This window comes from Novosphingobium sp. NPDC080210 (assembly GCF_050281025.1).
Taxonomy (GTDB): domain Bacteria; phylum Pseudomonadota; class Alphaproteobacteria; order Sphingomonadales; family Sphingomonadaceae; genus Novosphingobium.
On sequence record NZ_JBNNWL010000002.1, the window covers coordinates 168,441 to 381,546 of the forward strand.

The window sequence follows — 213,106 nt, forward strand, 5'->3', positions numbered from 1 at the left end:
GAAGGTAGAGCCATTGCCTTCGGTCCCGGCGTAATATTCATACAGCACCGGACCCCACCATTCGATCATCGCCTCCTTGACCGGCACCGGAATCGGGGCGGCGGCGTGGATTGCGCATTTGAGGGTGGAAACGTCATACTTCTTGCGCACCTCCTCCGGCAGCTTGAGCATCCGGACGAAATGCGTCGGCACGAACTGGCCGTCGGTGATCCTGTACTTCTCGATCGTGGCCAGCGCGCCTTCGGGGTCGAACTTTTCCATCACCACCACGGTCCCGCCGATCTTGTGCACGGTCATCGACCAGCGCAGCGGCGCGGCGTGATAGAGCGGGGCGGGCGACAGGTAGACCGCGTTCTCGTTGATGCCATAGGCCATCATCGCCAGCTGGACGAGGACATTGGTTGCGTCGATTGCCGGGTCTTCGGGCAGGGGGATCTTGACCCCCTTTGGCCGTCCGGTGGTGCCCGAGGAATAGAGCATGTCCACCCCGGCTCGCTCATCGGCAACCGGAGTGGTCGGCATGGCGGCAATCGCGGCCTCGGCGGACATTTCCCCGGGCGTGTCCATGCGCAGCTGGGCCACCTGCGGCGCCAGCCGGGCCACTTCGTCCAGCGTGCCCGCCAGGTAGGCCGAGCCGAACAGCAGCTTCGCGCCGCTGTCTTCCAGGATATAGGCGATTTCGGGCGGGGTCAGGCGGCTGGAAATGCCGACGTAATGCACCCCGGCGCGCTGGAACCCCCAGGCCAGGCAGAAGAACCACGGATGGTTTTCCATGCACAGGGCAACCGTGTCGCCCACCTTGATTCCACGCGCGCGCAGCAGCTGGGCCACTTGATTCGAGCGGGCATCCAATTCGCCATAAGTGATGGTTTCACCACTGCCGGCCATGATGATTGCCGGCTTGGCCGGATTGGTCTGCTTGTGGATCGAAGGATGCATTGTGAATCACTCTCCTGACGTGACTGTTTGCCACTTGGCGGAGAGTTTAACCGCCCGATTAAACGGTGCAAGGAAGAAGTGCGGTGCCCTGGCCATTCTTGGGCACCCGGCTTCGACAAGCTCAGCCTGAGCGGGGTTTGAAGCCATGGCCCCGCGTCATTGCGAGGAGCGAGGCGACGAAGCAATCCAGGGCGGCTGGGGGGTACGCATTCCGTGCGGCGCGGCGTGTGTTGGTAAGGTCCGAATGGTTCGCGCAGAGAACGCAGAGGACGCAGGGAGGCTGCCACTCCGCGTCCTCTGCGTCCTCTGCGCGAAATCCTTTGATCCGTTCGTCCTGAGGAGGCGGTGAAGCCGCAGGCTGAGGCGCCGTCTCGAAGGACGGCGTTCGGGGCGGTGGTTCGAGACGGCCCCTCAATCTGCGATTTCGGTGCCTCCTCACCACGAACGGATGAGGGTGCCCCTTGTCATTGCGGGGAGCGCAGCAACGAAGCAATCCAGGGCGGCTGGGGATGGTTTTTCCTTCGACGCTGGTTTGCGGCCAAGTCGGAAAGATTCACGCAAAGGCGCAAAGAAGAAGGAGGCGCGAAGGGGTTGTGTTTGCGGCAAGGTGGCGCTCATTCCTTTGTCCGGTCAAACGCATCGGAGCGATGACGTGCCTGCGGCGACAAAAACCTCCGCGCCTCGCTTTCTTCTCCGCGTCTCTGCGTGAACTATTCTTCGGCTTCGACAAGCTCAGCCTGACCGGGGTGAGTGGTGGCAGCGTCGACCAAACGCTCACCCTGAGCCTGTCGAAGGGTGGGTTGGCCTGCGCGAACTGCGGGCAAAGAAAAAGGCGGCAGTGCCGCCTTTTTCCCAGCATCCTCCCGGAAGCCAACCGGCCCGGGATTCTGCGCCCGGTGCCGGACGTAATCCTTATTCCGCTTCGTCGTCCCCGCCGCCCATGATGACCGGGGTGTTCGAAGCCAGCATCGTGCCGGTGCCGTTCATGTAGGGGATCGGGTTCACGGCAACCCCGGCAACGCGCACTTCATAGTGGAGGTGCGGGCCGGTCGAGCGGCCGGTGGAACCGACGTAACCGATGATGTCGCCCTTCTTGACCTGCTGGCCGGCGGCGACGTTGAGGCGCGACATGTGGCCATAGCGGGTCTGCAGTTCGCCGCCATGTTCGATGGCGACATAGAGGCCATAGCCCGAGAACCAGTCGGCGCGGCTGATGACGCCGTCTGCCGTGGCATAGATCGGGGTGCCGATCGGCATGGCCAGGTCCACGCCCTTGTGAGCGCGGCGACCGCCGAGGACCGGGTGATTGCGCATGCCAAAGCTCGAGCTCAGCGAAGCGCCGTCAACCGGCATGCGCGAGGGGATCGAAACCTTGGCCGGGCCGAAGCTGGGAATGGCGATGCCGGCGGCAGGAGCAACGGTGCGAACGGGGGCAATCGCGAGCTGGCTGGTGCTGTCGTTCGACTTCCAGCCGTTGAACAGGCGGCGGAATTCCTCGTCACCGGCCTGGGGAGCCTTGGCGGCCTGCTGAGCCCGCAGCGGTGCGGTGACATCGGCATTGGCGGCGCTGTTGGCGAGTGCCGGATTGGCAAAGGTCATCGCGGCAATCGCGGCGACAGTGCCGGCGATGCTGCGAACCTTGGCAAAGAACGAAACTACGACCACTCAAACTACCTTATTCTGCGCCCCGAAATTCGGGGTTTGCGAACCCTGTTGGCCGAAACGGGAACCATTCCGGCAACTGATGTGTTGAGAGGTCGGTAAGCCCCCCGCCGTCTCGAGAGGGGGCCTAGCCGCGCTTAACCCGCCTGCACAACCCCGGCGTAGAAAGAGCGCGGTAAACCGGCTTCAAGGCGCGCCGAGTCGTTGAACGGAGGCTTCAGCGTGCCTGCGAAGTGCTGCGCAACCAAGCTTTTCCATAGGTTTTCCGGGCATTCGGTTCGTCGCTGCGCCAGGGCGATGAAATGTGTTGAACCGGTGCGAACGTGGGTAATTTCATCGTCAAGGATGCGACTCAGGATTTTCGCGCCGCGCGAATCACCTGCCGCCCGGACCCGCTCCAGGGTGGCCGGGGTGACGTCCAGCCCGCGCGCTTCCAGCACCATGGGCACGACGGCCAGCCGCGCGGCCACGTCGTGGGCTGTGGCGCGGGCTGCGTCCCACAGGCCGCTGTGCGCCGGAAGCACGCCGTAATGCGCGCCCATCCCGGCCAGGTGCCGCTCAATCAGCGCGAAATGCATCGCCTCGTCCGCCGCGACGGTCAGAAAGTCCGAGACGAACTGCCGTCCCATCTGCGCGCCGAACCGGCCCGCCATGTCCAGCGCCAGGTCAATCGCGACGAATTCGATGTGGGCGAGGGAATGCCACAGCGCGATCCGCGCCCGCTCCGATCCGCCGCGCCCGCGCTTGGGCATCTGGCTGGGCGGCAAGAGCTGCGGCGCGGCGGGGCGGCCCGGCTCTTCCGGCATGGCCAGGTCAAAGGCGAATTCCAGTTCGCCCTTGCGCCAGGCCCGTACCAGCGCCCGGGTCTGCATGACCTTTTCGCGCGGATCGCTTTCCAGCAGGGCAGCGCGAATCGCCGCGGCAACCGTTCTCACAGGGCCCTCATCAAAGGGCCCGCGCAGCCTCAAGCACTTCGGCGGCGTGGCCCTTGACCTTCACCGGGCTCCACACCCGCGCGACCTTGCCATCGGCTCCGACCAGCACGGTCGAGCGGACCATGCCCATGTAGGAGCGGCCATACATCGACTTTTCGGTCCAGAACCCCAGCGCATCGGACAGGCCGCCTTCTTCCGGATCGCTGGCGAGCGGCGCGGTCAGGCCGTGCTTGGCAATGAACTTCTCGTGCTTTTTCGGCGGGTCCTTGCTGATCCCCAGCAGGGCCGTGCCAGCCTTGTCGAAATCATCCGAAAGGGCCGAAAAGTCGAGGTTTTCGGTGGTGCAGCCGGGGGTGTCGTCCTTGGGGTAGAAGAACAGGACCAGCTTCTTTCCGGCAAAGTCGGACGGGCGCACGGCAGAGCCGTCGGGCGCGGTCAGGGCAATGTCGGGCAGGGTGTCGCCAGGGGCAATGCTCATCGATCGATCTCCAGTTCCTCGCCGAAGGTTGCCTGCCACGCGGCGGCCACCACGCGGCGCGATTCGGCCAGCTTTTCGGTCAGGCAGGTCCAATCGCCTTGTTCGCAGGCGCTGGCAAGCACGGCGCGTGCCGAAGCGGGCGGTTCTTCCCCATCGGGCATGAGCAGCCGCGCCGCGACCAGGAACCGCGCCTGGGTGCGGTGCGCTTCGCAGATCGCGGGATCGAGCTTGCCCGCCTCGGCCAGTGCGGCCAGCGCTTCCGGGATGGCCGGAGTCAGGCCGAGATGATCGCGCAGTTGCAGATAGTGGGTGATGAATTCGATATCGACCAGCCCGCCGCGCGCCAGCTTGATGTCGAGCGGCGTCCTGGCCGGTTTGTGCTGGGCCATGGTGGTGCGCATTTCCAGCACGTCGGCGCGCAGCTTGGCCGGATCGCGGTCCATTTCCAGGACTGAGCGGATCACCTGTTGCAGGGCAGCGCGGCCCGCTTCCGGTCCGTGCAGCACGCGGGCGCGGCCTAGCGCCATGTGCTCCCAGGTCCAGGCGCTTTCGCGTTGATAGCGCTCAAACGCGTCGATGCTGACCGAGATCGGCCCCTGCGCGCCGGACGGACGCAGGCGCGTGTCCACTTCGTAAAGCGCGCCTTCCGCCGTCGGCACCGACAGCGCTGCGACCACCCGCTGCGCCAGCCGGTTGAAATAGAGCGTTGCGCCCAAGGGCCGCGCGCCGTTGCTTTCGGACAGGTGATCGCCGGTGAACAGGAACACCACGTCCAGGTCGGACGCATGGGTCAGCACGCCGCCGCCCAGCCGGCCATAGCCCATGATCAGCAGGTCGCCGCCGGGAACCTTGCCGTGCACCCGCTCGAATTCGGTAGTCGCGGCGCGGGCCAGCACGGCCAGCGCGGCTTCGGCGACGCGGCACAGCGCCTGCCCGACCTCGATCGGGTCGCGGCTCCCCTCGATCAGCTGCACCCCCAGCTTGAAGCGCATTTCGCCGACGCGGCGGCGCACCCGGTCGAGCAGGCGCTCGTAATCGTCGTCCGCTTCCCCGCGTGAAAGCTGGGCGATCAACTCCTCGGTCGAACCCGGCAGGTCAAAGGCCGAGGCGTCGATCAGCGGGTCGAGCAGGTCGGCCCGGCGCGCCAGGGCATCGGCCAGCGGCGGCGCGAGGCCGAGGATGCGGGCGAGCAATTCGCCCAGGGCAGGCCGCGCCTCCAGCAGGCGGAACAGGTTGACCGCGCTGGGCAGATTGGTCAGCAATTGCTCCCAGCGCAGCAGGGCGCGCTCCGGCTCCGGCCCCTTGGCAAAGGCGGCGAGCAGGGGCAGCAGCATGGCATCGAATGCTTCGCGCGCGGCATCGCTGCGCAGGGCGCGCAGCTTGCCCGAACGCCAGCCCTCGATCTGGTCGCACAGGCCTGCGGGATCGGCGAAGCCCAGTTCGGCCAGCTTGTCGCGCAAGGCCGCGCCCTCCGGTGCGGGTACGGCGCGCGACGGGCTTTCTTCCGCATATTGGGCGATCAGGCGGTCATAGCGACTGCCGACCCGCTCGGTGATTTCCTCCAGTTCGGCGACCAGTTCTGCGCCGTGCGCAAATCCTTCCAGCCGCGCGACATTGTCCAGCGCGGCGGGATCGGTGGGGAGCGAATGGGTCTGCTGGTCGGCGACCATTTGCAGGCGGTGCTCCAAGGTGCGCAGCCGGTCATAGCTCTCGCCCAGCACCCGCGCGTCCTCGGGGTCGATCAGGCCCGCTTCGGCCAGGGCGTCGAGGCTTGCCCGCGTGCCCCGCAGCCGCAGCGAGGGGTGGCGCCCGCCGTGGATCAACTGGTGGGTCTGGGCAAAGAACTCGACCTCGCGAATCCCGCCGCGTCCCTGCTTCACGTTGAAGCCGGGGCCGGGGCGCGTCGGGCCGGTGTGGTTGGCGCGGATGCGCTGGGTCAGGCGGCCAATCTCGGCAATCGCGCCGAAATCAAGGCTGCGTCGCCACACGAAGGGGCGGATTGCGGCAAGGAAGCTCTCGCCAGCGGCAATGTCTCCGGCACAGGCGCGGGCGCGGATGAAGGCGGCGCGCTCCCAGGCGAGAGCCGAGCTTTCGTAATGCGACAGCGCCGCTTCATAGGGGATCGCCAGCGGGCTGACTTCGCTGGCCGGACGCAGCCGCAGGTCGACGCGGAAGACATAGCCTTCGTGGTCGACGTGGCTCATCAACTGCATCAGCGTGCGGGCCACGCGCTGCGCCGCTTCGCCCGGCTCGTCCCGCTCGCGCCGGGGCAGGGTGGCCGGGTCGTAAAGCAGGATCGGGTCGATATCGGACGAATAGTTCAGCTCGCGCGCGCCGTGCTTGCCCAGCGCCAGGGCAATGAAGCCGGCGGGTTCGGCATCGGGCACGCGGGTGCGGATCGCGGCGGCAATGGCCGCGTCCATCGAGCGGTCGGCAAAGTCCGACAGTTCCTCCACCACGCGCGCCAGCGGGAAGGCCCCGGCCAGGTCGCCGATCCCCAGCGCCACGGCCAGCGCACACTTTTCCCGCCGCAGGGCTGCGCCGGTATCCGGCGCGTCCTTGCCCGCAGCCTTGGCCCAGGCCATGGCCTGCTCGCCCTTTCCGGCGGCGAGCAGCTCGGCCAAGGCGGGGTGGCGATCCAGTCCGGTGGACAGGAACGGGGAATGGGCACGGGCCCGGTCAAGGGCGGAGGTCCAGTTGGCGCTCATCACCCAGCGCCGATGCCGCTTTGTGTCCGGGCAATCAAGTCGTTCGTCGGAACGGCCCTTGCGCGGGAGCAGGGGCTTTGCCAGACAGGCGCGCAATCCAACCCCCACAGATCAGGTTTTCCCATGACCCCGACCGCCAAGACGCTCGTCTCCATTGCCGCCCTATCCGCTGCCCTGTCCGCTGCCGCTGTTTCGGCCAGCACGGCCAAGGACGCCGCCTTTGCCATTCCCGCAGTGGCCGCGCCGCAGATCTCGGTCGAAACGCTCGATTCGATCACGCGCGAACTGTCTTCCGACGCTTACGAAGGCCGCGCCCCGGCCACGGCGGGTGAGGACAAGACGGTCGCCTATATCATCAAGCGCTTTGCCGAGGCCGGTCTGCAGCCGGGCAACAAGGGCAGCTGGACGCAGGAAGTGCCGACGCTGGAAATCACCGGGTCGAACTATACGCCGCTGACGGTCAAGGTCGGCGGACAGGCGCTGAGCTTTGCCTATGGCAACGATTACGTGGCGGGTTCTTACCGCGCCGTGCCGGAAACCCGCCTGGCCGATGCGCCGCTGGTCTTTGTCGGTTACGGCATCAATGCCCCGGAACTCGGCTGGAACGACTATGCCGGGATCGACATGAAGGGGAAGATCGCGGTCATCCTGATCAACGATGCGGACTATGACGCCAAGGACGAAACCGGCCCGTTCAAGGGCAAACGGATGACCTATTACGGCCGCTGGACCTACAAGTTCGAGGAAGCGGCGCGGCAGGGCGCGGCAGGCGCGCTGATCGTGCATGACACCTTCCCGGCGGCCTATGGCTGGAACGTCGTCCATTCGAGCTGGAGCGGCGCGCAGCTGTTCGTTCAGTCGGCCGACAACGGCATGAGCAACACCGAAGCCAACGGCTGGATCCAAAAGCCGGTGGCCGAAGCGATCCTCAAGGCATCGGGCCAGGATCTTGCCGCCCTGACCGCAGCGGCGCGGCAGCAGGGGTTCAAGGCCGTGCCGCTTTCGGCCACGGCCAGCTTCGGCTTTGACAATGCGGTGAAGAAGACCGTCAGCCGCAACGTGATCGGCATTCTGCCGGGCAAGAAGCGCCCTGACGAATATGTCCTCTACACCTCGCACTGGGATCACCTGGGCCGCTGCAATGCGGACAAGACCGGCGACGATATCTGCAACGGCGCGGTCGATAACGCGACCGGCATTGCGGCCATGACCGCCATTGCCGAAGCCAACGTCAACGCCGGTGCCGCCGACCGCAGCCAGGTGTTCCTGGCCGTGACCATGGAGGAATCGGGCCTGCTCGGTTCCAAGTTTTATGCCGAAAACCCGGTCTATCCGCTGGCCAGGACGGTTGGCGGGGTGAACATGGACGCGCTCGCGCCGGGTAGCGCGGCCCGCGACATCCAGGCGACGGGCGGCGACAAGTCGGAACTGACCGCCTACGTCAACCGCGCGATGAAGGACATGGGCCTTTACCAGTCGCCGGAAGAAAGCACGGAAAAGGGCTTTTACTACCGCTCCGACCATTTCAGCTTTGCCAAGCTGGGCGTGCCGATGTTCGCGCTGGGCCGGGGCAGCGACCTGGTCAAGGGCGGCAAGGAAGCGGGCCGCGCGGCGGCGGAGCGTTATACGGTGAACGACTATCACCAGCCGAGCGACGAATATGATCCCAGCTGGGACTGGAGCGGCCCGGTGCAGGATACGGCGCTGTACTATCGCCTGGGCCGGATGCTGGCCATGACCACGCATTGGCCGAACTGGCACAAGACCGACGAATTCCGCCTGATCCGCGACAAGAGCCTGAGCGGGAAGTAAGCGGATGACCGGAACGACCGTGCGGATGCCGCCCGAATGGCATCCGCAGCAGTGGCTGTGGATCGGCTTTCCCCACGATCCGGTCGAATGGCCGGGCTTCCTGGGGGCGGCGCAGGAACAGATCGCGGCTTTCGCCAGCGCTGTTGCCGATAGCGGACAGGAAGTGCGCCTGATCGTGCGCGACGAAGCGAACCGCGCTCGCGCCGCATCGCTTTGCTCGGCGGCGGTCAAGCTGGAAGTGCGCCGCTATGGCGATGTCTGGCTGCGCGACACCGGCCCCTTGGTGGTGCAGCGCGAGGGCAAGGCGCTGGGCCAGCGGTTCGGCTTCAACGGCTGGGGCGGCAAGTACCTGATGGACGGCGACCAGGAAATCGGCGCGGAACTGGCCCAAAGCGCCGGCCTGCCGGTCGCCGCTGCCGACTGGGTGCTGGAAGGCGGCGCGCTGGACTGCGATGGGACCGGGCTGGTCGCCACGACCGAGCAGTGCCTGCTCAACCCCAACCGCAACCCGCAGCTGTCCCGCGCGGAAATCGAGGCGCGGCTGGCGCGCGACCTGGGCTTTGACCGGGTGCTGTGGCTGGGTGACGGCCTGGTCAACGACCATACCGACGGACACGTCGACAACCTGGCCCGCTTCGTCGCGCCCAATGTCCTCGCCCTGCCGCGCGCGACCGGGGCGGACGATCCCAATGCGGCGATCTATGCCGATGCCAAGGCGCGGGCCGAAGCAGCGGGCGTGACCGTGCGCGAAGTCCCCTCGCCGGGCCGGGTGGAAACGGACGGGCGGATCGAACCGGCCAGCTACATGAACTTTGCCATCACGTCGAAGCTGGTGGTCGTGCCAACCTATGGCACCGCCCACGACGCGGACGGGGTGGCGGCCATCGCCGAACTGTTTCCCGACCGCGAGGTAGTGGGCATCCTGGCCGATGCGGTCCTGGCCGGCGGCGGCAGCTTCCACTGCGCCAGCCAGCAAATGCCGGTGATCTGAACCGCAGCGGCGTGAACCAATCCGGCTTCGACAGGCTCAGCCTGAGCGGAGTTAGTGGGGCAGCCTTAAAAACTCGCTCACCCTGAGCCTGTCGAAGGGTGTGTTGCGTGGCCTGGCTTTGACAGGCTCAGCCTGAGCGGGGGTTTGGGACGCAGCTGCGGCCAGCTTGCGCCGCCCCTTTGCGCCCTTCGCGCCTTTGCGCGAACCCTGCACCCGTCACCCCGGCGCAGGCCGGGGCCCAGTTGGCTTTGCACAAGGCCGAAGCGATGGACCAGAGGTTGACTTCCGCACGCCCGCAACATAGTTTCAGTTGAAACCAGTGTTGATTCCGGGAGCTTCCTTGCCATGGCCGACCTTTTCGAAAACCCGCTGGGCCTGGATGGCTTTGAATTCGTCGAGTTCTGCGCGCCGGAAAAGGGTCTGCTCGAACCGGTCTTTGCCGCCATGGGCTTTACCGAGATTGCGCGCCACCGATCGAAGGACGTGACGCTGTGGCGGCAGGGCGACATCAACCTGATCGCCAATTACGAACCGCGCAGCCCGGCTGCCTATTTCGCGCAGGAGCATGGCCCTTCGGCTTGCGGCATGGGCTGGCGCGTGCGCGATGCGGCCAGGGCCTATGCCGCCGCGATCGAACGCGGGGCCGAGCCGGTTGAAAGCCGCACCGGGGTGATGGAACTGCGCCTGCCTGCTTTCCGGGGGATCGGCGGTTCGATGATCTACCTGATCGACCGCTATGAAGGGCAGGAGCACGGCGACCTGTCGATCTATGACATCGACTTCATCTACCACCCCGGGGTGGACCGCCATCCGGTCGGCGCGGGGCTGAAGCTGATCGACCACCTGACGCACAACGTCTATGGCGGGCGCATGGCGCACTGGGCCGCGTTTTACGAGCGCATCGCCGGTTTCCGCGAAATCCGCTATTTCGACATCAAGGGCGAATATACCGGCCTGACCAGCAAGGCGATGACCGCGCCCGACGGCAAGATCCGCATTCCGCTGAACGAGGAAGGCGCGGGCGGCGGCGGCCAGATCGAGGAATACCTGCGCGCCTATAATGGCGAGGGGATCCAGCACATCGCCTTTGCCTGCGACGATCTCTACGCCGCCTGGGACAAGCTGCAGGCCTTGGGCACGCCCTTCGCGCCCGCGCCGCCGGTCACCTATTACGAGATGCTGGACGAGCGCCTGCCCGGCCACGGCGAGCCGGTGGACGCACTGCGCCAGCGCGGCATCCTGCTGGACGGTTCGACCGAGCACGGCGATCCGCGCCTGCTGCTCCAGATCTTCAGCCAGACCATGATCGGCCCGGTGTTCTTCGAATTCATCCAGCGCAAGAAGGACGAAGGCTTTGGCGAGGGCAACTTCACCGCCCTGTTCAAGTCGATCGAGGCCGACCAGATCCGCCGCGGCGCGCTGCAAGTGGAAGGGGCGGAACAATGAGCACCGCCCCCAGCCTGAAGCGCATCCACCACGTCGCCTATCGCTGCAAGGACGCGAAGGAGACGGTGGAATGGTACCAGCGCGTGCTGGGCATGGAATATGTCACCGCCTTCAGCGAGGACAAGGTGCCCTCGACCGGCGAGGACGATCCCTACATGCACGTCTTCCTCGATTGCGGGGGCGGCAATGTCCTGGCCTTTTTCGAACTGCCGCAGCAGCCCGACATGGGCAAGGATCCGAATACCCCGGCCTGGGTCCAGCACCTCGCTTTCGAGGTTGAGGACCTGAACGCCTTGCTGGCGGCCAAGGCTCATATCGAGGCGCAGGGCGTGGACGTGATCGGGCCGACCTATCACGGCATTTTCCGCTCGATCTATTTCTTCGATCCGAACGGGCACCGGCTGGAGCTGGCCTGCAACATCGGCACGCCGGACCAGCACGCCGAACTGCGCGCCATTGCCCCGGCGATGCTGAACGAATGGGCCGCCACCAAGCGCGCCCCGCGCCACGCCGCCTGGCTCCACGAAGACCCGGCAGAGCGCGGCGACACGTAGGTTCGGTTTCCTTGTCGGGCTGGGCCCCGGCCTGCGCCGAGGTGACGATAGTTACCAGCCCCGTCACCCCGGCGCAGGCCGGGGCCCAGCCCGATAGAAACAATTCCGCAACCGCTTCGAGACGTAAAGCCCTTTCCAAATCCCGCGCCCGCGCTATGGGCGCAAAATGGGTTTTGGGATGAAACTGGGGGTAGTGTTGGCTGCGGCGCTTGTGGCGCAACCGGCATGGGCGCAGCGCGCGGGGGAAAACGCGGCAACGCAATCGAGCGATGCCTTTGGCCGCTCGGTCGGGCAGGACAAGTCCGGCCTCTATTCCAGCGACGACGTGCGCGGCTTCAATCCGGTCGATGCGGGCAATGTCCGGCTGGAGGGGCTCTATTTCGACCAGGTCGACAAGCTTTCGACCCGCCTATCGGATGGCAACACGATCCGGGTCGGCCCGGCGGCGCTGCGCTATCCGTTCCCCGCGCCGACCGGCCTGGTCGACTATTCGTTGACCCAGCCGCGCGGGCTTGCCAGCTATAGCTTCAACCTGGAAGACGGCGGGGCCAGCAACGGCGGGATCGGCGGCTCGTTCGAATTCAAGCAGCCGCTGGATGGCGAGCGGCTGGGCCTGTCGGGCGGGTTCGGCTGGCGCAACGCGCATCGCTGGGAAGGCGGCTATGCCAAGTACCGGACCGTGGGGGCCACCTTGGGCTGGCATCCGACCGACCGCGTCAGCGTGCTGCTTTTCGGCGGCGCCTTCTTCTTCCGCAGCGACGAGGCGCGGGCGACCTATTACCCCGCAGCTCCTGAACTTCCTCCGCAGCTGCCGCGCGGGATCGACCTGAGCCAGCCCTGGGCGCCGCGCAATGCGACCAACTGGGCCTATGGCGCCGTGGTCAAGGCGCCGCTGGGCGGCTTCGGGCTGGAAGCGGGGCTGTTCTACAACGGACGGACGCAGGACACGACCTTCGCCGACCTGCTGTTCGGGGTGCGCAGCGATGGCAGCGTGGCGCGGCGGCGCGTGATTGCCGATGGCAACAACCGCGATGCCTCGCTGTCCGGAGAGGCCCGCCTGATCAAGCAGTGGCAGCACGGCGATATCAGCCACCGCCTGATCGCCAGCCTGCGCGGCCGCGCCCGTGACCGGCGCTTTGGCGGCAGCCAGTCGCTCGACCTGGGCCCCAGCACGATCCTGGCCCCCGATATCCGCCCAGAGCCGAGCTACACGCTGGGCCCGAAAAGCTTCGATACGGTGCGGCAGCTGACCTGGGGCGCGTCCTATTCGCTGGTCCGGGCGGGCCACTTCGGCTTTGACGCCAGCATTTCCAAGACCAGCTACCGCAAGGCGATCGACTTTGCCGATCCCGCGCTGAACGATCCGGAGACGCGCGAAGGCCCGGTCATGTGGAATGCGGGAGGGACCGTGAACCTGACCCGGCCCCTGTCCTTCTATGCCGGGATCTCGCACGGCATGGAGGAAGCCCTTGCTGCGCCCGAAGTCGCAGTCAACCGGGCCGAAGCGCCCCCGGCAATCCATACCAGCCAGGTCGAAGCCGGGATCAAATATGCCTTGTCGCACCAGCTGACGCTGATCGCGGGCGGCTTTTCGATCACCAAGCCCTATTACAACCTGGACCCTGCCTCGCGGTATCGCCGCCTGGGTGACCTGCGCAATCGCGGGGTCGAACTGTCGCTGACCGGGCAACTCTGGCCGGGCCTGACGGTCGTGGGCGGAACCATGCTGCTCGACCCGCGCATATCGGGCGAAGCGGTGGAATCCGGCCAGATCGGACCGCGTCCGGTGGGCCAGATCCGGCGGCGCTCGGTCCTGACGCTCGATTGGCGCGAGGGCCAGGGCCATGGGCCGCTCTCGCTCGACCTGTCGCTGGAAAGCCTGTCGAGCCGCACCGGCAATGCCGCCAACACCCTGTCGGCACCGGCGCGGGCCGTGCTGAACCTGGGCGCGCGGTATCGCTTCAAGCTGGCCGGGGGAACCTGGCTGGTCCGGCCGGTCCTGCTCAACGCCTTCGACAAATATGGCTGGAACGTGTCGTCATCCGGCGGCTTCACCTATATCCCGCCGCGCGCCGCGACCTTGCAGGTTATCGCCGACTACTAATCGCGCGCGGACTTGGGGTGCGGTTTCCGGATAAAACAATCTACACCGGACGCGGCAGGGCGGTGGTGGCTTTCATCTGCTCCATCGAAAAGCTGGAGCTGACGTCGGCAATGTCCGGCACCGCGGCGATCAGCTTGCGGTAGATCCGGTCATAATGGGCAATGTCGCGCACCACGATCTTCAGTAGGTAATCGACGTCCCCGGCCATGCGGTGGCACTCGCTGATTTCCTCGATCCCGGCCACGCCCTTGCTGAAGGCCTCCAGCCAGGCCGGATCGTGGCGCTGGGTGCGGATCGAGACGAATACCGTGGTCGCCAGCCCCAGCTTGGCCGCATTCAGCAGGGCGACGCGGCGGGCGATGATCCCGCTATCCTCCAGCCGCTTGATCCGCCGCCAGCAGGCATTGCTGGACAGGCCGACGCGTTCCCCCACTTCGTGCACGGGGAGCGAGGCATCGTCCTGGACCACGCGCAGGATCGCCCAGTCAATCGAATCAAGTTGCGCCAGATCGCTATTCATTGGGAGAATCTAACCGCAGGAATGGCAAATGGCCAGAAAAACGGCGATGAAATCGCACTGGCCATGCGGCATACCTGTGCTGGCAACAGAGGGAAGTCGCATGGATCCGGTCAAGCTGTTTACCGAACACCCCGCCAGCGTGGGCGAAAGCTATGGCGAGCACCTGGTCATGGCCAGCGGGTTCGGCTTGCGGATGATCGCGGGCGGGATTGCCTGCCTGATCCACGGCCTTCTGCCGTTCCTGTTCGTCAAGACCGGCAGCGCGCAGATTGCGCAGCTGCACGACACCATGGTCGCCAATCGTCGCCGCAAGCCGCTGCCTGCGGTGCTGGACTTCGTGATCTAAAGCAGCAGGACGGCAAAGCCCAGGGCGCAGGCAAAGCTGGCCAGAGTGGCCGTCGCCACCGGCACGACCGAGCGCCAGCCCACTTCCAGCAGCAAGTCCATCCGGCTGCGCATGGCCGTGGCGGTAACCGCCAGCAGCAGCAGCGTCTTGGACGCGGTCAGGCCCGTTTCGGCCACTGGCGCCGGAACCGGGATCAGGCTGTTGAGCGTCACCACGCCCAGGAAGGCGAGGATGAACCAGGGCAGGGCCAGCCGCCGCCACAGCGGTTGCTCCGCACTTTCGTTTGATGGTCCGATGGCCAGGCTGGTCAGGGCGACCAGCGGGGCGAGCAGGGCCACGCGTGCCAGCTTGACGATGGTGGCCTGGCTGCCCGCCGCGTCGGAAAAGGCATAGCCGCCGCCGATGGCCTGGGCGACATCATGAATCGAAGCGCCGATCAGGAACCCGGCCTGCGCATCGCTGAGCGATAGCTGCGCGGCGAGCATCGGATAGATCGTCATGGCCAGGGCACTGGCCAGCGAGACGCCGACCAGGGTCAGTGCGAATTGCGCCTGGCTCAGCCGTTCCTTGCCGATCACGCCATAGAGCGCGAGGGCCGCGCTCGCCCCGCAAATTGCGGTCGCCCCACCAGAGAGCAACCCGGCATAGCGCGATTGCCCGGCAAGGCGCGCACCGGCGAGGCCCGCCAGCAGCGTGACCGCCATGACCGCCAGCAGCGCGATGAACGGCGCCACGCCCAGCGCGCCGATCTGTTCAAAGGTCACTTGCAGGCCCAGCACCACGATCCCCCAGCGCAGGCAGGTGCGCGAGGCAAAGTCGAGTCCCGCATGGGTGCGCGGGTCTTGCGATACGAAATTCAGCGCCAGCCCGACAAGCAGGCCCAGCAGGATGATGGGAAAGCCGTAATGGCCGGACAGCCAGGCCGCAGCGGCAGCGGCCACGCCGCACAGGGCCAGACCGGGGAACAGCGGCGGGCGCTTCTTCTTGCCGCCAGCCGCTTCGCGCGCGGCCAGTTCCATTTCGCCGAACAGGTCACCGCCGTGGGGCAGGTTGTCCCAATCGACCGTCTTCAGATTATGCTGCATCACTTCCCCGCATGGCCGGCTGAAGGCCGGTTCTGTCCTGCGGTGTCATATGCCAAAAACAGCGGGATGGCAAAGGCCAATCCCGCTGCTTTTGCATGGTCCGCTCAGTGGTCGCCCAGGCCCTTGTCCTCGTTCGCCCGCTTGATCACGTAAAGGCGGATCGCCTCGATCTGATCGGGGTTGAACTGGTCCTTCCAGGCCACCATCCCGTTCTGCTTGAGCAGGCCGTCGTGAACGATTTCCTGCCACAGCTTGGGATTGTTCAGCGCGACCGAGTGGCGCAGGTCCGGGTTCAGGGCCCCGGCCACAGCCGAAGCGCCGTGACAGACCGAGCAGCTGTTGGTGTAGAGCTTTTCGCCCAGGGCCAGTTGCTGCGGCGTGCCGGACGGCGGCGGGGGATCAAGCTTGCGCTCGGCGCTGGGCGGCGGCGCGGGCAGCTGGCCCTTGGCGCCCAGCTTGAACACGACCAGGCGGCTGATGTTCGGCGTGATCTTGCTGGTTACCAGCTTGCCTGCCGAAACGTCCCACACGCCGCCCCAGCCGACCAGCACGGCGACATATTGCTCGCCGTCGATCGAATAGGTCATCGGTGCGGCCAGAATGCCGCTCTGGGCGTGGAACGACCACAGTTCCTTGCCGGTATCGGCGGTATAGGCCTTGAAGTCGCCCAGCGCAGTGCCCTGGAACACCAGGTTGCCCGCCGTGGCCAGCGTGCCGCCGTTGGTTGGCGTCTGCTGGGGCACGCGCCACTTCACCTTGCCCGCGACCGGATCGAAGGCGACCAGTGCGCCAGTCATCGCCTTCTTGGTGGCGGCGCGGACATTCTTGTCTGCCGGCAGGTTGCCCGCCGTTGCGTCGATGCCCAGCTGGAAGCCGGTCTTGCCCGGTTTCCAGTCCGGATCGTGGGCATAGACCTGCGGGGTATTGTTGGTCGGGATATAGACCAGCCCGGTCTTCGGGCTGTAGCTCATCGGCGTCCAGCTATGCGCGCCGACCGCGCCGGGGAAGCCCAGGAACGGCTTGCCGGTGCGCTCGTACTGCGCTTCGGGATTGACGATCGGGCGGCCCGTCTTGGGGTCGAGGCCCTTGGCCCAGTTGATCCCGTCGACAAACGGATTGCCCGCGATGAAGGCCCCGGTCTTGGCATCCAGAACGAAGAAATAGCCGTTCTTTGGCGCGTGCATCACCACGCGGCGGGTCTGCCCGCCGATGTTGAGGTCGGTCACGGTGATCTGCTGGTTGGAATCGAAGTCCCAGCGGTCTTCCGGGGTTTCCTGGAAGTGCCAGACATATTCGCCCGTATCCGGCTTCACCGCGACGATCGAGGCGGTGTAAAGGCTGTCGCCCGCGCCATCGGTGTTGCGATAGGCCGGGTTCCACGGTTCGGCATTGGCCGTGCCGAAATAGACCAGGTCGGTGACCGGGTCATAGGTGATCGAATCCCATACGGTGCCGCCACCGCCCAGCTTCCAGAAATCGCCGCTCCAGGTCTTGACCGCAGCGTCCAGGTGCTTGCCGTCCTGCGGCTTGGATGGGTCGCCGGGTACGGTGTAGAAGCGCCAGGCCTGTTCGCCGGTCTCCGCATCGAAGGCGGCCAAGTAGCCACGGGTGAAATATTCCGCCCCGGCCGAGCCGATCAGCACCTTGCCCTTCACCACGCGCGGCGCGCCGGTGATCGCCATGTGCGATCCTTCGGGGATGGTCAGCTTGTCCCACACGACCTTGCCGGTCTTTTGATCCAGCGCGACCAGGCGGCCATCGAGCGTGCCGACATAGACCTTGTTGCCATACAGCGCGACGCCGCGGTTGACCGCGTCGCAGCACACGTCGACCAGCTTTTCGCGCGGCACCTTGGGGTCATAGGACCACTTCAGCGCGCCGGTTTTCGCGTCATAGGCCTTCACCATCGACCAGGCGGTGGTGATGTACAGCACCCCGTCATGCATCAGCGGGGTCGCTTCCTGTCCGCGCGCCGTATCCAGGTCGGCCGACCAGGCGAGGCCAAGCTGGCCCACGTTCTTGTCGTTGATCTGGTCCAGCGGGGAAAAGCGGGTTTCCGCGCGGTCATAGCCATAGGTCAGCCATTCGCCCACCGGCGGCTGGGCAATCATCGCATCGGTAACGCCCTCGGTCGGCGGGGCGGAAACCTTGTTCCCGCACGCAGCGAGTGGCAGCAGCGCGGCGAGCGCGAGCAGTTTCAATCGCATTCCAGTCCCTCTCCTCATGCCGGCCTTGGGGCCGGTCAGTCCGGTCATCCGTCGTGACGGTCCCCATCGGACCGGCCCGGCGAATTCGCGGCTATCTTGCATGGAGGTTGTGCAGGAATCGAGTCCATAAATGCAACTTATTTCGCGCCCTGCCCGACGTGTCCGAACGAGCGGGTTGAGATCGCCCGGCGCAAGGCTAAGCTTGCCTTTGGATGGGGCGAGGAGAACACCGATGTGCGATGAATTTACCGCAATTGAGGAAGAAACGGCCCTTGCCGCCAAGGGTCTGAGCCGCCGCGAATTTGCCGCGATTGGCGCTGCCGGGGTTCTGGCCGCCTGCACCGGGACCGAGTCCGAGGCCAAGGGCCGCGCCCTGACCGAGGCGATGGTTTCCGTGCCCACGCCTGATGGCACTGCCGATGCCTTTTTCGTCCATCCGGCCAAGGGAAAGCATCCCGCCGTGATCCTGTGGCCCGACATTGCCGGCCTGCGCGAAGCTTACAAGGAAATGGCGCGGCGGCTGGCGGCGGATGGCTTTGCCGTGCTGGCGGTCAACCACTACTACCGCGCGGCCAAGGCGCCCTTGCTCTCCACCATGGCCGAATGGCGCAGCCCGGCGGGGCAGGAAAAGCTGAAGCCCGCGATTGCCACCCTGTCGCCCGCCAATACCGTGCGCGATGCGGGCGCTTTCGTGACCTGGCTGGACGGCCAGCGCGCGGTGGACAAGCGCCGTGGGATTGGAACGCAAGGCTATTGCCAGACCGGCTCCTTCGCGATCCGCAGCGCGGCTGCCCTGCCGCAGCGGATCAAGGCGGCGGCATCGTTCCACGGCGGCGGGCTGGTCACGGACAAGCCGGACAGCCCGCACCGGCTGTTCCAGCAGAGCCAGGCCGGGTTCCTGATCGCCATTGCCCGCAACGACGATGCCAAGGCCCCCGCCGACAAGGACGCCCTGCGTGCCGCTGGGCAGGCTTCGGGCCGTCCGGTCGAGGTGGAAGTCTATAACGCCGATCATGGCTGGTGCACGCTGGATGCGCCGGTCTACGACAAGGCCGAAGCAGACCGTGCCTGGGCGCGATTGCTGGCGCTGTACAAGGGGTTGTGAGGCGGGGCGAGGTGTGAATGGCCTAGCGTTTACACCCGTCACCCCGGGCTTGACCCGGGGTCCCGCTTTGACGGTGGGCTGGGAAAAAGCGGGACCCCGGATCAAGTCCGGGGTGACGTTGTTTTGAACCGTTCCTCAGCGCCTCTGTGATCTCAGCGCTCTCTGCGCGAACCCCTTCCATCCGTTCGTCCTGAGGAGGCGGTGAAGCCGCAGGCTGAAGCGCCGTCTCGAAGGACTGCGTAAAACGCCGTGGTTCGAGACGGCCCCTCAACCTCCGGTTTCGGGACCTCCTCACCACGAACGGGGTTAAACCAAAACCTGCTCAGCCCTCCATCCGCGGAAACACGCCCAGGCCCTTGTCCGTGCCGCACAGCCGGTCCCAGAAGCGGAAGTAGAGGCCGTAATTGCACCGGTAGCGGTCATGGTGCAGCTGGTGGTGCGTGGCGGTGATCAGCCAGCGCCCGGCGCGGCCATGGACCAGCCAGCGGGGGAACATCTCCCAGCCCATGTGATTGCTCACCCCCATCAGGGTCATGACCAGCAGCAGCGCCATGACCACGCCGCTGTGCAGGGGCAGGATGAAGACCAGCGCCGGAATGACGAAAGCACCGGTCAGCGCCTCGCCGGGGTGAAAGCTCATCGCTGCCCAGGCGGTGGGCGGGCGGCTGTCGTGGTGCACGGCATGGATCGCCCGGAACACGCGCGGGGCGTGCATCCAGCGGTGGGTCCAGTAGAACCATGTGTCGTGGAGGAACAGGCAGAGCAGGAACGATACCGGCATCCACCACAGCGGATAGGCGGCCGCATCGTCATAGATCCGGGTCCAGCCCCGCGCTTGCCAGCCCCAGGCGACGATCCCGGCGGGCAGGCCATAGATCACCGCGCTGGCCAGCGACCAGCCAATCTCGCGCCGGATCTGGGAGGCAAGGCCGCGATGCAATCCGGGGAAGCGCCGCGTCCCCAGCCATGCGAACAGGCCGCTGGTCGCCAGATAGCGCAGCGCCACGATTGCCACCATGGCCAAGGCCGCAAACAGGGCCGCGAGAATGCCGGTGCCTTGCATCACTGCCCGACTAGCATCCGCCGCCGGTCAGGGCGACTGGTCCCTTGGGGAAGGCCTCAGGCAAATTCCTCGGTGTCGATGGTCGCCTGCATGGCGGGGCTGTAACGCGGCCCGGCGACCGTCTCGCGGTTGATCAGCGAGTCCAGCTCCGCCGCCAGTTCGGCACTCATCTGCCAGTCCCAGCGGGCGATGTTCTCTTCCAGGTGCGGGATCGAGGCGGTGCCGGGGATCGTGACGACATGGTCGCCCTGGGCCAGCACCCAGGCCAGGCTGAGCTGCGCCGGGGTTACCCCTTCGCGCGCGGCGATGGCGTTGAACCGGTCGATCAGGGTCAGGTTCTTCGGCCAGTTTTCGGCATTGAAGCGCGGCATGGTGCGGCGCAGGTCCTTCTCGGCCAGGGCATCGACATCGCGCACCCCGTTCGCCAGCACGCCGCGCCCGACCGGCGAAAAGGCTACGAAAGCGATGCCCAGTTCGCGGCAGGTGTCCAGCACCGCGATTTCCGGATTGCGCGACCACAGCGAATATTCGGTCTGGACCGCAGCGATGGGTTGAACCGCATGAGCTTCGCGGATGTGCGCGGCGGACCATTCGGAGACGCCAACGCTGCCGACTTTCCCTTCGGCCACCAGTTCGGCCATGGCGCCCATCATCTCGGCAATCGGCACCTTGGGATCGAAGCGGTGCATGTAGTAGAGATCCACCCGGTCGGTCTGGAGCCGCTGGAGCGATGCGTCGATATTGCGGCGGATCGCCTCGGGCGAACAATCGATCCCGCGGCTGGGCCCATCGACCACGATGCCCATCTTGGTCGCCAGGAAGAACTGGTCGCGCCGACCCTTCAGGGCATTGCCAAGCAGGGTTTCATTGTGGCCCAGCCCATAGATATTGGCCGTGTCGAGGTGGTCATAGCCCAGGTCCAGCGCGCGGTTGAGCAGCCTTGTGCCGTATTCCTCGTCGCACCGGGGGCCATAGCCCCAGGACAGCGACATGCAGCCCAGGCCAATCGGATTAAGCGGCTTTCCGGCAATCGAACGCGCGGCGGTCATTTCTGGCAATTCCTTCGAAACGGGCAGGGCTGCGGCTTAGTAGATCGTATAGCCGCCGTCGATCACCATGCTGTCGCCGGTGTGGAAACGCGATGCGTCCGAAGCGAGATAGACCGCGATCCCGGCAAAGTCCTGCCGCTCGCCCCAGCGGCGCATCGGCACGCGGCCGATCACCTTTTCCTCGAACTTGTCCCAGCCCTGCAAGCGGGCCGTCATGTCCGTGGTAATCCAGCCCGGCAGCACGGCATTGGCGCGGATGCCATAGCGGGCATATTCTACCGCCAGTCCCCGGATCAGCCCCAGGACGGCGGTCTTGCTGGCGGCATAGGCCTCGTTCGCCGGAGCGCCGTGAATGGCCGAGGTAGAGGAGGTGACGAGCAGCGATCCCCCCGCATCGCCCGCTCCGGCGCGGTCGATCATGTGCCGCGCCGCCTCGCGGAAGGTCCAGAACACCGCGTCGAGGTTGACCGTCATAACCCGGCGCCAGCCTTCGGTGGTCTGCTCATGGAACGGCGCGCCGCCGCCGATCCCGGCGTTGGCCGCGCAAAAGTCCAGCCGGCCAAAGCGTTCGATCACTGCGGCAACGCCTTCGACCACGGCCTGTTCGCTGGTTACGTCGACCGACTGGACCAGCACTTCGCCGCCCAGCGCTGTCAGCACCTGCTCCGCTTCGGCGTTCTTGGCCGGGTTCTGGCCCCAGATCGCCACTTTCGCCCCCGCTGCCGCCAGCCCTTCGGCCATGCCCAGGCCGATCCCGCCATTGCCGCCTGTAACCAGTGCGACCTTGCCGGTCAGATCGAAGGGGGTGAATGCCATGGCCAAGTCCTCTCATCCGTTTTGATTTGAAACCAAGCTTAAGCGGGCGAGTGCCTTCTGCAAGACGGTTTGTGCAGTTGGTCGGGTTTACCTTGCCGCGTCCTTTGCGGGTGCTAGGATGCTTGCCAATCAACTGCTTGGAGTTTTTGGGCATGGGCGGCGTACTTCTTATCCTGCTGGGCGTTGTCTTCGTTTTCCTGCTGATGGGCGTGCGCGTGGTGCGGCAGGGCTATGTCTATACGATCGAGCGGCTGGGCAAGTTCACCCTGGCCGCCGAACCGGGCCTGCACGTCATCATTCCGTTCATCGACCGGGTTGGACACAAGGTGAACGTGATGGAGCAGGTGCTCGACATTCCGGGCCAGGAAATCATCACCAAGGACAATGCCATGGTCGGCGTCGATGCCGTGGTGTTCTTCCAGGTGCTCGACGCGGGCAAGGCCGCCTATGAAGTGGCGAACCTCTATGTCGCGATCATGCAGCTGACGACCACCAACCTGCGCACCGTGATGGGCAGCATGGACCTGGATGAGACCCTGTCCAAGCGGGACGAGATCAACGCCAAGCTGCTGGTCGTGGTCGATCACGCGACCGCGCCCTGGGGCGTGAAGATCACGCGGGTCGAGATCAAGGACATCCGCCCGCCTGCCGACATTTCCAATGCCATGGCCCGCCAGATGAAGGCAGAGCGTGAAAAGCGCGCCCAGATCCTTGAGGCAGAGGGCCTGCGTGCGGCCGAAATCCTGCGCGCCGAGGGCGAAAAGCAAAGCCAGATCCTGCAAGCCGAAGGGCGCCGCGAAGCCGCCTTCCGCGATGCCGAAGCACGCGAGCGCGAGGCTGAAGCAGAGGCGAAGGCCACCACCATGGTATCGGAAGCCATTGCCGCTTCGGGCACCCAGGCGCTCAATTACTTCGTGGCGCAGAAATATACCGATGCGGTCTCCGCCTTCGCCACGTCGCCCAATGCCAAGACCATCCTGTTCCCGGTCGAGGCGACGCAGCTGATCGGATCGCTGGGCGGGATCGGCGAACTGGTGAAGGATGCCGTGTCCGGTGATGGAGCGCGCAAGTGAACTGGCTGGACAGCGGGATCGAACCGCACTGGATCTGGCTGGGGCTGGGCCTGCTCCTCGCCATCGGGGAAATGACCATCCCCGGCGTGTTCCTGATCTGGATGGCCGGGGCGGCGCTGATTACCGGCCTGTTCGCCTGGTTCGCCCCGGCGGGGATAGCCTGGCAAGTGCTGCTGTTCGCGGTCCTGTCGATCCTGTTCGTCTTTACCGGGCGGCGCTGGCTGCGGCGACACCCGGTGGAAGCGGCTGATCCGCAGATGAACCATCGCGGCGCGCGCGCCGTGGGCGAAACGGTGGTGGTGAGCCAGGTAATCGCGGGCGGGCAGGGCCGCGTCCGGCTGGGCGACAGCGAATGGCTGGCCAAAGGGCCGGACGCGGAACCCGGCACCCGGATGCGCGTGACCGGCGCCGACGGCGTGGTCCTGCTGGTGGAGCACTTGCATTGAGCGTTCTCGTCATTGCGAGGAGCGTAGTGACGAAGCAATCCACAGCCGCATAAACCGGCTTCGACAAGCTCAGCCTGAGCGGGGTGGGAGAGGGGGCGGATAAGCGAAAAAGCGCGCGGTCTTTCCCGCCATCGTCACCCCGGCGCAGGCCGGGGCCCGGTTGGCGCAGCGCGGCCAGCTTTAGAACCGCCAGGTGCAACGGGTTCGCGCAGAGAGCGCAGGGGACGCAGAGAAATCGCCCCTCGGCGTTCTCTGCGGCCTCTGCGCGAAACTTCATTCATCCGATCGTTGCGCGGAGCGTAGTGACGGGAACTGCGCAGTTCCGTTCCCTTACTGCGACATTGCGACAAATCTGCGATTAACCCCGCGCGCCATTTGCCCTATGGGAGGCGGGCAGGCCGGGCGAAGCGCCCGCCGGGAGGAATGACGAACACCTTATGGCACGAAACGATTTCCGGCGCAGTCCGCCCCCACCGCCGCGCCGTGGCCGGGCGGAAGAGCCCAGTTCCTCTGCATTTGGCCGCCTGATCCGCCGCCTGTTTGTCTGGGGTGCGTCGCTTGCCCTGCTCGGGCTGCTGGCCCTGGCCGTGGCGGTTGGCCTGACCGCGCAGTCCCTGCCCGATTTCGAAGAGATCAAGACCACCCAGAGCGAGCAGATGATCGTCGTGCGCGCCCGCGATGGCACGCAGCTCGTCTCGCTGGGCCCCAGCTATGGCAAATGGGTGCCCTATGACCAGATCCCGCAGGTGATGAAGGACGCGATGCTCTCGACCGAGGACAAGCGGTACTACAGCCACGTCGGAATCGACCCGATTGGCCTTGCCCGCTCGTTCAAGGTGCGCCTGGAAGAAGGCAAGTGGAAACAGGGCGGCTCCACCATCACCCAGCAATTGGCGCGCACGGTGTTCCTCAACAACTCGCGCACCTTTGGCCGCAAGCTGCGCGAAGCGGTGCTGTCGCTGGCGCTGGAATGGAACTTCTCCAAGGACCAGATCCTGGAGCTCTACCTGAACAAGGTCTACTTCGGCGGCGGCGCCTATGGGATCGATTCCGCCAGCCGCAAGTTCTTTGGCCATCCCGGGACCGAGATTACCCTGCCCGAAGCCGCGATCATCGCCGGCCTGGTCAAGGCACCGTCCCACTACGCCCCCACCGCTGATGCGGAAGCAGCCGTTGGACGCGGCACCGTGGTGCTGGGCCTGATGGCCACCAATGGCAAGATCAGCCAGGCCGAGGCGGCCTCCACCGACCTGACCAAGATCAAGTTCGCGCAGGAGACCGGACAGAACTCGGTCCGCTATTTCACCGACTGGGCATTGCCCCAGCTTGACCTGCTGCTGGGTGAGACCGACCAGCCGATCGAGGTCTGGACCACGCTGGACGTCAAGCTTCAGAACGAGGCGACCAATGCGATCCAGAACAACGTGCCCAAGGGCGCGCAAGGCGCCATGGTCAGCATGGACCGCGACGGCGCCGTGCTCGCGCTGGTCGGCGGGACGGACTATGTCACGTCGAACTACAACCGCGCCGTCAATGCCGTGCGCCAGCCGGGTTCGGCCTGGAAACTGTTCGTCTATCTCGCCGCGCTTGAGGCAGGCTATACGCCCAATGCCGAAGTGATCGACGAGCCGGTGACGATTGACGGGTGGAGCCCGCGCAATTCGACCGGTGACTTTGCCGGCAAGATCGACGTGCGCACCGCCTTTGCCTATTCCAAGAACACGGTCGCGGCGCAGCTGGGCCAGGAAGTGGGCTTTTCCGCCGTCGCGGCCATGGCCAAGCGGTTCGGCATTTCCACGCCGATCTCCACCGTTCCCTCGATGGTGCTGGGCACCAACGAAGTGCGCCTGATCGACATGACCCGCGCCTTTGCGTCGATCTCGGCCAAGGGCGCGGCGGTCGAACCCTATGGCATCGTCAAGGTGACGACGACCGACGGCAAGGTGCTGTACCAGCGCCAGCGGCAGGGGACGAGCGCGCTGGTCCCGGCCTATGTCGCCTCGGGCATTACCGACATGCTGCAAACCGCCGTCTCCATCGGCACGGGCCGCGCGGCGCAGATCGGGCGTCCGGTTGCGGGCAAGACCGGCACGACTACGGCCAACAAGGATGGCTGGTTCCTGGGCTTTTCCAGCGGCGTGACGACCGGCGTGTGGATGGGCCGCGACGATGACCGTCCGGTGCCCGGCCTGCAAGGCGGCACGGCCCCGGCCCGGGCCTTTGCCAGCTTCATGAAGGCCGCCGTCGCGAACCGTCCGGTCGAAAAGTTTGAGACCGATGCCACCCTGCCGGCCTGGCAGCTGGAACCAGATGATGAAATGCTGATGAGCGGCGCGCCCGAGGACTATTACTACGTCGACGAACAGGGCGACCTGGTGAACCCGGAGCAGCCCGCCGAAGTTCCGGCGGAGCGTCCGGTGCCGGACAACCGCAGCCAGTCACCGGGCCGCGCGCCGCCTGCTGCCAACGAGGACTTCCTGAATGAAGCGACCGGGCGGGTCCGGCCTGCCGAACGGGCCCGGCCCAACTAGCGGCTGATATTCCCGCCCCGCCGAAGCGCCGCATTTGATGTGCGGTCGGCTTCGGCAGGTGCGGGCCTCTGGTTAGCCGATGCGCAGCGCGATGTAGAACAGGCCCTGCTGACCAGGGCGCATCACTTGAAGCGTGACGGTCGGGCGACCGGCGCTCTTCGCCTCGCGCACCAAGCGGTCGAGTTCTTCCGTGCTGTTGACCGGCACCATGTTTGCCGAAACCACGATGTCGCGGCGCTGCAAACCGCGATTGGCGGCATCGGAAGCTGGGTTGACCCCGGCAATGACGACACCCTTGGTCGAACCCGGTACGCCCAGCTGGCTGGCATAGTCAGGGTTCATGGTCAGAACCTTCAGTCCCAGCGCTGCTTCCGCCAGTCCTTCGCCCTGGCCTTGCGGGCCTTCGAAGGGATTGGCCTGAGGCTGCGGATCGAGCGACTTGGCCAGTTCCTGCTGGTTGGGGCGCTTGGCCACCACAGCGTAGAGCGTCATGGTCTTGCCGCTGCGCAGCACCTCGATAGGAATGCGCGTGCCCGGCGCGATGTCGGAAACGATGCCGGACAAGGTGCGGTCAGGCGTGACTTCCTGGTTGTTCACCTTCATCACGATGTCGCCCACCTTGATCCCGGCGGCGGCAGCAGGCTGGTCCGGCTGGACCAGGCGCACCAATTCGCCGCGGTCATGCGGCAGGCCAAGCGAGTCCGCGATTTCATCGGTCACCGGCTGGATCGAAATGCCCAGGTAGCCGCGCTCGATTGCCTGGCCCTTCATCAGGCGCTGGACGATCGGCTCGGCCGTCGCGCTGGGTATGGCAAAGCCGATGCCGATATTGCCGCCGCTGGGGGCGACGATCCAGTTGTTGATGCCGATCACGTTGCCGGCCATGTCGAACATCGGCCCGCCCGAATTGCCCGAATTGATCGAGGCGTCGGTCTGGATGTAGTGGTCATAGGCGCCGGTGCCGGTGTTGCGGTTGACCGAGCTGATGATGCCCGAAGTTACCGTGCCGCCGAGGCCAAACGGGTTGCCGATGGCAATGATCCAGTCCCCGGCGCGGGCCTTGGTCGAATCCCCGAACTTTACGAAGGGCAGGGCCTTGCCCGCGTCGATCTTGAGTACGGCAATGTCCGATTCGGGATCGCGTCCGGCAATGCGGGCCTTGTACTGCCTGCCATCCGACAGCTTGACTGTGATTTCATCGGCCTGACCTTCGCGGTCGAGGCTGATCACGTGGTTGTTGGTGACGATGTAGCCATCGTGCGACACGACGAACCCGGAACCGACCGCTTCGGCCACCTTGGCCTGATTGCCGGCGCCTCCCGGCAGCAGGTTGCCAAAGGGCAGGGCGGCCAGCGGATTCTTTACTTCGACCTTCTGGCGCACGGCGATGTTCACCACGGCGGGCTGCAATTGCTGGGTCAGGTCGGCAAAGCTGGCCGGAGCGCCCGCACGGGGCACGATGGTCCGCATCTGCTCTGCATCGTTCTGGGCGACCTGGGCTCCGGCGGGAATACCGCCAACCAGCGATAGCGCGGCGCCTCCCAGAAGCAGCGCCGAAGTGACACTGTATACGTACTTCACGTGGCTCGTTCCTCTTTGCGTTGGAATCTGTCCCTTGTCGGGCGATTCACGATATGGCTCATGAATGGGAATTGAACGTCCTATTTGCCACCAAAGTGTTCAAGATAGCCGCTGTCCGGCGGCAGGACGATGGTGACGGTGTTCTTGCGCTTGGGGTCTCCATAAAGCTCGTCATAGCTGCGCATGGCGCGGTAGAAGCTGTAGAATTCCGGGTCCTGGTCGGCGCTGCGCTTGCGCCGCGCGGTGGCCTCGGCCTCTGCCGCCGAAGTCACGGCCAGGGCATCGTTGGCGCTTTTCACCTCGATCTCGGCCAGGGTCGCTTCGTGGCGCTGCTCCATCCGGTCATAGGCCGAAGCGAGCGAGCCTTCGTCGAGCGCCAGCCGCGCGATGCGCAGGTCGACCACTTGCAGCCCGTATTGCCGCACGCCGGCATCCAGCGCCCGGCGCATTGCCTCGTTCGCCCCGCCCGCACCCGGCTGGGCCACGATCACCGCGTTGCGGCTGCCCACTTCCTGGTCGAGCAGCGGGGGCAGCAGCGCCTTGAGCTGGTCCTCGGTCTTGACCGCAGAGCCGAGCGTTTCGGACAGCTTGACCGGGTCGATGATGCGATAGGTGACGTCGGTATCGGCCAGCAGCCATTGCTGGTCCGCCGTCCTGACGCGCTTGGCGGCCAGGCTGTAGGTGACCAGTCCGCGCGGCAGGACCACCATGCTTTCCACCAATGGAATCTTGGCGACCAGGCCCGCGCCGCTCGGCCCGGTCGGGCTGAACCGGTTGATCACGCGGTTGGGTTCGCCCAGCCGCTCGATCACGGCCTGTTCGTTTTCGGTGACGACGCTGATCCCTGATACGCCCAGCAGCAGCGCGACGATCAGGGCGAATACGCCGGGACGGAAATGACGCAGGGTGCCGGTCATGTCACTGCCCTCCCTGCGGCGCGGGCTTTTCACCCGAGGGAGAGGGCGGAGGCGGCGGCAGGGTGACGCCGGTCCCGGCATTGCCGATCACCACCTGGTTGTTGCGCAGCACGCGTTCGATGGTCTCGTAATAGATCCGCTCGCGCGTGACGGCGGGAGCGATCTTGTAAAGCTGATAGGCCTTGTCGAACGAATTGGCCTCGGTCTCCGCCGCATAGCGGATGCGGGCGGCATAGGCGACCGCGGCCTCGTGGTTCTTGCGTGCGTCCTCGTTCGCCTTGTCGATCTTCTTGAAAGTCTCGGCCAGGCGGGCGGGGGGATTGGTCGAGGTCACTTCGATTGCGTTGACCGTCATGCCAGCTTTCCAGGCATCCAGTACCCGCTGCAAGCGACCGGTCACGCGCTGCTGCAATTCGGCCTGGTTCTTGCCGCTGCGCAGCTCGTCAAAGGTGAATTCGGCCACCCCGGCGCGGATCGCGCTCTCAGCCAGGCGGCGCAGGGCCGCTTCGGCATCGCCTTGGGCAAAGCTGTAGGCCGCAAGGTCGCTGATCCGCCAGCGCACCAGCGAGCGGACGTCGATCAGTTCGCCGTCGCGCGTCAGCATCAGGGTTTCGGCTTCCTTATCCGGCAGCATCAGCACCTGTTCGCGCCCGGTTTCATGGACGGTGACCTGCTGGATCGGCCAGGGCAGGGTCAGGTTCAGCCCTGCGCCCAGCGTGCCGGTATAGCGGCCCAGCGTGGCCACGACCCCGCGCTCGTTCGGCGCCAGGACATGCAGCGAGGTGGACAGCAGCCAGGCCGAAACCACGCCCAGCGCGGCCAGGCCCAGCATCCCGCTGCCACCCATGCGAAAGGGCGAGCGGACGCGGGCGCTGCGTTGGCGCAGAATGTCGTCCATCCGGGCCGAGCGGCGCTGCGCGCTTTCCTCTGCCGGACTGTGCCAGGGGTTATGGGCCGGGGTTTTCTCCGTCGAGGTCTTTTCCGGAGGCGCGGAATGGCTGGGGCTTTCGCCCTGGCTGACCGGGTCCGGCTGCGGGTCTTCGCCCTTCTTCCTGCGCCGCTTTGGGCCATCGCTTTCGCTCATGGACCACACTATAGGGGGGCGCGGCGCAATTAACAGGGTGGCCGATGCATTTTTCCTTGCCAGGATCGCACGAAACGGGTTTCGGCACAAAGCCATGAGCAATCCCGATGACACCCCCGCTGCCCTGCGCGCTGCCCTGCCGCCGCTGGCGCAATCCCGCCTGCAATCGCTGCGCCTGAACCAGGGCGTCGCCATTGTCGTGATCGACGCGGGCGGACTGGACGCGATTGAGCGCGAGCGGCTGGAAGTGGCCGTCAAGGAAGCGCTGGCCGGTCAGCCCGACGTAACCGACGTGCGCGTTGCGATGATGGCGGACAAGCCGCGCCGCCGCATCCTGGCCGTGGGGTCGGGCAAGGGCGGCGTGGGCAAGTCCACCGTCTCCACCAACCTGGCGGTCGCGCTGGCGCGGCTGGGGCGCAAGGTCGGGCTGGTCGATGCCGATATCTACGGCCCGTCGCAGCCGCGCCTGCTGGGCAACGAGGGGATCAAGCCCCAGGCCCGTGCTGACAAGCTGATCCCGGTGCCCAGCGAATGGGGCGTGCCGGTGCTGTCGATGGGCCAGCTGATCGAACCGGGCAAGGCAATCGCCTGGCGCGGACCGATGGCGGGCAATGCCCTGGGCCAGTTGATCGATGCCGACTGGGGCGATGTCGATACGCTGATCGTCGACCTGCCGCCGGGCACGGGCGACGTGCAGCTGACAATGCTCCAGCGGCACAAGCCTGCCGGGGCGGTGATCGTCTCCACCCCGCAGGACTTGGCGCTGATCGACGCCAAGCGCGCGATCCAGCTGTTCGAAGTGGGGCAGGTGCCGGTCCTCGGCCTGGTTGAGAACATGGCCGGTTACGCCTGCCCGCACTGCGGCGAAGTGTCCGATCCGTTCGGCAGCGGCGGGGCAGAGGCGGCGGCGGGCGAACTCGGCCTGCCGTTCCTGGGGCGGATTCCGCTGCAAATGTCGATCCGCGCGGCCAGCGATGCCGGCACCCCGCCCGCTGCTGGCGACGGGCCGGAGGCAGAGGCTTTCGCCGCTATCGCGCGGCGCGTGGCAACCTGGCTCGACAATCAATAGCAAGGGCTTAAGCTGGCGGCGCAAGGGACGGGGTGGCCAATGCGTTTCACGCGGCGTGGGGTCTTGATCGGAGCAGGCATAACCGGCGGACTGGTTGCCGCCTGGACCCTTGCGCCGCGCCGGTTTCTGACGCCGCTGCCTGCGGGCGAAGGCGAATTCGCTTTTGATGCCTGGCTGAAAATCGGCACGGACGGCGTGGTCAGCGTGGCCGTGCCCGACGTGGAAATGGGGCAGGGGATTACCACGCTGATCCCGCAAATGGTCGCTTACGAACTGGGCGCGGACTGGCGGCAGATTGCGGTGGAGCCTGCGCCGGTCAGCGGCGCCTATGGCAATGCGCCCCTGGCTGCGGCCTGGTCCTCGCTCTGGCTGCCGCTGGGGTCCGCTCTGGCCGATGAACCCGATAGCCTGCTGGCCCGGCGCTATGCCCAGAACGAGGCTTTCGTGGCGACGGCAGAGGGCACTTCGCTGGCCGCGCACGAAGCCGCCGCCCGCGCCGCCGCCGCCAGCGCCCGCGCCGTGCTGGCCATGGCTGCGGCAGAGCGCTGGGACGTTGCCTGGGAAGAATGCGACGCGCAGCAGGGCTTCATCGTGCATGACAAGCGCCGCCTGTCCTTTGCCGAGCTGGTCGCCGAAGCGGCGGAACTGACGCCGCCCGATCCCCCGCTGCCGCGCGCCCAGCCGCCGCAGGAACGCGCCGCGCAGTTCCCGGCAGGCGCGCCGCTGCTCGCGCCCCGGCTCGACCTGCCGAGCAAGGTGGACGGGACCTATACCTTCGCGGGCGACGTGCGTTTGCCCGACATGGCCTATGCCGCGATCCGCCATGCCCCGGTGGGCGATTGTGCTTTGGTCGGGTTCGATGGCGATGCGGCCAGGGGCGTTCCCGGTTTCCTGCGCCTGGTCGAAAACTCCGGCTGGCTCGCCGCCGTGGCGACGAACTGGTGGGCGGCGGAGCGCGCGCTGAAAGCGGCCATGCCGCGCTTTCGCGTCAGCGACCTTGCCGATAGCGGCAGGATGGCCGAGCGGCTGGAAACCGCGCTGCGCCGGGGCAAGGCGAACCGTGTTGCCGACGTAGGCGATCCGGACGCGTGGCTGTCCGAAAAGTTTGAACACGTCGCACGCTACAACATTGCCCCCGCGCTCCATGCCGGGCTGGAAACGGCCTCGGCCACGGCGCGGGTCGATGGGAACAAGGTAGAGATCTGGGCGGCAAGCCAGGCGCCGCAAGCCCTGCGCCAGGCCGTGGCGGGTGCGCTGGGCGTTCCGGTGGACGGGGTCGTGCTCTATCCGATGCCCGCCGGGGGCAGCTTCGATGCGCGGCTCGATGCGGAGCACGCGGTTCAGGCGGCGCTGGTGGCGCGCGGGGCGGGCCGGCCGGTGCAGCTGATCCGCTCGCGCTGGCAAGAACAGGTCGCGGGCCTGCCGCGCACCCCGGCGCGCGCCGTGCTGGCCGCGCGCACTGCGCCCGATGGCTCGCTGACCGCGCTGAAGCTGCGCATTGCCATGCCCGCCACCATGCGGGAATTCGGCGCGCGGCTGCTGGATGGCGCTTCGCGGCGCGAAGCATTGGATCGGCAGGACGAAAGCGACGCGCTGGCCATGCGCGGCATGGTGCCGGTCTATCAGGTGCCGCATCTGGTGGTGGAACACGTGCCAGTCCGCATCGACCTGCCCACCGGCCCGCTGCGGGGCAATTCGCATGGTATCGCGGCTTTCCTGATCGAGACGTTCATGGATGAACTGGCCGGGCGGTCCGGGCGGGAGCCGCTGTCCTATCGCATGGCCATGCTGGGACACGACCTGCGCCTCGCCAATTGCCTGCAACGTGCCGCCACTCTGGCCGAATGGAACGGCGGGGCCATGGGCACCGGGCAGGGGCTGGCGTGCTATCGCATGGAAACGGCGGGGCGCGAGGGGCGGATCGGCCTCGTCGCCTCGGCCCGGCGCGACGAGCGCGGCATCCGCGTGGACAAGCTGACCGCCGTGGCCGACATCGGCCGGATCGTGAATGTCGACATTGCCCGCCAGCAGATCGAAGGCGGCCTGATCTTCGGAATGGGGCTGGCGACTGGCGCGGCAACTTCCTTCAAGGACGGGTTGCCTGCCAATGGCAGACTTGGGATGCTGGGCCTTCCCATGCTGAGCGATTGCCCGGAGATTGAAGTGGATTTCATTGATAGCGAAGCCGACCCGTTCGATCCGGGCGAACTGGGGGCGATCATCGCCCCGCCCGCGATTGCCAATGCCCTGGCCTCGGCCGGAAGCGAGCGTCTGCGCACCTTGCCGCTGACGGGGGCGGGCCAGTGACGACGTCAGCCATTCTGCCGCCGAACCACCCGCCGGTCAAAACGCCGAAGCTGGGCGTGCTGCTGGTCAACCTGGGCACGCCTGACGCGCCGACGACCGGCGCGGTGCGGCGCTATCTCAAGGAATTCCTGTCCGATCCGCGCGTGGTGGAAATCCCCAAGGCGGTCTGGTGGCTGATCCTCAACGGCATCATCCTCAACGTCCGCCCGCGCAAGAGCGCCCATGCCTATCAGCAGGTCTGGACCCCCGATGGCTCCCCGCTGGCCGCGATCACCAAGGCCCAGGCTGCCGCCCTGCAAGAGCGGATGGGCGACCGGGCCACGGTCAGCTGGGCCATGCGCTATGGCAATCCCTCGATCGGTGACCAGCTGGAGGCGCTGAAGAACGCCGGGTGCGACCGCGTTCTGTTTGCCCCGCTCTATCCGCAATATTCCGGGGCGACGACTGCCACGGCGATCGACGCGCTGGGGGCCAAGCTGGCGAAAATGCGCTGGCAGGCCGCGATCCGCACCCTGCCGCCCTATTACGACGATCCCCTGCATATCGAGGCGCTGCGGGCCGATACGGCGCGGCAGTTGAAGGCGCTGGATTTCGAACCCGAAGTGCTGCTGCTGTCGTTTCACGGCATGCCGGAACGCACCTTGCACCTGGGCGATCCCTATCACTGCCAATGCCGCAAGACCGCGCGCCTGCTGGGCGAAGCGCTGCGCGGCGAATTCCCGAACCTGCGGATCGAAACGACCTTCCAGTCCCGCTTTGGCCGCGCCAAGTGGCTGGAACCGGCCACCGACGATGTCCTCGCCGCCGAAGGGGCCAAGGGCACCCGGCGCCTGGCCATTGCCGCGCCCGGCTTTTCCGCCGATTGCCTCGAAACGCTGGAGGAGCTGGCGATCCGCGGGCGCGAGCAGTTCGAGGAAGCGGGCGGCACCCATTTTGCCGCGCTGGATTGCCTTAACACCTCGGCTGCTGGCATGGACATGCTGGAAGCGCTGGTGCGGCGCGAATTGAAAGGATGGACTGACTGACCATGCCCGGCCTGAACCCCGCGATAGACCCGGACGGCTTGCTCGAATTCTCGGTGGTCTTCACCGACCGTTCGCTCAACCACATGAGCCAGCGATTCCAGCAGGCGATGCGCGATATCCATGCCGGACTGTGCGAGGTTTACGGGGCAGAGCGGGCCGTGGTCGTCCCCGGCGGCGGCTCCTATGCGATGGAAGCGGTTGCGCGCCAGTTCGCCACCGGCAAGCGCGTCCTGGTGATCCGCAACGGGTTCTTCTCCTATCGCTGGAGCCAGATTTTCGAAATGGGCGCGATCCCCGCCAGCGAGACCGTGCTCAAGGCGCGCCGGGTCGGCAATGCCGGACCGCAGGCGCCCTTCGCGCCGGTGCCGCTGGACGAAGCGGTCGCCGCAATCCGCAGCGAAAAGCCCGAGGTCGTCTTTGCCCCGCACGTCGAAACGGCCAGCGGGATCATCCTGCCGGACGACTATGTGAACGCGATTGCCGAGGCCGCGCATGAGGTAGGCGCGCTGTTCGTGCTCGACTGCGTGGCATCGGGCTGCGTCTGGGTGGACATGCGCGCGCTGGGGGTCGACGTGCTGATCTCGGCCCCGCAAAAGGGCTGGTCGGCCTCGCCCTGTGCTGGCCTGGTCATGCTGAGCGAAGCCGCGCTGGAAGCGGCGCGGGCCGGCAAATCGACCAGCTTTGCGATCGATCTGGGCAAGTGGAACGCGATCATGGAGGCCTATCTGAACGGCGGCCATGCCTATCACGCCACCATGCCGACCGATGCCCTGATGCAGTTCCGCGATGCCATGCAGGAAACCAAGGCTGCCGGTTACGAAGCCTTGCGCGCCGCGCAGTGGGAACAGGGCAATGCCGTGCGCGCCATGCTGGCCGCGCGTGGAGTCCAGTCCGTCGCCGCCGAGGGCTTCACCGCGCCGGGCGTGGTGGTCAGCTTTACCGACGATCCCGAAGTGCAGAACGGCAAGAAGTTTGCCGCCATCGGCTATCAGATCGCGGCCGGCGTGCCGCTGATGGTGGACGAAGGGCCGGACTACAAGAGCTTCCGGCTCGGCCTGTTCGGGCTGGACAAGCTGAAGGACGTTCCGGCCAGCCTGGCCCGGTTGGAAACGGCATTCAACGCGGTCTTCTGACCCGAACCAAAGGACGCGTGAAATGGCCACGATGCCGCAACAGGCTTCACCCTATACGCACTGGTCGCAGTCCCAGCCGCCCGGTGCGCTGGATCATATTCCCGGTGAAAACGGCCTGCCCATCGTCGGCAATACCTTCAGCCTGCTGGCCGACCCGATCGGCTTCAGCAACCGGATGCGGGCCAGGTATGGCAACGTGTTCCGCAACCGTGCCTTCGGGCGCAATTCGGTCCTGCTGTTCGGGGCCGAGGCAAACGAGCTGGTCCTGTTCGACCGCGACAAGCTGTTTTCCAGCGAACAGGGCTGGGGGCCGGTTCTGGATCAGCTGTTCCCGCGCGGCTTGATGCTGCTCGATTTCGATCACCACCGCGCGGACCGCCGCGCCCTTTCCATCGCGTTCAAGCCTGAACCGATGCGGCACTATTGCGGCGCGCTCAATTCCGGCATTTCGGCGCGGGTCGAGCAATGGCGCGGGCAGCGGCTGAAGTTCTATCCGGCGATCAAGCAACTGACCCTGGACCTAGCTGCCGACAGTTTCCTGGGGGTGCCGCTGGGACCGGAAGCGGACGCGATCAACAAGGCCTTTGTCGACATGGTTGCCGCCTCCATCGGGGTGGTACGCAAACCCTTGCCCTTCACCGCGATGGGCCGGGGCGTGGCCGGGCGCAAGTTTCTGCTGGAGTACTTCACCCGCGAAACCGAAAAGCGCCGCGCGGCAGGCGGCGGGCAGGACATGTTCAGCCAGTTCGCGACCGCCACCCATGAAGACGGTTCGCTGATGCCGGTCGACGAAGTGGTCGATCACATGATCTTCCTGATGATGGCGGCGCACGACACGATCACCTCGTCGGCTTCGTCGCTGGTGTGGTTGCTGGCCAAGCACCCGGAATGGCAGGACAGGCTGAGCGCGGAACTGCTGGCGGTCACCGGCGGCGAAGGGCGTCCGCTGGCCTATGAGGACCTGGGCAAGGTCAGCCTGACGGAAATGGCCTTCAAGGAATCGCTGCGCCTGATCCCGCCGGTCCCCTCGCTGCCGCGCCGCGCGCTGCGTGATTTCGAATTCGGCGGATACCGCATTCCGGCCGGAACGGGCGTGGGGATCAGCCCTGCGGATGTCCACATGGACCCGCGGCACTGGCCGGAGCCGGAAAAGTTCGATCCCATGCGCTTCACCCCGGAAGAGGTGGCCAAGCGGCACAAATATGCCTGGGTGCCGTTCGGCGGCGGGGCGCACATGTGCCTGGGGCTGCACTTCGCCTATATGCAGGTAAAGGTGCTGATGGCCCAGATTCTCACCCGCTACCGGATCGAGATTGCGCCGGGTTACGAACCCAGGTGGCAGGCCTGGCCCATTCCAAAGCCGCGCGACGGCTTGACCGTAACCTTCACGCCGCGCTGATCTAGAAATCGATCGCGATGCCCTTTTTCACCCAGTCGCCATAGCGGGTGGGGGACAGGCCATCGGGTTCCTCGCCTTCCTTCGGCTCGGCCGGAGCGGGGGCGGGGTCATTGGTCCAGTGGGCGGGCTTCTGGAAGTCCTGGGGACGCTTTGTGGCGCGCTTGGTCATGGGCTTTCCATGCGCCCGCTGGCTCTTGAATGCAATTGTCTCTAGGGGCAGGCGATGGACATTCCCGGTCATCCCGCGCGCAAGGGCGCGCTCAAGCTGCTCGACGCCGTTCTGCGCCGGGGCGAAACGCTGGACGTTGCCGCCCATGCCGCCTTGCAGGGCCTGCGCAGCGGGCCGGACAAGGCGCTGGCCCGCGCGCTCGCCAGCGAGGTGCTGCGCTGGTTGACGGACCTTGATGCGCTGATCGATTCGGCCACGCGCCAGCCCTTGCCCGACGATGCCAAGCCGCGCGCCGCGCTGCGGATCAAGCTGGCCGGCTGGCTGCGGCTGGATACGCCGCCCCACGCGGTAATCGCCACCGGCCTGCCGCTGCTCAGCGGCGGTCCGCGCCGCCTCGCCCACGGGGTCTTTTCCACCCTGGTCAAGCAGGGCGCGAGCCTGCCCGCCGTTCCGACCCTGCCCGCAGCGGTGGTGGAGCGCTGGGGCGCGCAGGCCGACGCAATTGCCACCGGCCTTGCCGTGCCGCCGCCGCTGGACCTGACGCTGAAGGATGCGGGCCAGACCGCGCACTGGGCGGAGCGGCTGGGCGGTACGTCGCTCGCCCCCGGCCATGTCCGCCTGCCGCGCGGCACCGCGGTCGAGAACCTTGAGGGTTACACCGAAGGCGCCTGGTGGGTGCAGGACCTGGCCGCCAGCCTGCCTGCGCGCCTGCTGGGACCGGGCGAGGGCCGCCGCGTGCTGGACCTCTGCGCCGCTCCGGGCGGCAAGGCGCTGCAACTGGCGGCCATGGGCTGGCATGTGACGGCAGTGGAACTGAGCGCCAAGCGCGCCCAGCGGATCGAGCAGAACCTGAAGCGCACCGGCCTTTCCGCCGAGGTGGTGATCGCCGATGCGCTCAAATGGGAACCGGCGGAGAAATTCGACGCCGTGCTGCTTGACGCGCCCTGCACCGCCACCGGCACCTGCCGCCGCCATCCCGACGTGCTGCACCGCATCGGTCCGCGCCAGATCGCGGAAATGGCCGAACTGCAAAGCGCCCTGCTCGCCCGCGCGGCGCAGTGGCTGGGGCCCGGCGGGCGGCTGGTCTATGCGGTCTGCTCGCTGGAGCCGGAAGAGGGTGCGGCCCAGGCCGAAAAGGTCGCGCTCGCCCCCGATCCGATCCGCGCGGAGGAACTGCCGCAGGGACTCGCCCCGACCGAGCAGGGCTGGCTGCGCACCGATCCCGCCATGCTGGGCGAAGCGGGCGGGCTGGACGGCTTCTTCGTGGCGCGATTTCGGGGGTAGCGCTCGACCCCGGGGCCAAAAAAACCCGCTCAGGCGGAGCCTGTCGAAGCCGGGGAATGGTTCACGCAGAGGCGCGGAGCAAAAAGGGAGGCGCGGAGGTTCAGGGCCCTGGCTTCGCTCGCCGTGTTCCCAGTGCCTTTAGCGCGCGGAAAGAATGGGAAACGGCAGAGCCTAAAGCGCAACCCCTTTGCGCCTCCCTTTTTGCTCCGCGCCTTTGCGTGAACCAATCCGAGTTTGCCTGTAGGCGCAGCGCTGGGTGGAATGCGCATATCGCGCCGCCCTGGATTGCTTCGTCGCTGCGCTCCTCGCAATGACGGAATGAAGTTTCGCGCAGAGGGAGCGGAGGGGCGTTTCTCTGCGCTCTCTGCGCGAACCCAATCAAATTCGCTGGTTCCAGCTAAAAAGAGCCTTCGACAAGCTCAGGCGGAGCGGAGCAGATTTTTACCCAACCCCGCTCAGGCTGAGCTTGTCGAAGCCGGTTTTTGCGGCCCTGGATTGCCGCGTCGCTGGGCTCCTCGCAATGACGGGGTGAATGAAGTTTCGCGCAGAGAGCGCAGAGGGCGCAGAGCGGCGTTTCTCTGCGTCCTCTGCGCGAACCCAATCAAATTCGCTGGTTCCAGCTACAAACAGCCTTCGACAAGCTCAGGCGGAGCGGAACAGATGTTTACCCAACCTGCTCAGGGTGAGCGGCGCGTTTTGGGGCCGCGCAACTTACCCCTTCAGCTTGTCCGCAAAGCCCTTTTGCAGCTTGGCCAGCTTGGGCGGGATCACGGCGAGGCAATAGGGGTTCCGCTGCCCTTCGCCCTGCCAGTATTCCTGGTGATAGTCCTCGGCCGGATACCACTGGGCCGGGCCTTCGATGGTGGTGACCGCCTGCTGCCCCGGATGCACTTCGTTCCAGCGGGCAATTCCCGCCTCGGCTTCGGCGCGCTGCTCCTCGTCCAGCGGGAACAGCGCGGTGCGGTACTGCGTGCCGATGTCGTTGCCCTGGCGGTTGAGCTGCGTCGGATCATGGGTGCCCATGTGGATGTCGAGCAGGTCGGCATAGGAGACCACCGCAGGATCGAATTCGATGCGGATCGCTTCGGCATGGCCGGTGTCGCCGCTGCACACCTGCTTGTAGGTGGGGTTTGCGACCGTTCCGCCGATATAGCCGCTTTCCACCGCGCTGACGCCTGTGATCGAGCGGAATACCGCTTCGGTGCACCAGAAACAGCCGCCCGCGAAAATTGCCTGTGCCATGTGGTCCTCAATCCTTCCTCTTTGGACACGAGATAGGAACTGCCGCCGCGCTTGTCATCGTGTCCTTTGGCACTAGTTTGCAGGGCATAAGTAATTCCCCGGGAGAATACCGATGCGCCGTTTGATCTTGCCCTTCCTTGCCCTTGGCCTCAGCCTTCCCGCCACTGTCGCCGTGGCCGCGCCCGACAAGGAGGCCGCGCCCAAGGTGAACGCCGAACTGGCCGCTGCCGTCGCCAGCCCCCTGCGCGACAAGGACCGCGCCCGCGATACCTATCGCCGCCCCGCCGATACCCTGGCCTTCTTTCAGGTCGCGCCGGACATGAAGGTGGGTGAATATGCCCCGGGCGGCGAATGGTACTCGCGCCTGCTGGGCCTCTACCTCGGGCCGAAGGGCAAGCTGGTCGGGCTCTATTTCGATCCGACGTCGGGCGCTTTCACAGAGAAAACCCAGCAGGGCATCCGCGACGGGGCTGCGAAATATGCCTCCGACATTGCCACCTGGTCGGGCCAGCCCGCCGAGCGCTTTACCGCCTATACGCTCGATGCCGTTCCGGCGGCGGAGAAAGGCACGTTTGACCGCATCCTGATCATGCGGATGATGCACAACCTGATGCGCTGGAACATCGCCGACCGCGAGGTCAAGGCCATGCGCGACCTGCTCAAGCCCGGCGGCATGGTCGGGATCGAGCAGCACCGGGCCAAGGCCGACGCGCCCTACAGCTACACCGATGGCAGCAAGGGATACCTGCGCGAAAAGGACGTCATCGCCTTCATGGAACTGCACGGCTTTGACTATGTCGGCAGCAGCGCGGCGAACGCCAATCCCAGGGATCCGGCCAATTGGCCCGGCGGCGTCTGGACCCTGCCGCCGGTCATGTCGGGCGCGAAGGACGAGGACAAGGCCCGGCTTCTGGGAATCGGAGAGTCTGATCGGATGACGCTGCTTTTCCGCAAGCGGCCGTGATGCTAGGGCGGCGGCATGAGCACGCTTACTGTCGCCGCCCTTCAGCTTCCCCTCGGCTCGTCTGACGAGCAGGAGAATATCCGCGCCGTTTCCGCCCTGGTCGAGGAAGCGGCGGCCAAGGGCGCGCAGGTGATCCTGCCGCCAGAGCTGTTTTCCGGCCCCTATTTCTGCAAGGTCGAGGATGAGGGCCTGTTTACCCTGGCCCGCCCGGTGGCTGACCATCCCTCGGTCCAGGCCATGCAGGCGCTGGCGGCCCGGCTGAAGGTGGCGATCCCGACCAGCTTCTTCGAACGCGACGGGCAGCATTATTACAACACGCTCGCCATGATCGGCCCCGACGGCGCGATCATGGGCACTTATCGCAAGAGCCATATTCCGGACGGCCCGGGCTACGAGGAAAAGTACTACTTCCGTCCGGGAAACGACGGGTTCAAAGTCTGGGATCTGTTCGGGCACAAGATCGGCGTCGGCATCTGCTGGGACCAGTGGTATCCCGAAGCGGCGCGGGTCATGGCGCTGCTGGGGGCCGAAGTCCTGTTCTATCCCACGGCCATCGGCTCCGAACCCTATGACGCCGATCTGGACACCAGCCGGATGTGGCGCCGCGCGATGATCGGCCATGCCGTGTCGAACTGCATGCCGGTGATTGCCGCCAACCGCATCGGGACCGAGGACGGCCAGCGCTTTTACGGCCATTCGTTCATTTCGGACGAATGGGGCGATTATCTGGCGGAATACGGCGCGGAGGAAACCGGCGTGCTGGTCGCCACGCTCGACCTGGCACGGGCGGCCAAGCACCGCGCCGGCATGGGCTTTTTCCGCGACCGCCGCCCGCAGCTCTACACCCGGATCGCGCAGGACATCTGACGTTTTGGTGCAGCGCTATCTGATCGCGCTGGGATCGAACAAGCGCCACCACCGCCACGGCGCGCCCGCAGGCGTGCTGGCAGCGGCGCTGGACGCCCTGGCGGCGCAGGGCATTGCGGTGCTGGCGGCAGCCCCAGTGTTGCAATCCGCTCCGCTCGGTCCGTCACGCCGGCGCTATGCCAATTGCGCGGCGCTGATCGAGAGCGAGCTTGATCCGGAAGAACTGCTGGCCCTGCTCAAATCCACCGAGCGCCTGTTCGGCCGCCGCAGCGGCGGGCAGCGCTGGGCCAGCCGGGTGCTGGACCTCGACATCGTGCTGTGGAGCGGCGGCGCCTGGTCATCGCCTGACCTGACCGTGCCACACAAATCCTTTCGCCAGCGCGACTTCGTCCTGCGCCCGGCCCGCGCCCTGGCGCCACTGTGGCGCGATCCCATCACCGGACTTTCGCTAAATCACCTCCACGCCCGCTTGACCCAGCCGCGCAGGCTCCGTAGGTGAGGCCCCCTTGGTGAGGGCCCTTAGCTCAGTCGGTAGAGCAACTGACTTTTAATCAGTAGGTCGCTGGTTCGAATCCAGCAGGGCTCACCATATATTCAAAGGTCTGCGGAAATTTGGTGGCGTCGCCTTTGCCCAGAGCGGGCATCTGCTGGACATAAGATTGCTCTTGCCAGCCCCCGACTACCCCGAACCGCATCAACACCCCCGCAAACCTTCTAGTCCTGCCGGGTAGGCCGCGCCGGGTGCGCACCCTTCCTGATGCCCAGCGTTCCTGGAAATTTCCGGTAAGCACTCGCTTGTGGCGGGCGGATAAGCCCACTGCCAATGGCGCCCCGCCGATGGCGAAGACAAATTGCAACAACGATTTGCAGCGACCCGGGCTGCAGATGAAATTTACATTTAGGTGCTAAGGCCTAAGCATTGTTGCAACAAAACCGACTGGCAAGCCTTCAAGCCTTTGGGGGCCATGCTGACCGGAATGCGGATGGGCTGTCTATGCAGAATGCAAGTTTTACCGAAGACCGCATTGCCCGGGCCCGCAAGAGCTTCACGACGAGGCGCGTCGATTTTACCGATGTCAAAGGGCTGCTGCGATCGGCAAAGCCCGCTGCGGGAGATCTTGTTCTTGCCCGTGTCGAAGTGATCGGCCAGCACGCCCGGCTGGAGGAACATCTGGGGCGGCGTGCCAAGTTGTATCCGGGCGATGAGATCATCGTGGCCTATGGTGCGCGCTACGCTCCGGATCAGTTTGAAGCCGAGGTGCCCGCCGATCTGTCCCCGTGCGATCTTGTCGCCGGGGGCGGTGTGGCGGCGCGGGTGCTTAGCCGGCACTCTCGCATGAGCAAGGCGACCCGGATCAGCCCCGTCGGACTGCTGCTGGATGCGCAAGGGCAGACCATCAATCTGCGGCATTATGCCTTGCCGGAAACCACCACCGTGCCTGACATTTCGCCGCGCGTCATGGCCGTGGTGGGCAGTTCGATGAACGCCGGAAAGACGACCACGGCAGCGGGTCTGGTTCACGGCCTGGCGCGCGCTGGGCTGCGCGTGGCAGGCATCAAGGTTACCGGAACCGGATCCGGGGGCGATCTCTGGTCCATGGCGGATGCGGGGGCCGAATGGACACTCGACTTCACCGACATGGGTCATGCGACCACTGCCGGTCTGCCCGAAGCAGAAGTCGAACGCATTGCCACGGGCCTGGTGCGCCACACGGCAAGCCTGGGCGCCGATATCATCATCCTGGAAGTTGCAGACGGCCTGTTCCAGCGCGAAACCGGGGCCCTGGTCGGATCGCATGGTTTTCATCGCATGGTTGACGGCGTTGTCTTCGCCGCGGGCGATGCCCTGGGGGCGATCGGCGGGATTGAATGGCTGCGTCAGCGCGGCCTGCCCGTGATTGCATTGTCCGGCCTGCTGACTGCATCCCCGTTGGCCATGCGCGAAGCGGCCGCGCATTCCGAGGTGCCGGTCATGACCCTGACCGAGCTGCTGGACCCGCATTCTGCCACGCGCCTTTGTTTCGGCCATAGCCCGCAGCACATGGCGCAGGTTGCATGAAACTCAGCAAGTTCCTGCGCGCAAACGGCCTCTCGTTTGTGGCCTTGCTTGCTACGGCGACGGCACACGCCGGCGCTGCAATAGGCCTTGCCGCTGGCGTGCATGGGATATTCGACAGGCTGGCAGGAAACGGAGCCGCCGCGGCTCCGCCACTGCTCCATTCGGCATTGCCCGCCATCACGGCAATTGCCGTGCTGTTCGTGACGACAGTGCTGCAACGGCGACTGTCTGACGGTATCGGCCTGGCCTATGCCCACGCGGTGCGGCTTCGCCTGTTTCGGCAACTGCTCAAATCCTCCCCTGTCGGGGCCGGGAAGCGCCGGGCCAGCCTGCTTCTGCCGTTCGTTGGCGATCTTGCAGCGGTGCGCCAGTGGGTCGGCGACGGGATTGTCCGACTGGTGCTGGGCACGCTCATTTCGACTCTGCTGGTTATCTACGTCGCCCTGCGGCACCCCGGGCTTGCCGCGACATTTGCCGGTACGCTGGCCATCCTTGGGCTGGCCGCCTGGTTCGTGCGCGGGCCGCTCGACCGGGCTACGCGCAGCGTTCGCAAGTCGCGCGGCCAGCTCTCCACCTTTGTCGCTGGCAGGCTGGATGCAGCAACCACTGCTGAATCCATGGGGCGGAGCCGCAGCGAGACAAGGAAGCTCGCCCGCCGCTCGGCCAGGCTTTACGAGGCATCGATCCGCCGCGCCTGGTTTGTCGGCGTGTTGCGCGCCCTGACCCAGACCAGCGCCCCCGTGCTGCTGGTCCTGGTCCTGATTGCCGGAGCGCAAAACGTGCGCGCGGGGACGATGTCCGCCGGGGAAGTTCTCGGATTGATGAGCCTGGTCTCCGTCATGGGCCAGGCTCTGCACGATATGGGCCGCGCGCTTGAGCTGTATGTGCCTGGCCGCGTCGCCTTGCAACGGATCGCGCGGCTGATGGCGCGGCGGCCCCGGGCACCTCACCGTCGCGCCAGGGGCAGGACCAACGGGCCTGGCCTGGAAATCGAGAACCTGATCGTTCCGGGACTGGTCAAGCCGGTTTCCCTTTCCGCCCTGCCCGGCGAAGTGATCCTTGTCGAGGGCAGCTCGGGAGCGGGAAAATCCGCCATGCTTTCCGCCCTGGGCCGTATTTCGGCGCCGTCCGCCGGCACCATCCGGATTGACGGCATGGACATTGCGGCGCTTGCGCCTGCGGAGCGCCAGCGCGTGCTGGGGCTGGCCGGTTCGGCCGTCCCGCTGCTGCCGGGAACTATCGGCATGAACCTGAGATACCGAAGCCCCGGTGCTTCGCATGGCGAGCTTCGGGCACTGGCCGAGCGTCTTGGCCTTCTGCACCAGGGGCGTGGTCTGGACAGGACCTTGAACGACCCCCGCTTTGACCTGTCCACTGCGGAATACGAAGCCTTGCTGATCGGCCGGGCCATGGTCGGAGAGCCCCGCCTGCTGCTTCTGGATGCGGTAGACACGCGGCTATCGTCCGCCGTCCTGGCGGAGGTTGCGGCAACGATCGCGCGGTATCCGGGAATCGTGATCATGGCCGCGCGAAGCACGCAGCTGCGCCAGACGGCAACGCGCATCTGGAAGTTTACCGATGGGCAGTTGCAGGACTTGGTTCACCGCGCTTCCGATAATGTTGCGGCACTCCACCTGCCCGGGATGACCCGCCCATGATCTCCCTGGTTCAGGCCGCCTGTCCCCACTCGGCAAGGAAACCGCTGGTTCAGCCATTGCCAGCAGGGCAGGCGCTGTATCGCAGCGTGGCCGGGCAACCGACCCGCGAGTACTTCCTGTACATTCCGCAAAGCCGACCGGCAGCGCGCCTTGTCGTGCTGATGCACGGGATCTCGGAAAATGCCTGCGAGCAGGTCCTGCGCTTTGCTCCCGAGGCGGAGAAGGCCGGAGCTGTGCTGGTTGCGCCGCTGATGCGCCGGGCCATATTCGGGCAGTATCAGCAGCTGATCGATCCTCGGCAAGGGATCCGCGCGGACCTGGCGCTGGAGGACATTCTGCACAGCGTCCGACTGGACATCGGACTCGATGCCGCCCCCTTCGATATGTTTGGTTTTTCAGGGGGTGGGCAGTTCGCGCATCGCTTCGCCCTGTTGAACCCGCGTGCGGTGCGGTCTTGCGTCGTCGTCGCGCCCGGATGGTTCACATTCCCGGATGATCAGGCGCCCTATCCCGCGGGCCTGGCCCAGGTGCCCGATTGCTTGCCGCCGCTCGATGAAGCGGCAGTGTGCACGATCCCGTTCCACGTCATTGTGGGCGACCAGGATACCGCCCGCGACGCATCGCTGCGCCGATCGGCCAGGCTGGACCGCCAGCAGGGCAGGACGCGCCTTGAGCGGGCGGAACGTTGGCACCAGGCCATGCGAGGCTGGGGTGCGGATCCGCGCAGCAGTCTGACGATCCTGCCGCAATTGCGGCACAGCTTCGCCGGGGCGGTACGCGATCACGGCCTCGCCGCGCTGACTTTCCGGCTGTTTGGCTGACACCTTTCTTCAACTTCACCGAAAGCAACAGGGAGTACCTTCGTGACCTTTTTCAATTCCACCTGCCGCGCCGTGTTGATGGCCGCTGCTGGCTGCATCGCGGCTGCCAGCCCGGCCCTGGCAGAAGATGGGCTTTCCTTTGACAGCGACGGAGCAACCCTGGAAGCGGGCCCGGTCGAGCTGACTCTGGGCGGCCGTCTGCACCTGGATGCGATGACCTATGACAGCGGCGCCGTTAATGCCAGTGACGCCGCAGTTCGCCGCGCCCGGCTGGAGCTTTCCGGCAAGATCACCGATGCTGTGCGCTTCCGCGTCGACCGGGAATTCGCCGGTACCGATGGCTGGCGGAACGCCTGGGTCAGCCTGCGGCCGGCCAAGGGGCTGGAGGTCACGGGCGGCAACTTCACCGTGCCCTTCAGTCTGGAAGAAGCGCAAAGCTCCAACGCCATCACCTTCGTCGAGCGGTCGCCCATCAGCGCGCTTGCTCCCGGATTCGGTCTGGGCGTGGCTGGCAAGGTGGCACAGGACAACTGGACCATCAGCGGGGGCTACTTCGACGATGCCCTCGACGATGCGGACGGGCGGACCAAGGAACGCGGACGTGGCTTTGCCGGACGCGCCACTTTTGCCCCGCTGAAGGCACGGTCGCAGTTCCTGCATCTGGGCGCGGCCTATGAACACCGGTCGTTCCGCGCAGATGAAGTGCTGCGTTTTTCCTATGGCATGGGTTCGAACCTGGCGCCTAACCTGATCACGACCAACACCATCGCGGCCCCGTCCAAGCTGAACAGCGTGGGCGTAGAAGCCGCCTATGCCTTCAAATCGCTGCAAGTGCAGGGGCAGTTCGTTTCCACTTCCGTGTCGCGGAACCTGGCGCCGGAACTGAACTATGGGGCCTGGTATGGTCAGGTGAGCTGGATGCTGACCGGCCAGAAATATGGTTATTCCCGCGGCAGCGGCGCGCCTTCCGGCCCGACGCTGGGGAAGAAGGGCGGCGTCGAACTCGCGGCGCGCTATGGCCAGCTCGACCTCGACGATGCCTCGCTTGACCGGGGGAAGCTCTCCTCGCTTGCCCTGGGTGCGACCTGGTACATCAACCGTAACCTTCGGCTGATGGCCAATTACGTCCGGTCAGAGCGCACGGACACGCTGGTTTCCGGGGACCGCTCGGCCGACCTTGGCGTGGCGAGGTTCCAGGTCGCGTTCTGACGCGCGGAGCAAGCTGGTACCGGGCCCGCGCGGTCCGGTACCACGCGCTCTGAACTGCATATTTTTCATGGCCTTTGCAGAGGCGCCAGAGTAGTGAAACCGACAATGCTGGACCGCCGCCGCTCCCTCAAGCAGAGAACAGCGATCTCTGTAGCTGTCGTTTTCTTGCAGCTGGTCATGACGGTCTTTTTCCTGTTCGATCTGGTGATCGATGTTCGCGCAGGGCCGCTGAGCGTTCACTTTCTGTTTGAATGCATTGCCGCGCTCGGCCTCGCGGCGGGCGTCGTGCTTGGCGCCTTCCAGATCCACTGGCTGCTGGAGCGCGCCCGCGAGGACGAAAATGCTGTTGCGACTGCCAAGGGCGCGATGAGCGACCTCATATCCATCCGGTTCGCCGAATGGCTGCTGACCGAGGCAGAGGCTGACGTCGCGCTGTTCGCTCTTCAGGGTTTCGGGGTTTCCGAAATCGCAGAGCTGAGGAATTCGGCGCCGGGAACGGTCCGCGCCCAACTCGCCAGGGTCTATGGCAAGGCAGGGGTGAATTCGCAGGTAGAGCTCATGGCCTTGTTCACGGATGACCTCGTCGGCCGGTTCGTCAACTAGGCTTGGGCCGCTGCGGGGCGAGGGCTGCGCAGGCCGGCGATGAAGACCAGCGAGGCCGCCACGCCGAATGCGCCAGCGATGACGAAGGCGGGCATATAGGTGCCGGCCTGTTCGCGGATCACGCCTGCTCCAAAGGCGGCAACGGCGGCTCCGATCTGGTGGGCGACCAGGATCCACCCGAATACGATGGTGCCATCGACGGGTCCGAAGGATTCGTTGGCCAGCCGCACCGTCGGCGGGACCGTGGCGATCCAGTCGAGGCCGTAAAATATCGCGAAGATGGTCAGGCTGACCGTGTCGAACTCGATGAACGGAAGCGCGATCAGCGACAGGCCGCGCAGGCCGTAATAGATCGCCAGCAGGCGGCGCGGGTCGTGCCGGTCGGTCAGCCAGCCCGAGGCGGTGGTTCCGATCAGGTCGAAAAAGCCCATCAGCGACAGCAGGCCTGCCGCCGCGACCGGAGCGATGCCGTGGTCGCCGCAAAAGGCGATCATATGGGTGCCGACCAGGCCATTGGTGGTCAGGCCGCAAACGAAGAAGGTTCCCGCCAGAACCCAGAACACCGGCTTGGCAGTGGCCCGTCGCAAGGCTTCGATGGCGAGCCAGGGGCTTGCCGCCTGCTTGAGTTCGGGCGGCGGGGGGCTGTCATGCGTTTCGCCAAAGCGGCGGTGGCCCCTGGCTTCGGGGCGTTCTGGCACCAGCAGCGCCACCAGCGGGATCAATGCGGCGCAGGACAGGCTGACCGCAAGGGCAACCGGACGCCAGTCGATCCCTTGCGAGAGCCAGGCCATGAAGGGCAGGAAGACCAGCGCGCCGGTGGCCGTGCTCGCGCTGAGAAAGCCCATGACCAGGCCCTGGCGCGTGGCGAACCAGCGATTGACGACGGCGGCCCCCAGGACAGAGGCGACCGCGCCCGATCCGATGCCCGACAGGACGCCCCAGGTCAGGACGAAATGCCACGGCAGGGTCATCCACTGGCTGGCAAAAGTGGCGGCGGCCATCAGCGCCAGTCCGCCCATCATGGTGCGCCGGATGCCCAGCGACATCATCAGGGCCGCAGCGAAGGGGCCAACCAGGCCGTAAAGCAGGATGCCCACGGCGGCCCCGAACGAGATCGTTGCCCGGTCCCAGCCAAAGTACAGCTCCAGCGGCTGCATCATCACGCCGGGGGCAGAGCGCAGCCCGGCCGAAAACAGCAGGGCCAGGAACGTGACCGCCACGACAAGATAGGCGGGATGGGGAAGGCGGCGGATCATGGGTGGCGGCTATCCTGCGGGATCGCCGCTGCCCATAGGCAAATTCGGAAGGTGCGTCAGCAGTCCTTTTTACCCCTCCGCCGCCTGACGAGGCCGCCACGTCGCCTGCGCATTGAAACCATGCCCTGCCATGCCCAACTTGTTGCAAGGCGTTTGCAATCTATGGCGCGCCGCCGTGGCTTCGGGCAGAACGGCAAGGCAGTGCAAGGCAAGGAGCAGCAGGGATGGATTGGGCAAAGGTGGTTCAGCTGGCCAGGGGCGCGGACAATCCGGCGCCGCGCCGCGTGGAAAAGAGCGAGTCCGAATGGCGCGCGCAGCTTGGCCCGGATCAGTTTCAGGTGACCCGTCTGGCAGGGACGGAGCGGCCCTTTTCCAGCGAGATGTGCAGCCTTTTCCAGCCCGGCCTTTACGCCTGCGCCTGCTGCGATACCGAGCTGTTCGACAGCACGACCAAGTTCGAAAGCGGCACCGGCTGGCCCAGCTTTGGCGCGCCGGTGGCCGATGGCGTGATCGGCTATCACCTCGATGAAAGCCACGGCATGATCCGGGTCGAAGTAACCTGCAACGTTTGCGACGCGCATCTGGGCCACGTATTCCCCGATGGTCCGCCGCCGACGGGTCTGCGCTATTGCATCAACGCCCTGTCGCTGGAGAAGATTTCCGCCTGATGCTGAATTTCGACCATAGCCTGGCGCGCGAGCTGGACGGGTTCTACGTCCCCTGGCAGGCAGCCCAGCCGCCCGCGCCGCGCATGGCGGTGTGGAACGCCGCCCTGGCCGAGGCTATCGGGCTGACCGAAACCGATCAGGATCAATTGGCGCGGTGGTTTTCCGGGGCGGAGGAAGTGCCGGGATCGCAGCCCCTGGCGCTGGTCTATGCGGGCCATCAGTTCGGGCATTTCAACCCGCAGCTGGGCGATGGCCGCGCGCTGCTGCTCGGCGAAGTGATCGCGCCGGACGGGGCGCGGCTGGACCTGCAATTCAAAGGCTCTGGCCCCACGCCCTATTCCCGGCAAGGGGACGGCAAGTGCGGGCTGGGGCCGGCCTTGCGCGAATACCTGATTTCCGAAGCCATGGCCGCGCTGGGCGTGCCGACCACCCGCAGCCTTGCCGTCGTGCTGACGGGCGAGGGGGTCTGGCGCGAAACGCCGCAGCCAGGGGCCGTGCTGGCCCGCGTCGCATCCAGCCACTTGCGTGTCGGCACCTTTGAATGGGCCGCCGCGCACAAGGGGCGCGAAGCCGTGGAGCAATTGGCGGACTATGCGCTGAGGCGCCATTTCCCGGAGCGGCTGGGCGAGCGCAACCGCCCGCTCGCCCTGCTGGATGCGGTGTGCGAAGCGCAGGCCGCGCTGGTCGCCCGGTGGATGAACCTCGGCTTCGTTCACGGGGTGATGAACACCGACAATGTCACCATCAGCGGCGAGACGATCGACTTTGGCCCCTGTGCCTTCCTCGATGCCTATTCAGCCGGGCAGGTGTTCAGTTCGATCGACCGGCAGGGCCGCTATGCCTTTGCCAACCAGCCGGTGGTGTGCCGCTGGAACCTCTACCGCCTCGCCTCGGCCCTGATCGAGGCGATTGTCGAAGTGGACGAGGGCGACAACGAAGCGGCCCGCGTGATGCTGGAACAATGGGGCGCACGCTATGACCGCCACTGGATCGCCGCGCTGCGGCCCAAGCTGGGCCTGACCCTGGCCGAGGAAGGCGACCTGGCACTGGGGCAGGCCCTGTTTGCCGCACTGGAGGGACAGGGGGCAGACTTTACCCGCCTGTTCCGCGCGCTGGGTGCCTCGCTTGAGGAAGGCTATGGCGCGGTTGCCGCGGAATGCACCGATCCTGCGGCCTTGCAGGAATGGTGGAACCAGTGGCAGGCCCGTCTGGCGCGCGAAGCTGCCCCGGCAGAGCAGCGCCGCGCCGCGATGGATGCGGTCAATCCGCTCTACATCCCGCGCAACCACTTGACCGATGCCGCGCTGAAGGCGGCAGAGGGCGGGGACTTTGCCCCGTTCAGCGAGCTGCTGGACGTCGTGACCCAGCCTTTTGTCCGCCGCGAAGGGCTGGAGCGGTTCGAACATGGCGCGCCTGCCGGAACGCCGCCGCACGTCACCTATTGCGGGACGTGATGGCGACCGGGCGGCGCACCCGGCTGGGCGTGCTGGCGCTGGTCGCGCTGCTGCACGTCGCGGCGATCCTGGGCCTGATCCGCGCTTTCGCGCCTGACTTCACGAGCCAAGCGGTCGACAAGGTGCTGTCCACCTTCACGGTAACGATCACTGCCCCGCCTCCTCCACCGCCGCCTCCCGCGCCCGAACCCAAGGCAGCCGGGGCCGAAGGCGCGGCGGGGAAGAAGGCGGTGCCCAGCGCTGCGAAAGCGCCGGAGCCGAAAATCCCGATTGCGAAGGCGCCTGCGCCGAAAGCCAGTTCAACCGGGTCATCCGTCACCTCTGGCGCGACCAGCCAGGGCAATGGCACTGGCGCCGGGGCCAGCGGTGAGGGAACGGGTGCGGGCGGTTCGGGCAGCGGACAGGGTAGCGGCGGGGCCAGCAAGGCGGTCCATATCTCTGGCCAGATCAACAACGCCCGCGACTTTCCGGTGCCAGAGGGCGGGCGCGAGGCGCGGATCGGCAAGTCGGTGATCCTGGCGCTGACTGTCGCCCCGTCGGGCCGCGCCACGGCCTGCCGGGTCTATCGCTCCAGCGGCTTTCCTGAAACCGACGCCAAGGCCTGCACGCTAGCGATGCAGCGCCTGCGCTTCAAGCCCGCGACCAATGCCGCGGGCGATCCGGTAACTTCCACCTTCTACTGGCAGCAAAAGTTCTTTTTCTGACGCGGCCGATCACGGCTGCTGCGTGATGCGCAGCATGGACGTGTCATAGCCCAAGGCGCGGACCCGGCCGATCAGTTCGTTCAGCCTGGCCTGACCCGGCGTGGCATCGCGGCTGAGTATCCACAGGTAGCGCCCGGATGGCTCGCCAACGATGGACCAGGAATAGTCGTCCGCGTGGTCCAGCACCCAGTAATCGCCATAGAACGGGCCGAAGAAGCTGACCTTCAGCTTGGCATTGGTGGCCGGGTCGACGATCTTGGCGCGCCCCTTGGCATCCTTGATCGTGCCATCCGGCTTGCGGCAGCGGTTGAGCACGGAGATCATGCCATCCTCGCGCCGGGCATAGTCTGCCGATACGCCTTCGCAGTCCTTCTGAAAGCCCTGTTCATAGCGGGCCAGTTCGTACCAGCGGCCCAGATAGCGGCTGATCTCCACCGGCTTGGCCGGTTCGGGCACAGCGCGGTTGCCGACCGGATGCTTCGAAAAGACCGTGGCGCAGCCCGACAGGGCAAGGACGCCAAGGGCAAGGGCGGGGATCAGCAATTTGCGGTTCATGGGACTACCTTTGTCTGCCTTTGCCTGAACATAGGAATGCACCGGGCTTTTCACCAGCACAGCCTGCGGCTAGCCTTGGCTTCATGATCGCACAGACCATCCAGCTTGCCCTGGCCCCGGTGTTCGTCCTGGTGGCCGTCGGAAACATCCTCAACCTGCTGTCCAGCCGCCTGGGCCGGGTGGTCGACCGCTCGCGCAAGTTGCAGGAAAAGCACGTTCACGTTGAAGGGCGCGACCGCGATGAACTGGTCGCTGAAATCCGCATGATCGACCGCCGCATCTTCCTGATCACCCGCGCGATCCGCCTGATGGTCATCAGCGGCCTGTTCATCGGCACGACGGTGGCCGTGCTGTTCCTGGAGGAACTGGTTAAGCTGAACCTGCAGCGCGTCGCGGCGGCAACCTTCCTGATCGCGGTCGGGCTCTTGATGTGGGCCCTGGTCCTGTTCCTGCGCGAGACGCAGGTTTCAGCCCAGCAACTGCGCATTCCCCGGATGTACCTGGAGCTTTGACAAGCGAGCGGCGCGCCTTTGCGCGAGCGTTACTTCAGCAGCTTCTGCCCCTTTTCCGCAATCACGCCGCGGATCATCGGCTCGACGAAGGACAGCGCGGGCGGCAGGTCCAGCTGGAAGATTACCGCCTCTTCCTCGACGTCGATCACCGTGTTGATGGCTTGGCCCATGGCCTTGACCGCCATGGTCATGCGGTCCTCGCCCGGCCAGTCCACGGTCACGTCCGCGCCGCCGGGGATCAGGCCTGCCGCTTCGTGGCTGCGCGCCTTCAGGCGGCGCTTGGCCTCTTCCTTGCCCAGTTGGTGAGGGATCGGCACGCGCATCAGGTGTTCTCCTTCGGCGCGTCGATGGCGTCGCCGTATTTGTAGTCGAGGTAACGGGTGGTGATCGCCAGGTTGTCGATCGCGCCGGCGGCAAGCTGCCGGGTGACGCTGTCGATCTCGGCGCTGATCTTGCCCAGGCTGTCGGTCAATTGCTGGTCGGGACTGGCGCCCGCATTGGCCTCTGCCCGCAGGTGGCGGGGGATCGAGGTATAGGTGGAGACCAGGCCGGGCAGCGTTTCGCCCACCAGTTGCCGCACGTCGCGCGCGGCGGGCGCATTGGGGTCCAGCCCGTCGAGCTGCTGGCCCAGGGCATCCAGTTGCAGGCCGATGTGATCGACCAGTTGCACCGCCGGTGCGGGCAGGGCAGGTCGCTGGCTCTCCAGCCACAGTTCGGTGCGTCCGACCAGCGATCTGACATCGCCCTTGGAGAGCGAATCGCGGGTCGGCACCTTGACCTTGGGCACCACGGCAAAGGCGGTGACGGCGGCGAAGATCGCCAGCATGGTGACGATGATCCCGCCCCAGCCGATCCCGTCAATCACCACGCCCACGGCCATGGCGGCGAACAGGATGCCGAGCACGGCCATGGCCGCGCGCTTGACCTGGCGCAGCGCGTGCTGGCGTTTCAGCGCAGCAGAGCGCCGTCCAATGGAGTTGCGCCGACCGCCTGCTCGCTGGTCATGGAGCGAGCGGCGCGCGGCGGTCAGGATTTGATCCGACCGATGGGATTCGCCGGCCATCAGATCCTTCCCCCCTGGGGGAGGTGGCAGCCCGGAGGGCTGACGGAGGGGGAATGCCATTCCGCCCCGCCTGCCAACATGCCCCCTCCGTCCCGCCGTTGGCGGTCCACCTCCCCCAGGGGGGGAGGATCGAAACAGGACGTCATGATTACCCCTCCAGGCTCAGCAGGCTGGGCGCGTCGCTGGCCACTTGCGCCTGGTTCGCGCCTTCGGCCCGGGCGATATAGCCCTTGGACTTCTCGACCTCTGCCGAAAGCGTGGTCACGGTCTGCTTCATGCTGTCCAGCGCCTTGACCTTGAACGTGTCGATATTGTCCATCGTGTCATAGATGTTCTGGAACGCGCGTTGCAGCGTTTCGAGCGGGATCGTGCTGGACGAGGCCATTTCGTGGATCTTGCCGGTCTGTTCGCGCAGCAGGGTGCCGGTGGAATCGATCAGGCCCGCCGTGGTGGAATTGAGCGCGGTGACCTGTTCCAGCACCAGCCGCTGGTTGGCCATGGCCTGCGATACGGTGACCGCCGTGCGCAGCGCGGCGACGGTAGTGGTGCTGGCGCGGTCCACGCCCTTGACCAGTTCGACGTTGTTCTTCTTGACCAGGTCGAGCGCGAGATAGCCCTGCACGGTCACCGCCATCTGGGTCAGCAGGTCTTGGGTGCGCTGACGGACATAAAACAGCGCGCTTTCGCGGATCGCCTTGGCCTTGGCCGGATCGGTCGCGTCCAGCTCGGCGGCGGTTTCCTCAAGCTTGGCATCGAGCGTCCTGGAGATGTGGATCATCTGCTCAAGATTGCCCATCGCCTCCCACAGCTTCTGCCGCTCAACATCAATCGCGGCATTGTCCATCAGCAGCTCATCCTTGCCCGAGCTGAGGTGGTTCAGGATCGCCTGGATGTGCCCCTGCGCGCTTTCATAGGACTGGAAATAGCGCTTCATCGAATTGCCGAAGGGGATGATGCCCAGGAATTTGCGCCCCTTGGACAGCTTGCCCTGCTTGCCCGGATCGAGCGTTTCGACCGTCTTGCGCAGTTCGGCCAGATTGGCGCCGACGCCGGAATCCTTGTCCATCGCGCGGACGGGGCGATCCAGGAAGCGGTTGGACATCCCCGCTGCCGCCATGATCTCCTTGCGGCCCATATTGGTGATCTGGTCCACCTTCTTGCCGAATTCGGGCGAATTGGCATCGGCGGAAACCAGATCGGCCACGAAGGCATCGACCTTCTCTTCCAGCTTGGACCTGTGCTCCGGCGATACCGGAACCAGCCCTGCGGCCTTTTCCGCTGGAACCACGGGTACGGGATCGGGCGGCGTGAGCGTCAGGGTAGGGGCTTCGGTTCCGGTCGGCGTGGTGGCCATGGCAGTCGTTCCGTATCCTTGCAAAAACGATGCTGCCAATGTGGGACTACCGCCCGCGCTATGCAAGCTGTATTATGCGGGCAATACGGGTTGGGGATCAGGTGCCAACGTCAAGGGTCACGGCTTCTGGGCCCGGATTGGGTTCAGGCCGATTGGGTGCCGGGGCGGGCGGCGTCACCGGGCGTGTGTCAATCGCGTCGACCGGCCTGACGGCAGTGGAACCGGAGGCATCGCGCGGTCTTACCGCACCCTTGTCGATTGCCTCCCGCGTGAGGTCGAGGATGCTGGCCGGGGTGCAGATCATTTCGTGATCGGTCAGCTGGCGGATCGCCACATCGAAAGTCAGGCCCTGCGTTGCAGCAATGGCGGTGCGGTGCGTATCCAGCGCGCGCATGGTCAGCCCGCGTACCGAACTGATATTGTCGGCGTTGAACAGGAACTGTTCTTCATAGATCCTGAGGCCCGCATTGGCGAAAGTCGTGCCCGCGGCCAGAAGGGCAAGATAGTCGCTTTCCTCTCGCTCGGACGAGAAATTGACCACGGCGAAGACGCTGGTGATCAAGGCGGTGACGGGGGCGATCAGGCTTCGCGTCAGGCGGGTCTTTTCCTGCGAGGCGCCCTTTTGCGCGAAGTAGTCATTGCAGCGGACCTTGACCAAGGTGAAACCGCTTTCCAGCATCGCGCCGGCTTTTTCCGCGTCGGAGGTATCGGCCAGGGAACGGCAGACCTGCCGGGAGAAGTTGAGTTCCAGATTGCTGAGCGGACCGCCTCCAGCCCTTGACGGGCTGGACGTGAAATTGCCCGCGCTGTCGCAAACCCCGTTCGGTGCGGAAGGCGAACCATCGACATGGGCAAGCCGCACCGGCATCGCTGGACCCTTGATTCCAGGCGTCGCACAGGCCCCCAGTCCCAGTGCGAGAAGCGACACCATCCCTGCCTTTGCGAACCGCATGCGCCCACCTCCCCTCGAATCGAATGTTGTTTCGATTCAAGGGGTTGTAAGGCGGGCTATGGTCCGGTCAAGCGGGCGCCAGCTTGCGGCAACCGCTTCAGGCCGCCAGCTTGATCGGCTCGATCTCGCCCGAAAGGTACTGCTTCTTGGCCTTGGCGCGGCTCAGCTTGCCGGAGCTGGTGCGCGGCAGGGTGCGCGGCGGCACCAGCTCGACGATGGCCGAATGGCCCAGGATCGAGCGGACCTTGTCGCGGATCGTGTCGTGCAGCTTCTGGCGTTCGACCGGATCGGACACGCGGCAGTGGACCAGCACCGCGACGGACTCTTCGCCGGTTTCCGTCTCGACCGAGAAGGCCGCGATGTCGCCGTGGTTGAAGCCGGGCAGCTGTTCCACGGCCCATTCGATGTCCTGCGGCCAGTGGTTCTTGCCGTTGATGATGATCATGTCCTTGGCGCGGCCAACGATGAACAGGTAGCCATCGACCAGATAGCCCATGTCGCCCGTGTCCAGCCAGCCATCCTGCATGCAGGCCTCGGTTGCTTCCGGGTCGCGGAAATAGCCGACCATGACCGACGGGCCCTTGCACCAGACCTTGCCGATGTGGTGATCGGGCAGGACATGGCCGCTCTCGCCCCGGATCTCGATCGCCATGTCCTTCACGGCCTTGCCGCAGTTGACGATGGCGCGGTAGCGGGCCGGGCGTGACAGGTCGCGCGGGGTGCCGGACAGGCGCTCTTCCTCGACCAGTTCGACGCGGATGCCTTCGCCCGGCGGCATGATGGTGACCGCGAGGGTCGCTTCGGCCAGGCCGTATGACGGCAGGAAGGCGCTGGCCTTGAACCCGGCCGGGGCAAAGGCATTGACGAAGCCCTGCATCACGTCGGGCCGGATCATGTCTGCCCCGTTGCCGGCAATGCGCCAGCGCGACAGGTCGAACCGTTCGGCCACGTTGCTCTGGCTCGAAATGCGGCGCGCGCAGATGTCATAGCCGAATGTGGGCGAATAGGAGCACGAGGTGCCCGGATTGCGGCTGATCAGGTCCAGCCAGGCCAGCGGACGGCGGGCGAAATCCTCGGTCTTGAGGTAGTCGACCGAGATCTGGTTGGCGATCAGCGACAGGAAGCAGCCGACCAGGCCCATGTCGTGATACCACGGCAGCCAGGAAATGCAGCGGTCGGACTGCTGGATCTTCATCCCCTCGCTATGCCCGGCCAGGTTGTTGAGCAACGAGGCATGGGTCACGGCCACGCCGTGCGGGAAGCGGGTGGAGCCGCTGGAATATTGCAGATAGCAGATGTCGTCCGGCTGGGCCTCGGGCAGGGCGCAATCGGGCGCTGCACCGGTCGCGAAGTCTTCCCAGGTGATCCCTTCGCAGCCCTGGCGATCGGCCGCAGCCTTGGTCATTTCCGCGATTTCGGCCGGATAGAACAGCACCTTGGGATCGCTGCTGGCCAGCTGGACCGCCAACTGGTCGATATAGGCTTCCTTGCCGCCGAAGCTGGTCGGCAGGGGCAGCGGCACGGGCCAGGCCCCGGCATAGACGCAGCCGCAGAACAGGGCGGCAAATTCCGGGCCGGTTTCCGCGATCAGGGCCACGCGGTCGCCCTTCTGGATGCCGTGGGCAACCAGGCGGCGCGCCATGTCGAGCGCGTCGTCACGCAGCTCGCTATAGGGATAGACCCGCTTCAGCGTACCGCGCGGATCGTGGAAATTCATGCCCCGCTTGCCCTGCGCGGCATAGTCCAGCGCCTCGTTGAACGTGGCGAAGTCGGAAAAGCGGCGGGGCAGATCGTCTTCGTTGGGCGTCGGTACCAGCGTGACGCCAGCATTCGGCTCCAGGACAGAAGCATCGGTCATGCGTAAAAAGCCTGTTCTTTCAATGCGCTTCGCCGTTAATTCGGCGTAAACGCGCAGATGCACCAAAACACGGGTCCCTGTAGCCCGCTTTTACAGGATTTTCCAATCGGGGCACAGTGTGGCACGATTATGGCCGATGACTGGCGGCAGGATGAACAAGCGCGGCGAAAAACGCCTTCCCCAGCCGCTGGATAGCGCGCGGCTGGAAGAACTGGCCCTGGCCTATGTCGCCCGCTTTGCCACCAGCGCGGCCAAGCTGGAAGGCTATCTGGCCCGCAAGCTGCGCGAGCGCGGCTGGGAAGGGGAAGGGGCCGCGCCGATTGCGACGCTGGTCGAACGCTTCGTCCGCGCCGGCTATGTCGACGATCTGGCCTATGCCCGGGCCAAGAGCGGCAGCCTGCTGCGGCGCGGCTATGGCCAGCGGCGGATCGGCCAGGCGCTGCACGCCGCCGGGATCGACGAGCAGGTCCGCGATGAGGTCCGCGTCAGCAAGGGAGAGGAGCGCCGCGCTGCCCTGGCCATGGCGCGCAAGCGCGGCTTTGGCCCGTTCGGACGCGCCGAGCCGGATCGTCCGCAGCGCGAAAAGCAGATCGCGGCCATGCTGCGCGCCGGTCACCGGCTGGACAGCGCCCGCGAATTGGTCAATGCCGCGACGCAGGAAGCCGCGCTGGAATGGGCCGGTCAGGGCGAAGAGGACGAATGATGCGGGGATATCTGCTGGGCGCAATCGCACTGGTTCTGGCTGCCTGCTCGCCCGGTGCCAGCGATGCCGCGCCGCAATCGACGCAAGCCGCGCCAGCGGTTCACCCGGTTTCCGGCCTGCCGGTCGTTCCCCTGAAAGTGACCAGCGGCAGCAAGGTTCACCAGTTCCGGGTCGAGCTGGCCCGCACCCCGCAGGAACAGGCCAAGGGGCTGATGTTCCGCACCGAAATGGGGCCGGACGAGGGGATGATCTTCCCCTTCGATCCCCCGCGCGGGGCCAGTTTCTGGATGCGCAACACGGTGATCCCGCTCGACCTGATCTTCGTCGCCCCCGATGGCCGGATCAGCAACATAGCCGCCAATGCGATCCCCTATGATGAAACCCCGCTCTATTCGGACGGAGAGGCCAAGGCGGTGCTGGAATTGAACGGTGGCCGTGCGGCAGAACTGGGGATCAAGCCCGGCGACCGGGTGGAGTGGTAGACTGCTCGAAAAAAGTGCCTGGCAAACCGGCTTCGACAGGCTCAGCCTGAGCGGAGTTGGTGGGGCGACCTGGCTTTTGCCTCTTGAGACGACATTGCCCCCGCTCAGCCTGAGCCTGTCGAAGGCGTCCGGCTCTTTGATCCATCCCGATCCGTTCATCGCGGCGCCGATTTTTCTCTTCGCAAAGGCCCGAAATGGCCCGGCCACCTTGCGCGCGGGGGGCAAGAAAGGCTAACGGGCGCCCATGGGATTCTTCGGCAAGCTCTTCACCTGGTGGAACGGCGCGACCGTCACCACTTCGCTCAATTCCGCGCTGACCGGTGAAAAGGTCGGTACGGACGCGCAGGGCAATACCTATTACCGGGCCAAGAAGCCCTATCCGAAGGGGCATCCCTTTGCCGGCAAGGAACGCCGCTGGGTGATCTACAACGGCGCCAACGACGCCAGCCGGGTGCCGGCCGAATGGCATGGCTGGCTGCACGGCTCGTTCGATGGCGTGCCCGAATCGAACCTTCCGCCGCCGCGCATTTGGGAGACGGAGTTTTCCCCCAATGCCACCGGCACGCCGAACGCGCACCGCCCGCACCGCGACCGGGACCGCCAGGACACCGCTTACGAGGCCTGGTCGCCGGAAGCCTGATGCGCTTTCGCCTGCTCCTGCTGACCGCGCCATTCGCGCTGGCCGCCTGCAACGGCGGTGACGGAGCCGATCCCGAAGCAACCGAAGTCCCGCAGGAAGTGGCCGGACAGGCCTCGGCCAGCCAGGTCGTCGAAAACGAATATGGCACCCCGGTAAAGGACCGCGTGGCAACGCTGGGCCTGCTCAACAAGCGCAACAACGTCTTGCAGGACGTCGTGCTCAAGACGGGTGAGGCCAAGCGGATCGGCAATGTCACGATCAAGCTGGCCACCTGCGAGCGCAGCCTGCCGTGGGAGCGTCCGCCCGAAACAGGCGCTTTCGTGCAGGTTTTCGTCGAAGAACGCGCGGCATCCGATCAGCCGCTGGCCTGGCGCAAGGTCTTTTCCGGCTGGCTGTTCAAGAATTCGCCCGGCCTCAACGTGGTCGAGCATCCGGTCTATGACGTCTGGGTGAAGGACTGTGCAATGAAGTTCCCGGGCGAGGAGGACAGCCCCGCCGCCGCCGCATCGCCCAGCAGTGCGGCAAAGCCCGCCGGCAGCGAAAGCGCCGCGCCGGAAGCGTCGGCATCGCCTGCGGCCAAGCCTTCAGCCAGTCCCGCGCCCAAGGCAGCAGCCCCGGCTCCTGCGCCCTCCGTCGATCTTTGAGCCGCGACCAGCCGCTCGACATATTCCGCCTGGCTGATTTCGACTGCGCCCATCGTGGCCAGGTGTTCGGTCATGAACTGGCAATCGAGCAAGCGCGCCCCGGCCCGCTTCAGCGCGGCAACCAGCCAGGCGAGCGCCACCTTTGACGCATTGGGCATCCGGCTGAACATCGATTCGCCGCAGAACACGGCGTCAAAGCCGACCCCATACAGCCCGCCGACCAGGTGCCCCTGGTGCCAGCATTCGATCGAATGGGCTGCGCCTTCCTCGTGCAGGTCCAGATAGGTCCGCTCGATTCGGTCGCTGATCCAGGTTCCCCCCGCATCGCGGCGCGGACCGGCGCATTCGCGGATCACGGCGGGGAAAGCGGCGTTGCAGGTGACTTCGAAAACACCTTTTCGCAGAATCTTCGCGAGCGAGCGCGAACAGTGGAAGCCGTCGAGCGGCAGGATCGCGCGGCGGCGCGGTTCGACCCAGAAAATCTCGGTATCGTCGCGCGAATCCGCCATCGGGAACAGGCCGGTGCGATAGGCCATGAGCAGCATATCGGGATCGATCGGCGGAGGAGGGGCGGGAGCGTGCACGGCAATTCTTTTTATGGACCCTTGCGACACGCTTGTCATCTTGCAGTCTTGCGACTAGAGCGCCTTCCGCCTGCAGGAGTGTAGCTCAGTTGGTAGAGCATCGGTCTCCAAAACCGAGGGCCGCGGGTTCGAATCCTGCCACTCCTGCCAAGCACCGCTTCCATCCAGACCGAATGCCGCGATGCCCGATGACGCTTCTCCAGTGCCGTCCAGCCAGCATCGCATGAGCGCGCGTGGGTGGCTGCGGGCTGAACCTAACCCCACCGAATTCCTCTGGGTCGGCCTGTTCCTGGCGCTGCTTTCCGCGCTGCCGGTGCTGGTCGCCACCTATCCGCAGATGGTCGACTATCCGGCGCACCTGGCGCGGATGCACATCATGCTGACCCGCGACAGCAGCCCGTTCCTGCAGGAATATTACGGCTTCTCGTGGCGCTGGATGGGCAACCTGGGGGCGGACATCCTGGTCTGGCCGCTGACCTGGTTCGTCAGCCTGGAAACGGCGGGGCGGATCATGGCGGGGATCATTCCGCCGCTGACCGCCATGTCGATCCTGGCGGCGGAGTGGGCGGTGCGGCGGCGAATCGGCATGGCATCGATGCTGGCCTTCGCCTTCGTCTGGTCGCCTTCGGCAATTCTCGGCTTCCTCAACTTTGGCCTCGCCCAGGCGGCGGCGCTGTTCGCCTTTGCCCTGTGGGTCATGCTGGACGGCAAGCCGTGGCGCGCGCCGCTGTTCGTCCCCATCGGGATCTTCGTCTGGCTGGGCCACGTGTCGGGCTGGGGCATCCTGGGCATTCTGGTTTTCGGCTACGAATGGTCGAAGGACAAGTCGTGGCGCGCCTTCCTGGCGCCCTGGCCGCTGTTCTTCCCGTTCCTCTCGCTGATCCTGGGCGACAATCCGGGCAAGCCACCCAGCTATGGCCCCGCGCCGCAACTCTACAAGTGGGCGATCTGGAAACAGGCGATGCGCGGCACGTTCCAGTGGGTCGACTATGCCATGACCATCGCGGTGGTCGTGCTGATGGCTGTGTCGCTGTTCTTCAGGAAGTGGGACGGCAAGCTGGGTTGGGCCGCGATCATGATGCTGGTCTCCTCGCTGGTCCTGCCGCGCCATATCTTCGGCGGCGACCTGGTCGATGCGCGGATGATCTCTGCCGGACTGATGGTCGGCTGCTTGTGCCTTTCATGGCGCGCGCCGCGCTGGGTGATCCTGCTGGTCCCGGCGGTCTTCCTGTTCCGCCTGGGCTATACCACGGTCGACTGGCACCGCGATTCGCGCGAGACGGCCGAGGCACTGACCGCGCTGGAGGGCCTGCCCCAGGGAGCCAAGGTGGCCAGCTATGTCGTCACCGAGCGAAGCGAATGGGGCTTCAACGGCAAGGAACACATCTGCGGCTATGCCGTGGTGCGGCTGGACGCCTTCACCAATTGCAACTTTGCCCTGCCCGGCATTCACATGATGACGATCAACGGCGGCGGCCCGTTCTTCCGCGATCCGTTCCACCGCCTGAACCACCGCACCGGGCGCAAGATCGACATTTCCGACTACAGCCCCGCGCTGTTCACCGATTACCTGTGGTACGTGGGCCAGACCTGGCCAGTGAAGATTCCCGAAGGCTATGTCGTGGAGCGCAGCGGGCGGACCTGGTTCCTGGCAAGGCGCGTGGCACCGGCCAAGCCGCAGCCCTGACCGGCGATCAAGCCGAGCCTGCTTGCAAAACCGCGCCCGGATGGCTAAGTGCGCATTCGTCATCCGACATCGGAGATCATCGCTGCCCCTCCCGGCCAACCAGGGCCGGGGCGGCGCTGTCCCCTAGGCGGAAGACACGAGGCATTTCAGCAAGGCGAGTGAGCGAAAGATGGCCAAGTTCAATCCCGGCGAATTCATGCGCCAGGTACAAGCCGAAGCCCGCAAGGTGGTTTGGCCCAGCCGTCAGGAAACCGTGACGACCGCGATCTTCGTGGGGATCATGATGGTCATCCTTGCCCTGTTCTTCCTCGGCGTCGATTCGGTCTTCGGCAAGATCGTTCAGTTCCTCCTGTCGCTGGCCTGATCGGCCCGGCACGCAGCATAGAGATTTCCCATGGCTCGCTGGTACATCATCCACGCCTATTCCGGCTTTGAGAACAAGGTGAAGGAATCGATCCTTTCCGAAGCCGAGCGCAAGGGGCTTGAGGCCCTGGTCGAAGCGGTCGAAGTGCCGCACGAAACCATTACCGAGGTCAAGCGCGGCAAGAAGGTCCAGGTCGAACGCAAGACCATGCCCGGCTATGTCCTGGCCAAGCTGACCCTGAACGACGACGTGTATCACCTCGTCAAGAACACTGCCAAGGTCACCGGTTTCCTCGGCCCGAACGGCAAGCCGCAGCCGATTTCCGACCGCGAAGCCGCGCGCTATTTCGGCGCCCGCGATGCCGCGGCGGCAGAGCCGAAGAAGCACGTTTCGGTCGATTACGAGATCGGCGATTCGGTCAAGGTTCTGGACGGTCCGTTCAGCACCTTCACCGGCGTTGTCGAAGAGCTCGACTTCGACAAGAACCGCGTCAAGGTTTCCGTCTCGATCTTCGGCCGCGCCACGCCGGTCGAACTGGACTTCGACCAGGTCGAACTGGTCAAGTGACGGCACCGTTAGCCGTCACCTGAAACAAGATCAGGTGACGGGAGCGGCAATCCGGGGCGTTTGACGCTCTGGGCCCCGGCCTGCGCCGGGGTGACGAAAAGGGGCGTCGCGCGAGCCAGAGCCCACACGTCACCCTGAACTTGTTTCAGGGTCCATCGGGCCGGAAGCACCTGTGCGTGCCGGAAGAGGCCAAGGACGCTGCCTCGCTTGCTCCAGGGATCGGTAGGGATAACCGCGCCATGGACCCTGAAACAAGTTCAGGGTGACGGGGTTTGCGGAGTTTTGTTGCAATTGCGCGCGTCTTCGCCTAGGCGCGCGCCTTCGCTTTGGCTTGCCGGGGCGATTCCGTGCGGGAGATGGACTTCGGCCCATCGTTTGACCGCTCACTCTGCGGCTCCTTTTCGGGGGCCAACAGGAAGAAAGGAGGCCCATCGTGGCCAAGAAAATTGAAGGCTATATCAAGCTGCAGGTGCCCGCGGGCTCTGCTACCCCGTCGCCGCCGATCGGTCCGGCGCTGGGTCAGCGCGGCGTGAACATCATGGAATTCTGCAAGGCGTTCAATGCCGCCACGCAGGAAATGGAAAAGGCCATGCCGATTCCGACCATCATCACGGTCTATGCGGACCGCAGCTTCACCTTTGTCACCAAGACTCCGCCGGCTTCGTTCCTGATCAAGAAGGCCGCCAACCTGAAGTCGGGCTCGAAAGAGCCGGGCAAGGTTTCGGCCGGAACCATCGCTCGCTCGAAGCTCGCCGAAATCGCTCAGACCAAGTTCAAGGATCTGAACGCGAACGACATCGAACAGGCCACCAAGATCATCGAAGGCTCCGCCCGTTCGATGGGCCTTCAGGTTGTGGAGGGCTAAGAACATGGCAAAGCTGACCAAGAAGCAGAAGTCGCTGAACGAAAAGCTGGGCGACAATCAGCAGCACTATGGCGTCGAAGCCGCTATCCAGCTGCTCAAGGATCTCAAGACCACCAAGTTTGACGAAAGCCTGGAAGTCTCGCTGAACCTGGGCGTCGATCCGCGTCACGCCGACCAGATGGTTCGCGGCATGGTCGTGCTGCCCTCGGGCACCGGCAAGGACGTCAAGGTTGCCGTCTTCGCGCGTGGCGACAAGGCTGAAGCAGCCCTGGCCGCCGGCGCTGACAAGGTTGGCGCCGAAGACCTGCTGGACGACATGCAGGCTGGCAACCTGGACTATGGCCGCGTGATCGCCACGCCGGACATGATGGGTCTGGTTGGCCGCCTCGGCAAGGTGCTGGGTCCGAAGGGCCTGATGCCGAACCCGAAGCTGGGCACCGTCACCCCGAACGTCGCTGAAGCGGTCAAGGCTGCCAAGGGCGGCCAGATCGAATTCCGCGTCGAAAAGGCCGGGATCATCCACGGCGGGATCGGCAAGCTGTCGTTCTCGAACGAAGCGCTGAAGGCCAACTTCGAAGCTTTCGTTGACGCCGTGGTCAAGTCCAAGCCGTCGGGCGCCAAGGGCAAGTACGTCCGCAAGGTCGGCCTGTCCTCGTCGATGGGCCCGGGCCTGAAGATCGACCTGGCGGAAGTGCAGGGCGCCTAAGCGCCTTACGCTGCCAAAGGCATGAAAAAAGGGCCGGGGAGCATATGCTCTCCGGCCCTTTTCCTTGGGCGCACCAGGGAGGTCAGTACGCCTGTTCAACCAGGTTGAGCGATTGCGGCGGAAGGGCAATTCCGGCCTCCGCGCCGTTGCTCCAGACCAGCTGGCCCACGATCGGATCGAAACCGGCGAAATCGACCGTGACCTCGGCACCTTCCGTGTTGCTGAAAAAGGCCCCTGCCACCCGCAGGCCGCTGGCGGAAACGTCCTTGACCTGAACCGGGGCGCCGCTGACGCTGATCGGGCTTGCGACGGGCTGGGGATAGCGCGGTTCGGCGCGGTGGTCTGCCGCGCGCCTGAGCATCTGGCCGATCCGTCCGATCAAGCCCTGGCCCGAAGGCTGCTTGTACCGTTGCAGCGGCGATTGATCGGCAGCGGCGATGCCGGAGAGAATCTGCTGGCGACGGGATTGCTTCGGCGGCGCAGGCGGCGCTGGCGCAACTGTCACGGCACCTACTGCCTCGCTTGCCTGCGGCATGAAGCGCGCCGCGACAGCGGGATGCAGCGGGGTGATGAATTCAAGCCCCATGCGCGGCCCGCACTTCCACGCGAGGTTGACCGGAAGGCTTTCCAGCCCCGGCAGGCGCACCCAGATCTGGGCATCTCTGCGGAACAGGACCGGGCCTTCCAGCTGGCAGCCGAATGAATTGAAATCGATCAGGCGCGCTGCGACGGCATTGCGGCCGCGCTCACGCATGAGCACCTCTATCCCGACGGGCGCGCGGTCATGCCGGCGGCGCTCATCCTGCGGATTGTCGAGTTCGGAACTGGTCGTCACGTCACACTCCAAAGCAATGGACTTCGGTTGGTGCGGCCCGTTCTTGTTGCTGTCACTTTGCCCAGCAATCTGCCCACTGCAAGTGCTGGTTTTGCCTTGTGCCACAATGGGATGAACAGGCATGGTTAAGTTAAGATTGCGGCGTGTTAACTGTCCGCGTCCAGGTCCTCGTGCGATCCCGCATTGTCCTTCAGCGGGGTGATGAACCACAAGGTTGCCGCCGTGATGACCGCCAGGGCCACGGCCACGTCCAGGCTGCCCAGGCCAACGGCCACGCCCACGGCGCCGGTGATCCACAGGCTGGCGGCGGTGGCAGTGCCCTTGACCGAATCCCCGCGCCGCAGGATCGCGCCGCCGCCGATGAAGCCCATGCCGGTGATCAGCCCTTCGACCACGCGGGCCAGGGCTTCCGGGCTGGAGGCGGTCACCGGCTCGACCGCCTGGACAAAGCCGCAAGTGGCCACGGCCACCAGGGGAAAGGTTCTGAGGCCCGCGCTGCGCTCTTCCAGTTCGCGGTTCCAGCCGATGGGCAGGGCGAGCACATAGGCAATCAGCAAGGCCAGGCCGTGCCGCGCAATGTCCCATCTGGCTGGATCGATCAGGTCCGACATTCCGCCGATCAAACGGCGGGCGCGGCGGATAGGTTCCGCTGCGCGGGCGCGATCAGCGCGCTACGGCCAGGTTCGCCGCGCTATAGCATTCCACGACATAGGCGAGCGGCTGGCCATCGGGCAGGCGCAGCAGGGCGCGGTGGATCAGGATCGTGTCGGGCGGGCAGAAGTCGGCGCGGCCGCGTTCCTCCAGCAGCCGGACCCGGCGAAAGCCGAGCGGCGCGGCGACCTTGCCGAACGGCGTGTCGCTTTCGGCCAGGGCGCGGTTCATGTCCGGGGTCAGCCGCGACGGAGCGAACCAGTTGTAGGCTTCGGACAGGATCGTATCCCCGCAAGCGAGGCGGACGTGGCGATAGCCCACCGGCTCCTGCTCCTTCAGGCCCAGCATGGTGCGCGTTTCGGGTGCCGCTTCGGTGCTGCGGCCGACCACGCTGGCGCGGATCGAGGCGGCCTGGGCAATGCCGTGCCGCTCGCACCACTGGCCCAGCGCGGCAGTGGCGCTGTCCTGCGAGGCCAGAACACGCTCAAATTCTTCGATCGTGGCGGCGGAGGTAGCCGCGGCCCCCATCAGCGCCGCGACCAGCAGCGGATCAGACACCGCCGGGAACAGCCTCGCGCCCCAGGGCACGCAGGCCGGTGCTCAAGGCGTCGCAGCAGGCTTCCAGCACGGCGGCATCGGTGGAGCGGACAACGAAGTTCGCACCAACCCGGCCTTCGCGGAAGAACGGATAGCTGCCGATGGCGCAGCCGTCGTGATCCTGCTCGGTCTTGCGCAGCAAGTCGGCGATCTCGCTCTCCTGGACCCAGGAGCCGATGGTCTGCGACAGGACGGGCAGGCCCCCTTCCAGCGAGCCAGTCAGCGCGTCGAGCATGCCTGCGGTGATCGAGGGGACGCCCGCCATCAGATAGACGTTGCCGATCTGGATGCCGGGCGCGCCGGACATGCGGTTGGGGATTAGTTCCGCGCCTTCCGGCACGCGGGCCATGCGCAGCCGCGCTTCGTTCAGCCCGCCGCGCGGTTCGTAGTATCGCTCCAGGATCGCGCGGGCTTCGGGGTGGATCACCACGCCCACGCCAAAGGCCTCTGCCACGGCGTCCACCGTGATATCATCGTGGGTCGGGCCGATCCCGCCGGTGGTGAAGAGGTAGTCGTTGCGCGCGCGCAGGGCGTTCACCGCTTCGACAATCGCCGCCGTATCGTCGGCCACGACCCGCACTTCGGACAGGCGGATGCCCTGGACGTTGAGCCAGGTGGCAACCTGGGCGACGTTCTTGTCCTGCGTGCGGCCCGAAAGAATCTCGTCGCCAATGACGAGCAGGGCGGCTTTCCAGATGCGGGAAGGTTCGGTCATGCGTTCGACTTAGGGCGGTGCGCCCGCTTCGACAAGCAGGGCCGGGGCGGACCGGCTAATTTTGATCCTGTCCGCCCCTGGTCCCTTATGACTCAGTTGACCAGTTCCCGCGCCCGGGTGAAGTGCAGCACGCCATCGTCAATCGGCGCCTGGCGCATGTCGATCCGGTCCTTGCGGTATTCCTGGTTGAGCCGCCACGGCAGGGCATGGGCATTCCTGGGCATCAGGTGCTTGCCGCGCTGGATATAGCCGGAGGAGAAATCGAAGATGTCGTCCACTTCCGGTTCCTCGCCCGGGGCCATGGCCGGGGTGGCGGCAACCGCGCCAATCGCGTCCATCTGCTTGAACAGGCGGGTCAGGTATTCGGCGATGATGTCCACCCGCAGGGTCCAGCTGGCGTTGAGATAGCCGAACACGCCCGCCATGTTGGGCACGTTGGAGAACATGCAGTTGCGGTAGAAATAGGTCTGCCCGAAATCGACCGGCTTGCCATCGACCGCCACGTTGATCTTGCCCGCAAAGGTCATGCGCAGGCCGGTGGCAGTGACGATGATGTCGGCATCGAGGTGCTTGCCCGATTTCAGCTTGATCCCCTTGGCATCGAAGCTGTCGATCTGGTCGGTCACCACGCTGGCCTTGCCCTGGTTGATCGCGCTGAAGAAATCGGCATCGGGCACCAGGCACAGGCGCTGGTCCCACGGATCATAGGGCGGGGTGAAATCGGCGGCGGAGTAATTGTCGCCCAGGTGGGCCTTGAGCTGCGCAGTCAGGTAATCCTTGACCTTTTCCGGAGCGCCGCGCGCCCGCTTGAACATCAGGTCCTGCATGAAGATGTTCTTGGCGCGGGTCAGGGCATAGGCCAGCTTTTCCGGCAGGAAGCGGCGCAGCAGCTTGTTGAACCCGTCGCGCGCCGGACGGCTGACCATCCAGGTCGGCGTGCGCTGCAACATGGTGACGTGCCCTGCGCCGTTCAAAGCCATGGCCGGAACGATGGTGACCGCCGTCGCGCCAGAGCCGATCACCACCACCTTCTTGCCCTGGAAGTCCATGTCGCCCGGCCAGAACTGCGGGTGGACGATCTGCCCCTTGAACTTGTCGCGCCCGGCAAAACCGGCGTCATAGGGATCGTCATAGTCGTAATAGCCCGCGCCCAGGAACAGGAAGCGGCCCTTGTAGCGGCTGTGCTTGCCATCGGCGGTTTCGGTCACGACGGTCCAGGTTGCGGTCTTGCTGTCCCAGTCGGCACTGATCACCTTCTGGCCCAGCCGCATGGTCTGGTTCAGCTCATACTTGTCGGTGATCCGGTCCAGATATTCCAGGATCGAGGGGCCATCGGCGATGGACTTTTCGTGAGTCCACGGCTCGAACGAAAAGCCCAAGGTGTGCATGTCGCTGTCCGAACGGATGCCCGGATAGCGGAACAGGTCCCAGGTGCCGCCCAGCCGCTCGCGCCGGTCGAGCATGACAAAGCTCTTGTCCGGGCATTCGCGCTTCATGTGGACAGCCATGCCGATGCCGGAAATTCCGGCGCCGACGATGATCATGTCGAGGCATTCCTCGATCGGTGTGTGGGCGTTCATCGCTCCGCTTCTCCCAAGTCAATTTACATTTATGTCAGCAATAACCGCTTTCACGCGGGATTGCCAGCATCATGCCGCTTTGGCAGACCATGGCAATGCCGATCATTGCCGCGCGCCGCTATGCCGGTGGAAAGCCGTCCGAAAATTCGCTGCCCGTCAATGGGCAGAGCCGCACCGCGCTGGACAAGGGCAGTTTCGACTGGATCGGGCTGGCCGATCCCACGGCGGAGGAGATGGAGCTGGTCCGCGCCCAGTTCGGCTTGCATCCGCTGGCGGTGGAAGACGCGCTCAACCCCACTCAGATGCCCAAGATCGAAGTCTATGGGCAGCAACTGTTCATCGTCGCGCGGACCGCTGCGGTGCAGGAGGGGGAAAACATCGCCTTTGGCCAGACGGCGATTTTCCTCGGCCACGATTTCATCGTCACGGTCCGGCTGGGATCGACCCGCGCTCATTCCGCCCTGCGCGAACGGCTTGAGATCGATGCCGAGCGTCTGGCCGAAGGGCCAGACTATGTCGCCCACGCGGTGCTGGACTTCATCGTCGACGGGTTCCTGCCGATCCTGGAAAAGTTCGAGGATTCGGTCCAGACCATGGAAGAGAACGCGATCGAGCAGTTCCCCGAACCCTCCACCATCCGCCGCATCTTTCGCCTGCGCCGCCAGTTCCGCCGCTTCATGCGGATCGTCGGGCCGATGGAGGAAGTGTGCGAGCGGCTGACCCACACCGAACTGCCGGTGATCGATCCTTCGGCCCGGATCTGGTTCCGCGACGTGCTGGACCACGTGCGCCGCGCGCTCGCCCGGATGAACGGGCTGCGCGATACTCTGGCCAGCATTGTCGAAACGGCGAGCCTGCTCGAACAGCACCGGCAGGGCGACATGACCCGGCAGCTGGCCTCGTGGGCCGCGATCCTGGCCGTGCCCACGGCGATTGCCGGAATTTACGGAATGAATTTCGATTACATGCCGGAACTGCACAGCCGCTGGGGCTATCCTGCTGTTCTTGCTGCGATTGCCGCGATCTGCGGCGGGCTGTGGCTGCGCTTCCGGCGGATCGGCTGGTTGTGACCCGAGCGAGATAATCGTGGACGGGGCAAGACTGCTGTAGCGAATCTGTCTTACTCCTGTCATTGCGCTGTCACATTTGCGCAAAGAGGGGTTTGCCATGTTCGGTTGGTTCCAGCGGCTGCTGCCGCATTCCGGGGATTTCTACGTCCTGTTCGAAAGGCATTCCGCTGCGATGACCGCAGCCGCCGATGCCCTGGCGCAGCTGACATCGGGACAAGGCGACCGCGCGGCTCACTTGCGCACGATCCGTGACCGGGAACACGATGCCGATGAAGTGATCCGCGAAACGCTGCACGAAGTCCGCCAGACCTTCCTGACGCCGTTCGATCGCGGTGCGATCACCGCCCTGATCGGCGCGATGGATGACACCATCGATGAAATGAACCGCTCCGCCAATGCCATCGAGCTGCTGGAGGTAGAAACCTTTGACCCGCAGATGCGCCAGATCGGCGTCCTGGTCCAGGATGCCTGCCGCCTGATCGGCGAGGCGATGCCCCTGCTGCGTGATGTCGAGCGCAACGGCCACCGTCTGCACGAATTGACGGCCAAGCTGGTCAAGCTGGAAGGCGAAGTCGACATCCTGCACGACACCGGCATGAAGAACGCGTTCCAGGCGCAAAAGGAAGATCCGGACCCGCTGGCCTTCATCGTCAAGCGCGAGATCTACAAGCATCTTGAGCGGATTGCCGACGCCTTCGAAGACGTCGCCAACGAAATCGACAGTCTGGTCATCGACCACGGCTGAGGCCGTCACTTTTCAAGGAGAACGGCAATGCATGAGCTTGCCTTTCCGTTGCTGGTCGGCCTGGTCATCATCGCCCTAGCCTTCGACTTCCTGAACGGCCTGCACGACGCGGCCAATTCGATTGCGACCGTGGTCTCCACGCGGCTGCTCTCGCCCGTCTGGGCCGTGGTCTTTGCCGCGTTCGGCAACTTTGCCGCCTATTGGCTGGTGCCGCTGCACGTCGCCGACACGATCGGCAAGGGGATCATCAACAAGGACATGGTCACGCCCGGCGTGGTCTTCGGCGCGTTGATCGGCGCGATGTTCTGGAACGTGGTGACCTGGCTGAAGGGCATCCCGTCCAGCTCCAGCCACGCGCTGCTGGGCGGCCTGCTGGGTGCGGGCATCGCCCACGCCGGCCTGGGCGCGGTGGAAAGCAAGAAGACGCTGGAAACCATCGCTGCGATCTTCCTGTCCCCGATGATCGGCTTTGCGCTGGCCATGCTGATGGTCCTGATCACCTCGTGGCTGTTCAAGGGGTTCCAGCCGCGCCGGGCCGAAGGGGTGTTCAAGACACTGCACCTGTTCTCCAGCGCCGCCTATTCGATCAGCCACGGCGGCAACGATGCGCAGAAGACGATGGGGATCATCGCCGTGCTGCTCTATTCGACCGGGCATATGCAGGGCGAATTCCACATCCCGACCTGGGTGGTGATTTCCTGCTATCTGGCGATCTCGCTGGGCACGCTTTCGGGCGGATGGAAGATCATCAAGACCATGGGGACCAAGCTGACCAAGCTGAACCACCATACCGGCTTCAGCGCCAGTACGGCGGGTTCGGTCGTGGTGTTCAGCGCCAGCTACCTGGGCATCCCGGTATCAACCACCCACGCCATTACCGGCGCCGTGATCGGCACCGGCGCCGCGCGCAAGGCCAGTGCCGTGCGCTGGGGCGTGGCGGGGCGCGTCGTCACGGCATGGTTCATCACCATTCCGATGAGCGCGGCGGTGGGGGCGATCTTCTATACCCTGACGCGGATTTTTACGCACTGATCGGCAGGCTGGGCCACATCTCGGCGATCTCGCCGCCGTCATAGACGGCAAGGTCGCCGAATTGCAGGAACAGCGCCTCGCTCTGGTCGGGGCGCAGGAACACTGTATCGTCAGGCCGCAGCGCGATGCGGTTCGATCCGGTCAGCAATTCCTGGTTGGAACTGCGCCCGAACAGCCGGGAATATTCCAGCCCCGGTGGCGAGACGGGTTTGGCCAGCCAATGCCCCCCGTGGATGAAGAACCCGCGCTGGCTGTTCCGGTCCCACCAGTGCGTCGCGCCGGAAAAGGCCTCGATCCCCGGCAAGGCCTGGTCGCTGCTGGCCTTGATGACCGGGGTGGCGATGAAAGCGGCGGGCACCAGGTCGGCCAGGTCGTCGTAATCGAAGTCCCCCGGCTTGACGAAAGCCGAACCGACCGAGACTTCATTGGCTACGGTGCCTTTGCAATGGCGCCGGAAAGTGGGGCTGCCCGCGCTGTTCAAAGTCAGCGCCGCCGGGTCCAGCCCATGCTGTCGCAACACGCCGATGGCCGTGCGGTAAGCCTGCTGCGCATCGCGGTAGGCACTGTCCGTATCGGGCATTTTCGGCACATGCGGCTCATAGCCCATCAAGCCAGCAACCTGCACGCCCGCCGCCTTGGCCGCCGCCACGGCCGCTGACAGGGTTTGCGCGTCGGCAAAACCGCCCCGGTGCAGGCCGACGTCGATTTCCAGGCTGGCGCGCAGGGTGATGCCGCGCGCCTGGGCCGCCGCCGCATATTGCGCCAGGCGTTCCGGCGTATCGATCAGCCATTGCACCCGCGCGGCGGTTTCGGCCCCGGCCTTGTCCGCCACCCGTGCAAATTCGCTCACCGGCAGCGGTTTGCCCATCAGGAAGTCGGCCATGGGGTGCAGCGGCAGCAATTGCAGCAGCATCTCGGCGCTGAACACCATCAGGCGCTGGGTCGCCATGCCGGTCATCACGGCTTCCAGCAAGCGCGGGGAGGGGAGCGACTTGGCCACCACGCGCAGCGGCAGCTTTGCTCCGTCAACGCTGGCGCGCACGGCGCGGACATTCGCCTCCAGCCGGTTGCGGTCAATCACCAGGGTCGGGCGGTTCAGTCCTGCGCGTTTCAGCGCCTGGGCCAACTGGCTGAAATAGGGATCGTGCATTCCGCCTCGCTCCTCCGGTCGCAGCGCCAGTGTGCCAATGCCAGCCAAGGCCAGCGCGCCAGTGCCGATCAGGACCAAGCGGCGGCTGGGCATGGGATGAAATCCGGATCAGAACGCACTTCAGCCATCCCCGAACACCCGGCGCAGGAAGGGGTTCATCATCCGGCCCGCCGGATCGACCAGGCGGCGCACCCGCGCGGCCTCGCTGTACATCGGATAAAGCGCCTTCAGCTCTGCCGCGCCCAGCGAATGGAGCTTGCCCCAGTGCGGCCGTCCGTTCGCCTCGCGCAGGACAGGTTCGACCAGCTTGAACATCCAGTCGTGGTCGTCCTTGTACCAGGCGTGGACCGCGATCGATCCGCACTCGCGCTGGTAGAACGGGGAGAGCCAGGCGTCGTCTGCCGCGATGATCCGGGCTTCAATGGGAAAGAACACGTCGCTAGCGCCGCGCTCGATCCGGGCCAGCACTTCGCGCAAGGCATCGACCTGCTGGTCGATGGGCACGTGGTATTCCATTTCCTTGAAGCGAACCGGGCGTTCGTTGGACAGAAGTTTCCAGCTTTCATCGACGGCCACTTCGGGCGGGATGTCTGCCATGGCCGCCTGCGCGGCCTGCCTGCGGATGCGAGGCGTGAATTCGAACAGGTCGCGCAGCCCCTTCAGCTCCATCAGCGTCTCGGCATCCTGGTCGGGGCCGCGCGGGCTGACCGGTTCGCTGGTTTCGTCATGGGTGATCAGCGCGGACTTGCCGGTAAAGGGCAGGATCAGGAATTCGGCATTACGGTGCCGCTCGGCCAGGCCCGGCCATTCATGCAGCAGCTGCTCCGTATCGACCAGGCTGACGACCTTTTTGACCCGCTGGAGCGGACGGTTCTGCAAGGTCACTTCGGACAGGACGCCGAACGCGCCCAGCCCGACGCGCGCGGCGTGGAACAGGTCGGGCCGCTGGTCGCGGCTGCACTCGGCGACCGTGCCATCGGGCAGGACCAGCCGCATTGCCATGACTTCGCCGTGCAGCGCAGTCATGCCCTTGCCGGTGCCGTGGGTGCCGGTTGCCATGGCGCCGGCCAGGGTCTGCTTGTTGATGTCCGGCAGGTTTGGCATTTCCTGCCCGATCCCGGCCAGCAAAGCGCCCAGCGCGGAAAGCCTGGTTCCGGCCCGCACCGTGGCAGTCGTTGCCTCCGCATCGTGGCTGACCAGCCCCTGCAAGCGGTCAATCGACAGCAGCGTGCCCTCGGTCGGGACCAGCGCGGTAAAGCTGTGGCCAGAGCCGACCGGCCGGATCGGTCCGGTGGCGCGCGGCAGCAGCGCCGCCAGCTCGGCTTCGCTGGCGGGGGCCGCGCGAGCGGCGGGATAGGCGTGTTCGTTTCCGGCCCAGTTCGACCACAGCGCACGGCCCTGCGCGTCGATGGGGGCAGGCTGCGGCGGTTCGCGGTCCAGCAACACCCGGCGCGAGGCCAGGCCCGCTCCGGCCAGGGCGATCAGGCCAGCTCCGCCCAGCAGGACCTGCCGCCGCGCCGTCACTTGGTCGCCCCGTCACGCCCTGCCATGAAGCGGATCAGGGCCTTCAGATCATCCGGCGTGCATTCAAAGCACTGCCCGCCGGCCGGCATTCCGCCCTTGCCCTGGATCGCGGCGGCGAGCAGCGCGTCCTCGCCCAAGGCCCAACGTGGGTCCCACTGGGTGCGGTTGCCGGTCAGCGGCGCGAGCGAATCCTGGACCGTATGGCAGGCCTTGCACGAACCGGCATAAAGCTGGGCAAGCCGCTGATCCTGCGGGACCAGCGCGGCGCTTTGCTCGGCCGTCAAAGGCATGGGCGGCGGTTCCGCAGAGCCGCAGGCCCCCAGCACAAGCAATGGCGCGATATGCAAAAGCCGCATGATTCTCACCCGGTCCCCCGGAGAGCATCATGCGGCCTGCATCAATTTGCGCAAGAGGCATTGTCAGTGCCAATACCTGCGGTCGGTCAGTGCGCCTACAATTCGCCGTTCGTGGTGAGGAGGGTCCGAAATCGCAGATTGAGGACCCGTCTCGAACCACTGCGCTTTACGCAGTCCTTCGAGACGGTGCTTCAGCCTGCGGCTTCAGCACCTCCTCAGGACGAACGGATCATTTGGTCAGCTTCAGCCCCAGCGGCGCTGCGTGCCGTTCGGCTTCTTGCCTGCAGGCTTGCGGCGCTGTTGCTGTCCGCCTTGCTGCGCACCTTGCGGTTTGTCACCGCGCGGCGCCTGGCCAACCGGGCGCACGGCATCGCGGTGCAGCTTGACCGGACGTTCGGCGCGTTCGCCGCGTTCGCTGCGGTCACGGCGGAAATCGCCGCCGCGCTGGTCCGGGCGGGCCGGACGAGCCGAGCGATCATCCCGGCGCGGGGCCGCAGCAGCCCGCGCTTCGCGATCTTCGGAGGCCAGCGGATCGAACTGGGGACCACGCGGAGCCGTGGCGCGGCGGTTGTCGGCCATCCGCTCGTTGCGGATGTACTGATCGCGCGACTGGCCATCGCGGCTCTGCCCGCCATTGCTGCGGTTGTTGTTGGGACGCGGGGTGCGGCCACGCTGGCCGCCGCGCGCACCGCCCAGGCCGCGCGCATCGCGTTCCTCGCGGCGGGCGTCCTGCTCCATTTCCGCCGGGGTGCGACGGGCCGGAGCGGGCAGGCGGGCGGCTTCTTCCTTGAAGTTATCAGGCAGCGGCGCGCGGGCCAGCGTCACGCCGGTCAGGCGCTCGATATCGCGCAGATAGGCCTTCTCGTCCGGAGCAACCAGGCTGAGCGCCACGCCATCGGCACCGGCGCGGGCGGTGCGGCCAATGCGGTGAACATACTGTTCCGGCACGTTGGGCAGTTCATAGTTGAACACGTGGCTGACGCCTGAAACGTCGATCCCCCGTGCGGCAATGTCCGTGGCGACCAGCACCGGAGTGGTGCCCTTGCGGAAGGCGAGCAGGGCAGCCGTGCGCTGCGCCTGGCTCTTGTTGCCGTGGATCGCGGCGGAGTTGACCCCGGCAGCGTTCAGGTGACGCACCACGCGGTCGGCGCCGTGCTTGGTCCGGGTAAAGACCAGCGCGCGGTCAATCTCGCCCGAGGTCAGGCCCTTCTTAAGGCTGATGCTGAGCAGGGCCTGCTTTTCCGCCTGGTTCAGGAACACGGCGTACTGTTCGACGCGCTCGGCCGTGGTGGCCTGCGGCGTCACTTCGACGCGCACCGGATTGTGGATGAACTGCTTGCCCAGATCGGCAATCGCCTTGGGCATGGTGGCCGAGAAGAACAGGCTCTGGCGTTCCTTGGGCAGCAGGGCCGAAATGCGCTTGAGCGGGACGATGAAGCCCAGGTCCATCATCTGGTCGGCTTCGTCGAGCACGAAGATTTCGACATTGCGCAGGGTCAGGGCGCGCTGGTCGATCAGGTCGAGCAGGCGGCCTGGCGTGGCGACCAGGATATCGCAGCCCGGAACCAGGGCGCGGGCCTGCTTGCCGACGGGGATGCCGCCGAACACGCACTGGACCGACAGGTTCAGGTACTTGGCATAGCCGCGCATGTTCTCGGCAATCTGGGCGGCCAGTTCGCGCGTCGGCGACAGGACCAGCATCCGGCACGAGGCATTGCTGCGGGCCTTGGGATTGGCGGCCAGGCGGTGGAGCGAGGGCAGCGAGAATGCGGCGGTCTTGCCGGTGCCGGTCTGGGCAATGCCCAGCAGGTCGCGGCCTTCCAGCAGAGCCGGGATCGACTGGCGCTGGATCGGTGTGGGTTCGGAATAGCCCTTGGTGTCAAGCGCACGGATCAGCGGCTCGGCCAGGCCAAGGTCGGAAAAATAGGACATGAAAAATCTCTCAAATGAGCCACGCGCGCACGGGAAACCGCACGAGACGAAGCAAGGTTCGTTTCGATGCGACCCTGCGTGAAGAAGGTGGCTTCTGGTTCGGATCGACCGGGCAATCGGGGCGGCCATCCGGGAAGGGAGGCCTCACGCTGCGCCGAATTACCGTGCGGGATAGGCCCGCAGGTCCGGTCGTGTTGCGCCGCCTTTATGCTGCATTGCGGAAGAAAGCAAGGAAATTGCGCGTGGGGCAATCCGGCTTCGACAAGCTCAGCCTGAGCGGGGGCGGGGGCTACGCGGTTTGGCCGCTCACCCTGAGCTTGTCGAAGGGCGTTTGGCGTTACCGCCCCTCGATCACCCCGAACAGGTCGTGCGCATCGGCGTCCTCGACGCGGACCTGGACGATGTCGCCCGGCTGCAAGCCCTCCGGAGCATCGCGCAGGAATACCGCGCCGTCGATTTCAGGCGCATCGGCCTGACTGCGGCCGGTAGCGCCGCGGTCGCCGTCTTCGTCCGGTTCGCCCACTTCGTCGATGATGACGGGCAGCAGGCGGCCAACCTTGGCCTGAAGCTTGGCTGCGCTGATCGCCTCGGTCTTGGCCATGATCCGGGCGAAGCGTTCTTCCTTCACCTCTTCCGGCACGGCGCCGGGCAGGTCATTGGCCGAAGCGCCTTCGACCGGCTCGAACCGGAAAGCGCCCACGCGGTCCAACTGGGCTTCATCCAGCCAATCGAGCAGGTACTGGAAATCGGCCTCGGTCTCACCGGGGAAGCCGACGACAAAGCTGCTGCGGATCGCGATGTCCGGGCAGATTTCGCGCCATGCCTTCAGCCGCTCCAGCACCTTGGCCTCGTTCGCCGGGCGCTTCATCGCCTTCAGAACGGAGGGCGCGGCGTGTTGGAAGGGAATGTCGAGATAGGGCGTGATCAGCCCCTCGGCCATCAGCGGGATCACCGCATCGACGTGCGGGTAGGGGTAAACGTAGTGCAACCGCACCCAGGGCCGCGTGCCGTCGGCGCTGCGCAGGCCGCCCAGTTCGCGGGCCAGATCGGTCATGTGGGTGCGTACCGGGTGGTCCTTCCACGTGCGTTCCTCATGCCGCACGTCGACGCCATAGGCGCTGGTGTCCTGGCTGATCACCAGCAGTTCGCGGGTACCTGCCGCGACCAGCTTTTCCGCTTCGCGCAGCACCGCGTCGATCCGGCGGCTGGCCAGCTTGCCGCGCAGCGAGGGGATGATGCAGAACGAGCAGGCGTGATTGCAGCCTTCGCTGATCTTGAGATAGCTGTAGTGGCGCGGGGTCAGCTTGACGTCGGTCTGCGGCACCAGGTCGATGAACGGGCCCTGGGTCGGCGGCGCGGCCTGGTGCACGGCCTCAACCACGGCTTCATACTGGTGCGCGCCGGTGACGGCGAGGACTTCGGGGAATTTCGCGCGGATCAGTTCCGCTTCGTTGCCCATGCAGCCGGTGACGATAACCCGGCCATTTTCGGCAATCGCCTCGCCAATCGCGGAAAGGCTTTCCTCTTTCGCGCTGTCCAGAAAGCCGCAAGTGTTGACCAGGACCACGTCGGCCCCTTCATAGTCGGCGGACATGGCATAGCCATCGGCGCGCAGCTTGGTCAGGATGCGTTCGCTGTCGACCAGCGCCTTGGGGCAGCCAAGGCTGACCATGCCGATGCGCTTCTGATCGGGAATCTGGGTGGGAATTTGGGATGCCATGGGGGCGGCCCCTTACACTGTCGCGCGCAGAAGTGCTAGGGAAACGAAATGCGGATCGAGATCACCAAGGGCGAGCGCGCGGACCGGATCCGCGTCAACCGGCCCGATGGCACCGTGCTGGACTATGCCATGCCCAAGAAAGGCCCGGTTCCGCATGACGCGGTTCATTACTTCGTCGAGCGCGTCCTGGGCCTGACGGATGCCTTCTGGGGCATGATCGCGCGGGGACTGCATCCCGATGCCATTGCCGAACAGGCCAAGGCAGCGGGACACGCCAGCGCCAAGCGCGCCGCAGTACCCGATGCCAGCATCGTCGCACTGCTTCAGGCAGAGCGCCTGGTGGAATGTTTCGAGGCCGACCTTTGGGGCGGGGGAGGCGACGCGCAGGCCCTGATCGCCATGGCGCAAACCGCTTGCGATTACTCCCACGTGCCCCTGCCGGGGATGGACGCCCAGGGTGCCGAGCGGATCCGGTCGGACATCAATGCTTTTGCCGCTGACTGGATCGCCGCGCCTGGCGGTCACGTCGCGGCCTTGGAGTGGAATTGACCATGGGTCCGATGAACTGGTTGGGAGTGTTGCTGGCGGCCCTTGCGGCGGCGGTTGTCGTGGCGCTGTTCTGGCGCGGGCGGATGCCCTGGGGTGCTTACGCCCTGGCACTGCTGCCGGCCTTGATGCTGGGCCATGCGCTGGCGCGGATCGGGCCGGAGAAGCTGGCCATGAAGCCGCAGCTCTATTTCATGCAATCGGGCGGATTGGCACTGGCCTTTGTTCTTCCCGCAGTGTGGATGCTGGGCCTGAAAAGCGGCGCGGCGCGGGGGGAGATGGTGCGCGACAGTGCCGCTTTCCTGCTCGCCTACCTGGCCATGGGGCTGGTGTTCTTCGCGCTGGGTTGATCACCCGGTTGCGACGATGGTGACAACCACGTCGCCCGCTTCCAGCCGCTGGGCATCGGCTTCCCAAAAGCCGATTTCACGCCCGCCGCGCACGACCCGCAGGCCCCTTGTGCCCGGGCCAAGGCTGTCGAGCGAGCGACCGACCTCGTCCGCCGTGACGGTTCGTTCGATCAGCTGGACCTGCCCGCCCACCGAGGCGAGGTCGGACAGGTAATCGCTGACATGGGTTCCCTGGGCCGAGCCGGCCAGCAGCAGGCCGGTAAAGCGCACCGGGTTGATAACCGTGTTCGCGCCCGCTTGCTGGGCCAGGTCTTCGTTGTCCTCCGCGCGCACGACCACGCTGATCGGTACGCCGGGAGCGAGGTGCCGGGCCGTCAGCACAATCAGGATCGAGCTGTCGTCGCGCCCAGCGGAAACCAGGATGCTGCTGGCCTTTTCGATGCGCACCGCGCGCAGGTTTTCGTCGCGGCTGGCGTCGCCTTCCAGCACGTTGCAGCCCATGGCTTCGGCTTCTTCCAGCCGCTCCGCGCTGGGATCGACCACGACGATGCGCTGCGGATCGGTGCCGCGCTCGATCAGTTCGCGGACGGCTTGCGAACCGCTGATGCCAAAGCCCAGAACCACGTGATGGCCCGTCAGCCGTTCCTGAATGCGCCGCATGCGCCACGCCTCCCAACTGCGTTTGATAAGGAAATTGTAGGCCGTGCCCACGAATATGAACAGCACCAGGACGCGGATCGGAGTGACGATTGCCGCTTCGACCAGGCGCGATTGGTTGCTGACCGGGGTAATGTCGCCAAAGCCCGTGGTCGTGATCGAAATCATCGTGAAATAGACCACGTCCAGAAAGCTGACGTGGCCGTCATAGCTGTCCTTCAGCCCCTCGCGGTCAAGCCAGTGGACCAGGATCACCACGGCGATCAGGACCATGGCCGCCGACAGACGCAGCGTCACGTCCGCCCAGACCGGCAGCGGGATGTTGCGGCGGAGCGGCTTTGACCGGCGCAGGGCCGACAGCTGCGTCATCGCCGCGGCAGGAACTTCGCCGGATCAAGCGGCACGCGGTTGCGCCGCACTTCGAAATGGAGCTGCGGTTCTTCCGCCAATCCGGTGTCGCCCACCAGTCCGATCCGTTCGCCAAGCTTCACCTGGTCGCCCTCCTTCACGGTCACCTTTTGCAGGAAGGAATAGGTGGTCGTCCAGCGTCCGCCATGAAAAAGTATCACGGTCAGGCCATAGGCTTCGGGGCCCTGGCCTGCGAAGATCACCTTGCCCGCCGCACTGGCGCGCACGGCGCTGCCTTTGGGGGCGAGCAGATCCAACCCTTCGTGCAGGCCTTCCTTGGCCTCGGCGCTGCGGAACGGGCGGCGCACCTTGCCCGGCACCGGCCAGGCCAGCTTGGGCGCGGGCGTATCGGCCAGGGCTTCGGCTTCCGCAGCGGGTTTGGCGGGGGCTGCTGGCGGCGCGCTCTGCGCGGCATGGACCGCCTTGGCCACCGTCGGGATTGCCAGCTTTTGCCCGGTCTTCACCGCCTCATCCGGCTGCATCGCATTGGCCGCGGCGATGGCCGACCATGGCACGCCATAATCCAGCGCGATGGAAAAGCCGGTTTCGCCGTCTTTGACCGTGTGCGTGCGGCGGCGCGGGATCACCAGTTTCTGCCCGGCCTTGACCAGGTACGGCTCTTTCAGGCCGTTCGCTTCGATAATCAGCACGCGCGGAACCTGCGCACGGTTGGCGATCCCGCCCAGCGTTTCGCCGGGCTTGACCACATGCTCCGTCGCGGTCCTGGGGTCGCTCGCCTTGTCCTGGGCCAGCAAGGGGGGCGCGGTCAGCACGCCCGCCAGTGCCAGCGCACTGATGGCGAGCCGCTTCATCCGCCGTAGCGGCTGGCCAGATCGGCCAGCGAGGGATCATGGGTGAGGTCAAGTTGCAGCGGCGTCACCGAAACGTATCCGTCCTGTATTGCTTCAAGGTCGGTGGCATGCCCGGGCGTATGCTCAATCCCATGCAGGCCGAACCAGAAATAACGGTAGCCTCTGGGATCGGTTCCTTCGACCACCGATCCGCGTGCATAGTCGTGAAACCCTTGACGTACAACGCGAATTCCGAACACGTCGTCTGCGGCGACAGGCGGAAAGTTGATGTTGACCAGGGTGCGCGGAGCAAAGGGCGCGTCCAGCAGCGGGGCAATCGCCTTCGCGCCCCAGGCCTCGGCAGCGGCGAAGGGCACTGCATCGCCCATCCCCTCGCGCGAATAGACCTGGCTGAGCGCGATCGAGCGAATGCCCGCCAGCGCGCCTTCGACGGCGGCGGAAACGGTGCCGGAATAGGTCACGTCGTCGCCCAGGTTTGCGCCCCGGTTGACGCCGGACAGGATCAGGTCCGGCGCGGCGGGCATGACCTTGCGCAGCGCCATCATCACGGAATCGGTCGGCGTGCCGGACACGGCAAAGCGCCGCTCCGAATATTGGCGCAGCCGCACCGGCTGGTTCAAGGTGAGCGAGTGGCCCGCGCCGGATTGTTCCTCTGCCGGGGCGACCATCCAGATATCGTCGGAAAACTGCCGCGCGATCCGCTCCAGCACTTCAAAGCCGGGGGCGTGGATGCCGTCGTCGTTGGTCAGAAGAATTCTCATGCTCGCTCGCCACTTTCCTGTTTCGTCTTTATCTCGTCACCCTGAACTTGTTTCAGGGTCCATCGCGCCCCCAAAAGGCGGAGCGCAGTCAGGCAATCGCCGCCCGATGGGGGCGGTGAGCTGCCAGGTCCAACTCCCGGTCGAACCGCAGTATGGACCCTGAAACAAGTTCAGGGTGACGGTAAGTTATTGCCCGAGGGATTGCACGCGATTCAGGCCGGCATCAACCGCTCGATCCCGCCCATGTAGGGCAGCAGCGCCGCCGGGATGGTGACCGAGCCATCGGCTTGCTGGTAATTTTCCAGCACGGCCACCAGCGTGCGACCCACGGCGAGGCCTGAACCGTTGAGCGTGTGGACGAATTCCGTGCCTTTCGCGCCTTCCGGGCGGTAGCGCGCGTTCATCCGCCGCGCCTGGAAATCGCCGCAGTTGGAGCAGGACGAAATCTCGCGGTAAGTGTCCTGGCCCGGCAGCCAGACCTCAAGGTCATAGGTCTTGCGCGCGGTGAAGCCCATGTCGCCAGAGCACAGCACCACCTTGCGGTAGGGCAGTTCCAGTGCCTGAAGCACTGACTCCGCCGCTGCCGTCATCCGCTCATGCTCCGCCGCGCTGTCTTCGGGCTTGCAGATCGCAACCAGCTCGACCTTTTCGAACTGGTGCTGGCGGATATAGCCGCGCGTGTCCTTCCCCGCCGCGCCCGCTTCGGACCGGAAGCACGGGGTGAGGGCGGTCAGGCGGATCGGCAGGGCGCTTTCGGCCAGGATCTGCTCGCGCACCGAATTGGTCAGGCTGACTTCGGCCGTCGGGATCAGCCAGCGCCCGTCGGTCGTCTGGAACAGGTCTTCGGAAAACTTGGGCAGCTGGCCGGTTCCGAACACGGCTTCGTCGCGGACCAGCAGCGGCGTTGCGGCTTCGGTAAAGCCGTTGGTCGTGGTCTGGTGGTCCAGCATGAACTGGCCCAGCGCGCGTTGCAGCCGCGCCATCTGGCCGCGCAGGAAAGTGAACCGCGCGCCCGAAATCAGCGCGCCGGTTTCAAAGTCCAGGCCCAGGGCCGGGCCCAGGTCGGCGTGTTCCTTGGGCTGGAAGTCAAAGGCGCGCGGGGTGCCCCAGCGCAGCACTTCGACGTTCTGGCTTTCGTCCTCGCCGGGTGGGACATCTTCGGCGGGCAGGTTGGGATAGCGGGCCAGGGCATCGGCCAGCTCGGCCGAAAGTTCGCGGTCTTCCTGTTCCAGCTGGGGCAGGCGCTCCTTTAGCGTGGCGACTTCGGCCCTCAGCCGCTCCGCCTCGTCCTTGTCGCCCCGGCCCATGGCGGCACCGATGGCCTTGGAGGCCTCGTTGCGCTGGTTCTGCGCTTCCTGCATGGCCGTCGCCACCGCGCGCCGCGCCGTATCGAGGTTCAGGATGGCGGCGGAGACAGGCTCCACCCCGCGCCGCGCCAGGGCAGCGTCAAAGGCGGCAGGATTTTCGCGGATCAGCTTGATGTCATGCATGGTTGCAGGCCTATGCCCGCAAGCGGCACCGCTTTCAAGGATCGGAGCAAAGGAGAGTGGGAATGGTGGGCGCGACAGGGATTGAACCTGTGACCCCACCCGTGTGAAGGTCTAGCGTGTGAGGTAAAAGCCCTGCAATATGCGTGTCGCTTCACACAAAAGACCACATTTGATGCACGGATTTGCGTTTTTCTGCTGACCAAACGCTGACCAGTGCATAGTGCTTCGCACATCTGCATGGTGTTTCTCTACCATGCAAAACGGTCTGTAAAGGGGGTTTGCTGACCACTTGCTGACCACTTGCTGACCACTGCTGACCACTGCTGACCACGCTCTGCTGCTGGAAGGCGGTCCCCATTTCCCCAACATTCGTGTTCGTCGCGCAGGACCACAATCTCCCAGGTCCGTCATCATTCTCTCTTGACTGTCTAACGCTGCATGGTAAGCAACACACACTCACTCACCAGAGCACAGAGGCAAGCAGCATGCAGGATTTCAAAGCACCCCACCAAGTCAAATTCGATCTGCCCGGCACCGCAGCCGAGCCGGTCGAAACTCCGAGCCAGAAGCTGACCATCACCCGCCGCCGTAACCCGGTGTCGCCAGACTTCCTCGATACCGGTATCGGCGAACGCCTGCGTGCCCTGCGGGTCGCGGCCAACCTGACCCAGACTGACCTGGCAGCCAAGATCGGCTGCACCAGCAGCAGCGTCTGCGACATCGAGACCTCCAAGTCCACCAACCCGAGCATCGGCAAGATCCGTGCGCTGGCCGCAGTTCTCGGCGTTCACCCTGCGCAGCTGCTCCTCAGCGAGGAAGAAATCTCCGAAGTGCTCGAAGCGCGCTGCCCGAACTATGCCATGGTCGGCAACTCCACCGTTCTCGACATGGCCACCCGCCTCGATGCGGTGATCGCGGAACAGGTCAACGAGCAGGTCCGCGAACGAATGGCCGCAGCGATGGCGGCTCTCGGAATCGAAGGGGTCTGACATGCAGCAGACCTTCCCCGAAATCTACAAGCGCGACAGCAAGGGCAAACTCCGCGTCTGGTTCATGGAACAGGACGGCGATCGCTATCGCACCTTCGACGGTCTCAAAGACGGCACCGTCAAGTCGAGCGAATGGCGCGTCGCCCAGCCGACCAACGTCGGCCGCAGCAACGAGCGTGACGGGGTGGCCCAGGCGACCTTCGAAATCGAGAGCGCCTACGGGAACAAGCTGACCCGCGAATACCACCGCACGATCGAGGCGACCGAGGGCGGGGCGCACTTCTTCAAGCCGATGCTGGCTGCCAAGTATGAAGGCTTCGAGCCGGGCTTCGCCCAGCCCAAGCTCGATGGCATCCGCGCGATCGTCACCAAGGACGGCGTGTTCTCCCGCCAGGGCAAGCCGATCCCCGGCGCCCCGCACATCCTCGAAGCCCTGGCCGGCGTGTTCGCCAAGGCTCCCGACCTGATCCTCGACGGCGAACTCTACAACCACGCGCTCAAGGACGACTTCAACGAACTGGTCAGCCTGATCAAGAAGGCCGCCCCGTCGCCCGAACGCGAAGCCGAGATCCGCGAGAAGGTCCAATACCACATCTACGACTGCCCCAAGCCGCTCCCGTTCGGGCCGCGTTCGAACTTCGTCTCTGCGCTGGTGACCGCGATCAACCATCCGGCGATTGTCGCGGTGCCCACCGTGGCGGTTCATAGCGAGGGCGACTTCGACACCCACCACGGCGCCTGGCTGACCGAGGGCTACGAAGGCTCGATGTGGCGCTGCCCGACGACCCCCTACGAACAGAAGCGCTCGAAGTCGCTGCGCAAGCGGAAGGACTTCGACGATGCCGAATTCGAGATCGTGCGGATCGAGGAAGGCGAGGGCAACTGGTCGGGCGCAGCCAAGCGCGTCGTGTGCTGGCTCCCCGGCGCTGACCGCAGCGCAGGCCCCAATGACACCAACACCTTCGAGGCAGGACTGCGCGGCACATATGCGGCCAACCAGGCTCTGCTGGCCGACGCTGCCAACCAGCGCGTCGTGACCATTCGCTACTTCGGCTTCACCCCCAGCGCCGTGCCCAAGCCGCGGTTCGGTGTCGCCACCCAGTTCCACGGAAAGGAGAGAACCCTGTGAAACCCAAGTCCCCTGCTGATCTCGCTTTCGAGAACGCCCAGATGCGCGAAGCGCTCAACCTGATTCACCGCCGCGCTCAGATGTCGCGTCCCAACGGCACGACGGTCGTGCTCGACCGGATCGCAGTCGCGGGCCTGACCGGAGAATGCCCGCACCAGGCCGCAGCCCGGCCGAAGCAATAAACCCCAGCAAGAAAGCACAAGTCCAATGAACATTCTCGAAAAAGCCCTGTTCTTCGTGGCTGCCCAGCGCGGCGCGATGAAGAACTACACCGTCCTCTCGGACATCGAAGACGCCCTGCACCAGCACGGCCTCTACCCCGACACCCCGGAGAACATCGCCCCGACGATCGAACGCAATCTCGAAGCGATCACCCAGCTGGCCAGCGCGACCGGCAAGGCCATGGCCCAAGCCTACATCGACCGCACGGTTGCTCGTAGCGTCCTGGAAGACATCATCGAGGAAGCCGACTCGGTCGCCAAGCCCAACGGCACGACTCGCAAGCTGCGCCGGATCGCTTCTGAAGGTCTCGAACTGCTTACCGATGCCGGCAAGGATTCCGCCGAAGCCGAAACCGCAGAAGCCGCATAATTCTTTCGTTTCCGCATAGTGCAGGGTAATTAACACACATGCATCATCCAAGCTCTCGCGTAGAACTGCATGCCAAGACCTTCACACATGAAGGGCGCCAGGTTCTCGCATACCTTTACCGGGACGACAGCGACGCATTGTGCGTGGCCCTGCAGATGTGGGTTGCAGCCTCTGACGAGCAGCTGCGCGCGGTGGTCAACACCGAATGCGACGAGGACACGATCCTGTGGTTCTCGCAACTCGATGAAACGACCATCGCCGCAGCGCTCGACGGAACCGGCCTGGCCCAGACCATCACCCAGATCGAGGCGGCGCTGTCATGATCCAGGGCATCGCCTCGGCGCCCAAGGACCGCGCGATCATGGTGATCGAGCAGGACGGCACCCACGTCGAAGTGCGCTGGCAAAGCTACAGCGAGCGCGGCGAGACCCTGTGGGAAGGCTGGTGCTACGTCGATCCGATCCTCGCTGAGGTCTCGCCTGAAGGGCCAGCTGACCCGCTCCACTGGTATGACAAGCCGGTGCCGGGCCAGAAGCCCAAGGCCGGGCGCAAGGAGCCAACCCGCGAGGAATGGCGCGAGTGGGTCTCCCGCAATCATTACATCGTCGATGCCGATTACCGCGGCTTCCCCGGCACCCCGGCGCAGGCGGTGGCCATGGCGCGAGTGGGCTTCAAGCAGCCCAACCACTTCATGATCGTCAACGTCCAATTGCGGCAGTTCGCCGAAGCCTCGGGACTGCGTCCGGTCACCATGCGCGCCGACACCGAGATCGAGATCGCCGACACCGTCCGCTCTTACGCCGCGCTGTGCCCCGTCATCCGTGAGCAGAGCACCGGCGAAAATTTCCTCATCACACCCGATGGCAAAATTGAACAAGTGAGAATCCCCTAATGGAAGACCTTGCCCGTGAAATCGTCGCCGAACTCGAACCGGCCGAAGGCTGGATGGCCGAAGAAACCGAAGGCATGCTGATCACCGCTGCCAAGGACATGCTCGACGTGATGAGCGCCGACGACGTGGTCGAGACCATGGCCACGATCATCGTCGCGATCCGCGCAGACTGCGAATGATCATCCGCGCTTGCCCCCGCGTCCTGGTCTATGGCGGCCGCGACTTCAATGACGCTGACCACGTCGGGTTTATCCTCGACGTGATCCGCAAGCGCTACGGCATTGCCGTAGTGATCGAGGGCGAGGCACCCGGTGCTGACACCCTGGCGCGCGACTGGGCACAGCTGATGAACATCCCGGTCGAACCCTACTTTGCCGAATGGCAGCTGTTCGGTCCCCGCGCCGGGACGATCCGCAACGCCCGGATGCTGCGCGAGGGCAAGCCGGACCTCGCGGTCGGCTTTCCCGGCGGCCGCGGCACTGCCGATATGACCCGGCGCCTGGCCGAAGCCCGCGTTCCGACCATGCTCGGTTGCTACGCCGGCGAGCAGGTCCGCTGGACGCTCAAGCAGAACAATTCTCTTGCACCCGCAGTGCATGTCAAGTAACACACACTCGAAAGGGTAACCACATGATCAAACCACTGATCGAACGGATCAAGGACGCGCTGCTGCTCTACGGTTTTGCCGTGATCGCGTTCTGGCCGGAAATCTTCATCGTGCTGGCGGCGGTGTTCTTTGCCGGCGTCGTCACCGCCATGGGAGGCGCGCTGTGATCACCGGCCCTGTCATCGCCACCTACAGCCGCGGCTACTTCAACTTCGCCGATCCCGACGCGACCCCGCTGGAGATCCTCGACATCGCCCGCGGGCTGGCCAACACCTGTCGCTACGGCGGTCAGATCGGCCGGTTCTATTCGGTCGCCGAGCACAGCGTCCACGCCTCGCACCTGGTTGCCGAGGAACACGCATACGCCGCGCTGATGCATGACGCGACCGAAGCGGTGATCGGCGACATGGTCAAGCCGCTCAAGGAAATCCTGCCTGACTACCAGGCGATCGAGGAGCGCATCGAGGCCAGCATCTTCAAGACCCACGGGGTGCCCAATCCGCTGCCCCAGGCCGTCAAGGTCGCCGACATCCAGATGCTGATCCTCGAAAAGGAACAGCTGAAGGGCAACTTCGACGAGTGGTCGTGGTGCCAGGGCGTGCCGCGCCCACAGCATCGCCGTCTCGAATGCTGGACCCCGGCCGAAGCGTTCAGCCGCTTCATGGCCCGCTACAGCCAGCTGCGCGGCAGCCTGGCCCAAGGAAACTGACATGACCACGATCGTCTACCGCCACGGCATCCTCTATGGCGACAGCCGCGCTTACACCGGCAGCTGCGCCCCGATGGGTCAGAAGAACAAGGTCTCCCGCCTGAGCGACGGCACGCTGGTCGGGGTTTCGACCGGAACGCCGGGATCGAGCGAACGCCTGATCGCCTGGCTCGAAAGCCTGGTCGAGAAGCACGGCGGCTTGCGTGGGATCGACTGGGAGAGCGCCCACAACATCCGCGACCTCGGCAAGTTCACGGTGCTGGCGGTGCTGGCGCAGGGCGAAGCGCTCCTGTTCGAGAACAGCCTGTTCCCCTCGGGCCCGATCAAGCATGACTACTACGCGGTCGGGTCAGGGCGTGACTTCGCGCTCGGGGTGTTCGCCCACGGCGGCAGCGCCAAGGACGCGATCAAGGTCGCCTGCCAGCTTGATGTCTGGTCGCAGCTGCCCGCCACCGGGCTCAAGCACGACGGCCACAGCCTCACGGTCGAGGGGTAAGCCATGCGTGATCCGCGCTGGATGATCGGACACACCCTCGAAGGGCTCAAGATCCTCCACGCGGATCGCATGCCCGAAACCCAGTCCATCCGCGTGACGCTGGACCTCAAGGGGCTGGCCTACAAGCACGGCGCCACGGTGATCGAAGACCTTGGCCAGGCGCTCAGCGAAATCGGCCACAAACCGTGGTTCGTCGTCTCGATCGACGATCACGGTGTCGGCATGGGTGACCGCCTGATTACCCAGGAAGTGTGCGACACCATCCAGCGCCTGGTCCAGCGGTCTGTCGAGATCGTGATGGCCCAGCACGTCGAATATGCCGAAGTCAGCCTCGACAAGATCGCCGCCGACCTCGCTGCTGCCCAGCTGGCCGAAGAACCCGCCGCTGCTCTTGTCGGCGGTTTCTAGGAAAGAACACCCATGCGCATCAACAAAATCGCGGCCGGCCTGGTCTTACGCAAGATGAACGAAAACACAGACGACATGAGCGAATTCGAGTGGCTGCACAGCACGGCAGCGCCCGCCAAGCCCCGCGTCGGCAAGGAGCTCTATGACCATGCGCTGGAACACCAGCGGCGTGAGCAGCAGCGCAGGCAAGCCGCGGCCGAAGCCAAGCTCAACCAGCAGCTGCAGGAACTCGCGGAACACGAAGCCCGGCGCGACGAAGCCGCCAACCACCCACTGAACCAGTTCTAGGATCTCACCGCTCCCTTGCGCTGATTAACGCGGCGCAGCCGCGCGGCGGTCACTTTTCGGGTTCGCGCGATGGGGCGAATGGAAGGGTAGGGCGTTTCCCGACCGCGGCGCCTGGCCGGCGTCAGCCGGCAGGCGGCAAGGCGAGGGCTTGCCCGCAAGGGCGAGGGCACCAGGGGTGCTGGTGACATGTCACCCATCGGTCGCTGGTCCACCTGGCTGCATGGTCCGCAGGTCCACCTGTCCACCTGGTCCGCAGGAAGCCTTGGTCCCTGGAGACCTTGGCACCTTGGGCACCTGGATGATTGGCACCTTGGGAACAGGGAGACATTGGGGCTCGTGGAGCGCGTGGGGCAATGGAAGGGGTGGAGAAAAGGGAACGCCGGCGGATAGGCGGCATCCGGGTCATGCAGGAAAAATTTTTCTAGGACTTCGTGCTTGACGCGAGTCGCACGGTTGACAAGTGCAGCGCGACTCGCGGTGTGCATGTAAGGTGATTCGCACAAATGAGAACAAAAGCGATACTGCTCAAATATCGGTTCTAAGCGGTGCTAGAGCGCGCAAAAGAAAGCGCGCTAGTCTGGTATAGACTAGCGCGCTGGAGACGCTGAGGAGCGCTTATTCTGCCCCGGTCAGATAAGCGACTCGCTTACCTTTAGCGCTAGGTGCGCAAAGACCATTGCAATCAAGCAAAGCGCTGCACTTGTCAGAGTCATGGGCAGGTCACCGCGCGAGTCTGCGATAAGAGTCACCGCACCAAAGAAAAGCGAAAGCACAAGCGAAGCAAAAGCAGCAATTGCGAGAAATACCGAGTCAGACATAGCGCACCTATTCACTAGAGAAGGGGAGGGCGCGCTAAGTATAGCGCGCCCCGTTACTTATTACTTGCGGAATGCAGTGTTAAAATCTGCAAAGAAAGCGTGATCGCGGTGCAATTCAATCCCACCGCGGCTGCGATTCTCGCAATTGACAATCGAGCCAAGCCCCAGAACATCCAGGACATTTCGCGCTTGGCTCGACTGGGTGTCTTTCCCACCGGAGATAAATGCGTGCTGATAGTCCGCAAGGTAGGAAGCGAGGTCCGAGTCGTTGACAATCTGGCTAAAGTCCAGATTGCTAAGGAAGTTTTTGTTCGTGGCGTTGCTAATCGCACCGTCAAAAGCGAGCGAGCAAAAGACAAAAGCCTTCATGACGTTTTCAATCTTGCGCTCCCCCAGCACTGCAAAGCGCGACAGTTCCACGATTTTCTTGAGGGCCTTGGCGTTAAACATTTTCGTGGCGCTTACCTTGCGTTCAATGACGCCGGCAGCGGTGACATTCAGGGCGCAGAAGAAACGCGCCACCGCCACCTTATTGGCAAGGACCGCGTTGCGATTCTTCGCATAGGAGGACGACGAGTCCAGGGCGGCAGCCCCTTCGAAAGTGTCGCGGCGGGCGAACGATTCTTCGATTGCGAGGATCATGGCATCCACGCGGTCCTGGGCGATTGCGTTGCAAGTGTCGCGGAACGAAACTTCGACGGCTTTGGTGTTCTTGCGAGTCATGAGAGTGTCTTTCTTTCTAGCGTTGCACCGCACCGCTGCGGTGTGACTCCTTTAGACACGCGATTCGCGATTCGCACAAGGACAAAACAACACACACACATGGAAAAAAATCACACCGGAAAATGCGTTTTTCCTTTGCGCGAATCGCTCGAATCTCCTAGTCGCGCGCCCCTGCCGGCCAGCGCTGGCGCGCGTATGTGCGCACACATGCGGACGCCCAAGCCAAGGCAGGAGCAAGGTCCATGGCACGGCACGCTATATCGCTGCCCAGCCGTATCCCGCGGCAGCCCACCAGCCGTATGCCAAGCAGCAAAGCAGTCCATGGGCCCCAAGCCCCATATCCATCCACCGCCGTATCCCATGGGCTCCGAGCACTCCCACGAAAAAACCCGCCGGGACTTCCCACCGGCGGGCTTCTTGGCTCAGAACTTCTTCATGGAGGCTCTCCTTAGTGGACCGTGTAGGCAACGATCAGGTTGTCGGCGATGGAGCGCACCGCACGATCGAACAGGCGGCCCATGATGGTGCGGTCGATCGCGATCGTGGCAGTGCCATGCCGGTCAACCGCAAGGGTGAAGGGCTTGCGGTAGATCGCGCCCTGCTCGGTGCGCATCAGCGCTTCGCCATACCAGGCATGAACCCCGTTATCCTCGTGGCAGGGCTGGTAGCCCAGCTGCTCGATCACCAGGCGGGCTTCGCCCAGCGCCATGGTCGAGACGGTCACCCCGGCGGCGACTTCGGGCAGGGGATTGGCGTCCAGGCGCTCGAACTTGAACTCGGCCATCATCAATTCCTTTCGCTTCTCTCTCTGCAAGCACCGCTGCTTGCATGTGTGTTGTCACATACACGACGAAGGAACGCAAGCGGCTTTTGACCGAAGCGTGTAGGCAAGTTTCGGACGCCTGGGGTCCATGGACGCCTGGAGCCTGCGGACGCCTGACTGTCCTGGAGTCCATGGACTATCCTGGCACGCGCCAAAACGCCGGCAGGGGAGAGAAGACCCTGCCGGCGTCTGCCAGGAATAGGGAGACTCCTGGCGGCGGTTATTCGGCGTCGCGGCTCCACACCCACAGGCGCATGGCCTTGCCGGTGAGAAGCCCGCGGGGACGAACCCCATAGTCGTCCTTGTAAAGCTCGGAATAGGTCTCTGCGATCCACGGGTCAGTGAGGCTCCCGGAGGCTTCGGGGTAGAGCCCCTCCAGCGCCTTGCGGATGTGGTGGTAGGCGCCCCGCCGGGCGAACTTCTCGACCAGGCTCGCCTCGAAGATCCCGTCGCCCAGGACGATCAGCATGGCGGCCGCCTCGTTGGGGTCGCAGTTCAGTTCCCAGTGGCTGTCGATGCACTTGATGCCATCGGCGAGCGCCAGCGCATCGTCGAGGGTGCGCGTGCCCTGCATGTAGAGCGCCCACACGGCTTCGCCATCGAGTGGGGGCGGCGGCGGGGTATCATCCCCGCCATCGTCGTCCTCGCCGTCGTTGCGCTCGAAATAGTCGGCGCACTCCCCGCAGTGGCCCGCGAGGGTCACCGCGTAGGCGTCGTTGCAGTGGATGCAGGTTTCGTCGGCTGCGTGGGTCATGATCTTGAACTCCTTTCTCGCGCGGTCACCGCTGACCGCATGTGTGTCATAGCAGAGCGCGCGAGCGTGTCGGGTGGCTTCTGCCTGGAGGGCTTGGAGTGCTTGGGCCTCAATCGACCCGGCGGATCTCCTTGCACGCCGGGAACTGGTCCTCTTCCATGGCAACCAGGGTCTTGCCCTCGCTACCTTCGCAGCCAAAGCCAACCAGGAAGCCGGGCTTGATGATTTCGCTCTCGGCAAGCTCCCACGGCTCCAGCGCTGCGGGGTTGGCAACCAGGGTTCCCCGGTGGATCACCTTGATGCCGATCCAGGCATTCTCGCGGGCATCCTGCTCCTGGGCACGGGCATAGCTGGCCCCGGTGGCGGCGGTCAGGCCGCCAAGGCAGAAAGCGAGCACGGGGATGAAGAACTGGCGCATGGGAAAACCTTTCAGCCTGGCAGCGCGGCGACGGCCAGCGCGATGAGGGGGAACAATACGGTGATGGCGCCGAGCACCTTGGCGAACTCCGCGGCGATCAACCGGCGCTCGCAGGGGGTGGCAGTGTGGGGGCGTTCCCCACACTGCACGTCGAAGAAGGTGCGCTTCACTTGGCGGCCCGCCGAGCAATGCGCTGGCGGCGGGCGGCGCGTTCGATCTCACGGTCGAGATCGCGGCTCGAACCCAGGTCCACCAGACCGGCTGCGAGGGCGTAGGCGACGCTTTCGTTCTTGAGGGCTTCGACGTTCATGACACATTCCTTTCGTTTCTCTAAGCAAGCACCGCTGCTTGCATGTTTGTTATGCAACACGCACCGAGTCGCAGCAAATGGCTTCATGGTGGGTTTGCAGATGGCTTTGCCACGCATCCCCATGGCGCCCCGCACTCCCATGAACCCCACGCGCTCCCATGGGCTCCCACCAGCCCCAAGCCCATGCGCACCTGCATTCCATGGGTTCCAGCGCTATATCGGCTCGCCGCCGTATACAGATCCAGGTCCAGCCGTAGCTACCCAGCCTTGGCGGCGCGGTATTCCAGCTGCTCGATCTCGCACACCGCATCCCAGGCGTCGCAGAAGTGCCCCAGCCACTTGAACTGCAGCGGCGTGACCTCCTCGGCCATCAGTTCGTCGGCGCTCATGCCGGGGAGACCCTCAGCCTTGAGCCAGTCGCCATAGATTTCGCTGAGCGCGGCCATCATGCGGGCCGAGGGCGTGGTGCAGAGCGTGGTGGTCGTCATGGCTGGTCTCCTTCTCGCATGGTCACCGCTGACCATGTGCGTGTAATGCACCATGCAGAAAAGGCATGCAAGCGGGATCTGCCTGGGATGCAAGAAGCCGCGCAGCGCTGGTGTGGTGCTGCCCCGTGCCCATGGGAGCTCATGCGTGCCCATGGGCCCATGCTCACAGAAGCTCCCTGAGCATAGGGCAGACCTTCGCGCTACCTCGATACCTAAACACCGCCCCAACGCGCTGAGCGTGCTCCCCTGGTCAAATTTTGACGTGTCTGACCTGCGTGATCATCACCGCGATCACCAGACATTCCCATCAGCCCCATGCTGACCTGCGTTCCCATGGGCGTCATGGTCTCGCTCGTGCCCATGGGGAAGGGGAGTGCCTCGGAGTGCCTGGCTGCCATGGACTATCCTGGGATGCCTGGACTCCATGGGAACCCATGGGCACGCACCGCCACAAGAAAAGGCGCCAAGGTTGCCCCTGGCGCCTTCCCACTTTCGAGGTGGTATGGCTTAGACCATCACGGCTGCACGGAACATTCCATAAAACGGATTGGCAAGATCGAGCACCACGGCGTCGCGGGCACGCTCTACGCTCGTGATCCGCCCCAGCCCCAGGACATCCAGCACGTTGCGCGCCTGGGAGCTCTGGGTCTCGGCCCCGGTGGACATGCTCTTGTGGCGCAGGTCGTCGAGGTGATCGAGGATGTCCTTGTCGGCGATGAACGAGCCCAAGTCCTTGTTGCCGAGGAAGCGCTGGTTGAGGCGGTTGGTGATCGGCACGCCGGGCTGCTTGTCGCTGGCGATGATGGCGCAGGCGATGAACGCCTTGGTCACCCGCTCCAGCTTGCTGCCCATCCCGCAGGTGAACTGGGCCAGCTCGACGATCTTCTTGATCGCCTTGGCGTTGAACATCTTGCCTTCGACCGCCTGCCGCTCGAACACCCCGGCGGGGGTCAGGTTCAGCGCGAGGAACATCCGCGCGACCGCGATCTCGGCGCTCTCGACCTGGCGCTTGGCTTTCTCCCAGCTGGTCGCGCCGGTGAGCACCAGACCCTGGGCGAGTTCGAACTGGTGGCGGCGTTCGAGGCTTTCCTCGATCTTGGCGCGCATCAGGTCCACCTCGTCGGTGCTGTAGCCCAGCGCGATATCCTTGAGGGTGGCGATTTCATTCTTCTTCTTGAGGCTGACTGCCATGTGACTTACTCCGTTCTTTCTCGATCAGCACCGCGCTGTCGATGTGTGTCGTTATATACAGGACCGGAACGCTTGTCGGGTGGCTTCGCCTGGTGGCTTGACGCGATCAGGACTATCCATCAGCCAGGGAGCCCATGCGTGCCGCGTGCCCAAGAGACCCATGGGCTCCCATGGCACAGATATCCCCATGGGTGAGGGGCCATGGGATGCGGGCTCCCATGGGTGCATGGAGTTCCAGCTGACACCAGCGATCCGCGCCAAGAGCTCTATATCGGCTTCGCGCCGTATCTATGGGAGTTCGTGGGCGCCATGGGAGAAGGGGGAGGTCATGGGGCTCATGGGTGTCCATGGGCGGGGCGCAGACAAGCAAAAGCCAGCCAGGGGGTTCCTGGCTGGCCTTGCCCCCACCGACGTGAGCGCTGATAGGACCGCGGGAGAAAGAATAACACCGCTTGCGTCCGTCGCCCACCGGCAGTTCGGTCTGGTCTATATGGGTGCGTTGCCCCTAGCGGTCAACCGGCGGGAGATCCTCGTCATTGACCGGGGAGAGCCACTCGATCTCGGGCTCGGCGTGCAGGATGCCGCCGTCTAGCAGGCTCGCCGGGCCTTTCTCGGCCAGCTTGAGTTCGGCTGCGACCCCGCGGCGGGCAAGGGTGCGCAGGGCATCTTCGAGCCGGGTCAGCTGGAGAATGTCGGCTTCGGTGTTGGTGCCGCCATTCTCGACATGGTTGATCTCGCAGGCTTCGAACCCGGCATCGAGGCAGTCGGCGAGCATGACCAGCTGGTTGGGGGTGAGCAGCATGATGGGCGAAATTCCTGGTTCTTGTCTCTAGCAGTCACCGCGACCGCTGTTGATGTTGTGTTAGACGACACACGCACGGCGTGCAAGTGGCTTCGTGCGTGCCTGGAGCGCATGGACTGTCTGGGAATGCCTGGGAATGCCGGAGCGCGGGATACTCCTGGCCACAGGAGACCCTCTTCCCATGGGCGCCCATGGAACGGCCAACCCTCTCGGGTGTTGGGGATACGTTTCCCCATGGGGCAGGTGGCTTCCTGGCTGCATGGGGCTCATGGCTTGATTGATCCATGGCAATGACTTTTCATGCGCCATGGCAAAAGGGTGGACTCCGCGGGCGGTTATGGATGAGCCGTTTAGCCCCCGCGGAGCCCCAAGTTTGCCTGCCACCTCGCGTGACAGGGGTTTGCCTGGACGTATTCCGGGGTCATAGGGTTAAGACGCCCGGACAAACCAATGGGGCTTAACCTCTGATGGGTCGCGTGGTTCCATGAGGACCGGATAATTTTTAATCCACATTAGCGACACATTGGGGAAGTGTATTGTAAGAATAATACACCCACGCGCAACCTTGGCCAAGCGGGGCCATGGGGATGCCTGCAACCGTGGCTGTATGGGTGTGTTAGTGCAGTGCTACACTCCGAGGAGTCCGTGGCGCATGGCGTGCTTGGCCCATGGGCGGGGCAGAATGCTTGGATTTCATGGGGCTAATGGTAGCGTGGATATGCGCGAGGCAGTGTTTTCGCTCTCGGCGCGCGAAATCCCCTGGTCTTGATCCTCACCACACACCCCACGAGCTCCCATGAGGAAAGGGGTGTCATGTGCCATGAGGAAAGACACTCCATGAGGGGAGGGTGATCCATGGAGGAAGGGGTGCCATGTGCCATGAGGAAAGACACTCCATGAGGCGATGCTTCTCTATGGGGAATGCTCTCTCCCATGGGTCGAGTTATCTCCGGTATCGCTCATATGGCTAAGCCACCCACGGGGTCTGCTTCCCTCATGGATGGCTTACTGCTCATGCCTATCACACCGCTCGGTGGTATAGGGCTTTGCTCTTGGTCGGGGCTTATTGCGATTTGTCGCGAGTGGCTTTCAACGCTTCGAGCCGCTCTAGGTTCGGGATCGCCGCGTCGAGCCAGGTCTTGAGCATTTTCAGCCCGTGCAGGTCGATCTCCATCACACTGCTGCCCAGCTTGTCACCCTCGCCGACACCGACCTTGCCATCCATCGCGTCGATCATCAGGGCATTACCCTCGGCGTCCTCGATGATGATGCGGATATCTCCGTGGGTGGTAATCGAAGTCATGGGCATCGCGGGTCAGTCCTCTCGTTTGTAGCGGCGGCGCTTGCCTTCGCGGTGGTCGTCATAACCTTGGGCGTAACCCATGGTGTAGAGCGCGCGGCCGGCGAGATACACCACCAGGACGCCGAAGGCGACGGCGATGAAGTTGTCGGTCATTGGGGTTCTCCCTTGGCCTGGGCAATCGTCCGCTTGATCTTGTCGCGGATCGCCGGGCTTAGTGCTGCGGTTCCCAGGGTCAGGGCACCGTCAAACTCATGGGCGTCGAGGACGTATTGCAGGGTCGCCAGCATGTCGGGGGCGGCTTTGATCAGGCAGGCGTCGGCGTCGCTCGTCTGGATATGGCTGGCTCCATAGTCACCGCCGGTCTCCTCGATTGCCAAAACGTCTGGGCCATCGCCATTCAGATCACCGATCAGGCGGCCATCCTGCCAGTCCCACGGGCCAGGGGTGTGCTTGTTCATTGGGGGTTAGCCTCCAGGTCTGCGATGAACGCGGCCATACCGCCGTTGAACAGGTAATCCTCGACGTCGTCGGCTTGCTGCACGAACTCCTCGGGAACGAAGGTCACTTCGAGGGCATCGAGGCCGAACCAGCTGCCGTCTGGGCTATGGGCGTAACCGATGCCTTCCTCAACCGGGTTGACGGCGACGAGGACCGACACGCCGGTGATCGCGCTGCGGTTATCCTCGGCGTGCGGGCTTACCGGCGCCCAGCTGGTGAACTGCTCGACCGCGTGGGCGGGACTGTCGGCGTCGAACGTCACCATGTCGTTGTCGGCACCGTAGGTAATGAGGAATCGTTCCATGGTGGTCACTCCCAGTTGAAGATGCGGTGGGCGAGGGCGCGGCCACGGTCGTAGGCGTCGTCCAGTTCGGTATACCAGCCATTGATCTTGCGGCGCATGGGGTCAGCCCAGGTGAAGCCGAGGCGGTATTCGGCCATGCCCAGCAGCCAGGCGAAGAAGCGGCTGCGGGTGCGTTCGGTGAGGATGGTCAGCATGGGGTTTGCTCCTTGGTTTCTCCGGTGATGGCGGGGCTGGCGAGCAGATCCTGGATGTCCTCGACAATGTCGTAGAACAGCGCCGCGATGTTATCGGGCACCCCTGGCAGGTTGCCTCCCTCGGCAGCCTTTGCTTGCACTCCGCGAAGGATCGCGGTCAGCGACGGGTGGATGATTGGCTTCATTGGTCAACCTTTCTCTGGGTGAGCACCGCTGCTCGTCATGTGTGTTATCTAGCTTGCACTCCGCTTGGACGCAAGCGGGCAATGGTCGAGCGTGAAAGTGCCATCAGGATTGCGGATCACCGTCTGGCGGCGGCGGTCTATCATGGCGAAGTAGCTGCCACACTTGGTGCGCCGGCGGATTGGCAGCGGCGGTGTGGTGGTGTTGTCTGGCAGACGGATCGGATGGCTGCCCCAGGTGCCCGTGGGTCTGCTCATGCGAACAGCCCATAGAGCGGATGGTCGGCGAGCGCCGCGGTGTCGATCGGGGTTTGGGCTGCCTGCTTGTAGTGGGGATGCGTGGCGAGGAAGCGGAACCCAAGAATGTCGTCGGACTGGTGGCCGGTGTCGTCCCAGACGAACCAGCCAAGGTAGTTCTGGTTGGCGTCGCCATCGCGCAGATGCACCATCACCACGTCATGCGGGTGGGCGTCGGGCACATTGGGGGCGGTGTGCAGGGTATTGCCCGCGTTGCTGATCCATGGACCGTAATTGTCCTCGTGGTAGGGAGTGAACTTCGGCGGATCGCTGGGGCCGGTCATTGGCCTTCTGCTTTCAGATGCTCGTAGCGCCGACGCCACTCTGCCTTGCACTCCTCGCGGGTGTGATCGGCGTAATAGCCATCGCGCTCCATGCTGTCGGTGACGGCCTCGAACCGATCCTTGGCTTTTGGGTCGAAGTCGGAGTTGAAGGGTGCGGGGGGATTCTTCCAGGCGTGGTCAAAGCCGCCGAGGTAGCCGGTATAGGTCTTTCCCATCAGTTCTTGCCCCCTAGCGCCGCAGTGATCGCATCGTTGGCGGGGTCCACGCCATAGACGACGTGCATCAGGTAGAGCATGGAATGCGACATCCCATAGACCGGGTGACGGTGCTGACCATGGGCATTGGGAACGCCGCGGAGCGTCTCCACGTATTCCTTGGCGACTTCGGGCAGTTCCCGCTGGAGCATGTGATCGAGCCTGGGGTTCACTGGCTTTCCTCCAGGTCGGCGTCCCACAGCTGGAGCGAGACGGCTTCGCTGGTTTCTTGCCCGAGCGGGTAGCCATCGACGATCACGCCGTCGGCAGTGCGCTTGATGTAGAGGCTCCACTTGCCCACTGTGAGCCACACGCCGGGTTCGTCGGGAACAAGGTGGGCAATGAAATCGGTATCGCCCTCTTGGGTGATCAGTGCCATGTGGTTTCTCCTCGCAGCACCGCGCTGCATGTGTTCTTGTTACAATGCGTCCTGTTGGCACGCAAATGGGCAATTAATTGAAATTCTGGCTTTGCGTTTCTTGCCCGTCGTCCCGATCGAGGTAGGCGACCCAGCTGCGCAGGCCCGTGGACATGACCGGGTCGCGCCCATGCTCGGCGCGGAATGCCTGCACGGCGCCGTAGTGGAAGGACGTGTTGGTGGTGTAGCGCTGGTCGGCGCGCTGCGGCCAGATCGCCCACTGCCGCTCGAACCAGGCGCGGGTTTCCTTGTCGCCGGTGGCGTAGTGGTGCCAACCATCACGTTGGTTCTCGCTACTCATGGCTGTTCTCCATCTGCTTCTTGGCGTTACGAGCAGCCGCGCGGCTGCGCTTGTCTGGGATTCTGCGGGTGCGGCCGACCAGTCGCAGGCTGCGCGCGACCGGGTTCTGGCGGGTGGGGTGGCGCTTGTCGGTCATTGCCCGTGCCGCCGCATGAAGTTGTCGAAGATCCGCTGCTCGTCGGCGGTGAAGTCGGCGTGCGTGAGGTCGAGCGGGGTGCCCAGGTGTTCGAGTAGCCCCTGGGTGAGGCAGGTGTAGTCCTCGGAGTAGCCACGTTCGCCCGGCTCCCCATCGGAGAACTGCCACTCGGTCAGACCACCGGGCTGCCCTTCGACGAACCCGCTGGTCTGACCCTTGACGATCCAGATTTTGTCCATCTTCATGTGCATCACTCCTCGTCGGTCAACCGCTGACCGTGTGTGAGTCGTTTACTATGCACCTTTGACGGACGCAAGTGGCTTCAGCTGTATTGCACCACGACATGCCAACCGATCTTGTAACCCAGCTTGTCCTGGTTGAGGCCATGCTCGGTGATGAACGCCGCGATCTCTGCCACGGCAGCTTTGTCTGTGGTGGTTGGGATGCTGACCGTGTGTGGTAGCGCACCGTTGTCACCAGCCCGCGACCGTGCGTAGACCTTGCCCACGGCGCACCAGTTGCCGTCCATATGGTCGCCGATCACCGCGACGCCATCGGGCAGTTCGGTGTCGTAGTAGCCGCAGCCATGATCTTCGAACAGCTTCTCGGCGGCTTCGTCATCGAAGTAGCCGGGGTAGGGCAGGATCACGCCAAGCATGACGTAGGTGGTGATGTGAAGGCTCATGGCGCCACCTCCGGTTCGAACTCGGCGTTGTAGTAGATGCTGTTGGCATACTCCTCGTCACCCGCTTCATCGACCAGATAGCCGGTGACTTCCTCGGCCTGCTCGTAATGCATGAAGCAGGGCACGCCGCGCTCCTCGACCTTGGCAATCTCGCCCTCGTAGGTGCTGGCGATGCTGTGCTCGTGGATGGGGTAGTTGGAGCTATAAGACAGGAACTCGTCGGCCGCCTTCATGGCTTCCAGCTGGCTCTCGGCATCGACTGCCACCTTGATCCGTATCACGTCGTAGCGATGCACGTAATATCTTGGCATTTCAGTCTCCTATGCGATTTCTGGGACGAAGTAGCGGGCGGCTTCCGGCGTGTTGCTCCACTTGTAGCGAACGCGGGAATGGCCATTGCAGGAGCGCACCGTGTGCTTGGCTTCCTGCCCATGTGTGCGCGCGAAGGCGTCGAGGAACTTGCCGGCGTCACAGTCCTCTTCGAGGAACATGTGGCCTTGGTCAATGTAGGAGTAGACCGAGAAGTCCGCGGCCTTGAGGCCCACCTCCTTGATCGAGGCAGCTGGCACCTTGAGCCAGCCGTGGCCGGGGTCGGTATAGGCGATGAAGGTCCGCTTCATGTCAGGCTCCCTGGCGTTCTTGGAGTTCGGCGACGTGACGCAGCGCGGCGTGCGGGTCGTAGTAGACGAAGCCGTTGGTCGAGAGGTTCCAGCCGCACTTGGTCACGGCGATCCCGTTGGTGCCGAGGTCACCGTTGGCGATCACCTCGTAGCCACGATCTTCGAGCCACTTGCGTGCGTAGCTGGCATCGAGGTCGGCGCAGCCCTGGTAGTCCTGCTCGCGGAGGAAGCCAGCGTCGCGCTGGTTGCCGGTGGGATAAGCCGCGTCGATGTGATCCTGGATCGTTTTCATCGCATTCCCTTTCTCTAGCGCTGTCACCGCGACCGCGCTGCATGTATGTCGTTTAGAATACACGTAGCGCGGACGCAAGTGGGCAATGCAGCGGGTTAGAGGCGATCGTTGATGATGCCAGCGCACTCGGAGAGCAGGCGCATCGCTGGGCGCAGGTCGCGCGAGTCCCATGCGAACACGACCTCCGTGCCATTCTTCACGCCCATCAGGTAGGCGTCCGCGAAGCGCCGGTAATCGTCCGTGGACTTGAGCATGATCGAGTATTGGGTGTCGCCTCTCTTTAGGCTGGTAGCGTTGAAGGCGCGGTCGATCACGACGGACTGTTTCTCGCCGTTCTCCATGAAGAACATCATCAGCGACAGGTTGACCTTGCCGCCGCTGGTCAGCAGGATCTCGGACGGCGGGAGTGTGAAGCCAAACACCGAACCATTGGGGGCGCGCAGGAGGTTGAACTCCATGCTGCCGTCCTTGCCGACCAACATGCAGACGTTGGCCCCTTCCTTCGGCTTGATGATGGTGTAACGCCCATAGGTGTCGTAAACCTCCAACTCGGTGGCCGCCACCGCCGGGGCGGCACCGAGGCTTGCCGCAAGCAGCAAGGCAGCTTTCGCAAATCGCTTCATAAATGTCCTTCCTTTCAACTGCTTGCAGGTTACGAGCGCGGTGTGATGGAAGCAAATGGGCAGTGCTACTTCGCGCCCCACATGCGCAGCTGGCTCTCGGCGCACTGGCGTAGCCGTGGGACAGCTGCCGCGATCCCATCGAGCGTGAAGCCGCCGATGAACAGCCCCGCGTTGCTGCGCAGGGCGAAGGCGTCGGACTTCTGCACATCATCAAGGAAGGCGCTGCCATCGGCGAATGATCCGGTGAAGAACACATTGCCGCTGTTGATGTTGATTTGGGCGCTGGGCAGCTGCCAGCTTTTATTGGGGCGCAGGCTATCCCCATTGTCGAACAGTTCGATGCCCACTGCCGTGCCGTTGTCAGCCAGCTTGCGGCCCTCGTTCTTGGTCGCGAAGATCACCGTCGCCATGTCTTGCTCGGCGTCCCAGCCAAACGCCAGGACGATGCCGAATGGACTGCCCAGGTCAGTCTTGCTCATATGACAGGCGGTGCTGCCCTCGGAATAGCGGATGTTCCACCCCTTGACCGTATCGAAGGGGATTACCTCGGTGACCCGCGCCATCGCCGGGGTGGAGGTTGCTGCGAGTGCCAGAACCAGCGCGGCCTTTACGAAGCCTCTCATGATTTTCCCCCTCACCAGACGTAGCCTGGGTTCATTTCTTCCACGTCGCTCCACTGGCGTTCCGTGACCACGCGGCCGAAGTAGTTGACCGTGTGGTAGCCAGGCACCACGTAGAGCGTCCCGTCACAGTCAACGAGCGTCCAGACGTTTCGTTCCTCGATGTCCTTGGGAAGATCTTTGTGCTCCCAGATCATGTTCCCATCGGGGGAGTCCACCGGACCATAGCGGCGCTCGAAAACGTCGGCGCTGCCGGCGCGGCGGCGGGGTTTGACTTCGACTTGGCTCACCAGAGAATCTCCACTTGTTCGACGTTGGCGGGGTTGAAGAAGACTTGATCGCCGTGGGGGTCGTCCCCACCCAGCCAGCGCCGCAGCACCAGCTTTCCATCGGCGTAGGACGCGACCACCTCGACATGCCTGCCGCTGACCAGGCGAACCAGCAGCGTGTAGCCAGCGCCGCCATGCTCCTCGCGATTGGCGTGTTCGATCGCCTGGCGGATCGGGTCGATCACAACGCCACCCCGCGCTGCTCGAAATAGGCTTCGTAGGCGTTCACCTCGGTAGGCACCGTGAAGCCTTCGGCCTCGTGGCTGTAATTGAGGTAGCCGCCGGCGTTGACCACGCCGAGCAGGAAGGCGTCGAGTTCCGCCTGGGTAGCGAACTCGTAGGTGGTGGCTTGGTCACCGGGTTCCGGCACCGCGCCCCACAGGATCGTGACCTTGTGGCTCATGTCTTTCTCCGTCGCAGCACCGTTGCTGCATGTGTGTTATCGGTGACTCGCTGCGTGGAAGCAAATGGCTAAAACAGACCGAACAGTGGGTTCTCGCGCATTTCATCGAGGCTCTTGTCGGCAGCAGCGCGGGCGGCGCGCTTCTCGGCTACTCGTTCAGCAGCGGCCTGGCGCTTTTCCTCGGCGAGCTCCCACGGGTCGTTGACCGGGATGCCCAGGCACTGGGTGTGGAATTCCTGATAGGTCATAACCTTCACCCCGCGCGCCGCGGCCTTGACCGCCTTGGTCGTGTCGAAGCGCGAGGCGACCAGGATGTCGGCTTGCTCGGCCTTCTCGGTGTAGCTGAAGCCGGATGCAGCCGCGAGGCGCTGCCACTCGTCGCGGGTGACCTTGCGGCTGCCAATCGTCCCGGCGCCAGTGAAGCAAACGGTGACCTCGTCCCACCAGTCGAGGCGGCGCGGTGTGTCGCAGCGATCATCGAGAGAGTAGGGCAGTTCCCACACTCGGTCAGGTTCGAGGACGTTGAAGTCCTTGACCATGTCCCATTCGCGCCACAGATCGACCGCCTGGTCGCGGTTCTCGGCGACCACGAACAGGTCGAGGCTGTCACCGTCCTCGGTGCTGCGCTGGATCATGTAAACCTTCATGGCATTCACCTTTCGATTTTAAGCGTCTCTGAGCGCGTGGACTGATTTTGCGACCACCGACCAGCAAGCACCTGCCCAACGCGCTGTGCGACCACCGCTGCGCACCAGCCAAGCATCGTGCGGTGCATGGTGACGCAGCAGCGCATCAGAACATTCCAAACAGGGGATTGTCGGCGACCGCTTCGCTGATCTCTGCCCGGCGCTTCCTGGCGTCGGGGGTATCGACCACGATCTTGGCCTCGGCCATCAGTTCAGCCAAAGGATCGAAGTTCTCGACCTCTTCCCAGCCGGGCGCGTAAGCGAAACCGGGAAGGCGGCTGCCATCTTTGTTGAAGCTGACGCCGCCGCTGCCCCACTGATCATCCAGGCCCACGCGCACCCAGCCTGACTTGTCGCAACGATAGACCAAGTAGACCTGGCGCTTCGTCGCGACGAGGCGCAGCGGCAGGTTCCAGTCGATCACTGCTCGTCTTCCGGCTTTCCGTGCCAGCGCTTGAACCACACGAAGTAGGCGGGGCCGAGCGACAGCACGATGTCCACGGCGTGATCGTGAACGAAGTCCGACCCCGCGCCGAGCACCGTGAGGACGCTGGCGAAGATCAGCAGGTTGATGGCAGATCGCTCTGACCAGGCGTAGGCGGCGAGCGCCAGCGCGACGAAGATGGCGCTACCACTCATAGGATTGGAGCTCGTCTACGTCGCCAGCATCGCAGTCGAGGCAGAGCCAGTCGCAGCCCCAGCCCCTGGCGAACTTGACCACCTCGATCAGATCCGTGGGCAGCTTGGCCGCGGCTTCAGGATCATCGAAGGCGTCGTGAATGTAGAAGAACCAGCCATACTCGCCCTTCGGGTAGATGGAGAGCCCATCGAAGTCGCACTCCGGCTTCACCCCGTCCTGCGGTGCGGCCAGGTAGGCGTCGAGGAGCAGGCTCGTCTCCTTGGTGACATGCACCGTGGAGAGCGTGAGCATCTTGGCGATGTCCATTACAGGTCATCCTCTTCAAGCGCGAAGTCGCCGTCGTCGAGACACGGGCCGACGATGGTGATCGCGGGGGAGAGGGTGACGCGCGCCTTCTCGTCGCACTCGCGCATGTTTTCCATGATCGTTTCGAACGGGGTGCCGTCCACGATGCCGCCTTCGCAGACTTCCTCGCCGACGTTGATCAGGTCGGTGACTACGAGGCGGCGGGCTGCCTCCTCGCTCTCGGCGAAGATGTAGGCGGTGCCGACGATGTTCACGTCCACGCGGAACATGCGGATGGGGGTCTCTTCAGCCATCAGAACATCCCCGTGCCGGCGAACTTCGCGGTGTCGGGCGTTGCGCGGATGGCAGCTGCTTCGGCTGCGCGGCGGGCAGCGCGCCCAGCAACAACCTGCGCCACCACTCCAGCGGTGGTCATTTTGTAGGTGCGGCCGTCACGCAGGCTCTCGGCGCACAGCGGATACTTGGGGCGCGAGGACTTGATCGCCGTGAGACGGTAGCGAACGCCGCCCATGGTGAACTCCGCACCGTAGTCCTCGGGTTCCAGACCGTAGAAGCGGCACTGACGGGCGAACTCCTGGGCAGCGGCCTTGTCCACCGCAGTCGGGTCGGTGCTTTCCACCTTCAGCTTCACCAGCATGTCGGAGGTGCCGAGCGTTCCGCCAGCGGTCGCGAACTTGACCCCATACTTCGCTTCGATCGGCGCAAGCGCCGCCAGCATATCTTCGGTGATGAGGCGGTAGCCTTCACGCGAACCAAAACCCTGGAACATCGTCAATCTCCTCTTTGTCGGTCAACCGCGACCGGTAAGTGTGTGTTATGAGCAATGCAGCATGGACGCAAGTGGCGAATACTTATCGTGTGTTTGCCCACTCGATCGCTGCACCGCTGGCAACCAGCACCGCGGCGAATGCTGCGGCCGGCCACAGGCTGGCCCAACCGAGCAGGCCCACGGCCAGGCTCAGCGGGAAGGCGACCAAGCTGACTGCCGCGGCTACGCTGGCGTAGGCGGCGACTTCAAGGCGGCGCAGCTTCATCGTGCGCTGGCGCCAACAACTCCTGGTCCCTGGCTACAGCTTTGATGTGGCATATATGCTCCTGTGTGCGTGTGTGCTTGTTCGATTCGCAATGTGTCGCAGCGCGACCCCGGATGCAAATGGCTAGAACAGCCCGAACGCGCGCATGTCATCCGCATGGCGTCGCTCGATTTCTGCCACGGCAGCGAGGAACGCGCGCTCGGCTTTCACGTCACGCTGCTGGCGATCTTCGCGGTCCAGGTGGGCCAACTCGATTGTCTCCTGGAGGCAGGCTTCCGACGCCGCGCTCCAGATCCTCACGTAATTGGTGACGGTCTGGCCAGTCGGCTTGAGGGCGTTCAGCATCAGGCGCTGCTCCTCGATGTAGAGCGAGGCGAATTGGGGATCGAGCGCGACGATGCCCGTCACGTTGTCGATGATGTCGGCGCACTTGATCGCCTTCACCCCGAGGTGCGCCTGAGCCATCTGGTCGCGGTAGCGCGCCTTGCGTTCGGCGCGGTTCTTGCCGCCGGGGCTGGTAAGGAACTTCACGTCGGTGAGGACCGTGCGGGAGATTTTCTCAATCTCCGAGGGGTGCAGCATCGTGCCAAAGAGGTTCTCGTCCTCCAGGCAGTCGTGCAGCAGCGCCCCGGCGAGGAAGCGCTCGGTCACGATGCCGAAGGATAGCAGCTTCTCGGCGACACGGATCGGGTGCTCGATGTAGGGCTCGCCGGTGTATTTGCGCTTCACGCCTTCGTGGTGTGCGCGGGCCAGGCGTTCGGCCTTGAGCGCGATGGGCTTGTCAGTGAGGGAAATCTTCATTGCGCTGCTCCGTTTTGCATGTGTGTCATAGCGCATGACTCGACAAATGCAAAGTGGGCAACGGTGAAGCGATGCTTAATCCGTCATGCCAGGGCCCAGAGCCCTTCTGCGTTCTGGAGAACTATCCCGCTGGTGGAACCTTCGAGCAGCGCCTTGAGGCTGTCGATGCCAGGACTTCCCTCTGCCGTGTGGCGGTCGGTCATGTCCTCGAACTTGCGGAATAGATGCGCCTTTCTGATGTGCCCAGACTTCAGGCACAGACCTACAGCTTCCTCGGGGCTGTCAGCCACGACGAGGCACGCCTTGTAGTTCCTGTTCCACACCGAGTAGAGACGCTTTGTCATGGCCACGGCATCCATCCGCGGGCCCCCTGTTGCTGGTAAAACCCCATTCCACAAAGTCGCACAGAACTGGGGTTTCAGCAAGGGCACATATGTCGCGGCGATCACCCGAAGTGTCCGAATAACGGATTGCTGTGCAGGATCTCGCCTTCGACCAGTTCGTCCACGTCAACATCGGGCTCACCGAGCCAGCCGGTGATATGTGCGCGGACCTCCTCGACGGTCATGGTGGCGCCCAGCGTGTTGCCATTTCGACCTTCGCGCAGGACGATACCGCGCCCCATGACCTTGTAGTGCTCACCCATCGCGAAGCCGCAGGACTGGCCGCCCATCAAGCCCTCTTCATCGACGTAGATGAAGTGGTGGCCGCTATCCGTGAACGGGTAGAACGGCTCGACCAGCTGGCAGCCAATCACCTCGTAGTAGGCGCTCAAGGTGTCCTCGATTTCGCGCTCGTAAACCGTGCGCGCGTAGGGGTCGATTACGACCGTGCGGAGCATCTTGGCCATCAGCGCGACTTCACGCTGAGGGAGGTGGCGGTGAGGTCGATCATAATCTCCTGTGCGCCCTCGTTGATCGCTGCCTGGAACGCCGACACGTCGATCGGCTCGGCGAAGTCGTCACCACCGCAGACCAGGCGGTCCAAGTCCCAGGTCTCGCCCTGCTTGGGGTCGTGGAACTCGGCATACTTGACCACCACGACGTCCTCCGGGGCCTGCTTGCCAGTCTTCTGGCTCTCGGCCGCCGCGCTCATTAGGTAGACGCCGCGATCCTTGACCAGGAACACCGAGTGGCGCTCGATCGGCTCGCCATAGCAGGTGCCCGGCGCATGGCTGGCGGCATGCTCGACGATGGAGCGCAGCGTCTCATCAATCTTGAATACCAGTCGTCCCATTGACTTTCTCCTTGCAGTCTTGTTGCGTTGCAGGTGTGTCATGTAACATGCGCCGGGTGGAAGCAAATGGCTTCAGAACTGGTGCAGCCCCTCGACCATCTTATCCATCACCGTCGGGGTGGCGTCGATGATCTGCGATGCCGCGCTGTGGTAGGTTGTGGTCGGCACCTTGTGGATGTCCTCGTCGTAAAACTTGATCTCGGCGAGATCCGAGAGGAGATACCAGTCGAGCGAGGCGGGGTTGCACTGCCACGGCGTCTGACAGCCGATCCAGGCGTCGCGCGTCTCGTCCCACAGGTAGAGGTATTCCTCGAAGATCTCCGCGGCAGCCTCAAGGTTGCTGAAACGCTGGGAGTAGAGTTCCTTGTCGCCGCGATCGCGCATGTAGAAGAGGCACATCTTGTGGCGAGGGTCAGCCCGCACGCCGTCCCAGTCGATGTGGCCTTCGGCAGTCTCCGGGAAGTTCATCACCCAGTTGAAGTCGTGCTTCTTGCCGACAACTTCGCCGAGCACCGACATGTCGCCCCTGGCGATCATGCCCTCTACTTTGGCCTGGCTCTGCCAGTGCTCGTGGAGCATCCGGCCGTTGTGGGCGAAGTAACCGTCGCTGTGGCAGTAGATCAGTTCGAGCGAGCCGTCGGTGCGCTTGATGCCGATCCGTGAACGGGTAGCCATATTCTTTCTCCTACTTGCGAATCTCTAGTCGCTGTTGTGTCATTACACATGCAGTTAGAGGCGCGCAAGCGGGCAAGCGGTGGGTTGTGTCAGCGAACGATGTGGAAGCTGGCCCGGCGCTGGGTGCGATTGGGGAGGGGAAGCTGGCGGTTGAGCGCTGCCTCGGCATCGGCGAGGAAAGCCTCTTTCGCGGCCCCTTCCAGCGGGGCGGCAATTATCTCGATGATCTGGCGGCGGATGAGCCGCTGCTGAACGATGCTGGGCATGCCCTGTCTTGGGCGGGCCACGCATTATCGTCAATGCGCGAACGACGGGCTGCCCTCGAATATCGCTATCTCGGTGGCAGCTTTATAGTCCGACTCTGACAACGAGCGCCCCGTGGAGGTGCGGCGATGGTCGATAGCCTGCTGAACTGCCGCGTCAAAAGCGGCGCTCGGATTGGCAGCTTTGACGCGCTCGACGAACGTCTCCACGGCATAGTCCCCGTCCACGTAGAAGATCACGGTGTAGGGGTTGGACTTGGGACTAGCGGACATAGCTGATCTTCCTCGTCATGCGCCGCACCTTGTCGCGGTAGGGACGCTGGGGGTCGCTGGGCGCAGGTGCAGCGCTCGTTTTCACCTGACCGCACAAGGGGCAGGGCTTCGGCGCCGCACTCACGCTGCCTCCTCGATCTTCAGCTTGACCGGCTTGATCGCGGTGCGGGCGTTCTCCAGCGCCAGGGCAGCGTAGTGCAGCTGGAGCGCGAGGGGCATGGCGGCGAAGCCATCCTCGAAGCTGATCGCCTGCGTTGTGTAAGGCGCTTCCCGAGGAGCGGGAACAGTCGGGAGGGGGGCTGGTGCCTGCTCCTCATGCCCCTCGGGAAGCTCTCCGACCGGCGGCACCACGGAGACAACGCCGCCCTGTCGAAGCTGATGGTTCTCGTCCCACAGCGCCTGGACGTAGGCTTTGAGCCCGTCATGGTCGGTGGGTATGTCGATGCGCTCGAAGTTGGGGTCGAGGGCCTTGGCCTCGGCCTGGGTGCTTTCGAGACGGGGGCCGCTTTCGGTGTTGGCGCGGTAAAACTTCACGCCGCGTTCTCCTTGGTGAACATGTTGGCTTCGAACGCCAGCACTTCGGCCAACGCTTTTGTCGCATCCATGATTTGCTCGCTGGTCACTTTCTTGCCCAGCGGCACCCACTGGTAGTGGCAGGTGCTGCACTCAAAGATCGTGCCGTGGCCGAGCAGGGCGCCGGTGTCGAAGTGATTGTGCGCGGTGCAGTTGGGACACGCACGCCCTTCCAGATCGCCCCACTCGTGGAGGATTTCCAGTTCCTCGTGATACCAGTCGATCAGGCTCCCGTAGGAGGTGAAGCGCTCCGGGTCTTCGTCCCAGCAATTGTCGGTAATGACCTCGTATGCCGCCAGCTTGAGCGCCGCGTCGCGGTTGGGCGCAATGACAATATCGCAGCGGCCGCCGCCGTCGAAGTCGCGGTAGCGCGCCTCGAAGCAAAAGGTTTTCATTCCTCTTCCTCCTCCACCTCGCTGAAGCCATCGACGCAGAACTCGCCGGCGCTCACCGGCCAGGCGGGTTCACCTTCGTCCTTCATGATGATTTCCCACGCGGTGACTTCATCTTCGCTGGGCGAGCAGCTGGTTTCGACGTAATGGTCTGCCGCTTTGCGCGCCGCGTTCTCGTCTGGCGCTTCAACGGTGACGGTGATGAACGCCTTCACGTCCACGGTGTAGCGGGGCATCAGGCGTCCTCCTCGACCGGGTCGCCAGTGAGCAGGTAGACTTCCTCGGCCTCGACCACTTCGGAGACGAAGTGCGGCTCGATCGCGGCACCACACTGGTAGCGGTAGGCATCGGAACCGTCGATCATCACGCCGGTGCTGTGGTCATCCAGGCAGCCAGTGTCGAAGTCGAGGCAGTAAACGTCCACCCGGTAATCGCAGCTGGCGCCCTGGAGCACCCCGCCGCTGATGTTGGCAACGACCTGCGGGGTAACCACTGGTGCGCGGCTTATCGCGTCGATGGGATTGGTCCCGGACCTCACTGCCTCAAGCAGCGCGTCGCGGCTGATAAGATCGCTCATTGCTTTGTCTCCGGTTTGTGTGTGTCATTAGTAGCGCACACCGCGCAAAAGTCGAATGGGCAATGACCACTCGACCTTGGGTTAGATGCCCATGTAGCGCAGGCGCTCGTTGAGGACTTCGTTGACGCAGGCGCGGTCGGTCCAGAACAGGCGCTGGCACTTCGCATAGGGGGAGTTGGGGTCCATCCGCGTTTCCTGGTAGATCAGGTAGAGGACGCCCATCAGCGCCAGCGCCATCAGGATGATGGTCGTCTGCTGGCTGCGGCTCATGTCCTTCTCGACGATGCGGAACTCGTGGAGATCCTCGTCACGCAGTTCAGCCTTGGGCTTGGGGTCGTCCACCATGTTCATTTCTGGCTCCTCTTTCATGTGTGTTTGGTTAGGCCCGCGATGCCACCTACGCAATATCCCGTGCGACGGGTTGAGTGCGCACCGCCAGGATGTCCTCGGGCGCGACGGTGAAGCTGTCGGTAAAGTTGGCGGCCAGGACCACGGAGTGATCCAGCTGCTCGGTGATCGCCGTGACGTAGATCGAGTGGCGGATGCCGGTGATCCAGATCCACACATGGCAGCCCTCGTCGAGGGCGCGCTTGATCTGGATTAGCTTGAACTGGGGTGCGGACTTCACTTGTCTTCCTCTCTTGCGAGTGTCTGGCGGGCAATGTCTTGCGCGTCACCTTCGCCGTCTGCGATCGCTGACAGCGCCTCGGACAGCCTGGCAATCTCGGCCAGCAGTGGAGCGCATGCTTGGTGGCGGTGGTGAGCAAAGTCTTTCGCGCAGAGATACTGCCAGTCTCCGTCAAGCGGACGGCACAACTTCCATATTTCCCAGTTGGCGGCACCGTTGAGCCGTGCCGCAGCGTCCATGTCGATCTGCTCAATTGGCATCGCGGGCTCCCTTGTATTGACGCAGGACTTCGTCGCATTGGCTCATAGGGCAAGAGATAACGGGCGGATTGGCACTACCGCAGTCCCCATTACACACAGGGCAGCCGTAGGACCGCATCTGCCTCAAAGTATGCGCCAGCGTCTCGGCCAGCGCCTTGAACTTGGCGAGTTCGGCATCTTGTTCGGCGCGGGCAGATGCCCTCTCCGCTATGGCATCGAGTATGCCGAGCACTTCGGAAACGTCGCGCTCATGCTGGCCCCAACTCTGACCATCTGTGGGCAGCCATTCGAGCAGGCGATCCGGCGCTGCCAGGTCAACCAGGACGGCATCCTGCGCGATCAGGTTGTCCATTGCTTTCTTCCTCGGTATGAACCCACAGGTGCATTCCCACGGATACTGGTCAACGTGCCAGCCACAGTCCTTGGCATGGCCGGTGGGCGTGAGGTGGATTTCACTGGTCATGGCTGGCTCCCAAATTCCCGACTGCCGACTTCCAATCACTGAGGGTTGCGCGGGCGATTTCACCGCCGTCCTCGCAGATGGCCTCGTCGGTCTGCGGGCATACGACACCCCATGAAGCGTAGAGGGACAGCGCCCACCGCAGCCGCTCAATCTCCGCGACCTGGCTCTCGGCCAGCTGGATCAGCTGGCGTGAGGTCATTGCGCCAGTGCGCTCGAACACATCCATTTCGCGGTGTGCCTTGTCGATCAGTTCGCGCGCCTCAGTCATGGCTGGCTCCCCGCAAGCCCAGCGAATTGCTGACAGTGCCAAAGCCTGCCCCGAAGCCATCGGCGTAACCGTAACCGAAGCGGTAGCCGTTACCGTAGCCGTTACCGTGCCCGTTGCTGTATCCGGCACCATCGGCGTAGCCAGCGCCGTCGCTGTAGCTGGCGCCGTCGCCGGCACCTGAACCGTCACCGTCACCGGTGCCGATGGGCGCGAAGGTGGCGGGGGTCATTCAAGCCCCCAATTGTCGCCCACCGGAACGCAGAACACTTCGGCCCCAGCGGGTATATCGACGTTAGCAATCTCGCGAAGGTCGGCCTTGGCAGCCTTCGGGTCTGCGATCATGCCTGCAAAGCCGATGCTTTCCCACTTGAAGACGTGCAGTGCGTTCGCCAGGCGGATGCGGCCGTCCTCGCGGGTAACGTCGCCGGCGAAAATCCAGCCGCGGTCAACCACGACTACGGCGCGAGTGCCGGTGGGGCGGTCAGGCGCGCAGTTGGCGTCGGTCATAGTTCTTCCTTTCATTGTCCAGTGTGATGGGCGTTGCGCAGGAAGGCTTCTTCCCGACCTCGTAGCCCAGAGAGGCAAGCTGCGCCCGCAGCCGCCACGCTCGTTCTTCGGCTTCGTCGTCGCCGGTAGCCTTCAGCGCCTCGACCAAGGGGTCGGGCTCGCCGATGATGAAAGGGTGAAAGAAGCCGACCGCGTCCTCGGGCAGGCCGCCATCAAAATACTCCAATATCGTGTCGCTGACTTGCTGCCGGAGCGCGGCCATTTCTTCCAGCAGGGCGCACATGGCTTCAAGCGGTCCCGCATTCTCGCGGGTCAGTTCAGGGGTTTCCCAAGGGAACGACCCGTTGGTCTTTGTAGTCGCCTCGTTCAGGCGACGGCGCGCTTCTTTTAGAATGTCGGTCATTTCGCTCACCCGAAGGCTCCCCACAGTGGATTGTCCTGCAACGCGACGGCGTGCTGCTCGTAGGCCACTTGGCGCTCGAACGGATTTTCGATCACCCCAGTCGCCAGGTTGGGCGGCGTCGCTGACATGCACGCCAGCACGGCCTTGAAGGCTTCGACGTTCTCCCACAGCTTGCCGCTGAAGGTTCTCTGCGCGGTGTCCACCGGTATCGAGAAGGTGCCGTTATCGAGGTTGAAGCGCACCGGGAGCGCCTTCCAGCGGACACAGGCGTAGCGGCCCTTGCCGGGGTAGGCTTCGCGCGGGAACAGCGTCATGCACTCCGGCTTGTTGCCATTGCCCACCGAGATCATCGCCAGGATCTTCTCGGGGTCGGGGTCAAGCCGCTGCATCTTGAACATCCAGGGCTGCCAGTCGAACAGCGAGTTCCAGGTGTCCACGCAGAAGTGCTCGCCCTGCATGTTGCGCAGGATGCGGCAGTAGTTGCCGTTCTTGTTGACCAGCACCAGGGGCGACTCTTGCCAGTCGCTGCGGTGGAAGTGGAACAGGTGTGTGGTGTCGGACAGCGAGACCTGCTTGGGCCCGCCGTTGAGGTCGATGAAAGCCATCACCTCGTCCTTGTCCTCCTGTCGGATCATTTGCTTTCTCCTCGGTCAACCGTTCGACCGTGTGTGTGTTACTTTGCACAGTGCAGAGATTCGCGCAAGTGGGCAATTGCGGTGCTGTCGTGGTGGTGAAGTGCGGTGCGAGATATGCTTGGATCGTCGCTCTCGCGGTCGCTCAGCGCGTTGGGAGCGCGTCTAGGTGTCAAGGTAGCTGACCGCGCTAGACGCGCTCACAAGCGCTTATTTCAGCATCAGTGTGCCGTGGTCTGTCGATTGTGGACCATGAGCAGCGTGGCGACCTTGTCGAGTTCGACCTGGCCCCAGCCACCGACGCTGTCGTCGTCGATGGTGTCGCGCCCATACATGCAGTGCGAGGCCGCCTGCATGAGCAGTTCATCAGCGGCCTCGGGGTGAAGATCGAACCACGTCGTCATGGCGATGAAGCAGCGATCGCCGGCACGGGCAACTTCTGCCACTGCTTCCAGTGCCTCGTCCTCGAATACCATGAGGCGCTGGGTGATCAGCATCGCCGCGAAGGTCGCATGCTTGTCCTCGGGCAATGCTTCGATCATTTCGGCCACCATGCGCAGGTGGTCGGCGTTATAGGCCATGAAACGCTGGGTCATGCAGCTTCCTTAGCATCGACGGGCAGCTTGAACATGGCGTTAAGCTTGCTGCGGTCGATTGCGGGGAGGCCGCGCTTCTTCTCGACCGCCGTGCCCATCACTTCTTCGACAATGGGCATCACTTCGGGCCAGGCTGCCTTCAGCTGCTCGACGGTGTTGCAGGAATAGACCACGGCGCGGGCGTCGCGGTGGACGGCATTGCGGGTGTCTTGGATTTCCCGCTTGCGCTCCTTCAGGGCCTCAACCTGCTCAAACAGATCCTCGGGGCAGGTGTCCTCGAAGTTGCCGCTGCGTGGTTGGGGGCGCTCGAAGTTCATGTAGAGGGTGAACCAGCTGCCAGTTGTCAGCTTCACGTTCACGCTGCGGCAGGTGTAGATCATGCCGGGCATCTGCTGATTCAGCTTGTCCGCGGCCTTCTCGGTCGTCTCAGGCATGCGGCTGCGGTAGACTGCCAGGGCCAGCTTGTCCTCGTCTGATGCGAGGGCATTCTCGCTCTCCAGCATGGCGCGATGAACCAGCCCGTTGACGATCTTGTCCCGCTGATAATTCTTGAGTCTCATGTCATCCTCGATTCGGTGGGTGTGTTTCGTTTAACACGAATGGGGCAGGATACAAGACCCTGCCCCACCCGGAGTGACATCTTACGCGGACAGCTGGACGAGTTCGTCCACCAGACCGGCATCCGCGATAACCAGTTCGCGGGTGTTGGTCGCGTCGGGGACCACCATCCCCAGCGCCTTGAACAGTGCAGTCATTTGCTGCGACTGGGCGCGGGCAGTGCCATCAGACAGACCGGCGCTGCGGAAGGTTTCGACCAGCGTCTTGGCGCTGATGTTACCACGGGCCTTGAGGGCCTTGACCGCGTCGGCAGTGTAGCGTGACAGCTTCTTGCCCGTCTCGACCGCCTGGATCACGTTCTGCGCCTTCTCGATCACCTTCTTGGCGTTGAGGGCATTCAGGTTGGTGTCCAGCGCTGCCTTGTCGATCGCCGCAACATCGGTGAATGCGCGGGTCGGGACAGGTGCAGCCTTCGGGGTCGAGGACTTCTTCGCCTTCTTGGCAGAGGGCGGCGGGGTGCTCGATGCGGCGTCCGCTTCAATCTCTGCGAGGGCCGCAGAAATGTCGGCGTCGTCCACTTCGAGCCCTTCCATTGACTCTTCCTCGGTGGCGGCGGCGGGAGCGATTTCTTCGCTTTCGCTGGTGGCGCTGACTGCATCGGCAATCTGCTGTTCGCCATTCAGTTCGGCGTCGATCATCGCTAGTGCCGCAGCCACCGCATCATCGTTGGTATCAGTCGCGGCTGCGACGGTTTTTACGTTGCGCTTGTTTCCCATTTTCGTCTTGCTCCTCTTGTTCATCGCTACTTGCTTGCGATGCATTTGAGGTAGACTCGTCGCCGGTTGGAAGCGAATGGCTTCCGGTGTCTGCGTCGGTGGGTTCGTCACTTGCCACGACCTCGGTCTGGGGCTCGCTCGAAACTGCGGTTGCCTTGTCCCAGGCGTTGGTCACACCGACCGCGATGGCTTCGAGGACTTGGTAGTGGCCGTCGCCGAAGGAGAGGTCGTCGTTGGCGAGGACGGCGCGAATCTTGGCAACGATCTCGCCCACGGCAGCGTGACGCTCGTCCGCATCGCCGTGCACGGTGATCGTGGCCAGGCCGTCTTCGTAGGTCAGGCCCTTGATGTCGAGGGACTCAATGAAGGCGCCGCCAACGGTGCCTGTGCCAAACTGAACTTTCACTGGATTTCCTTTCTTATACGGCACTATTGCCTTAACTCTTTCGTATGCGTGTGATGCCGATACGCTCCAGCGTTCCGCGGTGCGCGCGGGCGATCAGGCTTCGCGTAGAGATCCCCACCCGCGCTGACAGCGCAGCGTATCCAATCACTGTCTCGCCATTAATTGAGAAGACAGCCGTATTGCTCTTGTTGAGCGCCTGCTCCTTGCGTGTTGCCCACCGACAGTTTGCCGGTGAGTAGTCGCCGTCGTTGTCATTCCGCTCTATCGAGAAGTCGCGCGATGGACGCTCGCCCATATCTTCAAGAAACGCCTCAAAGCTCTCAAGCCAGCGGTCACACACCTTAATGCCCCTGCCGCCGTAGCGACGATAAAGCCTGTTGGCCGGGTTGGTGCAGCGTTGTTTCATTGCCTGCCATACACTCCATGTCGGATCGGTGGTGCGACCATGGCCATGCGTAGTGCCACGACTATGTCGGCACTTCTGACAGCTGCCGTTTTTCGCAATCTTGGCGTTTATGGTGGAGATGTTTAACTCCACCTTCTCGCCGCACGAACATTGAGCCAGCCACCGTAAACCATTCTTGCTGTATGGGCCGTCTATGATCGTGAACCACCCAGCAGACATCCCTACAGATATGTCCTTCGCAGTGATCATGGCAGCTTGAACCATCCCAACCTTCGGGCCGCGAAAAAGCAATCAGCAAGGCATTGAACGTCGTATTGGGCAGCGTGCGCTTTGGCGGGGTCGTATTCGACGTCCAGGCACTCGGCGAGCTCCTGGAGCTTGGGGTTCTTGCCCAGCGGGGTAGCGAAGCGCCCTTCGGTCATGGTGTCGAACTTGATGGGGAACGTGACCGGTGCGCCGACCCGCCGACACTCCCGCTCGATGAAGTCGAAGTCGAAGAAGTGGCCGTTGTGGGCGACCACCGCGTAGGCGGTGTTGATGGTGCCGCGGATCAGCGGTGCGACAGCATCGAACAAAGGCTCGTTCTCCAGGTCGGCGAGATTGATGCCGTGGGTCTTGAACGCCTTCTGGTCGATCTTGCGCATCGGATTGCAGCGCCAGGTGTAGGTCTTGAGGTGGGCTTCGGTGTCGAGGTCGAACAGCATGGAGCAATGCTCGATGATCCGGTGATCCGGCTCGTTGAGGCCCGTGGTTTCAATATCCAGGAAGTTGACGATGCGCTGGGTCACACCCGTTCTCCTTCAAAGGCTGCCAGACGCAGGCGATTGCCGGTGACGGTGGTGCGTTCGCACGGCATCACTTCAGCCTTCGCCTGCGCCTTGCTGTGTGCCTCGATCACGAGGCCACTGATGGGGAAGCGATGCCCAGCCTGGTCGAGGGCGAACACAGTGCCCACTTCCATGTCGAGCATCCCGCCGGTGACGCTGGCCATATGTGCGGCCAGCGCCTCTTCGAGCAGGTCGGTGGAGACCGACACTTCCATCAGCCGATGAACCCGGTCAGGTAGGCGTCGATCAGTTCGACGATTTCGACGATGGCGAAGCCGATGAAGGTGCCAACGGCGAGACCGCCAATGCAGGGCACGAGCCATTCTTCGATCAGGAAGCGCATGTTCATGCTGCCACCTTCACGGTGGTGTCGAGGCCGAACTCGGTGATCATGCCATGCACGAAGTCCATGCGGTCCTCGATGGTGTGGGTGGTGCGGCGGATTTCGTCCCAGAACAGGTCGAGATCCTCGTCGAACAGCATCCCGCGGCAGAGCATGTGGTGGTGCTCCTGGTAGGCTTCGTTGAGCGGCGGCTTGCCGTCCTCGACCATGAACTGGATGCCTGGCGGAACCAGCAGCACCATGTCGAACATGCGCTCGGTGTCCAGGATGGCGCGCTGCACCATTCGCATCGCCTCACCCTGCGACCACTCCTCACCAGCGTAGGCGGTAGCGTCGGCCAGCATGTAGGCAGCCACGTCGAGCGGGGTGCGGTCGCTGACGAACGACTTGCCGCCCCAGGTGTTGTTGTCGATGGCATTGATCAGGCTCAGGTAGATTGCCCACTGCATCGACACGCCGGTGTTGTTGCTGTCGCCAAGCGACCCGTTGTGGAAGTCCAGCCGGTTGTCGCGCGCCATGTCGAACTCGAAGTCCTTGACGATTTTGCTCGCCGGGCTGTCCACGAAATTGAGGCCGTATTCCTCCGCGACAATCTTCGCGAGGGTCGTCTTGCCCGAGCGGTGCGCTCCGCAAAATCCAATTCTCATTACTGCTTACTCCTGATGTGTGTTACTTACCATGCACTCACAGCAAGTCAAGTGCGAGGGTGGTCCAGGTTTCAAGTTCCAGGTCGGTGCTGCGCAATTCCTCGACCGACATCATCCGCAGATCGCCCAGCGCGTGCTCGGCTTCAGCCTGGAAGTATTCGAGGTTCACGCCTTCGTGGTAGCCTTGCTTGTCGAGGTCGAGCAGGAACACGAGGCCCAGGTGAACGCGGTCCACCGGGGTGGCGTCCCAGCGCAGGAAGCCCAGCCACTGGAAGTCATAGCGCATCGACACGATGCCCAGTTCTTCCTTCAGTTCGCGCTGCGCACCGCGCCGGGCAGTCTGCTCCACGTCGATGGCGCCGTCCGTGCCCCAGACGAAGTCCTCGGCGTCGATGTGGCCACCCACACCGATCGAAGCCTTGCCGTGCAGACGGGTCTCGCCGCCGGTCGGGGTGCGCACGTAGGTCAGGTATTCATCGCCGCGCTTGATCAGCACGTAGGGGATGATCTGGAGGAACGTCTCGTCGGTCTCCAGCTGGGGACGCGGGCCAGCCCATGCGGCCGGGATTTCCATCAGCGGCAGTTCGCTGAGCGGGGTAGCGCCAAACGGGATCGTGTCCACGTCTGACGCCTTCACCGCGAGGATGGTGGCGGTCTTGCTCATGCTTATACCTTTCCGTTGATGGCGCTGACAGCTTCATATCCGTCGTCTGCCAGCTGCTTGGTCACCCCGGCGAAGAAGTGCGGGGCGTATGCGCTTGCGTGGGTCAGCATGGTGACGGCCAGGCGGCGGATTTCGAGGTCGGCGTATTCGGTGCCGCGCAGCGACAGGATGTGGCGCAGGGCCCGCAGGTTGGTGGTGAACAGCAGCCGGGTTTCAGCTGCGTTGGGGAGCAGCGCGCGGGCAGCTTCGTTGGCGCGCTTCTTGTAAGCGGTGGCGCCCTTGTAATCGCCGGCGGCGTGCATTGCGCCCAAGCGCTCGGTCAGCAGGTTCTGAAGATCCTGGTAGTTCTGGAGGGCGAGGGCGCAGCTGCGGCGGAACAGCAGCATTTCGGGGTCGTTGTCGGGGTCTGCGTCGGGCTTCAGGATCGGCGGGACCACGAAGCGAATGTCCTTGGCATCGACGTAGCGCTGGCTCTCCTGGCTCACGGCAGTCCCGGCGCGGTGGCGGATCAGTTCGTGGGTCAGCGCACGCGACACGCCGGTGATCTGGAAGACGATGCTGGCGTGTTCGAAGATCGAGCCGTGCCCTTCGTTGATGACGTTGGAGATATATTGGTCCTGCGGCCGGCCGGCGCCCCACGAGCGGTAGCACTGGCGGCCACCGAACTCGGCAATATCGTCACCGTTCCCAGTCCGGTCACCCACGCGGTAGAGCATTTCGCTCAGCGGGCTTCCCACACGCTCGGCTGCATCTTCGGCACCGGACTGGGCAATGGCGCTATCAAGACCTTCGAAGGTCATGACGGTGGTGGCAACGATTGAAACTTCCGGCTGAAATACCAGACGGTCCAGGGTGATTGGCATGGTGGGGAAACCTCTTTGCTGTGCGAATCATGTGTGTCACTAAACACAAGAACTCACTAACAGCACGACTCACCTTGCGCAAGCACCAAATCGACTGGAATTCTCAATATGGCGGGAACTTTTTACGAAAATACATCAGACCAATCCCCGACTGTCGCCGCTTTGGAGTATTCTGTCGCCTGGCGTTCGAAGAAGTTGGCGTGCTCGATGCCGACCGCCTGACTGTCCACCCAGGGTAGGGGGTTGGGTGTTGCTTCGAACAAGTCTGGCTCACCCAGCGCACGCAGTCGCAGGTTGGCGACGTAGCGGATATACGCCTTGAGCTCGGCGCGGGTCAGACCCGGCACGTCACCCGCCTTGAACACCAGATCGACGAAGCGATCCTCGTTCTCCACGACGGTGGCACACATTTCACGAATGCGCTTGGCGAGGACTGCACGGTCGATCTCGGGATGCTCCGCGAGGTAGGCGTGGTAGAGCCGCATGATCCCTTCGCAGTGCAGGCTCTCGTCGCGCACGGACCAGCTGATGATCTGCCCCATGCCCTTGAGCAGGTTCTGCCGCGGGAAGTTGAGCAGCACCGCGAAGCTGGCGAACAGCTGCAAGCCTTCACCGAACGCGGACACCCCGGCGAGGGACAGTGCAACGTCGATCGGGCTCTGCGGGTCGAAGCCGCGCATGAAGTCGTGCTTGGCCTTCATTTCCTCGTAGTCGAGGAAGGCATGGTATTCGGTCTCGGGGAGCCCCAGGCTGTCGAGCAGGTGGGAGTAGGCGGCGATGTGGACCGTCTCCATGTTGGAGAAGGCGGCCAGCATCATGCCCACTTCGGTCGGCTTGAACACCGACTGGAAGATCCGGTGGTAGCAATTCTGCACGTCGATGTCCGCTTGGACGAACATGCGGAAGATCATCACCACCAGACTCTTCATCACGGGGTCCAGCTGGCCGAACTCCTTGATGTCGTCGGCCAGGCTGACTTCCTTGGGGAGCCAGTGCAAATTTTGCTGCGTCTCCCAGAAGTCGTAGGCCCACGGATACTGGAACGGCCGGTATGCCTTGCTTGCTTCGGTCAGGCTCACTTGAGCACCTCCGCGATCAGCACGATGATGCCAATGACGGCGGTGACAACGCCGACAGCACCGAGGAACATCATGGTCAGGGCCAGCTTGATCCCGCTGCGGATCGCCTGGTCGAAGTCGAAGTCGTGTCTCATGGGTCAATTCACCGTAGGTTTGCGGGCGTTGCGGGGGTGGATGTAGTGGATCGCTGCCGGGGTCTCGGCGGCCTTGCGCCAGTCCCAGATGAACCAGGCGTAGCTGTGTCGCGGGCTGCCCTTGCTGCCCTCGATCCAGCGGGGCCGCTTGGTCACGCAGATTTTCATGGCGAAGGCCGGGTGCCCCTCGAACAGGTCGGCGCGGCCGGTCGAGGCCATGTCGTATTCGTTGCGCAGGAACATCGCGACCAGCCCGCCGCGGACATGGGTCAGCTTGAGCGCGTGGCGCACGAACTGCTCGGGCATGTCGTCGAAGTAGGGCGGGTTGGTGATGATCGCGGGGCGCGCAGCGAAGTCGTCGCACACGTCGGTCACGGCGCGGGGCAGGGCTTGCACGTCGAGGAAGTTGAACCCCGGCGACCCGTAACCCCGGTTGTGGAGGTCAGAGGATACGACAGCGCGGGCATAGCCAAGCAGACGCTTGGAGATATGACCCTCACCGCAAGCGGGCTCCCAGGCGGCGTGGTTCGACAGGTCGATGAAGTGCGCCAGGCAATCGACGTTTTCTGGCGGGGTCGGATATAGGTCACCCTCGCGGCGCTCGTATCCAGAATGGCCGAGCATCGCCTTGTCGCCGGTCAGCGTTACAGTTTCAGTTCCCATTGGTGTGTTTCCGATGATGGTAGCGGGCAGTGGGAGCGGTCACTCCAAAGGCCCTTGCGATCTGCGAGTAGTTCACGCCGGTTTCGGCCATGCGGGCGATCTCCGCGCTGTCCTCGGCGGTGATCTTGATGTGGCCATTGCCGGGGCGGGAGGACTTCGAGCGGCCCTTCGCTGCACAGTCGGCCATGTTGTCCGCGTGTGTGCCCAGTTCCAGGTGGTTGGGGTTGACGCACTGGCGAACATCGCACTTGTGCATCACATGCATGCCTCCGCATGACCCTTTGACCAATTCGTAGGCTGCACGGTGAGCGCCAACGATACGTCCGTTGAGTCTGAAACTGCCGTAGCCAAGACGGTCGATAGACCCTTGGAAAATCCAGCAATCGTCCGCGCCCTTGACGTCCGTGTTGTTGAACAGCCGTGCGGCGTTCTTCAACGTCGCCACCGGGATGTTCAGTGAAGCGCGCATCACAGGCTCCCGTTTGCGACTGCGACGATTGCCTCGGCCTTGCTGCGCGCTGCCCACGACACGTTCTGGTCGGTCTTGGTGGCGCCAGCAGACGAGTAGGGGATCACACGGGTCAGAGCAGGGCGGGCATCGGCACCGCTTGCATCAGACACACCGAAGGCGTTGCCGGTGTCGCGCACCGACCAGGGGCCTTCACCGTGAAGGGTGACGTCGCCGATACCAGGGACGGGGAAGGTGCGCGGCTCAGCCATTGGTCGCCACATCCTCTTCGGGGCCGTATTCCGCGGCGATCGCCTCGTCGGTGATCATCACGGCGGCCAGCAGCACGGCAGCGAAGGCTATCATGCGTTCGCGCAGCGCGGGGCTGGAGTTGCTGAAGCCGGCGCTGTGGGCGATGTTCTTGGCATTCAACATCACGGCACCATCACCAAAGTCCTGGCGTGCTGCGACCGTGCGGAGGGTGGCTTCGGCAACGGTCTGGATGACTGCTTGTTCTTTCATGGTTCCTCGGGTGTTTGGTGCGTGTGTGTTACATAGCACACACGCACCCTAAGTCAAAGCAAATCAGTGAGGCGCAGGCTCACTGGCACGAGTGGCATTCCATGTCCTCGGTATAGGCCGGGGCCGCCTGTTCGATCGCCGGAGCGGGCAGTTCGCCTGCGGTGTTGCCGACTGCCATGGCCTTCGAGACGGTGCGCGAACGGACATAGTAGAGGCTCTTGAGGTCGCTCTCCCAGGCCAGCTTATGGACCGTGAACAAGTCCTTCTTGTGGACGTCGGCGCGCAGGAACAGGTTCACCGACTGGGCCTGGCACACGTAGGGCGCGCGGTCAGCGTGGTGACGCACGACCCAGCGCTGGTCCATTTCAAACGCAGTGCGGAAGGTCGCCTTCTCGATCGCGCAGAGGAACGGCAAGTGCTGCACCGAGCCGTCGTTGATCGTGATCGACTGCCACTGATCTTCGGTCCAGCGCTCCTCATCCTTGTCGAGGACGCCGGCGAAGGTCGGCTGATCCTTGACCATGAAGCGAACAGTCTTGTTCATCGCTTCGAGGCTGTCCCGCAGCTGATGGTAGCGCTGGCGCAGCTGCTTATCGAGGTAGGGGTTGCGCACGTTGAAGCTGCCCGAGAGTGTCTTCTGGGTGAAGCTATTGGCCACCCACGGTTCACCGGCCGGCGAAGCACCGCCGCAGATGATGCTGATCGACGCGGTCGGCGCGATCGAGAACATGTGCGTGAGGCGGGCCGGGGGCAGGCTCGGGTCGAGTTCGCGGGCATCCTTGCTGTCGGGGCATTCCCCGCGCTCGGCGGCCAGCTTCTTGTTGACCAGTTCCGCGGTCTGGGCGAGCCAGGTCCACAGTTCCATGTTCAGCTTGGCGGCGTGCTCGCCTTCGTAGGGCAGTTCCTTCGATTGCAGGTAGGAGTGGAAGCCCATGATCCCGCCACCGACGCTGCGCTCACGCATCGCTGCATAACGCGGGCGTTCGAAGCCGCGCATGTCCTCGGTCTTGCGGATGAACACTTCGAGGACGTTGTCGAGGAAGCGCAGGAAGTCCTCGATCAGCTGGACGTTGTCACGCCACTGGTCCCAGGTCTCCATGTTGAGGCTGGACAGGCAGCACACCGCAGTGCGCCACTCGCCGAGGTGGTCGGGGCCGGTGTGCAGGGTAATCTCGCTGCACAGGTTGGAGGTCGAGACCTTCAGTCCGAGCGCCTGGTAGATCGCGGGCAGATTGCGCGACACGTTGTCCGAGAAGATGATGTAGGGCTCACCCGTTTCGAGGCGCGTCACCAGCAGCTTGATAAGCGTGGTCTGGGCGTCGATCACCTTGACCACTTCACCGGTCTTGGGGCTGCGCAGTTCCCACTGCCGCTTCTCTGCGGTATCGGCCATCGCCGCTTCCATGAAGGCGTCGCTAACCAGCACGCCGTGGTGCAGGTCGAGAGCCTTGCGGCGCGGGTCACCACCCGACGAGGGGCGGCGGATTTCGAGGAACTCTTCGAGCTCGGGATGGCGGTCGTCGATATAGGCGGCTGCCGAACCACGGCGCAGCGAACCCTGACTGATCGCAAGGGTCTGGGCGTTCTGCCAGTGGATGAACGGAATGATCCCGCTGGTCGTGCCGGTCAGCGATCCGGCGATAGGTTCGCCAATCGAGCGGACGTCGCCCCAGTAGGTGCCAATCCCGCCGCCCTTGCAAGCGAGCCAGATGTTCTCGCTGATCGCTTCGCTGATCGAGTCCATGCTGTCCCCGACGTGGTTGAGGAAGCAGCTGATCGGCAGACCGCGATCGAGGCCAGAGTTGGTCAGCACCGGGGTGGCAGGCATGAACCACAGCTGGCTGATGGCGTCATAGACGCGCTGGGCGTGGCCGTCGGCGCTGCCCCAGATGATTTCATCGGAGTTGGCGCAGGCAACCCGCGCGAACAGATCCTGGTAGGATTCACCCTGGATCAGATAACGGTCCCGCAGCGTTGCCTTGCCAAACTCGGTCAGCAGGCTATCGCGGGCATCGTCGATCTGGATCGTTACCGACCGATCGCCAGACGTGAAGGAAAAAGGGCGCACTGTTGCGCCCGCGGACGACGCCTGGCCGGCTGCGGTCATGGGAAAACTACTCCTTGGGTATTGGTTCGTGTTGGGACGCTAATTCTAGCTGGTCATATGTGTGTTGTCTAGCATGCAGTCAGCCCACAAGCGAAAGAAGCACGCCTGCCAACTGCCGGAACTGTTCGCTGTCGATCGCGGCTTTCACCCCGGCGATCGCGTCGGCCTGATGCTCCATGGTCTTGGTCACGAAGCGGTCGCCGACCTTGATCTCCCAGTCGTTGGCCGCCTTGCTGGTGTTCCAGTGTTCGGAGCCGCCAACCTGCTCGGTCAGCGCGACCGCCCAGCGGACAATGTCTTCCTTGTCGGCGGTCGCAGTGCCGGCGGTGGCCAGCTTCACTTCGCGCGGCGAGACTTCGATGATCGGCACCGGGAGCGAGGCAAGCAGGCCCACCGAGATACCGAAGGCGTAGCATGCGCTGGCGCTCTGGGCACCAGAGGGGATTTCGCTGCTGGCGATCTTGATCCCGTGCTTGGCGATCACCCCTTGCAGGGTCTTGGCGATGCTGCGGGCGCGCTCCAGGGCGTCGCTGCTCTTGCGCACCTTCTTGTTCTTGGACGGGGCGGTGACGATCGTGCCGTGCTCGATCACTTGCTGGATCGTGCGCGTCTGGCAGTCGATCACCGCGACCACGTAGCCGGTGTTTGTAAGACTTGGATCTAGTCCGAGTATCGTAATAGTAGTCATGCGTGCTTCCATTTCTCGGCCGGCCGGGTGAACTCGACCATCAGAAGGTTCCAAACAGGGGGTTGTCGGTCATGGTCTCGTCAGACATTTCAGCCTTCTCCTCCTCCTGGGCTTTGGCGAAGCCCGCTTCGAGGATCGGGTGGATGCTGTCGTTCTGCTTGATCGCCGCGACCAGGGCGGCGTCGAGGTTCTTGACGAAGTCCCGCTCGTCGAGCCGCGCGGCGGTCTCCATGTAGATGTCGGGGATCGACGCCACGATGTCGTCCCAGTTTACTTCAATGAACTCGACCTGCTCGTTGCCGTTGCGCACCAGCCCATCGACCGGGATCAGCCGGAACAGCAGACCGTCGCGCTTGCCGAGCCGCACGATGTCGGTGTTGAGCCGGGTGCCGACCGGGACGTTGCCCTTGCGGTAGCCCTTGCCGGCGATGTGCTGCGAGGCGAACAGCGGGATCGAAACTTCAAACGGTCCCTGCGCACCGACGCGGATGAATACCCGCGCCAGCCGCACCAGCTTGGCAATCTCGGTGGATTTCGCGGCAGCGGCGACAAGGGCGGGGCTGGGCGCGGCAGTCGCCGGCTTCTTCTTGGTCTTGGTCATGGAAATCCTACGATACGGTGACGGTTGCCCGTCCGTTCTTCTTCTCGACCAGCATCGACTGGCGTGCGTAGTGGGCGATGTCGTTGTGGCTGATGATCAGCACGGTGCCGCGTTCGCGCGCCTTCTCCTCAAGCACGCCCATCAGGCGTTCGAGGCCGGCGGCGTCGAGTGCGTCGTCCACCTCGTCACCGAGCCACAGCTCGATGTTCTTGGCGGCGCGTGCTGCGACCAAGTCCTGCAGTGCCAATGCGCATGCCAGCCGCACCTTGCGCTTCTCCCCGCCGGAAAGGGCGTTGAAGCTGGGCGCGCTGCCCTGCTTCTCGACCGTGACGGAGAACTTCTCGACCATCCGCCCCTGTGACTTGGTTTCCGTGATCGTCGTCCAGAAGGCGTCGATCGCGCCATCGGCCAGGCTGCCGAGGTAGTGGGCAGTGCGGTCGTTGAGGTAGGGGGTCGCTTCATCGAGCCGGTGGGCACGCACCCCGGCAGGGGCATAGATGTCCACCACGGCCTGCGCGTAGGCTTCCACTTCGGTCGCCTCGTCACGCTCCACCCCGGCCTGGCGCATCACTTCGGCGCGGTCGAGGATCTCGGCGTTGGTCTTGTCGATCAGGTCAGCATAGGGGTTCTCGGAGGTCATTTCCGCCTTGAGCCGTTCAGCGACGCCAGTGGCGACCTGCTTCAGCCGGGCGATTTCAGCCGCCAGCGCGTTGAGCAGCTGGAGCTCGCGCTGCAACGCCTTGAGCCGGTCGCCTTCAGCCGACACGTCGGTCATGGTGGCGCGGTGGGCGTCGAGCGCAGCCGTCGCGTTCTGCAACAGCTTCTCGGCCTTCGGCACCTTGGCCTTCGCATCGGCAACCCGCGCTGAGGCTTCCTCGAAGCGGGTCTTGTGGGCGTCGAGGTCACGCTGGGCAGCCGCGATCACCGAGGTAAGCTGGGCTTCCTCGATCGGCCTGGCGCAGCTTTTGCAGGGCGTGCCGACCGAGTTGCGCACGGCCTCGACCTTGGCTTCGGCGGTGCGCACCTGTTCCAGCGCGGTCTTGACCGAGCGTTCCTCCAGGGCGACGCGGGTGTTCGCCGTGGTCACCGCTGAGGCCGCATCGTTCTTCTCGCCGAGCAGCAGTTGCTCACGCTGGCGTTCGGCAGTGACGGACGAGATCCGCTTCTCGCACAGGGCGATGCCCTGCTTGACTTGGGCTGCTTCGGCCTGGTCGTAGCTGGCTTCGGCCGACTTGAACGCTGCAAGCGCGTTCTGGGCTTCGACCTTCAGCTTCTGCAAGCGATCTTTGTGCAGCGTGTCCCAGCGGTTCATTTCATCGGTCAGACCGGTCAGAGACGCTAGGGAGTCTTGGTGTCGCTGGTGTGCGCGGTCAAATGCGATCTGCGCTTGAGCGCGCTTGTCAGACGCTTCCTTGAGCTTCGTGCGGGCGAGCTCGTAGGCGGTGGTGAGCACGTCCACCCCGGCAGCCTGCTCGACCAGAATCTTGAGTTGCCGGTCGGTCATGCGCGGGATGTCGGGGATGTTCTCCTGGCCGGAATATACCGCCGAGTTGAACACCGCTTCGGAGCAGCCAAGCAGGCGCTCGATCGCGTCCTGGGTCAGCGCAGCCGTGCCCTTGGTCTGGTCGATCCAGTCCTGAGTGGCCGGGTCGAACTGTTCCAGGTGCAGGGTGTTCTTGTGCTTGGAGTGCTTGCGGTGGCGGGTCACCCGGTAAACGGTGCCATCGTCGTCGATGGTGATCGCCACCCGGCAGTTCTTGCCTTCGGCGGTGTTGACCACGTCGTCAGCCCCGACGCCGCGGGCAGTCGCGCCCCACAGGCACCAGCTGATGGCGTCACCGATGGAGCTCTTGCCCGAGCCGTTGCTGTCCGCGCTGGTCTCGTCGTTGTTAACCCCGGAGATATGGACGAGGCCGATCGCGTCGAGGGAGAACTGCGCCTCGCCAATGGCGAGGAAGTTCTGGATCTCTACTTGGGTGAACTTCACTTATTCGTCTCCCACGCTGCGCGCTTGAGTCAGGATGGCCAATGCGTCCTGCGCAATGCGGCGCTTGTCGAGGCCAGGGGCCTTGGTGTGGTGCAGCACGTAGTTGGCGACCGACACTTCCAGTGTCATGTTGCCCGCGCTGCTGCTCATGGGGCGCACCACGTCACGTTTCTTGGACGAGTGATCGACCCAGCCGAGCGCGCCAGCCTGTTCGACCGCCGCATGTGCAGCGGTCAGGGCTTTCGCGTCGGCGTCCTTGAGGCGCAGCCGGGCATAGTTGCCCTTGAGCGCCTGCGGGGTAATCTCGGACTCGCTGTCGATGTTGACGAACTTGGGCGCCTGGCTCTCGTGATGCTCGACGCGGTCGTCGTGGACGATCAGGAACCCAGCAAGGGTTCCAGGATCGCTCCAGCACTGGTGCGAAGTGCTGCCGATTGAAATAACCGACCCATTTTGGAAGACGCTGTGTGCATGGTAGTGCCCAATGAACACTCGTCGATAACCCCACGCTGCACACTCGCTGGGATCAAGGCCCAGATCAGGTAAACCTTTTATCACCCCGTTCAATGGGGCGTGGATGATCAGGTCATGCTGCTTATCAGCGAAGTTAATAGCCTCGGCACGGAGCTCATCCAGCTGTTCTATCCAAGGTATCATCATCACGTCGCCGAATAGCGACGGTGCTGTTACGGCAGTGAAACCTGCTATCTCATCCAGCGCCTGCATAGAGTTGCCCAGCTTGGTTGAAGAGGCTGTCGAGAGATCGTGATTGCCAGCAATTGCGAAAACCTCGACGCCGGACGCACACACCTTGCGCATGGTGTCCATCACGGGGTTCAAAACCTCGGGGTTCACCTTGCCGCGGACGTGAAATGTATCCCCGGCCATGAAGAGGCGTTTACCGCCAGCCTTCAGCAATGCTTCTGCTTGGCGCTCGAACTCATCAAGGATGATGCGCAGCCGACTATTGACGCCATCGCAGTTCGTCTTCGAGAATTGTGACCAGTCATGGAAATGATGGTCAGATGAAATGCTGTAGGGTGTCATCCGTTCACTCTTGCCTTGCCTGCCTTGATGCGATTGATGGTTGTTTTGTGAACTGGGAACTTGGCGACGAGGTCTCTCGTCGTGAATCCGGCGCTCGCCAGAGCCTTTATCTCTTCAACCTGCCGACTAGTTAGCTTCGCCAGACTGTTATTCTCGCCACTGCGAGCCAGCGCGCACTTGCGGCGATGCTCTTCTGTCTGCGGTCCTGTCTTTCGACCCATCTTCGCTGCGCTAATGGCGGCGCAATGTTCAGGAGTGCGAGGGGTATATTTTTGCCCACGCTTAGATTTGGATATCCTCGCTCGCCTTTCAGCGGAGAACACTACGCCAGTGTTCGACGCTGCTATACGCGCCTTACTCTCTTCAGAATGACGCTTGTTTCTATTACCGCCACTCTCAAGATTATACCCTTGTGGCGAGCGGGAGTTCAAACGCTCCACCCAAGCCTGTTCAAGACGATCCAGGGCCTCTCTATCCTTCGCACGACCCAGAACCTCCCACACAAATGCGTCGGGACCGTTCTTGAGGAGCGCCTTATGGAAGATGCCCTTATTGCGATCTGTCCTGCGACAGTGGCGAATGTGCTCCTTGATGCGCACTTCCAGTGCGCGCGCCGTCTGTCCAACGTAACACATGCCGTTGATCTTATTTCGCGCCAGATAGACGATCATTTGCGACTCCGCACGAACGAGCGCCAGCCGTTGTTGCGCGAGGGCGTGAAGCCCACGTCGCACAGCCCGGCTTCGCGGTTCATCTTCTTGCCGGCCATCTTGGCCTTGTGGAGCTCCTTGCGCTCCGCGGCGGTGATTTCGTTACCGACGCGCGCCATCAGCCTTGCCCCAGCATGGTGCGCTCGATGATGATCACGAGGCGCACGAGACCGTAGAAGATGGACATGTAGATCATGGCGGTCAGCGCAAGCGCCAGACGATGGACGTTACTAAGGCCCATCATTTTCTTGAGGAATGACATTCGCGCTCCTGTTTGTGTGTGTCGTTCTCTATGCACTAGCGCGGTCTTTCTTGATTTGCAAGTTGGGACCAAGACTCGCTCGTAAAAAAAGTCGCCAGGGCAGCAGGCGATGGGCCCGGCCCTGCCAGTTGGGGCGGCTGCGACCTTCGGGATGATCCAGCAGCGTGTCGATGGGGACGACGAAGATGCGGCACAGTTCCTCGACCACGACCATGACGTTGACCACGCCGTAAGTCTTGGCGCGCTGGAGCAGGATGCGGTCAACGCCGATGAATGCCTCGTCGGCCTTGATCGCGTCGTTGAGCGACTTGTGCTTGCCGCGCCAGATGTCGCGGCCGTTCTGCTCGACGATCAGCACGCGCTGCCCAGAGGGCGCTTCAAGGATCTTGCCGATTGTGCGCGGGCTGACTTTCAGCTTGCCGATCCGCTTCATGTTCGCCGAGATCGGACGCAGCAGCCGGCTCAGGCTCGCGGAGAAGATACACGGCGGTAAGGGTTGTGGTGGGCGTGATGATACGCGGGCCGTAGTTTCGCTTGAGCCAGTCATGCAGAATGTCCTGTGCGTCCTCCGCTGGGGTCTCCAGCATCAAGTGGTTGGCCTTGGCATGGTGTGCCAGGATTTCGTCGATCGGCCCGGCGATCGTGGTGAGGACGCGGGCATGACCGAAGATGGATTTCTCGCGGACTTCGTAGAGGGCGATTGTCTGGCCCTGCGACAGTCGCTTGGGCCAGGCTTGACCGACCCTGATGGTATTGAAGAGGCGATCCATGCCGACCTTCCCCACGAAGGGGATGGCCGGCATGAACGCGGAGCAAGCGGTAAGCGGGGCGAGCTTGCAAACCAGGTGGCCACAGTGGTCACATGGGATCTTGCCCGCACCGGAGATATATTGACCCTGTGCGTTGATGCGCAGCTGGCGGGTGTCGGTGTCAATCATTTGTTTCAGTTACCATGCACCAAATCGCTTGTCTCTTGGCTTGTGGTCAGACGAAGTGGTCGCGGATGATTTTGCGACAGGCCCATGCTTCATCGTTGCCCGCATCGAGCAAGCCGACAAACTCCTGGCACCAGGACACGTCGTGCTCATCCTTCAGGTAGCGCTCGTAGTCGGGGAGATTGCCGACCAGCTGCTGAAGGACGCGCTTGAGCCGGCGGCACGCGCCATACCAGCGATGGTTGGGCTGATCGTAGGCGGGCAGACCTTCGATGATCTGCGGCGCCGGTTCGTCCCATTCGAGCACCGGGACGCCAGCAGCGACGTCGGCGGGCAGGGTGGTGGTGACGTTCATGCGCCTGCTCCCACCTTGCGCTTGCCGGTCTCACGCTTGAGCATGCGGCCCATCATGTAGCAGCTGCCCTCGGTGGTCGCGAAAACATACACCAGACCGACCAGAGCGACCTTGAGAAACGAGCCAGTGGTCAGCGCAGAGAACAGCACACCGAACAGACCCACCTGAATGGTGAACCACACCGCGTTGGACGCCCAGCTGCACTTGCGGTGGTAGGAGACATCGGCGCTGTTGCGCGAACGGCTGACCGCAGTGAACGCCATGTTCTGGATGAAGGCTGCTGCCGCGAGAAGCGGCAGCAGGACGTAAAGGGGAAGGGTTGCCAGGTCAGCCATTGTGCTTCTCCGCCAGGTCGATCAGCTTGTCGATGCCGGTGGGATCAGCGCTCACGGCAGCGATGAAGTTGTCCTTGCCCTGGATGCGCTTGCCGTCCCAGTTGAACCAGGCGCCGGTCTGGATGCCTTCGTCGGTCAGCACCTTGGCGCCCAGGTGGTCGATCATGGTTTCCGCCACGTCGATGTAACCGGTGCCGTCTTCCTTGTATTTGAAGAACCACGACGCCTTGAGGAACGCGCGGTGGGTCTTGTTCTTGACCGTCTCGGCTGTGACCTTCTGACCGATCACTTCCTTGCCGTCCTTCTCCATCGAGCGCGACAGGAACAGGCGGGCCGACGAGTAGAATTCGAGGCTGTCGCCGCCGGGGGTGTAGCGCGGGTCGCCATAGACCACGCCGGGCTTGGTCCGCATCTGGTTGAGGAAGATGCAGATGATGTTGTTCTCCTCGACGAAGGTGGCAAGCGGCGGCAGTTCAGAACTGGTGGCCATGGCCAGGGCCAGCTTGTCCTTCATGTTGCGGCCCTTCGACAGGTCGTGCTCCAGCATGGCGGCCGGAACCATCGCGTGCAGCGAGTCGAACACGATCGCCAGCGGGGCTTCGAACGGGATGATGTCGGCGGTGCGGATCGCGGTCATCCAGTCAATCGCCTTGTCGATCGACTCCTCGAAGCAGCGCGGCTTCTTGTAGGTGAAGATGCCATCGCTGATGTCGCCACCGAAGCTCTGGAACAGGTGGGGCATGAAGGTGCGCTCGTGGTCGTGGAACGCAGCTGCGCCGCCCATGCGCTGTGCTTCGCGCATGACGTGCTGGGCGATCAGCGTCTTGCCCGACGAGGACGGGCCAGCGATTTCGTAGATGCGGGCCGACTTGAGGCCACCGCCGCGGTATTTGCCCGAGAGCGCGTGGTCCACGTTGGGGACGCCGGTAGAGAGGAACAGGCCGTTGTCTTTCTGTTCGTCGCTCTTGACGCCGCCCTTGGCCAGCGCGCCGGCGAGGCGGGATGCAAGGTCACTCATTGCTTGGGGAACTCCTTATCGAGGGTGATGAAGGGCTGAAGGAAGCGGTCCATGTCCTTGAGGACCGAATGAAAGGCGTGCTCACCGCAGAACTGCTCGAACCCGGCCCGGTTGAGCGGGGCATGGGTCAGGCGCATCTGCTTGGGCGCGGGGATCGAGGGGTGCGCCAGGTCCATGAGCTCAAGCGCCCAGTCGAACCGCGCCTGGACGGCGGGGTCGGTGTGCAGGTTGAGCATCTTGCTTGGCATTTTCTTGCCGTGGTGCAGGAAGTAGCGGTCCTGCGCCTCGTCGAGCGGGGTGTTGAGGAAGCTGCGCACGCAGGGGAATACGGCGAGCAGGTCTTTGGCACCCTTTTCTCCGATCCCGGTGTTGGGCTTGACGTTGTCGCCGCTGTCACCGTGCAGCCCCTTGGCGTGAACGAAGGCCAGCGGGTTGGCGAAGCCGGTGAAGGTCTTGAAGTCCTGCTCGTTGCACTTGCGCTCGGGTTCGGACTTGTGATCGACCCACACGACGCCCGGCTGCACCAGCTGGAGCCAGTCCTTGTCGCCGGTGATCAGCGCGACACCGTCGCCCTTGGCCACTGCATCGCGGGTGAGGATCGCAGCGAGGTCGTCGGCTTCCATGTTGCCGGCGATCAGCTGGCGCAGGCCGAGCAGGTGACAGGCGCGCACCATCGAGGGCATCTGCGCCTTGTAAGCGGCTGCGGCCGCCAGCTTGTCAGGGGTGTCCTTGCGGTTGCCCTTGTATTCGGGGAAGCGCTCGAAGCGCCAGCTGCGACCGTCCCACAGCACCACCGGGGTAGCGTGGGTGCGGTTGCGCAGGATCAGGTTGAGTGAGCGGATCAGGCCATAGATCGCAGTGGTTTCCTGACCGCCAGCGTAGAGCTTCTGCTGCTTGGCATTGCCGTGGTTGGCGGCGTGGCCAACCGAGTTGCCGTCGATGTAAGTGCGGAAGCCCATGGTAATCCCTGAAAATAAAGGCGGGGAGAGTTGCCCTTGTCTCTCCCCGCCACACTTGGGCCGGCGTGGTGGTGGGCACCGGCAATCACTCCTGCCCCCGAAAGGGCAGGAGCACCTTCGATTAGCCGTTCAGCTGGGCCAGGATGGCTTCCAGGTCAGCTTCCTCGACCGAGGCGGCCGGGGCGGCGGGAGCCGGAGCCGGTGCCGGAGCCGGTGCAGGAGCCGGGGTCGGTTCCGGGGCGGCTGCGGCTTCGTTCACGATCTCGGCGATCACCGCGTCCTCGATGTCCTCGACCACCGAAGTCACGGCAGCGGACGACATGGTGTTGGTCGCGGCCGGGGCCGGGGCCGGGGTCGGTGGGGTGTGATGCGACAGAGCACCAGCCGGGATGGTGGTGGTGATGCCCACCGCACCGTTGACGCGGCCCAGGAATTCGAGAGCCTTGGCTTCGAGCCCTTCGACCTGCGATTCAATCCATGCGTCGAGGTCAATGACCTTTTCGAGGATCTTCTCGGGCAGCGGCATCTTCTGCGGGGTGACCTGGAAGGTGTAACGGGTGTCGATGCCCTGACCGGTCTTTTCCACGGTGAAGACGTGGCCGGTGTCGAGCGCCGCAAGGTCGTAGTCCGGGTCAGCCTCGGACCAGATCATGAACTGGCTGAGGATGGTGTCGAACGCCGTCTCGCTCATTTCGACCAGGACGGGCTCGGTCGGCGACTGGTCCTTGTCGTCAAGGATCAGGGCGTTGAACACGAAGCGGGTGCCAGCCAGCATGGACTGGTAGTGCTTCTTGGTTTCATCATCCGGCGACTGGCGCATGGCGTCGAAGATCAGTTCGCGGATCGGGTCGCTCGGCTCGTCATAGGTGATCGAGCGGTCGATGATCCCGAAGAAGCTCTTGCCGTCGAAGCCCTTCAGATAGGTCTTGCCGAACTTGCGCTCGAACGGGACCGTCTTGTCTGCCGAGAGCGGCAGGATACGGAACTTGGTAACACCGGCCTTGAACTTGTAGGTCTTGAGACCCTTCGAGCGGTTGGCCGCAATACTGGAGCGACGCGCCATGACGCGATCGCGGGCACTCATTCCACCAGACATAAAAAACTCCTTACTTGGTGTGTGTCAGTTGTAACGCATTGCAGAGAAAAAGTCTCTTGGCTTATGACCCTGTGCTCGATTCGCCAGGGATGCTGCCGCCGCCCCGCTGTGCGCGGCGCTGCCGGTAGTTGTTGATGGCGTCGGCGTCGGACGAATTGATCCGCATCGCCGACCGCATCTGCTCGGTCGCAAGGTGGCCGAGGGACTTGAGCATGTCGCGCCGGGTGCGGAAGGCATCGGCGGCCACCTGGCACACCGTCTTGACTTCATCGGCGTGCAGCTGGATCGCCAGCAGGCGGGTCATGCGCGGGTCAGTGAACACTGCCGCCTCGACCATTTCCGCCGTTACTCGTTCGGGCTTGCCGCCCTCGGCCTCGGCGATTTCGAGTGCGGCTTCGGTCAGCTTCTTGCGGTGTTCCTTCTTGAGCATCGCTTCGGTCGCCTTGACCAGGTTCTCGATGCGGGCAGCCTGGGTGCGGGCTGAAGCGGCGCGCATGCTGTAGTAGGCAGCGCGTGCTGGCAGGGTCCGCATGGCTTCGTTGAGGTCGTTGAGGTCTGCACCGATTTCCGCGGTGAAGGCTTCGACGTCGATGAACTCCTCGATGTGGAGCGGGTTGCTGTTCGGTTGGGTGCTCATGCTGTCTCGCTTCGTTGTGTGTGTGTCATAGCGCATGCACTTGAGGTCAGCAAGCACTATCTTCGAGGAGGCTCTTGGCTTCGGAGAAGATTTCTGTGAGGCGGTCAGCCTTGCCCGCGTCGTGGTAAATCTGGGTCGGCTTGAAGCCGATGATCACCGTCGCGTCGAGGTTGGCGCTGAACGCCTTGTGGCCGATGTTGTCTGCCGGGCGCTTGATGTCCGGGAAGAACGTCTTGATCACCGTGGGGCCGAGCAGCACGATCACCGGCGGCTTCATCACCGCGACTTCGCGTTGCAGGAACGGCAGGCACTGTGCGACTTCGGCGTCCGGGGGACTGCTCTCGCCCTTGGCCAGCGGCCGGCGCAGCAGCCAGGTCCAGACAGCGTCCTCGACGTTGAGGCCGGCGGCATGCAGCGACGGAGCCACGAAGGTCTTGTAGCTGTATTGCGCCTTGAGCTCCTCGAAGTCGTTGAACGGGGCATCGAGGATGATCATCAGCTTGGGGTTCTTGCCGATGAAGCAGTTGACCGCTGCGGGGAGCAGCTGGGCCATGTCCTTCTCGATCGCTTCGAGGGCATCGACCAGCATGTCGTCAATCTCCACCACGCGGTCGGCCACCACGCCCTGATCGGCGATCGCCGGCATCAGTTCGATCTGGTCCTTCTGGCGGCGGGGATCGGTCGAGGCGATCTGGCCTGGCTCGATGCGGGCGAACGCACCCACGCGGTCGAGGTTGTCGATCCCGCGGGCGTTGACCGACTTGGCCGGGACGCGCGCCTTGAAGTCCTCGATCGAGACGAACCGGCCGGGGCCGAACGTGGTCTGGGTCGTGACCTTCTTGCTGCCGCGGCCAGAGGTCTTTTCGATGATCGTCGGCTCGGTGGACTGGCGCTCCTTGATGATCGCGGCGGCACCTTTCTCGCTCACGCCCATGACGACGTTGAGCGGGGCGGCGATGATCACGTCGTTGAGCGGCTCGAACTGGTGGGTCGAGATATTGATGTCTGGCGGGATGATGCGAATGCCGTCCTGCGCCGCCTGCTTGACCAGCACCGTCAGCTTGTCGTCCTTGGTCGTGCCCATCTGGGCGCAGTAGAACTCCACCAGATAGTGCGCCTTGAGCCAGGCGGCCTGGAACGCGATCAGGGTGTATTCGACGGCGTGACTCTTGTTAAAGCTGTAGGCCGCAAAGCCTTCAATGTCAGACCATAGCCTTTCGGCTTCAGCCATCGGCATACCATCGCCATTCGGCGTCGCGCTGACAATCTTCATACACTGCCCTTCATAATGTTATCGAATTGGGTCTTCGAAATGCCAAACTCCGCGACGAGATTCTTGCGCAGTTCGCCGGCAAGCCTGCGTCTACGGACCTCTTCTCGCTGCGCTTTGTCCAAGACCGTCACCTTCTTCGACTTGGTGATTGGCCCAGGATCTTTCGGTCGATCTTCTCCAGTTGTGATCTTCCAGACAGTGGGCTCCGCAACACCAAAGTGCTCGGCGAGGGCGGCCAATGTCTCTCCAGCTGCGCGGCGAGTGCGCATCTCATTTACGTCGGCCATACTTAGGACAGAGCCGCCATGGTCAGATCCATAGACCTTGGTTCCATGCTTGATTGAGTCCTCGACGTTGCTCGCCTGAGTCCCATAGCGAAGGTTCCAGATGCTGTTGTTGGTCGGGTCACCATCGCTGTGACATACCACCAGTCCATCGGGGCGCGTTCCCATGAACGCCTCTGCGACCAGACTGTGAACGGTGCGACTGACACACTTGCCCCTGATGGACATCGTGACGACAGGGTATCCAAAAGGATGACGGCGCGTTTTCAGAATACGGCCTCTTATCAAGTATTGAACACCCCTAGACCCATCTACCAGGCGGCTTTCGCTCCTCACCCTACCTTCGCTGCTGACGGAATAGGCGCCCCATGTGTTCTGAACCGGCTTCCAAATCTCCATCATATTTCGAGTTCCAGACCGTGGCGGAGCGCTTCGGCAATTTGAACATACCTCTCTTCGCCCTTCACCTTGAACTTCGACATGCCGTGAACCACGCGCGTTGACCCATCTTCAAGGGTAATAGTGACAGTTCCGGCTACGGCACCATCGACAAACTTGTCTCGCTGGGTGGCCATCATCTTGGCGTCTTTCTTGCCGACCGCCTTGCGGAGGGTGTCGGCCTCACCGGGGGTGAAGCCCGACAGGACGCGGGCAACCTGCATGATCTGTTCCTGATACGCCATGACCCCATAGGTATCGCGCAGCACCGGTTCGAGGACCGGGTGCGGATAGGTCACCGTCTCCTTGCCGGCGCGGCGCTTGATGTAGCTCTCGGCCATGCCCGCATCGAGCGGGCCGGGACGGTTGAGGGCGTTGAGCGCGACCAGATCCTCGAAGGTGAGGGGCTTGGCCGCGGCCATGTCCTTGAGCAGGCGGCGCACCGAGCCACCTTCGAACTGGAAGATACCGGCGGTGCGGGCCTCGTTGAAGATTTCCAGCGCCTTGGGATCGTCGAGCGATATGGCATTGATGTCGATGCGCTTGGTGTGGCGCTTCATGATCAGCTTGATGGCGTGATCGAACATGTCGAGGGTCGCCAGACCGAGGACGTCGAGCTTGATCAGCCCCTGGTCCTCGCTGACCCGCTTGTCCCAGTTGATCACGCGGCTGCCACCACGGCGCTCGACCACCGAGCGTTCGGTCAGATCGCAGCCCGCGACCACCACACCGGCGGCGTGCGTGCCATAGCTGCGCATCTTGCCTTCGAGCTTGCAGGCGTTGCGCCACACCTGGGGATGGCGCCGGGCGAACTCCTGGATCTCGAAGGCGGTCTCGTGCGCTTCGGCCAGCGTGGCCGAAACACCGTGGGTGTCGCCAATGAACTTGGTCGCGCCCATCTGGTCCTGCGGCAGCGCAAAGATACGGCCGACGTCACGGATGGCCGAGCGCGCACCCATGGTGTTGTAGTTGACGATGCCTGCGACGCGCTCCTTGCCCCAGCGCTGTTCGAGATAGGCGATCACTTCCTCGCGCCGGGTGGACATGAAGTCGAGGTCGGCGTCGGGAAGGTCGAGGCGGTCGGGGTTGATGAAGCGTTCGAACAGGAGCTCGAAGCGGATCGGATCGACGTCGGTGATGCCGGTCAGGTAGGCGACCAGCGAGCCGCCGACCGAACCACGGCCAGGCCCGACGTAGATGCCCTGCGACTTGGCCCAGCGCACGAGGTCCGAGACGAGCAGGAAGTATTGCGAGAAGCCCAAGCGCTTGAGCGTCGCCAGTTCGAACTCCAGCCGGGGCAGGTAGGCGCTGGTCAGTTCCTGCGCGGATGGCACATGGGCGAACACCGGGGCCGAGAAGCGGGTGCGGAAACCTTCCTTGCACAGGCGCAGGAGCTCGTCGTCGGAGTCCGCGGCAATGATCGGCAGGCAGGGGTCTTGCTTGCTCCAGCGGTAGGCGCAGACCTCGACCAGGCGCTGCTGGTTGACGAGGCCCTTGGCGAACAGCGGGCCATGGTTGGTGCCATAGCGGTGCGTGAGCGCGCCGGCTGCCTTGATCGCGGCCTGCGCCATGTCGGTCGCGCTCATGGGCGCGTATTCGCTGGCTGGCTTGAGGTAATCGGCGAAGGGGCGGCGCTCGGCGATCCCGGCGTTGATCGAGAAGGCGTCACGGTCGCTGTGGTCGGTCCACAAGGTCGGCATGGTGACCAGCGGCTCGAAGCCCAGCGCGGTCGCTGTGGTCGCCCACTGGATCGCGTTCATGTTCTGCTGCGAGTAGTAAGGGGTGCTGCACGGGACGAGCTCATAGAAGCGCGCACAGAAACGGATCTGACCGCAAAGGTGTGCGAGTGCTGACCGGTGATCCGCGTCGCTCATGACGCTGTAGAAGTCACCAGTGCTGATTGCCAAGCAGTCGTGCGAGAGCAGGTTTGCAAGGTCGTCCCAGGTCACGCGCGGGACGTAGTAGAAGCGATCTTCCTCGAAGCCGCGCGAGAGCAGGCGATAGAGTGCGCGCACCCCTTCCTCGTTGACGGGATAGAGCTTGAGGAAGCAGGCACGGGCCTCCTTGTCGGCTTCGAGCACGACGCGGACGCGCACCCCGGTGAGCAGCTTGAGGTCGGCCTTGGCGAGCGTGTTGGTCGCCGCGATCAGCGAGGACAGGCTCATGGTCTCGACCACGCCGACCGTGTCGGTGCCAGCGTCCTGCGCCAGCTGGGGCAGGTCGTCCACGGCGATCACCGATTCCCCAAGCGAGAAGTCGGTGCGGACGTTGAGTAGCGGGTAGACGTTCATTTGAGCTCCACGATGGGACCGGTGCGCTCTACGCGCTCACAAGCGGTTAGGGTTGAAACGTGGTCGAACGCTATGCGTCGAGCGTAGGACGCGCTGTATGAGCAGCTTTGCACCAGTCCCATGCTAAGTTCTGCGACAGTGTGCGGTCGCTTTTTGAGCATCGAGACCACCGCGCCCATGCTCGGGTTGGCGGCGGCGAGCGCGTCGATCGGAGTGGTTGGGTCGGGCGTCGGGGCCGGGGGCCGGCCAACGCTGCGCTTGGGCACCGGGGGTTTGGGCAGCGCGTTGCGCCAGGCTTTGGCCATGGTGTGCCCGGTGCCGTCGTAAAATCGTTCCAGCAGCTTCATCAGGATGGGGAACCGGGCAGTCACCTTCGCGGCGCAGTCGTTGCGCGCGGGGCATGCCTTGCATGCGCTCGACTTGTCAGAGTAGGCGAGTGAAGATCCGAAACATCCGAGGGGCTGCATGCGTGTTGCTTTACACTAGAGGGTTGCGGGGATCAAGAAAAAACGGGGCGGACACTAGGCCCGCCCCAGGTGAGGAGGTCGGTCAAGCCGACGGGAGGTTCGGTTATCCGAAGATGCGCTGGGCGGTCTGCGACACGGCGTCAGCTTCGGTGGGTGACAGGCGGTTCGAGTAGGCAAGCTCGATACCGCGGCGGAACATGCCGCCCTTGACCATCGCAAGGGTAGCAGCGCGGATCAGTTCGCGCGGGCTGATCGGCAAGGTCAGTTCGCCGTCGGTATAAGCCTTGCGCGACTTCTCGGCGAAATCGACCAGCTTCTCGGCGATGTCCTGCGACAGGCCCAGACGACCGCGCAGAATGCCAATCTCGGTCTCGCGCGCCGGGTAGTTCGCCTGGATCGTGACACCGAAGCGCGAGTAGGCGGCGGCGTTACCGATCTTGGTCCCGGAGTAGAGGCCGGTATCGTCGCCCGAGCCGTTGGTGTTGCCCGTTGCTACGAAGCGGAACGCAGGGTGCGGCTTGATCATCCGCTGATGCTCAGGCGCTTCCTTGATGTAGAGCGGCTCGCCTTCGAGGACCGCCTGGTAGACTGCGATCACCGCAGCGTGGGCGAAGTCGTATTCGTCGGCGACGTAGGTCCAACCGTGGATCATGGCGAGAGCAAGCGGGCCAAGTTCAAACTCGGTGCCACCGTTGCGCACGACCATCTGGCCGATAATGTGCGATTCTTCCGTGGTCTCGGTGTGCTGGACGCGGACCCAGGGGCGGTTCGTGCGGGCCAGCACCTGCTTGACGAGGCTCGTCTTACCGGTGCCGTGCATGCCCCAGATCAGCAGCGGGTAGTTCAGCTGGATGGCCATGACCGCGTCCTTGAGCGAGCCAGCCTCGAACACGAAGCCAGGGTCAATCTCGGGGATCATTTCCTTGTCGGTCTCGGACATCCCTGCCAGGTCGCGGACCTCGATCATGATCGGGTCGCCCTGCGACTGACCGCGCGCCGGAGCCTTGCGCAGGTCGTCGGACAGCGGAAGCTCGAACACTTCGTGCATCGGCTTCATCACGACCGAGCCAGGCGGGGTGAAGGGGAGCACCTGCGCCACCATCTTCTGGGCGCTGGCTTCGGCCTGCTTGCGTTCCTTGACCTTGTTGGCGATCATCGCTTCGAGCGCAGGGCTCATGAGCGGGGCGCCGGGGTAGGTCTCGGAATAGCCTTCGACCGTGGTGCCGGGGTGGGCGGTTTCAAGGTGCTTGCCGATGTGGGGCACCTTCTCGCCGCAGATGCGGCACTCGATAAACTTTTCGTCGCTCACTAGAACCTCCTTGTTTTCAGCTTTGCTGCTGATGAATGTGTGTTACTTGCAATGCGCGATTCGCTCAAGTGGGAATGTGTGTGGCAATCACCATGCACTCACTTGCCAAGCAGGAGCTGCTTGAACAGCGCCAGGAGCTGGGTCGGCATTTCGGACAGGTCATTGATCACCATGGCGTTGGAGTAATATGCCTTCGGCCCGGCGTGCTGGATGCCGATACCGATCAGGTCGATACCCGCTGCCTCGATCATTTTCGTGACCTGGGCAGAGCGGCGCCGGGCCAGCAGTCCGTCGTAGCTGTTGTAGGGGTTCGCGGTCGGCTCGCCGTCGGTCATGGTGATCATGATCTTCCGCTGTTCCTTGCGTTGCAGCAGGCGGCGCGCAGCGAACTCGTTGGAGCAGGACTCAGGCGTCCCACCCATGTCGTTACCGGCGATGTCCATACCGCGGCGGTTGAACGAGTAGGCGAAGCGGCGCTGCACGTCGGGGGTCCAGCGTTCATCGAAGGTCTTGAAGCCGGGGATCGCGATGGGCTGGTGACGGTGGATCGTCGCGGTGCGCGATGCCTCGTCGAGTTCCTGGCGATACTTCTTGCTGCTCCATTCCTTGTAGTCGGGGTGCGCCGCGTTGGCGGTGGTGAAGCCCAGGCATTCAAACGCGATGCCGAGCCGGTTGAACACCGCTGCGAGGGCATAGGCGGTCTCGACCGCCAGCTGCAGGCGCGAACCGGTCATGGAGCCAGAGCAGTCGATCAGCAGCGACACGGCAGTGTCGAGGGCAGGGGCCTCCTGGCGGCGGAAGAACACGCGATCATCGCCAGCGAGGATGCGGTGCAGGTTGGCACCGTGCAGCTTGCCCCGGCGCAGGCCCGGCAGCCGCTTCGACATGGTCTTGGCGGCGATCAGCCGGCGCAGTTCCTTCTGCAGGGGGCCGGTGGTCGCCTGGACCGCCTGGTCAATCTCCGCGATCGAGGTCGAGGGCGGCGGGGTCACGTCGAGGATCTTGTCGTAGTCCTTCGTGAACACGTTCCAGCTGTCGTCCTCGTTGCCCGCCAGTTCGATTTCCTTGCGGATCAGATCGGTCAGGTTGCCGTCGAGGTCGCCAATATCTTCGATGTCGGACATGTTGACTTCGAGGATCTCGGGAGCGTCCTCGTCGTCGGCATCGTCATGGGCCGTTGCACCGCCCATGTTGTCGAAGCCGCCACCGTGCTGGCTGACATCGTAGTCGTCCTCATCCTCGTCGTCTGGGCCTTCGAGGTCGGACAGGTCGATCTGCGCGCCGTCCTCATCCTCGTCCCAGTTTTCGAGCATGGCCTCGATGCGCGCGGTGTCGGCGATATAGTCGGCCAGTTCCTGGTCGCGCTTGATCGCACGGTCCATCGCCGCGACGTATTGCTGGGGCCAGAGTGAACGGTCGGGGCCATAAGCATCGACAACGTCCATCGCCTCCAAAGTAGATAGATTGTAAAGCACGACTTAACCTCCGATCATGATCTCTTTGAGGCGGCGGCGAGCCGCTACCAGGAGATCCTTTACTTGTTCCTCGGTGCTTTGCGTCTGATTCGCTATTTCAGTTACGCTTAGCTTGTGTCGCTTATACAAGAACATAGCGCGGCGTTGAGTGGGTTCTAGCTGCTTGAGCGCGTCCGTGATCGAGACATTGTTCTTTCCATCGTCGCCGCTCTTGCTGCTACCATCATCCTTGCTGTCGCCGGTGCCGCCGCGGTGATCGCCGTCCTCGTCGCCGTCGCCCGAGCACTCGTCGTCGTCCTCGTCGCCGTCGCCGTCGTCGTAGCCATCGCCCTTGCCGTGACCGGTGCCCTTGTCGTCCTTGTCACCAGGCTCGCCCTCGTCACCATCGTCACCAGGCTCACCGTCCGCGCCAGACCCTGCGTCGCCATCCTCGTCGCCATCCTCGTCGCCAGGCTGGCCGTCGTCACCCTCTTCGCCTGCCTCGTCACCAGGCTGGCTGTCGCCGTCCTGATCACCATCCTCGTCGCCGGGCTCACCCGGCTGCGGGGACTGCTGGGCGCTGGAGTCCTGATCCTCGTCGTCCTCGTCCATGTCGGTCGGGGCCTGCTGGGCGCTCTCGATGTCTTCCTTTGGCATCATCTGCTCAAGCTCGGCGATGATGTCCGTGACGATCCCCTCGACGTCGGCGAAGGTCTCCATGTCGCGCAGACGGCGCGAGAGCTTGGGCATGCGCTTGAGCAGCGGGGCGAAGTATTGCCAGTAGCCCATGTCATCCATGAACTTCTGAAAGTCCTTCTGACCGGCAAGACCGCGCATCGCGGGCACCATCACACCGAAGAACTGGCGCGAGGGGTTACCGGTCGCGACGGCTTCAGCGCAGGACGGGGCGATCATTTGCGGAATGAAGAACTGATACATCCGCTCCAGGTTGTGCTTCATGCCGGGCAGCTGACGCGGGACCAGCTTTTCGAGGCGAATATCCTCGACGATGTTGGCCAGCACACCGACGTGGCGGTTGCCGTTGGCGAAGTTGACTGCGCGGGTGAAGGGGGTGACCAGCATGTGCCCAAGCTCGTGGTCGAGGAAGCCGTGCATCGCCTGGACCAGGATCTCGCTGGGCTCGTCACCGACCTCGGGAAGGACCATGCGAATCACCTTGCCGCCGCGCACTTCGACGCGGGGCTGGAAGCCGCGAAACTGGACGTTGACGCCCTCGCCCGCCAGCATGATCACCGTCTTGCGCAGGCTGTCCTTGAACGAGACTGCTCTCAATTTCGCCTGAACCACCGAATCACTCCTCGTTTTGTGTGTGTCGTTTTGTATGCGCTCTACATAACGAAAAGCGCGCAAAGCTCTAGTGGCTTCGCGCGCTTTCGTGCTGGCTTATGCAGCCACTCGCAAATATGCAGGACGAAGATACCGCTGATAACACGCACCCGGTTCGAGGAAGACCACACAATCCCCCGAAGCCGACATGAACATCATGGCCTCAGCAAAATACAGGGTGACCCCGTAGACGCCAGAGTGCCGCGCGAACCACTGCTCACCGGCATCGGCGAGGCAGAAATCCTCGTAGTTCAAGGTGTGTGGGCCCCACACGGTTGTGGGGCCGTAGTCGATATTCTTCCTGCATTGTGTCATTGTCTTTCCCGAAATTAAGCACCGTGGTGCGCCGCCCATCCATGGCGGCCTTCAAGCAATCCAATTCCAACATTGCAAGTGTGTTGTTCGCTACAAATTTATTAACCCAATGAAGTGATGTAATCCTGCACCTTTTTCATTTCCGCAGGAGACAGCCCATCGGGGCGCACGCGGCGAATGTGTTCGATGAGGGGCACTTCGGCCATGCGCACGAATCGACGCGCACTGTTGCGATCGGCGACCGCCTCACGCAGCACGTTGATCACCGGCATCGGGAGCTCGTCGAGCGGCATCCCAGCGATCGACTCAAGCTCGGCCGCCAGGGTGCTGGGAGTGGTGCTTTGCGCCTTGCCCTTGCCGTAGCTGGCTAGAATCCGGCGGAAGTCGATGTTGGGGTGGCGCTGTTCCATCACGGCCATGATGAAGATCGCCGGGTCCATGCCGAGGAGACGGGCAAAGTCGAGCGAGCGGTCGATCGGGATCGGCACACGGCCCGAGGCCATATGACTGAGGACAACCGAGGTCTTGTAATTGAGCAGCCGAGCGACGTGGCGCTGAGACCAGCCCTTTTCCTCATTCACTTTGTCCAGACCGGCAGCCAGCATCTTTGCCGCTTCGGTGTTGGCCAGGGGGTAGTCGCCCTGGAGAGAGGTGGTGGCGTCGATAGCCGTTGCGCGAGGCATTAGGGTTGTATCCTTTGTTTGTGTGTGTTGCCCCTGCGCTATTGCAAGCGCGAAACTGTGTGTCAACAAACAAACAAACACGCACCGCGCCCTATTTTAGAACGCAGCGTGAACAGGCGCAGATTTACGCGCTTGCCAGATGTGATTTTCCCAAGCGAAAAGTTACGTCCCGTTAATAGGGACTCTTCAATTTCGCGCGGATTTCGAGATTCCGACTGTAGGGAACCGCGAGTCGTATGCTTTTCCTGATGATGTCCGGTGTCACTTCTGCGGGGTCTTTGCCCGGCGGGAGTAGGGCGATACGTGCGTGGAAGCCCAGGTTGGTCAGTCTGCCGGCCGCATGGACCGCCGACTGGAACGCCTGCTTCTCGCCGTCCCACATGATTGTGATCGTATGTAGCCCGCTCCCTCGCAGCCCTTGCAGTGCTTGCAGTTGTGTCATGTTACCCTCTACGTAGTCAAGCGTAAGTTTTTTACCGAATGACCCGCCAGCACCGATTCCACGCAAGGAGTGATCGCCGTCGATGGCGTCCTGGATGGCGATGCAGTCGAAGGCACCTTCGCCGAGAACCAGGTGCGACCAGCGCTCGGCAGCGGCACGATGGCCGTTGTAGATGTAGCGCGCCGTAGAGGGCAGGCGCGAGGGGAACAGATACTTGGGTTCTTGCTGCCCGGTGATGTCGCGGCCCTGGAACGTGACCAACGTGCCGTCGAGGTCGTAGATCGGGATCAGAATGCGATCGTTGAACACGCGGCGCTGGTCGGCGCCAGTCTCGTCCTTGAACGCCCAGAACCCCTGGTAGCACATGCGCAGGCCGAAAGCGCGTGCCGTAGCCACCGAGACGCCGCGGTCAGCGAGGTAGGGCAGGTTGCCGTCGGGGATTGGCACGCTGGTCGGCAGCTTGATCGCGCCTTCCACTGGCGGTGCCACGACCCTCTTCTCGCGCTTGGGCTTGGGGCGCCAGCCGCCGACGCGGGCAATCTCGTCGAACTTGGCTCCGACCACGCGGCTGTCGGTGGTGTCGAGCAGCGCCTTGGCGAAGGTCCACAGGTTGAAGCTCACCCCGCATGAGCCGTGAAAGCAGTTGCCGTAGCCGGTGTCGCGGCTCAGGTAGACCTTCCAGCTGTCACCGCCGCACACCGGACAGGTTTTGATGTTGAACTGCGGGCCGCGGCTGCCAGAGGTTGCACGGTATTCAACCGCCTCGTGGTCGAGGAACTCCTCGGCAGTGACCTGGGTATAGCCGCTGTCCTGCCTCATGACCGCCTCGTAAATTCACCGTGCATGTCAGAGGCGGCCAGGCGGCGAGCCTCTACTGCCTCGTCCAGTGTCTTGAACTGGCCAAGGCAGATATTTTTGCCGTTAATACCGATGGTCGCCTGAAACCTGCCGCGCGACCTTATGAAGCTGACACCCGTGTGCCCGGTCGAACTATTGCGCGATACGCCCCGGTTTGCTCCATTTTGCGCTCTTGTAGCCAGACGGAGGTTCGCGATGCGGTTGTTCAACCCGTCCCCGTCTCGGTGGTCTACCTCGCGCTCATCAGGAAGGTGGCCATTTTCGAAAAGCCAGGCAAGGCGGTGGGCCAAATACCTTCGCCTGTGAATGGTGATGGCGACGTAATCCCCCTGGATGCAGCCTGCCACCTTGCCCCTTGCGACACCCGGTCGCGAGACGACCCAAGTGAACACGCCTGTTGAAGGATCGTAGTCGAGCTGCTCCCGTAGCTGCTGCTGAGTGATCTGGCACATCAGTCATACCCGACAAATGATATGAGGAAGCGCATGCAGCCGAGATCCTGGCTGAAGCGCATGCGCAGCCCGCTTTCGGCGTTACGCATTTCGGAGAAGTAGAGCACGACCTCGCCGTTCTGCCGGTCGTCGGGCGAGGCGTTGATCGTGATCAGCACGTCGGCGGTGCGGACGGCTTCGTAGTCTTCGGCGGCGTCGGTGCCGTCTGTGACGTTGCGCTGGGCTTTCTTGGCCCCTTCGCGGTTGGTCTGGTAGGCGGTCAGCACGGCCGCATTGAACACGGTGCCCAGCGCGCGGAGGTCTTGGCCGATTTCAGCCAGGCCGAAGCGCTTGTTGTCGCCGTAGTTCATTTCCGGCCGCATGATGCCGAGGTAATCGACGACGATCATGTCGTAGCTGATCCCGGCTGCTTCCTTTTTCTTGAGGACGCGGGTCAGCTCCGAGACCTTGAGGGTGCGGATCGGGAATGCCTGGACGTCGAGCCGGCCCATGCCGGGAGTTGCTTCCCACTGCGCCAGCGCCGCTTCGACTTCGCGCTCGCGGGCGACGAGATCCTTCATCGGCACCCCGGAGATATTGGCGTCGGAGCGATTGCCGATAATCTCCTCGGAAACTTCGCACGAGGCGTAGAACACGTTGTGCCCGGCTGCCGCCGCGGCAATCGCGAACTGGATCATGCCTGCGGTCTTACCGCCCTTTGGCGGGGCCATGAGGATCGAGAGTTCCTTGCGGCCCCAGCCGTTCCACGGGGTCAGCTGCTTGTCGAGTTCAGGCATCCCGGTGGTGATCCCGCCGCCCGTAGCCGAACCTTGGGCTACCTGGCGGCGGCGGGCGATGCGGTCAGCGCGGGTGGTGGTGAAGTCCATCGCCTCGACGTGATCGACCGCGCCGACCGACTTGGCTTCATCGACCACCTTGAGCGCGTTGTCGATCTTGGTGGGGTCGTGGGTGTCGAGCGCGTCGGCCATGGTCATGGTCGCATTGAGCAGCGCCTGGTGCCGGGCGAACTCGGCAATCGTGTCGATCACGAATTGGCGGTCCTTGAGCGGGTGGCGGTGGATCACCGCCAGCAGCCGCTGGACCTCGGTCATGTCGGCGATCTTGACCCGCTTGGCGGCGAGCTCACGCTGCAACACCTGGACGAAGGTGCCCAGCGTGCAGCAGGCGTTATACTTTGCCAGGTAGCCGCCTTGCACGGCGACCAGCGCCTGCAGCGTCTCGCTGTCGAAGTATTCCGGCTTGACGAGCGAGCCGACCGCGGACACGAAAACGTCGTCGCGGAAATAATGGGCAGCAAGCTGCTCCTGGAATGCTTGGTCGAAAGTGGTCATGTGGCCCTGCGTGTGTGTCGTTACGCACATACTGTGCGCAGACGTTCGTGTCAATCGGTGGCGTTACACGGTCAGTCGTTTTGCGCGGGTCAAGGCGTAGTCAGAGAACATCTGGGCAGCGTCTGCTTCGGGCAGCTGCGGGGCCTGGTAGACGACCTGGGCGAGGGCGCGCGGGTTGCCACGGTGGGCATACAGCTGGTCCTTGAGCCAGTCGCGGTAGTCATCCTGCACCACCGCGCCCTCGTAGCGGTCGAGGCGGTAGATCGGGTGCTTGGCGTAGATGAAGCGGTCCTTGCACAGCTGCTGCCAGGCGTAGAGCACCTGGGCCGCCATCTTGTCCGAGTATAGTTGGTTGGGGCGGGGCAGACGCTTCCACGCCGTGTCGATCGCGATCTGAAATGCCAGCCGTATGTAGTGGTCGTAAGGGATGCCCAGCGCGTCGGCGGTGAGCATGGCGTTCCACATGCCGCTGATGTGGGTGCGGTCACGCTCCCAGATGGTCATGGCGGTAAAGTAAAACTCGCCCATGCCGATCGCGCCGACCCCTTGCGTGCTGTTGCGGGTGCGACGGTGCGCCAGCAGCTGCTTGGCGTAGACCTTGAACAGGCTGTAGTAGTGGTGCGCGAACAGCATGAAGCTGTGGCCTGGCGCCATCAGGCGGTAGTCCCACCAGCGGTGGGCGTAGGCGTCCGAGACATCGCGGATGTGGCGCTTCTGGACGTGGGCTGCAATCAGCCCTTCGATCCCGCCAGCCGGCTGTGTGCTGCACGGGAAGTTCCCGTGCAGCGTGATCATCATCTGTGCGTCATCCGGCGTCAGCGCCGAGGTATTTGAGGAGGCCGTCATGCCCTACGGGTTCCTTGCTGGGTTGAGGTTGGAAGAAATCGCGGCTGCGATCGCGGTAACGGAGGAGAATGTCGCGCGAGAGGCCCGAGCGAACGATGTCGTCCACGTCGAAGGTGACGTAGCCGACCTGGGGGTGACCCTTCATGCGGTGCCAGGCGTCCTCAAAGCCCGAGTAGCCGGAAATGTCCTTCTGCTCGGCCGGGTCGCCATCGACGATCACCTTGCAGTTCTCACCGATGCGGGTGAGGAACAGCTTCATCTGCGGGACCGTGGCGTTCTGGGCTTCGTCGAACAGCACCCAGCAATCCTTGAAGGTGTGGCCGCGCAGGAAGCCGAGCGGGGCGATCTTGATCTTGCCGTTCTTGAGGAACATTTCGACATGGCCGGCGCCAAGGCGTTCTTCGAGCACGGCCTTGACCGGGGCGAAGAACGGGGCCCACTTCTCGTCGAGTTCGCCCGGCAGGTGGCCGTATTCTTCTTCGGCCTCGACCGAGGGGCGGGTGACGATGATGGTGTCGATGTCGCCGTTGATCAGCGCTTGTGCCGCCATCGCTGCGGCGACATAGGTCTTGCCGGTGCCCATCGGGCCGTTGCAGAAGATCAGGTCGTAGGAGTTGATGGCGTTGACGTAAGCGGCCTGGGCTTCAGTCTTGGGTTCCATCGGCTTCTTGGAGCGCTGGGTGCGCGGGGCAGTGTGCAGCAGATTGTCGCTGGGCAGGTCGAACGTGCGAACACGCTTCGAAGACCGGTCGTTCTGCCTCGAATTCTTAGCCATCAGAAACTCCAGATGTGTGTGTTGTATAGCATGCAGTTTAACACACGCAACCTGGAATTTCGCCGATTGACTTTCGTTTTGTGCAATGGCCACCCCGCGCAAATGCGGCGGGGCGTTTCGCCATTACTTGCGGCGGTTAAGCGGGGCGAACCAGCGCCCGTTCATCATGGTCAGGATGACGCGGGCACCGTTCTGATACATCGCTGTGTGGGCGTGCGCCCATGAGCTCAAGCCGCGGTTGTAGCCCATGTCGAGACTGCCCGAGACGCCGTTGACATAGGCCCCGTCGATGATCTGCGGCGAATGGGTATGGCCGGTGACCGACTTGGAGCCCATCTTGGTATAGTGCCGCGGGTTGCCGCGCGCCCCGTTCGCGCCGAGGTGGCCGTGCATGGCGAACTCGGTGCCGAGGATCATGTAGCTGTCGTCCTCCGAAACGAACTCGACGCCGGCCAGGGCATCGACCTGGAAGTCGCGCAGGACTTGCTCGAAGATCGCCGGGTCGCTCACCCCATCCGCCAGCTGCCGGTAGTAGCTGGTCTGGGTCTCCAGGAAGAACAGCGCGTTGACCGGGTCGTTGCGGTAGTCCGCTTCCTTGAGCCAGCGCAGCAGCGCGTTGTCGTGGTTCGACTGGATCACCTTGGTCGAGACGAAGTCCCGCCGGGTCTCGGCCAGGAACTCCGAACAGCCCAGCAGTGCCAGTTCGACGTTGTCCACGCCTTGCTGGTGGGTCTTGAACAGGAAGTGCGGGTCTTTGATGTTGTGGTGGTTGCGCGGCGCGAAGTCGGACAGGTCGTGGAAGAACTGGTGGCGCGGGCGCAGCCGGTCGAGCAGCGTGTTCTGGCGGGTGATGGTCTTGCTCGTCTCGACATCGTAGCCCCAGGTGGTCAGCGCCACTTCGGCGTCGAGCTTCTCGTGGTGGATGTCGCCGTAGGACAGCGCCTCGACATGGTGGCCGGTGGTGACGTTGCCTGCCTCGACGCGGCGGTCGAGGTCGTAGAAGCCGCCTTCGAGCTCGCCCAGACCATCGGCGTGGAGGTGGCGGCAGAAGAACGCGCCATTGGGCATGAGTTCGACCAGGACCGCGCCGATCTGGTGGTGGAAGCTCGCCTTGATCCCTGCCTTCATCTGCAGGTAGTTGGGCATGGTGATGCAGCCGGTGGTCATCAGCTGCTTGGTGCGGGCCATCTTGGCGGTCGCCACCGATTGCAGCTGGATCTTGGCGTGAGGGAAGATGCCCCACTTGTCGCGGGTGTAGGTCTCGAAGCCCGAAAGCGGGGTGACCGCCGTAGGGACGGTGTTCATTTCACCGCAGAACACCAGGCCATCGCCGACCTGGATCTGGTCGTGGGTGAGATACTGCCAGATGCGCTCGTGCCAGTAGACCGTGTCCGAGTGCTTCTCGTGATCGGTGAACAGCTTCTTGGAGTAGGTGAAGCCGGCGATATGGATCTGGCAGTTGCCGAGCCACTGGGCATAGGCTTCGAGGTTGCCGAGGAAGTCCTCATGGATCTCGCTGGCGTCCTGCGCCGAGGTGAAGATGAAGTAGCGGGTCTTGGTCTTGAGCGGGTCATAGACCACCGGCTCGATCAGGTCGCGCTTGTAGAATTGCGGAGCGTCGTCCTCGCTGTCCTCGTCATCGACGATCAGCGGCGGGGCGCCCTTGCCGGTGCCGACGCGGCTGATCAGTTCGGGGACTTCGAGGCCATTGTCGCGCAGCGAGCGCATTTCACCGGCCCGGTTGCGCACTGTCTTGGCGCTGCAGCCCAGTTCGGCGGCGACATGTTCGATCGAGGGAAAGCGCTCAAGATCGTTGTAAGCCGCGGCGAAGCGGGTATCAAAAGCTCGGTTTGTCAAATTCTTGCCCTAGTGTTGTTGTGTTATTTTGTATGCACTTAGCGCGCCAGTTCGAAGTGCGGTGAATCGGTCTCGCCCTTTTCACGGAAGTTGCCATCGCGGTCCCAGTCGGCGCCCCAGCGGATCGGGATGCCGAGCTCCTTCGAGGCCTGGAACATGGCCTGCGCCATCTTTTCAAACAGCTTGACGTCGTTCCAGCTGCCGGGGAACAGGTCCACCGCGTGGCCGTAGCCGGTGACCTTGTTGCGGAAGTGGTTGGACTTCAGCGTCCAGGTGACAATCGGGCCTGGCGTGGTGCGCCCCTGGGCATACAGCTGCTTCTGGCGCGCTTCAGTGCGCACACCCTCGATCACCGAGAAGTCGGGGCCACCGGTCTGGCTGCAGATTTGCAAGGCGCGGTTGACCACCTTGACCATGTCAGGGTGGACGCCGAGCAGGTTGTCACGCGAGCGCTTGCCGAATGCGTAGGCCATTACTTGAGATCCGAGTTGTCGATGGGGTTCGAAGTCTCGCCCACGTTCTTGCCAAAGGTCGGCAGGAAGGTGCGGGCGATGTGAGTGGCCACCTTGAGCGGCTTCTCGGCGAATTCCTTGGAGGCGTTGGTCACCCCGATCAGGAGGTTCTCGGTCATCACCGCGGACACGCCGCAGATGATCAGGAGATACTTGCTATCGGCCCAGATCTGCCCGGCGATCCACGACCCGGCACCGCCGAGAATGCAGCCGGTCAGCAGCGACCACCAGTTGCGGCGGGCACCCGAGACGATCGACTGCAGGATCACCAGGATCACCCCAGACGTGAAGGTCCACATCTGGTGGGGGATTTCGAGATCAGGAATTTGCATGGCGACGCTTTCCCCAGAGGAACTTGTCCGTCGGCCCGACTTCCTTGGCGAGGGTCGAGGCAACGAAAGCGTGCGCACAGGTCAGGAGGAACCCAGCTACGCTATGAATGACCATCCACTTGACGTCGCCGGGGCGCGGTTGACCGAAGTTGGCAATGCCGTAGTCAACCAGGAAGCCGGAATGGCAGATCGAGAAGATCGTCGAAGTGACCACCCACAGGTAGAGAATGGCGTTTCTCTTGCCGCGGAAGTAGTCGCGAACCTCGAACTGCCAATGGCGACCGGACCCTACGGCAAAAATGCCGGATAGGGCCGCGATCGAGGTCATCAGGATAGCGAGGAAGATCATGGGCGCTTACCCTGCAGGCGGGGGAGGGGCGACCGGTTCGGGTGCTGGTTCTGGGGCCACGAAGCGGCTATCCGGGGTCGGGTCGGCAGCGCCGTAGCTGAAGGTGGTGCGTTCGAGTGCCTGGCACATTTTCAGGCCGCGCTGGTCCACGCCAAGCCCGTAGAAGCCGTTCTGTGCAGCGAAACGACCGATGCTGGCCGCAGTCTGGCGGGTGGCCAGATCGAGCGAACCGCCGTTGGCATATGCGAATTCGAGGAAGTGCGAAACGCGCTCCGGCGGGACCGGCGAACCGATAACGCCATCCAGGGCTGCCTGGAGTTCGGGCGCAACAGCATCGCGGACTGCAAGGTAGGCGCCGCTGATGGCCACGTTCGCATCAGAGAAACTGGCAATTTCCATGTTAAACCCTATTCTGTATGTGTGTCGTCAACTATACACCAGACGTGCTAATTGGTCAACAAAGTCGCGGGGTCACAGGCTCAGCGCTGGGTTGATCTCCCCGAAGCGCATGACCGCCTCGATGCAGGTTTCCGCGCCGGTCAGCCCGATGTCCGCGAGAACGTGCTCGGGGACATTGCTGGCGGCCAGCGTGGTCTTGCTGTCGAAGATCGGCGGGAACGCGATCCAGTTGTGGCCGCATTCCCCGTGCGGACTTTCCAGCACCATCAGGTTCCAGTTCTCGCCCGCTGGACCGTGGCTGTTAAGCTCGATCCAGTGGTGCGTCCCGTGGTGGCAGTCTTCGAGCTTGGGCATGTCGTCGTCGTGGACGAGGTAGTAGCGCTTCATGGTTTTGCCGTCCCATTGTGGTTGAGGAGGTTGGCGGCACCGGCGTAGTGGAGGTGATCCCCGCCTACGTCGATGCCCACCAGATCGGCCTCGTCATGGCACAGTTCGAGGCCGGTCACTTGAATATGGTCGCCTTCAGCCATTAGCCAGTCGCCCAGCTTGAGGTCGCGGGCCTTGAGGTCGCTGCGGCTGCCAGCGCGGTAGAGGCCGTGCTCCGGGGTTACGCGGGCTACTTCGGCTCCGTGCGAATAGACCACGATCCAGTTGGAGCAGCGGCGACGAGCAATGCCCAGCACCGGGATCAGCCCGCTCGGCGAAGGAACGAGGTCACCGACCTTGAGTTCGCCCGCGCGCTTGTCCCCGATCACCATGCTGGGGTGCATGCAGTATTCAATGCCACCACCACCACCGCCGCCGGTGCCGGAAGAGGTCGTGGTGACGTTGAACGAACCCATCGGGACGTTGCCGCGCAGATAGGACTGCGCCGCGGCTTGGGCACGGCCGGTCCCGCTGTAGGCATAGGCGGGGGTGCCGTAGGCCGATGCAGTGGTGACGAAGGTGATCGACGCGGACGATCCCCCGTTGTCGGCGAAGTATGGGTAGACGCGATAAGTCACGCCCGAAGACAGGCCGGTGATCGCCTGCGAGCCGGAAGCAACCGCGATGGTTGTGCCATCGGCACGGTATACCGTCATGGCCGGCCAGCTGATCGTCACCGAATTGGTGGTCGAGGAGTAGGTGAAGCTGTTGTCGGGCACGGTCGGCGGGATCGAGCCGATCGTGCTGATGTCAGCCGTGCCCAGGTTCACCGCGTTCTTGGTCGCCAGCGCGCCTTGGTTGGTGATGCCCGAGGCCGTGCCCTGTGCGGTCACGACCGCCGCTTCGGTGACAGCCGTAGTTCCGTCGTCACGCTGCAGGGTGGTGATCTTGCGATCGGTCACCCGGCTGAGGCTCGACAGGTTGCCAGCCGTATCGAGATAGGCAACGCGCTGCGAGTAGACGGTCGGAGTGTCCCCGCTGTAGGTGGCCCATGCCGTCTGACCCGAAATGCCCGATGCGGTGCCGAGCGAGGTGATGGCCATCGCTTCGGTCAGCGCCGTGGTTCCGTCTGCCCGCTGCAGATAGGTCATCTTGCGGTCGGTGATCCGGTTCAGCGCAGCAAGGTTGCCAGCCGTATCGAGATAGGCGACGCGCTGCGAGTAGACCGTGGGGCTATCCCCGCCGTAGGTCGCCCACGCCGTCTGGTTGGTGATCGAAGCGGCCACGCCTTCAGCAGTGCGGATTTCCGCCTGGGTCATCGCAGTGGTGCCGTCGGTGCGGAAGATGTCCGTGCCGGCCGTAGCGCCGACCGTGGCGCGCTCTGCTGTGGTCGCGAGACGCACGGCGGTAAATTCACCCCAGTCAGCCGAGGTCTTGCCGCTCAGCCCGAAGGTCACGATCATCTGCACGTGGGTAGCGCCAGCCGGGACCATGATCGAGTGGTCGATCTTGGTCCACGTCGTTCCCGGCGTGATATACCAGGTGCCGACGACATTTGAGCCCGCTCCCGCATAGCCGCTCGCCGCATTGATGAAGCTGAACTGGATATACATCGGGATGCCGGTGGCCGAGGCCCGCGCCCATGCCGACGCCCACAACTTGGTCGCGCCGTTGAGGGCGATCGTTCCGTTGTTGGGGTTGATCCCTACGTTGGCGGCGGAAGCCCCGGTGCAGCGCGCCGCAAATCGGCCCGGCGCGCCCGAAGCCTGGGCCACAACCGAGATATTGCTGATCTCTGCCGTGGGGATTGTCCAGCTGGTCAGCCCGTCGAGAAACTCGCCGTTGACCACCCGGTTTTCGCTCGCGGTGGCGCCGATATCCAGGCCCATCATCTTCGGGTGACGGTCAGCGTTGATTTCGGTCAGCGAGAGGGTCAGACCGGTAATGTCGCCGATCAGGCCAATCGGGGTGCGAGCGCGCAGCCGGATATTGTTAAGCTGGACGACGCCGACCGGAAGGTCGGCGAAGCCCGTAACCAGCACCCATCGGTTTGCAGGGGCATTGACGCGGGTTGTGCCCGCCCCGTCGAGGAAGCCGTTGTGCATCGAGTTCTGGATCGAGGCTGCGCCGACAAAGGTGCCCGCCGAATTGACGCCGTCCCAGCTGAGGATCGTGATGTTTGACGTGGTCGGCGCACCGTTAAAACGCTGCCAGTAGCTATAATAGATACGGCGCTGACCGGAGTGGATCGGGATGTTGGTGCTGTAGCGCGCTTCGCCGAAGATAATATCGGTGCCAGCGGTGTTGTCGGCGCGAATGAACGGCCCCGGATCGCCTGTCGAAGGGGCGACGCGCGCCGCGGTCGTGAGGGTCCAGCCGGTCGTGTCGGTGATGAAGCTGGAGTTCTGGATCAGGTTGGTGCCAGCCGTGGCGCCTGCCTGAATGCCTTCGAGCTTCGCGGGCAGAGTGGTGGCGTAGGTTGCCCACGCGCTCTGGCCGGTGATTGCAGCAGCCGTGCCCAGCGAGGTCACCACATCAGCTTCGGCCACTGCGGTCGCCCCGTCTGCCCGCTGGAGCAGCGTCAAGCGACGGTTTACGATGCGGTCGATCCCAGCCAGGTTGCCGCTGGTATCAAGCCCAGCGACGCGCTGGCTGTAAACCGTAGGGGTGTCCCCAGCATAGGTTGCCCATGCAGTCTGGTTGGTGATCGCGGACGCAGTGCCCTGCGCAGTCACCACCGCGGCTTCGGTGACTGCGGTCGTGCCATCGGCACGGTAAAGCAGCGTGAGCTTGCGGTCGGTTACCCGGTTGAGGCTGGAGAGGTTGCCCGAGGTGTCGAGGCCAGCGACACGCGAGGCGTAGGTTGAAGGGCTGTCACCCGTATAGGTCGCCCATGCAGTCTGGTTGGCGATCGCCGAGGCCGTGCCGAGAGAGGTGAGCACGTCAGCATCGGCAATCGCAGTCGTCCCGTCCGCACGGCGCAGCAGGTTGATGCGGCGGTTAGTAATGCGGTCGATGCCCGAGAGATTGCCGGCAGTGTCGAGGCCAGCCACACGCTGCGAGTAAACAGTGGGGCTATCACCGTTGTAGGTGGCCCATGCGGTCTGGCCACTGATAGCCGAAGCCGTGCCCGAAGAGGTGATGATGTCGTTGTCGCCGAGGAAGGCGTTCCCGGCGTTATTCGACAGGTTGACCCCCGACTGTGCGCCGAGCGTGGCCGCGTTTTCGGTCGTGGCGACGCGCACCCCGTGGATCGACAGCGCCGTGCTGGTGCCGAGCGTGGACGTGACCAGCACGCGGTAGGTGACGGCGCGCTGCGGGATCGGCACCGTCGCCTTCTTGAACAGCCACGCATTGGTGCTGCCGGGAGAGAGCAGGGCAGGCTGGTTGCCGAGGAAGGTGTTATTCTCGTCGTAGAAGTAAACCAGCACGCGCCAGTAGCCCGAGCCGTTGCCGCGCACGTTGGCCGAGGCGAACAGCTTGTCAGTCCCCGCCGGGATCGGCATGTAGGCGGCATTGTTGGCCCACGCCTGACCGCCGCTGACCGTCACGTTCCAGTAAAAGCCCGGATCGGTCGCGGTCGGCGCGGTGCGGGTGATGTTGGTGAGCGTGGACCACTCGTTCGTGCCATCACGCAGGGTCGCGTTGCGGATCAGGTTTTCCGAGGCGGTCGCGTAGCTTTCCGGCTTGTCCGTCCCGGTGATCTGGGTGGACCAGGTGGCGGCGTTGACCGTGGCGAGCGCGCCCTGGCCGGTGATGGCCGCGGCGGTCCCCGACGAGGTGATGATGTCGTTGTCGCCCAGCGTAACGCTGCCGGCATTGTTGGTCAGGTTGACGCCGGCCACCGCACCGACCGTCGCAGTGTTCTCGGTCGTGGCAACGCGCAGCCCGTGAAGCGAAACGTAGAGGCCAGCGCCCAGCTGCGGGCGAATGGCGACCGTGTAGGTGGCCGCGCGGGCCGGGATCGTGACGGTGGCGCGCTTGAACACCCATGCGTCTGTGTTGCCCGAATAGAGCGCGGCGCTGGGGTTGTTAATCAGGGTGCCCGCTTCGTTGTAGAAGTAGAACAGCACCTGGTAGTAGGGGTTGCCGCCCCCGCCGCCCTTGATGTTGGCCGAGATGAACAGCCTGTCCGCGCCAGAGGGGAGCGGGAACTTGATCGTGTTGTTGGCGAACACGCTGCCGCCAGAAGCGGTCGCGTGCCAGTAAGCGCCAGGATCGCCGGTGGTCGGCGCGGTCAGGGTCACACCGTTCGGGGTGCCCCAGTCGGCCGCGTTGTTCTGCAACGTCGAGTTGCGGACCATATTGTCCGAGACGCTGGCGTAGTTGTCGGGCTTTTCGTTGCCGGTCACCTGATTGAGCCAGGTAACGCTGCCCTGCGTGGCGAGCGCGCCCTGATTGGTGATCGCGGCTGCGGTGCCGAGCGAGGTCACCACAGCAGCCTCAGTGACGCCCGTTACGCCGTCTGCCCGGTTGAGCAGATTGATCCGGCGGTTGGTGATGCGGTCGATGCTGGAGAATTCACCCGTAGAGGCGAGATACTGGACGCGGCCCGAATAGGTCGTGGGGCTGTCACCGTTGTAGGTCGCCCATGCGGTCTGGCCGGTGATCCCCGAGGAGATCCGGCCTTCGGTGACGTTAGCGCCAGGCTCTTGCGGGCGCAGCTGGTAAAGGCTGCCACTGGGCGCGGTGATCGAGAATGCGGTGGATTCGAACCAGGTGGACTGCGAGGTCGCGCTGATCGAGCGGACCCGCGCGTGGTAAGTGCCCGGCTCCAGGCCCGGCACGTTGACCATCAGGCCGTAGATCGTCTGGCTGCCGAAGGCGATCCAGTCGGTGTCGGCGGTCTTCTTGTATTGGAACTCGTAGCCCTGGATGCCGGTGGTGTCGGCCGGGGCCGTCCACACGAACCGAACCTTGCCAGTGGCTTCGAAGTTGAGCAGCGAGTAGCCGAGGCTCTGCGGCGCGTCGAGGGTGGCATAGGCCACGTCGAGCGTGCCGGCGATCGCCGGGGCAGCGGCCAGCGGAGCGCGCAGGCCATTGACGTTCTTGGCAACGACGCGGAATTCGACGTCGTCGCTCGGCGACAGCTGGACGGTATATTCGTTGCCGCCGTCGGTCGTCCCGATGAAGCGCTCGGCCCCGCCATTGAGCGACAGGTAAACGTCGGCGCCGCCGTAGTTGATGATGTGGCCCGAGTTCCAGTGAACCCGGCAGTTGATGATGCTGCGGTTGGCTTCCGCCTTGACCTCGTAGTCGAACATCAGGCCGCGGACCTGGTCCACGACCATGTCGCTCAGACGCGCCACCGGAGTAGGCAGGTCGAGCTCGGGCGCAGCATAGACGCCTTCGTTGTATTCGACGAACGACAGGCGGCGCTTGTCGAGCCCGTCGCCGCTGATCCCGGTCAGCACGTAGGGGCGGCGCACCTGGGTGACCTTGCCCAGCACATAGACCGCGAGCGGCCCAGCGGGCTTCGACAGCGCACTGGCGAGGGTAACGCGGGTGGTGTTTGCGCTAAGCGCGGTAACCGAGGAGACGTTGCGTTCCTCGATCACGTCGAGGTTGTAGAGCTTGACCGACTGGCCCGCCGCGAAGTCGGTGGCGTCGTCGAGGTGCAGCGTGTCGTAGGTCGCGCCCTTCTCGACCTTGTAGACCGAGACGTCGGCGGTGCCGTCCTGCGAGGTGACGCGCTTGACGGTATCCTGGGTGATCTTGGCGTTGGTCGGGACCAGCAGCTTGTTGCCGACCTTGCTGTTCACCGTGTAGCTGCCGAGGTCGAGCACGTCGTGACGGACCATGATCGAATAGGTCTGGCCCGCTTCGAGCGTGATGGCCTGGTCAATGTCCACCTGGGTCGTGCTGGCGATGGTATTGCCGAGCACGCGGCCCTGATACGTCCAGTCGATCAGCGGATGCTGGATGAGGGCAACGTCGCCCAGCAGCATCGAGATCGACTCCAGGCTGGTCGAGAAGCTGACCGTGCGGACCAGCAGGCGGTTGGAATAGACCATCCGCCACAGTTCCTTCTTCGCCTGGTCAGCGTTATCGACGCCTTGCAGGGTCAGCTGAATCTTGCGCGGGACTTCATTGTAGGTGACCGCCTTGGGGTCCACATACTTGATGTTCTTCTGCTTGTTCCGGTCGGTCTTGTCGAAGTAGGACACTTCGAACTCGTTCGCGCGGTCGTTCATCGCCAGGTAGGTGACCTGGAAATCATTGCCGGTGATGTTGGCCGAGGAGAACAGCTGGACCGGGTTGCGCGGCTTGTCGATCGCTACCGAGATCCGGGTGCCGAACGGGATCGGCACGGCATGGCCAACGCGCAGCACCTGGCGCAGGGCATCGCCGAGGTTCGAACCGGTGTCGAACACGCCGTTGAAGCTGATCGAGTTGGCGGTGCAGTATTCGGCCAGCGCTACGAAGGCCGGGAAGTCGATGCGGGTCGTCGGCAGACCGGCGCCGCGCGCTTCGCTGAGCAGGATGTCGAGCGCAATCCACGCCGGGTTGTTCGACCAGCGCTTGACGGTCGGGTTGCCGGCCGCATCGTATTCCTGCAGCAGGCAGCCCTTCACGCGGGCAGTGACCTGGGGAATCTGGTTCAGCTGATCGCTCAGCTTGACCTTGAGGCCCAGATACGCCGTGTGGCGCAGGGTCATCGGGTCGCAGTCGATTTCTGCAACGTCGGTCAGGTAGACTTCGTCGAGGATGTATTCGTCGGTGGACTCGGTGGTCGTGCGGCGGATCGAGACTTCGTAGTAGCCGCGGGCAACGCGGCCCGAAGTGAACGAGGCGCGGATCTGGCGCGCACGGTTGTCGCTGACCGTGCCACTGCCGCTACCGCCCTTGGGGTAGGTGGTGACCGCGTCGATCTCGGCGCCATTGACGCCGCGGATTTCGTAATCGACGTCCTGGTTGGCCGGGCTGATCTGGAACAGGCGGCGCGCATAGGGGCGCTGGGTGCCGCCAAGGATGTTGCCGGCCGGCTCGACCATGAAGTCGTGCTTGCCGGCATCTTCGAGGATCGTGCCCGCCTGGGTCCAGTTGGTAGCGCCAACCGGACGATATTCTACCGCCGGGGTGAAGTTGCTCGACGCGCCAATCGGGGCACGCGCGTTGATGATCAGCTTCTGGCCGATCTGCCAGGCAGCCATCAGCCCGCCCTTGTAATAGGTGCGCGGGTCGGTCTGGTCGAGGTTCACCCAGCTACCCGTCGCGTTGCCATTGGCGTCGGTCGGGCGATACTGCATTTCAAACTGGACGGTGCGCTTGTGGTGCGTGCCCTTCTTCTTGTCGATGCTCACCAGGCCCTTGGGGAACATCAGGTCGAAGCGGACCATGTCCACCGGCTGCGTCGTCTTGTGCGTGGTGTAGGTCGTGGTCAGCTTGACCGACTTGTTCTTCTGGACAATCGAGCGGCCGAACCAGGAACTGATGTCCTGCGTCGCCGTGCCCTTCTTGATGTCGGTCTGGACACCCTGGAAGTTTTCGATCGGCTGTTCGTTCAGTTCGATGTCGTAGACGCCCTCGATTTCCCCGTCGTTGAGGATCGAGCGGAGGTAGAGATACTGGGTGTCTCCGACGTTCTCGGTGTAGACGTCGGCGAAGTTACCGGCGCAGCGGAACTCGCCGTAGACCACCGGGAAGGGAATGCCTTCGGTGGAGCTGTTCTTGGCGCCGTCGATGCCGTAGGACTTGCCTTCATCTTCCGCCTGCTTGGGCGGGCGGGGCATGAGCAGCAGCGCGCCGACCAGGCCGCCGATTGCAGCGCCGATTGCAGCACCGACCACGCCGCCGAGCATTGCGCCGACCACCGCGCCAGCAACGACCAGCGCGATCTTGAGGATCGACTTGACCGCGTCACCTTGCGGGACCAGCAGCAGGGCGATGCGGTCGCCCTTGGCCACGGGCAGGGCCGCGAACTGTTCCGGCTCGACCTCGACCCCGTTGTGGAACACCATCCACGATGCGTCCTCGGGCAGACCCTCCAGATAGTCGGAGAGCATCAGGCCCTCGCGGTAGTCCAGCTTCTCGATCTGGACCTCACGCGGGGTGAAGGGATTGTAGAGGATGCGCGCCTCGACGTAGTCGGGCACTTCCTCGCTCACCGGCGGCAGGTTTGACGATACGGCCAGCATCGAGGTGGCGGCGAGCAAGTTAGACATAGTCGTAGAATCCGATCGGACGGAAGCCGGAGTTGTTCAGGCGCTCGACGCAGACGCCGGTGCCTTGGGTCGTGTGCAGGAAGCTGTTCTCGTCGAGCACGAAGCCGACGTGGGCGCCGATCCCCTCGACGCGGAAAGTGACCAGCGAGCCCGGCGTCCCAGCCGGGACCGGGGTGAACTTGCGCGATCCGTCCGTGACGATGTCAGCGACCTCCTCCAGCGTGCCGGGGGATTCGAAGTCGGGGATTTCCTTGCCAGCGCGGGCGAACATTTCGCGGACCAGGCCGTAGCAATCGTAGCTGTCGGGCCCGCGTCCACCACGCGCGAAAGGGATACCAAAAAGGTCGCTGAAATCGGGGAGTGCCATACCCCTATTATCGCATGTGTGTCAGTTAGAATGCAAGCCTAGATATTCATGCGAACGAGGCCCGGCAGCGCCCGGAAGTTGGCTAGGTTGTTGTGCGCGCGGCAGCCGTTGGGACCATCCTTGGTATAGTCGCACTGGCTCAGCGCCCCGGCGTAGCCGCAGCCAAACCCCTTGTAGCGCCAGGCGCATTGATCCTGGCGTTGGGTGTGCTTGGGGAAGTTGATGGTCAGCGGGTTCTCTGCGCCCAGCTGGAGCGTGACCACGTAGCCGCGGATCGAGGAGGAGGTGACCTGGAACTTCTCGATCATTTCGGCCGGGCGGTCGAGGCTCTCGGCGTTGACCACCTTCATGGTGACGTTGGAGAACACCCCGCCGGCATAGTCCTCCAGCTTCTTGTGGATGATCTGGGTCTGGTCGTTGGCGGTCAGCGTGACGCTCGGAGCCTCGCCGTTGCGCTGCTCGATCTTGAAGTCGAAGTTCGCCTTCTGGTAAACATTGCCCTCGAACAGGATGTCCTCGGTGTTGTTCACCACGTAGATCGTCTCGACCACCGTGCGGTCGTTGGGGTTGACGATCTGGATCTCCAGCAAGGCAACCCAGACCGCGCTCGACGAGAGCTTGTTCTTGTCGATCACGTCGCCGACATTGAGGTTCTTGGCCATTAGACTTCCTTGAGCTTGATCTTGAGGCCCCACACCTTGGTCTGGCCGTAGCCGGTGTAATCCGGCTTGAAGTCATCGAAGCGGACAGTGCGGGTGGTGCCGGTCATGTAGTCGGGATAGAGGAACTCGGTGTCGTTCTGGTGCTGCAGCCAGAAGGCTTCGAGCACCAGGTAGTCGGCGTGCGACAGACCGATGTAGCCGGTCTCGATCATCCGCGGCGGGGTGCGCGTGAACTTGCGGCGACGGAACTCGTAGCCGCCGTCGGCCGGCGCCTTGAGGACGTTGTCCTCCCAGTCGATCTTGTAGAGCGAGGGGCTTTCACCACGGGTGAGGCCGTTGCCCTTGGTCGGGAAGGTCTGCATTACGACTTCATCATCCTCTGGAGGTTGTCACGCAGCGGCCCCTGCTTGTTCATCGCCTCGACCACGACATCGACGATCATGCTCTTGCCGTCCATGCGCGGTTCGCCCTGTTCGGCGGTGACAGCGGTGCCGCTGTTGTTGATGATATTCACGCTCACGTTCGGGGCCTGACCGGCGCCCGAGAGAGCGTTGGCGTAGAAGCGCTGGTGGTCCTTGGTCAGAACCGCTTCGCCTTCCTGGCCGATCAGCGGGACTTCGCCCGGCTTGAGCGCAGGCATGCCGATCCAGCCGCCGGTGTGCATCTTGGGCGGGGTTTCGCCGGAAGTGCCGGCGGTGTCGCTCGAACCGCCGCCAGAGCCGCCGCTTGAGGCACTGCCGCCCATCCCCTTGCCGAAGTCGGACAGGCCGCCCTTCAGGTAGTCGCCCAGGCTCGCGCCGTTGGTCATGCCCAGCGCGGACATGATCGCATAGGCGATCAGCGCCTTGATGATGACCTTGACCAGCGCCTTGATGATTTCCTTGGCGAAGTCGGCGAAGCTCGCCTTGCCTTCAGCCAGGTTGTTGACGAAGTTCTCGATCGCGCCGGCCATCGCCGCGTCCATGTTCTCGCCCAGCTTATACCACTGGCGGAACATCTTCATCATCGAGCCTTCCTGCTCGCGGTCCAGTTTCTGGCGCATCGCAGAGACGGCAGCGGCGTAGCGCTGCTCGGCGATGATCTTTTGGTCGGCCGAAAGACGCGACCAGTCGATCGAGTCCCGCATACGCTGGATGTCGCGCTGGAAGTTGGCTTCGCGCGCCTCGTCCTCGTCCATGAGCGAGATCATCGTCTCCTCGGTCATGTCCTGCCAGTCCTGCATGACCTGGGCGGCGTCGGCCTGCGCCGTGCTCGCCTTGATCTGCTCGATCATTCCGTTGAGCTTTTCGAGCTTGGCCGGGTCTTTGGTGTTTTTCAGTTCATCGGCATACTGCGTGTCGATCTGGGTGTTGCGCACGTCCTTGTTGAAGGTGCCGTTCTTGAGCGAGGTCCACAGGCGGTCGGCCGCAGTCTTCGCGGCATCGGCATCCTTGGCCATGCGGTCGAACGCCCGCTTGAAGTCGAGCTCCCCGGCCAGTCGGTCGATCTCCTTGAAGCTCTCGCCGAGCGCTTCAATCTGATCCTTTGACATGTTCGCATACTTGTCGGTGTTCTTCAGCTGCGCCTGGAACTTGGCAAAGGCGCCATTGCCGTCGGCAAGCTCATCCTGCATCTGCGCGATGGTGCCGATGTTGGCCTCGATCGCGCTTTCAAAGCGGCGGGTCGCCTTGTCGGCTTCGCTCAGCTTTTCCTTGGCGTCCTTGGCAGCCTTGCCGCCCTTGCCCGTCGCATCAGCCCCGCCGAGCGCTGCGGTGCGCAGCTTGTCGGTCGATTGGCTCAGGTCGGTCGTGGCCCCGGTCGCGTCGCGGAGCGACTGGGCATAGGCATTCAGACCAACCTGGTTGAGGCCGGTTTCTCCGTTCGCCAGGTTCTGCGCTGTTTCGACCATCGCCTTGTCGTAAGCGCTGCGCTTGGACGAATACTTCTTGCTGAGCCGGTCGGACTCCTTGTGGAATGCGGGCGTGCCTTCGCCAAAGCGCTTCTTGGCGTTGTTGAGTTCGGCCTGATACTGACCGCCCAACTGCTCAAAGTAGACGCCCCGGCGTGCGAGCGTCCCTTGCGCATGATCACGACCGGTCTGGGCCGAGATAATTTCCTTGCCGAAGTTGATCTGGCGGCTGTTAGCGTCGCGCTTGGCTCGCTGGTCGGCCAGATACTGATCGAGGTTCATCCCGGAACCCTTGTAGTTCCGGTAGTAGTTCGAGTTTTTGTTCGGGCTGCCGAGCAAGCCCAGCGGACCACCCTTTTGGAAGCTCTCGGCCTCCTTGATGTTCTTGTCGAGGATCTCGCCGTTGCGCTGGAGGTTCTTCATGTCCTCCACGTTGGCGATACCCTGGGCAAGACGTGCCGCTGCTGCCGCAGCGCGGTCGGCCGCGGACTCGAACACGCCGGCCTGGTAGGCGGCGGTGCCCAGCGCGATGATCAGCATGCCGATCGGGCCGAGTGCAAAGTTGACGGCGATCCCGAGGCCGCGGACAGCCATGGCGGCCATGTTGGCAGCAACAGTCTTGACCCGCAGTGCGGTGGAGCCCGCTGCGGTGAGAATGTTCATGCGCCCCTGAGCGGCGCTCTGTGCGGCAGTGGCAGCCGTGAGGCCGCGTTCTGCGTTGACCGCCGCCTGGGTGGCAGTGCGCTGCTGTGCGCGCAGCCGGATAAGGCTGGCGCCGCTGCGGTTGACAGCCTGCTGGGCCGCATCGACGTTGCGCAGCGACTGGGTCGTGTCACGCCCCATCGCCACGTTTGCCTGATGCAGGGTCTTGGCAGTGTTCAGCTGGCGGATTTCAGCGTTGCGCTGATTGGTGATCAGCTGGATCTGCTGCCCGATGATCGCTGCCTTGGCGCGCTGAGCATTCGCCTCCTGCCCGAGCGCCGCGATGGTCTGGTTGCTCTGGGTGATGATCCGCTGGTTGCTGGCGATGCGCAGCTGCTGGATGCTCTGGACGCGGTTGAGTGCGGTCGCATAGTTCTGCGATGCCGCGGTTACGCCTTGCAGCGCCGGATGGACCTGGGTGATGCTCGAACCAAGCGCCCGCATCGACATGACGCCTTCGGCGCCGAGCCGCAGGAACCACCCAGCAATCTGGGTGGCCTTGACCGCAGCAAAGCCGACCACCAGCGCAGTGATCGCTGCCCCGATTTCGGTGCGCCAGCGCACGATGAACTGGGCCGTCGAGACCAGCCCCTTGAGAACCGAATTGACCCCTTCGCCAAGCGAGCGCATCGCTTCACGCGCCTCGTTGGTGCGCATGGCTTCGTTGACCTGACGCAGGGCATCGACCACGCCCGCGAACAGCCCGGCCTTGGGGGTAATGGCTTCCTGGTATTCCTGCGCACTGATCTTGCCCTGCTCAAAAGCAACGCGGGCTTCTTCAACCTGCCGTTGAAACTCCGGGGTGTTTCCGTCGGCCAGTTGGGTGAAGTAGGTCGAAAGCTCGGTGACGTTGGTCTTGAAAGTCGCCAGCTGGCCATTGAGCGTGTTGGCCATGCGGCTGCCTGCACCGGCATACATGAGCTCGAATTCACGGAACATCAGTTCCAGCGCGGGCTTGGCCTGCACCTTGCCATCCGAAACGACCTTGGTGAAGTCCTTCATCGACATGCCCATAGCGCGGGCCATATCGGCCATTGCGGTCGGCACAGCTTCACCCAACTGCTGGCGCAGTTCTTCCATCGAGATCACGCCCTTGCCGGCCATCTGCTGGATGGCGATCGAGGCGCGGTGGAAGGTTTCGTTGCTGCCGCCGAAGAACGAGACAGCGTTGGTCAGCCCCTGCAGCGAGCCCTTCATCGGGTCGATGCCGGCGCTCTTGAGCTTGACGAAGGCGTCGGTCAGCGAGTTGACGGCAATGCCGTTGCTGCGCGCCATCTGGAACAGGTCTTCGAGGTTCTTCTTGGCCTCAGCCGCCTTACCGACCTGCGTCGTAGCAGTGGACAGGCCCTTCATCAGCACGGTCAGGCGTTCGACCTCGGCCGACTGCTTGACCAGCCCCGCGACCCAGCCGACCAGCGCGTTCTGGACGTTGAGAATGGCAAAGTGAATGTTGCCCAGGATCAGGACATAATCGCGCAGCTTCTGGCGCGGGGTATTGAGGTGGCTGCCGAGGCGGCCAAACGCCTGCCCCATCGCATCGACACCCTTGCTCGCCTGGCTGACATCGCCGCCAAACTTGCGCATTTGACCGCCGGCAGCATTGAGGCGGCCAGAGTAGGCTCCCGTGTCGAGATCGAGAACAATTTGAAGCCTACGCTGTGCCACTTATTCCACCTTGGTCCGTATGTGTTTTATTGACTATGCACCCTTTGCGAACTTCTGCTGAAGTTCGAGGAACTTGGCCTCATCGAACTTCTTTTCGATCAGCACCGGCGTTTCGATCTCGCGCTGGAGCTCATCGTGCAGCTTGGTCGCCGCTTCTCCGCTCGCCGCCGCACTGGTGATGCGGAGTGAGCGGATGTCTGCTTCGGCGCGGAGACGGTTGACCTGGCGGTTGAGAGACCAGAACGTCTTGATGGGTAGCGAGAGAACGTCCCAATACCCTTGCCCATACTCGCGCATCACCCGCGCGATGTAGAAGGCCAAGTCGATCCCGATTAGCTCTCCGTCGGCTCCACGCTGGCTTCGTTTCCCGCTTCTTCGGCGGTCTCTTCGACCACGTCATCGGCGGATTCGGAATTCATCTTCGCGGTGATCTCGTTGAGGAACGCGAAAATGCGGAACAGCTTCGGCGTCGGCAGGCCATTCACGTCGAGCGTCGGGAAGAACTCCTTCACGCTGTCGCGGATCAGCTCGACTGCATCGACGAATTCTGCCTCGTCGGCACCGCCGGCATCGACACGCTTCTCGTGTTCGCGCTGGCGCTTCTGCTGCTGGATGAACATTTCGACGGTGAGCAGCCGCATCGGGTGCTTGACGCCATCGTGGACGATTTCGATCCCGGTTTCCGAAAGATCCAGATCGTCGAGGTTGAGAATTTTTGGGTTGCCCATGTTTTGCCTTGGATTGTCAGGAGAGAAGGGTGGGGGAGCCGAAGCTCCCCCAGGTCACTTAGACGGCGGTGGTAGCCGGGTCGCCGAGGACGAACAGGTCGCCGTTGGTCAGGTCGGTGTAGCCTTCGAACTCCAGCATGTAGACGCGCTGGTCGTCGTGCTTGAAAGCGAAGGACATGTCGCCCTTGGACATTGCCAGGGGAATGACCAGATCCTTGCTCTTGTCGGCAGTGGCAACAGCCGAAGGGTGCAGGATCAGGATGCCAGCCAGAGCGCGCAGAGAGGTGCCCACGGCGGAATCCACCACGAGCTTCTTGGCGCCGCCAGCACCGGTGACGAGGGTCGAGCCGGGGAACACGGCAGCGAACTTGGTGAGGTCGCGTTCGGCCATCGGCACCTTGACCTTGATCGAACGGCCTTTGATGTATTGGTCGATGACGGAATCGCCAAACTGGTCAGCATTGACGTTGGCTACTTCGGTCGCGAACTCGACTTCGACACCGCCCTTGGTCAGGCCAAGATCAGTGCCTTTGAACGAGACATTGCACGCGCCCATTTCAAGGGTCGAAAAGTCGGTCGGCATTCTACAACTCCTAGGAATTCAGCTTCGGGGGCCATAATACCATAGATGCGTGTCAGTTGCCACAATCTTTCGTGATCACTTGACCCCGAAGCCGACGCGGACGCGGAAGGCAGTTTCGAGCGTGTCAGCGTCCCCGCGCGGGTAAGAAACCGGCAGGCTGGTAGGGCGCATCCAGGCCGCCTGGATGTCGGCGTTCTCCCAGTTGGTCTTGGTCAGCGCAGCCAGCAGCGCTTCGGCGCGGGCATAGCCAGCCCCGACATTGGGGTCGCGAACGATGACCGAGACCTCGATCGAATAGAAGTCCTTCATGCCATCGTCGATCTCGGCACCGAGCAGCGGGTCGCGCAGCATCACGCCCTGGACCACGTCGGCCGGGATGGTGCCGATGAACAGGTCTTGGCCGATCGTGGCAATGCCGGCCGCCTGAATGATCTCGGCCATGGCAAGCAGGTGTTTCATCGCATCAGTCCTTCCAGCAGTTCGTCGAGCAGCGGCTCGAAATCATCCTCGTGTTCCTCCAGCGCGGTTTCGAGCCAGCCGGGACCGGCCTTGGGGCCCTTGGCAATCGTTGCCGGGCCGCGCTCGTAGCTGCCGTCGTGAATCCACATGGCGTAGAGATCGACGTTCACGTCGCCGACCATTCCGCCCACTTCGATGCGGGCCTCGATCCGGCGGTTGGCACCGGGCACTTCGACCAGGCGGTGCGAGCGTTCGAGCTCGTGCAGCGGCATGCTGCCGCGGGTGCGCCCCTTGTAGTCCACCGGCGAATAGTCGATCGCGGTCTGCAAGGTGGCCTTCGACACCCGGCGCATGTGCCTGAGCGCACGCTTGCCGGTCAGCTTGCCCTCGCGGACCATGGTGAAGCTGAGGCTGTCGGCGCTGTCTCCGCGCCAGGTCAGTTGGGCCATCAGCTGCTCTCGTCGATCTTGCCGTGGATCTCGATGTGGTCGAGCGTGCCGCGGGTGTTGATCCGGGGATGCCGGCCGGTCACCTCGATGCGCTCGCCCAGCAATTCGAGCACGTCGCCGACCGCGATTGCGGTCGTCGCCGGGACCAGGATCACGGCTTGGGCCGTGGTTTCCTCTGCGGCGCCGCGTGAGGCCGAACTGTCGGCGCGCACCGTCGAGGGCACCACGTCGGTGGTCAGACGCACCACAGCGCAGCGCAGCGGGGCGGGAGCGCCGTAGCTGGGCTGGCCGAAGATGTCGCGGGTCGCACCCTTGCGGATCAGCTGGGCAGTAATGTTGGGCCGGAACATCAGGCGTCCTCTGGAATGGTCAGGACCGCATCAGATCCCGGATGGAAGATTTCGTCGCGCACGTCGTAGTAGAGCGGATCATCGCCCTCGCCGTCGATCGAGACCAGTGTGCCGGCCCACTTGTAGCTCGGCTCAGGATGGGTCACTTCGAGCGTCGTCACCCCGTATTCCGCCATGATGTCGAGGTAGACCTCGTTGTAGACGTTGAGCAGGTGCTGGCGGTAAAGGTCGCGGACGTGCTTGGTCGCCTTGTAATTGCGGCCCAGCCGATCGACGTAGCGGAAGGTCGGTGCGGTGCGGTCGTCGATCAGCACGGCAGCGACTGCGCTCATGATGGTGTGGCGACCGGAGCGCACCTTCATGTCCACCCGCTGGGCGAGGGTCGAGAGGTGTTTGGCTACAGCCACCACGTCGCGTTCCGCTTGGGCAGCCAGCAACTGCGCGGTGAAGCGGGACGCGCGGTAAATGAAATCTGCAAAGCGGTCAGCGATGGTCCCCTGCGGTAGCCCCAGATCGCTCATAGCGGTCTCGTGAGCGCGTCGGGCGACCGTAAGGGTGTCGTCGTTCAGATATGCTTGCTCAAGCCCCAGATACTCGCGGGCGCGGTCGCGAACCACGCGCTCGATGTCGTTGCGGACTTCTTCGCTGGTCGGGTCACGCCGGTTGCTCTGCTCGGCCTGCGCTCGCAGGAAGTCGAGAAAGGCGGCGTAACGACCCTGGGCCAGGCTTGCCATCTGCGAGAGGTCTTCTCCGATCAACGGGAGACCCCGACGCTGATGCTGATGTAGGGACGCAGGATCGCATAGGCCCGGCGGCCGATGGGCAGGTCGAGCAGCGGCTTCGACTGGAAGAAGGTCGAGCTTTCGCCGATCGTCTCCGAGACCACCCCGTCGCGGCGCTTGTCGCCTACGATGTCCCCGCCGAGGATGGTGTCGGCCTCGACCAGCTGGGCGCGCTTGAGCGCCTGGACGAACGAGGCGGGCAGGGCGGCAAAGCTGGTGGCGTTGAGCGTCGAGAGTTGCAGGCGGCGGCGCATGTCGAACACGGTGTCGCTGCCAGTGCCGTAGCCGGCATAGTCGCTCGGTAGACGGGCCGCGTCATGCGGGACCGAATAGACGAGCCGCGCCAGGTTGGCGTGGGCGTTGATCAAAGCGTTGATGCGCTGCTGGTGATTGGTCGCGCCGTCCCAGCCGCCCATGTCAGGACCAAAGCTCTCGCGCACGGCAAGGGCTTCGGCATAGCTCATCACCGAGTTGGTGAAGGGCAGGAGCGGGGTTGCCGAGACCAGCACGAAATACTCGCGCAGTTCGATCGGCCCATCGGGGGTGGTGATGGTGACCACGATCTCGCGGCCCGCGCTGGGGACGCCTGCAGCGAGGACCAGGCTGGTGCCGGCCACCGTGAAGGTGACGCTGCTCGCGGCAATGTCGGCCGGAGCCACGCTGCCAGTGATGAGCGAAGCGCCAGCCTCGTCGTAGATCGCCCAGCTGGCTGCGGTAACTGTATAGGCCGCACCCGCCGGGTCGAGGGTCGAGATTACGAAGCGGGCACTCTGCCCGGCGGTGCGGTTGCTTTCCATGTTACTCGGTCACCAGCTTGGTCTGCGCCTTGAGGATGTTCTCGATCAGGTCACCGATCGCCCGGCCCTTGACGCTGAGCGGCTTGGCGATCTCGCGCAGCTTCTCGATGCCGTCGTTCGCGCCCATGGCTTCGAGTTCCTGGCGCGAATAGATCACGATCTCGTCGATGGCGGCGGCAGCCTTGGCTTCGGCTTCAGCAAGCGCGGCGGCATCGGCTTCCTTGCGGGCCTTCTCGTCTTCGAGCAGCTTTTCGCGGGTCACCGCTTCCTCGCGCTCGACTTCATCGAGGCGCTTGGGTTCAGGAACCACGACGGCTTCGACGTTCTGGGCGGCCTGGGCATTGACGGCGGGCCCGACCTGCAGGCCGGTCTCGATGTCGATGATGCGCAGGTTGGCGCCGATGCGGGCGACCTGGCGGCGATCGAGGTCATCGACCGACACACCGTCCTTGAACACCGCGCGGAAGCCGAGGCTCCCCGTGAACGTCTCCCAGCCGGGAGTCATGATACGAACTTTCATGCAATCATTCCTTCAAAAGAAAGGGCGCCGAGGAGGCTTCCCCGGCGCCCTCCCAGGGCAAGAATTGGTATGTGCGTGTCATTAGACACGCACATACATTAGACGTTGGTGATGCCCTTCAGGCGAGCCAGCGACTTCGTGCTCTTGAGAGCCGTGCCGCAATACCACTTCATGCGGTAGCGTTCGGCGTCCTTGTTCTGCAGGGTGCCGATGGTCTGGACGCGGATACCCGCGGTCGGGCCACCGAAGATCCCGTGCATACCGTCGGCTTCGTTGAAGCGGACAGCGTAGATCGAGCAGGTGTTGGCAGCGCCAACAGTGCCGTGATCTTCCTGCGGCAGGAAGTCGTTGATGATGATCGGGGTGCGGCGGTAGGCCGGAACCACGATACCCGAACCCGGCAGCGTGACGTGATCCGGGGTGGTGCCACCCAGGTTACGCAGCATCGACAGGATCGCGTCGTGAGTGCCACCACGCATGACCAGCGCGTCAGCGCCGAGCGGGACAGCGCGCAGCAGCTGGTCCAGCTTTTCGAAGGTCAGTGCTTCGCCTTCGCCAGCAGCGTTGATCGTCTGCGAGGCGTCGCACAGCTGGGCGATACCGTCGAACGACTTCGGGTCGGTGCCCGAGTTGCCAGTGGCCAGCGTGCGCTGGAACTTGCGGCGCATACCCTTGGCCTTCGCAGCGATCTGGATCGCGGTCTGGTTGTTGGTGTCGCCCATGGTTTCGTCGAGGAAGTTGTCCACGTCAACGTCACCAGCCAGGATGCGCAGCTTTGCGACGACTTCGTCGAAAGTGGCGCCGCCTTCCGGCACGACGTCGTAGGGATCGAGGAATTCAGCCTCGCTCAGCGAATTTTCACGGTTGTAGACATATGCCTTACCGACGATGCGCTTGAACGGCATCAGGGCAAACATGGCATCCTGGTCGATGATTTCCTCGATCACGCCCTGCTCAAGGACGTTGTTCGAGAGCTTCTCAGCTTCCACGCGAAGCAAGGGCATTGAGGACTCCTAAAATCTCGGTTGGTGTTTTGTGGGCACCATCATAGCAAAGTCCGACTGCATGTGCAACAACACACATGCAGTCGGGGCAAATTACTTCCGCAGCTGGGCCACGGCGTTTGCTAGACGGCTGATACGGTCGCTCGAAGCCTTGGCTTGCGGGTTACCGGCATCTTCGCTCTTGGACCCGGCGCCAGGCTTGACCTTGGACTTGGCGAGGGTCTCGTGATCCGGGTCTTTCTCGAAGACTTTCTGGATCGCGGTGTCGAACGGCAGGGGCACACCCTTGGCGTCCATGATCTTCGCTCGCTTGGAGCTACCCGCCGGGGCATCGTAAACCACGACGACGCCGTCCTCGACCTCGACGAAGTCGCCGAACAGGCGCTCTGCCTTGGCGGCGGTCAGCACGGTCTCGTCAGCGAAGAACTTCGAGGCGGCGAACGCCGACTTGCGGGTGGTCGAGCTCAGGCGATCCTTGATCGCTTCGGCTTCGGCACGGGCCGCGTCGCGCTGCTCCTCGATTTCCTTCAGCTTGCGCTCGAAGTCCTCGTTCTGCAGTTCGCGCAGGCGCTCGAAGTTGCCTTCAGCTTCGGCCTGCTTGCGCTCGGCTTCACGCTTTGCTTCCTCAGCTTCGGCGACCTTCTTGGCGTTTTCCTTGGCGACCTCGGGGTCGATGCCCTTGAAGCGGGCGGCCTGCTTCTTGGCCTCATCGGCTTCCTTGCGGGCTTCTTCGGCTTCCTTGCGCAGCTGTTCAAGCTCGGCGGCCACATTGGCATCGCCAGCGGCGTCAGCTGCAGCCTTCTTCTTGGCGTCTTCAGCTTCCTTGGCCTTGCGCGCTTCCTCAGCGGCAGCAGCTTCGGCAGCCTTGCGGGCTTCTTCAGCAGCCGCGGCCTCGGCGGCCTGGCGTTCTTCGTCGGTCATGAAAAATCTTGTCCTGAATTGTATTACCGGAAGTGCGTAAGATAACACACATGCAGGACGTTCCGCAACCCTCTGAAACGGCAAAGCCGGCTCACTTGGCCGGCTTTACCTCTTTCTGCTTGTCGGCGGCCTTGACCGAGCCCTTGTTGTTCTCGCCCTGGCTGTTCTTCTTGCCGGGGACGCGGCCCGTGGTGGGTAGCTCGCCGCCCTGGGGCAGCTGGTTCAGGGCCATCGCCGGATCGAGTTCGAGCCAGTCGTCGTCGATCTCCTTCTCGATCGCCTTCATGTCGGCCTCGGGCGACTGCGGGAACATCTTGGTGGCGAGACGCTTCATCTGCATCCGGCGCAGCTTCTTCGGGGCGTTCATCACCGACATGCGCTGGGCGTTGTCCATTTCGTCGGCGAGGTTGCGCACGTCGAAGGTGGAGGGATAGGTGACGTAGTCCTCGATCTCTTCGAGCTCCTTGAGCTCCGAGCGCCAGGCGAAGACCAGACGGATGAGGTTCTTTTCGATGTTCTGGAGCGAGCGCGCCTTGGCAGCAAGCATCGCGTTGAGCTTTTCGAAGTCGTAAGCCTTGGCGACACCCGACGAGTTGTCGATGCCTGCAGCGTTGTCTTCCTTGGTCCGCTCGCCGGCCATGCCGATCGAGTGGTAGATTTCGCCCACGATCTTGGTCACGGCCTTCATGATGATGTCGGCCTGCTTGACGTCGGGCGAAATAAAGGTCGGGGCAGAGCCGCCTTCCGCGTTGTAGGCGAACACCCGCTTGGTCCCCATCTTGACCATCTGATCGACCTGTTCGAGGTCGTCGAAGTCCGGGTCATAGGAACTGTTCTCGGCCGACTGCATCAGCCCCTGGAACGGGATCGCCAGCTGGCTGAAGGTCTGGTCCTGGATGATCACGTCGAGGTTCGACAGGTAATTGGCCACGGCGCGGTCGAGGTAGGCGACGTCCTCGATCAGGCCCGCCGACGAGTAGAGATCATCGGTGGTGATGTGGTCAGCCGGGAAGACCGGGACCAGGCCGAGGTTGTGCTCGCGCACGCTGTCAGGCGCGAGCGAGATCCGGCGTTCGCCGTCGGTCGTGTCCTCGCGCATCACTACCGTGAATTCCTTGGTCCAGATGCGATACTGGTGCTCGATCTTCCCGTCGCTCTGCAGCGGGGAGCCGGCCTCACGGGAAAACTCACCGTAGAGAATCCAGTCGAGCTCGCCGTCCTCGTCATACTCGAAGTCGTAGACCTGGGTCGGCTTGAGGAAGTAGGCGTAGGTGCGCCCCTTCGACTTCTTGAGATCGGCCTTGGTCCGCACCTCGGCGGGGACGTTGTTGTCCACGACCACCCACAGTCGCCCGAAGGTCGAGGTGCCGGTGGAAATGTTCATCATCAGGTCTTCGATCGGCCGCTTGAGCAGCGTCGCCGACTTCCAGAAATCCTTGACCGGCGATGGCGGCTCGGCGCTGCGCTCGATCGAACCCTTGAAGACATACTTGTTGACCAGGCTGATCACTTCGCGGCTGTGCGGGAAGCGGTAGGCCCGCTTCTTGCGCTCGGCGAACTCGGCTTTGCCTTCCTTGTGGTAGGAGAACAGGTTGTCCTCGATCCACTTGCGGCCGCCCCGGTAGCTGAGGTCGAGGAACGTCCAGTGCGCGACGTTATCCGCAAAGTCGGGATGACGACGTGCGACCAGCTTGAGCAGCTGTTCGTTACCGGCGCTTTGGAGGTCTTGAAGGGTGATAGCCATGAGGGGTCCGATTATAGCCTGAATGCGTGCGTGTTGTCCACCATGCGTTTAGCCCAAGTCAACGCCGACGATCTTCTTGAAGCGCTGACCGAACAGGTAGTGGATCGGATAGCCGAGTGCGTCGGCCATGTGTTCCTTGCCCTGGCTCTTGTCCACGGTCGGGGTGCCCGGCTTGTAGATCGTCTGCTCCAGGCTCTCGATCGTCTGCAGGCAGGTCCGGTTGACGCGGATCTTCACCGTGCCGTCGGCGGCCTTGAACATCGAGTTCACGACAGCGACGCGGTCGGCGACCAGCGGGTGCTTTTTCTTGTAGATCAGCCGCCGGTAGCCCTTCTGGCGGAACACATCGAGGTCGCTCTCGCCGCGCGAGGAGTTGCGGTTGGCGCCGGCAGGGTCAGGGTAGATCGTGATCAGCGACTTGTGGCGGAAGTAGCGGCGGTCGATTTCCTCGCAGGTCTCCAGCGCGTTCGAGGAGGGCAGGCAGATTTCATCGACCACCCAGACTTCGCCGTTGGGCTGCTGCTGCATGATCACGCTCGACATCGGATCGACGTTGAAGTCCTGGCCGATGATGATCGGCAGCCGCGGATTGAACGGGTAATTGCCGACGTGCTCGTTGCGGTCGAAGGCGTAGTAGACGCGCCCGGCCATGGACTCGAAGCTCGCCTCGAACTCCTGGCGGAAGGTCTTGGGATCAAGGTTCTCGCGGGCGTGGGCGATTTCCGACGGCGGGAAGAACGGCGACATGATCGTCGGGAACTGCCACGACCACCACTGCCCGCTCTTGCGGTTCTTGCGCAGCTGGCCCTTGCGGTAGACCTCGTAGAAGTGATTGAAGCTCTTGGGCGTGCCGATGATCAGCGCGCGGCCCTTGGTGGTGGTGAGCGTCGGGTAGATGACCTTCTCCCACACGTCGGGGCGAAAGTCCTGGAACTCGTCGAGGATCGCGAAATACAGCGCACGGCCACGCAGGGTGTCTGGCCGGTCGGCGCCCTTCAGCTGGATCACCGTGCCGTTGATCAGGCGCACTTCGAGGCGCGTCTCGTGGGTTCGCGCGACCCACGCCTTGGGGATCGCGTCGATCAGCTCGTCCCACATAATTTCGCGGGCCATGCTGAAGGTCGGGGCGACATACCAGATCATCCGCTTGCCGCGGCCACGGCATGCCTTGATGATCTCGACCTTGGACAGGTGGGTGTTGTGAGTAACCACGCCATTGGCGATGAAGGTGTGGTTCCCTTCGACTTCAATGTCGTATGTGCGAGCCTGATTACCAGGCACAACTTCAGTCACGACTTCCCAGAAGACGTCGCCGTCGAGCAGCGGATCGAAATAGCCATCCACCCATTTGCGCATCGCAAGGTAACGCTTGACCGACATGCGCGCCGTGGACTGTTTTCGCCAGCTGTTCAGCTGCAGACGCAATTCTTCCGGCATACCGCGTTCATGAGTGGCATTGTAGCCGCCAAACTTGCCAAGATGACGCCGGTCGAATGGCAGCAACTTTGCCACGAATTCATCGTAGCTGATCGGCAGATATTCGTTGGAGTTGCCGCGAGACGCCGCAGCCTTTTCCAGCGCCGCTGATACAGCAGCCTCCTTGCCGAGAGCCCCAATGTTGCGAGCAAAAGCGACAATTGAGCGAGGGCTGCTTGTGGCCCAAGTCCAACTCTGGAACGGCTGACCATCGCGACCATGATCCGCGTGAACCTTATGGTAGATCGAACCATGAATTCCAAACTTGCTGAGCAGGTCAGCAATCTGCCGAACCATTGCCTCGTTAGAGAGGCCAATCTGAAGCGATCCGTTGCGAGTGATACAGCCGTCAGTAGCGAACCAAAGATTGAGAAATGACGCCAGTTGGGCTCTGTTCAGCCGGAATACGAACTCTGGGATGATCTTGGTCTTACTGTCCCGGCTCCACAGGTCGAGCCTGCGCAGGTATTCACGCACGGGACTGGGCATCCGGCTGGCATTCCCAATCTTACGAATGCGCCAGTCGTAGCCAGTGTGCTTGACCATCTCGCAGCCAAACCCCGCAACAGCGGCATGCATGCGTTTGATCACGGCCTCTGTCCCGTTAGAGAACCTTTCATCGCGCCCCTCCGCGAGCCACATCGCGAGGAAGTCCAGTTCATGCTGCGGCACAACCAGATCCCCAAAAGGTTGGGTGCGAGGCACGCCGATTAGGTCACCTGGCTTGATCTGGTCGGCATTGATGAAGCGGTTATTGACGAGGTGTGGGTGATGCGGGGTCGAGGCAATTTTGCGAGCGGCTGTCCTAACCACAGTCGTTTCGCGCACGCCATTACACTCAGCCGCTACCACCGAACGAGGTTCTATGGCGTAGGTGTCTGGATTGACAGACAACACCAAATCACCTGGCACAAGGGCTTCGATTGGCTTGCGCGAACCGTCGGCCATCATGACGGGGGTGCCCTCGACAATACACTTGCCGAAGCGTCGCCCGGCGACGAGCACGCGGAAACGCGCGGTGGAGCGCGAGACCTCTGCCTGGGCCGCGTGCAGCTTCAGGTTGATCTGGGGAGTGGGGAAGTAGGCCACGGGTTACTCGTCGCCATCCTCGTCGCTGGCGAGCGAGTAATCGTCGTATTGCTCGTCGTCGTCGTTCTGGCCTTCGAGGTAGTTGTCCTCGTTGGCCTGGCGGATCGCTTCGAGCTCCTCGGGGGTATACTCGCCGACGTTGAGGTCGGGCAGGCTTTCCTCGCCTTCCAGCACCTTTTCGATTTCGAGGATCGTCCAGTTCTCGCGCCGGGCCCGCTCGACCACCTTCGAGGCGTTGTTGAGCACCTTGATCTCGCCGTCGTAGGCCCGCAGCGTTCCGTCGCGATCGCCGTCGATGACCCGTTTCATGACCATCTGGGTGATGACGTCGTTGAACTTGGAGAAGCGCTCGACCTGCTGGCGAGCCTTGGCCACGTCTTCCTCGCGCTGCTTGCGAGCCTGGTCTTCCTCGTTGACGATGTTTTCGGTGAGCTCCGAGACACGCCGAATGCCCCGCTCCCGCAGCCCCTTGGAAATGGCTTGGTGCGTCACGCCGTATTCCTCGGCGAGCTCAACCATGTTCTTCTCGCCGCTCTGGTAAGCAACCACGACGTTCGCCCAGTCAGTGGGCGAGAGCTTGGGCTTGTTAGCCATGGGCTGAACTCCGCGGATTTGTGGTTGCCGATTGCATGTGTGTCATCTTACACACCGCGAGGTCAGATTGCAATGCAGCGCTCATTTTCGAGCAATTCATGAGTCACCTGAAATTAGAGCCGAAACGCAGTTTCCTTTACCCGAACGAAGTGAGGGTAATCGAATCATAGAGATATATAATAATATATATAAAAATAAATAACTTAACGCGCGCCCGCGTATACGCACGCGAGAGACACCCAAAAATCACCTGAAATTCACCCATCCGCGGAGGGTAAGGTTCGGGGTCTGACAATCGCTCGTCCCATGTCAGTGGCCTCGAACAGTCTGCGGGGTTTGCCCGAGATCTGGGCTCCACGAAATTCCTGGCCGGCGCGTCTGATCAGTCCGTGCGATTCCAGGTAACCCAGCGTCTGGCGCATCGCCATGCGGGACGCTCCGTTGCCGTGCATGTCCATCAGCTGGACGATGTCGAGCAGCGAACCGTCGGGGTTGCGCCTGACAATCGAGCGCAGCACCGCCATCTGCTTCGGCGTGCCCCGGAAGTTTCCGGTCGCGGGAGGCTTGCGCACGCAACTCACGGCAGGATCAGCTTCGCATCGGTGGGCTGATTGTCGAACCAGGTCAGCGGCACCACGGCGGGCATGTCGTCGCGGCCCACGTCGGGGTTGGTGTAGATCCCATACAGCGGCGAGGCGAGGACCATCTGCTGCAGGGCGTGGACGCAGTCACGGAAGCTCATGCGGGCAACCCGCGCTTCCCCGACCCCGCCGAGCGACTTGCCGGTCTTCTCCAGCGCGGAGTGGGCGTAGTAGAAATCCTTGGTGGCCTTCTCGACCGCGGCGCGCTCGATCGGGTCTTTGGCTGACCACTCCTCGATGATCGCTTCGAGGTCGGCGGGATCACTCTCGAAGGTCGAGCGGAAGAAGCGGATGCCAACGTCATACTTGTTCGAGCGCATCGGCTTGACGAACTGGAAACCTGCCTTGTGGGCGAACAGGTTATACTTGCTCATCGAGGACTGGATCTCGATGAACCGCTTGCCTTCCATGCGGCTCGCGATGTTGGTGAACCGGTAGGCCAGGCCCGCGCCGCGATACATCGTGTCCACGACCACGCGGGCCACCACCGACATGTTGGCGTTGATCCATTTCATCCGGTATTGATTTGTCAGCTTGTTGTCCTGGCCGGTCGGCTTGAGCCGCGGCAGGACGACGTGGCGCTCCTTGAGCAGCAGCTTGGGCGAGGCCATCACCAGCACCCCGATCAGTTCGTCACCGAGCTTGAGGGTGAAGTGGTGGCTGCCCGCAGGCAGGCTGCCGGATTGCTTGTAGTGGAGATCCTCCAGCGTGCGCCAGTCTTCGATCGTGCCGCGCTGCACGGTCATCTGGTCGAGCAGCGAGAGGTGCGGGCGGCAGTTTTCCAGCCGCTCGCATTCCCAGGGAAATTCTTGCTTGCAATCCAGTTCGCGAACCGCTAGATGCGTGTCAGTCACCATGCACCGTCTCGATCTTGATGCGGTCATGGAAACGCTTGGTGACAGTCAGCGACGGGGCAAGCTCGTCTTTCAAGTCCGTGTGGGTGGTAGCGACGATGAGGGTTTTTTGATGAGCGCGCGCCACTTTTGCGAGATTCCACGCAACGATCTTGGCCGTAACGCGATCCAGGACCGCTCCGAATTCGTCGGCCACCCACACATCGGCATCACTTTCGAGCAGCTTAGCGAGGCGATAGCGGTAGCGCTGTCCATCGCTAAGCTCGGACGGCCGGCGAATGTAGAGATACGCATCGGAGAGCCCCGCGACGCTGAGGAGACGGATAGCTTCTGCCATGCTCTCACCACCGATCTGGTCAATCAGGGCACGGCTCTCGTCGAGTTCAACCCCGTCGATGTTCGCCACTTTCTGGCCCTGCTCGGCGAGCATGTGGGACAGTTCGCGCAGCAGAACCGACTTGCCAGCGCCCGACTGGCCGCAAATGTAAACGACGTCGCCTGGCTCGACGTCTACCTCGACATCGTCAAGGACCGTGAACTCCCGGCTTTCGAGCCCTAAACCAAAGGCTTCGGCGACCTTGATGACACGCTCTGAGCGCGCCACGCTGGTCTCGAACGACTTGTTCAGAGTGAGGCGCATCAGGCTTCTCCCATCTGTTCGATCAGATCGTGAACCCGGCGGCGGGCAATCTCGGTCCCAGCGAGAAAGAGCAGCGGCGCCATGACGATCGGTTCAGCGCAGGATACCTCGATCCCGGTGATGGCCAGTTCATCCTCGTCATACCGGCCAGCGATGACCACGCAGCCGATGATCAGCCCGGCGCGGACGTCCTCGATCACGCTTTCCAGCGTCTCGATGGTCGCCCGGCGGTCAGCGTCGAGCAGTTCGTTGTCGATCCCGGCCTGTTCGCCTTCCTCCAGCACATCGCCGGAGAAAAAGTCGATCACGTTGCGTTCGTTATCGTCCACGGCAGAACTCCACGAATGCGTCGGCCCCGGTCTTGCCGGTGTCGGCCTCGATCGCGGCGATGAACCGCCGCACATGCTTCACCCCGTCGATCGGGATGGCGTTGAAGCCCAGCGCCTTGACCACCTTCTCGCTGCTCGCGTCGGTCGCCTTGACCTTGTCGTTGGTCTCGGCTTCCTGGTCGTCGATGTCCTGGTCGAGATCGGTGGAGATCGCGCCGAGATCCATGTTGCCGAGGTCGTCGATGAGGAAGTCGAGCTCGTTCTCGTCGAAGCCGAGCACCGAAATGTCCACGTCGTCGGCTTCCATCAGCCGCTTCATTTCCTCAGCCATCAGGCCGCTGTCGTAATCGGTCGAGGCGGTCTTGTTGTGGGCGATACGGGCAGCGTCAGCCTGGTTCTTCGAGAGGTGCGCGGCGTGCTTCACCGGGACCACCTTGTGCCCCAGTTCGACCAGCGCAGCGTAGCGCCCGTGGCCCGCGATCAGCACCCCGTCTGCGTCAACGATCAGCGCGTCGAACAGGCCGTCCGCGGCGATCGAGCTCATCAGCTTCTTGATGTGGGCGCGGCTGTGGACCTTGGTGTTCTTGTCGTAGGTGTGGACGCGGCCGATGTCCCACATTTCGGTCGGCAGGCGAACCAGATTGTAGGGGTCTGTCTGTGTGTCAGTAGGCATGCACTTAATCCCGAAACAGAGCGTCAATGCCTTCCGGGTCGAGTTCCTCGAAGAACTCGCCGCTGTCGCATTGTCCGCAAATCTTTAGCTTGGTGAGGAACTTGCAGGTGGCACAGTCATCGAACTTCAGTTCGACTTCCTCATCGTCATCGCCGAAATCAAGAAACGGCATCGGCGTCCTCGCTTTCGTTGAGCAGGAGGTAGGCCAGGGCCTCGCCGGCATTGCTCATGTCGTCGGCAGCGGTAAACCCTTCCTCGCGCATCGTCTCGGCGATCAGGGCGCTGATCCGCTGGGCATCGCCAATCGGGACGCGGAACTTGAGCAGCTGGTGGGTCTTGGGTGCCTTGGGGGCAGGGGCCTCGCGCTCATCGTCCTCGTCGCCGCCGGTCAGGTCGATATTGGGGTCGAGGTCGAGGTCGTCGATGTTGACCGCGATCGAGGCGGTGAGGGCTTCGATGTCGCGGTGGGTCCAGGGCATGATCGAGGCGACCACGCTGGCGTCGAGGTCTTCGAGCAGCCCCGAGAGCTTCAGGGTGTCGTCGATCCCGTAGCGGGCGTTGTCGGCCAGGCTGATCTCCTTGGCGCGCTCGTCGTCAATCGCCCCGAGGTTGACCACCGGGACTTTGGCGTAGCCGAGTTCGATCGCCTGCTCGCAGCGGTGCCAGCCGCCGATGCACTGGATCGCGCCGTTGTCGAGAACTCGCACGAGGATCGGCTTGAACATGCCGTGGCGCTCGATCGAGGCGCGCAGCTTCTCCTCATTCTCATGGCTGACCACGTTCGCATTCCACGGGCTGGGCTCGATGCTGCGCGGGTCAAGTTCTTCGAATTTCATAGCCTTAAATTCTCACTTTCGCAGGCATTATAGCCGATTTCGCCTCCTTGGAAAAGCAAAAACCTTGCACGAAAATGGTAATATAAAACTAGCTTGCTCTTTACCTTCTTAAACAAAATCGGTAATATGCTTCTTGTGAAGAAAATTGTGCAACTGCTGACCTCGCCGGTGGTCTCCCAGATCACCGGCCTCGATGACCCGACCAAGCTCGCGCTGTCGGACGCCATGTCGTTCATTGTCGAGGGACATGAACACATGGGCGCCGGCGGGTGGGATGGGCGCTCGTCGCTCTACGACTGGAACACCGGCAAGTTTCCTTCGGGCTTCGTGCCCACCGCCATCGCGGTGTTGCAGCAGCGCGGCTTCGAGGTCCAGATGCTGCGTGCCCCGCTGCCCGCGCCGCTGGGGCCGATGCCGGTCAACGGCGAAGCGCTGATCGACGATTTCCCGCTCGACCCGAACCGAGAATACCAGTTCAAGACCGTGCGCACCCTTGAGAAGCACGGGAGCTTCATCGCCCGCGTCGCGACCGGTGGGGGCAAGTCGCGCATTGCCGCGCTGTGCATCACCCGGATCGGCCGCAAGACCGCGTTCGTCACCACCCGCCAGGTGCTGCTCTACCAGATGGGCGAAGCGCTTTCCGAGGCCGAGCGCAAGGTGCTGCGCACCCTGTCGGACAAGGAACTGCTGGCCAGGCTGGGTGATCAGATTTCAGGCTCGCTGCGCCCCATGAAGTGCAGCTACATCGGCGATGGCACCTGGGACACCAGCGGCGACGTCGTGCTGTGCATGGTCCAGTCGCTTGCCGACCGGCTATCGCCGTTCAGCCCGCCGCTGGGTGTGAGCCAGGCCGAGATCGACAATGCCCGGCAGCGCTGGGAAGACCGCTACAAGGAAGTGCGCGCGTTCTGCGACAGCGTCGAGTTCCTGATCGCCGAGGAAGCCCATGAAGCGGGCGGCAACAGCTACTACGAAGTCTGCAAGGCGATGCGCAAGGCGCACTACCGGCTCGCGCTGACCGCGACCCCGCTGATGCGCGATGGGGAAAGCAACGTGCGGCTCGTCGCGATGTTCGGCCCGATCCGCATCGAGGTGTCGGAGAAGCAGCTGATCGACGCAGGCATTCTCGCCCAGCCGATCTTCAAGTTCGTGCGCGTCCCGGTGCCGCCGACCCTGCGCCGCACCACCGCCTGGCAGAAGGCCGAGGAAATCGGCGTGGTCGAGAACCTGGCGCGCAACAAGCATGCCTGCGCCGAGGTGATCCGGGCCAGCAAGTTCGGCCTGTCCTCGCTGATCCTGGTCAAGCGCAAGAAACACGGCACCATCGTCCACAACATGCTCAAGCAGTTCGGGCTGAAGGGCACCTACATCTACGGGGACAGCGACAAGGCCAAGCGCGAGGAAGCGCTCAGGAAGCTGGCCAGCGGGGAATACCACTACCTGATCGGCTCGACCATTCTCGACGTCGGCGTTGACGTGCCCTCGATCGGTCTGCTGGTCATTCTGGGTGGCGGCAAGGCCGAGGTCACGCACCGTCAGCGTATCGGCCGTGCGCTGCGCGGCAAGAAGAACATGCCGAACTATGCGTTTATCCTCGACTTCGAGGACGGCTACAACAAGCACACGATCAAGCATGCCAAGCAGCGCCGGGCGATCGTTGAATCCACACCAGGATTTGACGTCGGCATTCTGCGCGGTAATGCCGACTTCGACTACATCGGACTGGGCTTCAGGCCCCAAATCAAGGCTGCGGCATGAAGCGTCTCCCGATCGACCTGTCCCTCAAGACGGTCACCACCAAGGTCTCTGCCGCGGCGTGGGACCGCGCCCAGGAACTGAAAGCCAAGCATGACTGCCGGCTCTCCGACATCGTTTCGGCGTGCCTGCTCTACATGCCCGAGGAAGAGATCGCGCGGATCATCGCCGAGCAGGACGAAGCGGTCGAGCGGCTGCCCAAGCCCGTGCGCGCCCTGCTGCGCAACATGGACAAGCTGACCGAAGACGAGCGCGCCATGATCCGGGACTTGATGAAGTAAGCCGCAGCCCAGCTTTTTGGTTGCTTTTGTGCGTGTGTGTTGCTACACATACACCATCGCAAACGACCAATAGGGCATTTCATGAAGTTCATTGCAACCATCGTCGCAGCTTTGCTGCCGACCGCTACCGTGGACACCCTGGTGTCCGTGCTGACCGGGTTCATCACCAAGCTGCAGGCTGCCGAACGCAAGCAGCACGATGAAGCTCTGAAGCTGGAAATCCAGGCCCAGGATCTGACCTACAAGGCCCGCGACGCGCGTGAACGCGCTGCCAAGGCCGGCCGCCTGGCGAGCAACCTCAACACGATGCTCGACTGAGCGGGAGACTGCACCGTGTTCTTTCACACCCCCAAGATCATTGCTCTGTGTGGCCACCCCAAGCACGGCAAGAGCACGGTGCAGTCCATGCTCGAAGAACTGGGCGTTCGCCCGCTCGACGACGGCCTGCCGATCCGCCTCGAAGGCATGGGGCGCTTCGGCCTGACCTGGGAGCAGGTCAGCACCCAGGAAGGCAAGCTCGAAATCTGCCACGCTTTTGGCCGTGACATGGAAGTGCGCGAAGCGCTCGGCCTGATCGGCAAGGAATACGAAGACACCGACCCTGGCCACTGGGCCAAGCGTGCGGTCGATCTGGTCCTCGCGGAGGGCGACATGACCCCGGTGAGCTTCGGCTCGGTGCGCCGCACCCAGGGCCACGTCTACGCCGGCTTCGGCGGGATCGTTCTGGAGATCCGCGACCCGCGCAAGCCGGAGTCGCCCTACGACTTCGACCAGTATGACGCGGCGGCCGTAACCCACACCATCATCAACGACGGCACCCTCGAAGACCTGCGCGCCAAGGTGCTCGCCGCGGTCGCCGAATACCTGGAGCTTTCCCATGGATGACACCCGCGCCCAGCTGGCAGCGGCGTTTGCCCACGACATGCTGATGGCCGACATCAAGGTGATCGAGGCCCACGCCGGCCACGACGAGGAGAGCTTTGACGAAACCGTCGCGATCCTCGCGCTCGAACACTTCGGCCGCTTTGAAGCGCTGCTGCGCTGTCACCGCGACCCGGCCACCGCCCGCAACCTGTTCCTGATGATGAGTCGCCGCGCGCTCATGGAAGCGCAGGACATCCAGGAGAAACTCGATGCTTAAAACCCTCAAGCTGTTCACCCGGCGCGGGCTCGACAAGGCGACCGTCGAACTGGTCGATGAACTGGTAGACATGTGCAAGCAGCTGACCGAGGCGCTCGAACGCAAGAACAACGAGTGCAACGAGCTCCTGGACGAGAACGAAGCGCTCCACGGTGAGGTCGCCGAGGGCAAGGCGATCAGCCTGGCCGCTTCCGACGTGATCGAAATGCTGCTCCTGGTTGACCCCAAGACCGAGCGCCCGGCGATCCGCTTCCACGTCGAGGAAGACACTGACCTCGCTAACGCCCTCGCTGATGGCCTCTACGTGCTGCACGAAGCGCTGCGCCGCGCCGATCAGCTGCCCCACCTCGTCGAAAGGACACTCAACTGATGCCGCTTGGCTTCCTGCTTTCGCTCGCGCTGCGCTTCCCCAAGGCGTCGGCGTTCTTCCTCAAGCACCGCAAGACCCTGCTCGCCGGCGGCGCCGCGATCATCATCGGCGGGGCTGCGCTGTTCGCCTTCGTTTCCTGGCGCAACGACCTGATCAAGGATTCGCGGGCCGAGGGCAGGGCGGCGGCCGAACAGGCGTTCGCTGCCGAGCGCGCCAAGCTCGACGCCCAGATCAAGAGCGACAACGAGGCGCTGGCCCAGATGTCGGTGAGCCTGGGCAAGCTCGCCGATGGCCGCGTCACCCAGATCATCCGCACCACCGCGCCCACCATCGAAAGGGTTACCCGTGAAGTTTACACCGATCCTCGCTATAGCGACTGCGCTGTCTCTGACGGCGTGCTCAACGACCTCAACCAAGCCCGCGACGCCGTCGATCGCACTGTCGCTGCCAGCGCTCCAGGGCGAACTCGATAAGGACGCCGAGCCGCTCGGTCAGCTGCCTGATGGGACCATGGGGACGCTGGCGGTGACCAGCGCGACCGACACCCAGAAGTATGGGGTGCTGGCGGTGCGCTACAACACGCTGCGCGCGTTCTACAACTGCGTCCGCGACCAGGTGAACAACCACAAGTCTGCCGCCGAGTGCGTCAAGTAAGCCGCATGCTTGCTGACACACCTGCGTTTGCCCACTTGACCCGCCCTGCGTTTGTGCTAACTGACACAGCCTCAGTTACCACGACGCAGGGATGAGCACTGTGATTTCCAAGATTGCCTCGAAGTTCCGCCGCTCGCTTGCCGCCGGCCGGGGCTTGACGCTAACGCCCGAGCAGCTTCAGGAGCTCGTTCTATGCGGAGTGTATGACACACTAGCGGAACTAGAAGCACAGGAGCTCAAGGCGAAATGGCTACCCGGCACGAAGCCCACCAGCAACGAACCGAACCCCTCACCGAGCGAGACCTCTCGCCCCACGCGGTCGGAGACTACTGGCTCACGAAGCGCCGCGACGGCCGCTCGCCATACTGGCAAATCGCCAGCTACAAGAAAGGCTCCCGATCTGTCGTCTATCGGAGCACAGCTACGGAATGTTTAGACGAGGCGATCGAGAAGATTGAGCACCACTTTGCCGTCGAGCGCGGCCTGGTGCGCAAGGCCCCGACGGAAGCCAGGGTCGTCGATCTGCTGATGACCTATTGGCGCGAGCGCGGCTCGCAAGCCATCAACAATGACCAGACAGCCCGTTCGATACGGACCTTCATCGGCTTCATCGCGCAGGACGTGGTGAGCGTCGAGGCGGTCGTGACCGATCTGACCCCGGTGCTGTTCGAGCGCTTCCGCGAATGGCGGATGGGCGAGCACTGGTTCCAGGTGCCGTGGGGCGAGGACAACGAGCCTTACGAATCGCCGGGCGTGTCGGGTGCCACCGTCCAGCGCAACATCAACGATGTCCGCGCGGCGATGAACCATGCCTACGACAACATGCGCATCAGCCAGGTGCCGAAGATCCGGGACATCGACCGGCGCTACAAGTCCAAGCACAAGGACCGCATCCTCACCCCGGACGAGCTTGCCCGCATCCTGTGGTATTCGTATCACTTCCCGCGGATGTTCCGCTTCGTGGTCCTGCAGATGCTGACCAGCGTGCGGCCGATGGCGGCGGCCGCGTTCACGCCGACCACCCAGTTCGACCCGCGCAGCAACCTGATCGACCTCCAGCCCGACGAGGCGCCCCAGACCAAGAAGCGCAACGCCATCATCCCGGCGGTGCGTCCGGTGCGCCCCGTCCTGCAGGCGTGGATCGAGGAGGGCGGCAAGCCGGTCGGCGGGACGCGCACCTCATGGCGCAAGATGCGCAAGGTGCTGGGGCTCTCCGACGACGTCGAGGCCAAGACCATCCGCTACACCGTGGCGACCTGGCTCTACGAAATGGATTGGGTGCCCGAACGCCAGATTGCTGAAATGCTCGGACACGCCGGCGGGCTCGACCTGGCGCGCACCAGCCGCATCTACGCGAAGTATCGTCCTGACCGCATGGGCAAGGTCGTCAAGGGTCTCGAACTGATCTGGCTCGACACTGCGCGGCGGGCCAAAATCTTCGCTGCTGACCACTTGCTGACCACTCAGGTCGGGAAGAAGGGGGAAGGATACCGTGTAGTGGGGAAGGAAAACATTCCAAATCAGTGACTTGGAATGGTGGGCGCGACAGGGATTGAACCTGTGACCCCACCCGTGTGAAGGGTGTGCTCTACCGCTGAGCTACGCGCCCATTCCCGCTGGGAGACGGGCCATTAGAGGGCCGCGGGCGAATTGACAAGGGCAGAAAGCAGGCTAGTGCGCAGGGCATGAGCGAAGAAACCGTTTCCGGCCCCGACCTGCCGCCCGACCGCCTGGCAATCAGCCCGCGCAGCCCCTATTTCGACGAGGAAAAGCTGATGCGCGGCATCGGCATCCGCTTCAAGGGCGCGGTCCGCACCAATGTCGAGGAATATTGCATTTCCGAAGGCTGGGTGCGGGTTCAGGCGGGCAAGACCATGGACCGCCGCGGCCAGCCGCTGACGATCAAGCTGAACGGCCCGGTCGAAGCCTGGTACGAAGACCTGGGCGAAGGCGCGCCTGTCGCGAAGGCTTGATCCAGACGCCGCTCAGGCCGAGCTTGTCGAAGCCGGGTCCGCGTAAACCATTCACCCTTCGACAGGCTCAGGGTGAGTGGGGCGTACGGGTGCTATTGCTCGCGGCTACCACCGCATCTTGCGCTGGATGATCGCCGCAATGGGGTCGCCTGGCTTGGTCCGGCTCGCGTCCGCCAGGCGAATCGGCGTGCGCTGCGGCGTTTCGGCCTTCGTCGGCGCTGCGGGATAGATGAAGCCTTCGACCGGCCAGTGCGCGGTGCCGAGCGCTTGCAGGGGCGCGTACCAGACGCGAACGGCACTCCAGTCGTTGTCCGGGGAGACGTCGACCACCTTGACGTTGTCCTCGATCTGGCCGCGTCGCCCTTCGATCGGGCTCCAGTTGGCGTGGCTGACCAAGATCGTGCGCTTGTCGATCACTTTGCTGACTGCGGCGACATGGCCCAGGGTGGAATTGCCGTGCGGGCGAAAGGCCATGACGGCACCGGCCCTGGGCTTGAAACCGCGGGCATAGCGGCCCTCGGCCTGGTCCCACCAGGTGTGGGCGTCGCCAAAGATCTGGATGCCGGTGAGTTGCCGGGCATAGGGTACGCATTGCAGGTACGACGGCAGGCCGGGGCGCGAAGCTTCTTCCACTTCGGCGCGGCTGGGCAAGGACATCCGTGCCGCTGCCGGACTGGCGGCAGCGATGGCACACAGGCTTGCAAGCAGGATCACACGCTGGATCATGGCGCGGCTTTTGCCATTGCCGGGTTAGGACGCGTTTTCCGGCAGTGGTTAACGTCAAGCCAAGGATTCGCGGGAAACCTTGCAAAAAATCGCGCTTCGGCGCAGTGGGCAAAACATGGCGCTTCCCCAGGTAATCATCATTGGCCGTCCCAACGTCGGCAAGTCCACGCTGTGGAACCGGCTGGTCGGCAAGAAGCTGGCCCTGGTCGACGATCAGCCGGGCGTGACGCGCGACCGCCGTTTTGGCGAGGCGCACCTGCTGGGGCTGGACTTCACCGTGGTCGATACCGCCGGGTGGGAGGACGAGGACCCCAGTTCGCTCCCCGGACGGATGCGCCAGCAGACCGAGGCTTCGCTGGTCGGGGCCGATGTGGCGCTGTTCGTGGTCGATGCCCGCGCCGGGATCACGCCGCTGGACGAGGAAATCGGCCGCTATCTGCGCGAAAGCACGGTGCCGGTGGTGCTGGTGGCCAACAAGGCCGAAGGCAAGTCGGCGGACCACGGGGTCTATGAAGCCTTCTCGCTGGGCTTTGGCGATCCGATCCCGTTTTCGGCCGAGCATGGCACCGGGATGGGCGACCTGTTTGAAGCCTTGCTGCCGCTGCTGGAACCGAAGCAGCCCCAGGAAGACGAATTCGAACCGTTCGATGAAGAGGACGAGGAGGCGCTGAACAAGGCGCCGCTCAAGCTGGCCATCGTCGGGCGGCCCAATGCGGGCAAGTCCACGCTGATCAACGCCTTCCTCAAGGAAGATCGCCTGCTGACCGGGCCGGAGGCGGGAATTACCCGCGATTCGATTGCGATCGACTGGGAATGGACCGACCCCGACAGCGGTGAAAAGCGCCCGGTGCGGCTGATCGACACGGCGGGGATGCGCAAGAAGGCGCAGGTGACGGACAAGCTGGAAAAGCTGGCCGTGGCCGATGCGCGCCATGCGGTGGACTTTGCCGAAGTCGTGGTGCTGCTGCTGGATGCAACGCGCGGGCTGGAGCATCAGGACCTCAAGATCGCCTCGCTCGTGCTGGAAGAAGGCCGCGCCCTGATCATTGCGATCAACAAGTGGGACGTGGCTGGCAAGGACGCGGCAGAGGATGCCTCGACCCTGTTCAACGGGATCAAGACCGCGCTGGACGACGGGCTGAGCCAGGTGAAGGGCTTGCCTGTGCTGACCGTGTCGGCGCGGACTGGCAAGGGGCTGGATACGCTGATCAAGGTCGCGTTCGATATTCGCGCCGCATGGTCCAAGCGGGTGCCCACCGCTCTGCTCAACCGCTGGTTCGATGAGGCCCTGGCCAAGAACCCGCCGCCCGCGCCCGGCGGCAAGCGGATCAAGCTGCGCTATATCACCCAGGCCAAGACTCGCCCGCCGGGCTTTGTCCTGTTCGGCACCCGGCTGGATGACCTGCCGATGAGCTATCAGCGCTATCTGGTGAACGGCATCCGCCGCGACCTGGGCTTTGATGCCGTGCCTGTGCGCCTGACGCTGCGCAGCCCCAAGAACCCGTTCAAGAACTAGGCCGGAGTGCGGGGAGCGTCAGCTTCCCACCGGCTCGCTGTTGAGCTGGATGTAGTTCTGCAGGCCCATCCGCTCGATCATTTCGAACTGCTTTTCCAGCTCGTCGACGTGGTGTTCCTCGCTTTCGAGGATCTTCGCGAACAGATCGCGGCTGACGAAGTCGCGCACCGCCTCGCAGTGGGCGATGGCCTCTTTCAGCAGGGGGATCGCGTCGTTTTCCAGCGCGAGGTCGGCCTTGAGGATCTCCTCGACATTCTCGCCCACCCGCAGGCGGCCTAGCGACTGGAAGTTGGGCAGGCCGCCCAGGAACAGGATGCGATCGGCAAGCTGGTCGGCGTGCTTCATCTCGTCGATGGATTCGTGCCGTTCGAACGCGGCCAGTTTCTTGACGCCCCAGTTGTCCAGCATCCGGTAATGCAGCCAGTACTGGTTGATGGCCGTCAGCTCGTTGAGCAGGGCCTTGTTGAGGAAATCGATGACCTGGGGATCGCCTTGCATGGTGGCCTCCTTTGTGCGCCAGCAATATGCGCGCACAAAGGCTTATCGGCAAGTCAGCTGGCCGGGATCAGGGCGCCGGATTTCAGCTTTTCGCGTTCCTCGATCAGGATCATCGCGGCGTCGTCAAGGCACTGGCCGCACTGCGGGGTCTTGCCCAGCGCGGCATAGACCGCGTCGGCATCGCCCGGCACCGTGCGCGCCGCTTCGCGCAGTTCGCATTCACGGATGGCATTGCAGATGCAGACGTACATCGCGGGGTTCTCCGAACGAGTCGAAGCCCGATATAATGCGAATGGGTCGCAATAGCAACTAGCGGTGGAGCGATTTCACGCGCCATTCGGCCAGGCAGCGCCACAGCCATTCCAGCGGGCCGTGGCGGAACCGGGCCAGCCAGGGCTGGCTCCAGCCCAGCATGACGGCCCAGGCAAGCAGGACGAACGGAATCTGCTGCACCGTGCTGAACTGTCCGAATAGGCCAAGGCCCCAGCCGCTGAACAGGGCGCACATCAGCAAGGTAGAGCCGAGGTAATTGGTGAAAGCGGTCTTGCCCGCCGCTTCCAGGCGCAGGCCAAGACGGCTGGCCAGCAGGCGCGGCGCGGCCATGACCAGCAGGGCCAGATAACCGAGCGCCGTCAGCAAGTGCGGAATGCCCAGGCCATAGCCCAGCGCCATATGCATCGCGAGTTCGGGATAGCCGCGCGGGTGCGCCCAGCTGGCGAAGGCCAGGGTCAGCGTCAGGCCTGCCGCCGCTCCGCCGAGGGCCAGCGCCCGCAGTGGCACGGCGTTCCATGCGCCGGAGAAGAATCCGCTGCGCAGCAGGGCCATGCCGATCAGCATATAGCTTAGCGCTTCGCCCCAGTTGTAGGCGACCATGGTCAGCGGGTAGTCGGGACGCTCGGAGAGGCGGGAGCGGACTTCGCTAGTAAAACCGGACAGCGTGGCAGCCGCGTCGGCGCGGTCCTCCGCGCGGTAGTCGGCAATGATCCGGCGATGCTCCGCCGTTTCCTTGGGCGTTGCAGTGCCCGCCATGACCCGCGCCTCGCGGCTGACGCTCGGCACCCAGGTTGCCGCGCCCCACGCTTGCCACAGCGTGAAAGTGGCCAGTGCCAGGACGATCATCGCTTTCGGTTGCGCGCGGCGCAGGATCAGCGCGCCCAGCCCGACGCAGGCGTAAAGGAACAGGATATCGCCATCCCAGAACAGCACGAAGTGCAGATAGCCGAACAGCGCGAGCCAGAGCAGGCGGCGCAGTTGCAATCCCTCTCCATCGCAGCCCACAGCCTCCCGCCGCTCCACGAACAGCAGCAGGCTGGCTCCGAACAGGATCGAAAACAGCGCCCGCATCTTGCCTTCAAGAAAGACCAGGCGAAAGGCGAAGGCCCAATTGTCGAGCGTGCTGCCCGCGTGCGGCAGGTTGGGGGAATAGAGCCCGGATGCCGGCCCGGCAAAGCTGCCGACGTTGACGGTCAGGATGCCCAGCACGGCAATCCCGCGGATCAGGTCAAGCGTGCGAATCCGGGAAAGTTGCTCCACCCGGCGGAGTTAACCAGAAACCGGCAAGCAGTCGAAGCCCCCCGCTTTCAACCGTGCACAGGCTTCCATCGCGGCGGCGCGGCTGGGGAAGCCCCCGGCCTGCAAACGGGTTGCACTGCCCACGGCGGAGTTGATGCGCGGATGGCCCGCCAGTTCGGGGCGATTCTTGACCCGGTTCCACATGGCATTGGCATTGGCGGCCTGGCTGAAGGCGCCCAGCTGCACGCGCCACGGGCCGGTTGCGGCGGCTTTGGGCGCAGCGGCAGGTTTTGACGCAGCCACTGGCTTTGCCTTTGTTGCTGCCTTTGGCGCTGCGGGAGCGGGCGCGGCTTCCGCCTTGGCCACCTTGGCGGCGGCGGGCTTGGTGGCCGGGGCCTTGCGTTCCGGATCGGGCAGGCGCTGCTTCGGTACTCCGGCCACGGCGGGGGCAGGGCCGGACGATGCCACGCGTGCCGGAGACTTGCCATCGATCCTGGCCTGCAGTTCGGTGGACAGGGCCAGGCCCTGTTCCCGCTGTTCCGCGGAAATATGGCTGTCGATCTGTTGCAGCGCGCTGGTCGCCTGCTCCAGCCCCTGCTTGCGCGCCAGGTTGACCAGGGCATAGGCACGCGGCCAGTCGCGTTCCACCGTGTCGGCGTTGAAATAGGCGAGGCCCAGCAGATACTGCGCGCGCGCATCGCCGCGATTGGCGGCGGTCTGAAGATAGGGCATCGCCTGCTTCTTCTCGCCCCGGTTGAACAGCAGCAGGCCGTAATAGTCAGCCGAAGCGGCGTGGCCCTGGGCGGCGGCCTGGCGGAACAGTTCTTCTGCCTTGGCCAGGTCCTGCGCCGTTCCCTTGCCCATGCGATAGGCCTGGCCCAGGTGGTACATCGCCATGACATCGCCGCTGATCACCGATGCCTGCCATTCCTGCACTGCCAGGGGATAGTTCCCCGCTGCCCAGGCATCGATTCCCGCCTTGGTATCGGCCTGCGCCGCCGAGGCGAGCATTACACTGGACGCGGCCAGGGCCAGCGTGACAAAACCTTTGCAACCCATCGAATTCATTCTCCGCCGCGACCAGGCAAACCTAGGGATTTTTGCAGTGTTGCAGGCACCTGATAGCCGCAGGTGCCGCAAGTTGCGGTTAATGCCCATGGTAAACAATAACTTAGTGAAGGTGAATAGGGCGTTTACCCGCAGACGAAATCGCCTCTAGCCCCGTAGTGTTTACGCAAAATTAGGAACGATCTGCGATCTCCCCCTGAAGTCCGCACGGGCTGAGTAATTTCCAAGGGGGAACGGCATTGCGAGTATTGGCATTGGCATCGCAGAAGGGCGGATCGGGTAAGACGACCCTTTCCGGGCACCTTGCCGTGCAGGCCCAGCGGGCTGGCGCGGGCCCGGTCGTCCTGATCGACATCGACCCCCAGGGCTCGCTGGCCGACTGGTGGAACGAGCGTGAGGACGAGTTTCCTGCCTTCGCCCAGACCACCGTGGCGCGCCTTGCCCAGGATCTTGCGACTCTGCGCCAGCAGGGCTTTCGCCTGGCCGTGATCGACACCCCGCCGGCGATTACCATGGCGATCCAGTCGGTCATTTCCGTGGCCGAGCTGATCGTCGTCCCGACCCGTCCCAGCCCGCACGACCTGCGCGCCGTGGGCGCTACGGTCGATCTGTGCGAACGCGCCGGAAAGCCGCTGATCTTCGTGGTCAACGCGGCCACCCCCAAGGCCAAGATCACCTCCGAAGCCGCAGTCGCGCTGTCGCAGCACGGTACGGTTGCCCCGGTCACCCTGCACCACCGCACCGATTTCGCCGCCTCGATGATCGACGGTCGCACGGTGATGGAAGTCGATCCGAACAGCCGCAGCGCCGGAGAAGTGACCGCGCTGTGGAGCTATATTTCGGACCGGCTCGAAAAGAATTTCCGCCGCACGGTCTTTGCCGCGCCGGCCAGCGTTTCGTCGATCCAGGGTGTCAATCGCAGCGGCGGCGGTTTCGGCCGCCGGGTTGCAGGCTCGTAAGGAGGGCCGGGCATCATGTCCGATCCCAAACCGCTCGCTTCGCTCAGCCCGCAGCTGCTGGCCCGCAAGGGTGGAGCCCGCCCGGCCATGCGCCCTGCCATGAGCGCCCTGGCGGTCCAGCCCGTGAATGCGCAAGAGGATGACCTGGGCTGGAATGACATGGGGGAACCCTCTGCCAGCGCGGAAGTCCTGCCGCTTCACCAGGCCGCACCCCAGGCCGCTTCGATCCCGGTTGTCGCCATTGTTCCGCCCGTCGTGCGCCAACAGCGCGAACTGATCGGCAAGCTTGCCGCCGAGCGCCGTCCGGCTCTGGCTGCGGGGCGCCGTGCCGCTTTCACCCTGCGGCTCGATGCCGAACGGCATTTGCGCCTGAAACTGGCCTGCACGATCAAGGGCCGCAGTGCCCAGGCGCTGGTGACCGAAGCGCTTGATCGCCTGCTCTCTGAAATTCCCGATGCCGCCGAAATTGCCAGCAAGCTGGCCAAGACGCACAACTGATCGATCCAGAAGGAATCGTCCGATGAAGTCCAAACGCCTCCGCCGCACCGTCCTTCCGCTCGGTCTGGCCGGTTGCGCCGCCATTGCCGTGGCCGCGGGGATCAGCCTTTCGCCCGAATCCGTCGTGGCCAAGCCGGCGCCGGACAAGATCGTGGCCGAAGCACGCAAGGCGCTGGGCAGCGGGCAGTTCGACAAGGCGATTCGCCTGGGCGAGGATCTGGTCGCCGCCAACCCGCAGGAACCCAGCTACCGCGCGATCCTGGGGCAGGCCTATCTGCGCGCCGGGCGGTTCGAATCGGCGGCACAGGCGCTGGACGACGCGATGAAGCTGGGTGACAGCTCGGCCCGCACGGCGCTGTCCCTTGCCCTGGCCCAGTCCGGCATGGGCCGTGACAGCGAAGCGGTGGCCATCCTGAACGACTGGCGCGATGCCATTCCGGCGGCGGACCTTGGACTGGCCTATGCCATGGCGGGCGAAGCTCCGCGCGGCGTGGCGATCCTGGTCGAGGCGCTGCGGGGCGGTGAAAACACGCCGAAGCTGCGCCAGAACCTGGCCTATGCCTATGCGCTCGACGGGCGCTGGCGCGAAGCGCGGCTCATGGCCGCTCAGGACGTTCCCGCCGACAAGCTGGATGCCCGCATCAGCAGCTGGGCCGCCCGCGCCAAGCCGGAAGATTCGCGCCTGCGCGTCGCTGGCCTGCTGGGCGCACCGCTGCGTGCCGATGCCGGTATGCCCGCACAGCTGGCGCTTTCGGCCAGCCGTGAGCAGCAGCAACTGGCGGCGGAAAGCACCGCGCCGCGCAGCGCTCCGGCAGTCGCGGCCAATGGCGAATTGCCGCCGGCCAGCGAAAGCGCAGCGGAATTGAGCCAGTACCGGCCCACCAATGCGCCGGCTCCGGTTGCCGCCGCTCCGGTGCGCGGTCCGGCCATCACCTTTGTATCGAACCCGGTTATCCAGTCCGTTCCCGCCTCGCTTCCGGGGCATGGCCCGGCGGTCAAGGCGAAGCGCGCCAGTGCCTCGCTGGCCGGAGCGCCGGGCCGCACCATGCAGCGCGCGGCGGCCAAGCCGCGAGCCGTGCAGACGGCCAGCATCACCAAGGGTTCGTCCCACGCGGTCCAGCTTGGCTCGTTCTTCAGCGAGCAGGGCGCACGCCGCGCCTGGGGGCAATATGTCGCCCGCAACCCGGAACTGCGCAATTTCAACATGGTCATCACTTCGGCCAAGGTGCGCGGCAAGACCTATTGGCGGGTTGCCGCAGGCGGTCTTGACCTTCGCGGCGCGGGCGGCCTGTGCGGCAAGGTCAAGGCGCGCGGGGGCATGTGCTTTGCCTATGCGATCACCGGCAAACCGGCCAATGCTCCGGTCTATGCCAGCAAGGCACCGGCGGCAGAGGCCCCTGTCGTGGCCCTGGCCGGTCCCGCGCGCAGGAAGTAAGCTTAGCCGACTGCGGCTCCGCCCTTGAACAGGTGGAGCACGCGGCCTTCCACGCCCTGCTTGTCGAACGGCGTGTTGCCCGCAGCGGCAGCCATCTTGTTCGAATCGACGATCCACGGCTTGTCCGGATCGACCACGGCCAGATCGGCCTGGTGGCCCACTTGCAGCTGGCCGGCATCGACGCCCAGCAATTGCGCCGGGTTGGTGGCGAGCAGGGCGAAGGCGCGGGCAAGATCAAACACGCCATCGCGCACCAGTCCCAGCGTCAGCGGCAGCAGCGTTTCCGCCCCCGCCATGCCGGGTTCGGCATCGGAGAAGGGCAGACGCTTGTCCTCTGGCCCGCGCGGATCGTGGCCGGAGGAAATGACGTCGATCGTGCCATCGGCCAATGCCGCGCGCACGGCTTGCCGGTCCGCCTCTGATCGCAGCGGCGGGGAGAGGCGGGTGAAGGTGCGGAAATCGCCTAGCGCCACGTCCGACAGCATGAAATGGGCCGGAGTTACTCCGGCGGTGACGGCCACGCCGCGCGCCTTGGCGGCGCGGACCAGGTCCAGCGCGGCCCGAGTGGTGACCTGCCGGAAGTGGAGCCGCGCTCCGGTCATTTCCGCCAGGGCCAGGTCGCGCGCCACGGCCAGCGCTTCTGCTTCGGCAGGAGCGGAGGGCAGGCCCAGCCGCGTGGCCATTTCCCCTGCCGTGGCAACCGCGCTGCCAGTCAGCCCCTCGTCCTCGGCATGGGTGACGACTGTCAGGCCCAGCATGGCGCAATAGGACATGAGCCGGTGCATCGTGCCGCTGTCGGCAATCCAGTGCCGTCCAGTGGCCACGGCCCTCGCCCCGGCATCGCGCATCAGCGCCAGTTCGGCAATGTCGCCGCCCGCCAGGTCGCGCGTTGCAGCGGCAAGCGGGTGGACCCACAGGTCCGGCTTGCCCGACTGCGCGGCGAAGCGCACGACGGCGGGCTTGTCCAGCACGGTGGCCTGGTCCGGCATCAGCGCGGCGCGGGTGATCCCGCCAAAGTGGAACGCGGGCTTGTCGATCGCGAACACGCCCAGGTCGACCAGTCCGGGCGCGATCAGTGCGCCCTTGGCATCCAGCACGCGGTCTCCGTCCTGTGGTTGGACCGCGCCGCCAAGCGCAACGATCCGGTCCCCTTCGCAGCGCACCGCGCCAAGCTGCGGTTCGCCCTGGGGCAGGACCGGGCGGCCATTGATGATGGTGAGGGGAGCCAGCGTCTTCATGCCCAGCCCTCCACGCCGCGGCTTCGCCGGGTCAGCACGTCCAGGCAGGCCATGCGGATCGCCACGCCCATTTCCACCTGGGTGGTGATGGCGGAGCGGCCCGCCAGGTCGGCCACGTTGCTGTCTATCTCGATCCCCCGGTTCATCGGGCCGGGGTGCATGACCAGCGCATCGGGCTTGGCCTTGGCCAGCCGGTCCAGCGTCAGGCCATAGAGGTGGCGGTATTCGCGCGGGCTGGGGATGAACTGGCCGCTCATCCGTTCCTGTTGCAGGCGCAGCATCATAACCACATCCGCACCATCCAGCGCGGCGTCAAAATCGTGATAGGGGGTCACTTTCAGCGCCTCGATCTCGGCCGGCATCAGCGCGGGCGGGGCGCAGACGCGCACTTCCGCGCCCAGCGTGGTCAGGCAATGGATGTTGGAGCGCGCGACGCGGCTGTGCAGGATGTCGCCGCAGATCGTGACGCGCAGGCCGCCGAAATCGCCCTTGGCGTGGCGGATCGTCAGCGCGTCGAGCAGGCCCTGGGTCGGGTGCTCATGCTGGCCGTCCCCGGCATTGAGCACCGGGCAATCGACCTTTTGCGCGATCAGGCCAACCGCGCCGGAGCTTTGGTGGCGGATGACCATGGCATCGGCGTGCATCGCATTCAGCGTCATCGCCGTGTCGATCAGGGTTTCGCCCTTCTTCACGCTCGATTGGGCAACCTGCATGTTGACCACGTCCGCGCCCAGCCGCTTGCCCGCGATTTCGAACGACAGCAGGGTGCGGGTGGAGTTCTCGAAGAAGGCGTTAATGATCGTCAGGCCGGCGAGGCGGTCCGCCCGCTTCTGCGGCTGGCGGTTGAGTTCGACCCATTGTTCCGCTTCGTCCAGCAGGAACAGGATCTCCCACGGGGCAAGGCCGGCAAGGCCCGTCAGGTGGCGGTGCGGGAAGGCGGCGGAACCGGCTGGGTAGCGGCCCGACTGCGGAGTGTTCGGCGATGTCATTGAAGACGGTGCCTTAGCTACAGTGCCCCAAGGTGGCAAGCGCACCGTGCGGCTTGTCACCCGCCAAATTGTCACCGGCAGATGCAGCATGGCCGCTTATCGACAGCAGACTCGCCATTCTTTTGCGCCCTGCCTATGGGTGGCTGGATAACTTCAAGGGTCTCTGCATGGTTTTCGCGCGCAAGGTTTGGCATTTCCTGGTTGCGATCAAGGACGGGCTCGTCCTGCTGTTCATGCTGCTGTTCTTCTTCGCGCTCTATGCCGTGCTGACCACGCGGCCGAGCGCCGGAACCATGGTGGATGGCGCGCTGCTGCTGCGCCTGCACGGGACCGTGGTGGAAGAACCAGCGGTGCGCGATCCGCTGGAAGACCTGTTTGCCGGTGCCGACCAGCCGCGCGAATACAAGGCCCGCGATATCGTCCGCGCAATTGAACTGGCCGCGACGGACGACCGGATCAAGGCGGTCGCGCTGGACCTGTCGCAGTTCGGCGGCGGCGGGCTGGTGAACCTGCAGGAAATCGGCGAGGCGCTGGACACGGTCCGCGCGGCGAAGAAACCGGTCCTGGCCTATGGCATGGCCTATACCGACGATGGGATGCTGCTGGCGGCCCATGCCAGCGAAGTGTGGCTACACCCGCTGGGCGGCACCTTCATCATGGGGCCGGGCGGCAACCACCTCTACTTTGGCGACTTGCTGAAGCGCTACAAGGTCAACGTCCACGTCTACCGCGTTGGCACCTACAAGGACTTCGTCGAACCCTATCTCTACAACCAGGCCTCCGAACCCTCGAAGGAAGCGCGCCGCGCCTTGCTGAGCGCCGTGTTCGAGGAATGGAAGCGCGACGTGGCCAAGGCGCGTCCCAAGGCCAACCTGCAACTGGTGACGAGCGATCCGGCGGGCTGGCTCGCCGCTGCCCAGGGCGATGCGGCAAAGGCTGCGCTGTCTGCCGGCCTGGTCGACAAGCTGGGCGACGAAGTGGCCTTTGGCGAGCGGGTCAAGGCGCTGGCCGGTGAGGACAAGCTGGACGATGCACCGGGTTCCTTCGCGCGCAACCATTACGAAACGCTGCTTGCCGCCCATCCGGAAGAGGAAGCCGGCGATGCCGTTGCCGTGGTCACGGTCGCGGGCAACATTGTCGATGGCAAGGCTGGCCCTGGCACCGCCGGGGGCGAGCGCATTGCCCGCCTGATCGACGAGGCGAATACCGATGGGGCCAAGGCACTGGTCCTGCGCGTCGATTCGCCGGGCGGCTCGGTCTATGCCTCCGAACAGATTCGCCTGGCGCTGGAACGGTTCAAGGCCAAGGGGCGCCCGGTAGTGGTGTCCATGGGCAATGTCGCGGCCAGCGGCGGCTATTGGGTCTCGACCTCGGCTAGTCGGATTTTTGCCCAACCGGGCACGATCACCGGCTCCATCGGGATCTTTGCCCTGCTGCCCAGCTTTGAGCAGACCCTGGCGGATTTCGGTGTGAAGTCCGACGGGGTCGGCACCACGCCGCTGTCCGGCCAGCCGGACATCCTCGGCGGCTTCTCGCCCGAAGTGGAGCGGATGATCCAGTCGAACATCGAACACAATTATGGCCGCTTCCTGGGCCTGGTCGCCAAGTCGCGCGGCAAGACCCCGCAGCAGATCGATGCCGTGGCGCAGGGCCGCGTCTGGGACGGCGGAACGGCGCGGCAGAACGGACTTGTCGACCAGTTCGGCGGGCTGGACGACGCAATCGGATTCGCGGCCAAGTCGGCCAAGCTGGAGCAGTGGCACCCGCAGTTCTATGGCACCGATGCCGATCCCTATGCCTCGCTGCTGGAACGCCTGATGGGTGAGGACGAAGACAGTTCCGAACCCGGGGCGACCGATCTGGCCGGTGTGATGGCCGTGCAGCAGCGGGCGCGACTGGCCAGCGCAATGGCGGAATTGCAGTGGCTGGGTGGGGTGCGCGGAGCCCAGGCCTATTGCCTGGACTGCACGGTTCCGGCGCGCGGCGTGACCGCTCCCACCGGTTCCGGCTGGCTGGCAAAAGCGGCATCCGTGCTGGGGCTGCGCTAACCTGAAGCGCTAATGCTTGCCCTTTCAGCGCGTGGCCACTAAGGGCCACGCCTTGATTCACACTTCGTCGGGCTTGCGGGCGTGGCGGAACTGGTAGACGCGCTGGTTTTAGGTACCAGTATCGAAAGATGTGGGGGTTCGAGTCCCTTCGCCCGCACCAGGTTCCGCCCGAATGCCCCCGGCGATGAGGATGCAGTTGAAAAGAAGGCTTCATTTGTCATGCAGATTGTCGAGACCAGCAACGAGGGACTGAAGCGCGCCTATACGGTGACGATCAAGGCCACGGACATCGCCGCCAAGATTGACGGCGAAGTCAGCAAGATCGCCCCGCAGGTGCGTATGCCCGGCTTCCGTCCCGGCAAGGTGCCGGCCAACCTGGTCAAGAAGATGCACGGTCCGGCCCTGCATCAGGAAGCGCTGAACACCACCGTGCGCGAAGCGATCGACAAGGTGATTGCCGACAACCAGCTGCGCCCGGCCATGCAGCCGCAGATCTCGCTCGGCGAAGGTTATGAAGAAGGCAAGGACGCCGAACTGACCGTCGACCTGGAAGTGCTGCCGGTCATCGCAACCCCGTCGCTGGACGGGCTGAAGCTGGAAAAGCTGGTCGTGCCGGTTGCCGATTCCGAAGTGGACGAGCAGCTGACCCGCCTCGCATCGGGCGCCAAGAGCTTTGAAGACGCCAAGAAGGGCAAGAAGGCCGAAAACGGCGATCAGCTGATCATCGATTTCGTCGGCAAGCTGGACGGCGTTGAATTCGAAGGTGGCAGCGCCACCGACACCGCGCTGGAACTGGGCGCGGGCCGCTTCATCCCCGGCTTTGAAGAGCAGCTGGTGGGCGTGAAGGCTGGCGACGAAAAGGTCATCACCGTGACCTTCCCGGCCGACTATCCGGCCGAGAACCTGAAGGGCAAGGACGCCACTTTCGACATCACCGTCAAGGCAGTGAAGGTTCCGGGCGAAACCAAGATCGACGACGACTTCGCCAAGTCGCTTGGCCTGGAAAGCCTGGACCAGCTCAAGGGCCTGCTGCGCGGCCAGCTGGAGCAGGAAAGCGCCGGCCTGACCCGCACCCAGATGAAGCGCGCCCTGCTTGACCTGCTGGCTGCCGGCCACGATTTCGACGTGCCCCCCAGCATGGTTGAAGCCGAATTCCAGCAGATCTGGGCGCAGCTGCAGCGCGAAGCCCAGAACGAAGCCGATCCGGAAGCCGCGCTGAAGGAAATCGAGGCCGAGAAGGAAGACTATCGCACCATCGCCGTGCGCCGCGTCCGTCTGGGCCTGCTGCTTTCCGAAATCGGCCAGGCCAACGGCGTGGAAGTCAGCCAGCAGGAAATGCAGATGCTGGTTACCCAGGCGGCGCAGCAGTACCGCATGGAAGACCGCCAGCGCTTCGTGGAATATATCCAGCAGGACCCGCTCGCCGCGGCCCAGCTGCGCGCTCCGCTCTATGAGGACAAGGTCGTCGACTTCCTGTTCGACAAGGCCGAAGTCACCGAACGCGAAGTGACTCGCGAAGAGCTGCAGGCTGCGATCGAAGCAGACGAAACCGCTCCGGCTCCGGCCAAGCCCGCCAAGAAGGCTGCGGCGAAGAAGGAAGCCAAGAAGGACGCTCCGGCCGAGGACAAGTCGGCCAAGGAAGCCAAGCCCAAGGCGGAAAAGAAGGAAACGGCTCCCAAGGCGGAAAAGGCTGAAAAGAAGCCTGCTGCCAAGAAGGCTGCCAAGAAGGACTAAGCCCCTTCGCACCTCGATTTCGAATTCCCAAAGGGCGTCCATCCGGGCGCCCTTTGTTTTTGGGTCGATTGATCCGGGTTAAGCTTCGGCCCGCCCATCGCGGGTCAGACCCTGTCCGCCCCGGCAGGCGGAACGTGCATCATGGGGTGGGGTTTCGCGTTCCCTACGTGAAAGGAGATGACCCAATGTTTGCCCCCAGAATAGCCACAGTCGCAATCGCCGCGGCAACGCTGACGATTGGTACGGCGGCTGCCGCAAGGGCGGTGGGCACCCCCCAACGCAGCGACAAGGTGCCGCACGGCCTGGTCCAGGCATTCGAGCGCCAGGTGCCAGGATTGCTGAACGCGATCCTGCGGACCGAAGGCTCGAACAGCCGTCTTCAGGACCTTCCGGCGAGTCCGTAAGACACCAGAGGCCTCGCCCGTGCGGGCGGGGCCTCACCGTGCCTTGCAGGTGTTGATGCCCAGTAGGGAATAGGGTGGGCACCAGCCGATCAGGCCCGTCAGGAGCGGCACGACGCCCAGCCAGGTCCACGGCGTATAGAGGCCTGAAACAGCCATTCCCAGCAGCACCAGCCCCAGCACGATCCGCAATGTCCGGTCGAATTGTCCAACGTTCCTGGTCACGAGCAAGCCCTCCTTCGCCAATGAACCTGCTGGCGGATCGCCGCCAGCCAGACGAGTCGAGTGTCCTCCCGTTGATCTGTGTTGTCAATTGATCCGCGCCAGATAGAGCAGCCGCGCAATCGGGAAGGGATTTGCCGAGGCGAAGGAGCCTTTCAGCGAGATGCAGATGTGCCGCACGTTCGCGTCATAGGTGCCGCTCGGAGTATAGATGCACTGCGCGAAGCTTGTCGGGGCCGTGGCAGATGAGGAATAGGCGACGCCGGTGGTGGCGCTTTGCGTCAGGGTGACGTTCGCTCCGTTCAGGACGGTCAGCTGCACCGGCCCGGTCCCCGCGCCCGCTCCGTCCGCGTCGCCAGTGAAAAAGGACCAGTTCGCGGGCAGGGTCTGGACCACAAAGGCTCTGTCGGCATCGGCGGAAGCGCCGCCTTCATTGGTCAGCTCGACATTGAACTGCATGTCGTTGCCCGGAATGGCTTTCGCACCCAGGCCAGTGCGGTCGATCACCTGCCAGGTCCGGCTGATCTTCAGCACAGCATAGTTCGGCTGGAGCAGGGTGAAACCGTAACTGTCCGAAGGGCTTGCGCCACTGGTCTGGTTGGCGACGAACTTGATCGTCGAATAGGTGCCCTTCATCTGGATCGCAAAAGAGCTGTTCGAACTGTCGCCTGCGCCGGTGTAGGTCAGCGAGTTGCCGTTGATGACCGGGGCAGTGCCAAAGCTGTGGTCCAACAGTACAAGATTTCCGGACACGTTCGGGACGTCCGGAAAAGTCATCCGCGTTGCGGTCGGGTTGACATAGCTAAACAGCAGGATCGGATTGACCAGGGCATAGGGAGAGCCGCTGCTGGTTACTTGAATGATGTTGGTCGCTGGTGCTGCAAGCGTGCCGGCAAGCACCACCGCCGCCGTGTTGACCGCGCTGGTTATTCCCGGAGTCCCGTTTGTCCCGGTACTCGTGGACCAGTCCAGCCCAAACGTGTTGCCGCCATTGTTGGTCACGGGCGTGCTTGACATCGAAACGTTCAGAGTGGTGGGGGATGCGGTGTTGCGGTTGGTAATCGTCCCAGTCGCCAGGCCGTCAATCACACTGTCAGGCACCCAGTCGACCCAGCTGATCGTCTGCGCTGCGGCGGGCAGCGCAAGGCACACCCAAAATAAGGGGAGAATGGCCAGCCGTGCTATTCTCATTCCACAGTCGCAATCCCGGTTCGCCTGAAGGCCGTGAAGTTCAATATTAACAGCAATCTAACTCCCCATTAAGCACGGACTAGGGCCTTCCCGCAGGTCGGGTCGCAGCTTTGCCATGCCGGTGCAATCTTGCCGGGCAAATCGGGTTAATGCCCTTGAACATCGCGCCTCCAGCGCCGACATAGGCCGTCCAAGCAAGAGGGATTCCCATGATCGACCTGTTCGGCGCGCGCGGCGCGCAAGGAAAGTTCACGACCGACCCGGTCACCGGCGCGCTGATCCCGGTGGTGGTCGAGCAGTCGAGCCGCGGCGAGCGTAGCTTTGACATCTATTCGCGCCTGCTGCGCGAACGCATCATCTTCGTGACCGGTGAGGTTGAGGATCACATGGCCTCGGTCATCGTTGCCCAGTTGTTGTTCCTGGAAAGCGAAAACCCGTCGAAGGACATTTCGATGTACATCAACTCGCCCGGCGGGGTGGTGACGGCGGGCCTCGCGATCCATGACACCATGCAGTACATCAAGCCGCGCGTTTCGACCGTCTGCATCGGCCAGGCCTGCTCGATGGGTTCGTTCCTGCTGGCGGCCGGTGAACCGGGCATGCGCATTGCCCTGCCGAATGCGCGGATCATGATCCACCAGCCTTCGGGCGGCGCGCGCGGCATGGCTTCGGACATCGAGATCCAGGCCCGCGAAATCCTGCGCCTGCGCCAGCGGATGAACCAGCACTATGCGAACTATACCGGCAAGACGCTGGCCGAGATCGAAAAGGCGGTTGACCGCGATACCTGGCTCGATGCTGACGAGGCCAAGGAATTCGGCCTGGTCGACAAGGTCTTCGAAACCCGTCCCGACACCGAAAGCGATGCTTCGGGCTCCGGCGGCGCGCCGGAATAAGCGGGTCTGAACCTTTGCTACGCCTGCCCCTTCAGCTCAGCGCAAGCTGGCGCTGCTATGGGGCAGGATTGAATATTGTGACCGCCGGACTACACTCCCGGCGAATCCCCGCGCTTTGCGGGGCATCTGGATGAAGGCATGACCAAACTGAGCGGATCCGACGCCAAGAGCACTCTCTATTGCAGCTTCTGCGGGAAGTCGCAGCACGAGGTGCGCAAACTGATCGCGGGCCCAACCGTGTTCATTTGCGATGAATGCGTCGAACTGTGCAACGACATCATCCGCGAGGAAACGAAGGCCGGCATCGCTGGCAAGAAGGATGGCGGCGTTCCCAGCCCGAAGGATATCTTCGAAACGCTGAACGACTACGTGATCGGCCAGGACCGCGCCAAGCGCGTCCTCTCGGTCGCGGTGCACAACCACTACAAGCGGCTGAAGCACAGCGGCAAGGGCGGCGACGTCGAACTGTCGAAGTCGAACATCCTGCTGGTCGGCCCGACCGGTTCGGGCAAGACCTTGCTGGCCCAGACGCTCGCCAAGACCTTCGACGTGCCATTCACCATGGCCGACGCCACCACGCTGACCGAAGCTGGTTACGTGGGCGAGGATGTGGAGAACATCATCCTCAAGCTGCTCCAGGCCAGCGACTATAATGTCGAAAAGGCCCAGCACGGCATCGTCTACATCGACGAAATCGACAAGATCAGCCGCAAGGCCGAAAACCCGTCGATCACGCGCGATGTTTCAGGCGAAGGCGTGCAGCAGGCGCTGCTCAAGCTGATGGAAGGCACCACGGCCTCCGTCCCGCCGCAGGGCGGGCGCAAGCATCCGCAGCAGGAGTTCCTCCAGGTCGATACGACCAACATCCTGTTCATCTGCGGCGGCGCGTTCGCCGGTCTGGAAAAGATCATTGCCGATCGCCTGCAAAAGCGATCCATCGGCTTTGGCGCGCACGTTGCCGATCCGGAAAAGCGCCGCGTGGGCGAACTGCTGCAAAAGGCCGAACCGGAAGACCTGCTGAAATTCGGCCTGATCCCCGAATTTGTCGGCCGCCTGCCGGTCATCGCGACGCTGGAAGACCTCGACGTGGAAGCGCTGGTCAAGATCCTGCGCGAACCCAAGAACGCGCTGGTCAAGCAATATGCCAAGCTGTTCGAACTGGAAGACGTGACGCTGACCTTCACCGACGAGGCGCTGGAAGCGATTGCCAAGAAGGCGATCGAGCGCAAGACCGGTGCACGCGGCCTGCGCTCCATCGTCGAAGGCCTGCTGCTCGACACCATGTTCGACATTCCGACCGAACAGGGCATTGCCGAAGTCGTCGTCGACAAGGAAGTGGTCGAAGGCCGCAAGGAGCCTGTCCGCGTCCTCAAGGGCAAGGAAGAGGCGGCCTGAGCGGCGGCACTTCACAGCTCTGACTGGTAAACAGAACGGGCGGCGTTTCCAGATCGGAAGCGCCGCCCGCTTTGTTTTTGCCTGACCGGGCTGCGTCAGTCCCGATCTAGTGGCAGGCGCGGCAATCCTCGGCATTCCGCTCGACCTGGATGGTCGTGTGGTGGATGCCGAAATGGTCTTCCAGCTCGTGCGCGATCTCTTGCAGAAAAGCGTCGCCGGGTGCGCCTGCGGGCATGACCAGGTGAGCGGTCAGCGCGCTTTCAGTCGTGCTCATGCCCCAGATGTGGAGGTCGTGGACAGCGGCAACGCCGGGCAGGCCGGACAGGTAGGTTCGCACCCCGTCCTCATCGACATCACGCGGCACGCCGAGCAGCCCCATCTTGATTGAATCCTTCAGCAGCCCCCAGCTCGCCCAGCCCAGGCCCAGGGTGATGACCAGGCTGGTCGCCGGGTCGATCCAGTTCTTGCCGGTCAGCACGATGGCGAGGCCCGCCAGGACCACGCTAGCGGAGACGATTGCATCGGCCATCAGGTGCATGAAGGCCGCGCGCAGGTTCAGGTCATTGCGGCTGCCGCGCATGAACAGCAGGGCCGAGAACAGGTTCACCGCGATCCCGATGCCCGCGACGATCATCACTTGCGAACCGTTGACAGGCGCGGGCTCCCACAGGCGCTGCACGGTTTCCAGCAGGACTGCGCCCAGCGCCACCCACAGCAGCGCCGCATTGGCAATCGCCGCCAGGATGGACGAGCTTTTCAGGCCATAGGTAAAGCCCGGACCGGGCGGACGCGCGGCCAGGATGCTGGCACCCCAGGCCAGCAGCAGGGCCAGCACGTCGCCCAGGTTGTGCCCGGCATCGGCCAGCAGCGCGGTCGATCCGCTGACAAAGCTTGCCGCGACTTCCGCGACGATGAACAGGCCGTTGAGCGCAATGGCCAGGGCGAAGGCCGGACCGTGGCTGGAACCGTGGTGATGATGGCCATGGTGACCATCGCCATGACCATGCCCGTGCCCGTGGTGCCCGTGACTGCCGTGAAAATGATGATGCGCGCCGCCCATGTGGTCTCCTTAAAAACGGGCGTTGCACAAATGCCGCAGTGCAGCAAGAATCGTTTGAAGCGGATTCCGGGTGCGTCACTGAAACGTTCGCATTGCAGCGTAATCTGGAAATTTTATTTCTCAAACCCAGATTCCAGTGACAGGATGTGTCTATGCGGAATTAGGGGCACTTCCGGACTGCGGACTAGTCTCGAAACTGTCACACGGACATGTTTTTCGTCCCCCCGCGCTTCTCTATGAGCCGCCTTTAATGGTCCTAATGTTGCGATTCGCGCGCAGGAGGGCCTCTCGCTTTTGCGCAATTTCTCTGCCCGAGTCGTCGGGCGCCAACGGGGATAGTCGAATGCAGTTCAAGTTTTTCCTTGCCGCCAGCGCTGCCAGCGTATCGCTCGCCTGTGGTCTTGCCGCTCCTGCCTATGCGCAGGAAACCTCGTCCTCCATCCGCGGTGTCGTTGAAGGGCCGAGCGGCCCGGTCGCTGGCGCGACTGTCGTTGTGGTTCACGAACCTTCGGGCACCACGTTGAACACCACCACCTCGGCAGACGGCAGCTTTGCAGCCAACGGCCTGCGCGTCGGCGGTCCTTTCACTGTTACCGTCGATGCACCCGGCCTGGAAACGGCGCAGGTGAACGAAGTCTATCTGCAAGCCGGTCTTCCGGTCCGCCTTCCGATCAAGCTTGAATCGGCGCGTGAAATCGTTGTTACCGGTGCGTCGATCCAGCCGAAGATTGCCCTTTCGGATGGCCCGACGACGGCTCTGGGCCGTGCGGAAATCGAATCCGCCGCTTCGATCAACCGCGACATCCGCGACCTTGCCCGCCGCGATCCGCTGGCTACGATCGACCTGACAAACAGCCGCGCGATCGAAATCGCCGGCAACAACGGCCGTCTTAACCGCTTCTCGGTCGACGGCATGCAGATGTCGGACGACTTCGGTCTGAACAACGGTGGTCTGCCGACCAGCCGCGGCCCGGTTCCGTTCGACGCGATCGAACAGTTCTCGGTCAAGGTTGCTCCCTACGACATCGCCGAAGGCGACATGCAGGGCGGCGCGATCAATGTCGTGCTGCGTTCGGGTTCGAACAAGCTGCATGGCGGCGCGTTCTTCTCGTACACCGATGACAGCCTGACCGGCAGCAAGAGCCGCGACAAGACCGTTGCCCTGGACTTCAATTCCAAGCAGTTCGGTGGCTGGGTCTCGGGCCCGCTGGTCAAGGACAAGCTGTTCTTCATGGCCGCCTATGAGCGCACCAAGGAAGGTCAGCCGCTGGAAGCCGGTGTTGGTGCAGGTTTTGCCAACCAGGTCCCGGGCATCACCCAGGCGAACATCGACACCGTCACGAACATTGCCAAGACCCGCTATGGCTATGATACCCAGGGCCTGATTTCGACCACCCAGGAAGAGGACGAGAAGATCGTCGCCAAGCTGGACTGGAACGTCAACGACGCGCATCGCGCCTCGCTGACCTACATCCGCAACGTCGGCACGAACCAGTTCCAGCAGAACACGTTCCTCACGCCGTCTTACGGCCTGGGTCTACAGTCGAACGGCTATGAACTGCGCGAAGAAGTGAACTCGGGAACCTTCGAGCTGAATTCGACCTGGTCGGACGTTTTCTCGACGACGGCGCGTGTTTCGTATCGCGATTACAACCGCGATCAGACCCCGTTCGGTGGTCGTAACTTCCCGCAGATGCAGGTCTGCCTTGATCCGGGTTCACTGGATTCCAGCGGCAACCCGGTAACTGCGGGCTCGAGCGCCACTTCTTGCGATGCAGGTAGCAACAGCGCTAGCCTCTATTTTGGTCCGGACGTTTCGCGTCAGTCGAACGATCTGAACACCGAAAACTTCTCCGCCGACCTCACGGCGCGGGTCGAACTGGGCGCACACTCGCTGCGCCTGATGGCCGGTTACACGAACGTTCACGTCTACAACCTGTTCCTGCAGCGTTCGCTGGGCGACTTCTATTTCGACTCCATCGCGGCATTCAACGCCGGGATTGCCAGCCGTCTGCGCTATGCCAATGCGGTTCCTTCGAACGATCCGAACGATGCAGCTGCTGACTTCAACACCCGCAACTGGACCTTCGGGATCCAGGACGACTTCCAGGTCACCGATGAACTGTCGATGACCCTGGGTGTCCGTTACGACCTGTTCGACAATGGCCCGCTGCCGGCGCTGAATTCCAATTATGCCGGACGCTATGGTTTCAGCAACCGCGAAACCTTCAAGGGCCGAGGCCTGTTCCAGCCGCGCTTTGCGCTGAACTGGAACCCGACTGAGCGTCTGGCGGTCAAGGCTGGCGTCGGCATTTTCGGCGGTGGTACGCCGGACGTTTACCTGTCGAACGTCTATTCGAACACGGGCCAGCTGACCAATGCGATCGACATCAACCGCAGCAACTGCGGCACTTCGAGCACGTGCAACGCACTGGGCACCCTGACTGCTCCGCTGACGGGCGGCACCATTCCGAGCAGCGTGGTCAATTTCCTGACCACGAATACTTCAGCGCTCGCAGCTGCCCCGACCGACGGGATCGACCCCAACCTGAAGCTGGCCAACAAGATGAAGGCAACGCTGGGCGTCGACTATGAAGCCGACCTTGGCGCGCTGGGCGATGGCTGGCTGTTCGGCATCCAGCTGGTCTATGACAAGACCATCCAGGGCTACATGTGGCAGGATCTGCGCTCGGTCGCCCTGGGCACGCTGCCCGATGGCCGCACCCGCTATGGTCCGTATGGCGGTTCTGCAACCACCAACCGCGACCTGCTGCTGACCAATACCAAGGATGGCCGCGCGTTCTTCCAGACCTTCCGGTTTGAAAAGCGCTTTGGCGATCTGACCGTCGATGGCAGCTACACCCATGCGAACGTCAAGGACCGTTCGGCGATGACCTCGTCGACCTCCTCGTCGAACTATGGCAACAATGCCTTCGTCGATCCGAACCTGCCGGAATACGGCCGCTCGGTGTACGAATATACCCATCAGGCAAAGTTCGGTCTGAACTACCGTCACGCTTTCTTCGGTGACAACAAGACCACTCTGGGTCTGTTTGGCGAATACCGTACCGGTCGTCCCTACAGCCTGACCATGCTGGACCGTTCCAGCGGTCGCGGCACCGTGTTCGGCACGGTCGGCAACCTCAGCGGCATGCTGCTTTACGTTCCGACCGGTGCGAACGACCCGAAGGTCTCGTTCGACACCACGGCCAGCGAAACGGCGTTCAACGAGCTGGTTACCTCGCTTGGCCTGGAGCAGTACCGCGGCAAGATCGTTCCGAAGAACAGCCAGACCTCGCCGGACTTCTTCAAGGTAGACCTGCACTTCGGTCAGGAACTGCCGGTGCCCATGGTTGAAGGCGGCAAGTTCGAACTGTTCGTCGACGTCGAAAACCTGCTCAACATGATCGACAAGGACTGGAGCTCGCTCCGTCAGGTCCAGTTCCCGTACAACGCGTCGCTGGTGACGGTGAACTGCGCAACCTTCAGCACCGATGGCAAGAGCTGCACCAAGTATCAGTACAGCCGCGTCACCGCTCCCAATGAAGTGCTGCAGACGCGCCAGTCGCTCTACGGCGTTCGTGTGGGCGTGAAGGTCAAGTTCTGATCCGACCGATCAAACTGAAACGGGAAGGGGCGCTTCGGCGCCCCTTCTTTTTTGTCCGGGCTGTTCAGCGGTAGACGCAGGCGTCGAGCGCGGCGTTGCGGACCACGCCGCTGCGGGCGGCGATGGTGTTGCCGTGGCGGCGGGTGAAGCCGCCGGGGGAAACGACTTCGCGGCGCTTGGGGGCGGGCAGGGCGGCGGCGATGCGGGCGGCTTCGGTCCGGGTGAGCTGGGCCGCGCTGTGGCGGAAATAGCGCTGGGCGCCTGCCTCCACTCCGTAGGTCCCGATCCCGGTTTCCGCGACGTTGAGGTACACCTCCATGATCCGGCGCTTGCCCCAGATGTTCTCGATCAGGAAAGTGAACCACA

The 213,106-nt window shown here is 63.9% G+C and carries 260 protein-coding genes, 4 tRNA genes and 1 pseudogene (2 of these 265 only partly in view); 78 read left to right on the forward strand and 187 right to left on the reverse strand.

The window, feature by feature from the left end:
• The 5 genes from ACQKOE_RS06670 to ACQKOE_RS06690 form a co-directional block, all read right to left on the reverse strand.
• A protein-coding gene (locus tag ACQKOE_RS06670) for an acyl-CoA synthetase (RefSeq protein ID WP_427512083.1) crosses the window boundary here: on the reverse strand, window positions 1–939 show its 5' portion. Its footprint begins 618 nt before the window's first position; the window shows 939 of its 1,557 coding nt (coding positions 1–939); the start codon lies at window positions 937–939; its stop codon lies off the left edge, out of view.
• A gap of 912 nt (window positions 940–1,851) precedes the next feature.
• Window positions 1,852–2,604 (reverse strand): M23 family metallopeptidase, encoded by a 753-nt coding sequence (locus tag ACQKOE_RS06675; RefSeq protein WP_427512084.1) that lies wholly within the window; start codon window positions 2,602–2,604, stop codon window positions 1,852–1,854.
• 134 nt (window positions 2,605–2,738) lie between these two features.
• On the reverse strand, window positions 2,739–3,536 hold the full coding sequence (locus ACQKOE_RS06680; protein ID WP_427512085.1) for a ferritin-like domain-containing protein: 798 nt from the start codon (window positions 3,534–3,536) through the stop codon (window positions 2,739–2,741).
• A 10-nt stretch (window positions 3,537–3,546) separates the two neighbouring features.
• Window positions 3,547–4,014, reverse strand: a complete 468-nt coding sequence (locus tag ACQKOE_RS06685) for a peroxiredoxin (RefSeq protein ID WP_427512086.1) — start codon at window positions 4,012–4,014, stop codon at window positions 3,547–3,549.
• Window positions 4,011–6,722 (reverse strand): bifunctional [glutamine synthetase] adenylyltransferase/[glutamine synthetase]-adenylyl-L-tyrosine phosphorylase, encoded by a 2,712-nt coding sequence (locus ACQKOE_RS06690; protein WP_427512087.1) that lies wholly within the window; start codon window positions 6,720–6,722, stop codon window positions 4,011–4,013. Before ACQKOE_RS06690 ends, ACQKOE_RS06685 begins: the two co-directional genes overlap by 4 nt.
• 123 nt (window positions 6,723–6,845) lie before the next feature.
• On the opposite strand from ACQKOE_RS06690, the gene ACQKOE_RS06695 reads away from it, so the two are divergent.
• From ACQKOE_RS06695 to ACQKOE_RS06715, 5 genes are all read left to right on the forward strand, one after another.
• Window positions 6,846–8,534 carry a M28 family metallopeptidase gene (locus ACQKOE_RS06695; protein ID WP_427512088.1) on the forward strand — a complete coding sequence of 563 codons (1,689 nt, stop codon included), beginning with the start codon at window positions 6,846–6,848 and terminating at the stop codon, window positions 8,532–8,534.
• A gap of 4 nt (window positions 8,535–8,538) precedes the next feature.
• Window positions 8,539–9,525, forward strand: coding sequence for an agmatine deiminase family protein (locus ACQKOE_RS06700; protein ID WP_427512089.1), 987 nt, complete (start codon window positions 8,539–8,541; stop codon window positions 9,523–9,525).
• A gap of 345 nt (window positions 9,526–9,870) precedes the next feature.
• A complete protein-coding gene (gene hppD / locus ACQKOE_RS06705; protein ID WP_427512090.1) occupies window positions 9,871–10,971 on the forward strand; it encodes a 4-hydroxyphenylpyruvate dioxygenase in 1,101 nt (366 codons plus the stop codon).
• A complete protein-coding gene (locus ACQKOE_RS06710) occupies window positions 10,968–11,525 on the forward strand; it encodes a VOC family protein (RefSeq protein ID WP_427512091.1) in 558 nt (185 codons plus the stop codon). The genes hppD and ACQKOE_RS06710 overlap by 4 nt, the downstream gene beginning before the upstream one ends.
• 178 nt (window positions 11,526–11,703) lie before the next feature.
• Entirely contained in the window at window positions 11,704–13,629 is a 1,926-nt protein-coding gene (locus ACQKOE_RS06715; protein ID WP_427512092.1) for a TonB-dependent receptor domain-containing protein, read from the forward strand.
• Between the two features lie 40 nt (window positions 13,630–13,669).
• Here ACQKOE_RS06715 and ACQKOE_RS06720 read toward each other — a convergent pair whose 3' ends face one another.
• On the reverse strand, window positions 13,670–14,149 hold the full coding sequence (locus ACQKOE_RS06720) for an Lrp/AsnC family transcriptional regulator (RefSeq protein WP_427512093.1): 480 nt from the start codon (window positions 14,147–14,149) through the stop codon (window positions 13,670–13,672).
• A 100-nt stretch (window positions 14,150–14,249) separates the two neighbouring features.
• Here ACQKOE_RS06720 and ACQKOE_RS06725 point away from each other — a divergent pair, with 100 nt between their 5' ends.
• The gene (locus ACQKOE_RS06725; protein WP_374592069.1) at window positions 14,250–14,495 is read left to right on the forward strand and encodes a DUF6356 family protein; all 246 of its coding nucleotides are present in this window, start codon (window positions 14,250–14,252) and stop codon (window positions 14,493–14,495) included.
• Here the strand turns inward: ACQKOE_RS06725 and ACQKOE_RS06730 are convergent.
• Together ACQKOE_RS06730 and ACQKOE_RS06735 are read right to left on the reverse strand one after the other, a co-directional pair.
• Window positions 14,492–15,580 (reverse strand): YeiH family protein, encoded by a 1,089-nt coding sequence (locus tag ACQKOE_RS06730; protein WP_427512094.1) that lies wholly within the window; start codon window positions 15,578–15,580, stop codon window positions 14,492–14,494. The two genes, ACQKOE_RS06725 and ACQKOE_RS06730, sit on opposite strands and share 4 nt — an antisense overlap.
• A gap of 104 nt (window positions 15,581–15,684) precedes the next feature.
• Window positions 15,685–17,787, reverse strand: a complete 2,103-nt coding sequence (locus ACQKOE_RS06735; RefSeq protein ID WP_427512095.1) for a PQQ-dependent dehydrogenase, methanol/ethanol family — start codon at window positions 17,785–17,787, stop codon at window positions 15,685–15,687.
• Between the two features lie 232 nt (window positions 17,788–18,019).
• On the opposite strand from ACQKOE_RS06735, the gene ACQKOE_RS06740 reads away from it, so the two are divergent.
• Window positions 18,020–18,892: a dienelactone hydrolase family protein gene (locus ACQKOE_RS06740; RefSeq protein ID WP_374592063.1), complete on the forward strand. Its 873-nt coding sequence runs from the start codon at window positions 18,020–18,022 to the stop codon at window positions 18,890–18,892.
• A 322-nt stretch (window positions 18,893–19,214) separates the two neighbouring features.
• On the opposite strand, the gene ACQKOE_RS06745 is transcribed toward ACQKOE_RS06740, so the two are convergent.
• Genes ACQKOE_RS06745 through ACQKOE_RS06755 form a run of 3 tightly spaced genes read right to left on the reverse strand, consistent with a single transcriptional unit; the run spans window position 19,215 to window position 21,820 of the window.
• A complete protein-coding gene (locus ACQKOE_RS06745; protein WP_427512096.1) occupies window positions 19,215–19,955 on the reverse strand; it encodes a sterol desaturase family protein in 741 nt (246 codons plus the stop codon).
• 56 nt (window positions 19,956–20,011) lie between these two features.
• Entirely contained in the window at window positions 20,012–21,004 is a 993-nt protein-coding gene (locus tag ACQKOE_RS06750; RefSeq protein WP_427512097.1) for an aldo/keto reductase, read from the reverse strand.
• Between the two features lie 36 nt (window positions 21,005–21,040).
• Window positions 21,041–21,820, reverse strand: coding sequence for an SDR family NAD(P)-dependent oxidoreductase (locus ACQKOE_RS06755; RefSeq protein WP_427512098.1), 780 nt, complete (start codon window positions 21,818–21,820; stop codon window positions 21,041–21,043).
• Window positions 21,821–21,972: 152 nt separating this feature from the next.
• Here ACQKOE_RS06755 and ACQKOE_RS06760 point away from each other — a divergent pair, with 152 nt between their 5' ends.
• The 3 genes from ACQKOE_RS06760 (at window position 21,973) to ACQKOE_RS06770 (ending at window position 25,870) form a co-directional block, all read left to right on the forward strand.
• Window positions 21,973–22,893 (forward strand): SPFH domain-containing protein, encoded by a 921-nt coding sequence (locus tag ACQKOE_RS06760; RefSeq protein ID WP_374591843.1) that lies wholly within the window; start codon window positions 21,973–21,975, stop codon window positions 22,891–22,893.
• Window positions 22,890–23,339: an NfeD family protein gene (locus ACQKOE_RS06765; protein ID WP_427512099.1), complete on the forward strand. Its 450-nt coding sequence runs from the start codon at window positions 22,890–22,892 to the stop codon at window positions 23,337–23,339. Before ACQKOE_RS06760 ends, ACQKOE_RS06765 begins: the two co-directional genes overlap by 4 nt.
• Window positions 23,340–23,776: 437 nt before the next feature.
• Window positions 23,777–25,870, forward strand: coding sequence for a transglycosylase domain-containing protein (locus ACQKOE_RS06770; RefSeq protein WP_427512100.1), 2,094 nt, complete (start codon window positions 23,777–23,779; stop codon window positions 25,868–25,870).
• A 72-nt stretch (window positions 25,871–25,942) separates the two neighbouring features.
• On the opposite strand, the gene ACQKOE_RS06775 is transcribed toward ACQKOE_RS06770, so the two are convergent.
• From ACQKOE_RS06775 to hflK, 3 genes are all read right to left on the reverse strand, one after another.
• A complete protein-coding gene (locus ACQKOE_RS06775) occupies window positions 25,943–27,451 on the reverse strand; it encodes a Do family serine endopeptidase (protein WP_427512101.1) in 1,509 nt (502 codons plus the stop codon).
• Window positions 27,452–27,531: 80 nt separating this feature from the next.
• Entirely contained in the window at window positions 27,532–28,368 is an 837-nt protein-coding gene (locus ACQKOE_RS06780; RefSeq protein WP_427512102.1) for an SPFH domain-containing protein, read from the reverse strand.
• Window position 28,369: 1 nt separating this feature from the next.
• Complete coding sequence (gene hflK / locus ACQKOE_RS06785; RefSeq protein ID WP_427512103.1) at window positions 28,370–29,452, reverse strand: protease modulator HflK; 1,083 nt, start codon at window positions 29,450–29,452, stop codon at window positions 28,370–28,372.
• A gap of 94 nt (window positions 29,453–29,546) precedes the next feature.
• Here hflK and ACQKOE_RS06790 point away from each other — a divergent pair, with 94 nt between their 5' ends.
• Genes ACQKOE_RS06790 through ACQKOE_RS06810 form a run of 5 tightly spaced genes read left to right on the forward strand, consistent with a single transcriptional unit; the run spans window position 29,547 to window position 36,385 of the window.
• Window positions 29,547–30,521 (forward strand): Mrp/NBP35 family ATP-binding protein, encoded by a 975-nt coding sequence (locus ACQKOE_RS06790; RefSeq protein WP_374591855.1) that lies wholly within the window; start codon window positions 29,547–29,549, stop codon window positions 30,519–30,521.
• A 39-nt stretch (window positions 30,522–30,560) separates the two neighbouring features.
• Window positions 30,561–32,828, forward strand: coding sequence for a molybdopterin cofactor-binding domain-containing protein (locus ACQKOE_RS06795; RefSeq protein ID WP_427512104.1), 2,268 nt, complete (start codon window positions 30,561–30,563; stop codon window positions 32,826–32,828).
• Window positions 32,825–33,853: a ferrochelatase gene (hemH, locus tag ACQKOE_RS06800; RefSeq protein ID WP_427512105.1), complete on the forward strand. Its 1,029-nt coding sequence runs from the start codon at window positions 32,825–32,827 to the stop codon at window positions 33,851–33,853. Before ACQKOE_RS06795 ends, hemH begins: the two co-directional genes overlap by 4 nt.
• Window positions 33,854–33,855: 2 nt before the next feature.
• On the forward strand, window positions 33,856–34,986 hold the full coding sequence (locus ACQKOE_RS06805) for an aminotransferase class V-fold PLP-dependent enzyme (RefSeq protein ID WP_427512106.1): 1,131 nt from the start codon (window positions 33,856–33,858) through the stop codon (window positions 34,984–34,986).
• 22 nt (window positions 34,987–35,008) lie between these two features.
• The gene (locus ACQKOE_RS06810; RefSeq protein WP_427512107.1) at window positions 35,009–36,385 is read left to right on the forward strand and encodes a cytochrome P450; all 1,377 of its coding nucleotides are present in this window, start codon (window positions 35,009–35,011) and stop codon (window positions 36,383–36,385) included.
• Window position 36,386: 1 nt separating this feature from the next.
• Here the strand turns inward: ACQKOE_RS06810 and ACQKOE_RS06815 are convergent, their stop codons facing one another.
• Complete coding sequence (locus ACQKOE_RS06815) at window positions 36,387–36,554, reverse strand: DUF1674 domain-containing protein (protein ID WP_374591865.1); 168 nt, start codon at window positions 36,552–36,554, stop codon at window positions 36,387–36,389.
• A gap of 54 nt (window positions 36,555–36,608) precedes the next feature.
• Here ACQKOE_RS06815 and ACQKOE_RS06820 point away from each other — a divergent pair, with 54 nt between their 5' ends.
• Entirely contained in the window at window positions 36,609–37,838 is a 1,230-nt protein-coding gene (locus tag ACQKOE_RS06820; protein ID WP_427512108.1) for an RsmB/NOP family class I SAM-dependent RNA methyltransferase, read from the forward strand.
• A gap of 711 nt (window positions 37,839–38,549) precedes the next feature.
• On the opposite strand, the gene msrA is transcribed toward ACQKOE_RS06820, so the two are convergent.
• Window positions 38,550–39,080: a peptide-methionine (S)-S-oxide reductase MsrA gene (gene msrA, locus ACQKOE_RS06825; protein ID WP_427512109.1), complete on the reverse strand. Its 531-nt coding sequence runs from the start codon at window positions 39,078–39,080 to the stop codon at window positions 38,550–38,552.
• 112 nt (window positions 39,081–39,192) lie between these two features.
• Between msrA and ACQKOE_RS06830 the strand changes: the two genes are divergently transcribed.
• The 9 genes from ACQKOE_RS06830 (at window position 39,193) to ACQKOE_RS06870 (ending at window position 47,261) form a co-directional block, all read left to right on the forward strand.
• A complete protein-coding gene (locus tag ACQKOE_RS06830) occupies window positions 39,193–40,044 on the forward strand; it encodes a class I SAM-dependent methyltransferase (protein WP_427512110.1) in 852 nt (283 codons plus the stop codon).
• A gap of 15 nt (window positions 40,045–40,059) precedes the next feature.
• Entirely contained in the window at window positions 40,060–40,911 is an 852-nt protein-coding gene (gene aguB, locus ACQKOE_RS06835) for an N-carbamoylputrescine amidase (RefSeq protein ID WP_427512111.1), read from the forward strand.
• Window positions 40,912–40,918: 7 nt separating this feature from the next.
• Entirely contained in the window at window positions 40,919–41,410 is a 492-nt protein-coding gene (gene folK, locus ACQKOE_RS06840) for a 2-amino-4-hydroxy-6-hydroxymethyldihydropteridine diphosphokinase (RefSeq protein WP_427512112.1), read from the forward strand.
• 14 nt (window positions 41,411–41,424) lie between these two features.
• Window positions 41,425–41,500: transfer RNA gene (locus tag ACQKOE_RS06845), tRNA-Lys, on the forward strand.
• A 405-nt stretch (window positions 41,501–41,905) separates the two neighbouring features.
• Complete coding sequence (locus ACQKOE_RS06850; RefSeq protein WP_427512113.1) at window positions 41,906–42,970, forward strand: DUF1611 domain-containing protein; 1,065 nt, start codon at window positions 41,906–41,908, stop codon at window positions 42,968–42,970.
• A complete protein-coding gene (locus tag ACQKOE_RS06855) occupies window positions 42,967–44,628 on the forward strand; it encodes an ABC transporter transmembrane domain-containing protein (RefSeq protein ID WP_427512114.1) in 1,662 nt (553 codons plus the stop codon). Before ACQKOE_RS06850 ends, ACQKOE_RS06855 begins: the two co-directional genes overlap by 4 nt.
• Window positions 44,625–45,449, forward strand: coding sequence for a hypothetical protein (locus tag ACQKOE_RS06860; protein WP_427512115.1), 825 nt, complete (start codon window positions 44,625–44,627; stop codon window positions 45,447–45,449). The genes ACQKOE_RS06855 and ACQKOE_RS06860 overlap by 4 nt, the downstream gene beginning before the upstream one ends.
• 42 nt (window positions 45,450–45,491) lie before the next feature.
• Complete coding sequence (locus tag ACQKOE_RS06865; RefSeq protein ID WP_427512116.1) at window positions 45,492–46,658, forward strand: OprO/OprP family phosphate-selective porin; 1,167 nt, start codon at window positions 45,492–45,494, stop codon at window positions 46,656–46,658.
• Window positions 46,659–46,835: 177 nt separating this feature from the next.
• Window positions 46,836–47,261: a helix-turn-helix transcriptional regulator gene (locus tag ACQKOE_RS06870; RefSeq protein ID WP_427512117.1), complete on the forward strand. Its 426-nt coding sequence runs from the start codon at window positions 46,836–46,838 to the stop codon at window positions 47,259–47,261.
• On the opposite strand, the gene ACQKOE_RS06875 is transcribed toward ACQKOE_RS06870, so the two are convergent.
• Entirely contained in the window at window positions 47,258–48,517 is a 1,260-nt protein-coding gene (locus ACQKOE_RS06875) for an MFS transporter (protein WP_427512118.1), read from the reverse strand. The two genes, ACQKOE_RS06870 and ACQKOE_RS06875, sit on opposite strands and share 4 nt — an antisense overlap.
• A gap of 224 nt (window positions 48,518–48,741) precedes the next feature.
• Here ACQKOE_RS06875 and msrB point away from each other — a divergent pair, with 224 nt between their 5' ends.
• From msrB to ACQKOE_RS06890, 3 genes are read left to right on the forward strand one after another with little or no spacing between them, the layout of a single operon-like run.
• Window positions 48,742–49,185, forward strand: coding sequence for a peptide-methionine (R)-S-oxide reductase MsrB (gene msrB / locus ACQKOE_RS06880; RefSeq protein ID WP_427512119.1), 444 nt, complete (start codon window positions 48,742–48,744; stop codon window positions 49,183–49,185).
• Complete coding sequence (locus ACQKOE_RS06885) at window positions 49,185–50,639, forward strand: protein adenylyltransferase SelO (RefSeq protein WP_427512120.1); 1,455 nt, start codon at window positions 49,185–49,187, stop codon at window positions 50,637–50,639. The genes msrB and ACQKOE_RS06885 overlap by 1 nt, the downstream gene beginning before the upstream one ends.
• A complete protein-coding gene (locus tag ACQKOE_RS06890) occupies window positions 50,639–51,343 on the forward strand; it encodes a TonB family protein (protein WP_427512480.1) in 705 nt (234 codons plus the stop codon). Before ACQKOE_RS06885 ends, ACQKOE_RS06890 begins: the two co-directional genes overlap by 1 nt.
• Window positions 51,344–51,352: 9 nt before the next feature.
• Here ACQKOE_RS06890 and ACQKOE_RS06895 read toward each other — a convergent pair whose 3' ends face one another.
• The gene (locus tag ACQKOE_RS06895; RefSeq protein ID WP_427512121.1) at window positions 51,353–51,898 is read right to left on the reverse strand and encodes a lipocalin family protein; all 546 of its coding nucleotides are present in this window, start codon (window positions 51,896–51,898) and stop codon (window positions 51,353–51,355) included.
• Window positions 51,899–51,981: 83 nt separating this feature from the next.
• On the opposite strand from ACQKOE_RS06895, the gene ACQKOE_RS06900 reads away from it, so the two are divergent.
• Window positions 51,982–52,410, forward strand: coding sequence for a DUF2721 domain-containing protein (locus tag ACQKOE_RS06900; RefSeq protein WP_427512122.1), 429 nt, complete (start codon window positions 51,982–51,984; stop codon window positions 52,408–52,410).
• Between the two features lie 29 nt (window positions 52,411–52,439).
• Here ACQKOE_RS06900 and ACQKOE_RS06905 read toward each other — a convergent pair whose 3' ends face one another.
• The 5 genes from ACQKOE_RS06905 to ACQKOE_RS06925 form a co-directional block, all read right to left on the reverse strand.
• Entirely contained in the window at window positions 52,440–52,733 is a 294-nt protein-coding gene (locus tag ACQKOE_RS06905; RefSeq protein WP_374592018.1) for a polyhydroxyalkanoic acid system family protein, read from the reverse strand.
• Window positions 52,733–53,473, reverse strand: coding sequence for a hypothetical protein (locus tag ACQKOE_RS06910; protein WP_427512123.1), 741 nt, complete (start codon window positions 53,471–53,473; stop codon window positions 52,733–52,735). The genes ACQKOE_RS06905 and ACQKOE_RS06910 overlap by 1 nt, the downstream gene beginning before the upstream one ends.
• A 148-nt stretch (window positions 53,474–53,621) precedes the next feature.
• Entirely contained in the window at window positions 53,622–54,827 is a 1,206-nt protein-coding gene (locus ACQKOE_RS06915) for a toxic anion resistance protein (RefSeq protein WP_427512124.1), read from the reverse strand.
• 97 nt (window positions 54,828–54,924) lie between these two features.
• Window positions 54,925–55,755, reverse strand: coding sequence for a hypothetical protein (locus ACQKOE_RS06920; RefSeq protein ID WP_427512125.1), 831 nt, complete (start codon window positions 55,753–55,755; stop codon window positions 54,925–54,927).
• A gap of 121 nt (window positions 55,756–55,876) precedes the next feature.
• On the reverse strand, window positions 55,877–57,637 hold the full coding sequence (locus ACQKOE_RS06925; protein WP_427512126.1) for a fatty acyl-AMP ligase: 1,761 nt from the start codon (window positions 57,635–57,637) through the stop codon (window positions 55,877–55,879).
• A gap of 136 nt (window positions 57,638–57,773) precedes the next feature.
• Here ACQKOE_RS06925 and ACQKOE_RS06930 point away from each other — a divergent pair, with 136 nt between their 5' ends.
• From ACQKOE_RS06930 to ACQKOE_RS06945, 4 genes and pseudogenes are all read left to right on the forward strand, one after another.
• The gene (locus ACQKOE_RS06930; RefSeq protein WP_427512127.1) at window positions 57,774–58,340 is read left to right on the forward strand and encodes a regulatory protein RecX; all 567 of its coding nucleotides are present in this window, start codon (window positions 57,774–57,776) and stop codon (window positions 58,338–58,340) included.
• Entirely contained in the window at window positions 58,340–58,822 is a 483-nt protein-coding gene (locus tag ACQKOE_RS06935; protein ID WP_427512481.1) for a DUF192 domain-containing protein, read from the forward strand. The genes ACQKOE_RS06930 and ACQKOE_RS06935 overlap by 1 nt, the downstream gene beginning before the upstream one ends.
• A 244-nt stretch (window positions 58,823–59,066) precedes the next feature.
• Window positions 59,067–59,462: an NADH:ubiquinone oxidoreductase subunit NDUFA12 gene (locus ACQKOE_RS06940; RefSeq protein WP_374590699.1), complete on the forward strand. Its 396-nt coding sequence runs from the start codon at window positions 59,067–59,069 to the stop codon at window positions 59,460–59,462.
• A pseudogene (locus ACQKOE_RS06945) lies at window positions 59,462–59,863 on the forward strand (DUF2155 domain-containing protein); the annotation flags it as partial. The gene ACQKOE_RS06940 and the pseudogene ACQKOE_RS06945, both read left to right, overlap by 1 nt.
• 35 nt (window positions 59,864–59,898) lie before the next feature.
• Here the strand turns inward: ACQKOE_RS06945 and aat are convergent.
• Window positions 59,899–60,651 carry a leucyl/phenylalanyl-tRNA--protein transferase gene (aat, locus tag ACQKOE_RS06950; protein WP_427512482.1) on the reverse strand — a complete coding sequence of 251 codons (753 nt, stop codon included), beginning with the start codon at window positions 60,649–60,651 and terminating at the stop codon, window positions 59,899–59,901.
• Window positions 60,652–60,764: 113 nt separating this feature from the next.
• Here aat and ACQKOE_RS06955 point away from each other — a divergent pair.
• The 6 genes from ACQKOE_RS06955 (at window position 60,765) to rplA (ending at window position 64,879) form a co-directional block, all read left to right on the forward strand.
• Window positions 60,765–60,840 (forward strand) — tRNA-Trp (locus ACQKOE_RS06955).
• 73 nt (window positions 60,841–60,913) lie between these two features.
• A complete protein-coding gene (locus tag ACQKOE_RS06960; RefSeq protein WP_427512128.1) occupies window positions 60,914–62,377 on the forward strand; it encodes a hypothetical protein in 1,464 nt (487 codons plus the stop codon).
• A gap of 169 nt (window positions 62,378–62,546) precedes the next feature.
• The gene (gene secE, locus ACQKOE_RS06965) at window positions 62,547–62,741 is read left to right on the forward strand and encodes a preprotein translocase subunit SecE (protein WP_374590695.1); all 195 of its coding nucleotides are present in this window, start codon (window positions 62,547–62,549) and stop codon (window positions 62,739–62,741) included.
• A 30-nt stretch (window positions 62,742–62,771) separates the two neighbouring features.
• A complete protein-coding gene (nusG, locus tag ACQKOE_RS06970; protein WP_374590693.1) occupies window positions 62,772–63,308 on the forward strand; it encodes a transcription termination/antitermination protein NusG in 537 nt (178 codons plus the stop codon).
• A gap of 433 nt (window positions 63,309–63,741) precedes the next feature.
• A complete protein-coding gene (gene rplK, locus ACQKOE_RS06975) occupies window positions 63,742–64,173 on the forward strand; it encodes a 50S ribosomal protein L11 (protein WP_374590691.1) in 432 nt (143 codons plus the stop codon).
• 4 nt (window positions 64,174–64,177) lie between these two features.
• Window positions 64,178–64,879 (forward strand): 50S ribosomal protein L1, encoded by a 702-nt coding sequence (gene rplA / locus ACQKOE_RS06980; RefSeq protein ID WP_374590689.1) that lies wholly within the window; start codon window positions 64,178–64,180, stop codon window positions 64,877–64,879.
• A gap of 82 nt (window positions 64,880–64,961) precedes the next feature.
• On the opposite strand, the gene ACQKOE_RS06985 is transcribed toward rplA, so the two are convergent.
• The 5 genes from ACQKOE_RS06985 to ACQKOE_RS07005 form a co-directional block, all read right to left on the reverse strand.
• Complete coding sequence (locus tag ACQKOE_RS06985; RefSeq protein ID WP_427512129.1) at window positions 64,962–65,714, reverse strand: PilZ domain-containing protein; 753 nt, start codon at window positions 65,712–65,714, stop codon at window positions 64,962–64,964.
• 146 nt (window positions 65,715–65,860) lie between these two features.
• On the reverse strand, window positions 65,861–66,325 hold the full coding sequence (locus ACQKOE_RS06990) for an MgtC/SapB family protein (protein ID WP_427512130.1): 465 nt from the start codon (window positions 66,323–66,325) through the stop codon (window positions 65,861–65,863).
• 52 nt (window positions 66,326–66,377) lie between these two features.
• On the reverse strand, window positions 66,378–66,923 hold the full coding sequence (locus ACQKOE_RS06995; RefSeq protein WP_427512131.1) for a hypothetical protein: 546 nt from the start codon (window positions 66,921–66,923) through the stop codon (window positions 66,378–66,380).
• Window positions 66,916–67,677, reverse strand: coding sequence for a competence/damage-inducible protein A (locus tag ACQKOE_RS07000; protein ID WP_427512132.1), 762 nt, complete (start codon window positions 67,675–67,677; stop codon window positions 66,916–66,918). The genes ACQKOE_RS06995 and ACQKOE_RS07000 overlap by 8 nt, the downstream gene beginning before the upstream one ends.
• 92 nt (window positions 67,678–67,769) lie before the next feature.
• Window positions 67,770–69,257 (reverse strand): flavin-containing monooxygenase, encoded by a 1,488-nt coding sequence (locus tag ACQKOE_RS07005; RefSeq protein WP_427512133.1) that lies wholly within the window; start codon window positions 69,255–69,257, stop codon window positions 67,770–67,772.
• Window positions 69,258–69,352: 95 nt separating this feature from the next.
• Here ACQKOE_RS07005 and ACQKOE_RS07010 point away from each other — a divergent pair, with 95 nt between their 5' ends.
• From ACQKOE_RS07010 to ACQKOE_RS07020, 3 genes are all read left to right on the forward strand, one after another.
• Window positions 69,353–70,327, forward strand: coding sequence for a magnesium and cobalt transport protein CorA (locus tag ACQKOE_RS07010; RefSeq protein WP_427512483.1), 975 nt, complete (start codon window positions 69,353–69,355; stop codon window positions 70,325–70,327).
• Window positions 70,328–70,424: 97 nt separating this feature from the next.
• A complete protein-coding gene (locus ACQKOE_RS07015) occupies window positions 70,425–71,072 on the forward strand; it encodes a DUF47 domain-containing protein (RefSeq protein WP_374590677.1) in 648 nt (215 codons plus the stop codon).
• A 27-nt stretch (window positions 71,073–71,099) separates the two neighbouring features.
• Window positions 71,100–72,104 carry an inorganic phosphate transporter gene (locus ACQKOE_RS07020; RefSeq protein WP_374590675.1) on the forward strand — a complete coding sequence of 335 codons (1,005 nt, stop codon included), beginning with the start codon at window positions 71,100–71,102 and terminating at the stop codon, window positions 72,102–72,104.
• Here ACQKOE_RS07020 and ACQKOE_RS07025 read toward each other — a convergent pair.
• The 5 genes from ACQKOE_RS07025 to rimO form a co-directional block, all read right to left on the reverse strand.
• Window positions 72,094–73,347, reverse strand: coding sequence for an alanine racemase (locus ACQKOE_RS07025; protein WP_427512134.1), 1,254 nt, complete (start codon window positions 73,345–73,347; stop codon window positions 72,094–72,096). The genes ACQKOE_RS07020 and ACQKOE_RS07025 overlap by 11 nt on opposite strands.
• Before the next feature lie 27 nt (window positions 73,348–73,374).
• Window positions 73,375–74,778 (reverse strand): D-arabinono-1,4-lactone oxidase, encoded by a 1,404-nt coding sequence (locus ACQKOE_RS07030; protein WP_427512135.1) that lies wholly within the window; start codon window positions 74,776–74,778, stop codon window positions 73,375–73,377.
• Window positions 74,775–75,068 (reverse strand): c-type cytochrome, encoded by a 294-nt coding sequence (locus ACQKOE_RS07035; protein ID WP_427512136.1) that lies wholly within the window; start codon window positions 75,066–75,068, stop codon window positions 74,775–74,777. Before ACQKOE_RS07035 ends, ACQKOE_RS07030 begins: the two co-directional genes overlap by 4 nt.
• A gap of 309 nt (window positions 75,069–75,377) precedes the next feature.
• Window positions 75,378–77,066 (reverse strand): DEAD/DEAH box helicase, encoded by a 1,689-nt coding sequence (locus tag ACQKOE_RS07040; RefSeq protein ID WP_427512137.1) that lies wholly within the window; start codon window positions 77,064–77,066, stop codon window positions 75,378–75,380.
• A 337-nt stretch (window positions 77,067–77,403) separates the two neighbouring features.
• Window positions 77,404–78,786 carry a 30S ribosomal protein S12 methylthiotransferase RimO gene (gene rimO, locus ACQKOE_RS07045; RefSeq protein ID WP_427512138.1) on the reverse strand — a complete coding sequence of 461 codons (1,383 nt, stop codon included), beginning with the start codon at window positions 78,784–78,786 and terminating at the stop codon, window positions 77,404–77,406.
• 48 nt (window positions 78,787–78,834) lie between these two features.
• Here rimO and ACQKOE_RS07050 point away from each other — a divergent pair, with 48 nt between their 5' ends.
• Both ACQKOE_RS07050 and ACQKOE_RS07055 read left to right on the forward strand, forming a co-directional pair.
• On the forward strand, window positions 78,835–79,335 hold the full coding sequence (locus tag ACQKOE_RS07050; RefSeq protein WP_427512139.1) for a hypothetical protein: 501 nt from the start codon (window positions 78,835–78,837) through the stop codon (window positions 79,333–79,335).
• Window positions 79,336–79,337: 2 nt separating this feature from the next.
• Window positions 79,338–79,682 (forward strand): DUF1761 domain-containing protein, encoded by a 345-nt coding sequence (locus ACQKOE_RS07055; RefSeq protein ID WP_427512484.1) that lies wholly within the window; start codon window positions 79,338–79,340, stop codon window positions 79,680–79,682.
• On the opposite strand, the gene ACQKOE_RS07060 is transcribed toward ACQKOE_RS07055, so the two are convergent.
• The 4 genes from ACQKOE_RS07060 to serS form a co-directional block, all read right to left on the reverse strand.
• Window positions 79,683–80,708 carry a potassium channel family protein gene (locus ACQKOE_RS07060; protein ID WP_427512140.1) on the reverse strand — a complete coding sequence of 342 codons (1,026 nt, stop codon included), beginning with the start codon at window positions 80,706–80,708 and terminating at the stop codon, window positions 79,683–79,685. It abuts the gene before it with no gap.
• A complete protein-coding gene (locus ACQKOE_RS07065; RefSeq protein ID WP_427512141.1) occupies window positions 80,705–81,559 on the reverse strand; it encodes a peptidoglycan DD-metalloendopeptidase family protein in 855 nt (284 codons plus the stop codon). The genes ACQKOE_RS07060 and ACQKOE_RS07065 overlap by 4 nt, the downstream gene beginning before the upstream one ends.
• Entirely contained in the window at window positions 81,556–82,320 is a 765-nt protein-coding gene (gene surE, locus ACQKOE_RS07070) for a 5'/3'-nucleotidase SurE (RefSeq protein ID WP_427512142.1), read from the reverse strand. Before surE ends, ACQKOE_RS07065 begins: the two co-directional genes overlap by 4 nt.
• A gap of 212 nt (window positions 82,321–82,532) precedes the next feature.
• Complete coding sequence (serS, locus tag ACQKOE_RS07075) at window positions 82,533–83,810, reverse strand: serine--tRNA ligase (protein ID WP_427512143.1); 1,278 nt, start codon at window positions 83,808–83,810, stop codon at window positions 82,533–82,535.
• A 485-nt stretch (window positions 83,811–84,295) separates the two neighbouring features.
• On the opposite strand from serS, the gene ACQKOE_RS07080 reads away from it, so the two are divergent.
• From ACQKOE_RS07080 to ACQKOE_RS07140, 13 genes are all read left to right on the forward strand, one after another.
• Entirely contained in the window at window positions 84,296–84,799 is a 504-nt protein-coding gene (locus tag ACQKOE_RS07080; RefSeq protein WP_427512144.1) for a helix-turn-helix domain-containing protein, read from the forward strand.
• Window position 84,800: 1 nt separating this feature from the next.
• Window positions 84,801–85,928 (forward strand): hypothetical protein, encoded by a 1,128-nt coding sequence (locus tag ACQKOE_RS07085; protein WP_427512145.1) that lies wholly within the window; start codon window positions 84,801–84,803, stop codon window positions 85,926–85,928.
• The gene (locus ACQKOE_RS07090; protein WP_427512146.1) at window positions 85,925–86,110 is read left to right on the forward strand and encodes a hypothetical protein; all 186 of its coding nucleotides are present in this window, start codon (window positions 85,925–85,927) and stop codon (window positions 86,108–86,110) included. The genes ACQKOE_RS07085 and ACQKOE_RS07090 overlap by 4 nt, the downstream gene beginning before the upstream one ends.
• Before the next feature lie 25 nt (window positions 86,111–86,135).
• Window positions 86,136–86,519, forward strand: a complete 384-nt coding sequence (locus ACQKOE_RS07095) for a hypothetical protein (protein WP_427512147.1) — start codon at window positions 86,136–86,138, stop codon at window positions 86,517–86,519.
• 143 nt (window positions 86,520–86,662) lie between these two features.
• The gene (locus ACQKOE_RS07100) at window positions 86,663–86,842 is read left to right on the forward strand and encodes a hypothetical protein (RefSeq protein WP_427512148.1); all 180 of its coding nucleotides are present in this window, start codon (window positions 86,663–86,665) and stop codon (window positions 86,840–86,842) included.
• A complete protein-coding gene (locus ACQKOE_RS07105) occupies window positions 86,839–87,411 on the forward strand; it encodes a hypothetical protein (protein ID WP_427512149.1) in 573 nt (190 codons plus the stop codon). Before ACQKOE_RS07100 ends, ACQKOE_RS07105 begins: the two co-directional genes overlap by 4 nt.
• Entirely contained in the window at window positions 87,411–87,590 is a 180-nt protein-coding gene (locus tag ACQKOE_RS07110; RefSeq protein ID WP_427512150.1) for a hypothetical protein, read from the forward strand. Before ACQKOE_RS07105 ends, ACQKOE_RS07110 begins: the two co-directional genes overlap by 1 nt.
• On the forward strand, window positions 87,587–88,018 hold the full coding sequence (locus tag ACQKOE_RS07115; protein ID WP_427512151.1) for a DUF2493 domain-containing protein: 432 nt from the start codon (window positions 87,587–87,589) through the stop codon (window positions 88,016–88,018). The genes ACQKOE_RS07110 and ACQKOE_RS07115 overlap by 4 nt, the downstream gene beginning before the upstream one ends.
• Before the next feature lie 23 nt (window positions 88,019–88,041).
• Window positions 88,042–88,185 carry a hypothetical protein gene (locus tag ACQKOE_RS07120; protein ID WP_427512152.1) on the forward strand — a complete coding sequence of 48 codons (144 nt, stop codon included), beginning with the start codon at window positions 88,042–88,044 and terminating at the stop codon, window positions 88,183–88,185.
• Window positions 88,182–88,727 (forward strand): YfbR-like 5'-deoxynucleotidase, encoded by a 546-nt coding sequence (locus ACQKOE_RS07125; protein ID WP_427512153.1) that lies wholly within the window; start codon window positions 88,182–88,184, stop codon window positions 88,725–88,727. Before ACQKOE_RS07120 ends, ACQKOE_RS07125 begins: the two co-directional genes overlap by 4 nt.
• Window position 88,728: 1 nt before the next feature.
• Complete coding sequence (locus tag ACQKOE_RS07130) at window positions 88,729–89,223, forward strand: hypothetical protein (RefSeq protein ID WP_427512154.1); 495 nt, start codon at window positions 88,729–88,731, stop codon at window positions 89,221–89,223.
• 3 nt (window positions 89,224–89,226) lie between these two features.
• Entirely contained in the window at window positions 89,227–89,631 is a 405-nt protein-coding gene (locus ACQKOE_RS07135) for a hypothetical protein (RefSeq protein ID WP_427512155.1), read from the forward strand.
• Between the two features lie 12 nt (window positions 89,632–89,643).
• Window positions 89,644–89,919 (forward strand): hypothetical protein, encoded by a 276-nt coding sequence (locus ACQKOE_RS07140; protein WP_427512156.1) that lies wholly within the window; start codon window positions 89,644–89,646, stop codon window positions 89,917–89,919.
• A gap of 878 nt (window positions 89,920–90,797) precedes the next feature.
• Here the strand turns inward: ACQKOE_RS07140 and ACQKOE_RS07145 are convergent.
• The 137 genes from ACQKOE_RS07145 to ACQKOE_RS07825 form a co-directional block, all read right to left on the reverse strand.
• Window positions 90,798–91,460 carry a hypothetical protein gene (locus tag ACQKOE_RS07145; RefSeq protein WP_427512157.1) on the reverse strand — a complete coding sequence of 221 codons (663 nt, stop codon included), beginning with the start codon at window positions 91,458–91,460 and terminating at the stop codon, window positions 90,798–90,800.
• Window positions 91,461–91,908: 448 nt separating this feature from the next.
• Complete coding sequence (locus tag ACQKOE_RS07150; RefSeq protein WP_427512158.1) at window positions 91,909–92,244, reverse strand: hypothetical protein; 336 nt, start codon at window positions 92,242–92,244, stop codon at window positions 91,909–91,911.
• 259 nt (window positions 92,245–92,503) lie between these two features.
• Window positions 92,504–93,037 carry a hypothetical protein gene (locus ACQKOE_RS07155; RefSeq protein WP_427512159.1) on the reverse strand — a complete coding sequence of 178 codons (534 nt, stop codon included), beginning with the start codon at window positions 93,035–93,037 and terminating at the stop codon, window positions 92,504–92,506.
• Between the two features lie 109 nt (window positions 93,038–93,146).
• Entirely contained in the window at window positions 93,147–93,455 is a 309-nt protein-coding gene (locus tag ACQKOE_RS07160; protein ID WP_427512160.1) for a hypothetical protein, read from the reverse strand.
• Window positions 93,456–93,466: 11 nt separating this feature from the next.
• Window positions 93,467–93,625, reverse strand: coding sequence for a hypothetical protein (locus ACQKOE_RS07165; RefSeq protein WP_427512161.1), 159 nt, complete (start codon window positions 93,623–93,625; stop codon window positions 93,467–93,469).
• The gene (locus ACQKOE_RS07170; protein WP_427512162.1) at window positions 93,622–93,765 is read right to left on the reverse strand and encodes a hypothetical protein; all 144 of its coding nucleotides are present in this window, start codon (window positions 93,763–93,765) and stop codon (window positions 93,622–93,624) included. The genes ACQKOE_RS07165 and ACQKOE_RS07170 overlap by 4 nt, the downstream gene beginning before the upstream one ends.
• Window positions 93,766–94,022: 257 nt before the next feature.
• Window positions 94,023–94,253, reverse strand: coding sequence for a hypothetical protein (locus ACQKOE_RS07175; protein ID WP_427512163.1), 231 nt, complete (start codon window positions 94,251–94,253; stop codon window positions 94,023–94,025).
• 507 nt (window positions 94,254–94,760) lie between these two features.
• Window positions 94,761–95,444, reverse strand: a complete 684-nt coding sequence (locus ACQKOE_RS07180; protein WP_427512164.1) for a hypothetical protein — start codon at window positions 95,442–95,444, stop codon at window positions 94,761–94,763.
• Between the two features lie 505 nt (window positions 95,445–95,949).
• Entirely contained in the window at window positions 95,950–96,246 is a 297-nt protein-coding gene (locus ACQKOE_RS07185) for a hypothetical protein (protein WP_427512165.1), read from the reverse strand.
• A gap of 1,063 nt (window positions 96,247–97,309) precedes the next feature.
• Complete coding sequence (locus tag ACQKOE_RS07190) at window positions 97,310–97,555, reverse strand: hypothetical protein (protein ID WP_427512166.1); 246 nt, start codon at window positions 97,553–97,555, stop codon at window positions 97,310–97,312.
• Between the two features lie 6 nt (window positions 97,556–97,561).
• Window positions 97,562–97,702, reverse strand: a complete 141-nt coding sequence (locus ACQKOE_RS07195; RefSeq protein WP_427512167.1) for a hypothetical protein — start codon at window positions 97,700–97,702, stop codon at window positions 97,562–97,564.
• Window positions 97,699–98,007 carry a hypothetical protein gene (locus ACQKOE_RS07200; protein WP_427512168.1) on the reverse strand — a complete coding sequence of 103 codons (309 nt, stop codon included), beginning with the start codon at window positions 98,005–98,007 and terminating at the stop codon, window positions 97,699–97,701. The genes ACQKOE_RS07195 and ACQKOE_RS07200 overlap by 4 nt, the downstream gene beginning before the upstream one ends.
• Window positions 98,004–98,351, reverse strand: a complete 348-nt coding sequence (locus ACQKOE_RS07205) for a hypothetical protein (protein ID WP_427512169.1) — start codon at window positions 98,349–98,351, stop codon at window positions 98,004–98,006. Before ACQKOE_RS07205 ends, ACQKOE_RS07200 begins: the two co-directional genes overlap by 4 nt.
• A gap of 5 nt (window positions 98,352–98,356) precedes the next feature.
• Window positions 98,357–98,545: a hypothetical protein gene (locus tag ACQKOE_RS07210; RefSeq protein WP_427512170.1), complete on the reverse strand. Its 189-nt coding sequence runs from the start codon at window positions 98,543–98,545 to the stop codon at window positions 98,357–98,359.
• Window positions 98,539–98,730: a hypothetical protein gene (locus ACQKOE_RS07215; protein ID WP_427512171.1), complete on the reverse strand. Its 192-nt coding sequence runs from the start codon at window positions 98,728–98,730 to the stop codon at window positions 98,539–98,541. Before ACQKOE_RS07215 ends, ACQKOE_RS07210 begins: the two co-directional genes overlap by 7 nt.
• Before the next feature lie 48 nt (window positions 98,731–98,778).
• Complete coding sequence (locus ACQKOE_RS07220; RefSeq protein ID WP_427512172.1) at window positions 98,779–98,985, reverse strand: hypothetical protein; 207 nt, start codon at window positions 98,983–98,985, stop codon at window positions 98,779–98,781.
• Window positions 98,982–99,308 (reverse strand): hypothetical protein, encoded by a 327-nt coding sequence (locus ACQKOE_RS07225; protein WP_427512173.1) that lies wholly within the window; start codon window positions 99,306–99,308, stop codon window positions 98,982–98,984. Before ACQKOE_RS07225 ends, ACQKOE_RS07220 begins: the two co-directional genes overlap by 4 nt.
• Window positions 99,305–99,523, reverse strand: a complete 219-nt coding sequence (locus ACQKOE_RS07230) for a hypothetical protein (RefSeq protein ID WP_427512174.1) — start codon at window positions 99,521–99,523, stop codon at window positions 99,305–99,307. The genes ACQKOE_RS07225 and ACQKOE_RS07230 overlap by 4 nt, the downstream gene beginning before the upstream one ends.
• Window positions 99,523–99,735, reverse strand: a complete 213-nt coding sequence (locus tag ACQKOE_RS07235) for a hypothetical protein (protein WP_427512175.1) — start codon at window positions 99,733–99,735, stop codon at window positions 99,523–99,525. Before ACQKOE_RS07235 ends, ACQKOE_RS07230 begins: the two co-directional genes overlap by 1 nt.
• On the reverse strand, window positions 99,732–99,941 hold the full coding sequence (locus ACQKOE_RS07240; protein ID WP_427512176.1) for a hypothetical protein: 210 nt from the start codon (window positions 99,939–99,941) through the stop codon (window positions 99,732–99,734). Before ACQKOE_RS07240 ends, ACQKOE_RS07235 begins: the two co-directional genes overlap by 4 nt.
• Window positions 99,942–100,014: 73 nt before the next feature.
• Complete coding sequence (locus tag ACQKOE_RS07245) at window positions 100,015–100,281, reverse strand: hypothetical protein (protein WP_427512177.1); 267 nt, start codon at window positions 100,279–100,281, stop codon at window positions 100,015–100,017.
• Window positions 100,274–100,417 carry a hypothetical protein gene (locus ACQKOE_RS07250; protein WP_427512178.1) on the reverse strand — a complete coding sequence of 48 codons (144 nt, stop codon included), beginning with the start codon at window positions 100,415–100,417 and terminating at the stop codon, window positions 100,274–100,276. The genes ACQKOE_RS07245 and ACQKOE_RS07250 overlap by 8 nt, the downstream gene beginning before the upstream one ends.
• Entirely contained in the window at window positions 100,414–100,662 is a 249-nt protein-coding gene (locus tag ACQKOE_RS07255; protein WP_427512179.1) for a hypothetical protein, read from the reverse strand. Before ACQKOE_RS07255 ends, ACQKOE_RS07250 begins: the two co-directional genes overlap by 4 nt.
• 77 nt (window positions 100,663–100,739) lie before the next feature.
• Complete coding sequence (locus ACQKOE_RS07260; protein WP_427512180.1) at window positions 100,740–101,102, reverse strand: hypothetical protein; 363 nt, start codon at window positions 101,100–101,102, stop codon at window positions 100,740–100,742.
• Entirely contained in the window at window positions 101,099–101,413 is a 315-nt protein-coding gene (locus tag ACQKOE_RS07265) for a hypothetical protein (protein ID WP_427512181.1), read from the reverse strand. Before ACQKOE_RS07265 ends, ACQKOE_RS07260 begins: the two co-directional genes overlap by 4 nt.
• A 9-nt stretch (window positions 101,414–101,422) precedes the next feature.
• Window positions 101,423–101,722: a hypothetical protein gene (locus ACQKOE_RS07270; protein ID WP_427512182.1), complete on the reverse strand. Its 300-nt coding sequence runs from the start codon at window positions 101,720–101,722 to the stop codon at window positions 101,423–101,425.
• Window position 101,723: 1 nt separating this feature from the next.
• The gene (locus ACQKOE_RS07275) at window positions 101,724–102,014 is read right to left on the reverse strand and encodes a hypothetical protein (protein ID WP_427512183.1); all 291 of its coding nucleotides are present in this window, start codon (window positions 102,012–102,014) and stop codon (window positions 101,724–101,726) included.
• A gap of 95 nt (window positions 102,015–102,109) precedes the next feature.
• Complete coding sequence (locus ACQKOE_RS07280) at window positions 102,110–102,637, reverse strand: hypothetical protein (RefSeq protein ID WP_427512184.1); 528 nt, start codon at window positions 102,635–102,637, stop codon at window positions 102,110–102,112.
• A gap of 65 nt (window positions 102,638–102,702) precedes the next feature.
• A complete protein-coding gene (locus ACQKOE_RS07285; RefSeq protein WP_427512185.1) occupies window positions 102,703–103,260 on the reverse strand; it encodes a hypothetical protein in 558 nt (185 codons plus the stop codon).
• Window positions 103,261–103,271: 11 nt separating this feature from the next.
• Window positions 103,272–103,547, reverse strand: a complete 276-nt coding sequence (locus tag ACQKOE_RS07290) for a hypothetical protein (RefSeq protein WP_427512186.1) — start codon at window positions 103,545–103,547, stop codon at window positions 103,272–103,274.
• Complete coding sequence (locus tag ACQKOE_RS07295; RefSeq protein WP_427512187.1) at window positions 103,544–103,771, reverse strand: hypothetical protein; 228 nt, start codon at window positions 103,769–103,771, stop codon at window positions 103,544–103,546. Before ACQKOE_RS07295 ends, ACQKOE_RS07290 begins: the two co-directional genes overlap by 4 nt.
• Entirely contained in the window at window positions 103,768–103,989 is a 222-nt protein-coding gene (locus tag ACQKOE_RS07300) for a hypothetical protein (RefSeq protein ID WP_427512188.1), read from the reverse strand. The genes ACQKOE_RS07295 and ACQKOE_RS07300 overlap by 4 nt, the downstream gene beginning before the upstream one ends.
• Before the next feature lie 68 nt (window positions 103,990–104,057).
• Complete coding sequence (locus ACQKOE_RS07305) at window positions 104,058–104,636, reverse strand: hypothetical protein (protein WP_427512189.1); 579 nt, start codon at window positions 104,634–104,636, stop codon at window positions 104,058–104,060.
• A 145-nt stretch (window positions 104,637–104,781) separates the two neighbouring features.
• Window positions 104,782–105,099 (reverse strand): hypothetical protein, encoded by a 318-nt coding sequence (locus ACQKOE_RS07310; protein WP_427512190.1) that lies wholly within the window; start codon window positions 105,097–105,099, stop codon window positions 104,782–104,784.
• Entirely contained in the window at window positions 105,096–105,314 is a 219-nt protein-coding gene (locus ACQKOE_RS07315; protein WP_427512191.1) for a hypothetical protein, read from the reverse strand. Before ACQKOE_RS07315 ends, ACQKOE_RS07310 begins: the two co-directional genes overlap by 4 nt.
• On the reverse strand, window positions 105,304–105,621 hold the full coding sequence (locus ACQKOE_RS07320; protein ID WP_427512192.1) for a hypothetical protein: 318 nt from the start codon (window positions 105,619–105,621) through the stop codon (window positions 105,304–105,306). Before ACQKOE_RS07320 ends, ACQKOE_RS07315 begins: the two co-directional genes overlap by 11 nt.
• Window positions 105,621–105,914: a hypothetical protein gene (locus ACQKOE_RS07325; RefSeq protein ID WP_427512193.1), complete on the reverse strand. Its 294-nt coding sequence runs from the start codon at window positions 105,912–105,914 to the stop codon at window positions 105,621–105,623. Before ACQKOE_RS07325 ends, ACQKOE_RS07320 begins: the two co-directional genes overlap by 1 nt.
• Window positions 105,914–106,390: a hypothetical protein gene (locus tag ACQKOE_RS07330; protein WP_427512194.1), complete on the reverse strand. Its 477-nt coding sequence runs from the start codon at window positions 106,388–106,390 to the stop codon at window positions 105,914–105,916. The genes ACQKOE_RS07325 and ACQKOE_RS07330 overlap by 1 nt, the downstream gene beginning before the upstream one ends.
• A gap of 82 nt (window positions 106,391–106,472) precedes the next feature.
• The gene (locus ACQKOE_RS07335) at window positions 106,473–106,655 is read right to left on the reverse strand and encodes a hypothetical protein (RefSeq protein ID WP_427512195.1); all 183 of its coding nucleotides are present in this window, start codon (window positions 106,653–106,655) and stop codon (window positions 106,473–106,475) included.
• A gap of 123 nt (window positions 106,656–106,778) precedes the next feature.
• Window positions 106,779–107,456 carry a hypothetical protein gene (locus ACQKOE_RS07340; RefSeq protein ID WP_427512196.1) on the reverse strand — a complete coding sequence of 226 codons (678 nt, stop codon included), beginning with the start codon at window positions 107,454–107,456 and terminating at the stop codon, window positions 106,779–106,781.
• An 83-nt stretch (window positions 107,457–107,539) separates the two neighbouring features.
• Window positions 107,540–107,800, reverse strand: a complete 261-nt coding sequence (locus ACQKOE_RS07345) for a hypothetical protein (RefSeq protein ID WP_427512197.1) — start codon at window positions 107,798–107,800, stop codon at window positions 107,540–107,542.
• A 101-nt stretch (window positions 107,801–107,901) separates the two neighbouring features.
• Entirely contained in the window at window positions 107,902–108,306 is a 405-nt protein-coding gene (locus ACQKOE_RS07350; RefSeq protein WP_427512198.1) for a DUF3846 domain-containing protein, read from the reverse strand.
• Window positions 108,306–108,692, reverse strand: coding sequence for a DUF3085 domain-containing protein (locus ACQKOE_RS07355; RefSeq protein ID WP_427512199.1), 387 nt, complete (start codon window positions 108,690–108,692; stop codon window positions 108,306–108,308). Before ACQKOE_RS07355 ends, ACQKOE_RS07350 begins: the two co-directional genes overlap by 1 nt.
• A gap of 72 nt (window positions 108,693–108,764) precedes the next feature.
• Window positions 108,765–109,367, reverse strand: a complete 603-nt coding sequence (locus ACQKOE_RS07360) for a hypothetical protein (protein ID WP_427512200.1) — start codon at window positions 109,365–109,367, stop codon at window positions 108,765–108,767.
• Between the two features lie 89 nt (window positions 109,368–109,456).
• On the reverse strand, window positions 109,457–109,633 hold the full coding sequence (locus ACQKOE_RS07365) for a hypothetical protein (RefSeq protein ID WP_427512201.1): 177 nt from the start codon (window positions 109,631–109,633) through the stop codon (window positions 109,457–109,459).
• Window positions 109,634–109,663: 30 nt separating this feature from the next.
• Window positions 109,664–109,903, reverse strand: coding sequence for a hypothetical protein (locus ACQKOE_RS07370; protein ID WP_427512202.1), 240 nt, complete (start codon window positions 109,901–109,903; stop codon window positions 109,664–109,666).
• A gap of 120 nt (window positions 109,904–110,023) precedes the next feature.
• Complete coding sequence (locus tag ACQKOE_RS07375) at window positions 110,024–110,437, reverse strand: hypothetical protein (RefSeq protein ID WP_427512203.1); 414 nt, start codon at window positions 110,435–110,437, stop codon at window positions 110,024–110,026.
• The gene (locus ACQKOE_RS07380; protein ID WP_427512204.1) at window positions 110,434–110,871 is read right to left on the reverse strand and encodes a hypothetical protein; all 438 of its coding nucleotides are present in this window, start codon (window positions 110,869–110,871) and stop codon (window positions 110,434–110,436) included. The genes ACQKOE_RS07375 and ACQKOE_RS07380 overlap by 4 nt, the downstream gene beginning before the upstream one ends.
• Window positions 110,868–111,104: a hypothetical protein gene (locus ACQKOE_RS07385; protein ID WP_427512205.1), complete on the reverse strand. Its 237-nt coding sequence runs from the start codon at window positions 111,102–111,104 to the stop codon at window positions 110,868–110,870. Before ACQKOE_RS07385 ends, ACQKOE_RS07380 begins: the two co-directional genes overlap by 4 nt.
• Window positions 111,104–111,445, reverse strand: coding sequence for a hypothetical protein (locus tag ACQKOE_RS07390; RefSeq protein ID WP_427512206.1), 342 nt, complete (start codon window positions 111,443–111,445; stop codon window positions 111,104–111,106). The genes ACQKOE_RS07385 and ACQKOE_RS07390 overlap by 1 nt, the downstream gene beginning before the upstream one ends.
• A gap of 81 nt (window positions 111,446–111,526) precedes the next feature.
• Window positions 111,527–111,814: a hypothetical protein gene (locus tag ACQKOE_RS07395; protein WP_427512207.1), complete on the reverse strand. Its 288-nt coding sequence runs from the start codon at window positions 111,812–111,814 to the stop codon at window positions 111,527–111,529.
• A gap of 28 nt (window positions 111,815–111,842) precedes the next feature.
• Window positions 111,843–112,073, reverse strand: a complete 231-nt coding sequence (locus tag ACQKOE_RS07400; protein ID WP_427512208.1) for a hypothetical protein — start codon at window positions 112,071–112,073, stop codon at window positions 111,843–111,845.
• Window positions 112,070–112,333, reverse strand: coding sequence for a hypothetical protein (locus tag ACQKOE_RS07405; RefSeq protein ID WP_427512209.1), 264 nt, complete (start codon window positions 112,331–112,333; stop codon window positions 112,070–112,072). Before ACQKOE_RS07405 ends, ACQKOE_RS07400 begins: the two co-directional genes overlap by 4 nt.
• The gene (locus ACQKOE_RS07410; RefSeq protein ID WP_427512210.1) at window positions 112,323–112,796 is read right to left on the reverse strand and encodes a hypothetical protein; all 474 of its coding nucleotides are present in this window, start codon (window positions 112,794–112,796) and stop codon (window positions 112,323–112,325) included. The genes ACQKOE_RS07405 and ACQKOE_RS07410 overlap by 11 nt, the downstream gene beginning before the upstream one ends.
• Entirely contained in the window at window positions 112,786–113,064 is a 279-nt protein-coding gene (locus tag ACQKOE_RS07415; RefSeq protein WP_427512211.1) for a hypothetical protein, read from the reverse strand. The genes ACQKOE_RS07410 and ACQKOE_RS07415 overlap by 11 nt, the downstream gene beginning before the upstream one ends.
• Complete coding sequence (locus tag ACQKOE_RS07420; protein WP_427512212.1) at window positions 113,057–113,293, reverse strand: hypothetical protein; 237 nt, start codon at window positions 113,291–113,293, stop codon at window positions 113,057–113,059. Before ACQKOE_RS07420 ends, ACQKOE_RS07415 begins: the two co-directional genes overlap by 8 nt.
• A complete protein-coding gene (locus tag ACQKOE_RS07425) occupies window positions 113,290–113,571 on the reverse strand; it encodes a hypothetical protein (RefSeq protein ID WP_427512213.1) in 282 nt (93 codons plus the stop codon). Before ACQKOE_RS07425 ends, ACQKOE_RS07420 begins: the two co-directional genes overlap by 4 nt.
• Window positions 113,546–113,983, reverse strand: coding sequence for a hypothetical protein (locus tag ACQKOE_RS07430; protein WP_427512214.1), 438 nt, complete (start codon window positions 113,981–113,983; stop codon window positions 113,546–113,548). Before ACQKOE_RS07430 ends, ACQKOE_RS07425 begins: the two co-directional genes overlap by 26 nt.
• Window positions 113,980–114,609, reverse strand: a complete 630-nt coding sequence (locus ACQKOE_RS07435; protein ID WP_427512215.1) for a hypothetical protein — start codon at window positions 114,607–114,609, stop codon at window positions 113,980–113,982. The genes ACQKOE_RS07430 and ACQKOE_RS07435 overlap by 4 nt, the downstream gene beginning before the upstream one ends.
• Before the next feature lie 218 nt (window positions 114,610–114,827).
• The gene (locus ACQKOE_RS07440) at window positions 114,828–115,202 is read right to left on the reverse strand and encodes a hypothetical protein (protein WP_427512216.1); all 375 of its coding nucleotides are present in this window, start codon (window positions 115,200–115,202) and stop codon (window positions 114,828–114,830) included.
• Window positions 115,199–115,762: an Nmad5 family putative nucleotide modification protein gene (locus ACQKOE_RS07445; protein ID WP_427512217.1), complete on the reverse strand. Its 564-nt coding sequence runs from the start codon at window positions 115,760–115,762 to the stop codon at window positions 115,199–115,201. Before ACQKOE_RS07445 ends, ACQKOE_RS07440 begins: the two co-directional genes overlap by 4 nt.
• 81 nt (window positions 115,763–115,843) lie before the next feature.
• Window positions 115,844–116,536, reverse strand: a complete 693-nt coding sequence (locus ACQKOE_RS07450; RefSeq protein ID WP_427512218.1) for a hypothetical protein — start codon at window positions 116,534–116,536, stop codon at window positions 115,844–115,846.
• Window positions 116,493–116,942, reverse strand: a complete 450-nt coding sequence (locus tag ACQKOE_RS07455; RefSeq protein WP_427512219.1) for a hypothetical protein — start codon at window positions 116,940–116,942, stop codon at window positions 116,493–116,495. Before ACQKOE_RS07455 ends, ACQKOE_RS07450 begins: the two co-directional genes overlap by 44 nt.
• A 31-nt stretch (window positions 116,943–116,973) precedes the next feature.
• Window positions 116,974–117,597, reverse strand: coding sequence for a hypothetical protein (locus ACQKOE_RS07460; protein ID WP_427512220.1), 624 nt, complete (start codon window positions 117,595–117,597; stop codon window positions 116,974–116,976).
• Window positions 117,594–118,136, reverse strand: a complete 543-nt coding sequence (locus ACQKOE_RS07465; RefSeq protein WP_427512221.1) for an exonuclease domain-containing protein — start codon at window positions 118,134–118,136, stop codon at window positions 117,594–117,596. Before ACQKOE_RS07465 ends, ACQKOE_RS07460 begins: the two co-directional genes overlap by 4 nt.
• The gene (locus tag ACQKOE_RS07470; protein ID WP_427512222.1) at window positions 118,133–118,390 is read right to left on the reverse strand and encodes a hypothetical protein; all 258 of its coding nucleotides are present in this window, start codon (window positions 118,388–118,390) and stop codon (window positions 118,133–118,135) included. Before ACQKOE_RS07470 ends, ACQKOE_RS07465 begins: the two co-directional genes overlap by 4 nt.
• On the reverse strand, window positions 118,390–118,524 hold the full coding sequence (locus ACQKOE_RS07475; RefSeq protein WP_427512223.1) for a hypothetical protein: 135 nt from the start codon (window positions 118,522–118,524) through the stop codon (window positions 118,390–118,392). Before ACQKOE_RS07475 ends, ACQKOE_RS07470 begins: the two co-directional genes overlap by 1 nt.
• Entirely contained in the window at window positions 118,521–119,165 is a 645-nt protein-coding gene (locus tag ACQKOE_RS07480) for a hypothetical protein (protein WP_427512224.1), read from the reverse strand. Before ACQKOE_RS07480 ends, ACQKOE_RS07475 begins: the two co-directional genes overlap by 4 nt.
• Window positions 119,166–119,202: 37 nt before the next feature.
• Complete coding sequence (locus tag ACQKOE_RS07485) at window positions 119,203–119,829, reverse strand: NUDIX domain-containing protein (RefSeq protein WP_427512225.1); 627 nt, start codon at window positions 119,827–119,829, stop codon at window positions 119,203–119,205.
• A 2-nt stretch (window positions 119,830–119,831) separates the two neighbouring features.
• A complete protein-coding gene (thyX, locus tag ACQKOE_RS07490; RefSeq protein ID WP_427512226.1) occupies window positions 119,832–120,692 on the reverse strand; it encodes an FAD-dependent thymidylate synthase in 861 nt (286 codons plus the stop codon).
• Between the two features lie 122 nt (window positions 120,693–120,814).
• Window positions 120,815–121,771 carry a ribonucleotide-diphosphate reductase subunit beta gene (locus ACQKOE_RS07495; protein WP_427512227.1) on the reverse strand — a complete coding sequence of 319 codons (957 nt, stop codon included), beginning with the start codon at window positions 121,769–121,771 and terminating at the stop codon, window positions 120,815–120,817.
• Window positions 121,768–121,905, reverse strand: coding sequence for a hypothetical protein (locus ACQKOE_RS07500; protein ID WP_427512228.1), 138 nt, complete (start codon window positions 121,903–121,905; stop codon window positions 121,768–121,770). Before ACQKOE_RS07500 ends, ACQKOE_RS07495 begins: the two co-directional genes overlap by 4 nt.
• Before the next feature lie 3 nt (window positions 121,906–121,908).
• Entirely contained in the window at window positions 121,909–122,568 is a 660-nt protein-coding gene (locus ACQKOE_RS07505) for a hypothetical protein (RefSeq protein ID WP_427512229.1), read from the reverse strand.
• Window positions 122,558–123,037, reverse strand: coding sequence for an HNH endonuclease (locus ACQKOE_RS07510; protein WP_427512230.1), 480 nt, complete (start codon window positions 123,035–123,037; stop codon window positions 122,558–122,560). The genes ACQKOE_RS07505 and ACQKOE_RS07510 overlap by 11 nt, the downstream gene beginning before the upstream one ends.
• Entirely contained in the window at window positions 123,037–123,288 is a 252-nt protein-coding gene (locus tag ACQKOE_RS07515; RefSeq protein ID WP_427512231.1) for a hypothetical protein, read from the reverse strand. The genes ACQKOE_RS07510 and ACQKOE_RS07515 overlap by 1 nt, the downstream gene beginning before the upstream one ends.
• Window positions 123,281–123,538: a hypothetical protein gene (locus ACQKOE_RS07520; RefSeq protein WP_427512232.1), complete on the reverse strand. Its 258-nt coding sequence runs from the start codon at window positions 123,536–123,538 to the stop codon at window positions 123,281–123,283. Before ACQKOE_RS07520 ends, ACQKOE_RS07515 begins: the two co-directional genes overlap by 8 nt.
• A 79-nt stretch (window positions 123,539–123,617) precedes the next feature.
• Entirely contained in the window at window positions 123,618–125,645 is a 2,028-nt protein-coding gene (locus ACQKOE_RS07525) for a ribonucleoside-diphosphate reductase subunit alpha (RefSeq protein WP_427512233.1), read from the reverse strand.
• Between the two features lie 79 nt (window positions 125,646–125,724).
• Window positions 125,725–126,333 (reverse strand): crossover junction endodeoxyribonuclease RuvC, encoded by a 609-nt coding sequence (locus ACQKOE_RS07530; RefSeq protein WP_427512234.1) that lies wholly within the window; start codon window positions 126,331–126,333, stop codon window positions 125,725–125,727.
• A 40-nt stretch (window positions 126,334–126,373) separates the two neighbouring features.
• On the reverse strand, window positions 126,374–126,934 hold the full coding sequence (locus tag ACQKOE_RS07535; RefSeq protein ID WP_427512235.1) for a hypothetical protein: 561 nt from the start codon (window positions 126,932–126,934) through the stop codon (window positions 126,374–126,376).
• Window positions 126,935–126,941: 7 nt separating this feature from the next.
• Window positions 126,942–128,921, reverse strand: coding sequence for an AAA family ATPase (locus ACQKOE_RS07540; RefSeq protein ID WP_427512236.1), 1,980 nt, complete (start codon window positions 128,919–128,921; stop codon window positions 126,942–126,944).
• Entirely contained in the window at window positions 128,922–129,968 is a 1,047-nt protein-coding gene (locus ACQKOE_RS07545) for a hypothetical protein (RefSeq protein WP_427512237.1), read from the reverse strand.
• Entirely contained in the window at window positions 129,965–130,639 is a 675-nt protein-coding gene (locus tag ACQKOE_RS07550; RefSeq protein ID WP_427512238.1) for a GIY-YIG nuclease family protein, read from the reverse strand. The genes ACQKOE_RS07545 and ACQKOE_RS07550 overlap by 4 nt, the downstream gene beginning before the upstream one ends.
• Window positions 130,636–130,797, reverse strand: coding sequence for a hypothetical protein (locus ACQKOE_RS07555; protein ID WP_427512239.1), 162 nt, complete (start codon window positions 130,795–130,797; stop codon window positions 130,636–130,638). Before ACQKOE_RS07555 ends, ACQKOE_RS07550 begins: the two co-directional genes overlap by 4 nt.
• Complete coding sequence (locus tag ACQKOE_RS07560) at window positions 130,797–130,940, reverse strand: hypothetical protein (protein WP_427512240.1); 144 nt, start codon at window positions 130,938–130,940, stop codon at window positions 130,797–130,799. The genes ACQKOE_RS07555 and ACQKOE_RS07560 overlap by 1 nt, the downstream gene beginning before the upstream one ends.
• Window positions 130,941–130,968: 28 nt before the next feature.
• Entirely contained in the window at window positions 130,969–131,373 is a 405-nt protein-coding gene (locus ACQKOE_RS07565; RefSeq protein ID WP_427512241.1) for a hypothetical protein, read from the reverse strand.
• The gene (locus ACQKOE_RS07570; RefSeq protein WP_427512242.1) at window positions 131,318–131,878 is read right to left on the reverse strand and encodes a hypothetical protein; all 561 of its coding nucleotides are present in this window, start codon (window positions 131,876–131,878) and stop codon (window positions 131,318–131,320) included. Before ACQKOE_RS07570 ends, ACQKOE_RS07565 begins: the two co-directional genes overlap by 56 nt.
• A 46-nt stretch (window positions 131,879–131,924) precedes the next feature.
• Window positions 131,925–132,230 carry a hypothetical protein gene (locus tag ACQKOE_RS07575; RefSeq protein ID WP_427512243.1) on the reverse strand — a complete coding sequence of 102 codons (306 nt, stop codon included), beginning with the start codon at window positions 132,228–132,230 and terminating at the stop codon, window positions 131,925–131,927.
• Window positions 132,227–132,565, reverse strand: a complete 339-nt coding sequence (locus tag ACQKOE_RS07580; RefSeq protein WP_427512244.1) for a hypothetical protein — start codon at window positions 132,563–132,565, stop codon at window positions 132,227–132,229. Before ACQKOE_RS07580 ends, ACQKOE_RS07575 begins: the two co-directional genes overlap by 4 nt.
• The gene (locus ACQKOE_RS07585; RefSeq protein WP_427512245.1) at window positions 132,558–133,583 is read right to left on the reverse strand and encodes a hypothetical protein; all 1,026 of its coding nucleotides are present in this window, start codon (window positions 133,581–133,583) and stop codon (window positions 132,558–132,560) included. Before ACQKOE_RS07585 ends, ACQKOE_RS07580 begins: the two co-directional genes overlap by 8 nt.
• Window positions 133,580–134,542, reverse strand: coding sequence for a hypothetical protein (locus ACQKOE_RS07590; RefSeq protein WP_427512246.1), 963 nt, complete (start codon window positions 134,540–134,542; stop codon window positions 133,580–133,582). The genes ACQKOE_RS07585 and ACQKOE_RS07590 overlap by 4 nt, the downstream gene beginning before the upstream one ends.
• Before the next feature lie 121 nt (window positions 134,543–134,663).
• Window positions 134,664–135,638 (reverse strand): hypothetical protein, encoded by a 975-nt coding sequence (locus tag ACQKOE_RS07595; RefSeq protein WP_427512247.1) that lies wholly within the window; start codon window positions 135,636–135,638, stop codon window positions 134,664–134,666.
• Window positions 135,639–135,699: 61 nt separating this feature from the next.
• A complete protein-coding gene (locus ACQKOE_RS07600) occupies window positions 135,700–136,275 on the reverse strand; it encodes a hypothetical protein (RefSeq protein ID WP_427512248.1) in 576 nt (191 codons plus the stop codon).
• A 46-nt stretch (window positions 136,276–136,321) separates the two neighbouring features.
• Complete coding sequence (locus ACQKOE_RS07605; protein WP_427512249.1) at window positions 136,322–137,506, reverse strand: uracil-DNA glycosylase family protein; 1,185 nt, start codon at window positions 137,504–137,506, stop codon at window positions 136,322–136,324.
• A gap of 38 nt (window positions 137,507–137,544) precedes the next feature.
• The gene (locus ACQKOE_RS07610) at window positions 137,545–138,234 is read right to left on the reverse strand and encodes an HNH endonuclease (protein WP_427512250.1); all 690 of its coding nucleotides are present in this window, start codon (window positions 138,232–138,234) and stop codon (window positions 137,545–137,547) included.
• The gene (dnaE, locus tag ACQKOE_RS07615) at window positions 138,231–140,561 is read right to left on the reverse strand and encodes a DNA polymerase III subunit alpha (RefSeq protein ID WP_427512251.1); all 2,331 of its coding nucleotides are present in this window, start codon (window positions 140,559–140,561) and stop codon (window positions 138,231–138,233) included. The genes ACQKOE_RS07610 and dnaE overlap by 4 nt, the downstream gene beginning before the upstream one ends.
• Entirely contained in the window at window positions 140,558–140,908 is a 351-nt protein-coding gene (locus ACQKOE_RS07620) for a hypothetical protein (RefSeq protein ID WP_427512252.1), read from the reverse strand. Before ACQKOE_RS07620 ends, dnaE begins: the two co-directional genes overlap by 4 nt.
• 223 nt (window positions 140,909–141,131) lie before the next feature.
• On the reverse strand, window positions 141,132–142,337 hold the full coding sequence (locus ACQKOE_RS07625) for an AAA family ATPase (protein ID WP_427512253.1): 1,206 nt from the start codon (window positions 142,335–142,337) through the stop codon (window positions 141,132–141,134).
• A gap of 98 nt (window positions 142,338–142,435) precedes the next feature.
• A complete protein-coding gene (locus ACQKOE_RS07630) occupies window positions 142,436–143,812 on the reverse strand; it encodes a cobaltochelatase CobT-related protein (RefSeq protein WP_427512254.1) in 1,377 nt (458 codons plus the stop codon).
• A 3-nt stretch (window positions 143,813–143,815) separates the two neighbouring features.
• Window positions 143,816–145,099 (reverse strand): sigma-70 family RNA polymerase sigma factor, encoded by a 1,284-nt coding sequence (locus tag ACQKOE_RS07635; protein ID WP_427512255.1) that lies wholly within the window; start codon window positions 145,097–145,099, stop codon window positions 143,816–143,818.
• 455 nt (window positions 145,100–145,554) lie between these two features.
• A complete protein-coding gene (locus ACQKOE_RS07640) occupies window positions 145,555–146,136 on the reverse strand; it encodes a helix-turn-helix domain-containing protein (RefSeq protein ID WP_427512256.1) in 582 nt (193 codons plus the stop codon).
• A gap of 172 nt (window positions 146,137–146,308) precedes the next feature.
• Entirely contained in the window at window positions 146,309–147,397 is a 1,089-nt protein-coding gene (locus ACQKOE_RS07645; RefSeq protein ID WP_427512257.1) for a hypothetical protein, read from the reverse strand.
• On the reverse strand, window positions 147,394–147,888 hold the full coding sequence (locus ACQKOE_RS07650; RefSeq protein WP_427512258.1) for an HNH endonuclease: 495 nt from the start codon (window positions 147,886–147,888) through the stop codon (window positions 147,394–147,396). Before ACQKOE_RS07650 ends, ACQKOE_RS07645 begins: the two co-directional genes overlap by 4 nt.
• Window positions 147,888–149,219, reverse strand: coding sequence for a DnaB-like helicase C-terminal domain-containing protein (locus ACQKOE_RS07655; protein WP_427512259.1), 1,332 nt, complete (start codon window positions 149,217–149,219; stop codon window positions 147,888–147,890). Before ACQKOE_RS07655 ends, ACQKOE_RS07650 begins: the two co-directional genes overlap by 1 nt.
• Window positions 149,220–149,282: 63 nt before the next feature.
• A complete protein-coding gene (locus tag ACQKOE_RS07660; protein ID WP_427512260.1) occupies window positions 149,283–150,065 on the reverse strand; it encodes a hypothetical protein in 783 nt (260 codons plus the stop codon).
• Window positions 150,025–150,840 (reverse strand): PhoH family protein, encoded by an 816-nt coding sequence (locus tag ACQKOE_RS07665; protein ID WP_427512261.1) that lies wholly within the window; start codon window positions 150,838–150,840, stop codon window positions 150,025–150,027. Before ACQKOE_RS07665 ends, ACQKOE_RS07660 begins: the two co-directional genes overlap by 41 nt.
• Window positions 150,841–150,963: 123 nt before the next feature.
• On the reverse strand, window positions 150,964–152,697 hold the full coding sequence (locus ACQKOE_RS07670) for a hypothetical protein (RefSeq protein ID WP_427512262.1): 1,734 nt from the start codon (window positions 152,695–152,697) through the stop codon (window positions 150,964–150,966).
• A 38-nt stretch (window positions 152,698–152,735) separates the two neighbouring features.
• Window positions 152,736–153,170: a M15 family metallopeptidase gene (locus ACQKOE_RS07675; RefSeq protein ID WP_427512263.1), complete on the reverse strand. Its 435-nt coding sequence runs from the start codon at window positions 153,168–153,170 to the stop codon at window positions 152,736–152,738.
• Window positions 153,170–153,541 (reverse strand): hypothetical protein, encoded by a 372-nt coding sequence (locus ACQKOE_RS07680; RefSeq protein ID WP_427512264.1) that lies wholly within the window; start codon window positions 153,539–153,541, stop codon window positions 153,170–153,172. Before ACQKOE_RS07680 ends, ACQKOE_RS07675 begins: the two co-directional genes overlap by 1 nt.
• Entirely contained in the window at window positions 153,528–153,890 is a 363-nt protein-coding gene (locus ACQKOE_RS07685) for a hypothetical protein (RefSeq protein WP_427512265.1), read from the reverse strand. The genes ACQKOE_RS07680 and ACQKOE_RS07685 overlap by 14 nt, the downstream gene beginning before the upstream one ends.
• Window positions 153,891–153,896: 6 nt before the next feature.
• Window positions 153,897–154,289: a hypothetical protein gene (locus ACQKOE_RS07690; RefSeq protein ID WP_427512266.1), complete on the reverse strand. Its 393-nt coding sequence runs from the start codon at window positions 154,287–154,289 to the stop codon at window positions 153,897–153,899.
• Between the two features lie 72 nt (window positions 154,290–154,361).
• Window positions 154,362–154,676, reverse strand: coding sequence for a hypothetical protein (locus tag ACQKOE_RS07695; RefSeq protein WP_427512267.1), 315 nt, complete (start codon window positions 154,674–154,676; stop codon window positions 154,362–154,364).
• Window positions 154,673–162,820, reverse strand: a complete 8,148-nt coding sequence (locus tag ACQKOE_RS07700; RefSeq protein ID WP_427512268.1) for a hypothetical protein — start codon at window positions 162,818–162,820, stop codon at window positions 154,673–154,675. The genes ACQKOE_RS07695 and ACQKOE_RS07700 overlap by 4 nt, the downstream gene beginning before the upstream one ends.
• Complete coding sequence (locus ACQKOE_RS07705) at window positions 162,813–163,187, reverse strand: NlpC/P60 family protein (protein ID WP_427512269.1); 375 nt, start codon at window positions 163,185–163,187, stop codon at window positions 162,813–162,815. Before ACQKOE_RS07705 ends, ACQKOE_RS07700 begins: the two co-directional genes overlap by 8 nt.
• Window positions 163,188–163,225: 38 nt before the next feature.
• Window positions 163,226–163,849 (reverse strand): hypothetical protein, encoded by a 624-nt coding sequence (locus ACQKOE_RS07710; RefSeq protein WP_427512270.1) that lies wholly within the window; start codon window positions 163,847–163,849, stop codon window positions 163,226–163,228.
• The gene (locus ACQKOE_RS07715; RefSeq protein WP_427512271.1) at window positions 163,849–164,211 is read right to left on the reverse strand and encodes a hypothetical protein; all 363 of its coding nucleotides are present in this window, start codon (window positions 164,209–164,211) and stop codon (window positions 163,849–163,851) included. The genes ACQKOE_RS07710 and ACQKOE_RS07715 overlap by 1 nt, the downstream gene beginning before the upstream one ends.
• Window positions 164,211–168,104 carry a tape measure protein gene (locus tag ACQKOE_RS07720; RefSeq protein ID WP_427512272.1) on the reverse strand — a complete coding sequence of 1,298 codons (3,894 nt, stop codon included), beginning with the start codon at window positions 168,102–168,104 and terminating at the stop codon, window positions 164,211–164,213. The genes ACQKOE_RS07715 and ACQKOE_RS07720 overlap by 1 nt, the downstream gene beginning before the upstream one ends.
• A 33-nt stretch (window positions 168,105–168,137) precedes the next feature.
• Window positions 168,138–168,425 (reverse strand): hypothetical protein, encoded by a 288-nt coding sequence (locus ACQKOE_RS07725; RefSeq protein ID WP_427512273.1) that lies wholly within the window; start codon window positions 168,423–168,425, stop codon window positions 168,138–168,140.
• A gap of 11 nt (window positions 168,426–168,436) precedes the next feature.
• A complete protein-coding gene (locus ACQKOE_RS07730; RefSeq protein ID WP_427512274.1) occupies window positions 168,437–168,832 on the reverse strand; it encodes a hypothetical protein in 396 nt (131 codons plus the stop codon).
• Window positions 168,833–168,890: 58 nt separating this feature from the next.
• The gene (locus ACQKOE_RS07735) at window positions 168,891–169,415 is read right to left on the reverse strand and encodes a hypothetical protein (RefSeq protein WP_427512275.1); all 525 of its coding nucleotides are present in this window, start codon (window positions 169,413–169,415) and stop codon (window positions 168,891–168,893) included.
• A 75-nt stretch (window positions 169,416–169,490) separates the two neighbouring features.
• The gene (locus tag ACQKOE_RS07740) at window positions 169,491–169,874 is read right to left on the reverse strand and encodes a phage tail terminator protein (RefSeq protein ID WP_427512276.1); all 384 of its coding nucleotides are present in this window, start codon (window positions 169,872–169,874) and stop codon (window positions 169,491–169,493) included.
• The gene (locus ACQKOE_RS07745; RefSeq protein WP_427512277.1) at window positions 169,871–170,323 is read right to left on the reverse strand and encodes a hypothetical protein; all 453 of its coding nucleotides are present in this window, start codon (window positions 170,321–170,323) and stop codon (window positions 169,871–169,873) included. Before ACQKOE_RS07745 ends, ACQKOE_RS07740 begins: the two co-directional genes overlap by 4 nt.
• Window positions 170,323–170,673: a hypothetical protein gene (locus ACQKOE_RS07750; protein WP_427512278.1), complete on the reverse strand. Its 351-nt coding sequence runs from the start codon at window positions 170,671–170,673 to the stop codon at window positions 170,323–170,325. Before ACQKOE_RS07750 ends, ACQKOE_RS07745 begins: the two co-directional genes overlap by 1 nt.
• Window positions 170,673–171,431, reverse strand: a complete 759-nt coding sequence (locus ACQKOE_RS07755) for a hypothetical protein (RefSeq protein ID WP_427512279.1) — start codon at window positions 171,429–171,431, stop codon at window positions 170,673–170,675. Before ACQKOE_RS07755 ends, ACQKOE_RS07750 begins: the two co-directional genes overlap by 1 nt.
• Window positions 171,428–172,252, reverse strand: coding sequence for a hypothetical protein (locus ACQKOE_RS07760; protein ID WP_427512280.1), 825 nt, complete (start codon window positions 172,250–172,252; stop codon window positions 171,428–171,430). Before ACQKOE_RS07760 ends, ACQKOE_RS07755 begins: the two co-directional genes overlap by 4 nt.
• A 1-nt stretch (window position 172,253) precedes the next feature.
• Window positions 172,254–172,772, reverse strand: coding sequence for a hypothetical protein (locus ACQKOE_RS07765; RefSeq protein ID WP_427512281.1), 519 nt, complete (start codon window positions 172,770–172,772; stop codon window positions 172,254–172,256).
• 98 nt (window positions 172,773–172,870) lie between these two features.
• On the reverse strand, window positions 172,871–173,776 hold the full coding sequence (locus ACQKOE_RS07770; protein ID WP_427512282.1) for a major capsid protein: 906 nt from the start codon (window positions 173,774–173,776) through the stop codon (window positions 172,871–172,873).
• Between the two features lie 93 nt (window positions 173,777–173,869).
• The gene (locus tag ACQKOE_RS07775; protein ID WP_427512283.1) at window positions 173,870–174,697 is read right to left on the reverse strand and encodes a DUF6651 domain-containing protein; all 828 of its coding nucleotides are present in this window, start codon (window positions 174,695–174,697) and stop codon (window positions 173,870–173,872) included.
• 91 nt (window positions 174,698–174,788) lie between these two features.
• Window positions 174,789–176,441, reverse strand: a complete 1,653-nt coding sequence (locus ACQKOE_RS07780; protein ID WP_427512284.1) for a hypothetical protein — start codon at window positions 176,439–176,441, stop codon at window positions 174,789–174,791.
• Between the two features lie 48 nt (window positions 176,442–176,489).
• The gene (locus ACQKOE_RS07785) at window positions 176,490–179,006 is read right to left on the reverse strand and encodes an LAGLIDADG family homing endonuclease (RefSeq protein ID WP_427512285.1); all 2,517 of its coding nucleotides are present in this window, start codon (window positions 179,004–179,006) and stop codon (window positions 176,490–176,492) included.
• Between the two features lie 3 nt (window positions 179,007–179,009).
• Complete coding sequence (locus tag ACQKOE_RS07790) at window positions 179,010–179,600, reverse strand: hypothetical protein (RefSeq protein ID WP_427512286.1); 591 nt, start codon at window positions 179,598–179,600, stop codon at window positions 179,010–179,012.
• Between the two features lie 257 nt (window positions 179,601–179,857).
• Window positions 179,858–180,172, reverse strand: a complete 315-nt coding sequence (locus tag ACQKOE_RS07795) for a hypothetical protein (RefSeq protein ID WP_427512287.1) — start codon at window positions 180,170–180,172, stop codon at window positions 179,858–179,860.
• A 5-nt stretch (window positions 180,173–180,177) separates the two neighbouring features.
• Entirely contained in the window at window positions 180,178–181,095 is a 918-nt protein-coding gene (locus ACQKOE_RS07800; RefSeq protein ID WP_427512288.1) for a hypothetical protein, read from the reverse strand.
• Complete coding sequence (locus ACQKOE_RS07805; protein WP_427512289.1) at window positions 181,088–181,735, reverse strand: ATP-binding cassette domain-containing protein; 648 nt, start codon at window positions 181,733–181,735, stop codon at window positions 181,088–181,090. Before ACQKOE_RS07805 ends, ACQKOE_RS07800 begins: the two co-directional genes overlap by 8 nt.
• A complete protein-coding gene (locus ACQKOE_RS07810) occupies window positions 181,735–182,064 on the reverse strand; it encodes a hypothetical protein (RefSeq protein ID WP_427512290.1) in 330 nt (109 codons plus the stop codon). Before ACQKOE_RS07810 ends, ACQKOE_RS07805 begins: the two co-directional genes overlap by 1 nt.
• A complete protein-coding gene (locus tag ACQKOE_RS07815) occupies window positions 182,054–182,737 on the reverse strand; it encodes a ParB/Srx family N-terminal domain-containing protein (RefSeq protein WP_427512291.1) in 684 nt (227 codons plus the stop codon). The genes ACQKOE_RS07810 and ACQKOE_RS07815 overlap by 11 nt, the downstream gene beginning before the upstream one ends.
• Window positions 182,738–182,741: 4 nt before the next feature.
• Window positions 182,742–182,909 carry a hypothetical protein gene (locus ACQKOE_RS07820; protein ID WP_427512292.1) on the reverse strand — a complete coding sequence of 56 codons (168 nt, stop codon included), beginning with the start codon at window positions 182,907–182,909 and terminating at the stop codon, window positions 182,742–182,744.
• Window positions 182,896–183,573, reverse strand: a complete 678-nt coding sequence (locus ACQKOE_RS07825) for a ParB/RepB/Spo0J family partition protein (RefSeq protein WP_427512293.1) — start codon at window positions 183,571–183,573, stop codon at window positions 182,896–182,898. The genes ACQKOE_RS07820 and ACQKOE_RS07825 overlap by 14 nt, the downstream gene beginning before the upstream one ends.
• Window positions 183,574–183,708: 135 nt before the next feature.
• On the opposite strand from ACQKOE_RS07825, the gene ACQKOE_RS07830 reads away from it, so the two are divergent.
• From ACQKOE_RS07830 to ACQKOE_RS07870, 9 genes are all read left to right on the forward strand, one after another.
• Window positions 183,709–185,331, forward strand: coding sequence for a DEAD/DEAH box helicase (locus ACQKOE_RS07830; RefSeq protein ID WP_427512294.1), 1,623 nt, complete (start codon window positions 183,709–183,711; stop codon window positions 185,329–185,331).
• Window positions 185,328–185,609, forward strand: a complete 282-nt coding sequence (locus ACQKOE_RS07835; RefSeq protein ID WP_427512295.1) for a hypothetical protein — start codon at window positions 185,328–185,330, stop codon at window positions 185,607–185,609. The genes ACQKOE_RS07830 and ACQKOE_RS07835 overlap by 4 nt, the downstream gene beginning before the upstream one ends.
• Window positions 185,610–185,690: 81 nt before the next feature.
• Window positions 185,691–185,927 (forward strand): hypothetical protein, encoded by a 237-nt coding sequence (locus tag ACQKOE_RS07840; RefSeq protein ID WP_427512296.1) that lies wholly within the window; start codon window positions 185,691–185,693, stop codon window positions 185,925–185,927.
• Window positions 185,928–185,942: 15 nt separating this feature from the next.
• Window positions 185,943–186,494, forward strand: a complete 552-nt coding sequence (locus ACQKOE_RS07845; RefSeq protein ID WP_427512297.1) for a hypothetical protein — start codon at window positions 185,943–185,945, stop codon at window positions 186,492–186,494.
• Complete coding sequence (locus ACQKOE_RS07850) at window positions 186,487–186,750, forward strand: hypothetical protein (RefSeq protein WP_427512298.1); 264 nt, start codon at window positions 186,487–186,489, stop codon at window positions 186,748–186,750. Before ACQKOE_RS07845 ends, ACQKOE_RS07850 begins: the two co-directional genes overlap by 8 nt.
• Window positions 186,743–187,120 carry a hypothetical protein gene (locus ACQKOE_RS07855; RefSeq protein WP_427512299.1) on the forward strand — a complete coding sequence of 126 codons (378 nt, stop codon included), beginning with the start codon at window positions 186,743–186,745 and terminating at the stop codon, window positions 187,118–187,120. Before ACQKOE_RS07850 ends, ACQKOE_RS07855 begins: the two co-directional genes overlap by 8 nt.
• Window positions 187,120–187,593, forward strand: a complete 474-nt coding sequence (locus tag ACQKOE_RS07860; RefSeq protein ID WP_427512300.1) for a hypothetical protein — start codon at window positions 187,120–187,122, stop codon at window positions 187,591–187,593. The genes ACQKOE_RS07855 and ACQKOE_RS07860 overlap by 1 nt, the downstream gene beginning before the upstream one ends.
• Window positions 187,594–187,645: 52 nt before the next feature.
• Entirely contained in the window at window positions 187,646–187,774 is a 129-nt protein-coding gene (locus ACQKOE_RS07865) for a hypothetical protein (protein ID WP_427512301.1), read from the forward strand.
• A gap of 246 nt (window positions 187,775–188,020) precedes the next feature.
• Window positions 188,021–189,301 (forward strand): tyrosine-type recombinase/integrase, encoded by a 1,281-nt coding sequence (locus tag ACQKOE_RS07870; RefSeq protein ID WP_427512302.1) that lies wholly within the window; start codon window positions 188,021–188,023, stop codon window positions 189,299–189,301.
• A 7-nt stretch (window positions 189,302–189,308) separates the two neighbouring features.
• On the opposite strand, the gene ACQKOE_RS07875 is transcribed toward ACQKOE_RS07870, so the two are convergent.
• Window positions 189,309–189,383, reverse strand: a tRNA-Val gene (locus tag ACQKOE_RS07875).
• A gap of 76 nt (window positions 189,384–189,459) precedes the next feature.
• Between ACQKOE_RS07875 and ACQKOE_RS07880 the strand changes: the two genes are divergently transcribed.
• Entirely contained in the window at window positions 189,460–189,747 is a 288-nt protein-coding gene (locus ACQKOE_RS07880; RefSeq protein ID WP_427512303.1) for a DUF3297 family protein, read from the forward strand.
• A gap of 105 nt (window positions 189,748–189,852) precedes the next feature.
• On the opposite strand, the gene ACQKOE_RS07885 is transcribed toward ACQKOE_RS07880, so the two are convergent.
• Complete coding sequence (locus ACQKOE_RS07885) at window positions 189,853–190,473, reverse strand: CHAP domain-containing protein (protein WP_427512304.1); 621 nt, start codon at window positions 190,471–190,473, stop codon at window positions 189,853–189,855.
• A gap of 115 nt (window positions 190,474–190,588) precedes the next feature.
• Here ACQKOE_RS07885 and der point away from each other — a divergent pair, with 115 nt between their 5' ends.
• Window positions 190,589–191,989: a ribosome biogenesis GTPase Der gene (gene der, locus ACQKOE_RS07890; RefSeq protein WP_374590647.1), complete on the forward strand. Its 1,401-nt coding sequence runs from the start codon at window positions 190,589–190,591 to the stop codon at window positions 191,987–191,989.
• A gap of 18 nt (window positions 191,990–192,007) precedes the next feature.
• Here the strand turns inward: der and bfr are convergent, their stop codons facing one another.
• From bfr to ACQKOE_RS07910, 4 genes are read right to left on the reverse strand one after another with little or no spacing between them, the layout of a single operon-like run.
• On the reverse strand, window positions 192,008–192,487 hold the full coding sequence (gene bfr / locus ACQKOE_RS07895) for a bacterioferritin (protein WP_427512305.1): 480 nt from the start codon (window positions 192,485–192,487) through the stop codon (window positions 192,008–192,010).
• Window positions 192,488–192,540: 53 nt separating this feature from the next.
• A complete protein-coding gene (locus ACQKOE_RS07900) occupies window positions 192,541–192,738 on the reverse strand; it encodes a (2Fe-2S)-binding protein (protein ID WP_374590643.1) in 198 nt (65 codons plus the stop codon).
• Window positions 192,739–192,796: 58 nt separating this feature from the next.
• Entirely contained in the window at window positions 192,797–194,020 is a 1,224-nt protein-coding gene (locus ACQKOE_RS07905; RefSeq protein ID WP_427512306.1) for a DUF418 domain-containing protein, read from the reverse strand.
• A gap of 9 nt (window positions 194,021–194,029) precedes the next feature.
• Window positions 194,030–195,058, reverse strand: a complete 1,029-nt coding sequence (locus ACQKOE_RS07910) for an SPOR domain-containing protein (RefSeq protein WP_427512307.1) — start codon at window positions 195,056–195,058, stop codon at window positions 194,030–194,032.
• Between the two features lie 248 nt (window positions 195,059–195,306).
• Here ACQKOE_RS07910 and ACQKOE_RS07915 point away from each other — a divergent pair, with 248 nt between their 5' ends.
• From ACQKOE_RS07915 to ACQKOE_RS07925, 3 genes are read left to right on the forward strand one after another with little or no spacing between them, the layout of a single operon-like run.
• Entirely contained in the window at window positions 195,307–196,026 is a 720-nt protein-coding gene (locus ACQKOE_RS07915; protein ID WP_374590636.1) for an AAA family ATPase, read from the forward strand.
• A gap of 15 nt (window positions 196,027–196,041) precedes the next feature.
• Window positions 196,042–196,524: a hypothetical protein gene (locus ACQKOE_RS07920; RefSeq protein WP_374590634.1), complete on the forward strand. Its 483-nt coding sequence runs from the start codon at window positions 196,042–196,044 to the stop codon at window positions 196,522–196,524.
• 22 nt (window positions 196,525–196,546) lie between these two features.
• Window positions 196,547–197,959: an SPOR domain-containing protein gene (locus ACQKOE_RS07925; protein ID WP_427512308.1), complete on the forward strand. Its 1,413-nt coding sequence runs from the start codon at window positions 196,547–196,549 to the stop codon at window positions 197,957–197,959.
• A 2-nt stretch (window positions 197,960–197,961) separates the two neighbouring features.
• Here ACQKOE_RS07925 and ACQKOE_RS07930 read toward each other — a convergent pair whose 3' ends face one another.
• Window positions 197,962–199,197, reverse strand: coding sequence for a dihydroorotase (locus ACQKOE_RS07930; protein WP_427512309.1), 1,236 nt, complete (start codon window positions 199,195–199,197; stop codon window positions 197,962–197,964).
• Window positions 199,194–200,186 (reverse strand): aspartate carbamoyltransferase catalytic subunit, encoded by a 993-nt coding sequence (locus ACQKOE_RS07935; protein WP_427512310.1) that lies wholly within the window; start codon window positions 200,184–200,186, stop codon window positions 199,194–199,196. The genes ACQKOE_RS07930 and ACQKOE_RS07935 overlap by 4 nt, the downstream gene beginning before the upstream one ends.
• A gap of 167 nt (window positions 200,187–200,353) precedes the next feature.
• Between ACQKOE_RS07935 and sppA the strand changes: the two genes are divergently transcribed.
• The 4 genes from sppA (at window position 200,354) to ACQKOE_RS07955 (ending at window position 204,372) form a co-directional block, all read left to right on the forward strand.
• Entirely contained in the window at window positions 200,354–202,234 is a 1,881-nt protein-coding gene (gene sppA / locus ACQKOE_RS07940) for a signal peptide peptidase SppA (RefSeq protein ID WP_427512311.1), read from the forward strand.
• Window positions 202,235–202,309: 75 nt separating this feature from the next.
• A tRNA-Leu gene (locus ACQKOE_RS07945) sits at window positions 202,310–202,394 on the forward strand.
• 59 nt (window positions 202,395–202,453) lie between these two features.
• On the forward strand, window positions 202,454–203,968 hold the full coding sequence (tig, locus tag ACQKOE_RS07950) for a trigger factor (protein WP_427512312.1): 1,515 nt from the start codon (window positions 202,454–202,456) through the stop codon (window positions 203,966–203,968).
• A 185-nt stretch (window positions 203,969–204,153) separates the two neighbouring features.
• Window positions 204,154–204,372: a hypothetical protein gene (locus tag ACQKOE_RS07955; protein WP_427512313.1), complete on the forward strand. Its 219-nt coding sequence runs from the start codon at window positions 204,154–204,156 to the stop codon at window positions 204,370–204,372.
• A gap of 33 nt (window positions 204,373–204,405) precedes the next feature.
• Here the strand turns inward: ACQKOE_RS07955 and ACQKOE_RS07960 are convergent, their stop codons facing one another.
• Window positions 204,406–204,594 (reverse strand): YgaP family membrane protein, encoded by a 189-nt coding sequence (locus tag ACQKOE_RS07960; RefSeq protein WP_374588494.1) that lies wholly within the window; start codon window positions 204,592–204,594, stop codon window positions 204,406–204,408.
• Between the two features lie 84 nt (window positions 204,595–204,678).
• The gene (locus ACQKOE_RS07965) at window positions 204,679–205,743 is read right to left on the reverse strand and encodes a hypothetical protein (RefSeq protein ID WP_427512314.1); all 1,065 of its coding nucleotides are present in this window, start codon (window positions 205,741–205,743) and stop codon (window positions 204,679–204,681) included.
• Window positions 205,744–205,991: 248 nt separating this feature from the next.
• On the opposite strand from ACQKOE_RS07965, the gene clpP reads away from it, so the two are divergent.
• Together clpP and clpX are read left to right on the forward strand one after the other, a co-directional pair.
• Window positions 205,992–206,678: an ATP-dependent Clp endopeptidase proteolytic subunit ClpP gene (gene clpP / locus ACQKOE_RS07970; RefSeq protein WP_427512315.1), complete on the forward strand. Its 687-nt coding sequence runs from the start codon at window positions 205,992–205,994 to the stop codon at window positions 206,676–206,678.
• Between the two features lie 138 nt (window positions 206,679–206,816).
• Window positions 206,817–208,073, forward strand: coding sequence for an ATP-dependent Clp protease ATP-binding subunit ClpX (gene clpX, locus ACQKOE_RS07975; protein WP_374588500.1), 1,257 nt, complete (start codon window positions 206,817–206,819; stop codon window positions 208,071–208,073).
• A gap of 106 nt (window positions 208,074–208,179) precedes the next feature.
• On the opposite strand, the gene ACQKOE_RS07980 is transcribed toward clpX, so the two are convergent.
• Window positions 208,180–209,133 carry a cation diffusion facilitator family transporter gene (locus ACQKOE_RS07980; protein ID WP_427512316.1) on the reverse strand — a complete coding sequence of 318 codons (954 nt, stop codon included), beginning with the start codon at window positions 209,131–209,133 and terminating at the stop codon, window positions 208,180–208,182.
• A gap of 343 nt (window positions 209,134–209,476) precedes the next feature.
• Here ACQKOE_RS07980 and ACQKOE_RS07985 point away from each other — a divergent pair, with 343 nt between their 5' ends.
• Window positions 209,477–212,740 (forward strand): TonB-dependent receptor, encoded by a 3,264-nt coding sequence (locus ACQKOE_RS07985; RefSeq protein WP_427512317.1) that lies wholly within the window; start codon window positions 209,477–209,479, stop codon window positions 212,738–212,740.
• 64 nt (window positions 212,741–212,804) lie between these two features.
• Here the strand turns inward: ACQKOE_RS07985 and mtgA are convergent, their stop codons facing one another.
• Window positions 212,805–213,106, reverse strand: partial view of a monofunctional biosynthetic peptidoglycan transglycosylase gene (gene mtgA, locus ACQKOE_RS07990; RefSeq protein ID WP_427512318.1) — the 3' end only. It continues 424 nt past the right edge of the window; the window shows 302 of its 726 coding nt (coding positions 425–726); the start codon falls outside the window, past its right edge — the gene reads right to left on this strand; the stop codon is at window positions 212,805–212,807.

Coding starts and splice junctions, on each gene's coding strand:
- ACQKOE_RS07110 (WP_427512150.1), top strand. CDS start 87,411: ATGGAAGACCTTGCCCGTGAAATCGTCGCCGAACTCGAACCGGCCGAA.
- ACQKOE_RS07530 (WP_427512234.1), bottom strand. CDS start 126,333: ATGACTACTATTACGATACTCGGACTAGATCCAAGTCTTACAAACACC.
- ACQKOE_RS07330 (WP_427512194.1), bottom strand. CDS start 106,390: ATGTTCCAGGGTTTTGGTTCGCGTGAAGGCTACCGCCTCATCACCGAA.
- ACQKOE_RS06935 (WP_427512481.1), top strand. CDS start 58,340: ATGCGGGGATATCTGCTGGGCGCAATCGCACTGGTTCTGGCTGCCTGC.
- ACQKOE_RS06860 (WP_427512115.1), top strand. CDS start 44,625: ATGATCTCCCTGGTTCAGGCCGCCTGTCCCCACTCGGCAAGGAAACCG.
- serS (WP_427512143.1), bottom strand. CDS start 83,810: ATGCATGACATCAAGCTGATCCGCGAAAATCCTGCCGCCTTTGACGCT.
- ACQKOE_RS07475 (WP_427512223.1), bottom strand. CDS start 118,524: ATGAACATGCGCTTCCTGATCGAAGAATGGCTCGTGCCCTGCATTGGC.
- ACQKOE_RS07680 (WP_427512264.1), bottom strand. CDS start 153,541: ATGCAAATTCCTGATCTCGAAATCCCCCACCAGATGTGGACCTTCACG.
- ACQKOE_RS07675 (WP_427512263.1), bottom strand. CDS start 153,170: ATGGCCTACGCATTCGGCAAGCGCTCGCGTGACAACCTGCTCGGCGTC.
- ACQKOE_RS07870 (WP_427512302.1), top strand. CDS start 188,021: ATGGCTACCCGGCACGAAGCCCACCAGCAACGAACCGAACCCCTCACC.
- ACQKOE_RS07555 (WP_427512239.1), bottom strand. CDS start 130,797: ATGGCGCGCGTCGGTAACGAAATCACCGCCGCGGAGCGCAAGGAGCTC.
- ACQKOE_RS07550 (WP_427512238.1), bottom strand. CDS start 130,639: ATGATCGTCTATCTGGCGCGAAATAAGATCAACGGCATGTGTTACGTT.
- ACQKOE_RS07370 (WP_427512202.1), bottom strand. CDS start 109,903: ATGTCCGCTAGTCCCAAGTCCAACCCCTACACCGTGATCTTCTACGTG.
- ACQKOE_RS07515 (WP_427512231.1), bottom strand. CDS start 123,288: ATGGCTGAGCCGCGCACCTTCCCCGTCCCTGGTATCGGCGACGTCACC.
- ACQKOE_RS07060 (WP_427512140.1), bottom strand. CDS start 80,708: ATGACGCAGCTGTCGGCCCTGCGCCGGTCAAAGCCGCTCCGCCGCAAC.
- ACQKOE_RS07560 (WP_427512240.1), bottom strand. CDS start 130,940: ATGTCATTCCTCAAGAAAATGATGGGCCTTAGTAACGTCCATCGTCTG.
- ACQKOE_RS06720 (WP_427512093.1), bottom strand. CDS start 14,149: ATGAATAGCGATCTGGCGCAACTTGATTCGATTGACTGGGCGATCCTG.
- ACQKOE_RS07440 (WP_427512216.1), bottom strand. CDS start 115,202: ATGACCCAGCGTTTCATGGCCTATAACGCCGACCACCTGCGCATGGTG.
- ACQKOE_RS07145 (WP_427512157.1), bottom strand. CDS start 91,460: ATGACTCGCAAGAACACCAAAGCCGTCGAAGTTTCGTTCCGCGACACT.
- ACQKOE_RS06780 (WP_427512102.1), bottom strand. CDS start 28,368: ATGACCGGCACCCTGCGTCATTTCCGTCCCGGCGTATTCGCCCTGATC.
- ACQKOE_RS06915 (WP_427512124.1), bottom strand. CDS start 54,827: ATGGCCACCACGCCGACCGGAACCGAAGCCCCTACCCTGACGCTCACG.
- ACQKOE_RS07240 (WP_427512176.1), bottom strand. CDS start 99,941: ATGGCACTGATCACCCAAGAGGGCGATACCGATTTCATTGCCCACCTT.
- ACQKOE_RS07095 (WP_427512147.1), top strand. CDS start 86,136: ATGAACATTCTCGAAAAAGCCCTGTTCTTCGTGGCTGCCCAGCGCGGC.
- ACQKOE_RS07425 (WP_427512213.1), bottom strand. CDS start 113,571: ATGACCGACGCCAACTGCGCGCCTGACCGCCCCACCGGCACTCGCGCC.
- ACQKOE_RS07850 (WP_427512298.1), top strand. CDS start 186,487: ATGGATGACACCCGCGCCCAGCTGGCAGCGGCGTTTGCCCACGACATG.
- hppD (WP_427512090.1), top strand. CDS start 9,871: ATGGCCGACCTTTTCGAAAACCCGCTGGGCCTGGATGGCTTTGAATTC.
- ACQKOE_RS07105 (WP_427512149.1), top strand. CDS start 86,839: ATGATCCAGGGCATCGCCTCGGCGCCCAAGGACCGCGCGATCATGGTG.
- ACQKOE_RS07655 (WP_427512259.1), bottom strand. CDS start 149,219: ATGACCACTTTCGACCAAGCATTCCAGGAGCAGCTTGCTGCCCATTAT.
- ACQKOE_RS06820 (WP_427512108.1), top strand. CDS start 36,609: ATGGACATTCCCGGTCATCCCGCGCGCAAGGGCGCGCTCAAGCTGCTC.
- ACQKOE_RS07410 (WP_427512210.1), bottom strand. CDS start 112,796: ATGACCAGTGAAATCCACCTCACGCCCACCGGCCATGCCAAGGACTGT.
- ACQKOE_RS07260 (WP_427512180.1), bottom strand. CDS start 101,102: ATGAGCCTTCACATCACCACCTACGTCATGCTTGGCGTGATCCTGCCC.
- ACQKOE_RS06925 (WP_427512126.1), bottom strand. CDS start 57,637: ATGACCGATGCTTCTGTCCTGGAGCCGAATGCTGGCGTCACGCTGGTA.
- ACQKOE_RS07405 (WP_427512209.1), bottom strand. CDS start 112,333: ATGCCAATTGAGCAGATCGACATGGACGCTGCGGCACGGCTCAACGGT.
- thyX (WP_427512226.1), bottom strand. CDS start 120,692: ATGCCAATCACCCTGGACCGTCTGGTATTTCAGCCGGAAGTTTCAATC.
- ACQKOE_RS07325 (WP_427512193.1), bottom strand. CDS start 105,914: ATGGCTGAAGAGACCCCCATCCGCATGTTCCGCGTGGACGTGAACATC.
- ACQKOE_RS07930 (WP_427512309.1), bottom strand. CDS start 199,197: ATGAAGACGCTGGCTCCCCTCACCATCATCAATGGCCGCCCGGTCCTG.
- ACQKOE_RS07285 (WP_427512185.1), bottom strand. CDS start 103,260: ATGAGAGGCTTCGTAAAGGCCGCGCTGGTTCTGGCACTCGCAGCAACC.
- ACQKOE_RS07155 (WP_427512159.1), bottom strand. CDS start 93,037: ATGACCCACGCAGCCGACGAAACCTGCATCCACTGCAACGACGCCTAC.
- ACQKOE_RS07010 (WP_427512483.1), top strand. CDS start 69,353: ATGCCGATCATTGCCGCGCGCCGCTATGCCGGTGGAAAGCCGTCCGAA.
- ACQKOE_RS07080 (WP_427512144.1), top strand. CDS start 84,296: ATGCAGGATTTCAAAGCACCCCACCAAGTCAAATTCGATCTGCCCGGC.
- ACQKOE_RS07525 (WP_427512233.1), bottom strand. CDS start 125,645: ATGACCGCAGCCGGCCAGGCGTCGTCCGCGGGCGCAACAGTGCGCCCT.
- ACQKOE_RS06850 (WP_427512113.1), top strand. CDS start 41,906: ATGCAGAATGCAAGTTTTACCGAAGACCGCATTGCCCGGGCCCGCAAG.
- aat (WP_427512482.1), bottom strand. CDS start 60,651: ATGCTGCTCATGGCCTATCGCACCGGCCTGTTCCCGATGGCGGATTCG.
- ACQKOE_RS07585 (WP_427512245.1), bottom strand. CDS start 133,583: ATGAGTGACCTTGCATCCCGCCTCGCCGGCGCGCTGGCCAAGGGCGGC.
- ACQKOE_RS06750 (WP_427512097.1), bottom strand. CDS start 21,004: ATGACCGCCGCGCGTTCGATTGCCGGAAAGCCGCTTAATCCGATTGGC.
- ACQKOE_RS07505 (WP_427512229.1), bottom strand. CDS start 122,568: ATGGGAACTGAAACTGTAACGCTGACCGGCGACAAGGCGATGCTCGGC.
- ACQKOE_RS07160 (WP_427512160.1), bottom strand. CDS start 93,455: ATGCGCCAGTTCTTCATCCCCGTGCTCGCTTTCTGCCTTGGCGGCCTG.
- ACQKOE_RS07420 (WP_427512212.1), bottom strand. CDS start 113,293: ATGACCCCCGCCACCTTCGCGCCCATCGGCACCGGTGACGGTGACGGT.
- ACQKOE_RS06770 (WP_427512100.1), top strand. CDS start 23,777: ATGGCACGAAACGATTTCCGGCGCAGTCCGCCCCCACCGCCGCGCCGT.
- ACQKOE_RS07390 (WP_427512206.1), bottom strand. CDS start 111,445: ATGAGCGATCTTATCAGCCGCGACGCGCTGCTTGAGGCAGTGAGGTCC.
- ACQKOE_RS07855 (WP_427512299.1), top strand. CDS start 186,743: ATGCTTAAAACCCTCAAGCTGTTCACCCGGCGCGGGCTCGACAAGGCG.
- sppA (WP_427512311.1), top strand. CDS start 200,354: ATGGTTTTCGCGCGCAAGGTTTGGCATTTCCTGGTTGCGATCAAGGAC.
- ACQKOE_RS07925 (WP_427512308.1), top strand. CDS start 196,547: ATGAAGTCCAAACGCCTCCGCCGCACCGTCCTTCCGCTCGGTCTGGCC.
- ACQKOE_RS06725 (WP_374592069.1), top strand. CDS start 14,250: ATGGATCCGGTCAAGCTGTTTACCGAACACCCCGCCAGCGTGGGCGAA.
- ACQKOE_RS07210 (WP_427512170.1), bottom strand. CDS start 98,545: ATGCTGACCATCCTCACCGAACGCACCCGCAGCCGCTTCTTCGCCTGG.
- ACQKOE_RS07695 (WP_427512267.1), bottom strand. CDS start 154,676: ATGAAGCGCTACTACCTCGTCCACGACGACGACATGCCCAAGCTCGAA.
- ACQKOE_RS07765 (WP_427512281.1), bottom strand. CDS start 172,772: ATGAAAGTTCGTATCATGACTCCCGGCTGGGAGACGTTCACGGGGAGC.
- ACQKOE_RS07025 (WP_427512134.1), bottom strand. CDS start 73,347: ATGCCCAGCCGCCGCTTGGTCCTGATCGGCACTGGCGCGCTGGCCTTG.
- ACQKOE_RS06710 (WP_427512091.1), top strand. CDS start 10,968: ATGAGCACCGCCCCCAGCCTGAAGCGCATCCACCACGTCGCCTATCGC.
- ACQKOE_RS07860 (WP_427512300.1), top strand. CDS start 187,120: ATGCCGCTTGGCTTCCTGCTTTCGCTCGCGCTGCGCTTCCCCAAGGCG.
- ACQKOE_RS07055 (WP_427512484.1), top strand. CDS start 79,338: ATGGGTCCGATGAACTGGTTGGGAGTGTTGCTGGCGGCCCTTGCGGCG.
- ACQKOE_RS06885 (WP_427512120.1), top strand. CDS start 49,185: ATGCTGAATTTCGACCATAGCCTGGCGCGCGAGCTGGACGGGTTCTAC.
- ACQKOE_RS06875 (WP_427512118.1), bottom strand. CDS start 48,517: ATGATCCGCCGCCTTCCCCATCCCGCCTATCTTGTCGTGGCGGTCACG.
- ACQKOE_RS06890 (WP_427512480.1), top strand. CDS start 50,639: ATGGCGACCGGGCGGCGCACCCGGCTGGGCGTGCTGGCGCTGGTCGCG.
- ACQKOE_RS07380 (WP_427512204.1), bottom strand. CDS start 110,871: ATGAAAACCTTTTGCTTCGAGGCGCGCTACCGCGACTTCGACGGCGGC.
- hflK (WP_427512103.1), bottom strand. CDS start 29,452: ATGAGCGAAAGCGATGGCCCAAAGCGGCGCAGGAAGAAGGGCGAAGAC.
- ACQKOE_RS07170 (WP_427512162.1), bottom strand. CDS start 93,765: ATGAACGTCGAAGCCCTCAAGAACGAAAGCGTCGCCTACGCCCTCGCA.
- ACQKOE_RS07460 (WP_427512220.1), bottom strand. CDS start 117,597: ATGATCACTGCGAAGGACATATCTGTAGGGATGTCTGCTGGGTGGTTC.
- ACQKOE_RS07580 (WP_427512244.1), bottom strand. CDS start 132,565: ATGGCTGACCTGGCAACCCTTCCCCTTTACGTCCTGCTGCCGCTTCTC.
- ACQKOE_RS07730 (WP_427512274.1), bottom strand. CDS start 168,832: ATGGGCAACCCAAAAATTCTCAACCTCGACGATCTGGATCTTTCGGAA.
- ACQKOE_RS07590 (WP_427512246.1), bottom strand. CDS start 134,542: ATGGGCTTCCGCACTTACATCGACGGCAACTCGGTTGGCCACGCCGCC.
- ACQKOE_RS07600 (WP_427512248.1), bottom strand. CDS start 136,275: ATGAGCACCCAACCGAACAGCAACCCGCTCCACATCGAGGAGTTCATC.
- ACQKOE_RS07270 (WP_427512182.1), bottom strand. CDS start 101,722: ATGAAGCGGACCTTCATCGCCTATACCGACCCCGGCCACGGCTGGCTC.
- ACQKOE_RS07640 (WP_427512256.1), bottom strand. CDS start 146,136: ATGCCTCGCGCAACGGCTATCGACGCCACCACCTCTCTCCAGGGCGAC.
- ACQKOE_RS07760 (WP_427512280.1), bottom strand. CDS start 172,252: ATGGAAAGCAACCGCACCGCCGGGCAGAGTGCCCGCTTCGTAATCTCG.
- ACQKOE_RS07510 (WP_427512230.1), bottom strand. CDS start 123,037: ATGCGCGCTTCACTGAACATCCCGGTGGCGACGTTGAAGAACGCCGCA.
- bfr (WP_427512305.1), bottom strand. CDS start 192,487: ATGCAAGGCGATCCCCAGGTCATCGATTTCCTCAACAAGGCCCTGCTC.
- ACQKOE_RS07320 (WP_427512192.1), bottom strand. CDS start 105,621: ATGGACATCGCCAAGATGCTCACGCTCTCCACGGTGCATGTCACCAAG.
- ACQKOE_RS06960 (WP_427512128.1), top strand. CDS start 60,914: ATGAGCGCGCGTGGGTGGCTGCGGGCTGAACCTAACCCCACCGAATTC.
- ACQKOE_RS07360 (WP_427512200.1), bottom strand. CDS start 109,367: ATGGCTACCCGTTCACGGATCGGCATCAAGCGCACCGACGGCTCGCTC.
- rimO (WP_427512138.1), bottom strand. CDS start 78,786: ATGGCATCCCAAATTCCCACCCAGATTCCCGATCAGAAGCGCATCGGC.
- ACQKOE_RS07570 (WP_427512242.1), bottom strand. CDS start 131,878: ATGATTGACACCGACACCCGCCAGCTGCGCATCAACGCACAGGGTCAA.
- ACQKOE_RS07230 (WP_427512174.1), bottom strand. CDS start 99,523: ATGGGAAAGACCTATACCGGCTACCTCGGCGGCTTTGACCACGCCTGG.
- ACQKOE_RS07825 (WP_427512293.1), bottom strand. CDS start 183,573: ATGAAATTCGAAGAACTTGACCCGCGCAGCATCGAGCCCAGCCCGTGG.
- ACQKOE_RS07275 (WP_427512183.1), bottom strand. CDS start 102,014: ATGAAAACGATCCAGGATCACATCGACGCGGCTTATCCCACCGGCAAC.
- clpP (WP_427512315.1), top strand. CDS start 205,992: ATGATCGACCTGTTCGGCGCGCGCGGCGCGCAAGGAAAGTTCACGACC.
- ACQKOE_RS07395 (WP_427512207.1), bottom strand. CDS start 111,814: ATGAAAGAGGAGCCAGAAATGAACATGGTGGACGACCCCAAGCCCAAG.
- ACQKOE_RS07040 (WP_427512137.1), bottom strand. CDS start 77,066: ATGTCCTATTTTTCCGACCTTGGCCTGGCCGAGCCGCTGATCCGTGCG.
- ACQKOE_RS07365 (WP_427512201.1), bottom strand. CDS start 109,633: ATGCCCAGCATCGTTCAGCAGCGGCTCATCCGCCGCCAGATCATCGAG.
- ACQKOE_RS06685 (WP_427512086.1), bottom strand. CDS start 4,014: ATGAGCATTGCCCCTGGCGACACCCTGCCCGACATTGCCCTGACCGCG.
- ACQKOE_RS07780 (WP_427512284.1), bottom strand. CDS start 176,441: ATGGCTATCACCCTTCAAGACCTCCAAAGCGCCGGTAACGAACAGCTG.
- ACQKOE_RS06795 (WP_427512104.1), top strand. CDS start 30,561: ATGCGTTTCACGCGGCGTGGGGTCTTGATCGGAGCAGGCATAACCGGC.
- ACQKOE_RS07880 (WP_427512303.1), top strand. CDS start 189,460: ATGAGCGAAGAAACCGTTTCCGGCCCCGACCTGCCGCCCGACCGCCTG.
- ACQKOE_RS07190 (WP_427512166.1), bottom strand. CDS start 97,555: ATGCCCATGACTTCGATTACCACCCACGGAGATATCCGCATCATCATC.
- ACQKOE_RS07350 (WP_427512198.1), bottom strand. CDS start 108,306: ATGGCCAAGATGCTCCGCACGGTCGTAATCGACCCCTACGCGCGCACG.
- ACQKOE_RS07645 (WP_427512257.1), bottom strand. CDS start 147,397: ATGAGGCAGGACAGCGGCTATACCCAGGTCACTGCCGAGGAGTTCCTC.
- ACQKOE_RS06895 (WP_427512121.1), bottom strand. CDS start 51,898: ATGAACCGCAAATTGCTGATCCCCGCCCTTGCCCTTGGCGTCCTTGCC.
- ACQKOE_RS06690 (WP_427512087.1), bottom strand. CDS start 6,722: ATGAGCGCCAACTGGACCTCCGCCCTTGACCGGGCCCGTGCCCATTCC.
- msrA (WP_427512109.1), bottom strand. CDS start 39,080: ATGGCACAGGCAATTTTCGCGGGCGGCTGTTTCTGGTGCACCGAAGCG.
- secE (WP_374590695.1), top strand. CDS start 62,547: ATGGCCAAGTTCAATCCCGGCGAATTCATGCGCCAGGTACAAGCCGAA.
- ACQKOE_RS07500 (WP_427512228.1), bottom strand. CDS start 121,905: ATGAGACACGACTTCGACTTCGACCAGGCGATCCGCAGCGGGATCAAG.
- ACQKOE_RS06695 (WP_427512088.1), top strand. CDS start 6,846: ATGACCCCGACCGCCAAGACGCTCGTCTCCATTGCCGCCCTATCCGCT.
- ACQKOE_RS07225 (WP_427512173.1), bottom strand. CDS start 99,308: ATGACCGGCCCCAGCGATCCGCCGAAGTTCACTCCCTACCACGAGGAC.
- ACQKOE_RS06990 (WP_427512130.1), bottom strand. CDS start 66,325: ATGTCGGACCTGATCGATCCAGCCAGATGGGACATTGCGCGGCACGGC.
- ACQKOE_RS07770 (WP_427512282.1), bottom strand. CDS start 173,776: ATGCCCTTGCTTCGCGTGGAAGCTGAGAAGCTCTCGAACAACGTCCTT.
- ACQKOE_RS06735 (WP_427512095.1), bottom strand. CDS start 17,787: ATGCGATTGAAACTGCTCGCGCTCGCCGCGCTGCTGCCACTCGCTGCG.
- ACQKOE_RS07175 (WP_427512163.1), bottom strand. CDS start 94,253: ATGACGACCACCACGCTCTGCACCACGCCCTCGGCCCGCATGATGGCC.
- ACQKOE_RS07345 (WP_427512197.1), bottom strand. CDS start 107,800: ATGACAAAGCGTCTCTACTCGGTGTGGAACAGGAACTACAAGGCGTGC.
- ACQKOE_RS06730 (WP_427512094.1), bottom strand. CDS start 15,580: ATGCAGCATAATCTGAAGACGGTCGATTGGGACAACCTGCCCCACGGC.
- ACQKOE_RS06900 (WP_427512122.1), top strand. CDS start 51,982: ATGATCGCACAGACCATCCAGCTTGCCCTGGCCCCGGTGTTCGTCCTG.
- ACQKOE_RS07665 (WP_427512261.1), bottom strand. CDS start 150,840: ATGGCTAAGAATTCGAGGCAGAACGACCGGTCTTCGAAGCGTGTTCGC.
- ACQKOE_RS07715 (WP_427512271.1), bottom strand. CDS start 164,211: ATGCAGACCTTCCCGACCAAGGGCAACGGCCTCACCCGTGGTGAAAGC.
- ACQKOE_RS07520 (WP_427512232.1), bottom strand. CDS start 123,538: ATGAAAGAACAAGCAGTCATCCAGACCGTTGCCGAAGCCACCCTCCGC.
- ACQKOE_RS07595 (WP_427512247.1), bottom strand. CDS start 135,638: ATGTCTGGTGGAATGAGTGCCCGCGATCGCGTCATGGCGCGTCGCTCC.
- ACQKOE_RS07035 (WP_427512136.1), bottom strand. CDS start 75,068: ATGCCTTTGACGGCCGAGCAAAGCGCCGCGCTGGTCCCGCAGGATCAG.
- ACQKOE_RS07750 (WP_427512278.1), bottom strand. CDS start 170,673: ATGTTCCGGCCCAACATTACTGCCCAGCTGATCCGCAAGGGTGCGACC.
- ACQKOE_RS07690 (WP_427512266.1), bottom strand. CDS start 154,289: ATGGAAATTGCCAGTTTCTCTGATGCGAACGTGGCCATCAGCGGCGCC.
- ACQKOE_RS07120 (WP_427512152.1), top strand. CDS start 88,042: ATGATCAAACCACTGATCGAACGGATCAAGGACGCGCTGCTGCTCTAC.
- ACQKOE_RS07955 (WP_427512313.1), top strand. CDS start 204,154: ATGTTTGCCCCCAGAATAGCCACAGTCGCAATCGCCGCGGCAACGCTG.
- ACQKOE_RS07115 (WP_427512151.1), top strand. CDS start 87,587: ATGATCATCCGCGCTTGCCCCCGCGTCCTGGTCTATGGCGGCCGCGAC.
- ACQKOE_RS07910 (WP_427512307.1), bottom strand. CDS start 195,058: ATGGGTTGCAAAGGTTTTGTCACGCTGGCCCTGGCCGCGTCCAGTGTA.
- ACQKOE_RS07215 (WP_427512171.1), bottom strand. CDS start 98,730: ATGAAGCCAATCATCCACCCGTCGCTGACCGCGATCCTTCGCGGAGTG.
- ACQKOE_RS07650 (WP_427512258.1), bottom strand. CDS start 147,888: ATGTGCCAGATCACTCAGCAGCAGCTACGGGAGCAGCTCGACTACGAT.
- ACQKOE_RS07020 (WP_374590675.1), top strand. CDS start 71,100: ATGCATGAGCTTGCCTTTCCGTTGCTGGTCGGCCTGGTCATCATCGCC.
- ACQKOE_RS07470 (WP_427512222.1), bottom strand. CDS start 118,390: ATGGAAGTGTCGGTCTCCACCGACCTGCTCGAAGAGGCGCTGGCCGCA.
- ACQKOE_RS07300 (WP_427512188.1), bottom strand. CDS start 103,989: ATGAGCCACAAGGTCACGATCCTGTGGGGCGCGGTGCCGGAACCCGGT.
- ACQKOE_RS07575 (WP_427512243.1), bottom strand. CDS start 132,230: ATGAACGTCACCACCACCCTGCCCGCCGACGTCGCTGCTGGCGTCCCG.
- clpX (WP_374588500.1), top strand. CDS start 206,817: ATGACCAAACTGAGCGGATCCGACGCCAAGAGCACTCTCTATTGCAGC.
- ACQKOE_RS07200 (WP_427512168.1), bottom strand. CDS start 98,007: ATGAACAAGCACACCCCTGGCCCGTGGGACTGGCAGGATGGCCGCCTG.
- ACQKOE_RS07435 (WP_427512215.1), bottom strand. CDS start 114,609: ATGATCCGACAGGAGGACAAGGACGAGGTGATGGCTTTCATCGACCTC.
- ACQKOE_RS07705 (WP_427512269.1), bottom strand. CDS start 163,187: ATGGCACTCCCCGATTTCAGCGACCTTTTTGGTATCCCTTTCGCGCGT.
- ACQKOE_RS07900 (WP_374590643.1), bottom strand. CDS start 192,738: ATGTACGTCTGCATCTGCAATGCCATCCGTGAATGCGAACTGCGCGAA.
- ACQKOE_RS07255 (WP_427512179.1), bottom strand. CDS start 100,662: ATGAAGATGGACAAAATCTGGATCGTCAAGGGTCAGACCAGCGGGTTC.
- tig (WP_427512312.1), top strand. CDS start 202,454: ATGCAGATTGTCGAGACCAGCAACGAGGGACTGAAGCGCGCCTATACG.
- ACQKOE_RS07130 (WP_427512154.1), top strand. CDS start 88,729: ATGACCACGATCGTCTACCGCCACGGCATCCTCTATGGCGACAGCCGC.
- ACQKOE_RS06745 (WP_427512096.1), bottom strand. CDS start 19,955: ATGCAAGGCACCGGCATTCTCGCGGCCCTGTTTGCGGCCTTGGCCATG.
- ACQKOE_RS07050 (WP_427512139.1), top strand. CDS start 78,835: ATGCGGATCGAGATCACCAAGGGCGAGCGCGCGGACCGGATCCGCGTC.
- ACQKOE_RS06760 (WP_374591843.1), top strand. CDS start 21,973: ATGGGCGGCGTACTTCTTATCCTGCTGGGCGTTGTCTTCGTTTTCCTG.
- ACQKOE_RS07805 (WP_427512289.1), bottom strand. CDS start 181,735: ATGCGCCTCACTCTGAACAAGTCGTTCGAGACCAGCGTGGCGCGCTCA.
- ACQKOE_RS07545 (WP_427512237.1), bottom strand. CDS start 129,968: ATGACACCCTACAGCATTTCATCTGACCATCATTTCCATGACTGGTCA.
- ACQKOE_RS07920 (WP_374590634.1), top strand. CDS start 196,042: ATGTCCGATCCCAAACCGCTCGCTTCGCTCAGCCCGCAGCTGCTGGCC.
- rplA (WP_374590689.1), top strand. CDS start 64,178: ATGGCAAAGCTGACCAAGAAGCAGAAGTCGCTGAACGAAAAGCTGGGC.
- ACQKOE_RS07840 (WP_427512296.1), top strand. CDS start 185,691: ATGAAGTTCATTGCAACCATCGTCGCAGCTTTGCTGCCGACCGCTACC.
- ACQKOE_RS07220 (WP_427512172.1), bottom strand. CDS start 98,985: ATGAGCAGACCCACGGGCACCTGGGGCAGCCATCCGATCCGTCTGCCA.
- surE (WP_427512142.1), bottom strand. CDS start 82,320: ATGAGAATTCTTCTGACCAACGACGACGGCATCCACGCCCCCGGCTTT.
- ACQKOE_RS07790 (WP_427512286.1), bottom strand. CDS start 179,600: ATGGCTAACAAGCCCAAGCTCTCGCCCACTGACTGGGCGAACGTCGTG.
- ACQKOE_RS06790 (WP_374591855.1), top strand. CDS start 29,547: ATGAGCAATCCCGATGACACCCCCGCTGCCCTGCGCGCTGCCCTGCCG.
- ACQKOE_RS06905 (WP_374592018.1), bottom strand. CDS start 52,733: ATGCGCGTGCCGATCCCTCACCAACTGGGCAAGGAAGAGGCCAAGCGC.
- ACQKOE_RS07305 (WP_427512189.1), bottom strand. CDS start 104,636: ATGAAGGTTTACATGATCCAGCGCAGCACCGAGGACGGTGACAGCCTC.
- ACQKOE_RS07185 (WP_427512165.1), bottom strand. CDS start 96,246: ATGCTGCTCACCCCCAACCAGCTGGTCATGCTCGCCGACTGCCTCGAT.
- ACQKOE_RS07140 (WP_427512156.1), top strand. CDS start 89,644: ATGCGCATCAACAAAATCGCGGCCGGCCTGGTCTTACGCAAGATGAAC.
- ACQKOE_RS07775 (WP_427512283.1), bottom strand. CDS start 174,697: ATGACCGACGAAGAACGCCAGGCCGCCGAGGCCGCGGCTGCTGAAGAA.
- ACQKOE_RS07745 (WP_427512277.1), bottom strand. CDS start 170,323: ATGGCCCAACTGACCTGGCGCGGAGACAGCGCCGACAGCCTCAGCTTC.
- ACQKOE_RS07135 (WP_427512155.1), top strand. CDS start 89,227: ATGCGTGATCCGCGCTGGATGATCGGACACACCCTCGAAGGGCTCAAG.
- ACQKOE_RS06940 (WP_374590699.1), top strand. CDS start 59,067: ATGGGATTCTTCGGCAAGCTCTTCACCTGGTGGAACGGCGCGACCGTC.
- ACQKOE_RS07000 (WP_427512132.1), bottom strand. CDS start 67,677: ATGACCGAACCTTCCCGCATCTGGAAAGCCGCCCTGCTCGTCATTGGC.
- ACQKOE_RS06815 (WP_374591865.1), bottom strand. CDS start 36,554: ATGACCAAGCGCGCCACAAAGCGTCCCCAGGACTTCCAGAAGCCCGCC.
- ACQKOE_RS07885 (WP_427512304.1), bottom strand. CDS start 190,473: ATGATCCAGCGTGTGATCCTGCTTGCAAGCCTGTGTGCCATCGCTGCC.
- ACQKOE_RS07985 (WP_427512317.1), top strand. CDS start 209,477: ATGCAGTTCAAGTTTTTCCTTGCCGCCAGCGCTGCCAGCGTATCGCTC.
- ACQKOE_RS07620 (WP_427512252.1), bottom strand. CDS start 140,908: ATGAAGCTGCTGGAACGATTTTACGACGGCACCGGGCACACCATGGCC.
- ACQKOE_RS07445 (WP_427512217.1), bottom strand. CDS start 115,762: ATGAGACTCAAGAATTATCAGCGGGACAAGATCGTCAACGGGCTGGTT.
- dnaE (WP_427512251.1), bottom strand. CDS start 140,561: ATGAACGTCTACCCGCTACTCAACGTCCGCACCGACTTCTCGCTTGGG.
- ACQKOE_RS06830 (WP_427512110.1), top strand. CDS start 39,193: ATGCGCCGTTTGATCTTGCCCTTCCTTGCCCTTGGCCTCAGCCTTCCC.
- ACQKOE_RS07180 (WP_427512164.1), bottom strand. CDS start 95,444: ATGGCAGTCAGCCTCAAGAAGAAGAATGAAATCGCCACCCTCAAGGAT.
- ACQKOE_RS06715 (WP_427512092.1), top strand. CDS start 11,704: ATGAAACTGGGGGTAGTGTTGGCTGCGGCGCTTGTGGCGCAACCGGCA.
- ACQKOE_RS07245 (WP_427512177.1), bottom strand. CDS start 100,281: ATGAGTAGCGAGAACCAACGTGATGGTTGGCACCACTACGCCACCGGC.
- ACQKOE_RS07565 (WP_427512241.1), bottom strand. CDS start 131,373: ATGAAGCGGATCGGCAAGCTGAAAGTCAGCCCGCGCACAATCGGCAAG.
- nusG (WP_374590693.1), top strand. CDS start 62,772: ATGGCTCGCTGGTACATCATCCACGCCTATTCCGGCTTTGAGAACAAG.
- ACQKOE_RS07005 (WP_427512133.1), bottom strand. CDS start 69,257: ATGAACGCCCACACACCGATCGAGGAATGCCTCGACATGATCATCGTC.
- ACQKOE_RS06910 (WP_427512123.1), bottom strand. CDS start 53,473: ATGGCCGGCGAATCCCATCGGTCGGATCAAATCCTGACCGCCGCGCGC.
- ACQKOE_RS07265 (WP_427512181.1), bottom strand. CDS start 101,413: ATGCCAAGATATTACGTGCATCGCTACGACGTGATACGGATCAAGGTG.
- ACQKOE_RS07685 (WP_427512265.1), bottom strand. CDS start 153,890: ATGATCTTCCTCGCTATCCTGATGACCTCGATCGCGGCCCTATCCGGC.
- ACQKOE_RS07710 (WP_427512270.1), bottom strand. CDS start 163,849: ATGGCCAAGAACCTCAATGTCGGCGACGTGATCGACAAGAACAAGCTC.
- ACQKOE_RS07815 (WP_427512291.1), bottom strand. CDS start 182,737: ATGCCTACTGACACACAGACAGACCCCTACAATCTGGTTCGCCTGCCG.
- ACQKOE_RS07250 (WP_427512178.1), bottom strand. CDS start 100,417: ATGACCGACAAGCGCCACCCCACCCGCCAGAACCCGGTCGCGCGCAGC.
- ACQKOE_RS07205 (WP_427512169.1), bottom strand. CDS start 98,351: ATGGAACGATTCCTCATTACCTACGGTGCCGACAACGACATGGTGACG.
- der (WP_374590647.1), top strand. CDS start 190,589: ATGGCGCTTCCCCAGGTAATCATCATTGGCCGTCCCAACGTCGGCAAG.
- ACQKOE_RS06810 (WP_427512107.1), top strand. CDS start 35,009: ATGGCCACGATGCCGCAACAGGCTTCACCCTATACGCACTGGTCGCAG.
- ACQKOE_RS07015 (WP_374590677.1), top strand. CDS start 70,425: ATGTTCGGTTGGTTCCAGCGGCTGCTGCCGCATTCCGGGGATTTCTAC.
- ACQKOE_RS07980 (WP_427512316.1), bottom strand. CDS start 209,133: ATGGGCGGCGCGCATCATCATTTTCACGGCAGTCACGGGCACCACGGG.
- ACQKOE_RS07415 (WP_427512211.1), bottom strand. CDS start 113,064: ATGACTGAGGCGCGCGAACTGATCGACAAGGCACACCGCGAAATGGAT.
- ACQKOE_RS06755 (WP_427512098.1), bottom strand. CDS start 21,820: ATGGCATTCACCCCCTTCGATCTGACCGGCAAGGTCGCACTGGTTACA.
- ACQKOE_RS07355 (WP_427512199.1), bottom strand. CDS start 108,692: ATGGGACGACTGGTATTCAAGATTGATGAGACGCTGCGCTCCATCGTC.
- ACQKOE_RS07065 (WP_427512141.1), bottom strand. CDS start 81,559: ATGAAGCGGCTCGCCATCAGTGCGCTGGCACTGGCGGGCGTGCTGACC.
- ACQKOE_RS07935 (WP_427512310.1), bottom strand. CDS start 200,186: ATGACATCGCCGAACACTCCGCAGTCGGGCCGCTACCCAGCCGGTTCC.
- ACQKOE_RS07450 (WP_427512218.1), bottom strand. CDS start 116,536: ATGGGAAACAAGCGCAACGTAAAAACCGTCGCAGCCGCGACTGATACC.
- ACQKOE_RS06700 (WP_427512089.1), top strand. CDS start 8,539: ATGACCGGAACGACCGTGCGGATGCCGCCCGAATGGCATCCGCAGCAG.
- ACQKOE_RS07535 (WP_427512235.1), bottom strand. CDS start 126,934: ATGACCAAGACCAAGAAGAAGCCGGCGACTGCCGCGCCCAGCCCCGCC.
- ACQKOE_RS07385 (WP_427512205.1), bottom strand. CDS start 111,104: ATGCCCCGCTACACCGTGGACGTGAAGGCGTTCATCACCGTCACCGTT.
- ACQKOE_RS07340 (WP_427512196.1), bottom strand. CDS start 107,456: ATGAAGATTTCCCTCACTGACAAGCCCATCGCGCTCAAGGCCGAACGC.
- ACQKOE_RS07700 (WP_427512268.1), bottom strand. CDS start 162,820: ATGTCTAACTTGCTCGCCGCCACCTCGATGCTGGCCGTATCGTCAAAC.
- ACQKOE_RS07605 (WP_427512249.1), bottom strand. CDS start 137,506: ATGGCTGAAGCCGAAAGGCTATGGTCTGACATTGAAGGCTTTGCGGCC.
- aguB (WP_427512111.1), top strand. CDS start 40,060: ATGAGCACGCTTACTGTCGCCGCCCTTCAGCTTCCCCTCGGCTCGTCT.
- ACQKOE_RS07480 (WP_427512224.1), bottom strand. CDS start 119,165: ATGAGAATTGGATTTTGCGGAGCGCACCGCTCGGGCAAGACGACCCTC.
- ACQKOE_RS07610 (WP_427512250.1), bottom strand. CDS start 138,234: ATGATGGAGATTTGGAAGCCGGTTCAGAACACATGGGGCGCCTATTCC.
- ACQKOE_RS07085 (WP_427512145.1), top strand. CDS start 84,801: ATGCAGCAGACCTTCCCCGAAATCTACAAGCGCGACAGCAAGGGCAAA.
- ACQKOE_RS07735 (WP_427512275.1), bottom strand. CDS start 169,415: ATGCCGACCGACTTTTCGACCCTTGAAATGGGCGCGTGCAATGTCTCG.
- ACQKOE_RS07660 (WP_427512260.1), bottom strand. CDS start 150,065: ATGACGGCCTCCTCAAATACCTCGGCGCTGACGCCGGATGACGCACAG.
- ACQKOE_RS07835 (WP_427512295.1), top strand. CDS start 185,328: ATGAAGCGTCTCCCGATCGACCTGTCCCTCAAGACGGTCACCACCAAG.
- ACQKOE_RS07485 (WP_427512225.1), bottom strand. CDS start 119,829: ATGAGCAAGACCGCCACCATCCTCGCGGTGAAGGCGTCAGACGTGGAC.
- ACQKOE_RS06870 (WP_427512117.1), top strand. CDS start 46,836: ATGACGGTCTTTTTCCTGTTCGATCTGGTGATCGATGTTCGCGCAGGG.
- ACQKOE_RS07335 (WP_427512195.1), bottom strand. CDS start 106,655: ATGAAGCTGCGCCGCCTTGAAGTCGCCGCCTACGCCAGCGTAGCCGCG.
- ACQKOE_RS07740 (WP_427512276.1), bottom strand. CDS start 169,874: ATGAAACACCTGCTTGCCATGGCCGAGATCATTCAGGCGGCCGGCATT.
- ACQKOE_RS06740 (WP_374592063.1), top strand. CDS start 18,020: ATGTGCGATGAATTTACCGCAATTGAGGAAGAAACGGCCCTTGCCGCC.
- ACQKOE_RS06930 (WP_427512127.1), top strand. CDS start 57,774: ATGACTGGCGGCAGGATGAACAAGCGCGGCGAAAAACGCCTTCCCCAG.
- ACQKOE_RS06855 (WP_427512114.1), top strand. CDS start 42,967: ATGAAACTCAGCAAGTTCCTGCGCGCAAACGGCCTCTCGTTTGTGGCC.
- ACQKOE_RS07195 (WP_427512167.1), bottom strand. CDS start 97,702: ATGACCGACAACTTCATCGCCGTCGCCTTCGGCGTCCTGGTGGTGTAT.
- msrB (WP_427512119.1), top strand. CDS start 48,742: ATGGATTGGGCAAAGGTGGTTCAGCTGGCCAGGGGCGCGGACAATCCG.
- ACQKOE_RS07315 (WP_427512191.1), bottom strand. CDS start 105,314: ATGAGTGGTAGCGCCATCTTCGTCGCGCTGGCGCTCGCCGCCTACGCC.
- ACQKOE_RS07820 (WP_427512292.1), bottom strand. CDS start 182,909: ATGCCGTTTCTTGATTTCGGCGATGACGATGAGGAAGTCGAACTGAAG.
- ACQKOE_RS07150 (WP_427512158.1), bottom strand. CDS start 92,244: ATGGCCGAGTTCAAGTTCGAGCGCCTGGACGCCAATCCCCTGCCCGAA.
- ACQKOE_RS07280 (WP_427512184.1), bottom strand. CDS start 102,637: ATGAAGCGATTTGCGAAAGCTGCCTTGCTGCTTGCGGCAAGCCTCGGT.
- ACQKOE_RS06805 (WP_427512106.1), top strand. CDS start 33,856: ATGCCCGGCCTGAACCCCGCGATAGACCCGGACGGCTTGCTCGAATTC.